Source organism: Chitinophaga sp. CF418 (assembly GCF_900142925.1).
In the GTDB taxonomy this organism is placed as follows: domain Bacteria; phylum Bacteroidota; class Bacteroidia; order Chitinophagales; family Chitinophagaceae; genus Chitinophaga.
The window spans coordinates 173,014-400,866 of record NZ_FRCN01000010.1; the positions used below are offsets into that span (position 1 = coordinate 173,014).

The following is a 227,853-nucleotide window of genomic DNA, read 5'->3' on the forward strand; positions in this document are numbered from 1 at the left end:
TCAGCAGGCAGCCACATTAAAAGGCATTATCAGAAACACAAAAGGAGAATTCCTTGCCGGCGTAACGATTAAAATAAAAGGCGGCACAAGCGGCACGGCATCCAAAGAAGACGGTACATTCCAACTGCAGGTACCGGAACCGGGTAAGACCATCCTGGAAATCAGCTATATGGGATATCAGTCGCAGGAAATTGCACTGGGAGCGCGTAGCACTTTGGAAATCACGCTGACCGAAAGTGCCGCCGGATTGAATGAAGTGCTGGTGATCGGGTATGGCACACAGAAAAAAGTGTCTTCTACCGCTGCCATATCATCAGTAGGTGGTAAAGAACTGGCCAAATCGACCGTACCCAATATCTCCAACTCACTGGCAGGAAGAGTAGCCGGTGTCAGCATGCGCCCGAATGGCGGCCGGCCGGGAGCTGATAATCCTGACATTCATATCCGGGGTATTGCCACTACGGGCAATAACGGAGCACTCATAGTAGTGGATGGCATTATCCGCAATAATATCAATGAAATACCCGCCAGCTCCATCGCATCTGTGACAGTGCTGAAAGATGCTGCTGCTGTAGCGCCTTATGGCTTAGGCGGCGCCAACGGGGTGCTGCTCATCACTACAAAGAAAGGATTAGTCGGCCAGCCCCAGTTATCGCTCAACGCCTATTACGGCGTACAGACGCCCACCTATTATCCTGAGATGCTGAATGCACAGGATTATATGCGCCTGCACAATGAGGCCTATCTGAACGAGAATCCTACAGGTACACAGCTACCTTATGCCCAGACCCTGATAGATCAGTACGCGGAGCTCAATGCGAAAGATCCTGACAGATATCCTATCAGCAATACCAAAGATCTTGTACGTATGCATGCCCCTATGCAGAATTACACCTTGCAGCTAAGCGGTGGCTCGCCTTCAATGAAATATTTCGTTTCACTAGGTTATCTGAATCAGGCGGGTATGTTCGACCCGGTTAAATATCAACGGTACGACTATGCAGTCAACCTGGATATACAGGCTACCAAAACCACTACAGTGAATGTATCGCTGCTGGGTGCTTTCCAACAGACCCGTTCCGTAGATGCTGCCACCACTGTTAATATACTTTTCCGCAGTGGCTACAAATTCATCCCTATCGCCAACATGCGTTACAGCAATGGCTTGTGGGGCGAGTTTGCGGGCAACTCTCCTATCGGTATCCTGAAGGCCGGGTATCAGCGGGACAATAAGAGCACCATGCTGTCGACCATTGCAGTGAACCAGGAATTGCCCTTTATACCCGGCTTAAGTATCAAAGGAAGTTTCAGTTTTGACCCCATGCAGACTACCCGCAAGGGATGGCATACACCATTCTATTTCTACTCCCAGAACCTTTCTACAACGCCCTATACCTACACCAGGCAGGTTTCCACTTCCGAGGGTAATGCGGCCTCCTATACCTGGCTGAACCAGGAATATGCACAGCAGCGGACCTACACCTACCAGGGCTACCTTAATTACAAGCGCACATTCGGTAAACATGATATCACCGGCCTGGTGGTAGCCGAAGCGCGCGACAGCGATTCCAGCGCCTTTTCTGCCCGCAGGAACAACTTTGGCGTGGGCATCGATGAATTGAGTATGGGCAGCTCTAATAAGAACGATTTTGACAACAGCGGCTCTTCTTCCACGGGCAGTCAGATCGGGTTTGTATACCGCGTGGGATACAGTTATGACAATAAATACCTGGTGGAAGCATCCGGTCGTTATGATGGCCACTACTACTTTGCGCCGGGCAAACGCTGGGGATATTTCCCGGCCGTATCTCTGGGATGGGTAGTATCCGGCGAAAACTTCATGCATAGGTTGCCGTTTATTAACTATCTCAAGCTGAGAGGATCATGGGGTAAATCAGGGAACCTGGCGGGCACCTCCTTCCAGTATTTACAGGGCTATTCATTGTATGGCAATGCTTATGCCTGGGGCAATGGTACCATGGTGCAGGGATCTTTCGTACCCCGTGAAGCCAACAGGAACATCACCTGGGAAATATCTACCAAAACTGATATCGGTTTTGAAGCATCCTTATGGAATGGCTTGCTGGACCTTGAAATAGATTATTTCCGCGAAAGAAGGACAGGTATGCTGCTTCCTCCTGCTGTCACCATACCTATCGAATACGGACTCAGTCTTTCCGACGAAAACGAAGGCATTATGCAAAACCATGGCATAGAAATCACTGCCGGCACCAATCATCAGTTTGCCAATGGACTCCGCGTAGGCATCAGTGGTAACTTCAGCTATGCCCGTAATAAAATGCTGCAGATCTTCGAGACTTCCGCTACGCACAATAATCCTAACAGGAGCCGCACAGGCAGGGCATTAGGCACTCCTTTCGGCTATCATGCATTAGGGCTATTCAGTACTGCTGACGATAAAAATAATGATGGGGTCATTAATCCTGCGGATGGTTATAACGTTATACAGTTCGGCAATCTGCATCCGGGAGATATTAAGTATGCTGACCTCAGTGGTCCCGATGGCAAACCGGATGGGAAGATCGATGCCAATGATGAGATTCATACCGGCTATCCAACCTATCCATTGATCACATATGGTTTCACGCCAACAGCTTCCTGGAAAGGTCTGGACCTTAGCTTATTTTTCCAGGGTTCTGCTATGTCGAGCTTTAATATATCAGGCTTCCAGACCATTCCTTTCAATAACAACAATAGTAATTCTGCGTACGAATATTACAACCACCGCTGGACGCCCGATCACCAGGATGCGAAGTATCCAAGGGCCAATCAGTCTCCTTACGCCAACAATACACAGACCTCCGATTTCTGGATGGCAAGCACCTCATTACTCCGCCTGAAAACAGCAGCGCTGGGGTATACGCTGCCATCACAATTAACACAGCGCTGGAAGATGCAGACAGTGCGTGTATATGTATCAGGACAAAACGTATTCACCGTCAGCAAATTAAATTTCATGGACCCTGAAGTAGGCTATACTGATGGCGAAGTCGCTTATCCTAATCAGAAAGTGTATGTAATGGGATTGAATGTAACTTTTTAGATCACGCTTTAACAGGACTTACTATGAAACGTATAATATATTGCATGCTGCTCATCATATTGCTGCCCCTTTTCTCCTGTACCAAAGATTTCCTGGAGAATACGGACAAAACACAACTAACAGACGAAATGCAGTGGTCGTCGGAAGGCAATGCCGATATCTTTCTCAACGATATCTATGGCGATCTGCCCAATTACTGGAATCAACCGGAGAACCTGGATAATTTCACCGATGATAATGATGCTGGTTTCTACTACACCTCCTATAACTGGAAACAAGGCATTGTATCTCCGGCAGGCACAGACTATACGGTATGGGGTGGCATTACAGGATCGGGAGATCTTACCAACTGGCCCGCTATTTTTACAGCCGTCAGGAAATGCAATACCTTCATTGCGAAGGTGCAGGTCTATTCTCAAAATTTCTCTGAAACATGGAGGAAGAAGCGCCTGGACGAAGTGAGATTCCTGCGGGCTTTCTTTTACAGTGAGCTCTGGATGCACCTGGGCGGACTTCCAATTATCACCGGTGTACCTGACCGTAACAATGGCGATAGCAGCCAGCTATATTATCCCCGCAGCACATTTGCAGAGACGGCAGATTTCATCGTCAGTGATCTTGACACCGTGGTGCGCAATGCCAATCTGGCCCCTAAATACAATCACGGGGATGCTGATGCAGGTCATGCCACATTAGGTGCTGCATTAGCCTTAAAAGGCTGGATACAACTATATGCAGCCAGTCCTGCATACAATGCAGCACAACCGGCAGTAGGCGCAGATCCGCACCATGTAGCAGGCTATGGTCAGTTTGATGCTAACAGATGGGCTGTTGCTGCGGCTACGCTCAAACAATTTATTGATCAATATGGCAATGGGCATCCATATGGGTTGTTTTCCGACCTGTCAGCGTTGTGGTATGAGGCCAATGAATACAACAGTGAAGTGTTGTGGGACAGGCAGGTAGTAGCCGTTACCATGGGATCATCCTTTGAACAATACGGTGGCCCGGTGTGGATCAATGGCGCTTATTATACCTGGGGGAATTACAATCCTACGCAGGAGCTGGTAGACCAGTTCCGGATGGCCAATGGGAAGCGTATCGAAGATCCCACATCAGGTTATGATCCTCAGCATCCTTATGTTGGAAGAGAACCCAGGTTCTATCAATGGATCGTATATGATGGTGCGCCTTACAAAATGACCTGGATGGATAAACAGGATACTATTTATACCCGTATCGACAAGGTACGTCCATCGAAAAACCAAATAGACTTCGGAACGGATGATGTAAGCAATACAGGCTATTATTTCAAGAAAAGACTGAATCCATTAGTACGACCCGGCGGTGGCACCATCAGTGGCGCAAACTTCATTTATTACCGTTATACGGAGATCCTGCTGGGATATGCGGAGGCGCAGAACGAAGCTGTGGGACCGGATGCAAGCGTATATGAGGCAATAAACCAGGTGCGTGCAAGAGGTGGTCTTCCTGCCTTAACAGTATCACTCAGTCAGGATGAGATGCGTACAGCCATTCGCCAGGAGCGACGGGTGGAATTATGTTTTGAGAACAAACGCTTCTATGACCTCATCCGCTGGAAAACAGCAGAACAAGTACTGATCCACGACCGGCATGGGATGAAGATCACGAACAGTGTTCCGGAGAATAACAGCGGGGTGTGGCAATATGAAGCAGTACCATTGAACCATCCGCATGTATTCCTTCCAAAGATGTATCTGAACCCTATTCCACAGGATGTGATAGACCGCAATCCGCGGATTACGCAGAATCCCGGATATTAGCATAAAAAGGAGGGCGCGTCAAATTAATTATGACACGCCCCCCTTTTTTGTTCTATATAAAACAACATTACCGTTTATTTCCAAGGCCGGCAATAAGTGTAAGCGCGGCTACCAGGTTACCATCTTTTGTGATAACACCGTCGAAATTTCTTCCGAAGGAAAAGGTTAGTTTCTGGTTCCTGAAGATAGAATAATCTGCGTTGAATATCAATCTCCAGGAAGGATCGATGGTATTGGAAGATAATACACTGCGATAAACAGCTTCAACGCTGCAGTTGAACCGTCCGCCATTCGGGGAATAGACACCTCTGGCGCCTCCATCGAGCGTAGAAATACTCCCCATTTTGTTCAACTCGTTGTCTTTTGCGAAGATCTTTTCCGGGTTATGAAGAAAGCGGACCAGTCCCAATATAGCAAGCCCTTGCTTTCCCGTGTAACCTAAGGTTGTCCAGATACCGGCATTGTGCATACGGGAACTGTTGAATTGCTTGTTTAAGAATTCGCCGCTTATTCCTCCGGCCAGCTCCCAGGATAAGCCACTACGGGCGCCATCGAAAGATGCGGCAGCCCTTTGCAAATCGTCAGCAATGGCTTGCTTTGACTCAGCAGTTTCAGTCTCCTTGTTGTTAGCTGAATCAGCAGCATCTTTTTCCCTCCTCTTTTGCAGTATCTTTTCTTCCGTCTTGTGAAACTCACTGCTAGTATCATTCAGCCTTTCAAGATGGCCTGTTCGAGCTGCATCCTTTGCCAATTCCTCCAGTTTATTCCTTAACACAATTAATTCCGAGTCTTTCTCTAACTCCCTGAGAAGCGTCAGATTTCTCTTATTCATTTTTTGCTGCAAGTCATGAATTTTATCCAATACTGCTTCCGTTTTAGCATTATATTTCGGCCGTTTGAGTGAGAACTTAAAACCAATTCCTGCATAGGTGCTGGAGGAAACAAAATCACCGGCAGTAGAATCCGGATTCCTGATCGCAACCGAAAGAACAAAGGTTTGTCTGAACACATCACCATATTTTTTGGAGTTGAGGTCTGTTGTAGAACCACCGACCTTGTTTAACAGGAAATACGGTGCCAGATCGATCGCATAACTGGAGGGCAGTTTCATAAACGAACCACTTGCCGACTGCAGTGACATCATCAGTGAAGAAATGTCGGTAGGTTTATCCACATCAGTGGTAGCAAAACCGAGAAGATTAGAAGCAGGTGAACTGGGTGCCTTCAACAGGTCCAGTGTTGTACCTTCATTTTCCTGTGCGTAACTGTGCGCTACTGCCATACCAGCGCAGAGAACGAGGAATATTTTTTTCAGGATCATACATTCAGGAATTTAATTCGACATGCATAAGGAACAGACTGATGATCTTCTTCAACTGTCTTGGATAAATGGAACTCACGAAAAACAAGTCCTCCTCTTAACCGGATGATCATCTCCGTAAAATTTGATAACTCAGAAGTATCAGTGATAGTCGTAGTGATGAATAAGACCTTGTTACTTAACTCTCTGTTAGTCCCTATAGGAGTTTCTGACAGGGAGCCTTCGTGATCTTTAGGTTCTTCCTGATCAATTGCAATCAGGCTGCTGGCGGTCTGTCCTACATCGCCAATAATAATTTCCAGTGAAACATTTTTATCAGTATCACCCACCAGATAAAGGGTATCAAGCGTAGTTTGCTCTGCCATAGTTTTGGGGTTTATGGGTTCAGGTAACTAAAGCAGTTACTTATTCAAAGGTGGCAGATTTGAGCTGGATGAAAAATACCAACTAGTTTGTATTTTTCATTGGGGGTTAAACTGTAGTTACTTTCCAAAATGCATATTGATCAATGGCAAGCGTCTTAATCCTTTCGGATTATTGAGCGCTATGTTGTATAATCCGATTTGTATCCCTTTTAATCGTTTTGTATTATTATAAACACCAACAGCAAGCCCCCTGTGCTTATCGGAAACATTTTCCAAAGAAACGGCTAATCCATTCATTGTTCCGGTTATCGTCCCAGCAAAAGCTATGGCAACACCGTTGATCGCGCCCAATGAATCCATACCCCTTCGCCCCACTCCTCCCACTCCTATTGCTAATCCATTCACCGTATCGCATGCAAAAAACACACTTGCCCCCATCCCATTGAGTCTATCGCCTACGTTATACAGAAGTCCCAGCATTATTCCATTTTCATGGTCTATGGCATTCACAAGTCCGCCAGCTGCAAGACCATTATTTTTATGCTGTGTATTAGCGCCGACAGCAAGCGAAATACCGTTAGACGCACCCTTTTGGTCCAGGTTAACCAGCGCCAGATCGAACCCATTTAGTCGCCTGACATTTTTGTTCAGCCCATTAAACCTGAAACCAGTAAAAACAGGTGAATTACCAAAACAGAAACCGGCTCTTTTTGAGCCAAGGCTAAGATATTTTGCTGGTAATGAATCAGTTTCAGCGAATGCCAGGATAGGGAGCAGCATTGTAAAAAGAAGGGCCAAAAGAGTGGCTCTGATCATAGTTATAGGTTTATTATCAAACTTAGCCCTTTTGACCGGAAAATCAAATTCTTTGACTTAGATCAAATTTTAACCCTCAAGGCTCATGCAACTTTGCAGCGTTATAATTTTAAAACAACAACAATGAAACAGAAACATTTCAAGTACATCAACACACTCTTTGTAGTAATTCCCATGACCCTGATCATGGCATTTGTGGGACTGATCCGCAATTATGGTTTTGGCGAAGACTGGTTCATCAAATTCCTGAAAGCCTGGAGTATTATGGTTCCTGTTGCTTATGTAGCGGCCTTTGTCATTATTCCCAATGCACGCAAATTAGCTGAAAGGGTAACCGTAAAATCGTAATTTGCGTGGGAAATACGATAGCATGCACGAACAACTGGCTAACTACATCAAAGAACAGATCAAGGTCAGTGAAGAGGAACTAACTACTATTCTCTCTTATTTCACGCCGTTGAAAGCAAAGAAAAATGAGCTCCTGTTAACACAGGGACAAACCAGCCAACGATCTTATTTCGTTGGCAAGGGTTGTTTGAGGATATACTTCATTACTGAAGACGGTCAGGATGCTACCCGTTATTTTGCTTTCGAAAACATGTTTGCTACAGCGTTAATGAGCTTTATTACAGCTGAGCCTTCTGAAGAATTTATTCAGGCAGTTGAGGCTACAGAAATGTTCTACATCAGTCACAGGGATTTCTATCATTTACTGGACATTATACCACAGTGGGAAAAGTTTTACCGCAGCTATTTAGAAGGCGCTTATGTCAATAATACCAGGCGTTTGATGTCGTTTATCACTTTAGAAGCTGTAGAGCGTTATCGTCAGTTACTCGACCAAAATCCCGTCATTGTAAAAAGACTGCCGAATAAAATGGTGGCTTCCTATCTTAATATTTCACAGGAAACACTAAGCCGGTTGAAATCCAGGGTTTGAAGACCAGCCATCAATCTTAATAAAGAATTAACACCTGCTGAGTATCCTGCAAAATATCTTTATGCGGATATATAACCTATAGCACACTCATAAGATACATGCATTATGAAAAAGGGAATTGTTCTTTTTATTTTATCGTTACTGGGAACCGGGGCATTCGCCCAACAGGCGCAACATGTTGTCTTAATCACCATAGACGGCTTCCGTCCGGATTTTTATATGGATACCTCATGGCATGCCGTTCACCTGCAGGAAATGGCTAAAAAGGGCGTTTATGCGAAAGGAGTAAACAGCGTATTCCCTTCTATGACCTATCCTTCACATACTACCATCGTAACAGGTGTATGGCCGGTGAAACATGGGGTTTATTACAATAATATGTTTAATCCCAACGGACCTGCCGACAAAAACTACTGGAATGATACCGCTATCAAAGTACCTACCATCTGGAAGGTTGCGCAACAGAAAGGACTGAAAGTAGCGGCGCTTCTCTGGCCAGTATCTGCGGATGCACCGGTAATGTACAACATCCCCGACATTGGTGGCATGGGAGAAGCTGTGCGGGAGAAATACTCAAAGCCTGAGGGCTTTATTGCTGATCTGAAGAAAGATATCTTCAATAATGCGGCCCATATCGAATATGGAAAAGATCATAACATCGCCGGCATCGCATCATATGTTATCAGGAAAGATCAACCCAACCTGATGACCATACACTTCTTCTCTGTGGACCACTATCAGCACGAACAGGGCCGCCAGGGAGATTTGGTAAAAGCAGCAGTAACGGATGCAGACAGCAGTGTCGGCATTATCATCGACGCGCTTAAAACTGCCGGCATCTGGGAAAAAACAGTGCTGATCGTTACCGGAGATCATGGCTTCCTGGATGTAAAAACGAACGTTAATCCCAATATATGGCTGGTAAAAGCGGGACTGATCACCGATGTAAAGAAAGATGACTGGAAAGCGCAGTTCTATTCTGTAGGTGGTTCCAGCTATTTATACCTGAAAGACAAAAATGACAGCAAGACACTGATTCAGGTAAAAGACATCCTTGCCAACCTGCCTGCTGAAGAGAAAAAGTTATTCAGGATCATCGACCGCAAACAACTTGATAAAATAGGCGGTAATCCGGAAGTAGCACTCGCTCTCAGCGGTGAAAACGGTGCTTCATTCGGGAATGCAATGACAGGTGAGGCAGTAAAGCCTGGTCATGGTGGCTCACATGGTTATTTTCCTGACTTCCGGGAAATACGTACCGGTTTTGTGGCTTGCGGTCCCGGCGTAAAAGAAGGGGGTGTAATTCCGGAAATGAACTTGCGTGATATTGCACCGGCGCTGGCAAAAATATTGGGACTGTCAATGCCTACAGCAGAGGGTAAAATACCGGCTGGTTTGTTGACGAAGTAAGACAAGTTTCGTTTTAGCTTCGCTCAAGCTTCGTTTCTCCTATGTCCAACTTACGTTCATCCTACGTTCAAAGACCTAAGATGAACGTAAGATAGACATAGGAGAAACGAAGTTTAAGCGAGACTTTACCGAAGAATTGCCAAGAAAAGGCCAGACTGTCTTTATCCGGTCCTTAATATCAGATCATAAACTTAATTCATTTTAAATCAATTTATTAAATCGCATCATAAGAAGTCAAAAATGCGTAATTCCCGCATCGGTTTTCTACTTATTTTTGTAACGTGATCAGCGAGGTAAAACCGGTAAACATTCACCGCTTTCATTTATGTTTGCCCGGTATCGCCTGGAAAAATCCGCGTCATCAGCGCGTCTGAATAAACATTGTATTTCGTTACTGAGACAGTTGCTTAACAGCACCTGTGCTACTAAGCGGAATTACAGAAGAAAATTCTCGATATAGCATGCGTTTATTTCGCTGCATATATCTCATCAAATTTAATCCGGGAGGGTTACTATTCTTCGGAAATAGGAAACAGGATCTAAGCAGTCATTTGATTTTTCGGGCATATCTTCCACCCTACTCATTTGCCGAAGGCAGGAAAGTACACACCAAGTCTGGGAAAATTCTGGAGTAGTAAGGATCAAAGCGTGGCTAAAGGTCTGGAGGCTGGTTGTCTCGCCAGCTGTTGGGGTATTAGGTCCACGCGAAGCAGAAATTACTTACAGGAAAATGATCTCATAATATTAAAACTTAAAAAGGCCGCCATTTAATTGGCAGCCTTTTTAATAAAATGTAAAAATCAGTTTACGCCGTTACTACAAATCGAGATGCTTCTATTTGTGAGGCATGAGCTTTTTGTTGGTATTCTCTTTTTACAGACTCCATATATTCATCAATTGATTCTCTTGTAGCAATTGCCTCTGGAGAATCCATTATTTCTGCTTTTCCTTCTGCAAATAGTCTGGCTATAATCTCCTCCCTTCTATTAATTTTAGTTGCCATATCAGAAGCCTTTTAGATTGTTCGTATATATGTTAAATTCCCCCAAAGGTAATGAATTCTTGATTAATTCATTACTAACATCATCACAATAGAAAAAGTAATCCTCATAAGCACTAACTATTAAAGCATCATATTTAGTTAAGTTAGGCTCCGTAGCATCGATTATTATTACCCCCTTTGCCTTCTTCTGTTTGATTAACTTCCTGGACGAAATTTCTCCGACCCAGACGAACTTTGACATTGGAGCATCCAAAATAAAGTCCCTGAAATCAGGATGAAAACTCCGATCTTGCGATAAGTAATCTTTATAAGAACGACTGGAAGTCAAGAAAATTCTGATAAAGATCTCTGTTCCCATAGGAATATTAAATTGATTCTCTAACAAAAGAGTTTTGATATATTTCTTCGCTAAAGATGCATCCAAATAGATTTTCGGATACAATGGAACTAAAAAATGAACTATCTCACAGTTGGCCCAGACAGGGTTTTGATAATGTTGTACTGGTTGATCTAATGGGGCAAGCTGATAAACCGGTCGATTATCATCTACTATGACAAAATCTCTTTCGATATCGTCATTATCGATTATCTGAATATTTCTGCTTTTTAAAAGTGCGTTTAGTTTAACGTCCTGTTCACTCCTTACCTGTAGCTTATCAATATTAACATCGGTCGTATTATTGTGACCTACTAATAACACTGCATGGCCCACTTCTCCTCCATTATGGGTATTCGATACAGTAGCTATCAGGGGTAACCCACTTTCAACATATGTAGATATTAAATTTTTGAATCCATCACCAAATTCGTCTTTGGAATAAATCTTGGTTCCAAATCCAAATTCCCGCAAGGCATATCCCATCTGATCTACATTGAGTCCTTCTGATGGTATCTGCCGAAAATTGGAACGGCTTTTTAAGGCATTAATAATGACTGATGGGAGAGCGGGTTTGTATTCCGGATATTTCGATGCGAAATACTCCATGATAGCCCAAATAGATGTCTCTGCACACGTAATGGTTTCTGCATCCTGCGAGGAATGAGGGAAACCGGTTACTTCAAACTTGACAGAACATACCGTTGACTGAAATTTACTCATTACACATAGAAAATCGTGTTTCAATAATGCAGAAGGCGAAATCACACTTCTGCCAATAACATTAGGTATTGTGGGCCTTAATATCATAAACCCTAAGTACCTGTTTCTTAAATCTAAAATCTGAGATTCATCCCTGAATTGGTCTGCTCTTACTTCTCCACAAAAAAAAGACAACTTGATGCAATCCTTTTTGTACGCACCCATTTTTGTAGAAAAGTATGAATAATAACTATCCCGGTAAACCCTATCTACATAAGGATATTCAATTACAAAATGGATATCAGGTTGAAACCTCTGGAAATGCTGACCCAGTCTTCGGTCGTATACCTTTTCGGCAATCTGTTGGGAAACTGAAAACTCATCCCTGATAAGCTGAATTAACTGATGGCGGATTTCAGGTAAGGCACAAATAATGGTGGTGATGCTCATAAAATTGAAGCTTGTTTTGGCTGTTAACAGTAAAAAATAGTTGAATGCGGCGCGCAATTTAGCAAATTTCCCCAGTTATAATTTAGACTACTTGTTTTAATGCAATACTCTGGTAAGTTTATTTACAAAAAGGAGTGGATAATCGATGTGGATAATTAAAGGTTATTTGCACTTGAGCCAAAAAACAAAAAAAGGTATTAGAGAAAGCATCTACAATGACATATCATGCTGTTAATCGCCGTTTTAATTCCCTGATTTCGGCAGTCCATTCTTCATCACCTTCCCATAACTCTTTTATTTCAGAGTCTTTTTCAATTATTTCAATAGCCGTCAATGCTAACGCTTTCAGATCAGCAGGTATAGACCGCTCTTTCAATTTAGCAATTGCAGGCTCAAGGTTATGCCTTACTTCTTCATAGTCACTGGGTATAACCCCATTTAAAATGCAAATAGTTTCTGCTGCTGCAATGGCATTTTCATTTGACATACCATCATTGGGATTTTCAATTGATTCCTCCAATGTTTCCCTGATGAATTCAAAAGTTGGATTTTCCATTAAATCCATTACCCAATCTCCGGCTGAATCATTTCCAAAACTTCCGACTGCCCATGTTCCCATATGACCTATTATTATTCAATTTTTAAACGATCACTTCCCTTTTTTGTAGCATCTCTATTGCTCGCGCTAAATGCTGATAAGGGGCTGTAAAGTTGCCGGGATATCCTTGTCAGTCATCATTGTTGATTATTCCATTTTAAGATAAAAAAACAGGACCGGTTCAATCCGCATAATAAAACTTCTTAATACTGCTCTCCTCCATCTTCCCTCCATCCACTATTCTATAACAAATAGTGAACTCCAGCTGCGATTTATCATTGTATTCATTACGAAAAAACGTAGTCCAATATGTCTCCCTGGTATGAGGATCTACCAGCTTAAGCTCGGTTACATTTTCTCTGTCATCATATTTTTCAATGGTGCAGCTTTGGGCATCAAACACGGGTTTCTCCGCATACTTTTTATCATACATTGGGACAGCCCACTCCATACTTCTCTCTTTCAACGTATCATGTAGTGCTGCCAGATCATAGTAACCGATTACCTGCTCAATGCCCGAAAAAGACGCCTCTTTTTTAGTCAGCACATTTCCCTGGCGGATAGCTTCTTCTGTTCTATACAGCACCATTTTCCCGTCATATCTACCGTAATATTCGGTTTTCTCAACCTCTTTCTTAGCGTTATAGAAGAATTTCTTTTCTGAGGCTAAATACTGTGTTTCTTTATGCTTGTTAAATCTTTGCTCTTCCAATAACGCCTGATTATTCCCATATACATAAATGATCTGTTCGGAAAACTGGCCGTTGCTGAGAAGAAGTTGTGACTGCAAAATACCGTTCTGATAGGTGTAGTTTGTTTTCAGTACTGTACCATCTTCCCTTATTCTTGTTTCCGATACCTTTAACCCATTCTGATAAGTGTAATTCAAAGACTCCTTCGTACCATGGTGGATGTTATGATAATGATCCGCTACCAGTAATCCGTTTTCAAATTTATACTCACGGGTAGAAAATGCCTCATCAACAGTATGCCAGTCACTTGCTCCCAGTATTGCATGCCCCTTGGTCTTAAAGGCAGTGTAGCTTTTTGTTTCATGCCCATACTTCACTACGCGATAGTTCTCTCCCGTATATTCATAGACACTCAAAAGACCATGTTCCGCCGTATCATTCTTTCCAGTTTCCAGTATCCCGGTTATCTGTTTCTTGTCGTTATAGAATATCTGCTTTGTATTACTTGAGTGATCATCGCGGTAAACCTCTTTGGAAAGACGCATTTGGTATAGATTTTATTGGAAGATGAAAATAGGTAAATTCTATCATTGGTGCACAAAAAAAGCACCGACTTTCGTCAGTGCTTTTGAGATATGTTATTCCACATCTGTTCTGAAAGGCGAGGCCGGCAGGTCGGCCGAATTGTACAAGTTGCATTCGGGTACATTCGCCCAGCCATATCGTACAGCCACTGGCTTAGATACTGCCGGACTGCTTACGATCACCTTGTCTCCCCTGATCACTGCAACAGCAGGTACAAACTTCTTATCCCCGCCAGCTATTGTAAAACCAGACAATTTTCCGTTACCTGCATGAAGACCTTTTGCTGTATGATCAAAAGTCAGCGTAGCACTATCTTTATTAACACGGTACGTTTTTAATGCCGGACCGGAATATTCGATCTTCCGGTGATACACCAGCCCACTTGCTGCCAGCGCCAGTCGTGCACCAACGGGTTGCTTACGGGATGGATGAATATCATTGGCGTCACCACAGTCTGTCGTTACAATCAGTGCCGTGTTTTTCACTTTCTGCGTTACTTTCAGCTGTGCTTCCCTGATCTCCGGCGTCATGTCCTTATAAGGCGCTATCTGCACGATCAGGAAAGGGAAATCGCCCTGTCCAAAGTCTGTTCTCCAGTTGCGGATCATATTGGGCAGAATCACCTGGTATTGCTTAGGATTCCCATTATTCGCCTCTCCCTGATACCAGGCAACACCTTTAATAGCATAAGGAATAAGCGGATAGATCATACCGTTATAGAGTCCGTTCATTAATTTTCCCGGCGGCCTGTAGCCTTCAACGACCTTATCATAATTCTTCACCAGCTCCGTCAATTCAGGGTTGCCTTCCAAAGCAGCTTTACTGGTCCAGTCTTCTGCCGGAGTACCTCCGAAAGCGGAGAAAATAATACCTATCGGAACATTGATCCGTTTATACAGATCCCTGGCAAAGAAATAACCTACTGCAGAAAAATCAGACACTGTCTTCGGCGAGCAAACCGTCCATTTCTCATGTACGTCCTCTACCTTCTCTGGCGCATATTTCAGGGGAACATAGTACTCCCTGATCATCGGGAAATTCGCGGCATCCCTTTCTTTCTCCCAGTCGGTAATAGGCTGCTGCGGAGGCCTTGGTCCCAGTTGTCTTTCCATGTTGGACTGACCACTGCACAACCATACTTCACCAACAAGAATATCTTTAATGGACACCTTGTTCTCTCCCATTATCGTCATCTCCTTCGGAGTAGTAATGTAAGGCAACGGCGCCAGCTTTACCATCCATTTTCCACCCTTTGCGACGGTCGACACTTCCTGCCCGTTAAAGCGGACAGTCACCTTCTCTCCATCATTAGCATGTCCCCATACTGGTACAGCCACGCCTTTCTGTAAGATCATATGATCCGAAAAAAGGCTGTTGGGAACAACGGTAGCATCAGCAGCTACAGATGTTCCAAGTATAAAAAAAGCAGTTAAAAAGTTCTTTAACATGATGAACGTTTATGTAATTATCAGTTATAACTAATTTATTTCACCAGTGCGGGATCATACAATTTCACATTTGCCTCGTACAGTTTGTCAACAGGCATTTTATCTACCTGACGATCATACGTCATAAACCCATTCACCTCTCCTTCAACGTCTGTTGTTTGTGTATACACGGCCGCTGATAAACCTAAAGGAATCAGCTGGGCGATCCTCTCAGTGAAGGTCTGGTACTTTTTGAACATTTCCTCAGATGTTTTGAAAGACTGGTATCCCCAGTTTTTATTTTTCTGCCAGGTATGGCCTTCCAGCGGCAATCCCAGTCCGCCGAATTCTCCCAACACCAGGATCTGCTTCTGGCCAAAGAGGTCTGGTCTAGGCATGGCAGGATGAGGATAGTTATGCAGGTCGATGATATGTCCTGTAGGATAAAAGTTACCACCACTGGCACTATTCACCAGCCTTGACGGATCTTTCTTCATCGTCCATTCCGTGATCTCAGCTGTCTTGAATTGTCCCCAGGCCTCGTTGAATGGTATCCATACTACAATGCTCGGGTAGTTATACAGGGCATCTATGATCGCATTCCATTCTTTACGGTAATACCCTTCTGATTCCGGCGTACGGTCTTTGTCAGTAGCATGATCCAGTATTCCAGGTCGGTTCTCCCATCCATTGCCTCTATCCCCACTCGGCATATCCTGCCACAGCAGCATACCTGCCTTATCGCAATATGCATAATAGGTAGCAGGTTCCACCTTGATGTGTTTACGGATCATATTAAAGCCCATCTTTTTCAGCTGGTCAATGTCATACACCATTGCTTCATAAGTAGGCGGTGTATATAAACCATCAGGCCACCAGCCCTGGTCCAGCGGACCATACTGGAAAAGGAATTTATTGTTCAGCAGCATACGCTGTATACCATTGGCATCAGGCGCCATAGATATTTTGCGCATGGCGAAATAACTTTTTATTTCGTCTACCGGTTTATTATTACGGACCAGTGTCACTTTCAGATCGTACAGGAACGGAGTGGAAGGCGACCACAATTTCTCATTGTTAACTGTAAGTACCGCAGTTTCCTTAGCACCTACCTGCTGCCGTGCAACAACTGTAGCGCCGTCCAGCACTTCAATTTTCAGGTTATCGCCATCCTGCAGGTTCTCTACATCTGCAGCCACTGAGATCGTGTGTTTATCGATATCAGGTGTATTTTTTGTTGACTTGATATATGCTTTAGAAACTGCTTCCAGCCATACAGTCTGCCATATACCGGTCACGGGTGTATACCAGATACCTTCAGGTTTAACCACCTGTTTACCAGCTGGCTGCGGACCATCATCAGTAGGGTCCCATACACGTACAGTTATTTCCTGTTTTGCACCTTTCTTAAGATATGGCGTGATGTTGATTGAAAACGGATCATAGCCACCTTCATGTTTACCGGCACTCTTCCCGTTCACAAACACTTCTGTCTGCCAATCTACAGCACCAAAGTGTAACAGGATATCTTTATTCTTCATGGAAGAAGGAATGCTGATGGTATTCTTATACCACAGCAAACTATCTTTTCCAACGGTGCGCCCTACCCCTGATAAAGCAGATTCTACCGCAAAAGGCACCAGGATGTTACCTTCATAAACAGCAGGTTCCGCCTGCGATTTCGGCGTAATAGCGTAACTCCAGAGACCATTTAAATTTATCCAGTTATTACTTCTGACCAGTAGCGGACGTGGATATTCTGGCAGTGGGGCTTTCGGGTCAACTTTGTCAGCCCATTGGGTTACAATTCTGTCTTTGATAACGTGCCATTGCGTTCCCTGGGCGTTTGCAGCAGATGCGATGCCGAGGGACACAACAAAACAGGATAATAATTTCTTCATGTTTTTCGATTATTAACGTTCGGTTGTTAGAACTTGAATTTACTCAATGTTTCGTGAAATCTATAGTGGTTTCCTATTGTTTTAGTTCCTGCAAAAACTGTGTCGGCGTTTTTCCAAACTCTTTCTTGAACGCCTTCGTGAAATAAGATTGTGTCTGAATCCCTATCCTGAGTATGACTTCAGACAATGGCACATCTTCGTGGGACATGATATAAGCAGCTTTCTTTAACCGTATAGTACGTACGAAATCGCCGGTAGATTGTCCCGTCAGCTGTTTAATCTTCTGATATAAATTTGTCTTGCTCATGCCCATGCTACTGCACAGCAGGCTTATATCAAAATCAGGGTCCATTAAATGATGATCTATCTGGCTCAGTAGCTCATCCATAAACTCTTTATCTTTGGAAGAATTCACCAGCTCTTTCGCTTCATAAAAATAATCCTTCAGGAACCGTTCTTTTGATTTACGCCGCTGTTCCAGTGTATTTCTTATCGTGATCAGCAACAGCTCTATACTAAGCGGTTTACCAAAATAAAAGTCTGCGCCGGAGGCCGCTCCTTCTATGTTAGACGACAATGCTGTCTTTGCTGTCAGCATCATAAAAGGAATATGACTTGTCTCCAGGTTTTCCTTCACCAGCTTACAAAACGCAATACCATCCAATACAGGCATCATCACATCACTGATGATAATATCCGGCATTTCCACCTTTGCTTTCTCAAATCCCATCTGGCCATCGGATGCTTCTATTACCCTGTATTCCGCCAGCAATGCTGATTTCAGAAATTCTCTCAGCTCACTGTTATCATCTACAATTAAGACAGTAGCCTGCTGACTATTTGCCGGCGCATGATTGACAGTACCGTCATGAGGCTCAGTTACCGGTGCGGCTATCGTATAACGCTGGTTGGATACAAGGCTTTCCAGCTGTTTTGCTGTCTTCGCAGGATCTCCCATCCATCGTTCTTCCTCTGAATAATCCGATTTGTGGAATGGAATGGAGATGATAATCTCAGTACCCTGCTTACGTTCACTGTACACACGTATACCGCCTTTATGCAGGAACGTGAGGCTTTTCACAAACGCAAGCCCAATGCCCGATCCAAGATGGTTTTCATTTACCCTGAAATATCTTTCAAACAGATGTTCTATTGATTCTTTCGATATACCAATACCATTATCAACTACCCTGATATGAAGATATTCACTGGCTTTGTAGTCGTTCTGCAATATCAGTTCATGCGGGTACGCTGGTTTAACACCCTCCAGCGAATTGCGCATCTCCAGTGTTATTGCTCCTCCTGAGGGAGTATATTTAAATGCATTGCTCAACAGGTTGTAGATGATCTTCTCCAGCACCTGGTTATCAAACCAGGCCTCTTCAGGAGCGGCAACAATATTCACTGTAAAGCGCACCTGTTTATCAGCTGACCATTCTCTGAACTCTTCCGAGATCTCTTCCAGGAACAATACCGGATTAGCAGGCATCACTTTTAACTGCAATACGCCCGACTCCACTTTTCTGAAATCCATCACTTCATTTACAAGGTCAAGCAGGCGATAAGCGTTTTTCTGCATCAGTTTGAATGAGTGCTGCTGTGCAGCGTTCTGCGAGTCCCTGATCATCTTTTCCAGCGGACCAAGAATCAAGGTCAGCGGTGTACGGAATTCATGGGATATATTAGTGAAGAACTGAAGTTTTAACTGGTGTACCTCTTCGCGTTTCCGTTCGCTGATCTCTTTCAGCTCCCTTGCACGCCGGAATGCCAGCATGCGATAGACAGCATACACGATGATGCCTGACAACAGCAACATAAACCACCAGGTTCTCCAGAACGGAGGCTGAATAACGATCGTAATAGCTGTTCCCTGCTCATTCCACACACCATCGCTGTTGGATGCCTTTACATGGAAAACGTAGGTACCGGGATCGAGATTGGTGTAGGCAGCTTTTCTCTCATTTCCCACATAGTTCCAGCTCTTGTCCCAGCCATCCAGCTTATAGGCATATTGGTTATTCTCCGGCGCTGTGTAATCCAGCGCGGCAAATCCGAATGAAAAAGAAGATTGTTTGTAATTAAACTTTACACGGTCAGTCAGGCTGATGTCCTGCTGCAAAGGAGCGCCCTTCATGCCTGGCAGCATCCGCTGATTAGAAACCTGCAGATCAGTAATATACACCGGGGGCGTAAATGAATTGGCCCCTATCTCCTGCGGATAAAAGGCATTGAAGCCGTTAATGCCGCCGAAGTACATCTCACCGTCCCGGGTCTGCAGATAGGCGTTCGCCTCGAACTCAAGGCCCTGCAATCCGTCGCCTGTATTGTAGGTCTTATATTGATGCTGGCCGGGATGAAAACGTACAATACCATTCGAAGTAGAGATCCAGAAATTACCGGCTTTATCTTCTGTCATTCCCTTGATAAAGGCCGTACTCAAACCAGCGGCTGTTGTATACAGGGAAAAGCTGTTCTTCGTTTCATCAAACAGGTAAAGCCCTGACTGCCCTGCCCACAAACGTCCTTTAGCATCTGTGAACAACACGCGCAGGTCCGGTTTTTTCTCACCGGTGGTAAAATAATGCCCAATCTTGCCGCTGGATGGATCATAACAGTTTAAACCTCCATCGTCGGTGCCTATCCATATCCGGCCTTTACGGTCTTCTATCATGGAGACGGCGTTTTTCCCGGACAGACTGTTGCCGCCGGTACCGGTAAAGCGGATAAAATGCCCCGCCTTGCGGTCGTACATATTCACCCCTCCATAGTAGGTAGCCACCCAGAGATTCCCCCGGCTGTCTTCCAGTATCTTCTGCACATAGTTGGAACTAATGCTGTGGGGATCTGCAGGATCATTCAGGAACCGTGTAAAACTTTCGTCTGCGGCATGGTATAAGTTCAGGCCCCCTCCCCAGGTCCCTATCCAGAGATCGCCTTGTTTGTCTTCCGTAATACCGAGCACCTCTCCTGAGCCAAGTGTCCTTTTATTAAAGGGGTCGTACTGGTAATGACGGAAATGCTGCTGCTTACGGTCAAAAAGGTTCAAACCTCCACCATCGGTACCTATCCATATCCGGCCCTGCCGGTCTTCACAGAACGCTTTTACGTCGTTGTAACTCAGGCTGTTCTCTTTTATCTGCTGCTGATAAAGCCGGAACTTTTCAGCGCCCGGTACATATATATTGATACCTCCCCGGTGAGTGCCTATCCACAGGATGCCCTGTTTGTCTTCAAAAAGCGCTGATACCGTCCGTTGTGATAAACTCCTGGGGTATTCCGGTTCATTCTGGTAATGGAAAAAGGAGCCATTCTCCGCATTAAAAAGACTCAATCCACCGTTCACACCGCCGGCCCAGAGCTTGCCCTTGCTATCAGATAATACGGCTCTGATCTGGTTAGTGGATAAACTGGAAGCATCCTTCTCCTGATGCTCATAAGTAATAAACCTGCCATTAGCCGGGTTATAATAAAGCAGTCCTTTTTCTTCTGTTCCCAGCCATAAACCTCCCTGGGTGTCATACTTCACGATCCTGACCGCCTGTGGATCACTGTCACCGGTATAGGGCAGCTGAATGGTACGGAAACTTTTCCTGTCGCGGTCAAAGAGGGCCAGGCCTCCCTCTGTAGCTACCCAGAAACGCCCCTGTGCATCCTCACAGAGATAGTTCACCCGGTTGTCCGGAATATCCTGTGCGTACCCAGGCCGGTGACGGAAGTGGGTAAAGGTCCCTGTGGAGCGGTCGAACAGGTCCAGCCCACCACCGTAAGTACTGATCCAGAGGCGGCCCTGCTTATCCTCATAAATACAGGTCACCTGGTTATGCCCAAGACTTCTGCTGTCTGCCCGGTGCATAAACCGTGTAAAACGGTTCAGACCAGGTTCAAACCGGCTCAGACCATTCTGGGTGCCTATCCAGAGGTGATGCTGATGGTCTTCGTAGATATATTTAATATAGTTATCGCTGATGCTGTTGCTGTCCCGGGAGTTGTACCGGTACACAACGATCTGGTACCCGTCATATTTATTCAGTCCGTCCCTGGTCCCAAACCACATGAAGCCCTTGCTGTCCTGAAAAATGGTTTCCACCGTACTATTGGATAATCCCTGTTCATTGGTCAGGTGCCGGAAATGTAAAACCGGCGTCTGGGAAAATACACCCTCTGCAGGTAGCAGGAGCAGCATACCCAATAGCATGGCGAGACGCCTCCGGCAACAACCGTAAACACATAAAAAAACGCGGGATAAGGCGTGGAATATCAACACAGTGGCAAATTTGATCAATAGAACCAAAAAAATGAACGATAGAATAACAACCTGCGACAAGGCCCCCCTTACTTTGCAAGCTAAAATACAGCCAAAATAAAAAATGCCACGATGAAAATGAAAAAACGGGTACTCCACGGTATACTGTCTCTAATTGTTGTCATGCTAACGGGATTGTCCGCCTATGCCCAGCAACCTGTCAAAGGAACGCTGAAGACATCCTCGGGCGAACCGGTCCCCGGTGCTACCATTACAGTGAAAAAGGCTAATACTGTAGCTATTGCCGATTCGGCAGGTAATTTTACCATCAAAGCACAGACAGGTGATACCCTTGTGATCACCTTTGTGGGTTTTAAAAGACAGGAGGTCAGGGTGCCTGGCACACAGCCCATGCATGTGATCCTCCAGGAATCCGTCTCCACCCTCAATGATGTGGTGGTGATTGGTTACGGCACCCGTTCCCAGAAAGACCTGACGGGATCAATAGCCACTGTCAGCTCGAAAGATTTCCAGCAGGGAGCCATTACCACCCCCGATCAACTGGTAACGGGCAAGGTGGCAGGGGTGGTCATTACCTCCAACGGAGGAGCCCCCGGCGCTGGTGGTACCATCAGGATACGGGGAGGTACCTCCCTCAACGCCAGTAACAATCCGCTGATCGTAGTGGATGGGGTACCGCTGACCGGCGAAGGCGTTTCCGGCGTGGCCAATCCCCTCAGCCTTGTAAATCCGAATGATATTGAGTCCTTCAATATATTAAAAGACGCTTCGGCCACCGCCATCTATGGGAACCGTGCCTCCAACGGCGTCATCATCATTACCACCAAAAGCGGTGCTGCCGGCCGGCTGAAAGTGACGTTCAACACTGTACTGTCTGAATCTGTAAGAAGGGACGAGATAGATGTACTGGACGGCGATCAGTACCGCCGCCTCATTGCAGAGAAAGGTAACGATGATGAAAAAGCGCTGGTAGGGGTTGCCAATACCGACTGGCAGGACCAGATATTCCAGAAGGCTTTTGGCGGCGACTATAACCTGGGTATCTCAGGAGGCATCAAAAAACTGCCTTACCGCCTGTCTGTAGGTCATACCTACCAGGATGGTATCCTAAAAACCAGCAATATCAAAAGAACTTCGGCAAGCCTGAACTTATCCCCTTCTTTCTTCAATAACAGCCTGAAAGTAACGATCAACGTAAAAGGGGTATACCAGAAGACGAGATTTGCCAACGAAGGAGCTATTGGAGCGGCCATTGGGTTCGATCCTACCCAGCCAGTATACGCCAGCAATAAATATGGCAACTTCTGGGAGTGGCTGAATGCGGCTACCGGTACTCCTATCGAACTGGCCACCAAAAACCCGCTTGGACTACTGATGCTCAACTCCAGTCTGAGTGATGTATACAGGAGCATCGGTAGCATCAAAGTGGATTATAAACTGCCTTTCTTCCCGGCGCTTACAGCGACGGCCAACGCCGGTTATGACGTTTCCAAAACAGCAGGTAATGGCTTTGTGCCTGCGTATGCAGCCCAGTCTTACCAGAGGGGTGGGTCTATGACCCAGTATTCCCAGAGAAGAAAAGACAAGCTGCTCGACCTCTACCTGACGTATGCAAAAGACCTGAAGGGCATTGCCAGCAAACTGGATGTTACTGCAGGTTATTCCTACCAGGACTTCTTCCGGGGTAGCCCGGCTTACCCCGTACGGAATGCCCAGGGCGATGTGATCAACATCCCGGTGGCAGATTCCAGCCGTAATACGCTGATCTCCTTCTTCGCCCGTGCCAACTATACCCTGATGGGCCGCTATCTCTTAACGGCCTCTATCCGCCGCGATGGTTCCTCCCGTTTCGCAGCCAACAATCACTGGGGCGACTTCTCCTCTGTGGCCCTGGCCTGGAGGATCAAAGAAGAGGGCTTCCTGAAAGATGTCAATACCTTCTCTGACCTGAAGGTACGTGTGGGTTATGGTGTGACCGGCAACCAGGACATAGGCCTTGCCTATCCCTTTCTGCCCATCTATACACGGGGCGCCAATAACGTGCAATATCCTTTCGGGAACGGCTCCTATTTCACCTACCGTGCAGAAGCTTATGACCCTAATATCAAATGGGAACAGACTGCAGCCTGGAACGCCGGTCTTGATTACGGATTCCTGAACAACAGGATCAGCGGTACCCTGGATTTCTATTATAAGAAAACAAAGGATCTGCTGGCGGATATTCCTACTGCTGCCGGCGCCAACCTCAGTAACCACGTGCTGACGAATGTGGGTAACATTGAAAGTAAAGGTGTGGAACTGGCCATCAATGCCGCCATCGTTGAAAAACAAAAGTTCGGCTGGAAAGCAGGATTTAACATCAGCTATAACCAGAATAAGATCCTGAAGCTCTCCAATGTATCAGATTCGAGCTCTGAGGGTATACTGACTGGCGGCATCTCCGGTGGTACCGGCAATACTGTCCAGATCAATACTGTCGGATATGCGCCTCAGACCTTTTATGTATATAAACAGGTCTATGATCCCAATGGCAGACCTGTGGAAGGTGTATATGAAAAGCCCCGTGAAGGAAGCAACATGTTCTACAGATATAAATCGCCCAATCCCAGGTTAACCATGGGCTTTACATCACAGTTCAATTATCTCAACTGGGATCTCTCCTTTGTAGTGCGTAGCAACATCGGCAACTATGTGTATAACAACATCAGATCGGCAGGTGGTGCGTACAACAGCGTCAGAACATCCATGGGCTACATCGGCAATGTGAATGCTGATTACCTGAACACAGGATTTAATAACAGCCAGTATTCTTCTGACTACTATGTGGAGAATGCTTCTTTCCTGAGAATGGATAACCTCTCACTAGGATACAACTTCGGCAAGATCCTCCGTAATACAGCCACACTGCGCGTGAATGCCATCGTACAGAATGTATTTGTGATCACAAAGTACAGTGGTCTGGATCCGGAGATATTCAACGGTATTGACAACAATCCCTATCCGAAGCCACGTATTTATTCCCTGGGGATCAACATCGCTTACTAACTGATGAAAAGAAGAACCATGACAATCAAATCTCTTTCTATAATAACCGCTTGTGTAGCCATTACGATGGCCACCAGCTCCTGCACCAAAGACCTGAACCGTTTACCCTATGTACAGGAAACATCGGAAACAGTCTATAAAGATCCTGTAAAAATAAAGGGCGTACTTGCCAAACTGTATGGCAGTCTTTGCCTCAGCGGACAACACTATGAAGATAACAGCCTGTCAGATATTGTTACAGATAATACAGGTACTAACGTATTCCTCCGTAACTACTGGTCATTGCAGGAACTTACCACAGACGAAGCAGTGATAGGGTGGAACGACGGCGACCTGCTAAGTTTTCATAACCTGAACTTTACACCAGATGGTAAATATGTGAAAGTGATGTATGACCGTATCTTCTTTGGAGTAGCGGCCTGTAATGAATTTCTCCGTCAGACGACGGACGACAAAACAAGCAGTTTCCCTGCTGATGTAGCAGCTGACATCAAAGAATACCGTTATGAAGCCCGCTACCTGCGCGCGTTTTACTACTGGATAGCCATTGACCTGTATGGCAAAGTTCCTTTTGTAACAGAGGCTGATCCTGTTGGTGCATTCCAGCCCAAACAGATATCCAGGGCTGACCTGTTCACTTACCTGGAAACAGAATTGAAAGACCTGGAAACACTGTTGCCTGAGCCGCGTACCAACGAGTATGGCAGAGTGGACAAAGGAGCAGCATGGGCATTGCTGGCGAAACTCTATCTCAATGCAAAGGTGTATACCGGCACTGAGAAGAATACTGAGACGATCACATATTGCAATAAGCTGATCAACGCTACTACTTATCAGCTGGCGACGGATTATTCCCAATTGTTCAAAACAGATAACAATCTCACAGCAGAGATCATCTTCCCTATCCTCGCAGATGGAGTAACATCACAGTCTTACGGTAACACCAGTTACATTGTACTCGGCTCTATCGGAGGCACCATGAATCCCGCTGACTATGGCATGTCAACAGCATGGGGAGGTATGAGGACTACCAAAAACATCGTAGACCTGTTCCCCGATCCATTGGGCAATACAGATAAACGCGCCATGTTCTACACCAGCGGACAGAACCTCGATATCAGTGATCTGTCCAGCTTTAATGATGGATATGCCGTGCCTAAATTCAAGAATATCAGTTCTACAGGACAGCCGGGATCTGATCCTACCAGGCGATTCACCGATACGGATTTCCCTATGTTCAGGCTGGGAGATATTTACCTGATGTATGCAGAAGCCGTGGTAAGAGGTGGCAGTGGTGGTACTGCTGCAGAAGCATTGAATTATGTGAACCTCCTGCGCCGCCGTGCATACGGCAATACCAATGGAGACATCAGCGCCAATGAACTGACGCTGGATTTCCTGCTGGCAGAAAGAGGCCGGGAACTGTACTGGGAAGCCAAAAGAAGAACAGACCTCGTGCGCTTTGGTAAACTGACCAGTGGCAGCTATGTGTGGCCGTTTAAAGGCGGTGTAGCAGCAGGTACCGGTGTACAGGAGAAATACAATGTATTCCCTATTCCCAACACCGACAGGATCGCCAACCCTAACCTGGTACAAAACGATGGCTATTAACATCAACTGTAAAACGATTGTATGAAACGCATTATTGGTTATTTTCTGCTCATCCTGGTATTCGCATCCTGTAAGAAGGACGAAACAAAATCTGTGTATACCTTACCTACAGATAAGCCGGATTTCAGTAGCAGCATTACTTCTATCATATTGGACAGTACCCATCGTGAAGATAAAGCAGTGTCATTTGCATGGTCTTCCCTGAGCTATGGCATTAAAGCTGATGTTACTTATTCCCTTCAGTTTGACACCAGCAGCACAATGAGCAGCGCAGTGGAATTTGTGATGAATACCGATACCACAAAGGACTATACGGTTGATGCATTGAATACTATTGCACTGCGGGCGGGCCTTGAAGGCAATAAAGCCGGCGTACTGCATGTGCGTATGAAAGCAGCAATACGTCAGAATGGAACATCTACAAATCCATCTACCATACCTGCTACTTACTCGGAGATCATCGACCTTACTATAACAGCTTATGCCCCAAGCACCGTTTCAAGATTGTGGGTACCAGGAGAATACCAGGGATGGAATGCTGCTACAGCGCCTACGCTGGCTGATGTGGGAGGTAAAGGAGCATATGAAGGTTATATCTGGTTCCCGAATAATTCCAGTAACAACTATACATTCAAGATCACTACCGCGCCTAACTGGAATGATCCTTCATGGGGCTATGAAAGCGCCACAAAGATGGTAAAAGGCGGTGGTAATCTTTATACCCCCGGAGAAGGTTATTTCCTGGTGAGAGCCAATGTCAACTCCCGCGACTGGAGCACAACACTTACTACCTGGTCAATCGTAGGCGATGCCGTTACCGACTGGAATACAGATGTACCTATGCAGTTTGATGCCGCATCTGGCACATGGATCATCAATTCAGTACAGATCAAGGCTGCCGGCGGATTTAAGTTCAGGGCCAATAATGCATGGACCATCAACTACGGTCCTACCGATGGTAAACTGGTACAGGACGGTGGTAATATCTCCGCTCCTGGTGGAGTAGCTGGTAATTATAAAGTTGTACTCAACCTGAGCGAGGCAGGTAACTATACCTTTACACTCACTAAACTGTAAAAGGGTACATCATTATGCAAATAAAGAATGAGAACGTTATGAGATATCTTTTAATAGCCACCGGTATACTACTGATGGCCACTACAGGTTGCAGAAAATTCGATATGCCGGATAATGTACCTGCAGCCAATCCTATCCTGACAAATATGGTGCGTGGTGCAGATGTAAGCTGGATCACTGAAATGGAGGATGCGGGGCTTAAATTCTACGATACTACAGGTAAACAGACAGACGGTATGCAGTTGATGAAGGACATGCACCTCAATGCCATCCGCCTGCGTGTATGGGTAAACCCGGCAAACCGGTATAATAACATCGCTGACGTGACAGCAAAGGCAGTACGTGCCAATAGCCTGGGCATGAAGCTCATGATCGATTTCCACTATAGTGATTCATGGGCTGATCCTGCTAAACAAACAACACCTGCAGCCTGGAGCGGTCAGGACATCACAGCTTTGCAAACTTCTGTGTATAATCATACACATGAAGTGCTGAGTGCTCTGAAAGCAAAAGGCATCACACCTGGATGGGTACAGGTAGGCAATGAAACCAATGATGGCATGTTATGGCCCTTGGGGAAAGCCTCTGAGCATATGGACAATTTTGCATTGCTCATCAATGCAGGTTATAAAGCAGTGAAGGAGATTGACAACAATATTAAAGTGATCGTACACGTATCCAACGGGTATAACAATGAATTGTTCAGATGGATGTTTGACGGACTAACGCAGAATAAGGCCAACTTTGATATTATCGGCATGTCATTATACCCTGCCACTGCTGAATGGCAGACGCCCAACCAGCAATGCGAAGCGAACATGAAAGATATGATCGCCCGTTACAATAAAGAGATCATGATATGTGAAGCGGGCATGCCGGCTACTGCCCCGGTAGCTACGAACTTCTTTATTACGGACCTTTTCAGAAGAATCCATAACTTACCGGATGGCAAAGGTCTTGGGATTTTCTATTGGGAACCGCAGGCTTATAATAAGTGGCAGAACTATTCACTAGGCGCATTCGACAATTCCGGGAAGCCCACTTTTGCAATGGATGCTTTCAGATAACAGCTCAATCAATCCGGCATGGTAATAAGAAGAATAGCTTTATTATTAATAATCAGTTTAGCAGCCAATACAGGTTTCGCACAGCATACAAAAAAGGAAAAGCCGCTGGTATATGTTGATAAGACCGGCATCATCCGCTATACAGCCGATGGTACAGAAGCTGTCTTTTTTGGTGTTAACTATACGGTTCCTTTTGCATACGGCTACCGTTCTCATAAAACACTGGGCGTGGATCTGAAAAAGGCCATCGACGAAGATGTATATCATCTCGCCAGGCTCGGAACAGATGCATTCCGCGTGCATGTGTGGGATACAGAGATCACAGATGCAGCGGGTAATTTGCTGACGAACGAGCATCTTGATCTCTTTGATTACCTGCTAAGCAAACTGAAAGAGAGAAAGATCAGGATCTTATTAACGCCTATTGCTTTCTGGGGCAATGGTTATCCTGAGAAGGATGAAAACACAGGCAGCTTCTCTTCCATCTTCGGTAAAGACAAAGCGCTGGTAAATGATACAGCCATCCGTGCACAGGAGAACTATGTAAAACAGTTCTTCGTGCATGTGAATCCATATACAGGCCTTAGTTATAAAGATGATCCGGATATCATTGCCACGGAGATCAATAATGAACCACATCACAGCGGACCATTATCTGCTGCTGCCAGTTATGTGAACAGGTTGGCTGCTGCTATCAGGAGTACAGGATGGAACAAACCTGTGTTCTATAACATCAGCGAGTCGCCTTCATATGCGAGTGCTGTTGCAGGCGCCAATATTGATGGTGTGAGTTTTCAATGGTATCCTACAGGGCTGGTTGCTAACCGTACATTACAGGGCAATCTGCTGCCTAATGTAGACCGTTATGCGGTGGTGTTCGATACTATTCCTGCTTTTAAAAATAAGGCGCGGATGGTATATGAATTCGATGCAGGAGATGTATTGCAACCGGTGATGTATCCTGCTATGGCCAGGAGTTTCCGCACTGCTGGTTTCCAGTGGGCTACACAGTTCGCATATGATCCTTTACATACGGCATATGCCAATACGGAGTACCAGACGCATTACCTGAACCTGGCTTATACGCCTGAGAAAGCAATCAGCTTTCTCATTGCCGGCAAAGTTTTCCATCAACTGCCGAGGACTAAAAGCTATGGCGTTTATCCTGCTGATACCTTATTTGGCGCTGCGAGGGTAAGTTATGCACAACAATTAAGTGAATGGAACACTGCTACGGAATTTTACTATACAGGCAATACCAACACTAATGCCATCAATCCCGGTCAACTACTACGCCTGGCAGGTACAGGCAGCTCTCCCCTGGTTCAGTACAAGGGAACAGGCGCTTACTTCCTGGACAAAATAGAAGACGGCGTATGGCGTTTAGAAGTGATGCCTGACGTAGTACAGCTGAAAGATCCGTTTGACAAAACTTCTCCTGCAAAAGAGCTGAGACGTATACAATGGAACCGGCAACAAATGACGATCAGATTGCCGGACGTTGGAGATGACTTCAACCTGAGTGCTGTCAACCAGGACAATCATACGGAGGCGAATGTAATTGCTAACACTTTCACGATCTCTCCCGGAACATATCTGCTGGTCCGCAAAGGGAAGCAAAGTAATATCAGCGATAATAAGATCAATGGCGTGATTGGGCTGTCTGAATTCGTAGCGCCACAACCTGTGCATACAGCGCTGGCTGTCAATCATACGCCCTTTACAGAGTTAACAGCAGGCACCCCTATCGCCATCGAAGCAACTATTGCCGGTATAGACTCCACAGCGCATATCTGGCTGGAAGGGACACACTTAGGTGGTCAATGGTTCAAGCTGGATATGCAAGCTATCACTGTGTCACGCTACACAGCAACACTGCCGGCAGAGTTGCTCCAGCCGGGCCTTCTGCAGTATAGATTGATCATACAACAAGGCAGCAACTATACCGCCTTCCCTGGTGATTATACAGGAGATCCTTATGCATGGGATAACTATCACCGGGATACCTGGCAGACGTATATCGCTGCTCCTAATACCATGTTGTCATTACTGGATGCAACGAAGAACAAGGACCTGATCATGCTGCCTACCTATACGCCTGGTGCATATACATCCGGCGACAGATCAGAACAACTTGCCATACGCATCAACGGCAATGGCACTAAAACTGATGCCATAAACGGCGTAAGCCGTGCAGTAGCGGCACAACTGAAAGGTAGAGGCCAGGAACTACCGGCATTTAATACAGTGGTTGTTCGGGCACGGGTAACAGGACAACAGAAAGCCAACGCAAGAGTGGCATTGATCTCATCAGATCCCGCTGCCATTGCTGCAACTGTTCCGCTTACAAATGAATTCAGGGATATAGAGTTACCACTGAATGATTTTAAGGCTGATCAGACACTGTTGCTACCCAGGCCTTATCCTGGCTTTATGCCCTTATGGTTGAAGGGAAATGATCAACAAGTGTCTGACCTCCGTACACTCGATAAAATAGAGATCACGAATATACCCGCTGCAGACGCCACATCATATACAATAGAAATAATAGCTGTCTGGCTAAAAGTAAAATAGGTTATGAATAAATATAGAGGATTATTGCTGCTGGCTATCATGGCCATGAGTGTACGCGGTATGGCCCAGATACGTCAGGAATACCTGCTGGAAAAGAACTGGAAGTTTGCGAAAGGAGATCATCCGGAAGCTATTCAGCCTTCGTTTGATGATAAACTATGGGAGTCTGTCACCGTCCCTCACGATTGGGCTATTAACGGCCCTTTCGATGGCAACAACGATATACAGAAAGTAAAGATCGAGCAGAACGGTGAGCAGGAAGCAACCATGAAAGCTGGCCGTACCGGCGGTTTGCCTTTTATCGGCACGGGCTGGTATCGTTTGTCGTTCGCTGTACCCGGATTAGAAGCAGGCAAAAGAGCTGTACTGCTATTTGACGGTGCCATGAGCAATGCTGTGGTTTATGTCAATGGTAAGAAAGTGGGCAACTGGCCATATGGCTACAATTCTTTCTCTTTTGATGTTACTGATTATGTCCGGGCAAAAGCTCAGAATACACTGGCCGTAAGACTGGAGAACTTCGAACAGGCGTCCCGCTGGTATCCCGGTGCGGGCCTGTACCGTAATGTTCATCTGATCGTGACAAACGATACCCATATTCCTGTATGGGGTACCTACGTCACCACTCCTGTTGTGAATAAAGAACAGGCAACTATCCAGCTGCTTACTAGCATTGACAGATCTGCCAAAGCTCAAACAGTGGAAGTAAGAACAATATTATTGAATGCTGCCGGCAAAAAGGTGGCTACAGTTACTACATTGGTGCCGGCCGACAGCACCATTGCCAGACAACAGTTCATCATCAAACAACCTGCTTTATGGTCGCCGGAAACACCGGCATTGTATAAAACCATTACCCGCCTGTATGAAGGCGGTCAGCTGAAAGATGAATATGAAACACCTTTTGGCATCCGTTCTATTGAATATAAAGCCGGTAAAGGGTTTCTGCTGAACGGCCAACCGAGGAAGTTCAAAGGCGTATGTAATCACCATGATCTTGGTCCGCTGGGGGCAGCTATCAATACAGCCGCGCTGCGCAGGCAGGTCAGGTTACTAAAGGATATGGGTTGTGATGCCATCCGTACGTCACATAATATGCCGGCGCCCGAGCTGGTAAAACTCTGTGATGAAATGGGCATCATGCTGATGGTGGAATCATTCGACGAATGGAAAGCGCCCAAGGTAAAGAATGGCTACAGCCAGTACTTTGATGAGTGGGTAGAAAAAGACCTGGTCAACATGGTACATCACTACCGTAACAATCCTTCCAATATCATGTGGAGCATAGGCAATGAAGTACCTGATCAGAGCTCTCCTGATGGTAAGGATATCGCCCGCCGCCTGCAGGACATCTGCCACCGGGAAGATCCTACAAGACCCGTAACAGCGGGTATGGACCGCATTGATGATGCCCTTAACAAGGGTTTTGCGGCAGTACTTGATATTCCTGGCTTTAATTACAAGCCGCAGCGTTATCCGGAGGCGCACAGTAAACTGCCGCAGGGCTTTTTAATGGGCACTGAAACTGCATCTACTGTAAGCTCAAGAGGTGTATATAAATTCCCGCTGGCCTTCCATAAAGGGAAGATGTATGATGACAACCAGTGCTCCTCATATGATTTCGAAGCCTGTTCCTGGTCGCAGGTGCCCGATGATGAATTTGTACAGCAGGATGATCTTGACTATGTGATCGGGGAGTTTGTCTGGACGGGGTTTGATTATCTGGGAGAACCTACTCCATACGATTCAAAATGGCCTTCCCATAGTTCTTATTTCGGCATTTTTGATCTGGCAGGCATACCGAAAGACCGTTTCTATCTTTACAGGAGTAAATGGAATACTCAACAGGCCACACTCCATCTCCTACCCCACTGGACATGGCCCGGCCGCGAAGGACAAATTACACCGGTGTTCTGTTATACCAGCTATCCAAGTGCTGAACTCTTTGTGAATGGTAAAAGTATGGGTAAGCTTTCCAAAGACACATCCAGTCATCAGCACCGTTACCGCCTGATGTGGAAGGATGTGGTTTACCAGCCGGGAACTATCAAAGTAGTAGCATATGATAAAAATGGCAAAGCAGTGGCGGCAGACAGTGTCAGGACCGCCGGTGCACCGCATCATATTGTGCTGGAAGCTGACCGCAGCAGTTTATTTTCCGATGGAAAAGATCTGGCCTATATCACTGCCAGCATCGTTGACAAAGACGGTAATCTTTGTCCTGATGCCACCAATGAACTGCATTTCAAAGTAACAGGCCCCGGCAGTTTCAAAGCAGTGGCCAATGGAGACGCCACCAGCCTGGAGCCGTTCCAGTTGCCACAGATGAAGGCGTTTAGCGGAAAGCTGGTGTTTATTGTTCAGTCAGCGGAAAAAGGGGGTACTATCAAAGCGGGTGTGGAAGCCGAAGGTTTGCAGGCAGCGTTATGTACAATAAAAGTGCAATAGCATGCCGTTCACGGCTTGTCATATACCGGCCACGGGCGTAGACCAGATACTTCAGGTTCAAGCACCTGCTCGCCGGCTGGCTGCGGATAGTACGTACGAAATCGCCGGTAGACTGAGTAGGAAAAGTAATTTATTCCTTTTGGTATACCGGCGTATTATCTATTCTCTTATAAATTATTTTTCCATCAGCGAAGTTTAGCACTATCTTTTCCACGCAGCGATATCGTTTGATGTTAGCAACAGTTACATCCATTGTTTCTTCGATTACTTCTTCAAATGTCTGCGTTGAAACAGGAACTTTAACATTCGTGAATTTCAGGTTGGCGATGCGTTCGCGGCCTATACCTGGCGGCGGGATCTCTGGCTCACCGCTGGCGTGCAGGCTGTTAACGGCATTGCCTTGTGCGGTAAGGCCACAGAGCTGATTCGCAGCCTCTGAGAGCTGTTTTTCGAACTGCGGACCAGTGATCTCTCCTACGCTGTGTTTTCTTTGACCAAACAGATTTCTGGTGACAGTCATCTTGTGTTGCACTACTTCCATTTTTGTATCGGAGAACCAGATGATGCCGTCGGCTTCGTAGGTTTGGGCATTGCCTTCATTAACGGCAGCGGCCTGGCCCAGGAAACCGATCCCCTTTAATGCTTCCACCAGTGAATCTTTGCGCATACGGCCCACTTGTACGAAAGCACCTCCGCTTAATGCATCGACGAGGTATTGCAGTTCCATGCATCTGCTTTCGTATTTTTCTTCTGCAACAGGATAGCTGAGTTCTTTGTTTAGGTTGAATTTGTCGATCACCCTGGGATGGTTGAGTAAAGATTCTATTAGCCGGCTGTAATCAGCATTCTTTTTTGATAGCGTACTAATTCGTAAAGAGGTTAATTTGCTTCTTAGTGCCTCTGATCCTTCCAGGTAGGGGAATAATTGTTCATCAAGTGCTCTTTCATCGTTTCTGATTGCTTTGAGGTCGATTATGACGAGGTTAACTGCTTTGCCTATTGCGTTATTATATCTTGATTTAATTTGCTTTTTCTCTTCGATCAGGTTCGGCAATTGATCATCTTCTTTCGCCTCGCTTGTTTGTTGACGAAGGGATTTGATGTCCCGATATTCTTTCAGTTCCTCTTCGATATCTTTTTTCTTTTTGTCTATCCATGATGACAGGGCTTTCGCTTCGGGCAAGGGCTTCTTGAGTTCCGGGAAACGGGATGCCAATACCGCTGTTTGTTTGGTATGACTGAATATATGTGCCTGAATGAATTCTATATCTTCATTTTTTAATAATTCATAGAGTGATTTCACTTCGTCGTGTAAGAGCTTGTAATCACTAAAAGTATTGCTGTTATCCTCGATTTCGCCACCGAAATCATGATAGTCTGCCAGGTCCTGATCTGCGGTTGCAGAAATTGCCTCTAGTTGCTGCTGGTTTTGCATTTGCTGAGCCAACATCTGGTTTTGTTCTTCCAGCTTTTTCACGGCAATATCGTATTCCTTACGGATTGTAACGACCTGGGCATTCAGTATATCATATTCCCGGGCACATTTTTCATACGAGGCATAAAGCTGTGGCAGTGCACGTCTGGCCTCTTCTACTAATTCTATAAAAGGCACCAGTTCTTCTATTTGTTGCTGAAGTTCTTCTATCGAAAAACGGGCATCTTCTTTTCCTCTTAGCTTCTTTTCCCGCTCAGTAAAAAGTATCTTTTTAGTAGAGGTATCACTTGCTTTTCTTGCATTGCTGATATCTTTTTTAGACTGATCCAGTGCGGGTTCAATAATAGTTGTACTTGCACTCCTTAAAGCCGACAGTAATTGAACGGCCTCCTTATAATCTACCGCATTGATTAAATTACTTTGTAGTATTTCAAACTTCTCAGAAAATTCAGCATTGAGGTCAATAAGCTTGATCTGTAAGTCTTCCCAGATCTTTATTTTTTTTGTATAAGGTAACAATGCTGGCGTGCGACGGATGTTATTTTCCTCTTCTTCAATGTATATTTTACCGCTACTATCGAACAGAAAAAGCCTGGATGGTATTGATACCTTTTTTACGAGGTCAATAAGAAAAGGTATTCTTGTTGCCTGCACCTGAAGCTTCTCGTTCACAAAGCCTGCTAAATCTGTAATTTCCGTTGTTAGTTCTTTCGCTATTTCTTCACGGGTTAACAAATCAGTCTTTGGCTGATCTGGAACTGTAGTTGTGGGCGTGGCTGTGTTCTTTGGTGTCTGCGCAGGTGTTGGTGTTGTTGTTTGAGTGGCAGTATTTTCTTTCTTTTTAGTTCTCTTACGTCTGCTTTTAGTAGGTTGCCCCTGAGTGGACAGAGGGAGTTTTTTTTTATCATCATCGTCATCTCCTTTTCCCAGCCCTTTCATCTCTACTTTTTCAGTAGAGCGTTGTACTACGCCTTCCCGTGCTAAGCGAAAGGGAGGAATGCTACTTCTGTCTGTTTGTACAGGTGCTGTACTTTCTGCCTGTACAGGTATTTTACTTTCTTTCAACTGAGAAGGGGCTACAGCTTCATGGGCAAGCCCATTATTAGTACTGAACTTTTCTGGAAACGCCGCAGGAATATGAGATTGCGTGGAGGGACTGTTGATCTTTTGCATAATGTGGGTTACGAGTTATTCGATAAGTAAATTACCAAAAAAAAGTATTGTCTCCGCTTGAAATATACATTAGATTCAACAGAGCAATATTAAGGTGGTTTCAGAACTATTACCCGCTACTATGTATAACTTCGTACTTCGTCGCGTAGTGACCAGCGCCCCCTTTCTGCAGAGGTTCTTACTTTAGCATTTTTAACCTGGTAAGGTTCACTGCCTGTCCTGGTAACCGTATTCTTCACCTTCCGCCAGTTCCCGGCCGGTGTATACACCGTATTTCAATACGGTATACACCATCCATATTACCAACAAAGGTGAGATAAGGAACATACGGACGGCCAGCCATTGTGTCTGTTCGATCTGTAACAATATACAATACGATAGCAGATATGCCGTGACGGCTATCACTGAGAAAGTGGAATTCCTAAGCATAACACAGGTTTACCTGTTATGCCGCAAAATATGCGCCAGGGAGAGACTTATCTTTTGAGGAAATTTCCGGTACTGTTTTATATCTTAGGGCAAACGTCGATATAAAACATGTACCGGTTCCTCTTTTTATTCATACTTCTTCCAACACTGGCATTTTCACAACAGGATCGCAAACTTGAAAAGGGGTTGCGGGAACTCATCAAGGACTTCAACGGAGATATAGGTATCTATGTCCGAAACCTTAAAACCGGCCGTTATATGGGTATTAATGAAGACACCATCTTCCCCACAGCCAGTATTGTAAAGATCCCCATCCTGGTAGGCGTGTTTGATAAGATCGAGAAGGGTGAACTCAAATACCATCAGCCGTTCATTTACCGGGATTCCATCAAATACGGAGGCTCCGGATTAATGCAATTCTTCAAAGACAGCACCGAAACAGACCTCAGTGTATTACTGGCATTAATGATGTCTTACAGCGACAATACCACTTCTCTATGGAACCAGGCGCTAGCCGGTGGCGGACAGCGTATTAATGAACTGATGGAACAATACGGCTTTTCCGTTACCCGGGTGAATTCCCGTACGCCGGGACGTGAGGGCATCAGGAATATATACGGCTGGGGCATGACCACCCCACATGAGATGGCTGAGCTGGTGGTGAAGATCCGCCAGGGCGAGATCATCAGTAAAGCCGCTTCTGAACGGATGTACCGCCTGATGACACATGGGTATTACGATGAAACAGGACTCTCCCAGATCCCGCCTTATGTGCAGGCAGCACATAAAACAGGTTCTGTAGACGCTTCAAGGTCTGAAGTGATATTGGTAAATGCGCCACATGGGGATTATGTGTTCTATGCAGGCACAAAGAACAATAAAGATCAGCGCTGGACAGATGAGAATGAAGCGGAAAACCTCATAAGAAAGATTTCGAAGTATCTATGGGAGTATTTTGAGCCTTCAGGACGCAGGAGGAAGCCTTAGCTCATTTTGGCCTTAAAACAGGCTAAAAACCGGCCGTATGTGGCTGAGATTAATTACTCAGTTTTCTTTCGCCCAACCATTTGACCATAGCCGGGTCACGATGATCGAAAAAGCTGCTCGCTTTCATATCCAGCCCTTTAATTGCCTCCATATCCTCTGCGTTCAGCTTGAAATCAAAAATGTCGAAGTTTTCTGCCATACGTTCTTTTCGTACAGATTTCGGGATGGCAACAACACCACGTTGTGTAAGCCAGCGAAGGATTACCTGAGCAATAGATTTATCATATTTGCGACCTATAGACAACAAGAGCTCATTGGAAAAAATATCATTCTTTCCTTCAGCAAACGGCCCCCAGGATTCGATCTGTACGCCATTCTCTATCAGGAACTGCTGATTCTCTGATTGTTGATGAAAAGGATGAGTCTCTACCTGGTTCACAGCCGGAATAATCTCATTATGAACAATCAGGTCAATCAGTCTGTCAGGATGAAAATTACTTACGCCAATTGCTCTTACCTTTCCTTCTTTATATAGCTCTTCCATCGCCCGCCATTCCCCATACACGTCACCAAAAGGCTGATGGATCAGATAAAGATCTAAATAATCCAATTGCAGTTTCTTCAGCGAATTTTCAAAAGCCAATTTGGCCCCCTCATACCCATTAGATTGAATCCAGAGTTTGGTGGTAATAAATAATTCTTCTCTGGGCACGCCGCTACGCTTAATGGCTCTGCCTACCGCTTCTTCATTCATATAGGAAGCGGCGGTATCTATCAATCTGTAGCCCGTTTCAATAGCATCCACTACGCTTCTTTCACACTCCGCCTGATCAGTAACCTGGAATACGCCAAATCCCAGGATAGGCATTTCAACACCATTGTTTAATTTAACTGTTTGCATATCTCTATATCTTAATATTTAAGAAACCTTGTACTTCTGCCCGGTCGGTACCAACATTGCAGATTTCACAAAAGTAGGAAGTGGAGAAAGGGGATTTAGTAGACAGATTCCTGCTTTTACTACCAATATTGCTGATTCGCCCTGTCTAATAGCCCACATGACACTATTATGCATAAATTTGAGTGACAAATCTGATTGACATGGATAAGGAATATTACTTCAAATCTGTCAACGAATACAACGCATTCAATAACCATGATACGATGCATCCGCTGGTCAGTGTACTTGATTTTTCAAAAGCTAAGGAAAGAACCGGCTCTAAGATGCACTTTGAGATATTCTGTATCTTTTTGAAAGATGTAAAGTGTGGAGATTTGAAATATGGTCGTCAGTATTACGATTACCAGGCAGGTACGCTCGTTTTCATTTCGCCAGGACAGGTTATCGATGTAGAAAATAAGGTGGACTATTACCAGCCTATGGGGCATGGCTTAGTATTCCATCCAGACATGCTCCTGGGCACTTCGCTAGGAAAGAGCATCGCAGAACACAATTTCTTCAGTTACCAGACCAATGAGGCGCTGCACCTTTCAACTAAGGAGCGCCAACTTGTACTAGATCTCTTTGCAAAGATTGAAACTGAATTACAACAATCCGTTGACAAGCACAGTAAGAAGGTTATTGCATCGGGCATAGAATTATTACTAAACTATTGTGACCGATTTTACGATCGGCAATTTATTACCAGAGACGCAGTAAATAAAGGCGTTTTAGAGAAATTCGAAGAATTATTAAATGGGTACTTTATTTCCGAAAAGCCATATTCTATTGGGTTGCCAAGTGTGGCCTATTGTGCAGGAGAACTACATTTTTCAGCGAAGTATTTTGGTGATCTGATTAAGAAAGAAACAGGAAAATCTGCGCAGGAATACATTCAGAATAAAATTATTGATGTAGCTAAAAATAAGATTTTTGGCAGCGATAAAACAATCAATGAAATTGCCTATGAGTTGGGTTTTAAATACCCCCAACATTTTGCCCGTCTGTTTAAAAAACGCGTTGGTTATACACCAAATGAGTTCAGGTTATTAAGCTGATAGGTTCTAAAACGCCTCATTTAGGCCCAGAAAGAACCCTCTGGTCCCATACTTACCCCAGGCATAATCCAGGCAAAGATTGGTACGCGTATGCTTGTTAAACAGTATCCGTAACCCTGCTCCTCCCCCTGGCCGGAATGTCTGGAACAGTTTGGTGCCTATTTCATCGCTGGCGGTCTGTAAATGGAAGAAAGCAACACCACTGATAAAATTATTCCTCAATATAGGGAAGCGGTACTCCACTTCTGAATAGTTATAGTTCTCGCCTTTGAAATAACCAACCACATACCCCCTCCCACTACGGGAACCCGGGTCTTTGGCTGTACCGGGCAGTTCAAAGTAGGGTATTGCTCCGTTGATCAGGTAAGAGCCCCAGTTCCAGAGTGCTATTACATGTGCCGGGTTCCGGGTGGAAAGACTGATATACTTCCTGAAATCCGTCGTAAACTGCAAAGAACTGCGGGTACTGCCCATCCAGGTCTGGTTGGCACGGAAACCAGCGTCTATATACACGCCCCTGTATGCACTGTTCTGATTATCACGGGTTGTGTACTGGACGTTCAGCAGCAGTCCATTCGCCATATAGTGGTCTCTCGGAAATCCATGCCGGTCGCTGTAAATATTGAATGGTGTCAGATCAGTAGTAGTGTCTTTATTTTGGAGCCTGCGTCTGATGTCAAACGACACTCCCATTCCTACGAAAAGGTTCTTACTGACCTCTTTGTATACCTTCTCTCTGAAGTTGTAGAATTGTCCTTTCACCGCACGGGGTTTGCGTGCTGCATTGGCAAGTACGATGTCAGCTTCACTCTTCCCGCCTTCATTTGCTATGCCCAGTCCAAAATCAGGCGTTACTGTTTTGGCAGCGACCAGGCTACCCTGCAGGTTCCACTTGTTACCAGGAGTGTAGACATTATGAGAGATGTAGAAATAAATAATGCCTTTAGTAGTAATAGAGGCAGACGTTGCCGCAACTGAAAGCAAGGTCCGGGGATCACCTCCCAGTTTTTTTCCTGCAACGGCCTTAATGCCGATCTGTGAACCAATACTGGGATTGGAGGCTATATTGGGGATGACAATGATCCCTGATCGTGTTTTCATCGGGCCCGGCGGCCTCTTCGGATGTAAGATATCTCTTGCCAGGTCTCCGAGATCAAATTGCCGGAACACGTTTTCCTCAACCTGTCTTTCAGCGACCTTGGGTAAAGAATCCCGCTTCAGCGTGTCAGCAGGCGGCTGTACCTGACTATAAACAGCCCCATGTATAATAACAAAGGATGTTAATAGAAAGATCTGCCACAGCACAAATATGTGTCCACTTGTCCGGATATGGTTTGCTCTACGGTTTAGCAAGGCTTGAAGTGTTTTGTCTACAGATAGCATCAAAACAAATTTCAAACCAAGTATGAGGGTTAATGCTTCTGTCCGGTGTTATTCAACTCCATGTCATACCTTCTCTCCACCAGTTCCTTGTCAAACGAATTGGATCTTTTCTCTTCTGTTAATATGAAACCATGCCTCGTATATAAAGAAATCGCTTCCTCCTGTTCATTCGTCGTCCACAAATATGCTTTAGTAATCCCTATTTCTTTCATATAACTGATAAATTCATTCATCAGTTTCTTCCCCAGTCCAATTCCCCTGTATTCCGGCAGGAAGATAAAATAACGCAGCTGCACACTATCCACCCTGTTAACTCCCATCAGGAAACCTATGATCTTACCTTCATGCTCACAGATCCATATCCTGTCCTTTGACGGATCATACCGGTGGGCGAACTCGCCCAGCCCATCCAGCACATAACCTTCAAAGTTAAGTCCATAGCCTCTCTCCTTTGCATAAAGCAGCCCATGTAAATAAGCAACATAGCCAAGATCCCCCGGCAACAGCTCGTTACGCAGGCTGATATCATTTAAATTCATCGTAGTTGTCATAGTATTCCCCGTTATTTATGTTGTAATATGCCCTGTATTGCTTTCATATGGTTTACCAGCTCCTGCTGCTTACGGGCTGGCAGGTTGCCGATCAGTTCACCTATTTGTTCATCAGATGTCCTATTAAGCGCTTTGAATACTTTCAATCCTTTTTCTGTCAGCGAGATCAATGAGGCTCTTGCGTCCTCCTCAGATGGCATTTTTAATATCAGTTCTTCCTTCTCGAGCTTCTTTAGTATGCGACTTAAATAACTTTTATCAATATGCATGGCTGTCATGATCTGGGAAGCCTGCACACTTTTACCTGTATATATTTCATACATAGTACGCACCTCTGACAGTGAATAATCACTGTTCAGCAAATGCGCATCCAGCAGACCAATGATATCAGTATAGAAACGGTTGAACGCACGGATCTCCTGGACCGCTACTTTAGTGTCTGTCATTTTTTCTGATTATAAGTTTACCAGTGAATCCAATGCGAATATAAGAATATTTAGTGGACAAAGTCCACTATTAAACATTAAATAATTTTCGGGGGAAAAGATCAGTGTAGACAGGGAACAAACAGCTCATTTATTCACAGGCAATAATCTGTAACTGTTTTACCACATTTTATGTAAAATAAACTTCTTTTACAGTATTAGGTATCAGATTTACAGTAACATCATACTACGGGCAAACAGCGACGCCTTCATTACCACTGAACATGAGTAGGCGATGGCTGTTGCCGGAAGACTTTGTTATTGTTTATATGATAGTTAATCACCTGGTAATGATCATGTACAGATGCAATAGCTTGCCGTATCTCAACATTCCGAGTAATCAGAAGAGAAAGTACCATTCACAGCATATAACTTGTCAATCCTGATCTCCGTCTGATCTTCCAGTTTTAACCACTGATGGCCATCACGTTCGAAAAGGCTTTCTATAAGACCGTTGGCACGGGTCACACCATTATCATCGTAAAGAATAGCTGCTTTTTGTTTCTTGTCGAAAAGCTCTTTCACTAACGGGTAAAAAGTACCGCCGGTAGGAATTGTTTCTCTCTTGTCCATGGCAAATCATTTTAGAAGTACAAAGTTACAGGTTGGCCTGTTTATTTACAACAAGACAGCGGGCGCCTCCCTACAGGAACGCGCCCGCTGCTTTTATACTCAATTCCGTATGTTAAATATGCTGTGCTTTCGCCCACTGCTCAAACGCCTTGTAAAACGCTCCCGGTTGTTCTATCCAGGGCAGGTGTCCTGCGTTCTTTACAATCACCAGTTGTGATGTAGGAATTCGCGCATGTATCCGCTTTGCTTCCGATTCAACACCGCAGATGAAATCTCCGTCGCCCACTACTACCAGCACAGGTACCTTAATGTTGTGCAGGTCATTCAGCAGATTCTTACTCTTAAAGATATTTGACGCATCTGTGTAAGCGTATGCTTTATCGCTGACTTTAAGCTTGGGCAATGTGCGCATTATTTTAGTATTCGTAAAGTACAGCGGCAATATCACCTCTAAGAATTCATCCATCGTGCGTTTAACGGTGTCCTTACCAAAGAATGCGGCTTTCGCTTTTTCAAACTCAGGACCATTCTTTGTTTCTTTAATGACTTGCAGCATTTCCGCATGCTGCAGACTGTCATACAGCGCCATAGCATCCAGCGCAATGATACCATTCACATTAGCGTTGTGCTGCGAACCATAGTTCAGTACCTGGTATCCTCCACCGGAATGCCCCGTCAGCCATACCTTTGACAGTCCGAAATACGCTCTCAGTGAATCCATATCATTCACGAGATCCTGGTCGGTATATTTTGTCGGATCATCAGGACCGGAAGACAACCCACTTTTGCGGGTATCGTAATACACCATTGTAAAATGTTTTTCAAAGGGTGTCAGTGAACGCATATAGTCCACATGCGCACCCCATCCAGGAGATGGCGCCAGGCACACAGGCCCTTTCCCTGAAACATAGTAATGCAGCTTAACACCGTTTACATCGGCGAAATGTTCTCCTGCAGACAGCTTCTGCTGACTGAATGCATAAGCGGTAGAAAAAAACAACATGAACAGGCAACAAACCAACTTTCTTAAAGCAGTGGTATATCCGATCACATTTACACTCCATTTACGCCCCATAGTAATGGAGTTGAGGGCAATAAAATTATTCATCAGATAAAACTTTTATAAATCGGGCGTGAAGTTACAGCGAAAGCTAAAGGCGTGATATCCCCAAATCCGGGCACTTATTGTACATTTTATGGGGAGCTGAAAAATGTGAGAGCCTGTCCGTCAAAGGCGGACAGGCTCTCACATTTTCAACTGGTTATGTTATCAGGGGTATAAAGCCGCTGCAGCCTGTTTGTCTTTTGTAGACAATGTAGTTGCACCGCTACCACACTGACCTCCGTTCATGAGGGAAGAAGCATCAGTACCTCCTACGCCAGGAACCGGCGTAGCACTGGACTCGCCAATGGCAGACCAGTTAGTATGCCTGAAAGAAACGTTATGTCCCATTTCATGGCAGATGGTGCGCGCACGTTGTGCAAAGCTGTTACCTGCTATTTGTGCCTTGTTGATCCTGATGGTACCGCCTGCTCTTCCGCCGGAAGGGAAAGTGCCCTGTCCGCACACACCTGATCCCAGGTTGCTGTCAACGATCAGTACATCATAAGTGCCGCTAACTACTGACCAGAAGATGGAACAATTGGCTACCCCATTCCACTGGGCGATAGCGGAATTGATCTCCGACGTCATAGAAGTCATAGAAGGGTCTATCTTCAGGCGGATATTTGTTACCCAACCTGAAGCTACCAGGCTTCCTGTATAATACTGTTCCGGTCTCACTTTTTCAGCAGGTACTTCCATGTTCTTCGGGAAGATGATGTCTTCTTCTACAATAAATTCATTCGTATTTTCTACAATCTTGTCGGACGGGAATCCCAGATCATGGATGTAAGCCAGTACTTTTTTAGCGTTGTCATTTTGTGTTTGCGGATCGCTTGCTGGCGCATCGGCCGACTTCTTACAGGCTGCAAAACAGATGACCAATAGCAATAGGGGGAAAAGCATGTTTTTCATGTTTCATTTGGGTTTTAAAGTGAAAGATTAGGGTAAGAAATAAAGACGGTATACAATAGTGCTCTCAGTACGTTTTACGTATTACAATACAGGATTTAAAAAGGATTTAGATTTTGGTTGACAGATTCGGGTTTTAACAATAATACAAATATTTCCTTATCATCAAAAGACTTTTAATTATCCCCCTGTGGCAGGATATCAGTAGAAATTATTACCGGCCGGTAACGCGATACATTAAATTTTCCGCAGGAATAAAAAAGAAAAAAAAGGTGGTCTAATCAGATCAATACCGCACCACCGTCAACAGTTAATATCTGCCCTGTGGCAAACTGTTGTTTCATCATATACACGAATGCCTGGGCTATATCTTCCGCTTCTCCTATACGTTTCAACAGCAGCGCATCCCCTACTGAAGTATACAGATTGTTGCGGTCTTCTGGAGACATACTGTTCCACAAATTGGTCCTGATCACACCCGGCGATACCTGGTTCACACGGATGGGCGCCAGCTCCACCGCCATAGCCCTGGTAAAGCCTTCCATAGCGCCGCAGATACTGGCAACTATTCCCCACCCTGTATTGGGCCGCGGACTGGCAATACCACCAACAAGGTTGATAGAACCTCCTTTGTTAATATGAGGCGCGCCATACTTCACTGCCGCCAACGCGCCCCAGTAACGCAGATTGAAGAAGGAACGCACCTGTTCCAGGTTAGTGTCGGCCATGTTGTTCAATACAAGGTTTTCACCGGCGGTATATGCGAGGTGATCAAAGTTCCCTGCCTGTTCAAAGAAGGACTTAATGTTGCGTTCCTCAGACAGGTCTATTGCATAGCCTTCGCTGTGTGCGGGCAGCCTGGTCAGCGCCTCATTGATACGCTGCTGATTACCGGATACGATTACAACCTTAGCGCCTTCAGAAGCTGCAGCGATGGCTGTTGCCAGTCCGATCCCCGAACTGCCGCCCAATACAATTACTCTCTTTCCTGTCAGCGCCGTTTTGTTTGTTTGTTGACTTTCCATCATTTGTTGTTTTTAATACCTCAAAGGTCGGAAGCCCATAAGCGCGGCTATTTAACAAATGGTAAAAAACGATTTTCAATTGCGATATTTGCTATATGGACAATCAGCTGCTCAATTACCTCCAACTTGGCAAAGCACTATCAGAAAGCGACCAGGCTGCAATCCAGGATGCTTTTGAATGCAGAACGTATAAAGAAGGGACAACCTTATTTCAGTCAGCACATATCTGCAGGCAATTGTTCTTTGTATGTAAGGGGATACTCCGGATACTGGTGCAGAATGAAAATGGCAACGAAGTGACCCATCACTTTATCGGTGAGGACCGCTTCTGTACTATCCTGAACAGTTTTACCAACCAGGTGGTAGCACACCAAACGATCCAGGCAGCCTGCGATGCGGAAGTACTATACATAGACCGGGCAGCACTGATGGATCTATATGAAAAATATCCGCCACTGAAGACAGCCATTGACCAATCCATCCAAAAGACGCTGCTGGAAAAAATAAACACCCGTAACGCCTATCTGGGCTATGATTCCAGCGAGCGATACCGTTTATTCCTGGAACGGCAGCCGGACATAGCCAGGAGGGTACCGCTGGGCAATATCGCCTCTTACCTGGGCATTACTCCGCAGTCACTCAGCCGTATCAGGAGGAAACAGTAGCCATCCGTTGGTCCTTCCCAACTGCCCGTTCATCTAAAATGAAATGTTAATATATTACACTACTCTTGCTTATATATTACTCCTGTCTTAGATTAGTCCCGAAATGAATAATAATAGCCTCTTCCTGAAAACAGCCCTGTTTGTAATATTGGTCCTGCTGGCCGGGATAAGCAAAGCGCAGGTCCGTACTGTCTACGGAACGGTATACGAGCGTTCGGCCCGTTATGGACTGCCGGGCGTAAGCGTTATGAGCACTTCCGGCGCCGGCGCCGTTACAGACTCCCTGGGGCGGTATAGTATCAAATTGCCGCTGACAGACTCTATCAGCTTTTCTTACCTGGGGAAAGCCACGATGAAAATCCCTGTAAAGGAGGCGCCCCTCAACCGCGCCTTCGATATGAGCCTGCATGTGGATATCACTACACTACCCACAGTAGAAATACAGGAGAAAAGGAAAAGTTATCAGTTAGACTCAATAGCCAACCGGGAGGAATACCGCAAGGTATTTGATTATTCACCGGAATATATCTCTTCAGTCGCCGGCGGCGTGGGCGTTAACCTGGATGCCTTATTCAGCATGAAAAAGATCAAAAGAATGGAGGCTTTCAGGGAACATCTCATAGAACTGGAGCACGAGAAATATGTAGATCACAGGTTTAACAAGACCCTGATACAAAAACTAACCGGCTTACAATCGCCCGCCCTCGATAGTTTTATGGTAGAATACCGGCCTACATATGACATGTTGCTGAACTTCGAAACTGAATACGAATACTACAAATACATCCGCGATTCGGGCAGTTATTTTCAACAGGTATGGAAGCAGGATCATCCTCAATTATGACGTAACTTGCGATAGTTATACCAACGCAATCGCATGAAACTAGTCATCAAAGATCCAATATCCGGAGGCACGTTACTGCTGTTCAAAAACGAAGAGCGCTTTGACCGCTTATACTACGGCCGCGATAAAGACACAAAATATTTTACCATTGCCTGGAATGCGGGCGAAACACAGACAGTCACAATTGATGGTGAAGAACATACTTTTAAATCGCACACCCTCCTGGCCATGATGTTCAATCAAAGCTTCAGCTTTGAACGTCCCACAGATATTGTAGCCTGGCAATTCAACCGTGAATTCTATTGCATCGTCGATCATGACAGAGAGGTAAGCTGTGTGGGATTTATCTTTGGAATGGATAAGGTCTTTATCACCCTTGATCCCGATACGCAGCAAAGGCTGGAACTCATGCTGGATATATTCGTACTGGAAATGAATACGGTGGATAATATCCAGAGTGAAATGCTGCTGATGTTGCTGAAGAGACTTATTATCACCATTACCCAACTGGCCAGATCAGAATACATTCCGGACAAAAAACAACAACAGGACGGCCGTTTCCATATCATCAGGAAGTTCAATCTGCTGGTCGAAGAACATTTCAGGGCGGAACATTCAGTGAGTTATTATGCGCAGCTGTTAAATAAATCGCCCAAGACCCTGTCCAATCTCTTCGCTATTTTCAATCAAAAAACGCCTACGCAGATCATCCAGGAAAGGATCATTATTGAAGCGAAACGACTATTACGCTTCACGAATAAATCTCCCAAGCAAATTACCTTTGAACTGGGCTTTGAAGATCCCGCCTATTTCTCTAATTTCTTCAAAAAGCACACCAACGCAACACCACTGGAATTCAGAAATACAAAGGTCGGGGAAGTATAAAAAAAATGGATCCGTACGCGTAGTGGCATACGGATCCAGGGTTGTTGTGTCTGGGTTGGGAAGCTATATCTTATTTACCGGCAGCTGTTGCCGCAGCAACAATAACCTTTGCAACCGCTTCAGGCTGTGACATGAATATCACGTGACTACCTTTTACTTCGGTAACCTTAGTGTTAGAACGTTTGTACATGTTACGCTGAATTTCAGGCGCTATACTTTTATCTTCTGTAGCTATCACACCATAAGCTGGTTTATCTCTCCATGCTGCGTGTGTAATGTTGGTTGCAAATCCTTTTGCATAAAAAGCGCCCTGGGAAGCATACATAAAATCCGCCTCTTCTTTACTGATATCAGCACAGAAACCTGCATGATATTTAGCCTGGTCGTAGTACACTATACCTTTATCATCCGGAGGCAATACACCGTTTTCAGGAGCAGGAGGAGCTGTCTGTAACCAATGTAAAGCTGATTCTCCATTATCAGGCTGGAATGCGGCCACATATACCAGTGCAACTACTTTCGGATGATTGCCTGCTTCTGTGATCACTGCGCCGCCCCATGAATGTCCTACCAGTATGGTGGGACCATCCTGTTTGTCTAATACCACCTGTGTAGCTTTCACATCATCCTCCAGAGAAGATAATGGATTCTGCACAACAGTTACATGATATCCTTTTTTCGTCAGCACAGTATACAATGCCTTCCAGCCGGAACCATCGGCAAATGCGCCATGTACCAGTACTACATTTTTTACAGCCGGTGCTTTCTGTGTTTGTGCAGAAGCACTGAAAGCTGCAAATAAGATCATAATTGTTGCGAGTAAACCGCCTTTAAATTTGTTAACCTGATTTTTCATGTGTTGTATGTTTATTAAAGTTGTATCTGTGTAACCTGTTTTAGGTAATACTCATCATCGGCAGCGGCGAAGCAAAGTAACAGCCTGCTGCCCGCTCAATCAATGCACAAAACGAAGAAAAGCCTGGATGATTAGCGGTACTTTCTCCTGTACGCTTTAGGAGAGATCTTTTCCGCTTTGGTGAAAAGCCTGGAGAAGTAAGCGTAGTCCTGGTATCCCAGTTCGATCGCTATTCTCTTAACTGTTTTGTTAGTATAGCTCAGCAGCCGTTTTGCTTCGATCATCACCATCTTCTGTATCCAGTAGCTTACGGTAAAACCTGAAGCCATTTTAACAGCTTCGTTCAGGTAAGGAGTGGACAGGTTCAGCGCATCAGCATAATCGGACGGCTTTTTCATGCGCTTATAACTGTGGAACAATAAGGCTTTGAACTGCCGGGTAATCGTAATAGACCGGGCATCATGTTTTCCATCTGGGGCGATCACGCCTGCATATTCTTCAGCAAACAAGCCCGCCACCACTTCTATTAATCCTTTCTTTATATAGGGCCTGACAACATTATCAGCAGTATGCTTCAATTCTTCATCCAGCAGGCTGATAACAGTATATAACTTACCTGCTTTTGCAACCGGAATAGCAGCCACCGGCTGTGCAGCTGTGTAGCTCTCAAATGCCAGATGGTACACCTCATTCAGCTGTCCCGGCTCAACTGCTATTACCTGCATACCAGTATCTGACATAACATGCTGATGTAACTGTCCGGGGCCAATAAAATAAACTGCCGGCCCTTCGATCTCCATCTCTTTAAAATCCACTATCCACCTGCTGCTTCCACTCTTCTGAAAAATAAACAGGAAATGCTCGTTTCTGTGAGCAGTGCTGAATATCCCATTCTCTCCGGTATCGTTACTGCTGATCACCACAGCGCCATGCCTCTTCATATCATCATTTATCAAAGCAGGAATAGCATCTTTATTCATGGATCGTTTTTTTGTACGTTTTGAACAATACAAAGGTGCGATAAGAAGGCCCCATGGATATTGCAGTTATTTCCCGAAGGATTGTTATTTTTTCAAGGTCCGGGAGGCGGGCTGTTGTGAAAATCGTCCACGGTCTCCGGAAATCCTGCCTGAGCATGAAACACTATTACAGGAAGAGACCAGAATATAAATCTTGCTATATATAGCAGATTGTAACTATATTTATGTAAGAAAAAAGGGACTAAAGAATAACTTCTACAGATTATGAAATGGCTTAAGAATCTCCTGGCCAGGTTGTATGCCGCCTATGCATTGATCCTGTTTATCTGTACTATGCTGATCATGCTACTGCCCATGTGGCTGGTATCTCTGTTACCTTCTCCCCGCAACATTCGTTACTTTATGGCATTGGGCCGTGGCTGGATGCATGTTTATATGCCGCTGATATTTTGCCCTGTACGCAGAAAGGGGACAGAATATTTCAGGTCAAAAGAGCCCTACATCATCGTTTGCAATCATAACTCGATGATGGATATCCCCACTACTACCTATGCCATTCCGGCCGGCAGTAAAAGTCTGGGCAAAAAGGAGATGGAAAAGACACCCATCTTCGGCATCATGTATAAGGTGGGTACCGTGCTTGTGAACAGGCATGACCCCGAAAGCCGTAAAGGAAGCGTGCTGGAAATGAAAAAGGTGTTACACGAAGGTATACACATGCTATTATATCCTGAAGGTACCCGCAATAAGACAGACCAGCCCCTCAAATCCTTTTATGACGGCGCCTTTACCCTGGCCATTGAAACCGGGCGCCCCATCCTGCCGGCAGTTATTTTTAATACCCGGAAGATATTACCTCCGGGCAAGATCTTTTATGCCCTTCCTCATGCCATAGATATCCATTTTCTGCCTCCTATACATCCGGAAGGACTGGATCTGGCAGATACGGAATTACTCAAAGAAAGGGTGTTTAAAACGATGTGGGAGCATATTGAACAACACTGGTAACAGGTACCTATAACGGGCGGGGTTAGAAGATTGCGTCCATTATTAATTCCCGGGGTTGCCCCCGGCTACAATCACAAGGCAGCTCCGAAGCCTATTACGTTTTGTTGAAATGCCAGGGATCGTTGCTAATCCCCGGGATTAAAATCGTGATACTATTTTATCGCTTGTTCTACGCTTTACCTCTGCTTCTTCTCCGCGTCTTCGTTGCTTCTTCTCTGCTTGTTCGCTCAAGAAAAAAGCGCTTATAAAAATTCAATAAACTGAAATTCAATCAGTTGATATTTTCATTAAGCATTTTGAGCTCAAAAAACCGTGTTAAAAAAGTATCAGGATATCATTTCATTCAACAACGTATTCAACAAAACACCGTATTCAACAAAACGTAACAGGCACCTTCAGGAGCCTGGTGTTTGCAGCCCGGAGGTGATAACCCCGGGGATTCCAGACGGGTGCATGCCCGGGAACGAAACGGGTGCCCCGGACGTTATAAATCGTAGAACGTTCGCGACCTGTTAAGACGGAGGTCACGGAGAATACCGGATTTCGGACTGATAGTAATACTGAACTGACGGTAGGTACCGATCGGGATCAGGTTGATAGACATCTGCCAGCAGTGCAGGTCACGTGAAATGTACACGTTCGTATAAGCCAGCTTATTATCAATAAAGTTATAACCACTGTTCACCCCTATCTTCCACTTAGGCGTCAGGCTGAAATCACCGTTAAAGGCGAGGTACTGGGTAATGGTCTTTACCACACCTCCCGAATCAGGGATGATACCTTTAGTATAGGTTAAGCTATAGGAAAGGTCCAGTTTCCACGGAATATCAAAATCCACGTATTCTCCCGGGTTCTTTCTGATAGCCTGTAGCTGACGTTGTTGCGCCTGGAAGGCAGCATCGTTGCTCTGCTCATTCTCAAGATTCTGGATTTCCTGTTCTTTTTGTTTGCTTTTCTTGTCGGACGACTGGAAAGAGGTGCTCAACGCAACATTCGCACTGGTAAGGCGGCCTAAACTGAATTGACCTTCCTGCCACACAAATCTGTCTAACCTCCTTCCCCTGGCATTTACTGCATATGGATCGATAGTACCGCCTGCTGTGATATTCAGTTTATCAAAGAGGTTAGTACGGGCATAAATATTAAAATTGGACAATTTGAAGCTGTCTGCCAAGAAGTTATAGGAGCCATTGATTCCAAAACCATCCAGCAGTTTGATCTTTTTCTCCTTATTGGCAGAGGTATCCTTTTTCGAGAACACCTTCATTTCGAGATTGTTATCCAATCCAAAGGAAATAGATGCAGACCTTCCTTCTGAAGGAACGCCGACGGAGGAACTGGTGAAATATGACTGCCTCACTATCTGGGTATCCGCAGTGTATTGCAAATTATAGTAAGCGTTTTTCGCAAGATCAGGCGCGAGGGAGGCGCTAATGGTTGGTCTCATGACGTGCCTGATAGCCTTGATCTTTGAATTCTTGCCAAACTGGTACATACCATACAGGGCGGTAGACAATGATACGCCCGCACTGGCCTGTCTGGCAGCAAAAAAGCCTGACTCGTAGGTAGTATCTATACCTCCCAGTGAATCGATACTAATACGTTTCGACCCATTCCATTTCCTTATCGTCTTCTTGGTAAACCAATATTCCGAAAAACTTATCGACGGAGAAAAGGTGAAATTTTTAAATACCGGTATGGAGAAGGAAATAGGAATAGCGTGTTTCACACCCGACTGTAACGCGTCAAACATCCTTGACTTACCGAATACAGAATCCTTAAAGGTTACACTGTTATTCAGGGTACCATTATAGCCTATCCCCAGTTTATGATACCATTTGGCCTTGCCCACCACTTCTTTCGGTTGGAAAGGATAGATGGTATTCATCGTAAAGGTGGCAGACGGGAATGATATATTGACGTCGCGGGTGGTCAGGTTCTGTGAGTGCGTAAGGCTGGAGGTAAAGTTGAATGGTTTTCCCTGCCAGCTTTTCGAGAAACTGATGGACGATCCCAGGTTATTGTTCACACGGGAAGAGTAATCATACACGTTGAAAGTATTATAGCTGGACGTACCAAAGTTTACACTGGCCCCGAAAGTAACACCAGGACGCGCCTTACTGTCCATACTATGGTTCCAGGTAACGCGGAAGTCACGTGACCGGCTAAACTCACTTTTAACGGATGGGTCTCCAAAACGGGTATTGGAAAAACTCAGCGTCATACCACCATTATAATGGTAGCGTTTCCGGTAGGTAGGACTGGCCGTGAGGGACCAGCTACCGTAGGAGTAGATCTCACCACGCATGGTCAGGTCGAAATTATCGCCCAGACCTATATAATAACCGCCATTTTCCAGGCCCATCCCCTTCTGTGCGTTCACGACATAGCCGGGCACCAGGATACCGGACTGTTGTCCGTGGGTGATAGGGAAGATGGCAAATGGTATAAATAATGGTGTAGGTACGCCTTCTATCTCCAGGTTGGCCGGACCGGAGATTACCAGTTTATCCGGTATTACCTTGATCTTTCTGGCCCTGAACTGGAAGTGGGGGGTGTCCAGGTTACAGGTAGTATATCCATTCCTGAAACCGAAGATGCTGTTGTCAGGCTCGCGTTTGGTCTGCTCACTGGCCACAAAGCCTTCCCCATATTGTGAACGGGTATTGTAGATCTTTGCCCGTTGTGTGGTAATATTATATCTGAGTGTATCAGAGTCGAAGGCCTGGCCGTTATCATCCAGCTGCGGACGGCCATATGGCTTTCCGGCAGTATCCTGGGCGGTGGTCGCCTCCATGATACCTGTAGCCTGGGTATAGTTCATACGTTCTGCAGAAAGGCTCGTTTTCTTATACTTGGTATTGGCGGTACCATAAAAATAAAAACGTTTATCCGGCACTACGAGAACGATCGAATCCTTAGCTTTATAGGTGATAGGAGCATCCAGACTATCTTTGGAGAGTTTAGGGACAAACATACTGTCAGTACCTGTATAATCCGTTGACACCGGAACACTGTCGGGCGCCTCCTCAGGCACCGCAACTGGCCTTAATGTTGTATCTTTTCCCCGTGAAGAAGTATCAGTTCCGGGAATGGGCACCGTATCTTTTGGCACGCCATCTGTGAAACTTTTGTTAAAACTCTCATAGGCATCTGGCGCGGGCGTTGCGACAGCTGTTATTATGAAGGGAATGACAATTAATATACCGGCAAAAACCAGGTATATCTGTCGCAAAAACTTTTTATAATTATTTTTGTGATTCAGGTGCATGTGTTAAGCGGGCACAAACCTACATGTTTTTAGACAAATTATTATCAATTGTAAAACGAAAATGAGTGCCAGGCCAAACAAGCATACGGTCATTTATCACGACCAAAATACGAACGACAATCTAACGGTCAAAGCAGTAGCTGCGATCTTTAAACAATTTAACATACTACTAACGCCCATAAATTATAATAAAAACTGAGTCATGCGCTGGAACCGATTTTGGATCTTTTTTGGATGTGCCATCTTTTTAGGGACTATCCTTCTTTATGCAACGAACCGAACTGTCATTGGAAAAAAGCAAAATCCTCCCCTCAGAACTATCGTCATTGATCCTGGCCATAGTGCCCAGACTCCGGGCGCCCGGGGTAAATATTCCACCGAAGAGGAAGTTGTGCTGGATGTAGCGATGCAGCTGGGAAAGCTGATTGAAGCAAATATGAAGGATGTACGTGTAGTGTATACGCGTAAAACCAGGAATGCCCTGGGTTCCACCCTTCGTGCCGATCTGAATGAAAGGGCGATCATCGCTAACAGGGAAAAAGGAGATCTTTTTATCTCAATTCACTGTAACTCAGCAGGGCCGACCCGCCGGGTTACTGGTTACAAAACCGTATACGCTAAAAAAGGTAAGCGTAAAGTACCGGTGAAAAGGGCTATCTACGCCACTTCTCCCAGTACCGCCCAGGGTACCGAAACTTATGTATGGGCTACCGGAAAGAACAATGCCAAGACAGAATCTCTGAAAGAAAGCTCCGTGATCATGCTGGACGCCAATTCCGAAGATGCCAATTCCGTACTGGATATGTCTGATCCTGAAACCTTTATATTATTAAATACACTCCGCAACGCCTACTTTGACCAGAGCCTCCGCCTGTCTACCCTCATTGAAGATGAATTCTCCAGTGTAGGCCGTATCAGCCGTGGCGCCCGCCAGCGTGATGAAAAAGGTATCTGGGTACTCCAGGCCACCGCTATGCCAAGCGTACTGGTGGAACTGGGCTTTATCAGCAATCCTGAAGAGGAAGACTACCTGAACTCAGCCTCCGGTCAGCAGGAAGCAGCTAACTGTATATTTAAGGCTATCAAACGCTATAAAGATGAACTGGGCCGTTACAGCACTCCGGAAGACCGCCAGGTTGCTCCGGCAACAGAACAGTCAAACGTTGAGGCTACTCCGATCAGCTATAATACGCCAAGGTCAAGGAATAATTCCAGGAAGCCCGCTGTGACCACAAAACCGCAGGCAACTACCGGAACTGCCACCCGCCAGGTAGCATCGTCCGATAAATCAGACAGGCCAGCAGCTAAAAATCCATATAAATATGATGTGCAACTGCTGGTCAGCGACAAAAAGTACACCCGCGACGCTGCCATCTTTAATAAACTGAGAGGTACCATCCGGAAGGAGCAGGTCGTGATGAACAGTAGAAAAGTAAATAAATATAAATACATCTGGGGCAGTTTTAAGTCCCATTCTGAAGCCACTGCTGCTTTGCGTCAAGCAAAGCAGCTTGGCTTCAGGAAAGCTACGCTGATGGGCCAGGACAATGAAGAGGTACAGCTGGCCGCCGCCAAATCCTCCGTGCGCACCTCCATCCCCAAGGTCAGTTTCAGATATGACGTACAGTTGCTGGTCACCGATAAGAGATACACACGCAGCGCTACTATTTTCAAGGACTTACGGGGCACTATCATCCGTGAAACTGTCGTAATCAACCGCAAATCCCTGAATAAATATGTATGGGTGAACTTCAAAACTGAAAAGGAAGCCACTGCTGCACTCAGCAAAGCTAAAAAAGCAGGATTCTGGAATGCTTCCCTCGTGTCCGCAGATAACAACCGTATCGCCAGCCGCTAAGAGCCCCGCAAGGATAATTAACCCGATATTACCCCCTACCCCACCATCTCCTTTAATATATTACCCACTTTTTCTGCTGAAAAGCTGCATATTTGTCTGCCGTTAAAAGAACAGGTAGCCGGATTCCGTATCCGCACCAGGGAGCAGGACCATGATTGCCCGCAACCTTTTTTGATTATTTTTGCAGCAACGTATAACGTATTCTATGTTTAAAGTATCAAACGAAACCAAAGTAGGCGTTCTTGCAGCCGTCTCGATTGCTATGCTGATTTTGGGTTTTAATTTGTTAAAGGGTAAAAGCCTTTTTTCAAGAAGTAAGAAAATTTATGCCGTATATACCCAGGTAAATGGTCTTCAGCCTTCTAACACTGTACAGGTAAATGGTCTTGTAGTAGGTAGCGTATCAAACCTGGAAATTATGGATAAGAATGCCGGGCGGATATTGGTTGAACTCAGGATCACCAAAAAAGTCGATATCCCTCAGAACTCTGTAGCGCGTATTGCCAGCGATCTCTTAGGCTCTAAAACTGTACAGATTGACTTTGGTAACGCGAATGCCTATCTTGAGGATGGTGATACCATTTATGCTGCTGTAGACGGCTCTATCACCGATGCACTCAAGGAACAGCTAAGCCCATTGGTGAAAAAACTGGAGGTAACGCTTGGATCTGTGGATTCAGTGCTTCTTACTGTAAACTCCATCTTCGATCCCGGCACCAAAGGGAATCTCCGTGAAGCTATCGCTCACCTGAATACCACCATGAGCAATTTCACCCGTACTTCCGCTTCCCTGAACAATATGCTGGATCCTCAGCACGGGAACGTAAAAGCTACGTTTGATAACCTGGAAGCGCTGACAGCCAACCTGAAAAATAATAACGACAAGATTAACGCCATCCTGGGCAATGCGGAAAAAACAACTGCAGCCCTGGCTAATGGTCAGCTCGATAAAACATTGCTGGAAATGCAGCAAATGGTGGCACGCCTGAACGAAACAATTGCTAAACTAAACAATACGGATGGGTCTATCGGTTTGATGCTGAACGACAAGAAAGCATATAATAACCTCCAAAGTTCGCTCGGTAACCTGAACAAATTACTGGAAGATCTGCGCGTAAACCCAAAGCGTTACGTGCATTTCTCACTGTTTGGCAAAAAGTCCAAAGTACAGCCCATACCATCTGATACCGCTAAGGCACTATGATCTTGAAAATGCAGCAATTAGTAAAATGCGGGCTTATCCTGACAGGGCTATTTCTCGGCAGGTTATTTCCGGCTACCGCGCAGGAGGCACAACCCGCGGGAAAGGACTCGAACAATGTAATCCATATCATTCAGTCAGATAAACTGAATGTACTCACCAAGGACAGTGTTCAACTGAACCGATTTATCGGCAATGCCATTTTCCGCCAGGGTAATACTTTATTTTATTGTGATAGTGCATTGATCAACAGGGCTTCCAATATACTGGACGCCTATGGTCATATCCACATTAACCAGGCAGACAGCATCCACATCTACGGAGAATACCTTCACTATGAAGGAAATACCCGGATGGCTACCCTGCGTGATAATGCCCGGCTCACCGATGGTAAGGTGACCCTTACCGGCCCTGAGCTGCAATACGACATGAATGCCAGGATAGGTACTTATGTCAAAGGGGGGAAACTCGTAAACGGCAGTAGTGTGCTGACCAGCCAGGAAGGCTACTATTATGCCGATACCAAAGACGTATACTTCAATTACAATGTGCTGCTGGTAGATCCGGAATATACACTCAGCACAGATACCTTATTATATAATACCCAAACCAAAATAGCCACGCTCGTGGCCCCTACTACCATCAACGATGGTAAGACGGTCATGTATGCTACTTCGGGGGAATATAATACCGAAACAGGACAGGGTAATTTCGAAAGCAGACCTACCATTGAAGATAGTACTGCCACTATTACTGCCGACAGGATCACGATGGATAAACGTACCGGACTGGCATACGCCACCGGTAACATGGTCTACCGCGATACCGCCCAGCATATGACTCTCCTGTCCAACTACGGTACTGTTAATCAGACAGAAAAGACTGTACTCGCTACCCAGCATCCTCTTATGATCCTGGAGCGGGAAAAAGATACGCTCTACCTGGCAGCGGATACACTGTTCTCAGGTGTACTAAAGAGGGATACCTTCGTCGTAGCCCCTGTCCGGACTTCGACAGACAGTACGCTATCAGCAGACAGCACATTAAATGTACCTGACTCACTACGAAAGCCGCTGAACGATTCGACAGAAGTCCTGCCGGCGGATACTTCCGCCTTCGCAAAGAAACTGAAGAATGCACTGGCGCCGGGCGATAGCAGCAAATTGATCCCGGCGATGGTGGTGCCGAAAGATTCAGCGCTTATTACACTCAAACCTAAGGCTATAGGCATACTCAGCGATACCGCCAAAGCGATGGCCATCCTGCGGGATTCCACCAGGGCATTAAAGCCTGACAGTATTGTATTGTCTAAAGACTCGGCGGTGATCGGACTGAAATCCAAAGTATTGGCGCTGGCGAAAGATTCGGCGCATATACAGCCCCCTGCCCTGGCTTTGCAAACAGATACAAGCGCAACGAAAGACACCAGTGAGATCAGGTATATCCGTGCATGGCATCATGTACGCATCTATTCCGATTCCCTGCAGGGAGTAGCTGACAGTATCTACTATTCCAGCAAGGATTCCATCTTCCGCTTTTACAGGAACCCGATACTTTGGGCCAATGAAACGCAGCTTAGCGGAGATACTATCTTCCTCTATACCAAAAATCAGAAGGCAGACAAGTTGTTGCTTGATCAGAATGCCCTGCTGGTAAAAGAATCCGATCCGGAATTGTACAACCAGATCAAAGGCAACCAGATCACCGGCTATTTTACAGGACAGGCAATAGACTGGATGCACGTGGATGGCAATGCGGAAAGTATCTATTACGTCCGTGATGATGATTCTGCATACGTCAGTGTGAACAGGACCCTGAGTGGCATCATCAATATCTATTTCAGAGAAGGACAACTGCATCATATATCCTTTATTAAAGATCCTGAAGGAACGATGTATCCTTTCACCCAACGCCCGCTGGACCAGATGCAACTGGAGAATTTCCACTGGGATATCAAACGCAGGCCCAAAAGTAAGTATGAGCTGATGGGCACCGTGGGCGAGGTTAAAATAAAAGAAGAACCACCGGCACCAAAAGCGGAAGACGAATTTTGATAAAGAGATTATTATCACCCATTTACGAGTTTCTACAGGATAGCCGTGCAGTAGGGATTGTTTTGATCATCTGCACGGCTATCTCACTTTTACTCGCTAACTCTTCCTGGCAACAATCCTATATTGCCAGCTGGGAGACTGTTGTACATATCCCCATCCCACAGCTTCATCTGCCTCATACCATCCTTCACTGGATCAATGATGGCCTGATGGTGCCCTTCTTTTTCCTGGTAGGAATGGAGATCAAAAGAGAGGTGACCATCGGGGAACTATCTTCCATGCGCCAGTCCATGTTGCCGATATTGGCAGCCCTTGGAGGTATGGTCTGCCCTGCCCTGATCTTCACCATGTTCAATGGCGGCACACCATTCGCGAACGGCTGGGGTATTCCCATGGCGACTGACATCGCGTTCTCGCTGGGTATTCTTTCCCTCCTGGGAAACAGAGTGCCGCTTTCACTGAAGATCTTTCTAACGGCACTGGCTATTATTGATGATCTGGGCGCTATTCTCACCATCGCTGTTTTCTATACAGCCAGTATACAATTGGGCTACCTGCTGGGGGCAGCTGTTATTCTTGTCTTGCTGGTTGTTCTGAACCTTTGTAAAGTGCGGAAGCTCTGGTGCTATTTTATCCCGGGCATTATACTCTGGTATTGCATTTACAATTCCGGTATCCATGCTACCATTGCAGGAGTACTGCTGGCAGCCTGTATCCCCTTGTCCAAAGTGTCCCGCCTGATCCACCGGCTGCATGATCCTGTCAATTTTGTGATCATGCCCATTTTTGCACTATCCAATACGGCTATCGTTTTTCCACCGGATATACTCCATACATTCAACAGCAGCATCAGTTATGGTATACTGGCTGGATTGGTGTTGGGTAAGCCTCTGGGGATCTTCCTCTTCTCTTATGTAGCAACGCGGCTTAAACTGGCCGCCTTACCAGAGGGGGCAACCTGGGTTCAGCTGATTGGCATAGGGGTAATTGCCGGTATTGGTTTTACGATGTCAATATTTATTTCAACCCTGGCTTATACTTCTGCGGAATGGCAAATTATCTCCAAAATAGCCGTCATTGCTGCATCTCTGCTTGCCGGCATCATAGGTTACTGTTATTTAAGGTTATCAAAATGACCAGTTATTTACAATATAAAAAATAATAATCTGTATCTTGGCATCGTTATTGCCATTGCATTGCGATAACATGAAAAAGCGCCTTTTCATAACCCTGCTACTTGGAATGGGTATCCATACGGTGAATGCCCAGACAAAAGGTAATCCGCAAGTGGGATTACGCCTTGGTTTGCCCTTCGGTGGTACCGCACGTTATTTCTTTGACGATGCGAATGCTGTTGAAGGTATTGCTGGTGTATATTCCGGGACCTTTACTGTAACTGGCCTTTATGAGCGCCATTTTGATCTTTCGGCTCTTACTACCGAAGGTTTCGGATGGTTTATCGGAGGCGGTGCACATATGGGGACACGCGAAACGGATGGGAATGTGAAATTCATAGCAGGCGTGGATGGTATCGGGGGAATTGACTATACTTTTCCAACGCTACCACTGAACCTAAGTCTTGACTGGAAACCGGCTATCCACTTCAACACTTCCTCCGATCTGACGGATTTCGCTGTGTCCGTACGGTACACCTTTGGGAGATAACAGCATGAGAAAACGAAAAACCTAAAACCAATTCTTAAACAGTAACAAATATGAAACAACTTGTGTTATTATTTAGCCTGTGTGCAATGATGGCAGTACAGGCAAATGCACAAAGACGTGGTGCAAGCGCATCATCTAACTATCAGACAGCTGTAGGTATACGCGTAAATCCCTGGCTGGTGGGTGGTACCATTAAGCACTTCATTGCAGGACCTCACGCAATAGAAGGTTTGATCACCACAAATGTGAGCAACAGGAGCAACGTAACTTTCACTGGCCTGTATGAATATCACATCGCCCCATTCCCTAAACCAGAATTCCGCCTGTATTTCGGTGGTGGTGTACACCTGGGTATCTATGACCGCTATGACTATGACCGTGAGCGCTGGGCAAGAGATGGCAGGGGGACCTATGTTACTCCAGGTATGGATGGTATCGTAGGTCTTGAATATAAATTCAAGAAAATTCCTTTGGTAGTGAGTGGCGACATAAAGCCCTTCTTCAACTTCACCGGCGAGACCAACTTCATCGGAGAAGAGATCGGAGGTGCTTCTGTAAGATATACCTTCTAATCGGGGAACAAAATAATATTGAAAAGCGATCATGCCGGTCAACGGTATGGTCGTTTTTTTTTGCTTATATTTATAAGCTATGCCCCCTGGCGGATACTAACTATGAAAATATTCACAGCTCAACAAATACGCGATGCAGATGCCTATACAATAAGGCATACCCCCATCAGCAGCCTGGATCTGATGGAGAAGGCGGCTATTGCCTGTACGGCATGGATCTGCCGCCATTATAACGAGGATACGCCAATCTATGTATTCTGTGGCCTGGGCAACAACGGAGGCGACGGGCTCGCCATTACCCGGCTGTTGCGCAACAGGGGCTATAATGCAGTGGCATTCATTCTTCATCACAGTACCAAAGCCTCCGATGATCATACTGCCAACCGTAATGCTTTACAGCAACAATATCCTGCAGCGGTTCATGATATTCCCGACAATGGCATCCTTCCCCTACAAGACAAAAATGCCCTGATCGTAGATGCGATCTTCGGCACAGGCCTGAGTCGCCCGGTAGAAGGCTGGATAGCCAGTATCATTCAGCAGCTGAACGATCTGAAAGCGCAGCATGATATCGTGGCTATAGACATGCCATCAGGCTTACAGGCAGATGCTTCTTCGGTAAATACGCCGGTGATAAAGGCAGATCACACGCTTAGTTTTGAGTTCTATAAACTAGCTTTTCTCCTGCCTGAAAATGCAGCATTTGTCGGGGAAATATGCATTCTTTCGATAGAGCTGTCACCGGAATATATTGCGCAAACACCTTCCCGTTTCAATATCACAGATGCCTTCCAGGTACGCAGTATGTACCGGCCGCGCAAACCGTTCTCCCATAAGGGTACATTCGGACATGCCCTGCTGATAGCCGGCAGTGAAGGCAAGATCGGAGCAGCCGTATTGAGCGCTAAAGCCTGTCTGCGAGGGGGCGTAGGATTGTTGTCCTGCCACATTCCCAAATGCGGGTACGAGATCATGCAGATCTCCGCACCGGGAGCCATGTGTTTTATTGATGAACAGCACGACCACAGCTCAGGCTTTCACAATCATATACTCACGCCTGAAGCAGCGGCTAAATATAAGGTCATCGGTATAGGTCCGGGGCTGGGCACTGCCGCAGGCACCTGCTGGGCACTTGAAAAACTGCTGGACCACTATCGTCAGCCCATGGTGATAGATGCCGACGCCCTGAATATGCTGGCCTCCACTCCCGCCCTGTTGAAAAAGGTACCGGCTGGTTCTTTGCTGACACCACATCCGAAGGAATTTGAGCGCCTCTTTGGGAACACGGCCAATGATGTGGAAAGGCTGCAGGTATTATCTCAAAATGCCGTTGAAAGACAGCTGAATATACTATTGAAAGGCCGGTATACTGCCATGGCCTTCCCTGACGGCTCCATCTGGTTCAATGCCACCGGTAATCCGGGTATGGCCACCGGAGGCAGCGGGGATGTACTTACTGGTATACTCACTTCCCTGCTTGCCCAGGGGTATAATCCGCAGGAGGCCATGCTGCTCGGCGTTTACCTGCATGGTCTTGCCGGCGACCATGCCGCAGCAGCGCACTCCGAAGAAGCCATGATAGCGGAAGATATTGTTGAGTTCCTCGGAAAGACCTTCCTGGAATTACGCAGATTAAAATCCTGTTGACCCATTTTTTTACCCACAGCATGTCAGTAAAACCCCTCCTTTAATAAACCATAAAAGGTTATATTTATAGAATTGTTAAAATCACGTATATGAATATCGTTTACCTCGTTCCATGTTTTGGATTACTAGCTTTGCTATTTACCGCCATCCGGAGTGCCTGGGTATCTCGCCAGGAGGCCGGCAATGAAAAGATGAAAGAAATTGCCGCACATATTGCAGAAGGAGCAATGGCATTTCTCAAAGCTGAATATAAGATCCTTGGTTATTTTGTAGTAATAGCCGCACTGCTGTTGGGCTATATGGGCGCAACAAACCACAATTCCGACTGGACCATCGCCCTGGCCTTTGTTATCGGAGCATTATTCTCTGCCACAGCAGGCTTCATAGGTATGAAGATAGCAACCAGAGCTAACGTACGTACTGCACATGCAGCGCGTACCAGTCTTTCCAACGCATTGAAGGTATCTTTTACAGGAGGTTCCGTAATGGGAATGGGGGTAGCTGGACTGGCCGTATTGGGTCTCGGCTCACTATTCATTATACTCAAAGCATATTTTGGCGCTTCTGCCAATACAGAAGAAATGATCCGCACCATTGAGGTATTGACAGGTTTCTCCCTGGGTGCAGAAAGTATCGCCCTGTTTGCCCGTGTGGGTGGTGGTATCTACACCAAAGCGGCTGACGTAGGCGCTGACCTGGTAGGTAAAGTAGAAGCAGGCATCCCCGAAGACGATCCCCGGAATCCCGCTACCATAGCCGACAACGTTGGGGACAACGTAGGCGACGTAGCCGGTATGGGCGCTGACCTCTTCGGATCTTATGTAGCCACCGTACTGGCCACCATGGTATTGGGCAGTGAGATCATTTCCAATGATAATTTCGGCGGTGTTGCCCCTATCATATTACCCATGCTCATCGCAGGCCTGGGTATTGTATTCTCTATCATCGCTACCCTGTTCGTAAGAATATCCGACAACGCAGGTTTAAATACCGCCACCGTACAAAAAGCCCTGAACATGGGTAACTGGGGCTCCATCGTCCTCTCTGCCATTGCGAGCGCAGCCCTGGTATATTATATCCTGCCAGGAGAAGCGATCTACCTGAAACGTGACTTTGTTGCAGGCACCAGCGAACTCAAAGCGGACGCTAAAGCCATTACACAGAACGGTGTGGTAGGCGCCATATTCGTAGGGCTGGCGGTAGGTACCTTAATGAGCCTTATTACAGAATATTACACCGCCATGGGCAAACGTCCGGTGTTATCCATCATCCGTCAGTCTTCCACCGGTCACGCTACCAACGTAATTGCCGGTCTGGCGATTGGTATGGAGTCTACCATGCTCCCGATCATCGTGCTGGCAGCGGGTATATACGGTTCCTTTGCCTGTGCTGGTCTGTATGGTGTAGCCATTGCGGCCGCAGGTATGATGGCCACCACGGCTATGCAGCTGGCTATCGATGCTTTCGGCCCTATAGCTGACAACGCGGGTGGTATTGCGGAAATGAGTGAGCTTCCTAAAGAAGTGCGTGAAAAAACTGATATCCTGGATGCGGTGGGTAATACGACCGCTGCCACCGGAAAGGGTTTCGCTATTGCCTCTGCAGCGTTGACAGCGCTGGCCCTCTTCGCGGCGTTCGTAGGTGTAGCAGGTATCGACGGTATTGATATTTATAAAGCCAAAGTACTGTCGGGTCTGTTCCTGGGTGCTATGATCCCCTTCATCTTCTCCTCTCTCGCTATCAGGGCTGTAGGTGAAGCTGCTATGGCCATGGTAGAAGAGGTACGTCGCCAGTTCAAGGAAATTCCGGGTATTATGGAAGGTACCGGCAAGCCTGAGTATGATAAGTGCGTGGCTATATCCACACAAGCCTCCATCAAAAAAATGATGCTGCCGGGCAGTATTGCTCTCCTGACGCCGCTGGCAGTAGGTTTCATTTTCGGGCCTGAAGTATTGGGCGGATTCCTCGCAGGGGCCACTGTAAGTGGTGTATTGATGGGGATGTTCCAGAACAATGCCGGTGGTGCGTGGGATAATGCTAAGAAATCCTTTGAGAAGGGCGTTGAAATAAAAGGACAGATCTATTATAAGAAATCAGAGCCGCACAAAGCCTCCGTTACAGGAGATACAGTGGGCGATCCGTTTAAAGATACATCTGGTCCTTCCATGAACATCCTGATCAAACTGATGTCTATCGTATCATTGGTAATTGCCCCTACCCTGGCTGATATACATCATACAAAAACAACGGCTGCAAATAAAAAGGCTCCGGCTACCGAGCAGGTGGCGCAAGCTAAGATACGAGCGGTTGCTCCGGCGAATAATTAATAACGACCTAATAAAAAAAGGTGCATTCCGGATAGAATGCACCTTTTTTATTTCCTGTATGAGTGATTATTGCGCTGAAAACAGGCAACCACTGCAAGCTTATTTCGCGCCCCATTGAACAACAAGCCTCCTACTATCATTTTGGAGATCGTACGCAGCGAGCGGGCAGGTGGGAATGTATCAATGGGCCATGTGAAGGCAACCTGCCCCCTTATTTAATCTTACTCGGACTAACACCGAATTTCTTCTTGAAAGCAAGACTGAAGTGCTGTATAGAGGAAAAACCCAGTTCCTCAGCTATCTCGGTCAGGGAATATTCCTGCGTCACGATCATCCTCCTGGCATAATCCATCCGGTGATCATTCAGATAACCAAATACCGTGTTATCGAACACCTGGCGAAAACCATTCTTTAATTTAAACTCATTCAACCCTGCCAACCTTGACAACTCTGCCAACGAAGGCGGGTTTTGCATGCTTTTCAGCAAAAGGTCCTTTGCATAATGGATCTTCTCCCTATCGGAAGCAGATATCGGTGTCGAATCGGTCCTCACCTGTTCCACCCGCTCATATTGTTCACATTGCAGAGCCAGTAATTCCAGTGCTTTGGACTGAAGGAACAATTTCTTCACGCCCCCGGTAAAATGGCACTGGCGAATTTCTTCCAGCACCATCAACATACGGCTGGTAATAGGCGGATTGATTCTCTTATTAAGATAAGCGCCTTTACCTCCTGCCACGTCATTAGCCAGATTATCCAGTACACGTCCTCCGTTCGCGGCAATGTCCAGGAAGCGGTCGGTGGAAAAAGCAAGCGCTATCAGCTCGAGCCCCCGCTGTTTGTCCACATCAATGTTTTCCGCCGGACTAGGATTATAAAAAAGATTATGCTCAAGGGATTGGTAGCGCCGCTTGCCGAAATTGCCTGTAAGCATATCCGGTCCGGCTACAAAGTCGCCGTTCAGCATGAAGATCAATGATATTGTGGGGATATGTTCCGTAGTATAGATATGGAGATTCTCATAAATATGGATATCTCCTATGGCGATATGGTATCCGTCAAAATAGATCTCTTTGAAGCGGGCGTCAGCAAAATGATAGTTGAGCTGCTGTTTTTCCTCGATCAGCGAAGTAGACAAGAACTTCGGCATCGGGAAATCCATCTGCTCACTGTAAATCAATTCACTTGCATCATTTTTAATCTGGATATCCATAAAAATCCTTTAAATATAAATTTTAATCCTTTTCATGTAACAGCTATCCGGATGAAGACCACCAATTTTGCACAAAAATATTCCTTAATATTTAATATTGTAGTCATGGAGATCGGAATATTCCGTACAAATATATGCACCCATCAGGACAAGAATGATGTCATACAGGCTATACAACAACACTTTAAAACTACTAATTGTAGTATCGATATTGAAGACTGTGATAAGGTGATGCGCGTTGTTGCCGGTCCAGCTACTCTAGAAGAGAATGATATTATACTTTTTACCCGTCGCATGGGCTACCAGTGCGAAAGACTTGATTAAGTTATCCAGCCCCAAAAAATTCCCCTATACCCTTATAGGGGTAACCCCTTCCCTCCACGTCATATATGCGTAAACAAAAAATGTTATAGCAAGGCCAGCTATCCGCTATTAAATTACAAGAACCTTATATGAAGACAAGATTACTTATGCTGCTTGGCGTATGCCTGCTGCTTATGCAGGTCCGTCATGCCTGCGCACAACAGAAATATACTGTAAGCGGTTATGTAAAAGACCAGCAAAATGGTGAAAGCCTGATCGGTATATCCGTATCAAAAGCAGGAACCAGCCTGGGAACAGTGACCAACGAATATGGCTTTTATTCTCTCACCCTGCCTGCAGGCGATCATGAGATCCAGTTCTCTTATATTGGTTATGCTCCTGTCAAAATGAGTGTATCCCTGAAATCCAACAAGAACCTGGATGTTAAACTGGAAAAATCCAGCAGCCAGTTAAGCACTGTGACTGTAACCGGCAATAAACAGGAAAAGGCTGTAAATACACTTACTACAAGTCTCAACAGGCTGGATATAGCTCAAATGAAGAAAATGCCCACATTTATGGGAGAAGTGGATGTACTCCGCTCCATCCAGACACTTCCTGGTGTGAATACTGTAGGTGAAGGCGCCAACGGTTTTAACGTGCGTGGTGGTGCGGCAGATGAGAATCTTATCCTGCTGGACGAAGCCCCGGTTTATAACTCTACACACATGATGGGTTTTTTCTCCGTATTCAACCCGGATGCGGTTAAAAGTATCAATCTCCTTAAAGGCGGTTTTCCGGCCGAATACGGCGGTCGTACTTCTTCTGTACTAGATATACGCATGAAGGACGGAAACAACCAGAAATTCAATGTAAATGGCGGTATAAGCAATGTATTCAGCAGGCTGTCACTGGAAGGACCGATCAAAAAGGATGAATCATCCTTCATCCTGGCTGCCCGCCGTTCTTATATCGACATTCTGATGAAGCCTTTTCTTAAAGGAGACATGAAAGACACCAAGTTGAATTTCTATGACCTGACCGGAAAAGTGAACTTCAAACTGAATAAGAACAACACCCTGTTTGCCAGCGGTTATCTTGGAAGGGATGTTTTCGGGTTCGGTACCCAGATCAATATGAACTGGGGTAATAAAACAGCTACCGTACGTTGGAACCATGTATTCACCAACCGTACATTTATGAACCTGACCACTTTTTACAGTAACTATGACTACAGTCTTAAGTTCAATAATGAAAGTGAGAAAGGCGCAGGGGAACAAAACCAGGCTTACAGCTGGACATCCAACATTATCAACTACGGCGTAAAACCTGCATTTACCTTCTACATCAATGCACATAACAGTGTACACTTCGGTCTGCAGGGCATCTATTACACCTTTAAACCAGGTACCGGTACCGGTGTGGAAGGAGATGAAACAAGCGTAAAGCAATTGACGCAGCAGCACGGTCTTGAAGCAGCAGCCTACCTGGATCATGAGTGGAAGCCAAGCGATAAATTAGGCATACAGTACGGTATCAGGTTCTCCAACTATCAATACCTGGGTAAGGGTACCGTTTACTACTACAATGATACTACTGCCGGTATCCGCAAAACACTGGTGGGTACAAGAGAGTATGGCGCAAATGAGCTGATCAAGGCTTACAATTACCTGGAACCAAGGATCACCGCACGCTATGCGCTTACTCCGGATCATGCGATCAAGGCATCTTATGCACGTACTACGCAGTATATGCACCAGTTATCCAACACCGCATCTCCTACCCCGCTGGATATCTGGACACCAAGCACCAACAATATACAGCCACAGGTAGCTGACCAGTATACCATTGGATATGTATATGATGCACCATCCAGCATTTTTGAAATATCAGCAGAAGCTTTCTACAAAAAGATGGAGCATCAGCTGGATTATATCGACAATGCTAACCTGGAGCTGAACCAGCAGATTGAAGCCGATCTGCTCCAGTCACACAGCCGTTCCTATGGCCTGGAACTGATGGCCAGAAAAGATATCGGTAGAACTACAGGATGGGTTAGCTATACACTGTCCCGCTCTGAAAGACAGACCAATGGTATCAGCCTGAATGAATGGTTCCTGAACCGCTACGACCGTACACATAACCTGAACCTTGTTATTACACATGAACTGAACAAGCGTACCTCTCTTTCCGCCAACTGGGTTTACGCATCTGGTACACCAGGTACATTTGCCGACAGCCGGCTGGAGTTCCAGGACTGGGACATTCCATACAACAGTACCGACAAACGTAACAATTACAGGCTGCCATCCTTCCATCGTCTGGACATGTCTTTAACACTGAAAGGAAAACAGCTGCGCCGCTGGAAAGGCGAATGGGTATTCTCCCTGTATAACGTATATGGCCGCAGAAATGCCTACACTATCTACTTCAGGCAGAATGAGGATGATCCTTCCAAAAAAGAAGCTGTTCGTCTTTCCATCATCGGTTCTATCATTCCTGGTATCACCTACAATTTCAAATTCTAACCATCCTTTAAAAAAGAATACAGATGAAAAAGATCAGACTTAGCATATTAATAGCGATGGTAGCAACTTTCACTGCCTGTGAAGATACAATAGACATCGACGTTAAGAAGGGCACCTCCTATCCTGTACTGGATGCCTGGATCACAACTGAACCAGGTGTACAAAAGATCAGGTTCACCAAATCACTACCATACACCGATCAGACGCCGGCGCCGGTTATAGACGACGCGCTGATCACATTGATCGATGAGACAGCAAATAAATCTTATGCTTTCAAATTCAGCAATGGGGTTTATGCATATGATCCGGGAGATAATGAAACCATCGGTGTGATCGGACATGCTTACAGGTTGAGAATAGAATATAATACAGAGGTGTTTGAAGCCATAGATACCATCAAGAGAATAACACCGATCGATTCTATCTCTTACAAGTATGAAAAGAAAGATGAAAACTTTGTGGAGGAAGATGGATATGTTGCAAAGTTCCACGCCATAGATATTAAAGGTGGGGTTGATTATTACTGGATGCGTTCTTACAGGAATGATCTGCAGCATAAAGTAGGCGATGCATTTTCCGTAGATGGTTATTTTGATCAGAGTGTGAAAGACGGATCGGCCTTTATATTGCCTATCCAGGAAGCGGTGACTGATTTTGAGAAACCATTCCAGAAAGGAGAAAAGGTGATCGTTAAGTTACGTTCACTCACTTATCAGAGTCATTTCTTTCTGACACAGGTAGAAGATCAGATCAATTCCGGCGGGCTGTTTGCCAAGGTGCTGGAGAATGTAAGATGCAATGCCATCAATGTTACCACAGGTGGAAAACAAAAGCTGTTAGGCTGGTTCGGTACTTCTGCTGTAAGCAGCAAGGAAAGGGTTATCGAATAATATCTCTCATTATTAATAAGCTGGCTAAAGAAACACGCTTTAGCCAGCTACCTCAAAACAATTTCAAACAATTTTTATGAAAAAGATTTTATCAGCGCTGCTGGTGCTAGTTGCACAGCAGGCCTGGGCACAGCATGCCACTACTGAAACATTGTTCTCTTCAAAAAGCGGTAAAAAAACAACTATTGGAGCATATGGCGCGCCTGCAGCTAAATTTACACCCATTGATGGTAAATTTGGATTGCTGACAGGCGGATACGGCGGTGTATTATTGAACGGCAAGATCATGCTCGGAGCAGGCGCCTATTCCCTGGTGAATAATGTAGATATGCCTACAGTCAATACCAACGGCCAGAAAGAATATCTGAATCTTTGGTACACAGGTTTTGTGGCAGAGTACATTCATAATTCCGACAAACTGATTCACTGGACGGCAGGTGCTTTAATTGGTGGTGGTGCAGCAGGTAGAAGAAATAAAAACTGGTGGGATGGTGATGAGTTTGATCATGATCACACGTATGATAATCATGGTTTCTTCGTTGCAGAGCCATATGCCAACGTTGAGCTGAACATTACGAAATTCCTGCGTCTGGACATAGGAGCCTCATACCGTTATGTTGCCGGTTCCAATACAACAGGCATCACTGACGGCAAGTTAGGTGGCCCATCCGTTAATGTTGGCCTCAAAGCCGGTAAGTTCTGATGTGACAATCATTACTGAACGGCAAGTGTAAGCAACCCGTCCATTAATGTTCGCCTCAAAGCCAGTACATGCTAAGTAGTCATATTGATACAGGCATCGTTGTCCGTCTTTGCTGAACGATTTCATGCAGATGGCAACATGCCTGTTTTTTTTCCATTTAACCCTGATAATCACCGTTCTCCCCCCTCCCCTAAAAAAATTCCCCCTCACATTTGGCAATTACGAAAACTATCGTACATTTGTTACGAAAATATTCGTAGATCAATAATCATTGGAAATAAAATGAGTACCGCCAAAAACAACAAGCCGACAGAAAGTGAGCTGGAGATCCTTGGTATATTATGGGAGAAAGGTTCCGGTACTGTAAGGGATGTGCATGAAATATTAGAGAAAAGCAAAGATGCCGGTTATACTACTACCCTCAAACTAATGCAGATCATGCATGAAAAAGGGTTGTTAAAACGGGACACCAGCAGCAAGACACATGTGTATGAGGCTGCCATTTCCCGGGAGAGTACGCAGCAGCAACTACTCAATAAGATGATAAATACAGTGTTTAACGGTTCTGCTTCACAACTTGTGTTGCAGGCCCTGGGTAATCACCATTCTTCACAGGAAGAGCTGGATAAGATCAAACAGTATCTGAATGAGATAGAGCAGCAACAGAAAAAGTAAAACCAGCGTCCAGGCGCGTCTAATCTGTAAATCATGATTGCACAACTTCCTTTCACCGCAGACCTGATCCAGGCTTTCGGCTGGGCCCTTCTGCACTCATTCTGGCAGGCATTTTTCATCTTTGCCTGTCTGCGGATCGTCTTACTGCTATGGCCACAGGCAAGTTCCAATATAAAATACAACCTGTCCTACATCTCACTGGCAGGCATTTTTACCTGGTTCTCCGTGACGCTGTGGTTACAGATAGAATCTGTAAAAAGGGTGCATCGGGCAGCTTATCTGATGATAGAAACCGGTATACGGCCATCTGCCGCGGTAGAGGTTCCGGCTATCTATAAAAGCCAGACAGAGCTTACGGGCCTGTTCCCCGGTCTGGAAATGTGGTTCCCCGTATTAGTAGCCATTTACGTGGCCGGGGTTGCCGTCATGACAATCAAACTAACACTGGACCTGTTACAGTTGCAGCAGATAAAGAAAAAACAGGTACTTCCCATTGACGAAGCATGGGAAAAACACCTGCAGAAACTTGCTGCCCAGCTGAAGATCCCACGCCGGGTTAAACTGTTGATATCGCAGTACATCCAGGTGCCGGTGATGATCGGGTTCCTCAAACCAGTCATTTTATTACCTGTAGCCATGTTCAACAACCTGACGGCAGAACAGCTGGAAGCTATCCTGTTGCATGAACTGGCACATATCAAACGTAATGATTATCTCCTGAATATTTTCCAGTCCATTGTTGAAACCATCCTGTTTTTTAATCCTTTCGTGTGGTGGATATCAAAGAACATCCGCCTTGAAAGGGAACACTGTTGCGACGATCTTGTACTTACAAATCAGGTGCAACCGCTGCATTACGCCAAAGCCCTGGTAGCATTGGAAGAATACCGGTTAACAGTCAATGCTATGGCCATGGCGGCGGCAGACAATAAACAACATTTATTTCACCGCATCAAACGCATCATGGAAATGAAAACTAAAAATATTAACTATACGCAAAAGTTATTGGCTGTTATGATCATCGCAGTGGGGCTGGTGTCCATTGCATGGCTCAATCCCTCTAATAAAGAAGAGCAACGCGATACTAAAAAGCCTGTTGTAAAGGAGGATATCGCCGATGTTGCCAACGTCCCCATAGCGCCTGCTATCGCAACTCCCGCTGTTACATATGCAGCCAGGATGGTAAAATTACTTACAGACACCGTACCAGCAAACGACGACAAACTCCGGGCTGAAAAAGAAGCCGCTATGAGCGCTGCAAAAGAGGGCCTGGATGCTGCACAGGAAGCAATGAAAAACATAGACTGGAAACAGATCAATACCGAGGTTTCCAATGCTATGAAGAATGTCGACTGGAAGAAAATCAATGAGGAAGTTTCCACTGCGATGAAAAACGTTGACTGGAAAAAGATCAACGAGGAAGTTTCCACTGCAATGAAGAATGTTGACTGGAAGAAGATCAACGAAGAAGTTAAAACCAGCCTGAAAAATATGCCAGATACGCTGGTGGATCCAAAGGTCATTGAAGAAAGCATCCGCATGGGTATGGAGAGCGCTAAAGCGGCTATGGCTAACATCAATATCGATGAAATCATCAAAAAGAGCATGGCGGAAGCCAATGTTGCCATGAACAGTAAGGAATACAAAGAGGCCATGGAAAATGCCAGAAAAGAAATAGAAAAGGCAAAGCAAGAAATTAAACAGTCTCAGAAAAATATCAGAAAAGAAATAGTGCTGGATGAAAAGCATGTAACCGTTGACAGAAAGATATCAGATAAATACAAAAAAATGGTCAAGAGAATGGCCGAAGACAAACTCATAGATGTATACGAAGGATTCACCATAGAAAAAAAGAATGGTATTCTTACTATCAATGGTGTGCAACAGCCTGACGATATATTAAAGAAATATGCAGATGTACTCGGTAAGGCTGACGAGGCTACCATCACAGGAAAGGGAGACAACCTAAGTATCAATATCAACGAAAAATAAGCATACTTTTTCCGTCATTCTATGCGCCACTGCCGTTCATACAGCAGTGGCGCTTTTTTTATGCCTTTACCCCTTATCTTTAGGTAGCAAACCTCCTTTTATATGAAATCATATCTAGTATTATTAGCCTTATTCCTCTGCATACAGGGCCAGGCCCAGGAAACAAAACCTCTCCAGGAGATCCGGATCATCAGGAATAATCCCGTAACATCTGTGAAAGACCAGGCGAATACCGGTACCTGCTGGTGTTTTTCCACCACCTCTATGATCGAATCGGATTGCCTTCATAAAGGCCAACCAACGCTAGATCTCTCTGAAATGTTCACCGTACGTAATATATATCTTGAAAAGGCAGAAAACTACATCCACAGGCAGGGATTTGCCCGTTTTGATGAAGGTGGCCTGGGACATGATGTGCTTCATGCCGTAGAGGCATATGGTATTGTGCCGGAAAACGTCTATAGCGGGCTAAAAGACGGCCATGCTTCGCACGATCATGCTGAGATGCTCGGAGAGATGAAAAACTACCTGGATAGCATCCTGAAACTTCCTAAACCGATTCCTACTGACTGGGAAACGGGCTTCACCGCTATTATGGATAAACATCTGGGTACACCGCCGGCCAACTTTACCTATAATGGCCGTAGCTATACGCCGAAAGCATTTGCTAAGGAAGTGATAAAGTTCAATCCTGATGACTATGTCAGCCTTACTTCCTTTACTCATCATCCTTTCTACAGTTCATTTATCCTGGATGTGCCTGACAATTTCTCCAACGGAGCTTATTATAATGTGCCTATCAATGAACTGATCAATATTGCTAAAGGTGTGGTTGAAAAGGGTTATACCGTGTTGTGGGATACAGACGTGAGCAACCGGGGATTCATGGTCGGTAAGGGATATGCGTTACGTCCTGTGGCAGATTCACTGACACGTGGCAGCGTTATCAACCCGGATCTTGAAGAAAAGAAATATTCACAGGATGAACGTCAGCAATTATTTGACGGGCTAGTGACCCAGGATGATCACCTGATGCATATCACCGGTATAGGAAAGACTGCGAAAGGGAAAGAGTTCTTCATTGTTAAAAACTCCTATGGCAGCAAGTCAGGACCATTTGATGGGTTTATCAAGGTATCTGTTCCCTATTTTGCTATTAATACCATCACTATTATTGTGCCTAAAGCTGCTTTGGATAAATCATTCAACGGCAAAGTAGCTTTGAAGTGATGTACCCAAAACCGCTTTGGATAAAGCATTCAACGATAAAGTTGACTTGAAATAATCATCATATAAGTAATATACAAAAGGGCAGCCCTGTGAACCCACAGGACTGCCCTTTTGCATGGTAATTTGTTTGAGGGAAAATGCTACAAAGATGTAACGATATTACGATAGGAACATATCTTCACAGATGCGCCAACCCAGCTGCTAATATCATAAACTTCCGCGCACCTGCTGCCGCAGCAAATATTTGCTGAGATAACAATTATTTGTAGCTGCAGCAAGCATCTGCAAACAACTACCTATATATAAAAGTTGTTAAACAGAAAAACAGATTTCAGTGCACTACATCAAACGCTTTGTAATCCCGTAAAGGGGCAACAGTAATAATCAGCTCAGTAACTTTAGCAAAAGGTGGTCCCTGTCTGCACCAGGCTATAAACGCTTCCATCTCTTTCTCCTTTCCTTCCGCAGTGATCAGTACATTACCATCGGGCAAATTCCTTACTTCTCCTGTAATACCAAGATCATCTGCTGTGTGTTTCGTACTGGCTCTGAAATACACTCCCTGGACTTTTCCTTTTACCAGGATCTGCTTATGTATCTTTTCCATATAACGCGGTGATGAAGGATGAGTAATTGTATTACCCAAATCTACAAACAGCCGTGTAAAAGGAAAAATTAAAATCTAAATGGAATGGGTTAACAAACATGGGATAAAAGCCAATAAGGAAAAGAACTTTATGTATAATGTTATATTATTTATGCGGAGTCAGCTGTCTATGTAAACTGATATTTTTTGCGGACCTATGCAGATTAAATATTACACAGCTTATGTATTTATGTAGCTTATTATGTAGTTTATTATGCAGATTACGCAGCATGGAAAACCATGTGGTTTATTGCAGACCATGCAGATTTACTGACTTGCAGTCAATGCAATCTACTATGCAGATCTATATATACTACGGACGTAACCAATATTAACCATGCCGATTGCGCAGGCTATGTAAACTGTGTAGTTCACTATACAGACTATGCAATCATGCAAATTATATAGCTATACGTTTTGTAGTTATGCAGATGAATTACGCAGCCTATACAGTTATGTAAATGGTGTAGCGTACACAGTCTACGCGGTTTTATGCAGACGATGCGGATTACGCAAACTTTGCAGCGCTATGCAAATGATACAGCTTACACGGCTTTACATGCTTATCCAACTTATGCAGCGTAGTTAAACAGCGTAGCATCCTGCTGAACAGCTTCATCTCCGAATACAAATTCTTTCACTAACTCATAACTACCGCCACTGGCAGGTTTACGCAATAATGAAAAGCTTTTGCATTGAAAACTGCGTACAAAAACCTGGTTGTAAAAGTGATCATATACTTTATCAAATTCAGGTGTACTGATAGCTCTCGCAATAGTAATATGCGGCTTGAATGATCCTGGCTTTATATCAAACTCCTGTAGTATTTTTTTATGTAGCTCAGCGAGGGGTTTGGGATTAGCTACATTGATATAAATGGTACGTTTATCAGGGCCATGTTCAAAATGATCGAACTTTGAGGTATATAAAGTGAACCCTGATTGTTTCTTTACTACATCATCCAGCAGATGAACGAAATCATCCTGAAATCTCGCAGGAAATACAGATCTGAAAAGGCTGATATGTGCTTTGGAAAAGCGACTGCCATACATTCCCAATTCCTGGGCTACTAATTTTTTCAATGCTGTTACGTCATTGGTAATGCTAGTGCCGGGACTTACTACCAACAAGTAATCATACAATGTTTCCTGTTCAAATGCAATGTTGTTATTTGTATGCATAACCAAGTAAGTTTTAAACTTAAGATGTATTGGTTATTTGAATATTGACAATACAAATATAAAGAAGATTTCCAGAAATACTAACTTTTTTAGCATAAAATACTAACTTTTTTTGCTCATTAATATATCCACCTGGAACTGAACCCAATACGCCGACCTATATACGCATCCCGCTTTTATATCCATAAAAAAAGCAGTCCGCCATAGACGGACTGCTCTATAATGATATATTCTCTTACAATTATCCGAGCTTCTGAATAATAGCGATGAAATCAGCAGCTACCAGAGAAGCACCACCAATCAGTCCACCATCCACATCAGGACAAGCGAACAGCTCTTCTGCGTTGGAAGGTTTGGCGCTACCACCGTACAGGATAGTAGTGCGTAAAGCTGCTTCCCTGCCATATTTAGCGGCTATCTGCGCTCTGATGAAAGCGTGCATATCCTGTGCCTGAGCTGCGCTGGCAGTCAAACCAGTACCGATTGCCCAGATTGGCTCATAAGCTATCACAATATTCTTCAGTTGCTCTTCTGTTAAATGGAAAAGACTTTCTTCCAGCTGTTTTGCTACATATTCATTCTGTGTTTCAGCCTTTCTTATTTCCAGTGGCTCACCGCAACAGAAGATTGGCTTCAGCCCGTTAGCAAGGGCCAGATCTATCTTTTTAGCCAGGGCAGCATTGCTTTCCTGGAAATATTCCCTTCTTTCAGAGTGTCCCAGTATTACATAATCAACACCTACAGACTGTAACATCTCAGCAGATACTTCACCGGTATAGGCGCCTGATTTTTCAGATGCGCTGTTCTGAGCTCCCAGGTAAAAACCCGGCGTGTTTTTCAATAATGACTTTGCTTTCAACAGATATGGAAAAGGCGTGGCCAATACCACTTCCTGTCCATCTTTCAATCGCAGGCCAGCCTGCAAAATGTCATTGATCAGCTGTTCTGCCTGGCCCAGGGTCAGGTTCATTTTCCAGTTTCCAGCAACGATTTTTTTTCTCATGTCTATCGCTATATTGATTTTTAAATAGTGTTAATCCCGTAAAACTGTAAAAAGGGCTTCAAGTACCTGTCTGTCTGACTCCTCCATTTGCTGCCCTTTAAACTGCATCCACATGCCTGCATCCCTCAGTGCCTGCTCTAGCCGGTAAGGCTCCAATCCGGCCGCCCCACCCCAGGAAAACGAAGGGATGAACTTAGGAGGCAGGCTTCCTCCGAAGATATTGCAGGATACTCCTATAACGGTTCCGGTATTCAGCATTGAACCAATCCCGCAGCGGCTGTAATCTCCCATCAGCAAGCCACATTTCAGACCAGCCGGCTCGGTCCTGTTATAAGCCTCCATCCATACCTTCACAATGCTGGCATTATTCTTCAGATTGGAACTGGTGGCGTTTGCCCCAAGGTTGCACCATTCTCCGATCACGGCATCTCCCAGATACCCGTCGTGCCCTTTATTGGAATGACCAAACATCACCACATTCTTGATCTCTCCCCCTCCTACACTTCCCGGTCCCAGGGTCGTTGCCCCGTATACCTTACTTCCCATCTTGAGTACAGCTTTTTCTCCTAATGCCAAGGCCCCCCTGATAAGGCAGCCCTCCATTATTTCAGCATTCCTGCCCACATATATAGGCCCTGTACTGGCGTTGAGGATGCTATGCGCTACAACAGCGCCTTCTTCCAGGAAGATACGCTCTGGTGCTGTCACCTTGTTGGTATCACTGATCGGGGCAGATACCCTCCCTTTTGTCAGCAGTTCAAAATCACTCCGGATAGCCTGATCGTTCAGTAAAAAGAAGTCCCAGGGCATCCTGATCCGCAAAACCGCACCAAGATACTCTTTTCGTTCTACAGGTTCTGCATCCAGATTGTTTCCGGGAGTAACTTTTGCGATCAGCTCACTGCCCTTATGCAATTCCTGTCCGGGTTGCAGCTCCCGGATAGCCTGTACAAGCGCCTCATCTGGCAATACATGGCCATGGATCAGGACTGCAGATACGGTATCGTCTTTTTTAAGTGGATATTTCTTCTGTAAGTGAGGAACGGTAAGATGGCTGATACCGGCATTCAACCAGTATTCCCATTTTTCCCGGATGGTCAGTATACCTATACGGCAGGCTGCGACCGGTCTTGTATGGGTGAAGGGATATAACAACTCTCGTGCGGGTGTGTCAAAAAGAATGTAATTCCGCTCCATAGGGGATAAAAATAAAAAATCCCACCGAAAATGCCGATGGGATTCTTGAAATTATTTTAAAGGCCTTATTAGGCTTTCTTAGCGTAACGCTTGTTGAATTTGTCGATACGACCTGCTGTATCCACCAATACGTTTTTCCCGGTATAGAAAGGGTGAGAAGTATTGGAAATTTCCAGCTTAATTAACGGATACTCGTTACCATCTTCCCATTTAAGTGTTTCCTTGGAAGGAGCGGTAGAACGGCTTAAGAAAGTGTGTCCGTTAGACATATCTTTGAATATTACAAATCTGTAATTTTCTGGATGGATTCCCTGTTTCATCTGAATTTAAATTTTCTTTTTGTTACCAGATGCAACCCCGCATATTCATTCCTCTGATTGCATGATGAATGCCATGCTTGGTTTCAACCAATATTATTAGACAGGGTGCAAAGGTAAAATAATTATTTCAAAAACAACAACAAAAGACTAAATATTTTAGCTCTTCATGTTAGTATATTGTAAAGGAATGCCTAAGTTCGCTTCCTTAGTCTTTTGTATAACCTCCTGTAAATCATCTATTTTCTTCCCAGTCACCCTCACAATGTCGTCCATAATGGCGGCCTGCACCTTGATTCCGGAATCCTTTATCAGCTTTACAATTTTCTTGGCGTCTTCCTGTTTGATGCCGTTCCTTACCGGAATCTCTTTTTTTACCACTTTTCCACTCTGATACGGCTCCTTGCTCAGGTCATAAATATTGGCATCGAGCCCCTGGCGCATTGTACGGCTTATCAATACATCTATCACCTGCGTCAGTTTCATTTCGCTTTCCACTTCCACATTTAAGGACAGGTCTTTTTTGTTCAATTCCATGTTCACATGGGAATCTTTAAAGTCGAACCTGGTGGTAATCTCCTTTTTTACGGTATTTACCGCATTATCAAGTGTCTGAGTATCCACTTTGCTAACAATATCAAAGGACGGCATGATAAAATAATTTTATATCGTTATTCGCTTAAGGGAGACAAATATAAACCAATACTGCGGAGTTATAAAAAAACCCCGGGACTATACCCGGGGTGTGTTAACGGAATGCCTTCCGATAACCGGCTGCGTTGTATGCAGCCAACAACTACGTTTAATCTATTTTGGAGATCTTCGCCATACCGGAAGAAGACTGATTAATAACAGGAGAACCCTTATAGCGGATCTTACCCATTCCGGACACACTGAGATCCAGTTTTTTCTCAACGGCGAGGTCTAACTTGCCGGAACCAGAGATAGAGACATTGGCGTTAGCAGCCTGCAGATCCAGCGCTTCCACATCAGCCGAACCGGATATGTCATACCTGGTGGCAGGAATATTTCCTTTAAGGTTCAGATGACTTGAGCCAGAAACCTCCACCTTCAGGTCATTTGCATCCAGGTCCAGTTCAGTATTTGTAGAGCCACTGAAAGAAAATTTCATATTACCCCCTTTGAGTTTGCCTTTACTGTAAAAACCTCCGCTTCCGCTGGAAGACAGCTCTTCCAGCTGGTCCAGTGTTACATAAACATTGATGGTCTTTGATGGCTTGATATCATATCCTTTTTTAGTATAGATTTCAAGATCATTACCGCTCACCTTGGTGATGATCAAAGGCAGCAGATTATCATCCGCTTCAATTTTTATATCATGTTTAGCGCCTTGTGTGATATATACATTGTATGAACCGGAAGTGCTGATGCTTCTGAAAGGTCCTTCTGAACGAGCTTCTTCTTTAATATTTCCACTCCCCCTCACTTTTTCATTATTACCAATGGTGAATGCAGAAAAGGTGAATACGGAAAAGAGCAATAGTACTGGCAGTAACCAGCTAAGACGTAACGTTTTCATAAATGAGATTTAGCAGTGAGAGTTTACTTGGTTTACCGAAGGAATTTATTTATCAACGGCTTTCAAATCGATGTCGCTGTACACTCCACTCATACTGATGGATGGAGATCTGTCATCAGCATTGGAAGTAGAAGCCGTATATGTTAATTGCGAGTTTTTCTTAATGTTGATAACGTTTTTCAGTGATAGTTCTCCTGTACTCACATCGCCTCGTGTAAGCTGAACTTTTATGTGCAGACCCAAACGCTGAGGTATTCCCACTTTCACATCTGTGTAAGTCAGCTGAAATTCACCATTTTTGAATCCTGTACCTAATGTTTTAGCAGAGAAATCACCGTATACCAGTTTTGCATTGATCTCTGTCTGTACTTCTGTGATACGGAAATCAGTATAAGTGTTCTTGCCGGTAAAGGATCCCACTTTGTTTACAGTATATTCATCATAATTACCGGAAGTATTGAGACTATTCACTGTACCCAATGTATATTCGCAATAGTTTGACCTTGTCACAAGTGATGAAATAGCATCACTTTTAAGATTGGAATAGTTAGCTCTTATGTTTATTGATTCTGCTTTTCCTATACGGCCGCGATCACAATAATTCATATTGATATCAAGTGGTTTTCCAGCCTCTTTAATATCGTAATTACAATAGTTCATGTTGATCGATGTAGGAAAGGACAGCACATCAGTGATGACATCTCCGAAATTATTCTCCAGGGAGAGTTTAGCCAGCCTTTCAGGAACATATAATTCATAGTCTATGTTCACATAATCTTTGGAGTCCTTTTTATTACCCCAGGAAAACCACCTGTTCCCGGAAGATGAGGAATTGTATACAGTCTGCAGGCTTGCATTGTTCCCACTGTTGTTCATGGAAATATCCACCATATTGACAATTGAAGTAGCTTCTTCCACACTCTTACCAAAGCCGGTAATTGTAATTGTTGCCTTTACTTCATTCTTCTGCCATGTATGCACAATGATCTTACCATACTTGTTAGATATACCAAGGGTTGTCGCAGGATTTGTACTGAATTCCTTTACGATGACTTTTTTGAATTCACTATCGCCTTTTTTACCGTAGGTAAGTATAGGTAGCAATAAAAATAACAGAATACTAAATTTCTCTTTCATAATCAGATTGCTTTTGGCTTACGGGCTGTTTTTCTCTCAGCTCTTCTAATATTTTATCCAGCAGGTCCAGTTTAAGTTGATAGTAGCGGACCATTGCTGCCTTAATTCTTTCGTTACCCGGATTCTGTATCAGTTCCGCTTCGAGTACCTGATACGTATCATTGCGTAGTTCCAACTCTTTACGGGCCATGCTGTCCAATCCCAGCAATGCATCAGGATAACCTTTAATAGTCTGCAACCGCTGTTCGATCTGTGCAGTGTAATACATTTTAGCTTCCTGCATTTCGGGTGCAACATTTGTCAGATGCTGTGCTTTCTTCATCTGAATGAACTGATAGATCATGACACTATTTATCATCAGCACCAGCACGGCCGCAGCCTTTAGCCAGTGACGGCCCATCAGTTGTATTACTTTCCTTTTTCTTCCCGGGGCAAGTTGCTGTTCTAACTGCGCCCAGACTCTCGGATGAGGTCCGGCCTCTTCAAAATTCTGACGGTGTTGCCTGACAAAATCTTCAAAACTACTTTCTGGCATCAGCGTATTACGTTTTTTTGTTTTATTATCTGTCTCACTTTATCTTTTGCACGCATGTACTGTGTTTTCACTGTTGACTCAGAAATATCCAGCATGTTCGCTATTTCTTTGTGTGAGTACTCTTCAAATATGTACAAGTTCAAAACGGTACGGTAACCAGGCGGTAAAATATGTATGGCCTCTTTTATCGCTGCTACCGTCCATGCAAAATTATCTTCGTCTACGATTGCGTTATCTTCTTCTATGTCTATATTGTCCACTTCTTCAAAGTATACCTTCTTTCTCCTCAGGTGGCTCAGACAGTGATTTACCACTATCCGCTTGATCCAGGCTGTCACACTCCCGGCATTTTCCAGGCGCTCAATGTTCCTGAATATCTGCATAAAAGCATCCTGCAAAGTATCTTCAGCATCCGCCGGACTCCCTGTCATACGCAAACAGATGTTATACATTGCACCTGAATATGCGTTGTATAGCTCACGGAATGCGTGCATATCTCCCTTTTTACACCGGGATACCAGGTGGTCTGTTATGGTTGTATTGTTCAAGTTGTTGGCTGATGCTTGCATAATAAAGACATTATTTCAAAAAAAGGTTGCACGTAAAGGGGAATATTTTTGAAGAAACAGGGGGTTAAAAACATTCAAAACATCACAACTATATAAATTTCAATCATTTACTAATTCAAGAAAGGACGCAACCCAAGAATAGGTCACGTCCCGTTCCATCCTTATATATACCTAAAAACAGGTCATATCAGTTTCCGTCCTTCACACGGTTCTGTTCATCTTCCAGACCGGTTTTACGGGTGCGTGCAGCTTTTATACTGGTATTTCCGAAACGGTAGTTGAAAGAGAGTCTGAACTGCTGGCTTTCCCACTTGCTATATACGCCAGTGTAACGGCCTGCATTTTCAAAATTTCCGCGGAAGCGCTGCATATTAAAAACGTCACTTACATTGAATTTAATACTTCCCTTTTTGTGCATGATCTGTTTGGATACACCCATATCAACAGCAGCCATTGATTTCATCCTGAACAGGCCTTCATCAGCAACCTGGGGAGAGAGATAGAAAACACTTACTTCAGCACCGATACCCGCAGGTAAAGTGAAAGTCTGTTGTGTACGTCCCATAAATCCGCCACCGGAAACAGTTACCAGGCGGTTGTCGACCATAGTCTGGAACTTGTTATAATATCCTGACAGATAAGTGAAGCTGCTCCACCATTTGGTGATGGTCACCGGGAAAGAAACATTCAGGTTTACGATATCAGACTTGGCAACGTTCAGGTATTTATAACGGAGCGTCAGTGTATCTCCTGTGATCACATCCTTATCAGCTTCAATAATTTGCGTGATCTTATCTTTGGTATGTGTATAGCCAACTGAAGTAGTCAGGAAATGTTTAAATGTATGTGTCAGCTCAATATTGTTAGAGTAAGAAGGTTTCAGATAAGGATTACCTGCCACAATAGTATATCTGTCCAGGTAAATCTCAAACGGATTCAGATCTCCATAATCAGGTCTCTGTAAACGGCGGCTGTAAGAGATTCCCAGCTGATGATTCTTTGATGCTTCGTAGCTAACAAATACACTCGGGAAGAGATTAAAATAGCTGGTATCATTCACCTGATTGATAGTAAGGGAATTGCCTTCCACATTACTTTGTTCAGCGCGTAAGCCTAACTGTACATTTACCTTTTTGAACTGTTTCTGGAAGTTGATGTACGCTGCATTTACGTTCTCTTTATAAAGGAAATGGTTAGAGCGGTTCTTATCATACACCCAGTTTCCACCGCGCAGAGAATCAAATTTTGCATTATTATCTGTCTTCACAAAACTCAGCTTAAAACCAGCTTCAAATTTGGCCTGATGGCGTAACGGATGTACGTAGTCTGCTTTAATCGTTTTAATATCGATCGTGCTGGGTTGATCATTACGGGAAGTATCACCATGCATGTAATTTTTACCAGCTGCATCCCATATGGTGGAGTAAATACTAGTATTCCGCTTATCCGTATTGCGTCCGTAATCCAGGTCCACATTCAATTCTTTGCCTGTAGTATCCAGTATCGCCCTGTAGTTGACGTTGTACGCCCATCTTTTTGCGTGTCCTTCATAGTAGGTACGTGTCTTCAATACTGAATCAATTGTTTCCCTGCCTCCTATTGTGGTGGTGGCGTTTGCCGGTTCATTGGAATTCCAGGTACTTGCATCAACCATCACACCGATTGTATGATTCTTGCTGATAAAGTAATCACCACCAATTTTAACAGCATGGTAATCTGATTTCCTGTGCCGGATGTTCTCCTGATCGAATACGGTGTACTGTCCGTCAGTAGTACCGGTACGGTGCAGTCCAAGATGTTGTTCATTCTCCCGGTGATTATAATTGTAAGATCCGAAGAGATTGAATTTCTCATTGCGATGGTTCAGGTTCAGCGATCCGCCCCATTTGGGAGTCAGGCCATAGGCGCCGGATATTGACACGTTACCATTGGTACCCACTGTCCTATTCTTCTTCAATTTAATGTTGATGATCCCGGCGTTGCCCGCTGCATCGTATTTGGCGGAAGGATTGGTGATCAGTTCAATTTGCTCAATATTGCTACTGGGCATACTTTTCAGCAGCTGGGCAACGTCCTGGGAACTCATGTTAGTGGGTTTGCCATCAATCATGATAATGACACCACTCTTATTTTTGAGGTTGATATTATCATCTTTGTCTATTGTAACGCCAGGTGACTTTTCCAGTACATCCATAGCCGTACCACCAGCGCCGATAATGCTGCTTTCAACATTCACTACCATTTTATCAGCCCTTTGCTCTACAAACGGCTTTTTGGCAGTCACATTCACTTCTTTAAGATTTTTTGCATCTGTTCCCAGTGAAAGCGTCTCTATTGTCACAGGTGCGCTTCCCTTGATTTCAAAAGGTTTGCTAAAAGCTTTTGTCATACCAACATAAGCAGCCGCAATCAGGTACTTCCCCTGTTTCACCTGCTCGAATTCGTACTGACCACTGATGTCGGCAATAGCCCCTTTCACCAGGGAGGAATCTTTTGCTTTTAATAAGGTAATGGTGGCAAATTCAACAGGTTTATTCCCTGTCTGTGTAACGCGGCCAGAGATCCTGGCGGTCTCAATGGTCTGTGCCTGGGTGGTTTTGATGCTGCACAGTAATAAAACGGAGGCCAACAATGTAGTAGTCGATTTCATATAAGGATGATTTAAATTTATTATAAGCTTCTTTTCAATTCTTTGATGTTATAGAACCGTTCTTAGTACAGAACCTTTCTTAAACAACTACAGTGTAAAGGTAGGTATTGTGCATTGCATAGTACATAGTTTTACACAAGCGGTATCCTGGTAGGGATGATTGGCAAAAGTTCAAGAAAGGTGACAGGAAGATTCCTGATAAAGACGGATGGGAATGAATTTCGTTACAAAGTTGATGCAATAAAAAAAGCATTGCCCCTAAAAAAGCAATGCCTTGATAATTATAAGGTTATTGGACTCAGGTCCAGCTAATAGCTTCCAGCACTTCAGGGAGTTCTGTCTGCAATTTCTCAAAGAATACCCTTTCTTCCTTCCTTATGTGCGCTTCCAGGCTTCTGGCCAGCACGTCCATCGCGGAAACCAGGTCGGTATTTTCAGTGAGCGCGCTATACATACGGGAGATCTGCTGATGCTCCTGTATCAGGTCTTTTATTATTTCATCTATTTCGGGATGCCGGCCGGCGCATACTTCAAAAAGATATTCTTCTTTCTGGATATGAGGGACCATTACTTCCTGGAAGACTTTTACAATATAAGCCAGCTTCGCATTGGTTTCCAACGGAAATCCTTCATATGCGGCTGCATCATTCTTGAGGTACCGGCACACGAACAGTAAACGCTTGTGTTCTTGTGACAACGGTATCAGGACTGGGTGACGTTGCATGATCAGACTACTGGTTTTGCTGCTTTATATATTTTACGGCAATACCAAACTAACGCGGCGCCACCTATTATCATTAAAGAAGATATTATTTCAGCCTGGGTAGGACGAAATCCGAAGATGTCATATTTCGTGTTTACTCTGATCTTTTCGATGAAGAAACGCTCTACCCCATTCATTATCAGGTAAATGCCAAAAATAACACCTGGAATGGTGATCTTTTTGCGCAGGCTCCATAAAGCAACAAAGAGTAAGAGACAAACAATGATCTCATACAGCGCAGTGGGATAAACGGCTATCGGCAGTACACTACAGTACTTACCCGTGCAACCCGCCATCTGTACACCTTCATTGATCACGTTATGAGGATAACCATAGGCAAAGAACCAGTCCGGTAGAAAACTTAAGCCACCGGGCTTAGTAAATGGCGCATGAGGTATGTGCTCCAGCATTCCATACTGCCTGGTGAAAAACTGTTCATTCGCCTTTACAACTTCCTGGAATTTTGAAGGATCCACTGCTTGTACCTTGCCAGCAGCATCCGTGATATAACTGCTGTTATAGATGCCCCAGTCACCATCACCGGAGAAGTGGCATCCCATACGTCCAACGCCATAAGCCAGCATAAGTCCGGGAGCTGCACTGTCTATCAGGTGCCAGATATTGATTCCTTTTTTAGCTGCATAACGTATAATAACTATAGACGCGAGGATAAGTCCACCGTAAAACGTAAGACCACTAAAAGACAACAGTGCTCCTACCGGGTCCTGCACAAAATCGCCCCAGTTCTCAAGGTTATGAAAGATCTTGGCGCCCAGCAGACCGGCAACAGCCGCCATGACTGTAAAATCAGGCACCCGTTGATGAGGCATGATCGTGATAGTCTCTTCCTTCGGCTTTGGCAGCTCCTGTTTCTTGGCAGATCTGTATTTCAGATAAGCAAAAAAGCCACCCAATGCAATTCCCCCCAGCAGATTTCCGCGGGAAGATAATATATATGACTGGAGATCCTGGGAGGCTTCTGCCCATTCGGAGGCTAATCCCAATATCTTGTATCCTAAAACAAAGCCCAGCAAACCATGGATCAACACTTCGGTCATGTTAACCGGCTTACCGGTTATTACTTTTTCAGGTACTCCTGTAAGCCAGCCTAATTGCTCTCTTCTTTTCAGCTCACTTGTCAATACATAAGCAGCCGCCAGAAAAGCAACGGCAACAAAAAAACCGAATGTCTGCAGAAGTTTAAGTAAAGGGATGTCTAAACCGAAAAGGTCGTGAAACGCGTAATATAAATTAGGATACATAGCCAAAAAAAATTGGTGATCTGAATTTTCCTATGAACAAAGCCGAATTAGTCAAATGGAAAATCAAACCACCAAAGTAAGCTGTAAAAATCACAAATTCCAAATCATAATTCCTTTTTCTATTGTGTAAACAATATATTAACAACAGAAAAAAGAATTACGATCCGGATAAATTTTTAGCAGTATTGCTCAAAAGCGTCAACCAGGTTTGCTGCGATCATCTGCGCAGGACGACCTTCGATCATATGACGCTCAATAAAGTGCACCAGCTGACCATCTTTAAATAAAGCGATCGCAGGTGAAGATGGAGGATAAGGTAACAGGTGAGAACGGATCTGTTGTACAGCCGCCATATCAAATCCTGCGAAGCTGGTCGTTAGTCTATCAGGTTTCTTCTGGCTATGGGCTACAGCTAATAAAACACCCGGACGAGCAGTACCTGCAGAGCAACCACAAACTGAATTGATCATTACCAGTGTAGTTCCTTCCTTCTTTAAAGTCTCATCTACTTTTTCCGGTGACAGCAATTCTTCAAAACCATTATCTGTCAATTCTGCCTTCATTGGCAGTACAAGTTCTGCTGGATACATATAACTACAATTTTTTTTGTTCGATAGTTTCCACAAAGTTAATCATAAGCTGATAAATAGAAAAACATGAATGAATATGCCGTAATGTCATTAAAAACAACATAAAAGAGACAAAAAGTCCGGTACGTACTCCCATATTATAGCAAAATAGCAGATTTAATGCCATGGTATTCCGTTTGCATATACCATCCCGAACAAATTTTTAAAACAAACACTAAAATTTATAAACAATGACTTTCGTAAAATTCAACCAGGCACCTGCAGTAAAATCCTTCGGCGGTTTAGTAGAAGAAATTTTTAACAATGCTGGTTTTAACAAAGCCTGGAAAGACGACTTCCACACAAATGACTTTTATGGCGCTTATCCCCCTGTGAATATCACAGAAACTAAAGACGCCTACCAGGTAGACTTGCTGGTTCCGGGATTATCCAAAGAAGACTTTAAGATCAATCTGGAGAACAAAACCCTGACTATTAGCGCAGAGAAAGTGGCAGAAAGCAAAGATGAGAGCCAGAAACAATTACGCAGAGAGTTCAACGTCCGTTCATTCAAACGCTCTTTTACCCTGAATGAACAGGTGGATGCTGAAAAGATTCAGGCAAAATATGAAAATGGTATTCTAAAACTGCAGTTAGCGAAGAAAGAAAATGTGCAGGACCCGGCTAAAGTGATTGTAGTAGAATAAGAGAAAGGTTGAATAAGTGTGATTCCCCTCCCTTACCGGGAGGGGATTTTTATTTTTACCCCACTAGCACGAATTTCCCAAATAATTCACACAAACGTTTAAGAACGAAACTGTTTTTATAGGATAATTTGCCATACAACTATATGGGCTATGCCGCAACTGTTAAAAAAAATATATATACTGGCAGTTAAAATCTACCGCAACACTGAGAATGCGGTGATTGGCAATACTTTACATATTTGTATTGATTCCAGGGAACGATGCAATGCGAGGTTATTATTTGATTACCTGTTCTTTCACCTGTTACTTTTAATCCCAGTATCCCTCATTGGCTTGTACACACATAATACAACGGAACTGTTACTGATAGTCGCCTTTGTGATCTCCCTGGGGGGCTGTCTTATAATGGTCCGGAACGGGGTACCGGTCAAAACGGTGAGCATCATAGCAGCCTTTGTGACATTCATCATGCCAGCCCTTTGCTCATTTTTCAATAACCAGGATCTGTCTCTCCGATACTCAATGATATGGGTACTGAGTATCCTGTTCTGTTATATTACCACTAATATAGCAGCAACACTTGCACTTGGCGGACTACTTTGCAGCTATCTGAGCCTGGTGGCCTGGATGAAAGTGAATAGTATAACGACCTACGTGATGCCCGGTTTCACTCCGGAACAGAGTTTTATTTTTACTCCCGTGCTTGCGGGTTTTTATATCATATTCCTTATCAGGGTGTTAGGCGCTCATTACCGGAATATATTCAGGTCAGAACATGAGCGTACACTGCAGAAACAAAAGCAGCATTCCTCTTTGCTGAGCCAGCACCTTACAAAACAATTCATTATTCTTAAAGGACTTTCACGTTCAGGAAAATCCAAATACCTTGATGGAAACAAGGAATTGCTGGAAGCCTGCCTGATAGAAATTGAAAAACAGTGTGAAAGTGCCATAGACTACCTGGACAATGGCCCGCACCTGGAAAGTTAACGCCTAAGTCCGGCGCATACACTTCCGTGTGAGGGCTTGGTAATGATGGTAAGGAACTTTTACAAAAATTACAACTTTCGGGTATTTCCCACCTTTCTGAACCGCCTTACCTTTGTCATGTAAACAAACAGGGTCCTATTCTCCCTATACACCAACTGATTCTCTTTCTCCCTATACACCACACCTTTTTATCCCTTCCTGGTCTTATTTTCCTATATGCTTTTGATGGTAAACCTATGCCTTGAAATGGCTCTTCTGCATAAGGGGAGCTTTTTTTATTTTATGCGGGCCAACCTGAACGATATAAAAATGAAAAACCCCGCGAGAAGTCGCGGGGTGTGTCAGTGGATTACTAACCCATTTTTTTAATAACCCAAAATCTTTAACATACTCTGGGCGGTCTGTTCCTTGGCATACAGCCAGTCTTTCAGCTGCCCGTTTTTGTCATATCCAACGATCACATGCTTGGGGGATGGTATCAGACAGTGTTTGATACCGCCATACCCGCTCAGCTGGTCCTGGTAAGCACCGGTATGGAAAAAGCCAATATAGAGTGGCTCCTCTCCGGATAACTTTGGCAGGAATACAGCATTTATGTGTTCTTCAGAAGTGTAAAAGTCATAACCGTCACAAGTCAGCCCTCCAAGGTGGACCTCCTGGTATTCCTGATCCCATTTATTGATCGGGAGCATCAGGAACTTCTCACCTATTCCCCAGGTATCCGGCAAAGTGGTAATGAAAGAACTGTCGATCATATACCAGTTTTCCCTGTCGTTCTGCATCTTTTCCCCTACCACACTATAGATCACAGCACCACTCTCTCCTACAGTAAAGGAACCGAATTCAGTATAGATATCAGGTACCGGCACCTTGTTCTTCTTACAAACACTCTTAATATTGGCAACAATCTCATTTACAATGTAGTTGTAATCGTAATCGAAGCCCAGGGAATGTTTGATCGGGAATCCGCCACCTATATTAATACTATCCAACTCAGGACAGATTTTCTTTAACTGGCAATACAGGTTCAACACGCGGTTAAACTGGCTCCAGTAATAGATATCGTCCTTAATACCCTTGTTCATGAAAAAATGCAGCATTTTCAGCTCAAATTTTTCATTCCCCTTCAATTTATCCACATAGAACTCCAGCACATCGCGGGAACGGATACCTAATCTGGACGTATAAAAGTCAAAGGTTGGTTCTTCTTCTGCCGCAATACGCAGCCCCAGTTTCACCTTATCCTTTGAACGGATGAATTTCTGATAGTCTTCCAGCTCCTCTTTGTTATCCAGCACAGGGATCACATTACGGAATCCGGAGTTGATCAGACGGGCAATCGCTTTTGTATATGGTTTGGTCTTGTAACCATTACAAATCACGAAAGTGTCCTTGTTGATCTTCTTCCTCTCATATAACTTGGTAATAATATCAATGTCGTATGCGAAAGAAGTCTCGATATGTATATTATGCTTCAGCGTTTCCTCCATTATAAAGGAGAAATGCGAGCTTTTGGTGCAATAACAATAGTAGTAGTTCCCATCGTACCTATTCTTCTTAATTGCATCCTGGAACATTTTCTTTGCCTTATTTATCTGCATTCCAATCTTTGGCAAATAAGTCAGCTTGAAAGGTGTCCCGTACTTGTCGATTAAAGCCTTGATATTGACCCCATTAAACTCCAGGTAGCTATCCTGTACATCAAATCCTTCCTGCGGAAACTCGAAGGTTTGGTTAACGAGATCTGTGTAGGTGCTGTTCATTTAAACCTATGAAACATTTTAAGGATTAGTAAAAAGCAATCACAACCCTCGCTGGAAAACTCCTGGTTTACACACCTACGTCAGTTCGAAACCCAGCAAAATTGGTTGCAAAGCTAAATATTTTGTCCAATTGGCCGGGCAAAAACTTTCAATTTTTTTTAAATGGTTAGATATTATGCTAAAACGTTACATATCAAGCGATTGATGCTAAATACATATGTTATTTTTATATTATCTAAGCAGCTCTATACTTCGCTTTCCTTCACAGAAAATCAGGTCCAGAATACTCATATCCGGAAGGAAACCAGCCCTTTCCTGAAAGACCTGGGTATAGCGTACTGTATCTTCGTCTACCTGCTTTTGCGTCGGTTGCAGGATATCCCTTGCATCAGTAATACCCTTACCGGCCTCATATACTTTATGATACTCATCCGTAAAGGTGATAGGGGACGTAACACCTATTATTTTATTAGCCCATTCCAGACACATCAGGTTCCAATCTAACAGGTAAGATACCTCTTTGGTAAAGAGCCTGCCCAGCTCATCCTCATAATATTCAAACCAGGGAGAACGGCGGTAAGCAGACACAAGCGTCTTCCAGTGCAGGGCCTGCCATCTTTCATCATTACTGATCCTGACATCCTTCATGACAGTTCTCTGATTCTTCCCGCGGGCCAGGGGAACACTCAAAAGTATACTTCCGTTCGGTCCGGCTATATAACACCGGTTACGAAAACTAACCTTCTGATAGTGTTCATATCTTTCTATCAATAATATATCGTGGTTAATTAAAGTTTTATAAAAGGAAATGTTCGGAAAATATTGTGATTCAATAAGTAATGTCTTCTTATTTGTCTCAGCTGCCATATCGTCAAAAATTGGTGTTTTAGAGCTAAAAATATATGTTTCAAGCAGTTGAAAAGTTTACCTTTAATTAACTGATAAGCAGATTTAATTTCCTGATAAACAATTCATAGAAAAATTATAAATATGCTATCCCTATTAGCAATGAAGCATTTAAAGTAAAAATTCAGATGCCCGCAAATTTACTAAACTATTTAGTAGCATTTCAGTTCATTTTTACCCTTTTTTTCACTTGAAGTAAAATGTTAAGTGGTGGTTTTGAGGCCGTTAAAACTTTCCTAATTCCCAGTCCGCCCCTTGGCGATCTATTCAGTTTGCCGTAGGTTTGATAAAAATTTGTCATGAAATTTTTCAGACTGGGTATATTAATTATGACAATTTGGGGCGTAGTTAGTTCATGCGAAAAGGCAAAAGATCTGGAATTTGTCAGAGTAGCCGGAATCAATTTTGACAACCTTGGCTTCTCCAAAAGTATCGTACGGCTGACCCTGGCTTACTATAATCCTAACAATTTTAAACTGAAACTGAAGGATGCTTCCTTCGATCTTTTCTTTGACGATACCCCGGTCGGACACTCCGTTCAGGATACCATGATCGCCATCCCGGCAAGAGATACTTTTTATTTCCCGGTAAAACTGGAGGTGAACATGGAAAATGTCTTTAAGAATGCTTTAGGCGCCCTCATGAATAAAGAGGTAACCATTAAGGCAACGGGAAATTGTAAAGTAGGTAAAGGAGGAGTTTATCTGCCGTTTCCCATAAAATGTGAAACAAAACAGCCACTCAAGTTTTTCTGATCATAACCGTGTAAAAACTAAAAAAGGCCTCGTTGCTAAGCAATCGAGGCCTTTTCCTTTTAATACACTTTGAAGTAAGTTTAGTGCTTCTTGTTTTCTCCGCCACCATCTTCCGGCTTTTTACAGCAGGTAGGCAACTTAGCATAAGCTTCTTCGTTTGCAGTTACATTGTCTGCGTCATACCCCGCATTGGCAATAGCCGTCTTTACGTTTTCTATATTGGTACGATCACTGAAAAATTTCACGGTAGTAATACCTTTTTTGAAATCCACCTTAGAGGTCTGTACACCCTCTTCTCTGGAAAGGTATCTTTCTATGCGATTTTTACATTGTTCGCACTGCACTGTCGGGGTGCTAATCTTGGCAGTTACCAATGTGCCTTTTTTTGCCTGGCCCATGGTTACGCCGATACCCGCAAATAATAATACCATTACAAGTTTAACGATACGCATAAGTTACTTTTTACGATCCTAATATAGTAAATACTTGTTAACTGAAACACGTTTTGGTAAGAACGGTACTATACCGCAGGCGCTGCGTTCCATTTGTCAGGAGCGTTCCTCCAGGCCTCCAGGGTAGCCTGCTCGTCTGCTGATACCAATCCTTTCTCCACCGCCAGCTCAATCAATGCGCTGTAATTGCTCAAAGAATAGTAAGGCACTTTCGCAGCTTCAAATGCTTTTACCGCCACATCAAACCCGTAGTTAAAAATGGAAACCATTCCGATCACTTCCCCTCCTGCCGCACGGATCGCATTCACAGCTTCCAGGCTGCTCTTCCCGGTGGAGATCAGGTCTTCCACTACCACAACAGGCTGTCCCGGCTGTAATACCCCTTCTATCAGGTTACCCATGCCATGCTCTTTCGCCTTCGCTCTTACATATATAAAAGGCAGCTTCAGCTGGTCAGCTACCAGTGCACCCAGGGGAATACCTCCCGTAGCTACGCCTGCCAGCACCGCCGCATCTGCAAATGTTTCAAATACCACATTGCACAACTCGGATTTTACATAATCCCGCACATAGGGATAAGACAAAATCTTACGGTTGTCGCAATAGATAGGCGACTTCCAGCCGGATGCCCATGTAAACGGTTCTGACGGCCGCAACTTTACCGCCTGTATCTGTAATAGCTTTTCTGCTATCTGTTTTTCGCTGATCTTACTCATAGGTAGCAAAAATACTTAATTACAGATTATTTTTGCTCCATGCAAAAAGATACAGTCATTTATCTCAACGAGCGTCCGCTGGTCATTACGGCCACTCACCAGGGCATTCCTGCAAAGTACACAGACGCACCATTATACACAGAGCCGGATGCGGCTACTATAGAATCGGTATTACAGGCTTTAGAAACTGAAAAATCAGAAGCCGCGATTTTTATCCACCCGGATACAGCCGCGTTGGTTGAAACCGTAAAAGGCTATTTCCGGGTACTGGTAGCGGCCGGCGGCCTGATCACCAACCGGGAAGAGGAAGTATTACTGATGTTCCGCCGTGGCAAGTGGGACCTGCCCAAAGGCAAACGGGAAAAAGGAGAAACCCTGGAGATCGCTGCTGTCAGAGAAGTAGCAGAAGAAACAGGCTTGCACACCATCGAGCTGGAACACAAGATTGGGGAAACTTTCCATTTCTATACCACGCGGGAAAAAAAGACCCTGAAACATACTTACTGGTACAAAATGAAGTTTACCGGTACAGAACTGACCGTTCCGCAGATAGAAGAAGATATTATTGATATTCAGTGGATCAAACCGGAACATCTGGGTAAGTATCTCAAATTCTCTTACCAGAATATTGTAGATGTATTTGAAAAAGAAGGTTACGCTGTCTGATGCCGCAGGGCTTAATGCTATATGTCCATACAGGCATCCGGCATTAAGCCTTTTTATCTCTTATCGCCACCGTTAAGCGACTGATACACACCAGTTTATTATCATCATCACAGATACGGATATCCCATACATGGGTGGTTGACCCGATATGCAATGGCCTGGCTATAGCATGTACATACCCCTCCGAAACGCCTTTAATATGATTTGCATTGATATCCAACCCTACGCAGATCTGTTTCTTATGATCAATAATCAATGAAGACGCCACACTACCCACCGTTTCCGCCAGGGCGGCAGACGCGCCTCCGTGCAGAAGTCCATACGGCTGCTTAGTCCTGCCATTGACAGGCATGATCATCCGCAGATAATCAGGACCAATCTCTGTAAACTCCATACCAAGAAAACTTGCCATGGTATTTGCTCCGATTTCATTCAATTGGTCCAGGGAAACATCCAGAGAGTGCCAGATTGGTTTCATGTGCGATGACGCTATTAAAGGTTAAGAATGGATTCTGCGAATGTCACGCTTTTTTTAACTCCCTGATAATATTTTCGGGTAATAACTGGGAGGCATCGCCCCCGTATTTCAGTACATCCCGCACCAGTGAGGAAGCCAATGTTGAATAACGGGGCGAACAGCTCAGGAAAATAGTCTCAATACTACTGTCCATCATACGGTTTACATCGGCGATCGCTTTCTCATATTCAAAATCACCTATACTGCGTATACCCCTTAATATAAACTGAGCGCCGATCTCCTTACAGCTTTTGATAGTCAGCCCCTCGTAGGAGATCACCTTTACTTTGGGCGTATGACTGTAAATATCCCGGATCCATTGCATTCGTTGCTCCAGGGAAAACATAGGCGTTTTGGCTGAATTGACTCCTATCCCTACCACTATTTCATCGAAAAGGTCCAGCGAACGGTCTATAACATCAGTATGCCCCAGCGTGATCGGATCGAATGTACCGGGGAATAAACAAATACGTTTCATGCCAGTTTATTTTTTCAGCTCCTCTCTATTTATAAAGATCGAAAAGATGGTGGTACCATAATTACGCTCCGTACGGTAGTAAGAGTAATTTTTATAGTTATTGCGGGGAGTATGTTCCAGCACAAACCAACCCTCGGGCTCCAGCAACTGCTTTTCAAAAATGATCAGCGGCAACTGATCTATTGTAGTCAGGGCATATGGAGGTCCCGCAAATATAAAATTGAACTTTTCAGTGCACTGCTCCAGGTATTTGAACACGTCCATACGCTGCAGCTTCAATGGCACCTCAAGTATTTTGGCGGTTTTCTTGATGTAATCGGCCATCTCAGGATCTTTCTCCACAATGGTCAGATCGGTTACGCCCCTTGATGCCAGTTCGTAGCTGATGCTGCCTGTTCCTCCGAAAATATCCAGGGTCTTCAGTGAAGGAAAGTCCAGGTTATTCTCCAGGATGTTAAACAGCCCACCTTTTGCAATATCGGTAGTAGGCCGGGTATGCGGCATATTTGCCGGCGGCTGGAACCTCAATCCTCCCTTTTCTCCCCCGATTATACGCATAATGCCATTGCATAAAGGTTATTAAAATAATAGCCGGGAATCTCTTCCATCTTGGGAATATAACCAAAACCCGGCAGGCGCGGCATCCATTCCAGTTTGGGAATGAAGCGGCGTAATTCTTCATGGATCTGTGAATCGGATGTTACCGCCCCTCCCACTTTCACTTTCACCAGCTGCTCATCCAGGCCTGTCTGACGCAGGATGTTCACCAGGTGATATACCACATCCAGACCTGTCTGGCTGGTTACGTCCTGCTGTATCAGCAATTTTCCGAACCGGAATATGGTCAACGAGAATTTATGCTGCTGGATATCCACATAGGCTACCCCGTTCAGCTCCAGAAAATCACTATCAAAACGGTATGATTTCAGTAGTCCGGTATTGGCGTGGATCACTTTATCAGTAGAAAACTCTTTTCTCAGGTATCCCATTACATCCTTGTCAACGGCATAGATGTTCACCAGTTGCTGGTCTGTCAGCACGTCTGCCAGCACCAGTTCCTGCGTTTGTTCAGGATAGATGACATGCAGGTAATCTTTCTTTAAAGCTGGATTGTAATGCTGTTCCGGTACCAACGTATTGTTCACCCCGTCAAAAGCCAGCTGTACCAGGTTAAAGTTGGTAAATAACAACTTGTCGGCATCGAATATCTGTTCGATCATCTGCAGGTCTGCCGTGGCGGTCTTCTGCGGCAGGAAGTGGTAAGACTTCAGGGCCAGAAACTTTTTAATGGCCGGATTATATACCACATAACTGAACGTTCCCTTTCCAATTAGCACCAGCAGTTGGCAGGAGGTAAGATCAGTTTCAAGCAGAGAAGTATCATCAGCTGCAAAGGCAGGATGAATATTGTACGTCACAGACATTAGTAATACATTAGATATGGCACAATAATAACCAAAAAACGTGACTTTTGCTCCTATGCAATTTGAAGTAACTACCCGGCAGATTATAAAAATAGCCGCTCCTATATGCCTGGCACTCATTATTCCACAGATAAATCACATGACAAATACCGCTTTCCTGGGTCGCCTGGGAGAGTTCGAACTGGCGGCCAACGGCATTGCCGGTATCTATTACCTGGTGATGTACATGGTAGCCTATGGCCTGAATAACGGTCTGCAGGTGCTGATAGCCCGCCGTGCCGGACAATTGAACACCAGGGGTATCGGGCAGTTATTCTCCAACGGACTGGAACTCGGATTGCTTTCTTCTTTTCTTGTGATTGCCATTACCCTGTTGCTGGCGCCCTGGTTCTTTGCCCACAGTCTTCATAACCAACAGATATATGAGGCAGCCCTGTCTTTCATCCGTATCCGGATCTGGGGACTGCCTTTTCTCATGATGCTGAGTATGGCCAACGCCTTTTATATCGGCAGCGGCAACTCTAAAGTATTGGCTGTCACATCACTTTGCCAGGAAATAGTCAATATCTTTTGTGATTATGTGCTGATCTTTGGTAAATTCGGCCTCCCCGCCCTGGGGCTGAACGGAGCCGCCTATGCCTCCGTAATTGCAGAAAGTACGGGTATGCTGGTGGCCTATAGTATTCTTTTCGGAAGAGGATTTCACAAACGTTTCTACCTGTTTGACCACCTGAAACCTTCCTGGCCAATCTTTCGCAGTATCCTTTCCATATCCGCCCCGCTGATTGTCCAGTTCCTGTTCAGCATTGGCAGCTGGTTCGTGTTCTTCATTTTCATCGAACACCTGGGAGAAAGGCCTCTGGCCATTTCCAATATGCTGAGAAGCATCTTCGGATTCTTTGGTGTATTCACCTGGGCCTTGAGCGCCACCTGCAACACGATGGTCAGCAATGTGATCGGTCAGGGGAAAGAGGAACAGGTATTCAGGGCTATCCGCAAGATCGCTGGTATGAGCCTGCTGTGTGCTTTTATCGTGTGTATACTGGTTAATCTGTTTCCATCCACTATCCTGCAGATCTATACAACCGACATAGTCCTGATCCGTGAGGCCATTCCTTCTGTGAGGATCATTACACTGAGCACCCTGCTCATGGCCATTTCCGGCGTAGCGCTGAGTGGGGTGACCGGCACCGGCAATACCCGGATCAACCTGGGAATAGAATTAGCCGCTGTGATCGGGTACCTGTTATATTGCAGTATTGTAGTGGAACGCTGGCGCAGCCCATTGCATATCGCCTGGCTGGCAGATTTCATCTACTGGACCATCATTTTTGGATTGAGCGCCTGGTATCTGAAAAGCGGGAAATGGAAGGCGAAATCGATCTGATAATCTATTCAAGATCTTCCAGCATCTTTTTACAAGATGATTTGATATTGAGATCGTCCTGGTAAATAGGGCGTAATGTTACCGCTTTGCGCAATACTTCAATACACTTTTCCAGTTCATCGTTCTCTTTATAGGCTTTGGCCAGTTCGAGATAATTGGGCAGGAACGAAGGGTCCATCTTACGGCATTTCTCATAGTTAGCAATGGCGTCCTGTAATGTGGCTTCCGGCATACCGCCAAACAGCATTTTGGCAGCGGCTTTTTCCAGGGTATTCATATTCGCTACTTCATAATTCCATTTACCGAGCACATGATAAGCCTTTGCATATTTGGGATTGAACTTGATAGCCAGTTCCGCATATCTTTTCACTTCCTTGGAAGCGGCGACCTTTTCTTTGGCTCCTGATGCCAGGGCTATACGGCCGATGGCTACTGCCATTACATAATTGGCGTCCGCATTTTCCGGCGCCAGCTTCAGCGCCTGTTCTGCATAACTTTTCGCCTCGGTATAGATACGGCTTTTTTCTTCCTTGTCCGTCGTACGGAATCCCTCACGTGAGCACAACTCACTGGCGCCTGTCAGGGCAGCAATATTGTCAGCCTGTACTTTCAGGGCGTCTTTATATAAAGAAAGCGCGGCAGCGTCTTTCATTTGTTTTTCCAGCTGTCTGGCCTGGTCAACCATCTCATCGGCAGTCTGGGCGAAGGAAACAGCAGATACAAGGAATAAAGCAGCAGATGCAAATACCTTAATAAACATAGGGCAGAAGTTTACACATATTATAATAACTAAATTTAATGCTTTATCGACAGATAATTTATACCGGAAAACAGTGAATCTGTAAAAAGCAGGGGGCTGGGGAGCTCTTTTTTTAGTAGTTCTTTTCGAGCGTAACCACCGAATTACGGATGGAAGCGCCCATGGGAGGGTTCATTTTACGTAGGGAAACAACCGATCGCTGGATTTCGGGATACTTATTCTTAATGGCGTCGCTCATATTATAAACCACCTGTTCCAACAGAGGCTGGGGAACGGCCATGACCTTCTTTACGATATTATAAAGTCCCTGATAGTTAACCGTTTCGGAAATATTGTCAATGTGGTGAGTCCCGGGAATGGTCACATACACATCTACAATAAAATCATTTCCAATAATACGTTCTTCCGGGTATAAACCGTGGAAAGCATGAAAATGTGCTTGTTCTACGCCAATGGTAAGCATACAGGTCTAAATTAAAAATCAGGAATGAAAACCGGAAAGATACCGCCATTCATTCCTGATCATTTATTAATTATTTGATTACTGGTGTTCTAATGCAGATAAATATCTTTCTGCGTCCAGTGCAGCCATACATCCGCTGCCGGCAGCAGTTACTGCCTGACGGTAGATCTTATCCTGTACGTCGCCGCAGGCAAATACGCCTTCCAGGTTGGTACGGGAAGTACCGGGTACAGTTTTGATATATCCCTGCTCATCCAGGTCCAGGTAGTTTTTGAAGATATCTGAATTGGGCTGATGACCGATCGCTACGAAGAAAGCACTGACAGGTACGGTTGTTTCCTCATTCTTGACAGTATTCAGCAGTCTTACCGCTTCTACCTTATTTTCTCCCAGTACCTCCTGTGTTTCTGTATTCCAGTAAACCATGATATTGGAAGTTTTCAGTACGCGGTCCTGCATGACCTTAGATGCACGCATTTCATGGCGACGTACGATCATATGTACGTTAGTACACATTTTAGACAGGTAGAGCGCTTCTTCGGCGGCAGTATCACCTGCACCTACGATAGCCACTTCTTTACCACGGAAGAAGAATCCGTCGCAAACAGCGCAGGCAGAAACACCGCTACCGTTCAGACGTTGTTCGGAAGGCATTCCCAGCCATTTGGCGGAAGCGCCTGTAGCAATGATCACAGCATCTGCGGTCATTACTTTCGATTCGTCGATCGTTACCTTATATGGTTTGCTGCTGAAATCCACGGAAGTGGCCAGGCCAAAACGGATGTCCGCTCCCATGCGGGTTGCCTGTTTTTCGAAATCTACCATCATTTCCGGTCCCTGGATCCCTTCGGGATAACCCGGATAGTTTTCTACCTCTGTTGTGATGGTTAGCTGTCCTCCCGGCTGAATACCCTGGTACAATACAGGTTTAAGATTCGCTCTGGCGGCATATATAGCGGCAGTATAACCTGCCGGTCCGGAACCTATAATCAATAAATGTACATGTTCCTGTTGGTTAGTTTCCATGCTTACTATGTAATATTATAATGATCGTTTATGAATTCCTGTATCCTGAATGCGCACATGACAACTTAGAATTTAGCGTGGCCATGCGGCATGCAAAAATACATTTCCCCATAAAATAAAAAACACCGGCTATAAAATATACAGCCGGTGCGTCTATAAGAATAGTATAGATCTATGATTTGAATGGCAACTGTCATTGCCTATCTCTTCGCTTGAACTCTTCCTGCGGAATTAACCCAGGTAAGATTTCAGTGCTCCGCTGTAGCGGGCTTTTTGCAGCCTTTTGATGGCGCGTTCTTTGATTTGACGAATTCTTTCTTTTGTAAGATCGTACTTCTGACCAATCTGTTCGATCGTAGCTCCGTTCTCTCCATCCAGACCAAAGTATGCGTTTACGATTTCCGCTTCACGTGGACTGAGCGATTTCAGTACACGGCGGATCTCTTCACGCAGTGAATCACGCATTACATCATCATCAGTAATATCTCCACCTTCCAGCAGGTCGCCCATAGCCACATCTTCTGCTTCGTGTACCGGAGCATCCAGTGACATGTGACGGGTATTGCTTTGGAAAATGTTATTGATCTCTGATTCAGACATTTCCAGGATCTCTGCTAACTCCTCAGTTGATGGTTCTCTTTCATTCTCCTGTTCAAATGCCATGTAGGCTTTATTAGCTTTATTGTAAGTGCCGATTTTATTTTGCGGCAGACGAACCAGACGGCCCTGTTCTGCTAAAGCCTGCAGTATGGATTGACGAATCCACCAAACAGCATAAGAAATGAATTTGAACCCTTTCGTTTCATCGAATCTTTGCGCAGCCTTGATCAACCCGAGATTGCCCTCGTTAATGAGGTCGCTGAGGCTAAGCCCCTGGTGCTGATATTGCTTTGCTACTGATACTACGAAACGAAGGTTTCCTGTAGTTAAACGTTCAAGAGCCTTTTGGTCACCCATCTTAATGCGCTGCGCCAAAACGGTCTCTTCCTCAGGTGTTAACAAAGGGATCTTTGAAATCTCCTGCAGGTATTTTTCTACCGCCTGCGAATCACGGTTTGTGATCTGGGTGGCAATTTTAAGTTGCCTCATATTGAAAGTTTATTAGTTTATAAATTGAATAACATCAAAAGATTTATTTTGTTGAGATATTTTAAATAATTATCTTACAACCTATTCAACTCCTCCAATATTATCGTTTTAACAAATTAGCCTGCAAAGATCGTGCTAATACCCCATACTGCCAAATCCTTCTCAAGCCAAATAATTAGTATAACAAAGTACTCCATATAAACGATATTTAATAGCCCTTTATTAGGTATTTTTGACGCTTTAATTAAATTTTAACAATTGATAAGTAATCAACTTCAGATTATTAACTTCACTAATTTATTGTTCAATACATTGCAAATTCTTCAATGATGATTATTGATTTCAGGAGTGATACATTCACCCGGCCCACCCCCGGTATGCTCCGGGCTATGTCAACTGCTTCCACCGGTGATGATGTATACGGGGAAGATCCTAGTGTAAACCAACTGGAGAGCATTATGGCAGCCTATTTTGGGAAAGAAGCTGCCATGTACTGCCCTTCCGGCACAATGAGCAATCAGATAGCCATTAAAGTTCATACCCAGCCGGGCGATGAGGTCATCTGCAGCGACCTTGCCCACGTCTATATATATGAGGGCGGTGGTATCGCCTTCAATGCCGGTGCACAGGTACGCGCACTCGAAGGCGACCGTGGCATGATCACCGCCGCACAGATTGCCGCTTCCATCAATCCTGATGATGTACACAAAGCCACCACCAGCCTGGTTTGCCTGGAAAACACCTCCAACCGTGGCGGCGGCTGTTGCTACGATATGGAAGAGATCAACAGGATCAAAAATGTCTGCCGCGATAACAATCTTAAACTCCATCTCGACGGCGCCAGATTGTTCAACGCACTTGTTGCAACCGGCGAAAACCCAAAGACTTATGGTGAACTGTTCGACAGCATTTCCGTGTGTCTGAACAAAGGAATGGGTTGCCCCATGGGCTCAGTGCTGCTGGGAAGCGCTGCCTTTATCAAATCTGCCAGAAGAATAAGAAAAAAGCTAGGTGGCGGCTTACGGCAGGCTGGCTATATGGCAGCTACCGGACTTTATGCCATGGAACACCATATTGCCAGATTGGCAGAAGATCATCACAACGCTAAACAACTCGCCAAATATCTCCTGCAGAAAACCTTTGTGGGTCACATGCTACCAGTGGAAACCAACATCCTCATCTTCGATGTACAGGACGCCTGGACGCCCAAACTGTTTGCCGACTACCTGAAAAAAGAAGGCATTCTCGTAACGCCGATATCTGAAACACAGGTAAGAATGGTAACCCACCTGGACATCACCCCGGAAATGGTGGAAAAGACCTGCGCTGTCATTTCACAGATGGAATAACTATAACCGACATCGTTCTAATCGGTTATTCTCTTATTTTTGCACACTTATATAAATGACATATCGCAAGCATGGAACTTTCAAAAAATTATACGCCTGCTGCTGTTGAAGGCAAATGGTACCAGCACTGGATGGACAAAGGTTATTTCCGTAGTAAACCGGACAACCGTCCCCCCTTTACCATTGTGATCCCTCCTCCTAACGTGACTGGTGTGCTGCACATGGGCCATACCCTGAACGAAACCGTACAGGATATCCTCATCCGCCGCGCACGTATGAGTGGCTATAATACCTGCTGGGTACCCGGCTCTGACCATGCTTCCATCGCTACCGAGGCAAAAGTGGTGAATATGCTCAAAACCGAGAAAGGTATTGAGAAATCACAGCTCACCCGTGAAGAATTCCTCAAATACGCTTTTGAGTGGAAAGACAAGTATGGTGGCATCATCTATAGCCAGATCAAAAAACTGGGTTGCTCCTGCGACTGGGACAGGGTGACTTTCACCATGGATGATCATTATTACCAGGCAGTTATAAAGGTATTCGTTGACCTGTACAATAAAGGACTGATCTATCGCGGCGCCCGTATGATCAACTGGGACCCGAAGGCAAAAACTGCCCTCAGCGATGAAGAAGTGCAGTACAAAGACCTGCAGGGTAAACTTTACCATGTGCAGTATGCTATTACTGATTCTGAGAATAATCTGACCGGCGAATACATCACCATCGCAACACAACGTCCCGAAACCATCATGGGAGATACCGCCATCTGCGTAAATCCTGATGATGAACGTTATAAACACCTGGCAGGTCATTTTGCCATCGTGCCGCTGGTGAACCGCAAGGTACCTGTCATCTTCGATACTTATGTAGATAAGGAATTTGGTACCGGCGCCCTGAAAGTAACGCCTGCACACGATATCAATGACTATAACCTGGGTCTGAAACACAACCTGGAAGTAGTGGATACCCTCAATGATGATGGTACACTCAGCCCTGCTGCCGGTGTATTCATTGGCGAAGACCGCTTCAAAGCCCGTAGACTGGTAATTGCTACCCTCCAGGAACAAGGCCTGCTGGTAAAAGAACAGGAATACACTACCCGCCTCGGTTACAGCGAACGTAACCCCGAAACGGTAGTAGAGCCCCGTATCAGTACCCAGTGGTTCGTGAAGATGGCAGAACTGGCCAAACCAGCGCTGGATGCAGTAGTAAATGGCGATGTGGACATCCATCCCGGCGACCGCTTCCTGGCTACCTATAAATACTGGATGGAGAATGTGAAAGACTGGTGTATCTCCCGTCAGCTCTGGTGGGGACAACAGATCCCCTCCTTCTATGCGCCGGATGGTACTTTCGAAGTAGCCCAGAATATAGATGCTGCTATCGCACAGTTTAAAGCAAAAGGCTTCAGCTATACCGCTGCCGACCTCCGTCAGGATGAAGACTGTCTTGATACCTGGTTCTCTTCCTGGCTGTGGCCGATGGAAGTATTTAATGGTATTTCCCAGCCTGACAATGACGAGATCAACTACTATTATCCTACCAATGTACTGGTAACCGGACAGGATATCATTTTCTTCTGGGTAGCCCGTATGATCATGGCAGGCTTGGAATATAAACAGGTAAAGCCTTTCAGTGACGTATACTTTACCGGGATGGTAAGGGATAAGCAGGGTCGTAAGATGAGTAAGCAGCTGGGTAACTCCCCTGATCTGCTGGAGCTCATCGACCGCTTTGGCGCTGACGCCGTTCGTTTCGGTATCATGATCTCCTCTCCTGCCGGTAATGACCTGCTGTTTGACGATGCCAGCTGTGATCAGGGCAGTAAATTCGCCAACAAGTTCTGGAATGCCCTGAAACTGGTAAAGATGTGGGAAGGCAATCTTGCACCTAACAGCAATACCGGGGCTGACCATTTTGCTGTAAAATGGTTCGAAAGCAGGCTGAATGAAGTAAAACAAGAGGTGGCAGAACTGTTCAAAGATTTCAAGCTTAGCGAAGCCCTGAAAGCACTCTATGGCCTGATCTGGACAGATTTCTGCAGTTGGTACCTGGAATGGGTAAAACCTGATTTTGAGCAGCCATGTGATGCAGGGATCTACAACAAAACCGTTTATTTCTTCGAAGAGCTGATGCAGTTGTTGCATCCATTCATGCCTTTTGCAACGGAAGAGGTTTATCAGAAACTGCGTGAACGCAAGGAAGGCGATGATCTGATCATCAGACAATACACTGCACCTGCCGCTTCAGAAGCTGGTATCCTGGTACAGGGCGACCTGCTGAAAGAAGTGATCACCAGCATCCGCGACGCACGTAACAAACACCAGATCAAACCGAAAGATGAAATAGGCCTGCATATCGACACACTGCAGGAAGCTGCCTTCAAACAGATCGAAGGTATGCTGGCCAAACAGGTGAACGCGAAATCCATTAACTATACAAAGGAGCCTGTTGGCGGTTGCATTACCCTGGTGGTACAGAAAGACAAGTTCTACCTGGAAACTGAAACCGTACTTGATCCCGCTGCTCAGAAAGATCAGCTGGAGAAAGACCTGGCCTACCTGCAGGGCTTCCTCGTATCGGTAGAGAAAAAGCTGAGCAACGAAAGATTCGTCCAGAATGCCAAACCGGAAGTGGTTGATGCTGAACGGAAGAAGAAAGAAGATGCCGAGGCTAAGATCGTAGCCATTACGGAAAGTTTAAAATCATTATAATTTTCAGGATCGCCCGGACGTTAACTAATCCGGGCGATTTTTTTATATCCCTTATTCTACTATGCGTAAATGTTATTTAATATCAGGTTTACTGTTGCTGTTTACAAGTCTGCCGGCACTGGCACAGACTGGCAAACCGAAAACACCTGCTGCTAAAAAACCGGCTGCTGCCAAAACCACTGCACTCCGGTTCAGAAGCACCTGGGGCATTTTCCTGAGCGACTCCCTCCCCCGCCCTGAGATCATGAAACTGCTGGACTCTCCACTGGTGGTAAGGGATGAAAAGAATAACAAATATCCTGTGGTATCCTTTGACTTCACCTACGAAAGAAAAGAACCCTACCTGAATGATACTACCGGCAAACCCGGCTTCTACACCGATTTTGTAGGCGACTCCTTTAAAGGGGACAGGCTCCCTGCCTTTTGGGTAGAGCGTATCAAGGAAATGCTGGAAAGGAATGAAGTATTCTACTTTGATAATATCCTCATCAACTATACAGGAGATAAGCTGTACAGAGCGCCTAAATTAAAATTCAACGTTCGTTAGTAATTAAACAGCTGCTGCAATGGCAGAATAAATGCGAACCTTTGAGATGCATTATCCAGCGGATCTTTGTCGAAGAGATGGCTGTAACGCAGACCAAAGGTGAAAGGGAGCACATTGCCTATTTTGGTATCAAAGAATAGCTCCCCACCAGCAGAGGTATATTGTGTACTTGTTGCAGATATAAAATTATATGCCCTGCTGTAATCGTAGAACACATTACCACGGATCCGCATGAAATACAGCAACTGTGCAAAGCCCCAGTCAGGGTACACGATAGGGAAATGATAGTTCACACCCAGTTTATAGATATGCTCGTAGAACGGTTCGTTGTATCCTCTGGCATAAGCGAAATTATCTGTAAAGGAATAATTCCTTGACGTATCCCGTTGTTGCCAGGCGCCCTGCAATACCAGGCTGTGATTGGCAAACAAGCCAGGCAGATACAGGTCAAACCTCGCGAACAATTGCTCCGCAAACACATTTGACAGCGAACGGTTATACTGCAAAGCAACATATTGTCCGAAATGAGAATAGATGTTCTGTCTTGCCCTGATGCGTTGGTTATTAAACACGAGCGTATTGCCGATATATTGTATTGCCGGATTGCGAAAGCGGAAATTACCCTGCGGATATCTTTCCAGGTAATGATACATGGAAGACACTGACAGGCTGCGGCTGTACAGGCCGGACGAAAGGTTCAGCGGTATCGTGAATCCCCCGTGCAGATCCATTTCCTTCCAGTACAAACGACCTTTGTTAGAAAAAATATCTGATCGGTTGAAGGTATATTTCGCTCCTGCCTGCAGGTAGGGGAACCAGGCCCCATAGATGAAATCGCCCGTAAATCCTGAGCTTCCTTCGTTGCGGTTATACGTATACCCTATAGCGGTAGACGCCGTATTCAGGATATTATCGCCATACAGGGTGAGACTGTAATCAGGATCATCGAAAGTAGGCAGCCAGCTGTGAAAGTTGAACAGGTTGGTTCCCTTGGCGTATTTTCTTATGTCATACTGCTCATGCGGTACCTTGTCGAGTATGTTACCACCTTCCTGAAAGTCAGGCTTCAGCCAGGTGCTATGATAGTTCCTGCCGGTATCGATCTGTTGCCAGCTACCCGGCGTCAGCGGTGTAGCATATAAAGCATATCCCTGGGTACCAAAAGCGCTATATACGACCTGTTGTGAACGATCGTCAATGGCAGCATGTACGACACTGTTAGGATGTGCTGTCACCTGGTAGACCTTTTTGTCAGACAGGGTAAGAGCATACACATTATCGGCATCCTTATACGCAGCTGTGTAATACACGGTATCCTGCCTGATGACAGGAATGCCCAGCACGATATAACTGAACGGTGTCAGCTCTTCGGTTTCGCCTGTGGCCAGTGACTGACGGATCATAGCCATTTGTCCGCGGTCATTGCGGACGTTGCTGATCACCCATTGCTCATCAGCAGAAAATTTAGGATAGGTATAATACCAGTTATGCGGATTGGGCAATGTTGATATTACGGCGCCGGTCTGTCCGTCCAGCAGTTGCAGGCTATATTGCTGTGAGGTCAATGTCACTGCCACAATGATCCGTTTGCCATCTGCGCTGATATCAGGAGAAAAATAACGTGTCAGATGTGTCAGTGTACTGGTATGACCAGTGGCCATATCGTAGGTCTTCACTATTGAATAGTCTTTCCAGGACCAACGGGGATGAAAGCGGGCTTCCGTCCATACCAGCCTGCCGTTGCGATAACTGAAATAGTCATCGAAGTTCATACCAGGGCGCGTCACCAATTGCTGATTGCCGGTGCTGTCCAGCAGGTAAAAACCAGGCACCTTGTTATAGGCATCCTTATATACAACCCATTCACCAGGTTTCACCGGGTAAATGTATTTGTAGTTGGTGACCGTTTGAGGAGCTTCCAGCAAGGCTTTGCCGGGTTTGCTTTCCTGTGTGGCGTAATTATTCCAGAGCGGCTGATATTCCTGCAACATAGCGTTGTAAAAGCCGGTCACATTATACCCGGTGCGTTTTTTCAGGCTTTGGGAGAAAGAGTAGAATATGCCACGGTAGCGTACCGCATCGGTAGTTACATCTTTCCAGAAAGTGCGGCCATAATGTTCACGGCCATATACAGACATCAGGTATCCCAGTGGATAATGGTTGGGGGTGAAGTCTATATAGGAACCGTTCCTCATTTTCATGTAGCTGTAGTTCTTATGCTCCAGCGACAAGGCCCTGAAACCGTCAAAGAAGGAAGGCAGTCTGCCTCTTCCCTGCGCACTTAAAGCTGTTTCCATTGTAACAGCATCTCCTTCCCAGAACCAGTTGGGTACTGCTATGCTGGTAGCTGCCGCTAATCCCATTTCTCCCAGTACAATGGATACTGCTTTAGATACCCCCTGGTTGAAATTACGGTTTTGTAATACGTGACGGTATTCATGTATCGCCAGCTGGTCTTCCCATTTCAGCGATCCGAGGTCTGAGGAGTTGGGTGGCGGAGTAAGATAAAATTCCGAGCGGAAAGGCCCCAGTTGCACATAACCGTTAGATTCCAGTGTCTGGTTCTGTAATACAATGCTGACCTTTTTATTTCTGTTCCCGATAGAATACCGGGTATATCTGTCCAGGTAATGCACGAGATCTGCTACCCGCTGGCCTTGTTTTTCCAGTCCTGCCGGGAATATGATACGCGCAGTGTCGTTGTTGATCTGGCGCCATTTCAGGGAAGGAGGATTGCCACCGAATGATTGTGCCAATGCGGTAAAGGGGAGTACTAAAAACAGTAGGCACGAAAACGTCTTCATAATCAATTGCAGGTATAATCAAACAATATACGGAAATAATGGAGAACGCTGCATGCAAAACGAAGGTTACTTTATTATTGCATGCAGCGTCTATCTGCAATCAGCACTCGGGAAGGCTGATAGGTATGTTTACGGCCAGACCGCCGTCAGATGTTTCCTTGTATTTGCTGTTCATATCCAGCGCAGTATCCCACATGGTTTTCACTACCGCATCAAGGGAAACCTTTGCCAGTTCAGGGTTGCTTTGCAGGGCCAGCTGGGAAGCAGTAATGGCCTTGATGGCGCCCATAGTATTTCTTTCGATGCAGGGCACCTGTACCAGTCCGCCAATAGGATCGCAGGTCAGGCCCAGGTGATGTTCCATGGCTATTTCAGCAGCCATCAGTACCTGGCGCTGGGAGCCGCCCAGGCATTCTGTAAGGGCTGCCGCCGCCATTGCGGATGATACGCCTATCTCCGCCTGACAGCCACCCATAGCAGCTGAAATGGTAGAGCGCTTCTTGAAGATACTGCCGATCTCAGAAGCAGTAAGCATGAACTGCATGATCTTTTCATCCTGGTAGCCGTCACAGAAAGTGATGAAGTACTGCAGCACGGCAGGTATCACACCCGCGGCGCCGTTAGTAGGCGCGGTCACCACTCTGCCAAAAGAAGCATTTTCTTCATTCACTGCCAGTGCAAAACAGCTTACCCAGTCCAGCGTATAGGCAAAATGGTTACCACCCTGCCTGATAGCGGAGATCCAGGAATCGTAGTCTGTATAAGTATTTTCCTTTAATAATTTTTTGTTCAGCGCAGCGGCGCGTCTTGCTACACGCAATCCACCGGGCAGTTCTCCTGAAGTATGACAACCCCGGTAAATGCATTCTTTCATCACACGCCAGATGTTCATCACGCCTGCCCTTGTTTCTGCTTCCGGGCGCCAGGCCTGTTCATTCTCCAGGACCAGTTCTGAAATGGAATAACCTGTTTTGATACACCATTGTAACAGCTGGCGGGCAGTGTCTATCGGGAATGGCAGATCTACCTGTGAAGCGGCGCTGCCCTGGTTTTCACCTTCCTTTACAACAAAGCCGCCACCGATGGAATAGTAGGTAGCCGCCAGTTGCTCACCATCTTCAAAGGTGACCAGGAAAGTAAGTGCATTGGGGTGAAAAGGTAAAGATTCATCATACAGGAAAGTAATATCCTGTAAAGGATCAAAAGGAATAGCATGACTACCTCCCAGTAACATAGTCTTGTTACGGCGGATGTCATCCATTTTATTAGTGATCTGGTTAACATCGAAAGTTACCGGGTCATCTCCGCAAAGTCCTAACTGAACAGCAATGTCTGTACCATGGCCGTGCCCGGTCTTTGCCAGGGAGCCGTATAATAAAATGCTGACTTGTTTAACGGAACTGAGTTTTCGCCCTGTTGCCTGCATTTCCCGCAGGAACTGTAGAGCTGCCCGCCATGGGCCTAACGTGTGTGAGCTGGAAGGACCTACGCCTATCTTGAAGATGTCAAATACCGAAATGCATTCGTGTGCCACTACTTATAATTTAAGCAAATTTAAGGCATTCCGCATATCCAAAAATCCACACATGACGCCAAAAAACAGGCCCCACCTGAGCTGATCAGTACGGGACTTTGCCGGTATAAGCGCAAAGCACAATAAATACTATGACATGACGCCAACAACAAGTCCCGCCTGAGCTGGTCAGAGCGGGACTTTGTTGGTATAAGTGCAGAGTACAATACTATGGATTGGTGACATCGGTTAACTCGATATCGAAGATCAGAACGGAGTTGGCAGGGATATCTTTATTCACAGCCGGGCCATATCCGTAATAGGAAGGAAGATACACCCGGATCTTACCACCTTTTGTGATCTTTGTCAAAGCAAACTGAAATCCGGTGATCAGGCTTCCCGCATATCCCAGGTCGCGGGGAGTAGTCCCGGTGGAATCAAATACCTTACCTGACAAAAGCTGTCCTGTATATAATGCTTTTATTTCGGTCCTGGTGCTTTTAACACTGTCTATACCATTTCCGATCGCTGAAATCTTGTAGAAAATGCCTGAAACCGTATCCTGGTCAGCCACCAGGTTCTTAGCTTTCAGGTATGCCTTAATACTATCCACATCTCTGTTGAACTGTGGCACCGGGTCATAAGTTTGGTTGTCTTTACTGCAGGCTGCAAACAAAGCCATCATCAATACTGCTCCCAGCAGGAAAAATTTCCTCATGCTTAGTTTTTTCATTTAAATGCTCAGATTTTTATAATTGTCAGTGATTAGATACGGAAGGAACTTATTTAAAGTCAATTAATTCAACATTGCACACCAGGACAGTATTGGCGGGAATGATGTTACCTACGGCCATATTGCCAAAAGCCAGCCGTGAAGGGATGATCATAAAGATCTTACCTCCCTTGCCTATTTTCTGCAGGCCGATCTGCCAGCCGACGATATGGTCTTTCAGGGCGCGGCCATCGAAGTCGGTATCTCCGAAAGAGGCGTCCAGCAGGGAGTCATTCAGGTTGGCGCGGGTATAATTGATGGTAACCACGGAATTCAGGGTAGGATGGATGGAATCGCCCGGTTCCTCTATGTTGAAATAGAGTCCGCTGAAATCGTGTTCCATAGTGAGATTGTGGTCGCTGATATATCCCTGGATAAGGCTATCCTGTTCCAGTATAGTTCTTTCCACACCACTGAAGGCATCGGCATCGGAATATTCATTCTTAGCGCACGCGGTCAGCAGGAATACTGGCAATAAAAAACAAAAAGTGGCGCGTAAAAAGGCGTTCATACAGTTATAACGGAGAAATAGTGCTAAAGTTACAGGAAAGGGAACAAAAAGGAAAGGGTGTCTGCCAGTGGCGGACACCCTTTCGCTTATATTTTCGGATACTACTATTAATAGTCCATACCCATACCGTGGCCACCATGCGGAGCAGGAGCAGCGGATTTAGGTTCAGGTTTGTCAGCGATCACACACTCAGTGGTCAACAGCATACCTGCAATAGAAGAAGCGTTTTCCAGTGCAATACGGGTAACCTTAGCAGGGTCGATAACACCAGCTGCCAGCAGGTTTTCATACACCTCAGTACGGGCGTTGAAACCGAAATCACCTTTACCTTCTTTTACTTTCTGTACTACGATAGAACCTTCGATACCTGCGTTAGCAGTGATCTGACGCAGTGGCTCTTCGATAGCACGTTTAACGATAGAGATACCAGTCTGCTCGTCTTCGTTTTCGCCTTTCAGTTTTTCCAGGCTTTCGATAGCGCGGATGTAAGCAACACCACCACCTGGCACGATACCTTCTTCAACAGCAGCGCGGGTAGCGTGCAGGGCATCGTCAACGCGGTCTTTCTTCTCTTTCATTTCTACTTCAGTAGCAGCACCTACGTACAGTACAGCCACACCACCGCTCAGTTTAGCAAGACGTTCCTGCAGTTTTTCGCGATCGTAGTCGGAAGTTGTTACTTCTATCTGGGCTTTGATCTGGTTGATACGAGCCTGGATAGCGTCTTTTTCGCCTTTACCACCAACAACGGTAGTATTGTCTTTATCAATAGTTACAGATTCTGCACGACCCAGGTAGCTGAGGTCAGCATTTTCCAGTTTGTAACCTTGTTCTTCGCTGATAACAACACCACCGGTCAGGGTTGCGATGTCCTGCAGCATTTCTTTTCTTCTGTCGCCAAAGCCCGGAGCTTTTACTGCAGCAACTTTCAGCTGACCACGCAGTTTGTTCACTACCAGGGTAGCCAGTGCTTCACCTTCCAGATCTTCAGAGATGATCAGCAGCTGCTGGCCGTTCTGAACGATTTTTTCCAGGATGTGCAGGATGTCCTTCAGGGTGCTGATCTTTTTATCGTAGATCAGGATGTAAGGGTTCTGCAGTTCAGCGTGCATTTTTTCGCTGTTGGTGATGAAGTATGGAGACAGGTAACCACGGTCAAACTGCATACCTTCTACTACTTCTACAGTAGTGTCAGTACCTTTTGCTTCCTCAACGGTGATCACACCATCTTTGGTTACTTTGTTCATTGCTTCAGCGATCAGTTTACCGATCTCAGCGTCGTTATTAGCGGAGATAGCAGCAACCTGCTCGATCTTTTTATTATCGCTGCCTACTTTCTCAGCCTGTTTAGCCAGGTTTTCAACGATAGCTTTAACAGCCTTGTCGATACCACGTTTCAGGTCCATTGGGTTAGCACCCGCAGCAACGTTTTTCAGTCCTTCACCGATGATAGACTGTGCAAGAACGGTAGCGGTAGTAGTACCATCACCTGCGATGTCAGCGGTCTTGGAAGCAACTTCCTTCACCATCTGTGCACCCATGTTCTCGATAGGATCTTCCAGTTCGATTTCTTTAGCAACACTCACACCGTCTTTTGTTAAACTAGGAGCGCCAAATTTCTTTTCGATAACAACATTGCGACCTTTAGGACCCAGGGTCACTTTCACCGCATCAGCCAGGGTATCAACACCCTTCTTCATCTTGTTGCGGGCGTCAGTGCTAAAAAATATCTGTTTTGCCATAATAGCTTGTGTTTTTTTTAATTTGTGTTTTGGTTTGCCTGTTATGTCAGCGTGATTGCTTAAACAATAGCTAAAATGTCAGACTCACGCATGATTAAGTAATCGCCACCTTCAATGCTGATCTCTGTACCGGAATATTTACCATACAATACAGTATCGCCTACTTTTACAGTCACCGGCTCATCTTTCTTACCAGGACCGGCAGCTACTACCGTACCTCTTTGTGGTTTTTCTTTTGCAGTGTCAGGGATGATGATACCACCAGCTGTTTTTTCTTCTGCAGCTGCGGGTTTCACGATCACCCTGTCAGCTAAGGGTTTAATACTTAAATCTTTTGCCATATAATTATACTTTTTAAAAAGGTAAGATGAAGATTTATTGTGTCTTGGCACCTCGATAATTGTGCCAATGCATTTTGATAGTCAAATTTTCAGTCACTAACGGATAGCCTTATCGAGCCTACTGACAAAAATGCCATTTTTTCAGCAAAAACCTGACAGAATCTGCCGTAAGATAGGAATTACCAATTAAGAATTCCTAATTCCCCTTTTTTCCCCTAGCTTTGCGCCCTCATACAGTTCTTGATTATAAGATGATTAGCAGAAGAAATATCCGGGTGAAGGTCATGCAGACCCTCTATGCCCTGGAAACGATGGAACAGGATACCGTTAAGCCGGGCACGGCTACCAGTTTACTGAACGAGAAACTGGACCAGACCAGTCAGATCTTTACATACCTGTTATACTGCCTTTCACAGGTAGCACAGTATGCGGAAATCGACGCGCAGGCACGGGCCTCCAAACATCTTCCCTCAGCAGCCGACCTGCAGGTAAATACCAAGATCGCCGGAAATGAATTTATTTTCCAGATAATCAACGACAAAGGCTTTCAGGTAAACCTGGAACAATGGAAACTCAAACACCTTCCTGAGCAGGACCTGATGCGTAAGCTCTACAATACGCTCACAGCCACAGATATTTATCAGAATTACATAAAAGATCCTGCCCGCAACAAAGCCAGCGAAAAGGAGATCATGGAATACGTCTATAAAGAGATCCTCACCAAAAATGAGCTGTTCGTCCAGCATATGGAAGACAATTTCCTGCACTGGGGCGACGATGCAGAGATGATGGACCTCCTGGTAGCCAATTACATGCACAAACCGCACCTGTTCAATTTCCTCCAGCTGATCAGCAGGGAGAAACTGGAATATGCGCGCGAACTGCTGCTCACCGTACTGGATAAGAAGGAATACTGCCTGGAGCTTATTAAGCCCAAATTACAGAACTGGGACCCTGAGCGTATCGCCGCAGTGGATATGTTACTGATGGAGATGGGTGTATGCGAGTTCCTGTACTTCCCCACCATCCCTACCAAGGTGACAATCAATGAGTATATTGACCTGGCCAAGGCATACAGCACCCCGCAGAGCGGACAGTTTGTCAATGGTATCCTGGACAATATCCTGAAAGACCTCGATCAGGCGAATCAGATAAAGAAGATAGACCGTACAAAAAAATAGCTATTTTTGGGCCGAACCCAATACTATATGAGAAAGATATTCTTTTACCTGATAGCCGGAAGCCTTGTGGCAGGCGCCTGCAATTCGTCAAATACCGGTAAAACCGGTGGCCAGGAAACAGCCGCCGCCGCTACCGCTGATTCAGTGAAAGGTACTCCTGTGATTGCTTTTGATGAAATGGTCCACAATTTCGGTAACGTCACCGAAGGCGAAAAAGTGGAATATGATTTCAAATTCACCAATACAGGCGACAGGGATCTGCTCATCACAGACGCTACCTCCAGCTGTGGCTGTACAGTGCCGGACTGGCCTAAAGAGCCTATCAAACCGGGACAGAGCAGCTACATGAAAGTGGTTTTCAACAGCGCAGGAAAAGAAGGATATACCGAGAAGGAGATCATTATCAGGGCCAATACGAAACCGGAACAGGTGCAGGGACCCAAGATCCAGTGCACTATCCTGAAGCAGAAATAAGCTGACAGGACATCAGGACACCGGTATCAATATTGCGGGACAATAGAAACAAGAAACAACTAAACAACAAAATACAACTTAATACGATGTACACTAACATGCTGAACGTTTTACTGATGGGTGGTGGTGCAGCTGGCGCGCAAGGCGGTGGCGGCTTCCAGTTCATATTTATTGGCGGTATGATCCTGGTGATGTGGTTATTTATGATCCGCCCTCAGACCAAGAAAGCAAAAATGCAGAAAGACTTCATCAGCAATCTGCGTGAAGGCGACAAAATCGTTACTATCGCAGGTATCCATGGTACTGTGAAGAAGATCAACGAAGATGGCACCCTCAAAATCGAGGTGAGCGCTGGTACTTACTTAACTATCGAGCGTTCTGCTATTAGCATGGAATATACTACTGCTCAACAGAAAGCTGCAACTACACCAGCAAAATAATTGCTATCTGCTGATAGCGCGTCCCAAATTCCTGACGGAGTTTGGGATTTTTTTTGGAATTTGGACGTATGTTAAAAGTTGGTATTACAGGCGGCATAGGCTCAGGCAAAAGCACAGTGGCCAGGATCTTTGCACTACTCGGTGTTCCTGTCTATTATGCAGATGATGCAGCCAAAACGATCATGCAGACGGATGCATTGCTGATAGAACAGGTAAAGGTACATTTCGGCAACCATATCTACGACAGCAATAATGTGCTGGACAGGGCCGCATTGGGCAAGATCGTTTTTAATGACAAGGATAAACTGGAGTTACTCAACTCTCTCGTGCATCCTGCCACCATCCGTCATAGTGACGAATGGGCCGACCGGCAAACAGCTCCCTATGTGCTAAAAGAAGCTGCCCTCCTTTTCGAATCCGGTTCATTTCAGTTCCTGGACAAATGCATCGGTGTATCTGCCCCCCAGCCACTGCGTATACTGCGGGTGATGAAACGGGATAATATCAGCCGCAATGATGTACTGGCGCGGATGTACAAACAGATCGATGATAATATCAAGATGAAACTGTGCGACTATGTGATCAGGAATGATGAACAGGAAATGGTCATCCCACAGGTACTGGCATTGCACAACACACTGCTGCAGCTGGCTGCCGGCAATTAACCCGATTAATTATAACCATATTATTACATGGGGAAAACCATCACACAAGGCAATAACAACAAACATAAAGCAACGCCTGTATTGCTGCTGGAACTACAGTCCAATCACCCTACCCCGGTGAAGATCAGTGCAGGTATGCTGAAAGAAGACGCCGGTGGCCGTACCTGCCAGCGCATGCCCCTGAACGATAAAAAGTCATTGTCCATCTTCAACACCCTGCCAGCCGGCGTACAACACCTGTTGCAGCCCTGCACGCAGGAAGCGATGGTGTATAAAGAACTGCAACTCAAGGAGAAATTCCGGGACAATCCCGTGAAATCCCTTACCCTGCAACAATTCGTGCAGGAAGGTATGCAGCAATACCTCTACCACACACTCCAGCAACTGCGGCCGCTGACGCCGGTATTACCCTGGTATACTATGATCACGGACGACAGTATGCTACTCAAACATACACGGCCTGCCACGGTAAACAACTTTCCACCTGTGCTCTCCTTTGAACTGCGACGCACTTCCACCGGCGCACTGAGAGCGGCGGCGCTGGTTACCATCAACGGACAGGCTTTTCCTCTCTCCGATTTCGAGCACTACGGTTTTGTGCTACGCAGCCGGGGAGAACTATTCATCCTCCCTCCTGCCGCGGCTACCACGCTGGAACAATTTCCCGGTGGATTTATGGACATACCGGCATATGAGGAAGCCACCTTCATCGAACATACCCTGCCGGCCCTTAGTCAGCAGTATAGCGTTGATAAAAGCATCCTCCTGCAAAAAGAAATTATTGAGACTCCTCCGGAATGCAATATCTGGCTGAGTGAACTGAATAAATCCTTCCTTGTACTAACGCCACAGTGGCAGTACGGCAACTTCAGCATCGAGGATACCAATGAACCGGTCATCTTCAAAGCGGAAGGCGATATCCAGTACGAGATCAAACGTCATGTGGAAGCCGAAAAGGAACTGATCGCCTTCATCCGCGCCTTGCATCCCCGCTTTGCGCAACAGCGGAATGGCTATTTCTACCTCCCTTTCGCAGATGCGGAGAAGAGCCAGTGGCTGGTGAAATGCTATCGTAAACTGACAGACAGGAATATCGGCGTGTATGGCATGGACCAGCTGCAGCACTTCAGGTACAACACCAATGTACCCGTCATGGACGTTCGCTGGCATGGTGATGACAAGGATACCTTCGATCTCGAAATAGACGTCCATTATGGCGATATCCCCGTCGCACTGGCAGATATCCAGAAAGCACTACTGCACCGGCAGCCACACCTGCTGCTGAAAGATGGTACCATTGGGGTTATTCCCGACGAGTGGCTACACAAGTATGACCTCCTCTGGAAGCTGGGACAGGTCAACAAGGACAAGCTGAAACTGTCACGGCTGCATTTTACCGTAGCCCAGGAAATGCTGGATGCCCAGGGCACTGTTGTAAAGGAAAATGCGGTGGAGCAATTACAGCGCCTGCAGGCAAAATCAGCCGAACACTTTCCGGTGCCGGCAGCTATACAGGCACAATTACGCACTTACCAGCAGGCCGGCTTTGAATGGATGTGCCTCCTCGACGCCATGCGCTGGGGTGGCTGCCTGGCGGATGATATGGGTCTTGGTAAGACCCTCCAAACCATCACATTCCTGCAACATCTTTGTGAGAAATATCCCGGGGAAACACACCTCGTCGTGTGCCCTACCTCCCTTATCTATAACTGGCAGGCCGAACTGCAGAAATTTGCCCCCGGCCTGCGCTACACCGTGTACCACGGCGGCAACAGGCAATATGATGCGGAACACTGGAAACAGCAGCAGCTGATCATCACCAGCTATGGCACCGTACGTAGCGATACGGCCGTTTTTACCACGCATGTATTCGGGTATGTCGTGCTGGACGAAAGCCAGGTGATCAAGAACCCCTCTTCCCAGACCACCAGGGCCCTCCAGGTAATGCAAAGCCGCAACCGCCTGATATTGAGCGGTACGCCTATCCAGAACAATACCATGGACCTCTATGCACAGATGAACTTTGCCAATCCCGGGCTGCTGGGTAACCAGGCCTTCTTCCGCTCGGAGTTTGCCATGCCTATTGACAAATATGCCGATGCCGAAAAGGCAGGCCGTCTGCGTAAACTGATATATCCCTTCCTGCTGCGGCGCACCAAGGAACAAATTGCACAGGATTTGCCGGATAAGACGGAGATCATCATGTGGTGCGAGATGGGTGAGGAACAACGGAAATCTTACAACCGTATCCGCGACATGTACAAAGAAAAGCTCATGGCGCGCATCAATGAGGACGGAATGGCAGCCAGTACGATCTATGTACTGGAGGGTCTGACCCGCCTGCGGCAGGTATGTAACGCCCCTCAGCTGGTGGCGGAAGAGTCTCATGTTACCAGCTCTGTCAAACTGGATGAGCTGATGCGGGAGATCAGCGAGAACACCGGTACACATAAAGTACTTGTATTTTCACAGTTTACCGGTATGTTGCAGCTTATCGCCAAGTCCATGGAAAGTGAAGGCCTGCCCTTCTTTTACCTGGATGGCAGCACCAAAGCAGAGCACCGGCAGCAGTTGGTGAACCAGTTCCAGGAAGACGAAAATATCAGGGTATTCCTTATCAGCCTCAAAGCCGGAGGCGTGGGCCTCACCCTGACCGCCGCCGATTATGTGTATCTTGTAGACCCCTGGTGGAACCCCGCGGCAGAGCAGCAGGCTATTGACCGTACACACCGTATCGGACAACAGAACAAGGTTTTCGCTTATAAGATGATCTGTAAAGACAGTGTGGAAGAGAAGATCCTCGCCTTACAGGAGCGGAAAAAGATGATTGCAGATGACCTGATCAGTGAAGATACCGGCTTTGTGAAAAAGCTGACAGAAGAAGATGTGGCATTCCTGTTCAGCTAAGAACCATGCCTTTCCGCCTGAGAACCTGTTCCTTCCGGCGAAGGCTTTTGAACGTGAACATTAATTTTCGAATATTTGTACTATGTTAAATATCTACAAATCACTTGTTGCCACATTGCTCATCTTTATGCTGGCTGCCCCTTCTGCCATTGTTCTTGCACAGGATGCACCCAGGATGCCTGAGGGATTTAACATTCAACGCGGCGTAAACATCAGTCACTGGTTGTCACAATCTGGTGGCCGTCATGGTGTGGCCCAGGCCGATTATTTCACAGAAAAGGATGTCGCCTTGCTGGCGGATAAAGGCTTTGACCACATCCGTATTCCTGTAGAGGAAGCTGAACTCTGGGATTATCGGGAAGACAAATACAAAGATGCTTTTGCACTTTTACATAAAGCGATCGGCTGGTGTAAACAGTATCACCTGCGGGCGATTGTAGACATGCATATTCTTCGCAGTCATCATTTCAATTCGAAGAGCAGGGCGCTCTGGGAGGAATCTGCTGCGCAGGAGCGTTTCCTGCAGTGCTGGCGGGAACTCAGCGCGGAACTGAAGAAATACCCTTCTGATCTCCTTGCCTATGAGTTATTGAATGAACCTGTTGCCGACAGCGCCTCTCAATGGAATGACCTGCTGGCACGCGGTGTTGCCCTGATCCGCGAGCTGGAACCTAAACGGGTGATCGTGATCGGCAGTAACCATTACCAGTCTTACGCCACTTTTCCACAGCTAAAAGTACCAGCTGGAGATAAACGACTGATCCTCAGCTTTCATTATTACAGTCCTTTCTACTTTACCCATTATAAAGCCAGCTGGACTGCCCACAAGGATTACAGCGGTCCTGTACATTATCCCGGCGCTACCATTACTTCAAAAGAGATTGCCCAACAACCGGCTACTATCCGCAATCTGCTGGCAGGTAGCTCGGAGGAGTATGATGCCGATATCATTGAGCAGCAGATCATGACAGCGGTGAAAGTAGCGCAGAAGCTCAAATTACCCCTTTATTGCGGCGAATGGGGCTGTCTGAACACGGTGAGTCGCAAAGACAGGTTGCATTGGTACAGGGATGTCAGAAAAGCCCTGGAAAAGAACCGTATAGCCTGGACTATCTGGGATTATAAGGGCAGCTTCGGCATTATTGACGACAATGGTGAGCCGGATGACAAGCTCATAAAACTGCTGACAAGGGATTAGCAATCCCGCTATTTCTGCGGAAAATCCACAATTACATCATCTTAGATCCTGTATAGTAACGGGATCCGCCACAATGCTTCCTTACAGATGCATATGTGTAGGGCATTTCATTGTTATCTCCTAACATCAAATCCAGTCTGATAAAGGAATTCCCCGCAATGCAATATTACAGATGCATATGTGTAGGGTATTTTCCCGGTACTTCCATATCACTTCACCGGCATTTCCATATCATTTCACCGACATTTCTATATCGAAGGGATATACATATGAGCCTAAAGTGATATCCAGATGACGGTATAAGGATATGGAGATATAGAGAACAAATAGAACCCAGACTGGGATTGAACCGATTTGGATACCAGGATAGCTGGGAATAAACACTTGAGGACGCTGGCTGGAAAGACTGGGGAGAATTTCTTAAAATCATGTTTTAGGCCCGTATTTCGCCTGTTTATTCAAACAGCGATACTTATCTGATTTAGAAGAGATGGAGCTGTATAAAGCCTGTAAAGTGGCAATAAAGGCAGATTTGCAGGTATAGTCGCGAAGTTTTGTTTTGGGTGTGAGCAACCCCAATTACATTAGGAGGGTTTACTGAGGATAGGCCGTCCATTCAAGCCGCCCGCCACAGGTGGGCTAATGTTTGTAGCCTCCATGAAAAAAGCCCCTCGGTTGTACCGAAGGGCTTTTAATTATCAAACATTTTAGTTGAACACTTATTTTTTCGCTGTAGCCGGAGCTGCTGCTTCTTTTACAGGAATCACTTCGCTTTCGTTAGAGAGCTCGTTCTTCTTGTCGAAGTCTACCAGTACCGGAGCCGCCACGAAGATGGATGAGTAAGTACCTGTTACCACACCGATCAACATTGCGAAGGCGAAACCGCGGGTTACCTCACCACCGAAGATGAACAGGATCAGGATGGTCAGGAACACAGTCAGGGAAGTCATTACGGTACGGCTCAGCGTATCGTTGATGGCTTTGTTGATCACCTGGTCTCTGCTTGCGCCCTTCATTACACCTGTACGGAAGTATTCGCGGATACGGTCGAACACGATCACGGTATCGTTCATGGAGAAACCGATCACGGTCAGGATCGCAGCGATGAAGTGCTGGTCAACTTCCAGTGCGAACGGAACGAACTCGCGGCAGTAAGAGAACACTGCCAGTGTTACCATCACGTCGTGCAACAGGGAGAAGATAGTACCGATTGAATATTGCCATTTGCTGAAACGCAACAGGATGTACAGGAAGATCACGATCAGGGACAGGATGGTCGCTTTCACGGCGCCTGCACGTAAGTCGTCAGAAATGGTCGGAGATACTGTCTGGGAAGCTACGATGAACCTTGGTGAAGAGAATGCCTCATAAGTCAATCCTGGCTCGTAGTATTTCTTCAGACCTTCGTACAGTTTCTGTGTTACTTCTTTATCTACTGCTTCGCTCTGCTCATCGATCTTGTAGTTGGTAGTGATGCTCAGCTGGTTGCTGGTACCGATTGTTTTAACGTAAGGCTCGTTTCCGAACTCTTTTTCCAGTGCCGCACGTACTTCATCAGACTTCATTGGCTGTTCGAAACGAACGGTGAAGTTACGTCCACCATCAAAGTCAACACCATGACGGAAACCATGGAAGAAAGAGGATGCACCTAAAGCAATCATGATGAATGAAATGATATAAGCGTATTTTCTCTTTCCTACGAAGTCGAAAGAAGCGTGTTTGAAGATCTTTTTAGAGATCGGAGTAAAGTATTCGAAGTGTCTTTTCTTGTTAGTCCACCAGTCTGTAACGATACGGGAAACCATGATACCACAGAACAGAGACAACAGCAAGCCGATGATCTGTGTGGTAGCGAAGCCCAGTACCGGACCGAGACCGAAGTAGAACAGGATGATAGCGGTGAGCAGGGAGGTAATGTGACCATCCAGTACAGGTGCGTAGGAACGTTTGTAACCGTCTTCTACTGCCTGCTGGTAGTTCTTACCGCGGCTCAGTTCATCTTTAATACGTTCAAATATGATTACGTTCGTATCCACAGCCATACCTACAGTGAGCACCAGACCGGCGATACCAGGCATTGTCAGCGTAGCGCCGAGGGAAGCGAGGATACCGAAGGTGAACAGCAGGTTCAGGATCAGTGCGATATTAGCCACCCAACCGGCGGTGTTGTAATACACCAGCATCAGGATGAAGATCACGATAAAGGAGATGATGAAGGATTTGGCACCAGCTGCGATAGATTCAGCACCGAGGGACGGTCCGACGATCTGCTCTGAAACGATCTTGGCAGGAGCTGGCATTTTACCAGACTTCAGGATGTTTGCCAGGTCGTTTGCTTCTTCCAGTGTAAAGCTACCGGAGATAGAAGAACGGCCACCTCCGATCTCACCCTGGATGGATGGAGCGGAATAAACGATGTTATCCAGTACAACAGCAACATAGTTCAGTGTAGCAGGATTGCTGGGATCTGATGGGGCCAGTTCGCCAGTCAGTTTTTTCCATTCTTTGGCACCAACCTGGTCCATCGTCATGGAAATTTCCGGACGGCCGCTCTGGTCGTAATCCTGTCTTGCGTCCACTACCCTTTCACCACTTACACGGGGAGCAGGGCTGATCGGATTTATTTTGATAGCATATACCGGCAGTGGTGCACGCTTATTTTCTTTGTCTTCAGCACCGTATATGAACACCAGGTCTTTAGGCAGTACATTTTTTACTGACGGGATCTTGAGGTAACGGCTGAAGGTAGCAGTATCGGAAGGGAGGATATTACCTACAACCGGGCCATAAGCAACGCCCTGCTGAGGATGATATCTTGGGAGGAAAATGCTGAAGAAAGGCTCAGCTTTTGCCAGTTCAGCTCTGCGCTCAGCTTCTGTCTTCAGAGAGTCAGCTTTGCCGGATTTTGCAGAGTCATTTAAGATAGCGGAGAGACTACCTGTAGTTGTGGTATCACCAGCAGCTTTTGCTACAGCAGCAGCACTGTCAACGGCCTGCTTGGCGGTTGTATCAGCAGCAGCCTTTGCAGGAGCAGCACCTACAGCAGCTTTGATGGCCTCGTTCATTGGCTGGAGGATAGTGGAGATGAACTGCTCATCGTTCCTGTATACCTCACGGAATTCCAGGTTAGCGCTGGCCTGGAGGTATTTTCTCACACGCACAGGATTGTCAACGCCGGCCAGTTCCACAGAAATGATACCCTGGTTCTCATCCAGACTGATGTTAGGAGAAGCAACCCCGAATTTATCGATACGTTTCTGCAGCACCATGTAGGTATTTTTGATGGCTGCGCCTGCCTCACGGCGGATCACATCCAGTACCTTACTGTTGCTTGTATTGAAATCAATGTCTTTCTGGTATGCATTGGCAAAAATGGTAGAAAGACGGCCCTGAGGCTGTATTTCTTCATATGCCTTCCCGAACAATGTAACGAAATCAGACTGACTGGCTTTCTTGCGCTGTATAGCCAGGTCCAGGGCTTTGTTAAAAGCCGGATCCTGTGAATGGCCGCTCAGTGAACGGATCACATCTTCCACACTTACATCCAGTACTACGTTCATACCACCCTGAAGGTCAAGCCCCAGGTTCAGCTCTTTTTCTTTGGCTTTGTCATAAGTAACGTACCAAGGAAAACCCGCCATTTCTTTGTTACTGGTACTGTCCAGAATCCGTTGTCTTCTTTCCTTCACCAGGTCTGCCAGTGAGTCCTGATAAACAGCCTGCAGCTCTTTATTACCAGGATATTTCTGTTCAGCAGTTGGTAATGATTTGCTAATATCACTCTGGGCTTGTGCAACTACTTTCTTCTCGTAGCCACGTACCAAAAACGTGAACGACAAATAATACACAGAGATAAGGATCAATGCACCGGCAAAAAATCTAACCAGTCCTTTAAGTTGCATATTGTTTCGGGTTTATAAAAATTTTTTAAGAGTTGCAAAGATAGAATTTAAATTGATATATTAAAGCCGTTCAGAGGTAGAAAAGGAAAAAGGTGGAATTAATTGATTATCAATACATAAACCCTTGCTTTTCTGCCAAAAATTAATCTTTATTTTATGCGTCGTTCTGTTTTTCTCTGGTTGATGCTATTCTTTGCAGCCTGCAATACTAATAAAAATATGGGAACAAGGCATTATCCTGCTAAAGACTCTTTCCTCGATACCCTTTTAAGTGCTCATGCGGATAAACTGGGACCAGTGTTCCGGCAGTCGCAGGACTTTGGTTTACAGATCATTTACACCCGGATAGACAGGGATGCGGCGAACCGGCCTCACTTCACCGATTATTATTACCGGGTGGATACCGGCCGGTATTTCTACCCGGCATCCACGGTAAAACTGGCAGCAAGCGCCCTGGCCCTGGAGAAACTGAATGACCTGAACATTCCGGGCCTGGACAGGAATACCCCCATGTTCACTGACAGCCTGAAAGGCATTACTCCTGCAGTACTGTCAGACAGTACTGCTCCCGGTGGACTCCCTTCAGTAGGGCAATATATTAAAAAAATACTATTAGTAAGTGATAATGATGCCTATAACCGGCTTTATGAGTTCATTGGGCAGGAAACCTTTAATAAGAGATTGTGGGAGAATGGTTTTACTACTATCCAGATAAAACACCGGGTGGGAGTCACGGGAATAGATCCCGAAGAAAACCGGCATACCAACCCCGTCACCTTCCGCCAGGGCGAACGGGTGATATACAGTCAGCCCGAAGGCTATAGCCGGTTGGTCTTCTCACCCCGGCATGACCTGATGGGAAAAGCTTACTATAATGATAAGGAGGAACTGGTGAACAGCCCTATGGATGCCTCCCAGAAGAACAGGATACCCCTGGCTGACCTCCATGGGATATTACGGCAGATAATTTTTCCGGAAGCTGTAACAAAAGCTCATCGATTCCGTTTAAGGGATAGCGATTACCAGTTTTTATATCACTGTATGTCTGCTCAACCAGAAGAATCAGGTCATCCCCACTATGATACAGCCGAATTCCACCATAACTATGTGAAATTCCTGTTATTTGGAGGGGTACAAAGCAACAACATTAATGCGAACATACGTAGTTTCAATAAACCAGGCTGGGCATATGGATTTCTGACAGACGTAGCCTATATAGCGGACTTCACACATCATGTAGAATTCATGCTGTCGGCCACTATATATGTAAACAAAGACGGCATTTTAAGCGACAAACATTATCAATTCGAAGAAACAGGGAAGCCATTCTTAAAAGCATTGGGCGAAATTATTTACGAGTATGAACTGCAACGCGCGAAACAACATCTTCCGGACCTGTCAAAATTCAGGTTCGATTATACCAGACGTCTTGAATAACCTTTTATAATACCAAATCAAATTCGCACTAAAAGATAGAAAAATGACAACTAAAAAAACTCGCGTGTGGGCAATAGCGGCCCTTGTGGCAGTGGTAACAAGCTTCAGCGCATGCTTAAAAAGCGATAACGTAACTCCTCAGCGGGACAGGGCTGCGGTAGCTATTATCAATGGTATCCTCACCGGTGGAGACCTTGATTTTTATGATAACAGCACCAAAGTGAATAACGGCGCCCTTAACATTGGTTTTACCTATATCGGATATCCTATTTATGGTGGTGTTCGTACGTTCGCCTTTAAAAAGTCCGGTCAGACTACTGACTATGTTGCTGTAACTGCGCTGTATGATTCCCTGACATACAATACCGTAGTAGCTTATGGCGATTCTACTGCACCGCAGATGAGAAGCATTAAAGACGATTTCACCGGTGCTACCCAAACAGCGGTGAACATTCGTTTCTTCCATTTAAGTCCTACCACCGGCGCTGTTGACCTGTATATAGACGATGTAAAGGTAGACAGCAACCGCACCTATGTGGGCTCCAGCGGATTCAGGACTGCTTTCACACCGCTGAGCAAAGGAGTTTTCACCAACAATATCAAGATAAAAGCAGCAGGTACCAGCACCGTACTGGTAGAAAATTCTTCTCCCAGCGCCAGCTTCTCTTCCGGCAGTGTATATACTATCTACCTGATCGGTTCCAAGGATTTTACCGACAAGAAAAAATTAGCCGTAAATAACATCCGCAGCCTTTACTAGTCTGTAAAATTGCGTATATACATATTCAGGCAGCCGGGATCAATAGTAAAGTTGGTCCCGGCTGCTTTTTTGTTACAGTGTATCTCTGTACATCGCGTTTCTCCATTATAGCTTTCTTTTTTTTCTACTATGACACTTCCAAATTTATTGTAGGTTTGTCTCCAGTTAACCCTATAAAACTGTTATTGTTTATGAAGGAAATGGAACTCGCCGAAAGGCTATCGAGGATATCCGAGCCTCAAACGATTAAGATGGCTAAATTAAGCCGTGAGCTGAAAGCCCAGGGTATAGACATTGTAGATCTGAGCATAGGAGAGCCTGATTTTGATACACCTGCCCATATCAGGGAGGCTGCCAAGAAAGCCATCGATGAAGGCTTTACACATTATACGCCTGTTGCCGGTTATCTTGAACTGCGTCAGGCTGTAGTGCATAAACTGCAGCGCGATAACGGACTGCAATATACGCCCGAGCAGATCGTCGTATCAACGGGGGCCAAGCAGAGTATTGCCAATACAGTATTGAGTGTCATCAATCCCGGTGATGAAGTGATCATCCCTACTCCCTACTGGGTTACCTATTCAGAACTGGTGAAACTCTGCCAGGGCGAAGTGGTATTTGTTCCCTGCAGCATTGAAAACAACTATAAGATCACCCCGGCCCAGCTGGAAGCCGCCATTACACCGAAAACGAAACTGTTCATGTTCTCTTCTCCGTGTAATCCAACCGGCTCCGTATACAGCAAAGAGGAACTGAAGGCGCTGGCGGATGTATTTGCAAAACATCCCCAGATCTATATCATGGCCGACGAGATCTATGAATATATCAACTATGTTGGTACACATGAAAGCATCGCCCAGTTTGAAGGCATGCAGGAACGTACCATCATCATCAACGGTCTCAGTAAAGGTTTTGCCATGACCGGATGGCGTCTGGGTTACCTGGCCGCTCCGAAGTCGCTGGCTAAAGCTGCGGACAATATCCAGAGCCAGTTTACCTCTGCTACCTGTTCCATCACACAGCGTGCAGCTATTACCGCCCTCACCGGCGATCTGACCACTGCACATGCCATGGTGGACGAGTTCAGGAAAAGACGTGCTTTCGTCTTCGAACAGCTCAGCAGCATTCCCGGTTTACAGCTCATCCAGCCGGATGGCGCGTTCTATATGTTCCCGGATGTCAGCGCTTTCTTTGGTAAATCATTTGAAGGCGAGGTTATCAAAAATGCAGACGATATCTGCATGTACCTGCTGCACAAGGTAAACGTATCTACCGTAACCGGCGCTGCGTTCGAACAGCCAAACTGTATCCGCCTCTCCTATGCCACTTCCATGGCGAAACTGGAGGAAGGTATGAAACGCCTGAAAGCAGGATTTGCACAACTAAGCTGATAAGTTAAATCATCATTAATATTAGCTCCGGTATCGTCAAATACCGGAGCTTTCTATTTTACAGCACCCTTGCATATTAATTCGTTTCCATATATTTGCACCTGTAATATCCAATCTGAATGAACATTTCAAATAGCACGTTACTGTTTATCGTACTGGGCGCCGGCGTACTGGCTATCCTTTATATGACCTTAAAAGACATGATCCGCAAACCGGAAGCAACTCCGGCGCCAGCGGAAAACGCATCAAAGCCGGCTACAGATAAAGCTATCCTGCCATTGCAGTTACAGGCCTATGAGCGCCTGGTATTGCTGGTGGAACGCATTAACCTGCAGAACCTGATCGGACGCATATTCCAACCGGGATTAACAGCGGTTGACATGCAGGTGGGATTGATACAGACCATCAAAGCTGAATATGAACACAACATCGCTCAGCAGATATATGTGTCTCCTATGGCCTGGGAAGCGGTAAAAACACTGAAAGAGCAAACTATTACCATCATCAACCAGGTAGCCAGCCAGCTTCCTCCTGATGCTACGGCAATGGACCTGAACAAACAAATACTGGAAATATTCCTGCAGGCGGAAACTTCTCCTTCCGAACTGACGTCACAGATATTAAATGCAGAAGCTAAACGGTTATTTTAACCGCTTAGCTTCTATCCAATTACTTCTTCACCATCTCTACCCGCTGCGGTCTTATCACTTCATACAACAGATATCCTCTTCCGTTAAAATGAATATAACGGGGCGGCGACAGGAACCAGGGTATGCCCGGTACTTTGACATGTGCCTGTATATGTAAATGCGGTTCTGAGCTGAATCCTGAATTACCCACACATCCCAGGGGATCTCCCTGTTTTACCACATCTCCTTCTTTCACGATCACACTTCCATGTTTCAGATGGGCCAGGAACACATAACTGTTCGCTGTTTCTATCAGTACCTGGTTGGTATTGTGTGGTCCCCTGATCATATCCGGCGGAATATTGTCCGGATCTTCGCCAATGGCCCTGGCAATACGACCATCACAGGGACTATACAGTGTATCACCGAATATTTCATAATCCTCCAGGCGGCGGCTGAATATAGCATTTGCCCGGGCGCCATTGGGTTTTAACTTCACGATATCCATAGCATATATTGCTCCACGCAGACTGTAGTGAAACAGGTTTGTTGGCAGGCCCTTTCCTCCCTGCAACACAAAATACCGGCCTGTCTTCAGCGGGAAAGCCAGGTCGATAGGCCTCGCCTTTCCTGTAGTACCTGTAAAATAAAGGGTACTGAGCGTTAGGAACAATACTGAAAAGAACAGGTTGCCGACAAAACGCCATACACGCGGCACCGGCGCATCTTTCTTTTTGCGGAAGAAGCCGAGGAACAGGGTTAGCAGCAGACAGATGCCAAATCCCCATTTGGCATCGACACTAAGGTAGATCCAGGTACCATAGAGATAAATAAACAGGCCGAGGGAGAGCCCCAGGATAAACAGGGACCAGCTATGCCGGAATATCCTGCCGGATGCAATAAAGACCAGGAAAATGCTTAGCAGAGCCAGGGCGAATGTGAGTAGTAACAAAGCGTAAATAAACATGGCTTATCAGAAAAAACTTTTTGCAAATTATCAAATTTGTGCTCCACCGCAATAACGTAATAATTATGTAACATTGCTCTTACTACGACATTATTCCACGAAATTCAGATTATGAAAGATAGTATCAAAACAGATGCCGGTATCACAATCGCACCAGTATATACCACACCAGTGCCAATGCAGGAGTTGCCGGGCGAGTTTCCTTTTACAAGGGGCGTACACGCTTCCATGTACCGGGATAAGCTGTGGACAATGCGGCAGTATGCGGGCTTCAGCACGGCAGAAGCGTCCAACGAACGTTATCACTACCTACTGCAACAAGGAGTAATGGGCCTCAGCGTGGCGTTTGACCTGCCCACCCAGATCGGGTATGATTCCGATCATGCTATGTCGGAGGGCGAGGTCGGGAAAGTCGGCGTAGCCATTGACTCCCTCGAGGATATGGAACGCCTGTTCAAAGGCATCCAACTGGAGGAGATCTCCACTTCCATGACTATCAATGCTACCGGGTTTATCTTACTTGCGCTGTATATTGCCCTGGCGAAGAAGCAGGGCGCTGATCTGAAGAAGATCTCCGGTACTATTCAGAATGATATTCTCAAGGAGTATGCTGCCCGTGGTACCTTCATCTACCCTCCCAAGCCCTCAATGCGGCTGATTACCGACATCTTTGACTATTGTAGTCACTCGGTACCGAAATGGAATACCATCTCCATATCAGGATATCATATCCGCGAAGCGGGGGCTAACGCTGTGCAGGAGCTGGCGTTTACGCTTGCTAACGGTAAGGCGTACTTAAAAGCAGCGCTGGACAAGGGGCTGGATATAAATGTCTTCGCCCGCCGTCTTTCCTTCTTCTTTAATGCGCATAATCATCTCTTTGAGGAAGTAGCCAAATTCCGCGCGGCACGCCGTATGTGGGCGCATATTACCAAAGAGATGGGGGCTACGGATCCTAAGGCGCAGATGATGCGTTTCCATACACAGACGGGGGGCAGTACGTTGACTGCCCAGCAGCCGCATAATAACATCGTGCGGGTAACTGTGCAGACACTGGCTGCGACGCTGGGTGGTACACAGTCGCTGCATACCAATGGTTATGACGAAGCGCTGTCACTACCTACTGAGGCAGCGGCGCGCATTGCATTACGTACGCAGCAGATCGTGGGGTATGAAAGCGGTATTGCCGATACGGTGGATCCGCTGGCGGGATCTTATTATGTGGAGGCGCTGACAAATGAAGTGGAGTCCCGTGCGTGGGAGCTGATCGGGAAGATAGATGTGATGGGAGGCGCTGTCAGTGCAATTGAACAAGGGTTTATGCAGGATGAGATAGCGAGGAGTGCTTATCGTTATCAGCAGGAGATTGAGAATGGGGAGAAGATCATTGTGGGGGTGAATAAATTTGCTGTACGGGAAGATGTGGCGACGGAGGTGTTCCGGATTGATGATAGTATCAGACAGGTGCAGACAGAACGGCTGCAGGCGCTACGGGCTAAGCGGGATAATGCGGCTGTGACGGCGTTGCTGGCGCGTCTCGAATCAGCAGCGCAGACTACGGAGAACCTTATGCCGATTGTGGTGGAGGCCGTGGAGAGTTATTGTACGCTGGGGGAGATTGCGGATACGTTGCGGAAGGTGTGGGGGGAGTATAAGGGCGTTTAATTTTGTTTTTTTACCACGGTAGCTCGGTTCCAGGTAGGACCACCTGAAACCACTGCTACCTCCGGACGGACGATTGGTGGCAGGCTTCAGAATGGAGCCAATTCTTATTTCATTGTCTGTATTTCGTAATTGTATTGTATTTTTAGGCCATGTCTTCTATTTATTATAACGCGTGCCCGATATGTGGGGCTGGCAATATACACAAGGTACTGACTGCCAAAGATTATACTGTGTCGGGCGAATCATTTGATATCTATCATTGCGGGCATTGCAGCGGAAGGTTTACCCAGCATGTTCCGGGCCTCGCGGAAATAGGTCGTTACTATCAATCACAGGATTATATCTCTCATTCTGAGACCCGTAAAGGATTGATCAACCGCTTATATCATAGCGTGAGAAAGATCACCATGCGCTCCAAACAGAATTGGGTGAAAGCAGCGACAGGACTGAAACAAGGTACGCTGCTGGATATAGGCTGCGGCACCGGCGCCTTCCTTCACTATATGAAACAAATTGGCTGGCAGGTCACTGGCCTGGAACCTGACGACATCGCCAGGAATAATGCCAAAACACTTTATAATATCGAACCACTGCCATCCTCTGAACTGTTCTCTCTGCCGGCACAACAGTTCGATGCAATCACGATGTGGCACGTTCTTGAACATGTTCATTCCCTGCACGACTACTTAAAACAGATCCGTACTTTGCTGAAGCCGGAAGGCTCTCTTATTATCGCAGTACCGAATTATACAGGGTCTGATGCGGAACATTATGAGTCCTTCTGGGCCGCTTATGATGTACCACGCCACCTCTACCACTTCTCCCCTTCCTCCATGGAAGTCCTGCTGAAACAACATAAGATCCGAATCGTACGCAAACATCCCATGGTGTTTGACGGATTCTACGTGAGCCTGCTCAGTGAGAAATATAAAACCGGTGGTAATGGTTTGTTTAAGGGCTTCTGGAATGGGTTTATTTCTTACAGAAAGGGACTGAAAAATGTAGACAGGTGCAGCTCCGTTGTGTATGAATGTAAAGCGGAATAGAAGCTAAAATTGATGATCTATTCAGTGTTTATAATTAGAAATCAGATAGGGATTAGATAGTGATCTATTCAGTATTTACAATTGGTGATTAGTTGTGATTAGGTAGTAATCAATTTAGTGTTACAATTAGTAATTAGTTGTGATTAGGTAGTGATCGATTAACAAACAGTAATTAAGATCTTCTATAATAAAAGCCAGAGACCGATAGCGGAAAGCTAAGTCTCTGGCTTTTTTTGACGATAGTGATCACGTCAACAGCATCTGATGACCCGATGGCATGCTGCTATGGCTATCGTCGTTGCTCATGCATCAGCTAATAAGGGATCTTATGAGTTAATACAAATAGTTAAGTGCGATAAGATCGTTTGCATTGAATGTACGGTCGCCGCCATTGGAGCAGGCCAGCATCCAGGAGTTGGCATCAAAGCCTGTTGGTGTTCCCGGAATGTGGATAGCGCCATAACCGGCATCACCTTCGTTCACATTCTGATTGCAGCTTACACGCGTGTCGTAGTCTGTATGACGGAAGCCGATACAGTGACCGATCTCGTGTTGAATCACAGAACCTACATACAGTACATTCGGATTTGCTCCGTATGCCAGTCTGTGTGTATTCATCAGGATTGAATTATACGGATTGCCTGCAGCTGTAGGAAAACCGGAAGATCCCAATGTGATAAAACCACCACTTGGGCCCTGAGAAAAGCCCTGGATAGTGATATCAGCGGTGCCACTGGTAATGCGGGTGAAAGTGATACTCAGACCAGCCCTGTTATAACGCGCAATAGCTGTGTCAGTACCTGCTACATAAGCAGTACCAAGGCCGCTTACCAGCACCGTAATGTTACGGGCACCGGATACAGACACCAGATTGGTGGTGCGATACTGTTCGCTTTCAGCGACCCTTAAAATGGGGCTGTTGACCTTTGTATTCAGATTCTCTTCTGTCAACACGATATCATTTTCCACGAGATAACCTCCTGCTACTTTTCTGACATTGTCAGTACCGAATCCCAGCGCATAGATCTTGGCCTTTGTTTCATCGGAGATCTCTGATGCAGTCGTCGATTTTACTGCATCTTTTTTACAGGAAACCATCAGTGTGCCTGCCAGCAAGCAGATGAAGGCGCCTAATAGGTGCTTACGCATATCGTTTAAATGTTTTGATATTTTTTACAGATTGTGCTCATGCATCAGGAAATACAAAGCATGCGATTCGTTTGCATGATATTACTTTCAGCCAGGTGATATCCATCTCAGCTCTCCCGGGAATGATATCAATTTGCTTAGCGTATATCAATGTTCCCGGTATTAATGCCAGTCTCCTGATAGCGGAATTAATACAGCGTGTTCAACGCAGTGATATCGTTGGCATTGAAGGTGCGGTTACCACCATTGGAGCAGGCCAGCATCCAGGAATTAGAACTGAAGCCGCTTGGTGTGCCAGGGATCAGGATAGCGCCTACGCCGGCAGAACCTTCGTTAGTGGCAGTACCACCACAGCTGAGTGCGCGGTTATAGTAATCTGTGTGACGGAACCCAATACAGTGACCGATCTCGTGCTGTATTACAGATCCTACATACAATACATTCGGATTGGAACCATATGCCGCTGCATTGGTGTTCATGCGGATAGAGCTGTAAGGATTACCGCTGCTGGTAGGGAAACCAGAAGATCCCAGGGTGATGTAACCACCGCTTGGTCCTTCGTTGAAACCAGTGATAGTGATATTAGCGGTACCACTGGTAATACGTCTGAAGGTAATGGTCAGTCCCAGCCTGTTATAACGTGCAATTGCAGTGTCGGTACCTGCTACGAAGGCAGTTCCCAGGTTGGATACCCTGATGGTGATCACGCGTGGTAAGCCGGTCACCAGGTTGTTTGTACGATATTGCTCTTCTTTGGCGGTACGTAAGAATGGGCTGTTCACCTTTGCAGTAAGGTCATTCTCACTCAGTAAGATATCACCTTCTACGAGATAGCCGCCATCTACTTTACGTACTTCAGCAGTGCTGAATCCGAGAGCACTGATCTGGTCCAGTGTTGTCTGGGATACACCTGCTTCATTGGTAGTTTTAGCAGGTGCGTTTTCTTTTTTACAGGAGATGATACAGGCGCTTGCTCCTGCCATCAGGCAAAAGAGGGCCGTTAATGTGTGTTTGCGCATACATTGTAAGATTTGGGTTTCGATAAAATGAAGATATTATTAGCTGATCAGCTGATGAGAGATGTAACCGCTATAAACATCTTATTCAGCACCGGAGGGCTGAAGATAATTGTCAGTGGCTGACCTGCAGTGGGTGGGCTGCATACCGCCAGGATCAATCATCTCCGGGAAACTGAAGGCAAATGTCTATAGACTAATTCCCTGTAGTGCTCATGGAATACGTACATTGTTCATCAGTAGATATAGCTAACCTGACAGATAAATTTGCTTAACTCATGCGTTCATTTTTGTGACGGCAAGACATGCGGCAACTCGCGATTTACCGCGTCATTGCTGGATTTCAATTTTTGATTACTCGGGTAACACCGGGTGTGCCCGGTTGTAGATTTTCGACTTTTAGTGCTTGACTTTTATTGTTTAGATTTCAGTTGCTCGGTATCAATATTACAACATTCCATGATACCCGGAAAATAAAAGTTAAATGGAAATTAAAGAACAGGGATTGACGAAGTGAGGGCTCGGATATATATGCAAAAAGGCGTGAAGGATTACGAAACTATCGCTAAGCAGGACAAACTTAGCAGGGAACTCCAAAGAACTACAAGCAGTGGTCCTGCCGGGAACCGAAGTATCGCCAATCAGAATACAAAAAACAAAAGCCCTCCTGCAATGCAGAAGGGCTTTCATTATAGAAGAATTAATTATTACAGGTGAATTGCCTCGCCATAAGCAACCTCGATCGCGTCTTTCACAGATTCGCTCATGGTTGGGTGCGGATGGATAGAGTTCAGCACTTCCTGATAAGTGGTTTCGAGTGTACGAGCAGTCACAGTCTGTGCAATGATTTCAGTAACGTTAGCACCGATCATGTGTGTACCCAGCCATTCGCCGTATTTAGCGTCGAAGATCACTTTAATGAAACCTTCAGGAGCGCTGGCAGCAGTAGCTTTACCGGAAGCAGAGAATGGGAATTTACCCACTTTAACTTCGTAACCAGCTTCTTTTGCAGCTTTCTCAGTATAACCTACAGATGCAATTTCCGGAGCACAGTAAGTACAGCCAGGAATGTTCATGTAGTCGAGAGGTGTTGGTTTATGCGCGTATTTCTTTTCGTTGTAAGCGATCGCTTCTACGCAAACGATACCTTCTTTAGAGGCAACGTGCGCCAGCGCCTGACCAGGCACCATGTCGCCGATAGCGTAAACGCCAGGAACGTTGGTCTGGTAGTATTTGTCAACCAGAACTTTACCCTTATCAGTTTTAACACCCAGTGCTTCCAGACCGAGGTTCTCGATGTTGGCAGCGATACCTACAGCGCTCAGTACTACGTCTGCTTCCAGGAAAATTTCGCCGGTGGCAGTCTTTACTTTTGCTTTCACACCTTCGCCTGCAGCTTCAACAGCTTCCACGGAAGCGTTGGTCATGATCTCAATACCTTTCTTCTTGTAGATCTTTTCCAGTTCTTTGGAGATGTCTTCATCTTCAACCGGAACGATACGCGGCATGAACTCAACGATGGTCACTTTAGTGCCCAGGGTTGCATAGAAATAGGCAAACTCAACGCCGATAGCGCCGGAACCTACAACGATCATGGATTTAGGCTGTTTTGGCAGTACCATTGCTTCACGGTAGCCAATTACCTTTTTACCATCTATTTTCAGATTAGGCAGTTCACGGGAACGTGCACCTGTTGCCAGGATGATATATTTTGCTTCGTGTACGGCAGTTTTACCGTCTTTATCAGTTACTTCTATCTGGCTCTTGGATTTCACCTTAGCGTTACCCATCAACACTTCGATCTTGTTTTTCTTCATCAGGAACTGTACGCCCTTGCTCATCTTATCAGCTACACCACGACTACGCTTGATAACAGCGTCAAAATCAGCACTACCTTCGCCTACGTTAATTCCGTAAGTCTTGGCGTGCTGTATATATTCCAGAACCTGTGCAGACTTCAATAATGCTTTCGTGGGAATACAACCCCAGTTCAAACAAATACCGCCCAGGCTCTCTCTTTCAACGATTGCCGTCTTAAATCCCAGCTGAGAAGCCCGGATAGCAGCCACATATCCACCAGGGCCACTACCAATTACGATTACGTCGTATGCCATATTGCTTAATTTTAATTTAAACTTGCCAAAGGTAATAATAAAATGGAAAAAGCCCGGCCAAAAATAGCCAGGCTTTTCTTTGTCTTCGGTTGCGAAGACCCATCAATATCTTAGCGAAGGTCTACCACTTCTACACCAGGATACTTCTTTGGATCGAAGCTGAAAGTAGCATCTGATACATTTGTATTGGGTGTAAAGCTGGTGATCTCATATGTATAGTGATTGCCATTCTTTTCAAAAACCTTCATTTTGGAGATGTTCTGGTTCTTTTTATCGATGGACACAATCACTTTAAATACGTTCTTGGACTTGTCTGTAGGCGTCATTTCGATGTTCTGCAGCACTTTACCTTTTTCAGTAGTTTCTCCATCCAGGCGGTACAGATAGTCTTTATCGTAGAAATTGGTGAACAGCTTAGCCGGTGACAGGGAAGAGCTGTTAGGATCTACGTTATTGATTGTTACCTCGTTAGCATCTTTTGCGTATGTCCAGGAGGTTTTGTTATCGCTGATGATCTCCTGGCCGTCCAGGTTCACTTTATATTTAGCACCCTTCATGTAAACGGTGCCTTTTTTTGAGTCTGTTACACTATTGTTAGCACCTTCTATTTTTAATACAAAATTGGCCACCACTGATTTCAACTGTGAAAATTTCTTGCTTACACCGTCCAGGATCACTTTCGCTTTCGGATCATTCTTTCCCAGGCTGCCTTTGGACTGAGCCGTTCCGTTCATTACTACGCCGCCTGCTAATATGGCCAATAATAAAATTCTCTTCATTTTTCGTAAGTTTTATTTCTGCTGTTTGTAAAGACAAATGTTATGCCGATACCTGTCTATCTTTCGTTAATATAAAGCCAAATGTACTACGATCAGCCGAGATCGTTCAGGATCTCTTCGAGATCGGCCTCTGTCTTGACATTAACCTCCCTGGCCTTGCTACCCATATTAGGTCCTACAATACCGGCTGCCTCCAGCTGGTCCATCAGCCTTCCGGCCCTGTTATAACCGAGCTTCATACGGCGTTGTAACAAGGAGGTAGAGCCCTGCTGGTTCTGTACAATGACACGGGCAGCCTCTTCAAAGAGCGGATCCCTATCCTGCAGACTGATCTCTTTGCCCTCCATATCCTTCTCATCCACATATTCCGGTAAGAGATAGGCTTCAGGATAAGCCCGCTGTTCACCAATATACTCTGCCACTTTTTCCACTTCAGGCGTATCCACGAAGGCACACTGCAAACGTACCAGCTCCCCATTGAAGGAAACCAGCATATCCCCCTGACCGATCAGCTGCTCTGCGCCGCCGATGTCCAGGATGGTACGGGAGTCGATCTTGGAGGATACCTTAAAGGCGATACGCGCCGGGAAGTTGGCTTTAATGGTACCGGTGATGATATTGACAGACGGACGCTGGGTAGCGATGATCAGATGGATACCTACCGCACGGGCCAGCTGAGCCAGACGGGCGATCGGCATTTCCACTTCCTTACCGGCTGTCATGATCAGGTCGGCAAACTCGTCGATTACCAGTACCACGAACGGCAGGTAACGGTGTCCCCTTTGTGGGTTCAGCCTTCTCTGAACGAATTTGTGGTTGTATTCCTTGATATTACGGGTACCAGCCTCTTTCAGGAGGTCATAACGGAGGTCCATTTCAATACAGAGTGCATTGAGGGTATGGATCACCTTTTTGGTATCGGTAATAATGGCTTCCTCCTCACCCGGCAGCTTGGCCAGGAAATGTTTTTCTATCAGCTTGTAGAGCGACAGTTCCACCTTTTTAGGGTCGACAAGTACGAACTTCAGCTGGGAAGGATGCTTTTTATAGAGTAAGGATACAAGTAATGTATTGATACCTACTGACTTACCTTGTCCGGTAGCACCTGCCATGAGCAAGTGTGGCATTTTGGCCAGGTCAGCGATAAAGTTCTCATTATCAATCTTTTTACCAATAGCAATGGGCAGTTCCATGTTACTTTGCTGGAACTTCTCAGAGGCCAGCAGGTTCCTGAGTGATACGATGCTCTTCTTCACATTAGGCACCTCGATGCCGATGGTACCTTTACCCGGGATTGGCGCAATAATACGGATACCCAACGCGGAAAGGCTGAGCGCGATATCATCTTCCAGGTTCTTGATACGGGAAATGCGCACACCGGCGGCGGGTACGATCTCATATAAGGTAACTGTTGGTCCTACGGTAGCGCTGATCTTCTGGATGGAAATATCGTAGTTTTTCAGGGTGTCAATGATCTGGTTCTTATTTCTGTCCAGTTCACTGGCATCCTGTACGATCTTTTCAGTGCTGTGGTTGTCCAGCAGCTCCAGAGAGGGGTATTTATAGTCGCGCAGGTCAAGGGTAGGCTCGTAAGGGTCCATCTGAACGGGCTGCCTTACCGGCTCCTCTTCCGCTTCATCTTCTGCTTCTTCTACGGGAGGTTTAATCTCCCAGGCTACATCTTCTGTATTAGGCTTCTTCCTGCGGGAAGCGGTCTGTTCGACAGTTTCTTCTATATATAATAGTGGTCCGGCCTCTTCATCCTGTTCCTCCTCCACTTCTTCCTCCACTTCTTCTTCGCCGGCTGACAGATTAGCAGGCGGAATAAGGGTAATAGAGGCATCACTGCGCTCAATGAGCTGCATTTCAGGCAGTTCGGCATTATCCGCAGGTGGTGGTATTACAGAAACACCAGATTCTCTGAGCCCATTTTTCTTCCGGGGTTCCTTTGTATTGGCAGCCGGCTGTTGCGGCGTAACGGCAATTATTGCAGGTTCAGGAACAGCTGCAGGCGCCACAGCAGGTTTGGGTTTGGCTTTAAACTGTTGTTCCAGCCATTTGAAGTCGTAGTTGTATTTCCAGATCAGCCAGGACAATCCAGCTACCAGCAGGAGTAATGCAGCTCCGGCCCTTCCGAGGAAGCCGATCAGCCAGTTATTGACAGCGTCACCCATGGCCCCTCCCCAGGGGAAGTCGGACAGCATGGATACGAAGGCCGCAGTAGTACTGATAAACAGCAGGCCAAAGAGGATATATTTAATATTACGCCAGATGCGGAAAACACGACGGCCTACCACAGCGTTGACGCCAAGGATAAAAAACAGATAACAAAACAGATAGGAAGCTATACCGAACCCTTTGTAGAAGAACCAATGGGAGACGAAGGCCCCTAACCTCCCGAGGAGGTTTTCCACCTTCACGCTATCCATGTCCATTAGCAATAAGCTGGCTGAATAACGAAATACCTTATCCTGGTCTTCTTCCCAGGTAAAGAGATAAGATGTAAACGCGATAAAACAGTAGAGCGACAACAACAGGCATATTACCCCAAAAACCTTATGGGTCCTTTCGTCTTTTACCAGTTCTTTTACTTTTACCTCTACTTCCTTGTCCTGCTTAAGTACGTTGGGGTCGTTGCCTCGAGGTTTTTTACTCTCCGGTTTTTCTGTTTTCAGTTTGTTTTTAGACATACATTATAGCGCTCCAAAATTACGGTCGCTCGTCGATATATTAAGAATTTATTTTCAATTAAGAATCAGTAACTACGGAACCGGGAATTTATGCATTCTCCATTCCCTGTCCCCCCTGGTTCTCAATTTGGGCCCACCCATTAATACAACAACTGTACCCATCTTGTGATAAACTCCAATACAGCGGGGTTTATTGTCTCGTCCAGCGTCCCATATTCCTCCAATGTGCAGGATTCACAATGTTGAAACAAGTGGTTCAGCCCTGCGAAGCTCCGGATCGTAACCAGCTCATTTCCACCTTTTACCACTCCGCTTTCCAATGCTTTCAGGTTGGTGGTGGCGTCTGTGATCACATCTTCGCTTCCGTTTATAGCTAAAACCGGGCATTTTATTTTAGCGAGGTATGAAGCAGGATCATATTGAAGGAGGGATAATGCTTCTGCTTTATTATCAACGGCATAAGTCGCTTCTATAAAGTTTTGTCTGCCAATTGTATTGGTACTGTCCCCAAAGTGGTTATAGAGGGCTGACAGTTCTGCATAAGCCTTCCGTTGTCTTTCGGCGGGATCGGCAGTAAGCGTCATGACATTCAGGTAACGCTGGTAACTGGCAACGTAAGCCTCTATATGGTTGTCTTTTTCTCCGAGCATCTTAGCTACCTGCGCCAGTTTCCGGTTATAGTACTCCCGGCCATCCAATCCCGGGGAGGCCATGGTGATCATAAAAGCGATCCTGGGGTCGCCTGCGGCGACGATCTGGGCTACCACCCCTCCTTCACTATACCCCAGCAGTCCGATGGCGGCAGAATCTGCATCTTTTCTCTTACGTAGCCAGCTGACAGCGGCTTTGACGTCTTCGGCGAAGTTGAAGATACCGGAGGAGTCGTAATTGCCGGTGCTCTCTCCTACTCCGCGGTCGTCAAACCTCAGCGTAGCGATGCCATGTTTTACGAGGTAATCGGTGAGCACGGCGAATGAGCGGTGGTCGAACTGTTCATTATCCCGGTTTTGCTGACCGTTTCCGGAAATCATGACGATCACGGGATATGGTCCTTTCTGGCCAGGTTTGGTGAAGGTACCGCTCAGCAGGACCTTATCTACCGGGTTCACGAATTTCACTTCCTGCACATCATAGGCAGGGTGTTCTGACGGGTCCTGGGGGCGGGTAACCGGCAGGTCTTTGATCTCATCCCTGGAGAAGTTCAGGGGAGTGCGGTTGCCGACCTGTTCAAAGTATCCTTCATAACGGTTACGGATACTGTTCCAGTAGCCGGTATATTTAAAGCTGATATTTTTGATAACGAATGTCAGGGTATTACCTCTGACATAAGCAGTATCCAGCGCGATGTCTTCAGCTGCAATGTCAGGGCTTTTCAATTGTCCTTTCAGCTGATTTCCCTGGCGTTGGAGTTGTAATTGCAGGCGTTGTTTCTGGCCTTGCGGAGTGGTGAAGACGCCATACCAGTTGCCGTTGATTTCTTGTGCTGTCACTGTTCCTGCGAGGCTGAGGCAAATGATAATCAGGTATTTGAACATGCGTGTTGTTTTATTGTTTTTTGGCGCGATGCGTGTTGCAGCGCGGATTACGTTGGATTGCCGGTTACTATTCAGGCGTCTCGTATTCCTCCAGGGTAGCAACATGATTATTGCCGTATTACTGCTGAGGCGTATCGTCCCTAAAATTTCAGGGGCTAAGCCATAGGCCAGCCCCTGGATAGTTAAATGATATGCTAGTGTTATTAATACTTTCTCTGATGCTTGTATCATCAGGCAGCCGTCTCACTATTTCTTCAACAGCGCCAGCAACAGGCAGATCCAACCGGCAATGAAGAATAAACCTCCAATTGGTGTGACAATACCTATTTTGTTCAGTCCTACGGTTTCGGTCGCCTTTATCATTGTTAATACGTACAAAGAACCGGAAAAGAGTATCACTCCGATAAAGAAGCAACGTCCCGCCCATTCCAGCAGGTTAGCTCCTGCAGGGAACTGGGCGAATAAAATGCCTACCGCCAGTAAGGCGAATGTGTGATAAAACTGATACGTAACGCCTGTCTGAAATGTGCTTACTGTTTCCGGCGGAACCAGTTCCTTCAGCTTGTGAGCGCCGAATGCGCCGAGTGTTACGGCCAGAGCGCCCAGTACTGCTGCGATGATGAGAAATCCTTTATGCATTGGTATATTGATGTTTGGTTATTTAATGCAACAAATTAATGCCAACAAATTGATGCAAAAAATGATTGATATCAACAAATGAACATCCCGGATTATCGGTTCCCGGAGTTATAACCAACTATAAGTCCATGATGACTATAACAAGGTTACAAATTCATCGGGTTGTAAACCATCCCCGGCAGGTCACCTGAACTACAAACGCGCGCCCACGGCAGGCGTATTGTGGCGGATGAAATCGCCTGGTCCATTTGTCTATTTGAACGTTTGATCATTTGATCATCTGTTCGTTTGTTATAAACATTTGGGAATTATAAGGACATTATGCTTTAATATCCAACCGCTGTGTAAAGGAATCGAGGCTAATAGTCTCGGATTCTGCAATGGTGATCTGGGCCTGTTCGTAGAACGGTACACGTTCTGCCAGCTTTTTCTCTACGAAGTCGAGCAGTTCGTCATCCGCCAGGTCCTGGATAAGGGGACGTTTGGACTTCTTACGTTTCAGGCGCTCCACGATCAGCGACAGGCTTGGATTGAGCCAGATGGTGGTACCATTGTTATTCATGATATCCATATTATCCTGGAAGCAGGGTGCACCACCGCCGCAGGAGATAAGGAAGTTTTCGTTGCGGGAGAGTTCCCTGAGCCAGTAGTTTTCCTGCTGGCGGAAATAGTCTTCTCCTTTTGTGGCGAAGATATCGCTGATGGACATTTCTTCTGATTCGACGATCACATCATCGAGGTCATAGAACGGTAACGACAGGTGCTCTGCCAGTTGTTTTCCCCAGTAAGTCTTGCCGGCGCCCATAAAGCCGAGTAGAAAGATTTTCAAATTAACTGTTTTTAAACATTAATGTCCTGAGTGTCCTGAACGGGCCGTATCTGCGTTCTCCGCCCTGACAGCAGAAAGATCCTCAGATCCGCTCGTCCAGGTTATGCATAACCCGTCTTCCATCAGATATTGCAAATATAACCGTGCAATTTTATCTGCTTTGTTAAAATTGCAGGTAAGGAAGCCTTTCTGCAGGAAAGTAAAGGGTGCAAGTTGCATATTTTCTTTAAAATCAACGCCTCCCAGTCCATACCACTTATAAACAGCCTCTTTAGCGCTCCAGCAGATGGTTTTATGAGGTAACGTATGTACGGGGTCGATAAAAGCCTGTTCTTCCGCCGACAAAAACTTATGCGACACTGCTTCTATCTTAGGTTTTATCTCTTCTATATCGATGCCTACCGCACTGTCACTGCTAACGATGGCAGCCACATTGTCGCCGCAATGCGAAATGGAGAAATGCAGGTTGTGGCTATCCAGATAAGGCTTACGGCTCTGCATTACCTGAATTTTCCCGATTGGGAAGCCTGGATATAGTTCCTGGAGCAGATACCGGCCCGCAAAGTGCTGTAAACGCTTGTGCGGGTGGTGGATTGCCGGGGAAATATTGACCTTCTCCCGGAAAAATTCCTCCTCCTCTTCTATTTTCCACACTCCCAGGCGGCTGCCGGGATTGATTTGTATCGTACGTATTAATGGCATATCTTGCCAAATTAATGCAAAAAGCTGAATGCAGAATGCATTAACACGGAAGCATACTAACACAACTATTTACTACTAACTAATTACACCCGATCTATGATCCTGTCAGACAAAAGGATATTGGAGGAAATTGAAAAAGGCACTATCGTTATTTCGCCTTATGACCGGAAGTATCTCGGCACCAACTCTTACGATGTACATCTAGGTAAATACCTGGCCACCTATAAGGACAGAATACTCGATGCCCGCGCCCACAACGAAATTGAACATTTCGAGATCCCTGAAGAGGGATATGTGCTGCAGCCCGGTACCCTTTACCTGGGTGTGACCCTGGAATATACCGAAACTCATGCCCATGTACCTTTCCTGGAAGGTAAGTCCAGCACCGGCCGCCTGGGTATCGATATCCATGCCACTGCCGGTAAAGGCGATGTGGGCTTCTGCAATACCTGGACGCTGGAGATCTCCTGCGCCCAACCCGTACGCGTGTATGCCGGTATGCCAATCGGACAGCTGATCTATTTCGTGGTGGAAGGTGAGGTTGAAACCCTTTATAATAAGAAAGGTAATGCCAAGTACAATGGCCGCACTATCAAGCCGGTAGAAAGCATGATGTGGAAGAACCAGTTCTGACCATTCTGAGAAAAGGCAATGCCCGGAGAATGACTGCACTATCAAACTGGTAGAAAGTCATGAAGTGAAGAACCGGGTTTAATCATTTTGGAAAAAATACTATCAATAAACAGACGAAAAAGGCCCCCGGAATAGTTCCCGGGGGCCTTTTTTCAACCATCTATATATTGAATTTCAACCAGTTAATATAAAAACATATTTCCGGTTTGCTGTTTATATGGCTTTGACATGCTTTTGACATGCCTTTACCATGCCTTTACTCCGCTCCTTCAGCTCTCTCGCACCCTTCTAAAGCAATATTATTTTAACCACTCCTTTGTGCCGTCACTTCAAGGGGAAAAAACAACCGGCCGGAAATGATCCGGCCGGCGTGGTATTTATTTCAGGGAGTTGATCCAGTTGGCAATTTTCAATGCATCGGTACGTGGTACCTGTGGCATTGGTGGCATTTCTGTTGCATAATCAGGCCAGTTCTGTGGCTTTGGATTAGCAAGCAGTTTCAGGATCTGCTCGGCAGAATATTTACGTTTGGCAACATCTACGTATGCAGGTCCCACCTGACGCTTATTAGCGTTGTGGCAGGCCAGGCAGGTATATTTTGCCAGCAGAGGTTTTACTTCATCGTAAGTAGGCGCTTTTGCAGCGGCGGCTGTTTTTCCAGTGGCGGCAGTTGCGCCTTTAGCAGCAGCTGCGTCTTTTGCACTGGCAGTCTTTCCTTTATCCGCTGAGGCAGGAGCAGCTGCAGTTGATTTAGCAGAATTGAATGTGCTGGCCTGGCTTAAAGGCAGCTTATCTCCTTCTGGCAGATTGTGCAGTGTATAGTAACCAGTTGGGTGTACCAGTGAATAAGAATTGTCTTTTTCACGCACGCCTTCCAGGGTGATGTTGTGAACATAATCCAGGCGCAGGCTGTCTACGATGAGTCTTACTTTTAATCCGTCTTCAGACACTTTCACACCTTTCACAGGACATTTTGCAATGTTCACCATCGGGCTTCCGTATACAGAGTGGTATTTGTAAGTAAAGCTCTCAACTGAATAAGATGCCAGATCTTCAGCAGATTTCTTATTTACCGGCAGCGTAAACTCGATCTCAAAACCATCAGGTTTTGATCTGATCGTCTTCATTTCAAAAGGCATCTTCTCGTTCCATACCAGACGCTGTAAACCTTCGTTGGCTTCACCGGCAGAACCCCAACCACGGTTGGTTTCACCTACAAACAGTGTAGAACCATCTTTCGCCCATGCCATACGCAGTACGCCAGACTGGAAACCGCTGCGGAAGTCGAAGGATACACCCTGGTATTCACCTTTCACTTTTTCCATTACCACACGCATGATCTTACTTTGTCCCTGGTCACCTACCAGCAGCTGGCCGGCAAAAGGACCGAAAGAACCTTCAGGGATCTGAACGATCTCGGAGTTGGAGATACCCTGTATACCGTGCGGCAGCACTACGGCTGGCAGACGCAGTTCAGGGATCTTCTTTTTCACGTCCATCAGTGTTACGAAGGGAGCAGTTACACTGTTCTCAGGTTTGGTATAATTGCCTTTCGCGTCTTTAGGACGGCCTTCGTCTACCAATGAGAAGAAGCGCTCCTGTGTCAGTTTTACAGGGGAGTTAGCTTCTTTCGTCCAGCGTAAACCAGCAGGGTGGCCAATGAAATCGCCCTGTTTTACCTGCCATACACCGCCGGAACCGAACCAGTCGCCCTGGTTATCTGTATAGAATAATTCACCGTTGATCATACCCAGACCGCATGGAGAGCGGAAGCCGGTAGCATATGGTTCCATATGTCCGTCAGGGAAGATGTGCATCATCCAACCTCTCCAGGGCACGCGGCTTTCACCACGCCACCATTCCTGATTGCCGAATGCAACGTTGCCGGATACGAAGAAAGAGCCATCAGGCGCGAGCTTCGGACCAAAGCTGTATTCATGATAGTGACCAGACAATGGCCATGCGAATACTGTTTCATATACATCTGCCTTACCATCCATATTGGTATCTACCAGCTTGGTTAATTCACCACGCTGTGCGCAATACAAAGCGCCGTCTTTCCACACGAGGCCCAGTATTTCATGCAGGCCGGTAGCGAACTTGCGGAAGTAAGGTTTACGGCTCGTAGGGTTTTCTACAACATATACATCACCACGACGGGTAGATACGCCCAGATCACCATTCGGCAGTACTGTCAAACCGCCCACTTCCAGCAGCGTACCTTCAGGGGAAGATACCTTCAGGATCTTATAAAAATCTTCTTCTTTAGGCGTTTCCTGGGCACGAACCCCGGAAGTCACACCCGTTGCCGCAGCTATCAGCAGCGAATACAACGTGGTCTTTTTTATGAATGCCTTATAAATGTTTTTCATTTGTAGTAGTCGAAAGGATTTAGAAAAGGATGGAATAGCTCAGTTTACTGTGTACAGGGATGATTAGTTCTTTTGTCGCACCTGCTTCACGAATTACAGGTTTCTCACCACCGGCATCATCTACCTGGAGATAGTAAGATTTTCCATCTATAACATACAGATCCTTTGAAGGTGTTTCTATGGTAGTACCTTCTGCGAGTTTAGCATACAGTCCTTCAACAGGTGCAGCTATGGTCAGTTCACGGCGTATGCCATGTCCTTCAGGAAGCACACGCACAACATCAGATACTGCGGTACCATATACCTGGTAACGGAAAGCAGGCAGGTCACTCTCATCCAGTACATAACCTTTAGGACGGTAACCAGTACCAGTGGTATCAGTCATCCAGGCAGCCTGCGGAGAAGACAGTTTGCTCAGGGTAAAGAATGGTTCTCCGAGGAGCTGTACGGCGCCACGGGGACGGGAACAGCCATTTCCCCTTTCGTGCCACATAGGTGTTGCATCGAGGAATTCACCACGCCAAACCTGTGCTACCATGCCTTTATCGAGGTCGTAGGTGTAATGCACCTTTTCAGGAGAACCTACGGAAACAGCGTGTACTACACGTTTGTTGTTTTTCACATCCATGAAGCTGCGCAGGATAGTGTTTACCGGTGCATCTACGAGGATAGGATCTACTGTCCTGTTATTGTCATTGCCAGTACGGGCTTCGCCGGGTTTGTTAATAGTGATATTGCGGAAGGCAACAGCACCATGATCACCCTGGAGACGGAGCGGGCCGGTTGCTTTTTCATCGCCACCACCAATAGAACCACGGGTAGGGCCCATCAGCTCTACGTTCTCATGGATGGTCACACCATTCAGTTCTACCAGCAGCATACGCGCGTTAGCGGTCTTTTTGCCGGAAGCGTCGAAACGGGGCGCCTGGAAGGTGATCTTCATATGCTGCCACAGACCGGGAGCACGGCTGGCATTCACGCGGGGAGCGTGGCCATCATATCCCTGCTGACCGGCAGGACGGCTGTCGTCCCAACGTTCGTAGATACCACCATTATCGCCTGCTTTAGACACTTTGGTGTTCCAGCTGTCCAGTAACTGGATCTCATACCTTCCCTGCAGATAGATCCCTGAATTTGAACCAGGCGCCATCATGTAGTCCAGTTCAATATCCACGTCACCATATTCCTGGGTGGAAAAAAGGTCTTTACCTGGACGTTTCTTGTCCGGCATGTTGAACAGTACCCCGGTACCTGCTACAGCGTCCAATACATGAGGATTGTCAAGTTTGGCGGAGGCATCGCTGGTAATACTCCAGCTCTGTCCTGGCTCACGGAAGGCAGATAGGTCCTGCAATGGCAATTTGCCTGACTGCGCGGAAACCGGATGGGCAACTGCCATTCCTATACCATAGAGGCACAGAAAACCCATCAGAGACCGGCTTGCATGATTCTTCGATCTAAGTAACATAACGTTCAAATAAGATTAAGTCAAAAGTGGAATAATAGAAAGTTGAGACCTTTTGACGTGCGCTAATATAGAGATAGTTTATCGCGGACACAAGTTAATGGATGAGAATTTGGGATGAACGGGAATATTTATTGGTGAAATATTAAACGAATTGTTAAGCATTTTTTTACTTTCGCCGCTTGGCTCAGTCTATATACCAGAACTAGTAATCAATAACCAACCGACACACCATCCTATATGCGCAAGATCTTTACAATTGTTCTCTCCTGTTCAACCATTGGTGTTTATGCTCAAAACTACAGCGGCATTGTGTATGACCGTGAAAAGCGTCCATTGCAGGAAGCCACTGTCTATAACCTGCGTACCGGCGCTCACACGCATACCAATGAGACAGGCGTTTTCCGGCTAAAGGACGGACAACAGGGAGATACATTGAAGGTGTCACATGTTTCCTGCAAGACACAACTCGTAGTACTCGATAATTTATCTCAACACATTACACTGGAACCTTCTAATCTCGAACTGAATGAAGTGGCCATCACTTCTAACATCAGACATCTGAACATCATATCAGATATTGATCTCAAGACCAACCCTGTCAAGTCTTCCCAGGAACTGCTACGCAAAGTACCTGGCCTGTTCATTGGTCAACATGCAGGAGGCGGTAAGGCTGAACAGATCTTCCTGCGTGGATTTGACATTGATCATGGTACTGATATCAATATCAGTGTAGATGGCATGCCGGTTAATATGGTTAGTCATGCACATGGACAAGGCTATGCAGACCTTCACTTTCTCATCCCTGAGATCATTGAGAATATTGACTTTGATAAAGGCCCCTATCATGCGGATAATGGCAATCTCGCTACCGCAGGATATGTGGCTTTCAAAACAAAGGAAAGGCTTGATAACAGCAGCATAACCCTGGAAGGCGGCAAGTTCAATACCTACAGGACCATGGGTATGTTTAACCTCGTAAATGATGATAAACAATCTGCCTATCTAGCGGCAGATTACCAGATGACGGATGGTTATTTTGTATCTCCGCAAAACTTCAACCGTATTAACCTGATGGGTAAGTATACTGCTTACATGGAGAATAACGATAAATTGTCCGTATCTGTTTCACACTTTAACAGTAAATGGGACGCAAGCGGACAGATACCACAAAGAGCTGTTGATGCAGGACTGATCACACGTTTTGGTGCTATTGACGATACCGAAGGTGGTCATACACAACGTACCAATGTTAACCTCCAATATCTCAAACATGTGGATGCGAATACCTTTGTGAGAAGTACCGCTTTCTACAGCCGTTATGATTTTGAACTGTATTCCAATTTCACCTTCTTCCTCGAAGATCCTGTAAACGGAGACCAGATCAGGCAGAAAGAGAACAGGAGTGTTTTTGGATTTGAATCGGAGTTGAATAAGAGCTTCTATCCAGGAAGAAATCCACTTGAATTGAAAGTGGCTGCTGGATTACGCAATGACGATGTGAATAATATTGAGCTATCGCATACGGTGAACAGGAAAACAACACTTGAACAACTAAAGCAGGGAGATGTCAATGAGACCAACCTCTATGCTTATGCAAGCGCAGAATACAAAGTCGGTAAATGGCTCATCAACCCGGCAGTACGTGTTGATCATTTCAAATTTGATTATGTAGATAAACTGGCGGTTACTTATGCTACACAAACACAAGGTAAATCTATTGTAAGTCCTAAACTCAACTTCCTGTATAATCCAAATGACAAGATCCAGTATTTCTTAAAACTGGGCAAAGGATTTCATAGCAATGATACCCGTGTTGTAGTTGCAGAGAAAGGACTTGAAACATTGCCTGCTGCTTATGGTGCAGACCTTGGATTGGTATGGAAACCTGTATCGAAGCTGGTTGTGAATACAGCGCTGTGGTATCTGTTCATGGAGCAGGAGTTTGTATATGTGGGCGATGCTGGTGTAGTGGAGCCCAGTGGTAAAACCACCCGTAAAGGAATTGATCTGGGTGCACGTTATCAGTTAGGTAAATGGATCTTCATCAATGGTGACTTTACCTATACGCACGGCCGTTCCAATGATGCGACCAAAGGCGAAGACCGTATTCCGTTAGCGCCGGTAGTGACAGTGGCTGGTGGTGTGAGTATTCATCATCCGTCAGGTATTAATGCGGGTATCAATACAAGATATCTTGGTCATCGTCCGGCTAATGAAGACAATAGCATTGTGGCAAAAGGATATTGCATAACTGATGCGAATATCAGTTATCAGTATAAGCAATTTACTATTGGTGTGATCACGGAGAATATTTTCAATACTGCCTGGAATGAGACACAGTTTGCAACGGAAAGCAGGTTGAAGGATGAAGCAGCACCGGTGACGGAGATACATTTTACACCGGGTACACCGTTTAATATCAGGGGGACGTTGACGTATAGGTTCTGATCCTGACGTGAATAACATTTTCAGGGGCTAAACTAAAAGTAAATTGTCTTTTAGTTTAGCCCCTTTTTATTTTTCTAAAGTCCGCATTTCACTCATGTTCATTTTGTTCACTTCTGACAACTTCCAACCATTGCATTCCTTTTGTTGCTGTTAACTGGTCATTAACTCATTTACAAATAAAAAAGTTGATTTTTGATTTTGCATGGCATTGTTCATTATCTTGTAAATTGCATGTCTATTTCAATCATCTCTGGTGTGTATTCACGTAGTTAATCCGCAACTTCTAAACAGAGATAAATGGCAACTGCAGTTAAAATCAACTTCAACGATGTTTATGATATTAATACAGCATCCCGCGAAATGAGATCGGCTAGTTTTGACACAGAGCTTGTAGATGGAAGTAAAAAAAAGCTAATGGTAACAATAAGTGATCAAGCGCATGAATTAATGCCTGATGTCTATAATTTAGCATTTGGTCCGCTAAATGCAAACGGTAAGATCGACGATAAAGCACAAATAAAACACAGGGACTATTCGAAAGCCTTTTCTACCATTCTTTTTCATGCCCGGTCATATCTGGCCAATAATCCCGATCATTATCTGGGAATTGATGGTTCCAACAATTCAAGGGCTTTGCTGTACTATAAAATCATCCTGGACAATTTCGAGTATCTAAGCAACCACTTCAATATGGGGGCAATGAAATATTATGTAAGAATCACCAGATTTGGTAAAAACCAATATGAAAATCCATTTGATTTTAAGGATGTTAAATCCGCTGTTGTAAAAATCACACGGGACAGTCCAAGGTATCCGGAATTCCTGTATAACTATTTTATTTTTACAAAAAACAATTAATGCGTATCAATAAACTAATAAAAAATAAAAACTTTTACGATGAAAAATGATACAATGGAAGACAAGGTTAATGTCTTTGGAAAAAACCAGACAGCTGATATACCAGTTAAGCCCCCAAGACTTGTAAGTGGTAAATCATCGCTGGCTCAGTTCATTAGAACCAAAGAACAAGCAGATGAACTTATGGAGGCGTTAAACAAAGCTTTTAACAAAGTTCCATAAAAAGAACCCGTCAAAGAGGTTGTCAAAAGTGGCTTGATGGCTCTGAGAATTTCTTATACCGAAATTTTCTCCATCAGGTACCCGAATAAAATCAGGGTAAAGTTACTTTTGACAACCTCTTTTTTATATCTTATAGCATCCTCTCATCTGATCTTTTCCACAAACCTCTTCGTCGCATCCTGATAAACATTTACAAAATGCGTACGCACCATGTCTGCTTCTGCAGTTGATGCATTTGCCAATTTCAAAGTAATCTTTCGCGATGGCAGCAATGGCATATGACAATCTACACAATTATCAGCCAGCACTATTCCTGCCGGTGGTTTGTAGGAACAGGAATCATGGGCAACACCATTTACATTATGACAGCTGATACAGCGCTGAGAAAATGCCGCCATGTTCTGCCGCTCACTGACGTGTACATTATGACAGGAGGAACAGTCAAGTTGTGCCGTCATTTTAAAACATCTGCAGGCTGTCAGCAAGCCATACTGGTTACCATGAACATCCAGGTTTCCGACAGTGTCGACATCATAGTTTGGTGTTGAATAATCCTCCAGTTTTTGCCCTACCATAAAACTAAAAGCAGGCTGTGTATGCTTTCTTAACCCCGAATGACATTGTGCACAGGCATCCAGACGTTGCTGACGCGACAAGTTTTTTGTACTGATAATATTGCTGGCAGTCTTCGCCTCCGGATGCTGTGTATGGAATGCGACATGCGCAGCGCCGGGACCATGACATCTTTCACAATCGACACCATACAGGAGTGTTTTTTTGTCGAAAACGGTGCTTCCGTCTTTCTTTTCTTTTGCTTCAACGTAGGTGGCGTGGCATTCCAGGCAGGTGGCAGGAATAGGTCTGTCAAAACGAATATAGTTTTCCGAATATCCCGGGCTGTTGCACCAGTCATTGGCTGGCGTAAAATAAGATACCGGTAGCTGGAATAGCCTGTTTTTGTCCCAATACAGGTAGGTCTGCCCTTTTCTCCCGGAACCGATCACAATACCAAATGCCCTCTGTTCTGTAGGGATGCCATTCATGTAAGCTGTTTGCAGGAAAACATCTTTCTTCTTTTCCAGTTCCACCACCATCCATTGATTGTATACAAACTGGTTTTTACCGGGCGTAAAGCTGCCTTTAATATGTTCATCATCCGGAAGTGCGGAAGTCAGGAAATGAGCCGTATGGCGGCTGCTTTTGAAGATATCACCATGGCAGGAGGCACATGCTGCCGATCCGGCAAAAGCCGGGGTTTCTGTTGTCGATGACACAGGTCCGGGATTAAAGGCAGCGCATATAATGCTGCCTGTGAATATCACAGATACAATTATTAAAAATATGAGACCTTTCATTGTTACTGTATGATCATATAAGTAACAAAGAGAAGGCCGGTAAGGTTATAACCGGCCTTCTTTTATTCTAGCGCACATGATAAATTACCTCGTGTGCTTCTGTCAGATCAGGGATCTCCAGTTTGTTAATCAGTTTCTGCATGACATTGTAGGGTACGGTTGCTTCCCTGTTACCATTCTGTCGAAATAACTCCTTATAAGGCACTTCCACATACACAACGGTAACACCCGCATCATACTGCATACAGAGGGCAATCAGCTGTTCCCGCATCTGGTGAGTGGTATTGGTGGCATTCCAGACAAAGGAACGTTTGTTCCTCAGGTACACCCTTGCCTGTTCTTTAGCAGCCTGTACCACTCTTCCGGTACCGCTTTTATCAGCGGGACTGATCTTCATCTGCGAGCGGATATTATCCAGTGAGATGATTTCCCAATCCGGCTGCTGATAGTGTTTCTTTACATAAGTATCCTTACCGGCGCCGGGCAGTCCGCTCATGATCACTACCTGTACGGCAGGCGCTTCATAAGGCACATAACCCGGTGCGGCATCGCCTTTCCGCAGATAATGCATACGGGCCTGTGCAGTCTCAAAAGGCCAGGGTGTTCCCCAGCATTGATGCTCTTTACAATATTCCTCGAAGCAATCAATGCGATACAACAGTTCCGCGGTATCAGGAGCAATCCGCCCGATCATATCTGCACGTGCCAGCAGGGCCAGGTGTTGTGTGTTTACCTGCAATGATGCATGAATAATGGTATGCAACGGATCTCTCCTTTCCAGCAACCATAAAGGTAAACTATGATATTTCACCAGTTGGGTGATCTGTTCGCGGATATGAAAAGGAGTTGTGATCTCTCTATACAATATCTGCCGGGCAGTCCCCTCCCCTTTTCTTGCGTGGCCGGCGGAAGTGATACGTCCATCCGGTTCTGTAACCGTTGTACTGCGTTTCTCCACATCATGCAACAATGCGGCTGCCCAGAGGATCTCTTTATCCTGCGGAGACAATGCCTGGTATGCAGGTTGCTCCTGCAATGCGGCCAATACCATTTGCGTATGAATGGCCACATTTCCTTCTCCGTGATGTATGGCGTCCTGTGGTACGTCCTGCATATCGCGTACCCAGTCGTACGTCTGCTCCAGGTATGACCATGATCTATTTTCAGTGATTGTCCACATATTTACCTCCTTCATTCTTCAGGGCAGCACGGCGCCAGTTACGCGTCCAGTGCACATCAGTTTTCACATGCCCTTTTCTTACATATTTAAATACATTTTCTGCGAATGCATGTACCGGGAAGCCGGCTGCATTACGTGTAACGATCCCTTCCATTGTGGCAGGCATACCGGTGGCGGCATCACATGCGTTGAAGCTGCCAGGGCCTTTTACAATGTTCAGGATGTTACTTTCAAAATCAGCCTTCACCCGCGGTGCGTGCAACTCCTGAATGACCGGCACAGTGGGCAGATCGAGCATGGCGGCATAAAAGCGGGTCTCTTCCCAGCTAAGCCAGCGGTCATGTTCTCTTACTGCAAACACATAGAAATGATGGTCCAGATCTTTGTATGCAATAGAGTGTACAGCATACAGGTTTTCCAGGAATATCTCCAGATCGCCCAGGTCATTCTTTACCAGCTGCCAGTAACGGCGCAGGCTTTCTGTCCACGGAGATGTAGTGGGCGCTACATGTGAGCGCGCAAACACACCATAGCGGGACAGGCAATTATTTTCACCGTCCAGTTTTTCCGTATGCATCAGTGTAGGGATGGCAGAGACATAATGCCAATAATCATGCTGAATGCGATCATCGCTGGTAGTACCCGGCGAGAACGGAAAATGATAGGTACGGCCATATTTTTCTGAAATAGCCATATCGGGGTATTTTCATTAAACAAAAGGATTCACAGGCCATTCCTGCAGAACGCAGGTGGCGTAGTTAACAATAGTATGCCTGTGATATTACATGACGCAAGGTTTGTCAGTTTTTTTAATAATTACGCGCAAAGGTAAGTATTTCCTTCACATATTTTATGATGTTCTATATGACGAATGCAATCCTCAAAAAACATTAAATTACGTTTATGAGAAACTTACTATTCCTCTACCTGCTTGGAGCTATAGTTCCGGCGGTAATATCATGCGGCGGTCCTTCCACCCATCAGCCGGTAAAAGACAGTACAGCTGTTGATACCACAGCCTTATCCACAGATTCTATATTCAATATTGTTGAAGAGCATACGTTCCAGTACTTCTGGGATGGCGCAGAACCTGCCAGTGGTATGGCAAGGGAACGTTATCATGTGGATGGTGAGTATCCGGAAAACGATATGAATGTTGTTACCTCAGGAGGCAGCGGCTTTGGCGTGATGGCTATCCTGGCGGGAATTGAACGAGGTTATATTACCCGTCAGCTGGGACTTGAACGACTGACGAAGATCGTATCCTTCCTGGAAAAGGCCGATCGGTTTCATGGCGCCTGGCCACACTGGATGTATGGAGAGAACGGCAAGGTAAAACCATTCGGACAAAAAGATAATGGTGGCGATCTTGTGGAAACGTCTTTTATGATGCAGGGCCTGTTATGTGTACGCCAGTATTTTGCTACAGGTAATGATCAGGAAAAAGCGCTGGCATCCAGGATCAACAAGCTGTGGGAAGATGTGGACTGGAACTGGTACAGGAATGGCAAAAACGTGTTGTACTGGCATTGGTCGCCCAACTATCAATGGGAAATGAATTTCCCTGTGACAGGTTATAATGAATGCCTGATCATGTATGTGCTGGCAGCATCATCTCCTACACATGACGTTCCTGCAGCAGTATATCATGAAGGATGGGCACGTAACGGTGCTATCAGAGACAGTATCAAAGCTTATGGACATACGCTCACACTATCGCACAACTATGCAAAACAATATGGAGGACCTTTATTCTGGGCGCACTATTCCTATCTGGGACTTGATCCACACGGCTTAAAAGACAGGTATGCCGACTATTGGGAGCATAATACCAATCAGACATTGATCAACCGTCAATGGTGTGTAGAGAACCCTAAAAAGTATAAAGGCTATGGTCCTGACAGCTGGGGCTTAACCGCCAGTTATTCTGTGAACGGATATGCCGCACATGCACCAGGCGAGAATAGTGATCTGGGCGTCATCTCTCCTACTGCGGCTCTTTCATCCATGCCTTATACGCCGGAATATTCCAAGCAGGCAATGGTGCATTGGTATAAGGACATGCGGGATAAAATATTTGGCCAATACGGCTTTTATGATGCATTCAGCGAAACAAACAACTGGTATCCCCAACGATACCTGGCTATAGACCAGGGACCGGCGGTTGTAATGATGGAAAACTATCGCAGTGGTTTGCTGTGGAAGTTGTTTATGAGTTGTCCGGAAGTGAAATCAGGACTGAAGAAACTGGGCTTTGAGAGCCCATACCTGAATAAATAATATCACCGGGGCTGTTGTTTATAGTTACGCAGCCCCGGCAAACAGTGATACAGCAGCTTTGCACAGGCAATGTCAAATCCTACAGCTGAAGAGAATGTCGCCGCACAGGAGATGCCTTTCGGGACAGGATACGTTTCCTGAGTTTCAGGAACGGCTTTTCAATAATCCTGTTCAATAACAATGCTGCCAGTACACAGGTAATAATGCAGATGATAAACATCACCGTACCGTTCTGCTCTATCCCCATATTTCCTACCCATAACTGCGTCAGGTGTATTACACCCTTATGCGATAGATAGATGCCATAAGACAGCGTTGCCAGTGTTGCTGTGAAACGCAGCTTCCTTGTGTGAAGGAAACTGTTTTCATTGACCGCTCCAGCTACCATAGCGCCATATCCGACAGCGATCAGCGGAAAGCCAAAGATGGACGCGTAGAATGTAGTAGGATCTTCACAGAGGAACCAGGCGCCTGTTAAAAGTAGCAGTCCAATCAACAGTAATTTATTTCCCAATGCCATGATCTTTTGTTTTATAGCCGGCAGGAACTGGAAGACGGCGGCGATTGTCACACCTGTAAGCAATCCGTCAAGACGTGTAAACGTAGGATAATACATCCACATGTACCAGGTTACCCAATAATCGTCAGCCCCCATGGCAGGTTTCAAAAGCGAGAACCAGCAGAAAAGCCTGATAGCAAATCCACCGATGAATAAAATACCAATCAGCCAGGGACCAATCTTCAATGCTTTCCAGCGGACCAGCATAATGAGTATGATGGGCAGCAGGAAGTAGAATTGTTCTTCTATGCACAATGACCAGGCGTGTGAAAAAGTACCCCTGTCCTTCAGGTGCAGACCGATATTCTGCGTAAAGGTGAGGAATTTCCAGAGTGGCGGCAGGGCTTCTCTTTCACGGAAATCAGGCACCAGGAAATATAGCGTCAGCACTGTAAGGTAAGCGGGGATGATCCGGAAGAAACGTTTGAGGAAGAACTCACGGAAAGAGATCTGCTCATTGTTGCTGATCTGTGCAAACAACTGTGATGATATAAGATAACCACTCAGTACAAAAAAAAGGTCTACACCTGTCCATCCGAAGCTGCCGATGGTTTCTATCCATGCAGGGTGTTTGAAGATGCGATAATGATAAATGAAAACAAATGAGATGGCGAAGGCGCGCAAGTGGTCTAATCCGGCAAGGTGCTTACCGGGTGCTGGTATCTGTGACATGAAAAAGGGAGGCTGCGGATTTTGTGTTGCAGGCAACAAAATTAAGGAGTTCCTGCAATCTTTTGGGGGACATTTATGAGCGGTTTTATAGCAGGATGATCCGGTGAAAGTGAGTGAGAATACTACTTTGTAACGGCATATAATTTGTTCTTATAACTGCGGATTAAAACGAACAACATGAGACAGATAAGATTTTTAACTGTGGTATTGGGATTGTTGTTAGCAGGAGCAAGTTGTGTACCACCTCACGCACCTCCTGCACCGCCGAGACCACCAGCAAGACCCCCACTTCCGCCACATCCTGGTGGCGCAGTGCAATTTACTATTCCAGACACCGCCTTCCAGAAAGCGACGGTGGTAATGCATTAAAAAGGAGGACCGGGAATCAGGGATTTAAGCGAAGACGGACTCGCTTTTCATTCCACGCTCCCGGTCCTTCGTGACTATTTTTTCTTCTTTTGTAATTTCCTGAGGATTGCTTCCAGCTTTACCGGATCATTCACATATGGCTCCAGGTCGAACAACTCGACTTTCCTGAAATCTACCGGGTGGCTTTCACTCTGCAGAGAGATAGAGCCTTCTGTCAGCAAACGTCCAGCCTGCATCAGCGTGCTATCTGCATCCGTTACATTTCCTCCGCCGGTTTGTGGTTTGTTATACACGATCACGGTATCACTGAACACAAAATGTTTGATCACAGAATCGCGCAGTACCAGTGCTCCGGCCCGCACCCACTGCTCACCATGATAAGTCTTGGAGGTAGAAGAGATGCAGTGGTCTGTTATTAGTTTTCCATTCATTACCACATTGGTACCCGGTGTACAGAGATTGGCGGTAGAGCGCGGGTCTTTGCCATTACCACCTAACAGCTGTTCTTCCAGGGAAATAGGAAAATCCTGGTCTTTGCCCATGCTGGCAGCAGATTGTCCGTGCAGCATTATGCCACTGTTACGCAATGCCCATCCGGGACCACCAGCCACCTGCTCTCCTACAAAGCGATATTCTACCACTATGATGTAAGCCGAGAAGTTCTTTTTATAAAAGATATGACCGTATTGTTCGTTGAAGTTGGTATACTGATCATAACGCACCTTCAGCAGACCGTCTTCCACTCTGAAAGTATTACCATAGTTCTCATTCAGATCATGTCCTTTGATCTTAATGTCCCAACCAGTCAGGTCTTTTCCGTTGAACAACTGGAGCCATCCATCAGCTTTTTTTTTCTGGGCCATTCCTGCGAGTGTCAGCATCAGCAATCCACACGTGAATAGTTTTTTCATACGTCAGTAATTTATGGCTTTAAGATAGGGAGTAAACGGTAATTATTTCTTCAGATTTTTCACAAGGCATCATTAAAGGCAACAAAGCAGCGGAATTATCTGTTTCTTATACGACCGGAGGTTGGCATATATTTAGGAATACTCACTGTAAAGACTATTTATGAAGGCATTTATTACGTTTCTACTGGCATTGCTGACGACAGGATTTATAGCGCAAAGGCAAACAGACTGGAAGCAATCGCTCAAAGAGGAACTGTTGCAACTGGATAAGACCACTGACTTTACCATCTGGCAACAGGCAGCGGAAAGGATCGGCAATCTGGCGGCGGCTTATCCTGAGGAGTGGCTGTTACAATATTATACCGGCTGGGCTTATACGCAATCTTCTTTCAGGGCGCCCAAAGGCGGGGCAGAATCTGCTACGAAGAAGGCAGGGCCTTATGTAAAAAAAGCACTGCACCTGCAGCCGGGTAATACAGAAACGCTGGCGTTAATGGCATACTGGCTATCCGCCTGTATTAACGCCAATAGTTCCAGGGGGATGTCATTAGGTCCGGACAGTCGTAGTTATTCAGACAAAGCCATTGCGGCTGATAGTGCCAATCCCAGGGCATACCTGATGAAAGCGCTTGTGATCTATCATACCCCGGCCCTGTTCGGAGGAGGTAAGAAAAAAGCAGCCCCCATAATAGAAGAGGCGGGCCAGCGGTTTGCCGGATTTAAACCGAAGAATGAACTGGAACCCAATTGGGGAAACGAGATATTCAGGGAGCTGGAAAAGGAATTAGAAGCGCAGAATTAGCTTGTCCGCCACGGCAAACGGTGTGTCTGTAGCGCCCGGATGGGCAATTTTTTACGCAATTCCACAATAAAGTCACAATACAATCAATTGATTATTAACACATTTTGATTCAAGCAGGATTTTCGCTTATCTGATTACAAAAACCCGTTGTTTATGAGTACATATCAAAGTTTGAATGGACACGGCGAGCCTCGCGCTACCATGCTCTACGAGCAGTCGAATGTCCTGAATGTAAGCAAGCAGGGGCGTATTGCATCTATCGTCGGTGGCGCTCTTCTCACAAATTCCGCGATCAACAACGTTACCAAGCATCCCATCAGAAGCCTAATCAGACTGGTAGCCGGCGGTTACCTGTTATACCGTGGAATATCAGGGAACTGTCCTATAACCGCCTATGCCGGTAGAAGAATGGGTGAAAAGCATAGCCGTACGATAAAGGTCAGGACGAAATTCACCGTCGACAAACCCCGGGATGAGGTATATCATTTCTGGAGAAGGCTGGAAAATCTACCTCATTTTATGCGGCATCTGGCATCTATTACCGAACATGACGACTTCCATTCCCATTGGGTGGTGAGAGGGCCGGGTGGCGTCGGCACACTGGAATGGGATGCCGAGATCATCAAAGACGAGGCTGGTGCTTTCATAGGCTGGCGTTCGGCTCCCGGCTCCAATATTGCGACAGCAGGTAAGGTGACGTTTGAAGACGCTCCCGGTGGTGGTACGGAGATATCTGTAGTGATCGCTTACCGTCCGCCGGCAGGTTATGTAGGCACAGGACTGGCCTGGTTGCTGAACAGTGCGTTCTACAGGATGGTAGAAAAAGATGTCATGCGTTTCAAGCACTATGTAGAAACAGGTGAGATCACGGCTTAACTGGCCCAATATTTGGAAACTCTTTACAGCCTTTTTATTACACCTTTAAAAATCTTTTATTATGAGCACTGCTAAAATTTTATGTGGAGCCCTGGTGGGTGTAGCTGCAGGTCTGGCTATCGGTATTCTGACCGCTCCGGATAGCGGAGAGGAAACACGCAGAAAGATCAAGAGATCTGCCCATCACCTGCAGGGCCGTGTGAAGCGGATATTGGGCAAAGGTGCAGACGGATTAAGTGAGCTGAAATATATCGTGGAACACGAAGTTACCGGCATGAAAGATGATGTGAAACAAAGGATTATCACGCTGATTGATGAGGCCATTGAAACTTTTCAGCAGTTTAAAAAAGAAGCTGTATAAAAATAAATATATAACGGATGACCAGCAATAAAAGAGAAAGTGGCGGCTAGCTTAAATGCTTTACCGCCACTTTATGTATTGGGTTAGTTAGTAGTATTATTTTTCTGCCAGCAGAGCATCTACCAGACCATTAAATTCCTTCTTGAAAGTCTCATAATGTTCTCCTGTACCCGGACCGGAAAAGCCGGTATGTACTTCCCGCACATTTCCTTTTTTGTCTACAAAGATAGTGGTTGGGAAGCCTTTTATTTTTGTTATCTGTGGTAAAGTTTTTTCTGTTCTTTCAGGATCGCTGGTAGTTACACCGGTGATCAGTACAGGATAATGTACATCAAAGCGTTTCAGGAAGCCCTGCAGACTTTTCTGTGATTTTGCAAAGTCGGTAGTACGTTCGTATGCCAGTCCTATCACCTCTACCCCACGCGCTTTATTAGCCTTGTACCATTCTGACAGGAATCCGGTTTCGTCCATACAGTTCGGACACCAGGACCCCATGATCGTGATCACCACCACTTTATTTTCGAAGCGTTTATCCTTAATGCTTACTTTCTTTCCGTTGATGTCCGGGAATGTAAAATCCAGCTGACTATTGCCGGGTTTTACAGAAGCAAGGGCCTTCTCGTCAGGCAATGCTGCCTTATCGTCCTTTACAGCTGTCCAGTGTTCTCTGCCATCACCAATACCGGCATAAAAGATCCCGTTTTCCAGGGTATTATTTTTTACAAGGGCAGTGAAATAGTATGCATGAGAACCATCAAAAGTGGAGAGCTTCAGCGTATCGCCGTCTACAATCCCTTCGAGGAAGCGATAGTCGCCGGTAGGCGTCAGGAAAGTACCGTGTACAATATTCCCCTGCTGTTTGAATTCTCCTACTGCATAGGAAGAGTCATTTTTACCGGGAGTAGTGAACCAGGTGGACCAGCGTCCGGTCACATTACCCTTTGCCGGATCATGCTGTACAAAGCGTTGTTTCACATTATGTGCAGCTGTAAAAGGGATGCTCACGTCCCTGTCTGCCAGGTGACGGATCCAATTACCCTGAATACCGCCTTCTTTGTTGAAAGCAGCCCTGAATTCAGAGTCGAAGAAAGGCATTCTGATGAAAATAGAATCTCCCTGGATCTTTACATCATCTACCAGCATACGATCGTTGGCATTTAATACGTATACCAGTTTCTGACGGGCGCTGTCTTTTACTTCAAAGTTAAAAACAATGTCTGCTCCGTCTTTTCTGTGCAGGCTGGCTTGCCATACACCGGGTTCCAGGTCCCATTTTTCCAGTTGTGTTCCAAATATGAATGCCGGGAGGCATAATAAAAGCCAAAGTTTGTTCATCATACTGTTTACGTCTGTCTGATCTGTTTACGCTATATATCCTACTATATTAGTAGAGTAAAGCAAAGATAGTAAAAGAATCCACTTTCTATCACTTTATCAAATTTTCGACCAATTCAATCTTCCGGCCATCGGCATCTTTCACCACCGCTACATATCCCCACTCTGTGCTGGCGGGCGCCTGTATTGTTTCCACTCCCAGTTCTTCCAGGCTTTTCAGGGTCTCATGCAGATTTTCCACGGTAAAACCGAGTCGGGTGGTCGTATCAGCGGCTGTTACATCTTTGGGCAAAGGGTAAATTTCAAAGGTTAAGCCGTCTAATGCACCTGAATAATGGTATGGACCATTTCCATGGCGATGATGAGTGAATGTGATCCCTAAAGTACTGTAAAATCTTACCTGCTCTTCCTGTCTGTCAGTTTTGATCACTACCAGATTTAAATGTATCATTTTGCCTTGCTTCCAATTAAAGATATTCCTAAAGTAAAAAACTTATTCAGCATTACAAACTATCACTCTATAGCACTTAACTTTGGGATTGCGCTCTACATGATTCATCATAGTTATCAAGCGGTTAAAGCAACGTCATGAAAAAATATAAGTTAGCCTTTTCGATCATTGGCAGTATATCTCCACGGATAGCGGCCAAAACGTTCCTTCATTTTTTCAGCAAGCCTCCTAAAAGATCTTTTCGCCAGCATCATCTGACACTCAGGGAAGCTGCCACAGAAACAGATACGCCATTGACGGCATATGCCTTCAGCAAACAACAGATAAAGGTAAAAACCTATACCTGGGGCACGGGCGACAAGAAGATCCTGTTATTGCATGGCTGGGGAGGTAGTGCACTTGATTTCAGCCATCTGATCAAAACACTTGTGGAGCATCATTACCAGGTCATTTCTTTTGACCAGCCGGCCCATGGATTTACGGGAGGCAAAAACAGTAACCTTATTCAGTGGATGCATGTGGTCACCGCCTTCCTGGATACCTATAAGGATCTCTATGCCATTATCGGGCATTCATTTGGTGGATTAGCGGCTACCCTCACCCTGGCAAGGGAAAAGGTACATATCCCTAAACTGATCATTATGACACCCTCTACTTCAGCACCCGTTATTTTTGACGACGCTTATAACATGCTGGGACTTAATGACAAAGTGCGGAAAGTAGTACCGGGCATCGTGCAGAATACACTAAAAGATGACCTGATGGACATGGATATGCATAAACACTTCAGATCCATAAAAGTGGACCACATGCTATTTATTTATGATGAAAATGATGAGGTCATCCCACCTGAGCGTTCTGAACTTTTTTTATCGCAACATCCTGAGGTAGAATCGTTTAAGATCAGCGGAGAAGGTCATTACCGTATTATCAGGGACCCGCAGGTACTGGCCAAAATACTCGCGTTCCTGGCCGCTCCATAATTTTTTTTTAAAATCCTGTCACGTTTTTATTTCCTGACCTGTCATATTACCGTAAGCGATTTAATTACCTTTAAAAACTACGAATATGACACAGAGAATTTCATTCCAGGAACTGCCTAAAGATCTATTTGCCGGATTATTTAAAACCGGTATGTATCTGCAAAACTGCGACATTGACCAGAAACTGCTCGACCTGCTGTATTACCGTGCATCCCAGATCAATGGCTGTGCAATGTGCCTTGATATGCACTACAAAGAGGCTATTCATCACGGAGAAACACATCAGCGGCTGCATGGCGTGATCGCATGGAGAGAAACACCTTATTTCGATGAAAAAGAACAGGCAGCACTGGCCTTTACAGAGGCGCTAACCAATGCCAATAAACAGGATATCAACGATGATATTTATGATGCCCTGACCGATCATTTTACCACTGATCAAATAGCTACGCTGGCCCTGGCAGTTGGAACTGTCAATGTCTGGAACAGGCTTAACAAAACTTTCAGAACTGTACCAGGTCATTACCAGGTTGGCCAGTTCGCTTAAAAAACTATTCTTATTTTTAGCACCGATCATTCAATAGACATATGCTGCAAGATTATCAACACACGTTGTTCCCATACGCTTATAATATCCTCGGTTCTGTAGAAGATGCAAAGGATACGATACAGGATGTGCTGTCCAATTATATATCTACCCAGAGAGAAGGGATAGAAAATGAGAAAGCCTACCTGGTGCGCAGTGTCATTAATCAGTCGATCAATGCTAAAAACAAGCGTAAAACGGTCAATTATGAAGAGGTTTGGTTACCTGAACCTGTAGCGACAGGGGAAGAAGCGGATAAAGCGCTTCACCTCCGGGATATTGGTTCATATACAATGCTTATACTGATGGAAGCACTCAACCCTAAAGAAAGGGCTGTATTTATACTGAAAGAAGGCTTCGGTTATTCTCATGAAGAGATAGCCGAAGTCCTTTCAGGTACTGTTGAACAATCCCGGAAACTGCTCAGCCGTGCAAAGGGAAAACTGGATGAGCATAAACAGGGATCAACACTCAGCAATAAAACTGTTTCTGCAGCTATACTCGATCAATACCTGCATGCCCTCCGTAAAGGCGATGTACAAAGACTGGAGAATCTGCTTTCACAGGATATTGTATTCTATGCAGATGGCGGCGGTAAAGTTAAATTGGTGAAGAAGTTCTGTAGCGGTTTACACGATGTATCCCAGCTGCTGACCTTTGTGTTCGATAAATATCAGAAGAATTTCACTTTCGAATTCACCCTGATCAATCACGAGCCGGCATTGCTGTTCTTCCTGGACGAAAAGCTGTACGGTTGTCAGGTATTCTCAATTTCTCCTGATGATAACAAAATATTACGGATCTCTACCGTACTTGATCCGGATAAATTAAAGAATATAAGGAGATGATATATGAAGGGCAGCTATTCCGAAATAGCTGCCCTTCATATATCATGTAAAGGTGGTGATATTCATTCTGAAAAATTGGGTGATATTTTCTTTAGTAGCGGGCGCCAAACAACATGCTGCCGATGCGTACCATGGTACTACCCTCTTCCAGTGCGATCGTATAATCGCCACTCATGCCTGTTGATAATTCAGTGAGTGCATCCTGATCCGGGAAAAAACGGGATTTCAGGCTTTGCCTGAGTGTATTCAGCTGGCGAAATTCATTCCTTACCTGCTCCATATTTTCAGTGTTGCTGGCCATCCCCATCAAACCGGCAATACGGATATTAGCAAGTTGAGATTCCTGCTGTTTGTATGTTTCCAGCAGTTGTTCCAGTTCTTCTTCACTGAGTCCGAATTTAGTTTCTTCTACGGCTATATGCACCTGCAAGAGGCAATGAATAGTGCGGCTATTTTTAGCTGCCTGTTTATTGATCTCTTCAAGCAATTTGAAGCTGTCTACCGCATGGATCATGGATACAAACGGGGCGATGTATTTTACTTTATTGGACTGAAGATGCCCGATAAAATGCCACTGTATATCTGCCGGAAGGATCGGTTGCTTTTCCTGCAGTTCCTGTACATAATTCTCCCCGAAAATACGTTGCCCTGCATCATACAATGCCTGTATATCTGCCGGTGGTTTAATTTTGGAAACAGCTACCAGTTTGGCGTTATAAGGTTTCAGCTGTTCATTGATTTGCTGATAAGCAGGTAAATTGACTGACATGGTGCAAAAGTAGGGATTAATGGGATTAATCCCTACCAGTGCAAATGGCGCTATAAGTTCACTTCTTCAAGGGGCATATTCAGCGTTATTAGCCCAATATCGCCCGCCCTATCACGATACGCTGCACTTCGCTTGTCCCTTCATAGATCTGGGTTATTTTGGCATCGCGCATCAGACGTTCTACGTGGTATTCTTTTACATATCCGTAACCACCATGTACCTGTACGGCTTCTGTGGTAACCCACATCGCGGTTTCAGAGGCAAATACCTTCGCCATTGAACCGCTGAGGGTATAATCCTGGTGCAGGTCTTTTTCCCGTGCTGCTTTGAGGCATAATAAACGGGATGCCTCTATACGGGTGGCCATATCTGCCAGTTTGAACTGGATGGCCTGGTGTTGACTGATCTCTTTTCCGAAGGCTTTTCTTTCCTTGGCGTATTTAACGGCCAGCTCATATGCGCCACTGGCAATGCCCAGTGCCTGAGAGGCTATACCGATACGTCCGCCGGCCAATGTTTTCATGGCAAATTTGAATCCAAAGCCGTCCTCTCCTATCCTGTTCTCCTTCGGTACTTTGACGTCCTGGAACATAATGCTGTGGGTATCGCTACCGCGGATGCCCATCTTATTCTCTTTAGCTCCCACCGTAATGCCGGGCGAGTTCTTTTCGACGATCAGGGCGTTGATACCTTTACTGCCTTTCTCAGGATATGTCTGGGCGATCAACAGGTACACGCTGGCGCTGTTGCCATTGGTGATCCAGTTTTTGGTGCCGTTCACCAGGTAATAATCGCCTTTATCTTCTGCCTTTGTACGCTGAGAGGTAGCATCGGAACCGGCTTCCGGCTCGCTTAACAGGAAAGCTCCTGTGATCTCTCCTTTAGCCAGCGGCACCAGGTATTTCTGTTTCTGTTCTTCCGTACCATAAGTTTCCAGTCCCCAGCAAACCAGGGAGTTATTCACACTCATACATACCGAAGTGGAAGCATCTATTTTGGAGATCTCTTCCATGGCCAGCACGTAGGACACGGTATCCAGTCCGGCGCCACCATATTTCGGGTCAACCATCATACCCAGGAAGCCCAGTTCTCCCAGTTTCCTGATCTGTTCTGCGGGATATTTCTGCTTTTCGTCTCGTTCTATTACGCCGGGGAGTAGTTCGTTCACGGCAAAATCGCGTGCCGCTTTCTGTATCATGAGGTGTTCTTCAGTAAGTTGAAAATCCATGGAATCTTTTTTTACTTGTTTTGGTACATAACTGTAACCAAATCTATTTTTTAATACCCATGTAAAAAAATACCACCTCTAAAATTCATTGTTATCCATCATTCTTATCAAAACATTAAAGATTATTTGAAGATACAGCGTCCTTATTGCAATTGTTTTATCGTTTATGGCAAGTGGATATACACCTCAATAGTAAGGGAGGAAAACGGTTCTGTTAAAATCCTGTAGCTTGTAGCAGGATAACTTTCTTTTATGAAGAATATCAAGATCATTGAGGTTAAGTCGGAAATTGGGGCAGGCACACGTGGAGCCAGCCTGGGAGTAGAGGCTATTAAAATAGCTGCTCTGGACTTCATGAGCAATTTTTTTGTGCACTTCCCTACTGAGGCTATAGAAACAGAAAATAAGCTGCTTTTTGAACCCATAGAATCACCCTATGCCAAACGAATCAAAGGAACACTAACACTATACGAAAGAATCAGTAAAAGTGTCTGTGAAACTGTGAAAACAAACTGGTTTCCGGTGGTGCTTTCCGGCGACCACAGTACTGCGGGAGCTACTATTGCAGGCCTGAAAATGGCCCATCCCAAAGCTAAACTCGGGGCTATCTGGATCGATGCACATGCCGATCTGCATACCCCTTTCACTACCCCTTCCGGCAACATGCATGGCATGCCGGTTGCGATATCTATTGGGGAAGATAACCTGGAATGTAAGGTGCATGACCTGGATGATAATACTATCAAAACATGGGAAGCGCTGAAAAATATCGGGGGCATTTCGCCCAAGATACTGCCGGAGGATATCGTATTCATTTCCCTGCGGGACTATGAAAAAGAGGAAGAACACCTGATCAAGACCTATGGGATGAAGGTGATCTCTACCAATGAAGTACGCCGTAAAGGACCGGAACAAATCGCCCGTTCGGTATTCCGTTACCTCAGTGACTGCGAATACATTTATGTTTCTTTTGATGTGGATAGCCTGGATGCATCCATTTCCAAGGGTACCGGTACCCCGGTTACCAATGGCTTAAGGGAACGTGAGGTGGAAGACCTGATTTCTAAATTCATGCAGCACCGTAAGATCTGCTGTTTTGAGATTACAGAGGTGAACCCTACCCTGGATAAAGAGAACCTGATGGCAGAAATAGCCTTTAATATATTACAACGTAGTGTGAATGTACTACTGCTGAACTAGAGCGTTGATTAGGACAAAATCCGTTCTGATCAGGTACAAGCTTCGTTCCTTCTATGTCTATCTTACGCTCATCTTACGTTCATGAACGTAAGATGAGCGTAAGATAGACATAGAAGGAACGAAGTTATATACAGATCCAAAGGGCAATATATCAGGGATTATTCTTCATTTTGATCAGGTTAGCCACCAAACCGGTCCATCCGGTCTGATGAGAAGCGCCCAGGCCTTTCCCGTTTTCCCCATGGAAATATTCAAAAAAGAGAATATTGTCTTTAAAGTGGGGATCATGCTGCAGCTTCTCATTATTGCCGAACACAGCCCTTCTGCCATTTTCGTCTTTCAGGAAGATCTTCAGCAGGCGGCAGGCCAGCAAAGTACCTACTTCCTTCAGGGAATAGAACTTACCGCTACGGCTGGGGTATTCTATCCTGAAATCATCAGAATAGAAAAAGTGGAATTTCCGCAGGCTTTCTATCATCAGGAAATTCATCTGCATCCAGACAGGTCCCCGCCAATTGGAGTTGCCTCCATAGGTATAACTATCGCTTTCCCCCGGCAGGTATTTTACGCTCAGTTCCACTCCATCCTGACAAAAGGTGAAAGGACTATTTTCATCATAATTTTTGGAAAGGGAACGCACGCCATAGGGGCTCAGAAATTCTGTTTCATCCAGCATCCTGGAGAGCAATTTCTTCATACGGTGACCACGCAACAGGCTAAGCAGGTGTTTATTTCCCTTGCCTTCCTCATTCCAGCGGGAAACCAGTTGCGCAAGATCGGGCCGGTGACGCAGGAACCAGGACATTCTCTTTTCAAAAGCAGGGTTATTTTTCAGTGTTTCAGTCGATATAACTTCCACCGCGAAGAGGGGTATCAGCCCCACCATGCTGCGCAAACGCAGCCGTTCCACCCTGTTGTCCGGCATACGGATCTGGTCGTAATAAAATTGGTCCTTATCATCCCACAGGCCATGCTTGACATCCCCCATACTGGCCATGGCGCCGGCAATGTACAGGAAGTGTTCGAAGAACTTGGTAGCCATTCCGGTATACACTTTATTGTAGCTGGCCAGTTCCAGGGCAATATGCAGCATGTTCAGGGCATAAATGGCCATCCAGCTGGTGGCATCTGCCTGTTCCTGCCTGACGCCACTGGGCAGCGGCATACTGCGGTCAAAGGCGCCCACGTTATCCAGTCCCAGGAAACCTCCTTCGAAGATGTTACTGCCATTGCTATCCTTACGATTCACCCACCAGGTGAAGTTGATCATCAGCTTATGGAATACGGCCTCCAGGAACTCATAGTCCTTACGGCCTTTAATAGCAGCGTCCTGTTTAAAGATCCTGAAGGTAGCGCCGGCATGTACGGGAGGGTTGACATCGCCGAAAGCCCATTCATAGGCCGGAAATTCTCCGGAGGCATTCATATACCATTCCTCCGTCAGCATCAGTAACTGCTGTTTGGCAAAGTCAGGATCCACCATGGCAAGTGTAACGCAATGGAAGGCCAGGTCCCAGGCGGCGTACCAGGGGAATTCCCATTTGTCGGGTACGGAGATAATGTCTTCGTTGTTCAGTTGCTTCCAGTTCTTATTACGGCCGTTCAACCTTTCGGAGGGGGGCGGCGGGTTCGCAGGATCTCCATCCAGCCATTGCTGTACCTTGTAGGAATAGAATTGCTTATTCCACAGCATACCGCTCAGTGCCTGGCGCTGTACCAGTCTCTCGTCTTCGTCTTTGATGGTAGACTGGATATCGGCGTAGAACTCATCTGCTTCCGCCAGGCGTGTCTGGAAAAGCGTGTCAAAGTCTGCAAAAGGGCTGGCCGCCTGTTTGTCCGACAAACGTAAACGTACAGTGGCAGATCCTTTGGCGGGTATGGATAATTTATAATGTACGGCGGCTTTGGTGCCTTTCCTTTCAGGATTGACAGTATCGGCGCCATAGGCAATATGGTCGTGGATACCATCTTTCGGATAGGGCGTGTTGCCGTTTACATTGTACAGGCGGGTGTAATTGGTCTCATTTTCACAGCATAACAGCTGTCCGTCCCCTTCCTGGTAAAGGTATTGTACGGCCACCTTTTCATGACAAATGCGGATGGCGCGATCATCTTCCGCCCACAGGGCCGGCTTATAATCGTGACGGCCCCATGCCCAGGTATTACGGAACCAGACAGTGGGCGCCAGGTGCAGGTCTGCAGCTTCGTTCCCCCTGTTATGCACAGTGATTTTCACCAGGATATCATCTGTACCGGCTTTGGCATATTCAACGAATACATCGAAGTATTTATCATCATTAAACAGACCGGTATCGATTATTTCAAACTCCTCTTCATGCTTCCCCCTGCGGGCATTCTCTTCTATCAGCCATTGATAGGGAAAAGCCTGCTGCGGGTATTTATACAGCATTTTCATATAGGAATGCGTAGGCGTGGCATCGAGGTAGTAGTATAGCTCTTTTACATCTTCTCCGTGATTGCCCTGTGCGTTGGTGAGGCCGAAGAGGCGTTCTTTCATGATAGGATCTTTCCCATTCCACAGGCCCAGGGAGAAGCATAATAACTGTTTATCGTCGGAGATACCGGCTATACCGTCTTCCCCCCATCTCCAGGCCCTGCTGCGGGCCATATCGTGGGTGGTATAGTCCCAGGCACTGCCATCGGCGCTATAATCCTCCCTGACAGTTCCCCATTGCCTGTCACTCACATAAGATCCCCATTTCTTCCATCCGTTCTGTTGTAATCTTTGTTGTTCTTTAGTCATCATATTTATCTGATCTTGAAGTAAGCGATTAGCCACCCTACAACTTCGCTGTAGCTGTGGATACCTTTTTCCTGTCTGTTAGCTTTAAGATATTGATCATAGATCATCGCGGTGTAGTCGTCTACCGGGCTGCGGTAACGGTCGTAAAAGTCCCTCATCTGCCGCATATCGGCCCTGATGCCCGGCACAGTTCTGCGCCACAGCTGTCCGGCCAATGTGGTGTCCTGTCTTCTTAGCTGGCGCACGCTATACATAAACATCTCAAAGTTAGCAGCATAACGAAAGCGGACATCGGGAGAATGATCTGCTACAAGATAACCCACAAAATTGGCTTCTTGTTCAGGTGCATATCCTAACTGATGGGCCACCTCATGGCAGATGGTAAAGGGGTGCAGGAAGCCGGGAGTGGTCACATTGACCTGGGCCTCACCGGTGAAAGGGTTCAGGTAACCGCCTACCCCCATATAATTCAGCAGCTGGCTGTAGAGGGAGGGCTTGATACAGGTATTTTTATACTGCAGGCTGGGCCATTGCTGGCTGGCCAGATCGTAGGCCATGACAGCCTGGCTGAACATAGCGGCACTGTCGGCGCCGGGGTGGGTGGCATTGATACTGTCGCCCAGGGCTATTTTACACCGGTTCACCTGTTGCAGGAGGGTGTCTGTCAGCTGATATAACTGGTCGGTTGTATAGTCTTCCACATCCAGGCGAAGGTCTTTCTCCAGGGAGTTACGATCGTAATTGTATCCCCAGAACAACATAAAGACAAGATATACAGTCAGTAAGGACTGAATACCCGTTAAAATCTTAAGGCCGAGGCGTCCCCATTGTCTTTTTATAATTTTATAACATATATTTAACAAATAAACAATCAGAGTTATAATCCAGGCGGCATAAATTACGTCGCCAACGCTGAAAGGTACTTTCCCCAGAACCTGGCGGAGAAGTAAACTGATCCAACTGTATAACCTATGAAAATAGTAACCAGAAAACCTGTCACTCAATGTAAACAAAGCCTGCAACAGGCAAATACACAAAATGGTTATCAGTATACGTATTCCTATGCCCTGTATCTTTATTTTAAAATCCATATCAACCTACTAAACAAATGACCGATGAAATATTAATGGGTGAGCTGACATCTGCACTTTCCTGTCAGTCGGGAATGAAAATACATATTAATTACGCAGAAAAATTACCCGGTGGAGATATAAATGAAACTTTTAAGCTGAATACAGATAGCGGTCTGCTATTCCTGAAAATGAATGATGCGCGCAGCTATCCTGATATGTTTGAGCGGGAGTTTATGGGATTGGAATCAATTTATGCCACCAATACGCTGGCAGTTCCACGTCCGCTGGCCACAGGCCGTTCGGGCGGGAAAGTTTTCCTGGTCACTGAATTTATAGAGAAAGGCGGCGCCAATCCTGATTTCTGGGAGAATTTTGCGGCGGGCCTGTCCCGTATGCACCGGCATACGCAGGCACATTTCGGATTACCGCAGGCCAATTATATCGGAACGATCAAACAATATAATACTCCTTATACCAGCTGGTCTGTTTTTTACGCGTTCAACCGTTTACAGCCCTTAACCAAGGTGGCGTACGACCGTCATGTTATCGACAAGCAGATGGTAACGCAGATGGAGACTTTGTGGCGGCAGTTACCGCAGATATTCCCGGATGAACCACCGGCATTGGTGCATGGGGATCTGTGGTCGGGCAATTTTATGGTAGGGCCGGATGGCAGGGCGCGTGTGTATGATCCGGCGGTTTACTATGGCAACCGTGAAATGGACCTGGCCATGGCAAGACTTTTCGGTGGATTTGATACCCGTTTTTACTATACTTATCAGACTATGTTCCCGCTGGCGCATGACTGGCAGCAACGTATCAGCGTATGCCAGCTGTACCCGCTGATGGTACATCTGCTGCTGTTCGGAGGTAGTTATTACAATAGCGTGAAGGAAGTGCTGGATACATTCTGATATCTGCTCACAACAGCTCTTTCATTCTTTCATACTCCTGTTCGATGATCGGATAGAATTTATCCAGGTCACGTGAGATGCGTGCGAAGACTTCATCTACTTCTTCAGGAGGGGTACTGGCGTTATTGTTGAGCGTATTTTCCAGCTGCTGCATTTTACTGGTGATCCAGGTTAGGCCCACCATGGCAAAGTTTGGTTTCAGCTTATGCACCTGAAATTTGAGTTGTTCCCAGTCACGGGTTTCCACCAGTTTTCTAAGCTTTACGACTTCTTCCCGGATGGTTTTCAGGAAGATCTCAAAGAGATCTGCGGCATAGGAGATATTGTTCTCGTATAAAGCATTCAGGTACTTTACATCCAGTTCGTTATGGAATTCAAATCCGGAAAAGTTAGTAGATTCCTCCATTATTAGTTCTGTTTCATCATCATTCAGGTATTTGTTCAACACCTGCAATAATTGGTCTGGCGTATAAGGTTTCGTTAAAATATCAGTGACTCCTGCCTGTCTTGCCTGTGTAAAAGTGCTCTCCATGGCCAGGGCAGTGGTAGCCACGAGCGGTGTGGCGACGTTTGGTTTAGCTTCATCCTGTCTGATCTTTTCGGCGAGTTCCAGACCATTCAGACCAGGAATACGAATATCGAGCAAAATCAGGTCATAAAGTCTGGAATCCAGAAAATAGAGTGCATCCGGCCCGTTTGTGGCCAGCTGGTGCTGTATATTATATTTCTCCAGCAAACTGATGATATACCTGAGGTTCATAGGATTATCCTCAATGACCAGTACCTTTGCTGTGGAGAAATTGGGTTGCCTGCTCATATTTCCAGACCTTGTGTTTGTTACTGAGGGTTTGCGGGTATCAATAAAGGGCAGATTAAATGAAAAACAGGTGCTGTAGCCGTGAGATTCTTCTACGAAGATGCTTCCGCCCTGCAGTTCCACTAACTGTTTGGATATGGCTAACCCTAATCCTGTGCCACCATATATTTCCCTGATCTCCTGTTCCGCCTGTTTATAGTTTTGGAAAATGAGCTCCAGTTTATCTTTCTGGATACCGATACCGGTATCGCATACCTGGAAGCGTACCCAGCGTTTATCTTCCTGCCAGGATTCGAGTTTTACGTTAATGGCGATTTCGCCTTCCCTGGTGAATTTCTCTGCATTACCTAACAAGTTCATAAGTATTTGGTTCAGCAGCATATCATCGCCTACCAGCCTGTTCTGCAGCTGGGGATCGATATTGGCAGAGATCCTGACAGGCCGCTGGCCCATTTTCAGCTCAAAAGTATGTCGCAGGGATTGCACCAGTTCGGTCAGGTTAAATTCCCGCTGGTTGACCTGCAGTTCCCCGGCTTCTATTTTAGAGAGGTCGAGGATATCGGAAATAAGTCCCATCAGGATACCTGATGAGTGCTTCAGGATGTTGATATAATCCCGCTGTTTGGCATCAAGGTTGGTTTCTTCCAGGAGATGGGTCATACCTACGATAACGTTCAGAGGTGTCCGGATCTCGTGGCTCATGCTGGCCAGGAATTCTTTCTGAGCACCCCGGGCCTCTTCAGCCTGCCGACGGGCCAGGTCCATTTCGGAGCGGGGCATTTTGTGCCTGGATACATCCACTATCTGCCAGATACTGCCTATAAAACGGCGTTTCTCTATCAGGGGATTATAGCTTACTTCATATATACGACCGTCTGTCAAAATCAGTTCCCAGCCGAAATAAGGTTTCTTTTTCTGGCGGAGCTCCTTCATTTTCTCCTCAAAGGCGTCGGCACGTTGTACCAGACGGCTAAAGTATTTAATAACAGCGGAAAAGGACATCCCTGCAATATGAGAGGCATCGGTCCCGGCATTTTCTTCAAAAACCCGGTTGATCCAGATAACACGGTGCATTGCATTGGTAACCAGCACGCCGGCATTACTATTCTGAAGAAATACGCTGATGGGAAGTGAAAATATAGCAAGACTGTCCGTAGATAAACTACGGGCTGTGGGATGTTTTCTTGTACCTTTGATCCGGGTTTTTGCCATTCTGTTTAGTCCTGATTGGGAGTTGGCGCTCCTATACATAAATTTATACAGTAATACAATATATAAATATTATGTTGGGAATCAACAAAATTAGGAAATTTTTGCAATTGGAAATATTTGGTTACCTTTGCATCCCTCTAAAAGTGAGGATTTTATTATGAAAGCACTCCGTCAATTTGATATTGCCTTTGTGGGACTGAAGCCCGGAGAGCATACATTTGAGTACCAAATTACGGATAGTTTCTTTGAAAACTACGGACCGCAGGATTTCAGTGATTGTAACGCGACTGTTAAGTTGCTGTTAGACAAGAAAAGTAATTTTTTCCTGTTAAAATTCGAGATTGGCGGAAAGGTGACAGTCAACTGCGACCGTTGCGGACAACCATTTGAGTTACAGCTCTGGGATGATTTTGACCAGGTTGTGAAGATGGTGGAGAATCCGGATGAGCTGAATGAGGATGAGGACCCGGATGTAGCTTACATCTCCAAAACGGAGTCTCATCTGAATGTTGCGGAATGGATATACGAGTTCATCAATCTCAGTATCCCGATGCAACGTATTCATCCTGATGATAGTACGGGCAAGAGTGGTTGCGATCCGAAGGTACTGGACATGCTTGACCAGATGAACCGGCAGGCGGGCGAGAAAGATAATCCGATCTGGAAGGACCTGGATAAATTTCGTGAGAATTGAGTAGCCGGTATATCTTCAAAGGTGAAGACTGATATAACTTATTAAACACTAAACACGGACAATTAAAACTTAAATACGATGCCAAATCCGAAACGCAGACATTCTCAGCAAAGATCAGCTAAGAGAAGGACGCATTACAAGGCCTTTGCGGATACTTTAAGCACAGATAGCGCAACTGGTGAAGTGCACCTGAGACATCGTGCTCACTGGGTGGAGAACAAACTGTACTACAGAGGTAAAGTAGTATTGGAAAAACAAAGCAGCACTAAATAATTTTACTATTTTTACCCCGACCAAACAGACAAACCTAAACGTTCATGAGAATCGGGCTTGATATGATGGGTGGCGACTTCGCCCCCCTGGAAGCAGTAAAAGGAGTAAAATTATATTTAGACACTGTTGCTACGGACGCGCACCTGGTGCTGATTGGTGATGAAGCAGCTCTCAAGCCTTTGTTGTCAGATGCGCAGTTAGACCAATCAAAATATTCAGTTGTTCATTCATCCCAGGTAATCGGGATGAATGAACATCCTACCAGGGCACTGAAGGAGAAACCTCAGTCCTCCATTGGCATTGGCTTCCATTTATTACAGAATGGCAAGATCGATGCATTCATCAGTGCCGGTAATACCGGTGCTATGATGGTGGGTACATTCTACTCCATCAAAGCAATAGATGGTATACAAAGGCCGACTATATCCACTCCCGTTCCCAGGGAAAATGGATCTTTCGGACTTTTACTGGATGTTGGTATCAACGCGGACTGTAAACCTGAAAACCTGTTGCAATTTGCCATTCTCGGCTCCCTTTATTCCAAACACATACTAAAGATCAGTAATCCTAAAGTAGGGCTGCTGAACATTGGTGAAGAAGAAGGTAAAGGTAACCTCCTGGCGCAGGCAACTTATCCGTTACTCAAGGACAATCCGCTGCTGAACTTCATCGGTAACGTAGAAGGAAGGGATATTTTCACTGACAAAGCAGATGTGATAGTGTGCGAAGGATTTACCGGTAACATCGTGTTGAAAATGGCTGAATCTATCCATGATATCGCGGTAAGACGCAATATCAATGATGAGTACATGCACAAATTCGACTTCGAAAGCTACGGTGGTACTCCTGTATTGGGAGTTTCACAACCGGTGATCATCGGTCATGGTATTTCCAAAGGCCTTGCCTTTAAAAACATGATCGCGCTGGCTCAACAGATGATCGAAACAAAACTGCTGGATAAAGTCCGGGAGAGCTTTGTGAAATAATTTACATCCTATTGGAAATGAAAGGTATTGATACCGTCTCGTGTAAGCGAGACGGTATTTTTTTTTGTATTCGACCCGCCGTTGCGGGTCGCGTGTTTGTAGCCCCGGGTAAACGTATTAGACATCCCAGACCATTCGACCCGCCGTGGCAGGTCGAGTGTTTGTAGCCCCGGGTAAACGTATTAGACATCCCAGACCATTCGACCCGCCATGGCAGGTCGTGTGTTTGTAGCCCCGGGTAAACGTATTAGACATCCCAGACCATTCGACCCGCTGTGGCGGGTCGTGTATTTGTAGCCCCGGGTGGTAACCCGGGGACGTGGGACGGATCACACCTTTTCCAAAGGTAACCGTACGTAGAAGGTGGTTCCTACGGTGAGCTGGGTTTCAAACCAGATCTCTCCCCTCGCCTGTTCTACGATGTTTTTACACATGGCCAGTCCGAGGCCGGTACCGGAGTTTTTGGTCGTGAAATTGGGTACAAAGATCTTGGGCTGTATCTCTGGTGGGATGCCTTCCCCATTGTCTTCCACACTCACTACTACCCAGCCCTCTTCAACCTGTTCCATGGCAATGGTGACATGTCCTACCCTACCCTCTGGTAACGCCTGCACTGCATTCTGTAACAGATTGGTGAACAGGCGGTTCATCTGTGTTTTGTCTGCAAAAATATAATAGGCGCGTCCGGGTGGCGTGAAATGGATATTACAGTTCTCGTGGCTCTGATACAGGTCCTTCAGCGAATGCAGGACTTCATTCAGCAGCAATACTTCGCTGTTGGCTTCATCAATGCGTGAAAAGGCAGAGAAATCGGATGCTATATTCGCCAGGTGTTCTATCTGCTCTACCAGTGTATGCGCTACGTTATGAGAGAGCTGCTTTACATTTGGCGCATCATTGTCTATTGCGCGCTGCAGGTACTGGATGCTCAGCTTCATAGGCGTGAGCGGGTTCTTGATCTCATGTGCTACCTGACGGGCCATTTCCCTCCAGGCGCCTTCCCTTTCACTCTTTGCAAGCCTTGCAGCACTCACTTCCAGCTTGCGTACCATCTTGTTGTATTCTTTTACCAACGCACCTATTTCATCGTCCTTTTCCCACTCTATCTCGTCATTCTGTTGTCCCAGGCTTACGTGACGCAGTTTTTCCGTTACCAGGGAGAATGATTTGGTGATGGAGTTAGTGATCAGCAGCGCCAGTAAACCGGCTATCAGGAAGATGAAAGCATTAAAGTTGATCAGCGCTACCAGGAAGTTGGAGATCTGTTGGTTCAACTCCGTCTGGGTAGCGAAGTAAGGAACATTCAGATAGGCGAAGATCTCCCCGTTATTGCGCAGCGGTGCGTAGCCTGAAAGATACTTCATGGACCCGATCTTTTCCTTCTGGATCCACTGGATCTTGGGCTCGTGGTACAATTGTACGAAAGCATCGGGATTGATCTTTTTTGACAACAGTCCTTTTTCTGTGATCAGGGGTTGTGTAGTGACCTGCAGATTTCCATCCCTGTCATAAATGTTGATATCCAGCGCACGCTCGTCTGCAATCTCTCCAATGGCAGAAGTCAGGCTGGCCTGGAAAATGGGATCGTACAGGTCTTCCAGGTCATCAAACATACGCTGGTCTGCAAAGACCTTCTCCACATCGTGAGAGACCTCGTTAATGGTACGGCTCAGCCTTTCCTTATTCTCTCTTTCTGAGCGGTCTATAAAGAACAGAATAGTGGTCAGACCCAGTATAATAAAGGCGAATACCACGATGAAAATGATGGTACCATGTACCTTTTTACGGATGCTGATATTGATCAGTGCCTTGAGATTCCCGATGCGCATCCTTGCTTTCACCAGCAGATCAAGCACTCTGTAGATGGCGATGATGAGTAAAAAGAGACAGAACATGTAGGCAAAGAGTGTGATGAATTCCACGAAACTCCTGTTCTCTTTCACCACTATCACTACTTTGTCTTTTGATGCCTTGTAGGTAAGCCTGGAGAACCCTTTTTCCGATTGTACCGTGATCTCATCTTTCGGGATGTCTACTCCATATAGTTTTACAGGAAATGCAAAATCATTGTTATTGCTCACCAGTTGTCCCTGGTCATAGATCGCGTAGGAATAGGCCACGGAGGACTCTTTCTCGGGATCATAGATCTCTCCATCCACCAGCAGTTCGGGGTACAGACGCTGTGTATTGACCACTGCCGGCGTCAGTTCATATACCAGGTAACCGGAAGGGATACCGTTGTTATAGAAATCTTTACGGCCAATATAACTGTAGTCGTTGAAGCTCCGTTCGTTGTAATACAGTTCGCTGCCTATCAATTCTGAGCTCATCAGCATACGCCGGCTCAGGGCAGGGAAAGTGGAGGTATCTCCACCGTAGATTGGCTCAAAATACTCGTTAAAGGCATAGAAGGTGACGTTGAAGCGTCCCAGGTAGCCTTTGAAGTATTTTTGTTTCAGTTCGTTTTCCAGTGTGGACCTTGGCATACTCCGGCCAGTACTACCGGCGCTTTGCTGGAAGAACAGCTGCAGGAGTTCGTCATCTTCCATTTGCCGGGTCACGTCTGTGAGCAGCATTTCCACATAAGGATCTTTCTGCTTGGACAGCTCCACTGCCATACGTTCCCTCAGACTCAACTCTTTCTGATCGTTGTAATACACCAGTACTGCCGAAGTAGTGATAGTGAGCAGGAACAGCCAGAACAGGAAGGGAACGGTAGCCAGGCTATTCTCAAAGCGGTAGGACAATACATCCAGCAACACCACATAGATGATGAGCCAGATAACCATGGCGACAGAGTAGTATATCTCCGGATTCTGCAGGCGGAATGTTAGCCATATCATACCCACAGCTGCGAGGAAGATGTATTTGGTACGATGTCTGAAATTGGTCAGTTCATTCAGCAGGTAGTTAATGATCTGCGAAAAAAACAGGAAGCTGAACGAGATAAAACCCAGGATTACAAAACCGATGATACTGTATTCATTCAGGCTGAAAGGATTGGCTACATCAAAAGAAATCCTGGAATCGATCACAAGGCTTCGGATCAGTTCAGAGAGGAATTCCCCTACTACATACATGATGAAACTTGCGAGGATGATCACCAGGCGTTGCTGCCAGTGATTCTTCACGATGGGCGGTTTGATGGTCTTTACGTGCTCACGGAAAAAAAGCAGGAGCCAGAATCCAAGCAACACGTTCAGCAAGAGGTCGCCCAGGGAGCGGAATACCTCATCCTTGGCGTAAATAAGTGGGGTAAAGATATTGAGCGCACGCAGGTTGAAAGGAAAGGGATAGAAATAACTCAGCGTACGACAGAATATGACGACTGCAAACAGGAAGAAAAAGCCATACATGGGGTTCTTCTGCCTGGCCAGCATAGTGGCAAAGAGGTTGATGAAGATCAGTACGCAGATGCATCCGAGCACCCTGAGGATGACACTGAGCAGGTTAGGCGGTCCGGCATCGAGCGTCCGGTCATAGTACAGGTAGAACAGGATCAGGTCCTGCCCGTTCAGTACGGGGATGCCGGGTGGTTTGAGATGGATGGTATATTCCATTCCCAGGGCCGGTTTATCGTAGAAATGATCTACCAGGTAATTGTTGCTGATGCTGTATTCCATCATCACAGGAATCGCGCCGAGGATATATCGGTCGTGCCCGGGTTGCCTGGCGGGCAGCTTTTTACAGATCACTTCGTAATACCCGTTCTTCAGTTTCAGAAAACGGATACCGGGGGTAAGCGGCAGCTGCCATTCTTCAGGCAGCACCAGGTTGGTGCTCCAATATACCAGCCAGCGGCTGGCGGTACTGCTGTCGTAGGCAAAGACATAGAAGTCCTTTCTGCCCAGCAGTTTTGCTTCTTCCTCATTCTGATCACGGGAAAAGATGTGACTGATCAGGGTGGTATCATTTATCAGTTCCTCAAAAGCCAGCTCACGCTGCCACAGGCTTTTCTCCAGGCTGCGTTTTACCCCCTGGGGGGAGGAATAGTATGACCAGTAATTGCTGAAAAGGAATGAAAAGGTAAATAACCAGGCAGCAATGATCAGGAGATATCCATGGCGGATGAAAAAAAACCTTATTTCTTTGATATCCAGCAACTTCTTTATTTTTCTGATTTTTTCACTTCGTTCCAGAGCCCGTCCATTTCCGTCAATGACATTTCATCGAGCGTTTTACCCTGTGCGGCTGCCATTTGTTCCATATGCTGGAAGCGGCGTATGAACTTCTTATTGGTGCGTTCCAGGGCATTTTCGGCGTCTACTTTCAGGAAGCGGGAGTAGTTCACCAGGGAGAACAAAACATCGCCAAATTCGTCTTCTATCTGGTCAGGTTTTCCCAGCTGTACCACCTCATGCAGTTCTTCTATCTCTTCTTTGACCTTTTCCCATACCTGATCGATATTATCCCATTCAAAACCTACCTGTTTGGCTTTGGACTGGAGGCGCATAGCTTTCACCAGGGCCGGCAGGGACACAGGCACACCGCTGAGTACGGAAGTCTTGCCTTCCTTCAGTTTCAGCTTCTCCCAGTTCTGTTTGACCTCTTCTTCATTTTCCACCTTTACGTCGCCATAGATATGCGGGTGGCGATAGATGAGTTTTTCACAGATGCCGTTAATGACATCATCCATGGTAAATTGCTGCTGTTCTTTACCGATCTTTGCGTAGAATACGATATGCAGGAGCAGATCTCCCAGTTCTTCCTTTATTGATTTCCAGTCCTGGTCAGTGATAGCGTCTGCCAGTTCGTATAGTTCTTCTATTGTTTGCTGACGGAGTGTCTGGATAGTCTGTTTCCTGTCCCAGGGGCATTTTTCACGCAGATCGTCCATGATTTCCAGCAGGCGATTGAAGGCCGAATTATTTTCCATCTGTCAAATATAAAGAATTCCCGCAGGGGGACGTCTGTATGGGATTTATGTTAATTTCTTTTTGTTGACAGAAAAGGCATTTTAGTTACATTTGCCGCCGGTTTTGGTTAACCGGAAAACTACTAATTTTTAATTCATGAATAGCAAACACATTGCGCTAATTTCAGCGGAGCTGAACATCTCAGCGCGACAAGCGGAGAACACCATGAATTTGCTGGCGGAAGGGTCCACCGTGCCTTTCATCAGTCGCTACCGTAAGGAAGTGACCGGTAGTCTGGACGAGGTACAGATCGGGAAGATCGAAGATCTCCAGAAACGCTACCAGGAAGTGGATGATCGCCGCGCTTTCATTATCAAAACCATTACAGACCAGGAGAAAATGACTCCTGAGCTGCTGGACAAAATTGAAAACACCTGGGCACTCACAGAACTGGAAGACATTTACCTCCCATATAAACCAAAACGCAAGACCAGAGGTACGCAAGCTATCGAAAAAGGTCTGGAGCCGTTGGCTAAACTGATCTTCGAACAGCAGGAGAATGCGCCTCAAAGCGCTGCAGAGCAATTCCTGAACGAGCAGGTAGCATCTACAGATGAAGCATTGAAAGGCGCACGTGATATCATGGCAGAATGGATCAACGAAAATGCCGAACTGCGTGATAAACTGCGTAAACTCTTTACCCACACCGCCGTACTGACATCCAAAGTGATAGAAGGTAAGGAAGAAGAGGGTTCCAAGTACAAAGACTATTTTGATTTCAGCGAAGAGATCAGCGCCATCCCTTCCCACAGGGTGCTGGCTATCCTGCGTGGTGAATCAGAAGGATTCCTGTATGCCACTATCAGCCCTGCTGAAGAAGACGCGACAGGCATCATAGACAAACAGTTCGTAACCGGCAATAACGCCAGCAGCGAACAGGTGAAAAAAGCGGGTACAGACTCTTACAAACGCCTGCTCCGTCCATCCCTGGAGAATGAGTTCCGTGCCTTAGGTAAAGAACATGCAGACACCGAGGCGATAGAAGTATTCGCCGAGAACCTGCGTCAGTTATTGCTGGCAGCTCCTTTAGGGCCTAAAGCGGTGATTGCTATTGACCCGGGTTACAGAACCGGTTGTAAAGTGGTAGCACTTGACGACCAGGGTAATATGCTGGATAACGACGTTATTTATCCGCTGGAGAAAAACTACAAGAGAGACGATGCTGAAGCCCTGCTGAGAAGATGGGCGGAAAAATATGATACTGCCGCTATTGCCGTGGGCAATGGTACTGCAGGTCGTGAGACGGAAGAATTTGTGAAGAAGATCGACTTCGGTAAGAAGATCAATATTTTCATGGTAAATGAAAGTGGCGCTTCTGTATATTCTGCTTCTGAAGTAGCGAGAGAGGAATTCCCTGATTTCGACGTAACCGTACGTGGCGCGGTATCTATCGGCCGCAGGCTGATAGACCCGCTGGCAGAACTGGTGAAAATAGATCCAAAGGCGATCGGTGTAGGTCAGTACCAGCACGACGTGAACCAATCCAACCTGAAACAGAGCCTGGACAGGGTGGTTGTAAGCTGCGTGAACAATGTAGGGGTAAACCTGAACACTGCCTCTAAACACCTGCTGGCGTATGTATCTGGTCTGGGCCCATCCCTGGCGGAAAACATCGTGAAATACCGTAAAGAGAATGGTGCATTTAAGAACCGTTTACAGCTGAAGAAAGTGACCCGTCTGGGTGAAAAAGCGTTTGAACAGTGTGCAGGGTTCCTCCGTATCGAAAATGGGGACAATCCGCTGGATAACTCCGCTGTACACCCTGAGCGTTATTCCCTGATCGAGAACATGGCTGCCAAACAGCAGTGTACTGTTCAGGACCTGATGGCTAAGGATGATCTGCGTAAGAAGATCAATCCGAAGGAATATGTAAGCGAAGAAGTAGGTTTACTGACACTGGAAGATATCCTGAAAGAGCTGGATAAACCAAGCCGTGACCCACGTGACGAGATCGCCATCTTCGAATATGCGGAAGGCATCCGTACAATGGAAGATCTGAAGGTAGGCATGACTTTACCGGGGGTAGTGACCAACATCACCAACTTCGGTGCTTTTGTGGATATTGGCGTAAAACAGGATGGTTTGGTGCATATCTCTCATCTCAGCAACAAGTTTATCAGCAACCCTAATGAAGCTGTAAAACTGAACCAGAAAGTAACGGTAACGGTGCTGGAGGTTGATCCTGCGCGTAAGCGTATTTCTCTGTCCATGAAGGACAATGAAGCACAAGGTACCAGTGGCGGCGGTGGTCAGCGGAAAGAAAGAAAGGATGGTGGCAGTGGTAAGCCTTCCAAACAGGCTGCACCTGCTCCGCTGAATGATTTCCAGGCGAAACTGATGGAGCTGAAGAAAAAGTTCAACTAGAAAAAAGACAATACAGAAGAGGGGGTATCAAAATTAATTGATACCCCCTCTTTATTTTTTACGCTAAGTAGCTCCGGTTTCAGTATGGGATGCCGGTCGGCGCCTCTCTGGAATGCTATCAAGCATTTGGAATCGTATTGGCTTTTGAATACGGATTGGACAGCATCGGTCGTATCACCGGAGAGCCGAAGGCCCGCCATTCCCATCTGAAACCGGGTGCTACTTTCGCTCTCCCTATTATTGTTTAAACGTCTATTTTATCAGGACCCTGGTGAGCTTTTTGCACAGCTGCAGACCATAAGTATCCATGATGTATTTGTATAAAGTGGTCTATTACTTTTGACACACCGCCTCTATTTTTTTCTGCTTTCCGGTTAAGGTTTTTAGTTCAATGAAGGGAACTTCAGTTTCCATCGTAATAACTTTTCAGGGAAAGCAGAATCATTCCTTTCACTGAACAGCTTTACAGTCCCATTTACGGCGATGCCTATGTAGATGACATCTCTGCGCATATCGATGGCCAGTGCTGCTTCATCGCCACCACAATAGTGCCTGCGGCATCCCTGGTTGTAGAGGATATCATTTTCCAGTTCTACAGGAGGAGTAACGTCAAAGCGTTCTGCAAAAGCCGGGCTATCTGTAGCCAGTAATGCCCTGATACGCGACTTTAGTGGTTCTTTCTCCAGCATACCGCTTTCCGCTACATACTTACCTTCAAACTGCTCAAAAGCTCGCCAGGAAGCTACCTGGGTGGGTTCAATGGTGTCGGCTATAGCCATCATAGTGTCTGTTGTAGGCGGAGGTATATTTCCTTTTTCTTCTCCGTTGGTGACAGCCGGTTCTTTACATCCTAAAATGCAGGCAGCTACTACGTACAGTGCTGCCAGGTGTTTGTTCATGGTCATGGTCTCTATTACGAATTGCTAATTGTGTATTACGGGGAATATATCATGAGCATGATGCTGTCCGTAATACGCAATGTCATTTTCCTTTAAATACAGGTGTTCTTTTATCAACAAAAGCCTGCATGCCCTCTTTCTGATCATCGGAAGCAAACAGGAGATAAAAGTTTTTACGTTCAAAATGCAGCCCTTCTTCCAGGGTACTGTCAAATGCTTTTAATACAGATTCTTTGGCCATTTTCACTGCCAGCGGACTGAGTGCAGCTACTTCTGAAGCCAGTTGGATGGCTTCTTTCAGGAAAAGTTCTACCGGTACTACCCGGTTGATGAGACCTGCGCGCAATGCTTCTTCTGCGCTGATAAAACGGCCTGTCAATACCATCTCCATAGCGAGCGCCTTACCTACTGCGCGGGTAAGACGTTGTGTACCGCCGGCTCCTGGCATGACGCCTATCTTTATTTCAGGTTGTCCGAAGCGCGCTGTTTCACTGGCTACGATCATATCGCAAAGCATAACCAGCTCACATCCCCCACCCAGCGCGAAACCGCTTACTGCCGCTATCAACGGCTTCTTAGTTTTTTTTATTGTGTCCCAGGTACTGAATTGGTCTATGTTATACATATCCATTGCAGTCTTACCTGCCATTTGTTTGATGTCTGCGCCTGCGGCGAATGCTTTTTCATTACCGCTGATAATAATAACCCGTACGTTGTCGTCCGCGTCCAATGCTTTTAATGCGTCCCTGAGTTCTGCCATCAGTTCAAGGTTCAGCGCATTCAATTCTTTGGGGCGGTTCAACTGGATATGGGCCACATAGGGGGCCACTTCCTGGTGTATGATAATAAATTCTGGTTGCATTCCCTAAATTACGCAATTAATACAGTCATCGTGAATACAAAACCTATAAATACGATCAACAGTGTAATCAGGTAAGCCAGGGTCACCAGGAAACCTTTCAGCAGCGATTTTCCCCAGGACTGCCCATAGGTGTTCTTCAGGGCTATTACCAGGTACGCAAATATGACGAGTAGCCCCCAACTGGTAAACACTTCTATATGAAAGAGTGTATCCAGGGCTGTACATACCAGAAAAAACAAAAAGAAAAATACATGGATATGCACGGAGAAGACAGCATGATCTGCATAAAACCATTTCTTCTTATCGTACATCCATTTCAGGTACAAGGCAAAAAGCGGCAACAGCACAAACATCATTTTAGGATAGTTGTGGTGAAACAACTCTTCCTGGGCATGATCTTTCTCCTCCTTAGTCTGGTCTTCGCCGGCCCTGCCGGCAGAAAAATAATACCGGGCCATTTTACGTTGAATACGGTTGTCACGGTATTCTTTAGGCAGTGTTGCCTGCAGGGAGTCGTACTGCTTTTTGGAATCGACAGCGTTCAGCCTTCTAAACCAGTCTCCTGTAGAGAGGTTGCCCCTCTTGATGGAATCCGGAAGGCTTACGAAAAGCTCTTTGTTCTGCCGGCGGGCAGTCTCGACCTGCTCTTTGGTATTTTTATCGAGTGACTCATCATTGCTGTGGGACGTCAGTGTAAAATAAAACAAGAAAAAGACGAAGGATGAAAAAATATACAATTTGATAGGATGTACAAACTTCACCCTTTTCCCGGCAGTATACTCTTTGGTAATAAAGCCTGGCCTGGTGAATAAATACTTGAAAGTCAGTAGTGTTTTGGAATCATAATGTACCAGATCGGCCGCAAATTCCTTTACCAGGTGGCCGAAACTTTCGTGGGGCACAATATTTTCCTGCCCGCAGTTTGTACAATATCTGCCGGGAACATCCGTTCCACAGTTGAGGCAGTTTGTTTCTTTCCTTAGAGGTTGTGTTTTCAAGTAACTTATAGGTTATAGAAGGTAAATATAAAAATTATCTTTACAGAAATGAACTGCTGAATGTTCCTGAATCATTATTTTTGTATCTAATATGTACACGAGAAAAACCATTTTATTGCTTTTCACAGCATTGTTTGGGTTAAAGCTGTCTGTTTCCGCCCAATACTATTACCAGGACATCGTCAATACCGCCCGTACCGAGGCAAATATGGCCCTGCTAAAGGAAAATAAGATCCTTGTACAACTGGTTCAGAGCTTTGACGCCAACCAGGAATCTGATAACGATTTCCGCTGCCAGCGTGAAATACAGGCCAATTACCGGCAGATCCGGTCCACGACTGTCTCCCGTGCTACCGGCTATTCCGTAATGACTTCCTACTTTTCTGCCAAGGGTAAACTGACGAAAACCATAGACAGTACCCGCAGCGTTATTACGACTGTAATTTACATGCGTAATACCAACGATACCAGCGCGAAGATCAGGGAAGTATATCTTACCTCTTATGAGCCGAAATCCAAGTATAAATTCACCGAAACACGGCGTTATCAATACGACAGCCTGGGGCGGTTATCGCAAATGGTTCATTTTCACGGCGATAGAGTGGAAGATTCGACCACTGTACAATTTACGCTGGATTCACTGGGACTAGTGGCTGAAGAGATCGAAACAGGCAAGGGAGCCAGCGGCAGGCGGATCTATTACAAGTACAATGACCAGAATTTGTTGACGGATATCGTCCGCTACTCTCCTACCCGGAAGAAAATGCTACCGGACTATATTTTCGACTATGATGCCAAAAACAGGATCGGCGCTATGACCACTGTGAATGGCGAGACGGCTACTTATACTATCTGGAGGTATACATATGACGAGAAAGGGCTTCCTCTTCAGGAAGAGTGCTATGGAAAAAAGAAGGAGCTGATGGGCACCGTGCGGTACAAGTACCGGAGATGATATTAAAGTATTCAGAAAGGCGTTCTGTAAGGCACAGGACGCCTTTTTTTATTTCAGGGAGGTATCTATCCGGCTGGGTATAAAACCCGGCAATTAGGGCATTAAAAATGCCGCGGAGCTCCCGGGGTTCCCCCCGCGCCACAAATACAGGGGCATCTAACGGAGTCCTATTATGTTTTGTTAATGACGTTTGGTACCTGATAAACGTTATGAAGCTGTTTGTTGCAGCGTATAGAGGTCAAAATAATCGTACAGCGCAGCCAGTTTTTCGAGGTGGGCCGTATTATGTGGATCAAAATTCTCTTTCTGTACAATGAGGATATAACCGCCGCCGGGAAGCTTTTCTATTACTTCAAAAGCAGCCTGTTTTATTTTGTCTTCACCCACCGTTTTTACCTGATCCTCATTCCAATAGTTAAACCAGTAAATAGCAGGGGGTATTTCCAGTGGATCAAAGAGTCCCGGAGCCATGACCTTTCCGATACGTGCAGTAAGATGCTCGGGCGTTTTTACAACGATATCCGGCGTAGATATTTCCTCATCCATTTCCACTTCTCCGTAAAAGGAAGCGAAGGAGATCAATGTTTCCAGTTCGGTATCGTATACAGCTGCATACCTGGCCTTATAAGCATTAATGGCGGTAACAAAGAAACGGTGAAATTCGTCGTAAGAGAAGTGCCCCTCAGGCTGCAGTAATGGCTTACCGCTGCGGAAGCTGAAGGCTGCATTGTCTTCATTGGTATATTCGAAGGGATCTGTATGCACCAATGTAAATAAGGATGTATCCTTACCTGTAGACAGGATCACATCCCTGTCAAAATCTCCGTCGCTCCAGTGTTTTTCCAGCTCAGCGAAAGCCTGCTTCAACTCTTCTGCTGAAACGTAGTCATTGAACTTAGCGCCGTCAAACACGTAGCGCAGCTGGGTAGCCTGACTGTGCTCATTACAGGCTTGTACAAGGTCCAGAAAACGATAAAGGGAATCGGCCTCCTTCGGGCGGAACAGTTGTAAGGTGCTTGTTTGCAGTAACATGGAGCAATGGGGTTTTGCTGTAAATCTAAATAAAAACAAGGTACGAAAAAGAGGGTGTAGAAAAGTTAACATACACCCTCTTTTTATGTATTACAATACCAGTTGTTCATGTAGTCTGATCAAGGCCTTACCGGGATCGTCGCAGAAACCGGGATGTACCTTTCCCGCCTGTACAACTGTACTCCGGGTAGCAGTCAGCCAACGAAAGCGGGAAGCAAGATCGAGCTGTCCTATCGGACCGGCCTGCTTGCCTCCTTTTGCAATGCATTCAAAAGCCTCCAGGTAGGTCTTTACTTCACTGATATCTATATCCGGAGAAAAAGCACGCAAGCGGTCTTCATTCAGCGTAATCATCACCTGTAAGAACCTTTGTTGTTTGCAATAGAGAATGACACCGGCATTGAGAAACTCTTCCCGTTCCACTCTCGGCATAACGCGGATGACAGCGTACTCAAATAAGTGTTTTTCTTGCATTTTGCGCTTCATTTACAAATATTCCGGAATTGGCTATCCGGGTGATCAAAAAATCTGCATATACTGCTCTTATTTCATCTGGCGTACCATGATGGGATAATGTCAGCAACCATTCATCGGGCACTACGGAAATGACAGCACGAATCTGTTCAGGCGTCAGGATCTCACGGAAGGCGGCATCTACTTTATCCAGTCCGTCTGCCTGGGGTAGCAAAACATGGTCTTTTACCTGTACGAAGGGGCGTTTAGCCTGTTCCTGCCAGTTATCCCAGGAGTGGTGGAAATACAGGGAAGCGCCATGATCGATGAGCCATAATTCCTTATGCCACATGAGCATATTGGTATTACGGGCGGTACGGTCAACGTTGGTCAGCAGGCAGTCCAGCCATACAATACGGGAAGCTGTCAGCGGATCAATCACTGCAACCGTAGGATCATAGGTAATAGCGCCAGAGAGGTAATGCAGGGCCAGATTAAGCCCTTCACTGGCCTTCAGCAGGTCCTGGATCTCTTCATCCGGCTCGGTACGGCCGAAAGCATTATCGAGATTGGCAAAAACGATCTCCGGCACCTTCATGCCTAATCTGCGGGCTATCTCTCCTCCGATCAATTCAGCAATCAATGCCTTTATGCCTTGCCCAGCGCCACGGAACTTCAGTACGTACAGGAACCCATCATCTGCCTCGGCGATAGCCGGTAAAGAGCCTCCTTCACGCAATGGAGTCACATACCTGGTCACGTTGACAGTTCTCAGTTCGGGTTGTTTACTCATCATTGAATTCATATTTACGCAAATAATAACCGGCAGTTTTTGACGCTGCCGGTTATCAAAGCCGCATAAAATTAAGCCTATTTAAGGTGCCGAGCAAGGTATATAGAGAAGGACTTATTTCTGAATGCGGGTTTTCAGATAGTTATAAATTTCTTTTTCCTCCGGCGTTTCCCCTTTGTACAGCTGGATATAACGTTTGTAATAGCGTGTGGCCATAGCGTCGTTCTTCAAATGAGCATCGTAGATACGACCTATACTATATTGTTTCAGCGGCTGATGGAACATATAGTAGGCTGTATCCAGACTGGCGATGGCAGGCTTGTATTGACCCAATGCCTCATAGTTGATGGACATACCTGTATAGTAGTTATCCAGGCTGGCCGACTTTGCCATATTGATACAGATCTGCAGCAGCTCATTGCTTTCCTGGTACTTTTTCAGTTGTGTATAGGCCATAGCGGCATAATAGATGATATTTTCAGAACTGGCATTCCGCGCATTGAGGTAGTCATTCACGGCTATGCAATCTTCGTATTTTTTGAGGTTATAAGCCGCTGCGGAGACATAGATGAAGGTATTGGAGGAAGAGATGTTCAGCTGTTTCAGCTTCTCCCCCAATATGAGGGCGCGCTGATAATCCTTCAGCAGGTAGGAGGTCCGGGCGCCAGTCATCAGGACGATTGCAGACGAGGAATCTATGGCCAGGAAAGTGTTTATCAGTGTGTCTGCTGCGCCAAAGCGCTTTTTCTCTATCCATTCTTCTGCCAGCCGGGAAACGACCTTAGGATCGTAAGGATTTAGCGAATAAGCTTTATTCAACCAGGCAAAACCGGAGTCCTGCTGCAGGGCCGTAAGTGCAGCGAAGCCCAGCTGCTTCCAGGCAATGGCGCTCTGAGGACGGAGTACGACCACTTTTTTATAGTGTTCTACAGCAGTCAGCGGACGTTCCTGTTGCAGATTGATCACAGCCAGGCACTGGTGGGCAGTGAGGTGATTACTGTCCAGCTGCAAGACCTTTTCGTAATAATTTACCGCCTCCGGCACCTTTCCCGCCTGGTAATACGTATAAGCCAGCAGCGCTACCTGACGGGCGTCATTACTGTCTACCGCCGGCCGGAGATACGCAATAGCTTCGTCGTACTGCTGGTCCTGCAGGTATTCCATTACACGGTTCCTGTTCACCGAAGATTGGGCAAGGGTCCTGGTCGTGTTGCTTAACAGAAAAAGCAGACATAATATCCTGTACAGGTTGTTCATTTTATATTACTATTTGACCTTAAAACTAAATATATAGTTTTAAAAAGAAAAATTTAGTTGATGTATTTATACCAGACCTCAACTATTTGATATTGAGCGTATTGATAGATTTACAAGCAGCGTTATAAGCAAGCGGGCGGCATTCATGCCTGGGCAGGAACCGGAAAAAGCTATCCGGGGGAGGCCTTATTACTGACCGTCAAATAAATCGCAATGTCAGGCAACCCAAGGACTGATCTATCCGTATTAATAAAATAGATTACCCCTTCATTAAATAAATATCCGTTATGAAAAGGAGCAGCTGGTTACTCGCAATGCTATTATCTGCATGTATGCTGTCATGCAGTAATGACGATAAAAATGCTACGCCAACCGTTGATACGGGGGCACCTACAACTGGTACCTGGCGGGTAACACTGTTCTCTGAGCGGGGCAATAATGAAACCAGCGATTTCAACGGCTATATTTTCACGTTTGACAGCAACGGGGCTGCACTCGCATCTCTGAGTAGTACGAACAGGCATGGAACATGGAGCATCAACAGCAGTGCTACGGAATTTAATCTTGATTTTGGCGCGAAAAGCGATGCCAATAAGCCTTTGGGAGAGCTGACAGATGATTGGAAAATTATATCGATAACCAGTACAGAGATCAAACTAAAAGATGATAATGATGCCAGCGACGAATTTTTGACCTTTAACCAGAATTAACCCCTGCCCTATCCTATCCGCGGCAGGCTATCTGTGCAAACGGGTGGCCTGTTCTTTTTTTCAGACAACGGAGAGCTGGTTGTCTTCACTCTCCGTTGCCTGTTATTGCGTTTATTTCAGCGTAAAACTACGTTCTTTAGCAATAGCGCTAAAGAGGGTTGCTTCCTCTTCCTTCGCTTCAGCCAGCACTTCTTTTTCTGCAAACAGCGACTTTGTTACGGCAGGCCGTTTCAGGATAACAGTTTGCAAACCGTAGCGTACATCCAGTGAATAGTCTTCAGCACTGGTATAAAGCTGGCCATTCAGATTAACACCAAAAGCACCTCCTTTAGCTCCCGCGGTGAACTTGGTATATTTACGACGGATAATATATTTCTGCACAAAGCCTATCACCGCATACACGTAACACACAGCGGGATCGTCGAGGATGCTGGCTTTATTGTTAGTCATCCAGGACTGCACTCCTTTATCCCAGGACCCGCTGTCACGATTGACCAAGCCCGTTGCCTGATCAAAGACCATCAGACTGAAAGATGATTCTCCTTCAAACTCGGCGGTCAGGTAATTCAGAAAACTTACCTCTACAGCCAGTTTCTGATCTACCAGGATAGACTGCCGTTTGATAGGCTCCTTAATCTTGGAGGTTTCATCAATCTCAATACCGGGAATTTTAAACGCAGAGAATTCTATGGACGCGTTCTCCGTATTGGCAATAGTAGGGCAATCGGCCTGTGTTTTCCTGATCTCAAGTACTGTTCCCAGAAGGGCATATGGATTACCGATATAAGCATCTGCTCCAACGTAAAGCATGTTATTCTGTAAAGCCAGCATCTTCTGTGCTTCTATAACAGATGGGATCTTTTTTGATTCGGCAACTTCATTATTCATTGCCTCATTGATGTGGTCTGTGGAATTATTTCCCATAGTAAAATGATTTAAGTATGTGTCTAAAGGGGTTACCCGTTTGGAGGTACATGTTTTATTGGGAGTATAACTAAAGTACGGTTTTCCAGGGAGAAAACAAGTGCCTGGGCTCAAAAGCAATGAGCTTATAGCAGTGGCAACAATCACTTAATGAAACTTTGGGGCAAAATAAACTCCTTCAAAGTACTGATATGTTCTTAATATGCTATCAGCATTCAAGGTTAACGCACACTATCTTAAAGCTTATCTTTCCGCCTTTGTTGTTCATCAATTTCCTCCTCTACGGGATCCTCTTTCAGTAGTTTTTTCTGATCTCTGCGATTTTTCTTTATCAGGAAGACAATGAGTGCTATCGCCAGGGCAGCAATGACAATTGTAGTTATATTAACGTATTGCATGATGGATCGTTAAAATGGTGAAAACAGGCGTTGAGGAACTGTTGGCTCTGCCATAATGGCCTTGTATATAATTCTCTTTCTCCTAAGTAAAGTTATTATCTATTAGTTAACTTCATAAGGTCCCTTCATAAATACCATTACCATGTATCCATTAGTAGTAACCCTTTATTGTTTGTTGTCCACTTCCCTCTTTGCACAAACGCCTGTTGACAGTAGCCGTATCCATGCTGAGAAAATGAATAAGATCTTCCAGGAAGAGGTCATTCCATACCTGGAGTCAAGAGATAGTACGCCCGACTGGGCGACCTTCGGCAAGCACCTGATATCGCTTTATGGAGACACGGGCGAAGAGGTCCTTCTGATGAGTCAGACCATCTACAGTATGCAGCGCGAAGATTGGGCCAATTTTTCCAGCGCCATTATTCCCTATGCAAAGAAATACGGGAATACTATTCCAGCTAAGCAGCGTCATGCATTCAGTCAGTACATAAGCAGGAATGCCCAACTGTTGTATCAGTCGGGGCGCCGGGAAGAAGGCATCAGATGGCAGATATTAGCATTGCCCCTGGCGGAGGAAACAGAGCATGCTGGCATGCTTGATACGATAGAGAAAATGAAACGAGGCGAATAATTGCGCCTTCTTTATGGCATGCGGTTTCTTATCTCACTAAACAAATCGGTCATTTGAATTGTTGAGTTTATCTACGTAGTTAATTACCCCTTAAACTACGTTAAGAGTTCTTAAGATAGTTCTCTTGTATCACATCTATTGCTAAAGCATTTTTACTGTTCAACAAAAACTCACATTCGATGAAAGCACTTAAGTTCATTCAAGTATTCACACTGTTCCTTGGATTATCCAGCATTGCCATTGCCCAATCCAGCGAAGAAATGGTAAAAGAATGGGAACGGGCCAAAGCCTACACTAAAGAATATCTGGATGCTATGCCTGAGAAAGATTATTCTTTGAAGCCAAAGCCGGAAATGCGCTCCTTTGCGGAACAGATGCTTCATATTACAGATGGAAACTATGGTCTGGTTACTGCGGCTACCGGTGAAAAAAGTCCACACGATATGGGAGAAATGGAAAAATCAGCCGATAAATCAAAGGCTGCTGTAATGAAGGCGGTGATGGATGGGTATGACTTTGTAATCAATGATATCAAAAGCCTACCTGCAGATAAACTGGATGAAAAAGTCACGCTATTCGGCAAATTCGATATGACCAGGAGAGTTGCGTTAGAAAAAGCATTTGAGCATCAGACACATCACCGTGGACAAACTACTGTATATCTGCGCCTTGCTGGTGTTAAACCTCCTGAAGAAAAACTCTTTTAATCCAATACCACCACTTTTTCAGTCCTGTCGATCACTGAGAGTAATCAGCCAATGACGAAATCAGGTACGATCCGGCAGGATTGAAAAATATTTATATTGCATAACAAAGGCAAACCGGTAAGATCTGCCGGATTGCCAATAACCCAAATTAAATGTTATGCAGACATACGAAAGAAAGACTCCTGAAGACCTGGATTGTGGCGTCACTGTATTCATGAAAGTACTTGGTGCAAAATGGAAACCCTGTATTGTAGATCTTATCAGCAGAGGGTACAAAAGGCCCAGTGAAATACATAAACAACTTATTGCCGCTACACCAAGAGTAGTTGATATGCAGCTAAGAGAGCTTGAATCTTACGGCATTGTCACAAAGAAAGTACGGAAAGGATTTCCATTACATGTTGACTATTCCCTTACCGATATGGGTAAAAGCCTGCTTCCTGTCATTGTCTCCATGGATCAGTGGGGTGCGGCCTATTCGGGGAAAGTTAAAAAGGTAAATTCCGGACGACAATCTTCCCGGCAATACTCGTCCTGCCTGGTTCCCGCTACCGAATAATTTTTCGGTTATTGATTTCAACAGTCCCCTTATTGAATTTTGTGTTCAATTAATGACATAATTGAACATGAAAAATTTATCTGCTGTTGCTTCCCCCCGGGGAATAAGTGACGTCTTTAAAATATTGATCTGGGCTGTTATTGTAGCGATCACCTGGTATTTCATGCACGGTGCTGATCATTTTCTCCAACTCACGCCTGAAGCACTTGGTAAATACTTTAAACTGAAATGGGTGCTGTTGCTCCATATTACCGCCGGAGGAGGAGCGCTCATTCTTGGTCCTTTACAATTCTGGGAGAGGCTGAGAACCAAAAGCTGGAAACTACACCGCATCATTGGTACCCTTTATCTGCTTGCCATCCTGGCAAGCAGCACCTGCGCTGTGATCCTTGCATTTACCACAGCTTATGCTATCAACTGGGCATATGCATTTTCATTACAGGTATGGGTAAGTGTCTGGATATCCTCATCTTTTATTGCCTGGTGGACGGTGCGTAAAAGACAAATCAAACTTCATAAGGAGTGGATGACCAGAAGTTATATTGTCACATTAGCTTTCGTAGTATCGGGGTTGACAATAAAGCTACCTGTTGTTCAATCGCTGGGCAATTTTGCAGACATTTCCCCTTCCCTTTTCTGGATGGGCTGGGCTGTTCCCTTGTATGTGTATGAAGTGATATTATCGCTCCGGCAGAAAAAAATTGGTAAGGTATAACATACAACGAGGGATGATATCACATCATCCCTCGTTGCATGAACCAAATTTTAACATTAAGATTTGTAGTAGTCCCTTTTTGCTTCAAGAACCGCCTGATCACGTTCTCTCTTGAATTCCCTTACCTGTGCGCGTCTTTCTTTACCGGTCAGATCTTTATCCATTTTAACAGATTCGATCTTATCCGCATAGTCATTTTTGATGTTTGCTATCTGCATGTCCAGCTTCGTTGGCTGGTAAGGCACGGCAGCTGTATATGGATACGGGTAGCCATAATAAAAAGGAGAAAAGTAAGGGCTGTAGAAACCACCGCCCACAACTACGGTTGTTCTGGGGTAAAAGCCACCACCATGAAAACCTCTTATTGGGCCATTAGGAACCATTGCTGAAGCGCTTTGAACCGTTACTGCAAGTAGCAGTATTGCTATTATCTTTTTCATGACCTTTAATTTTTTCTAATTCTTTGACACTGGTTTAATCGAAAAATTTAAAGGACGCAGTATGTTTAGCAAACTCTTAACAGTTCCATCCGCTAGCCTGTTTATGCCCGTTCAATTGTCTTTATTTAACGCAGGTATCTGCAGTTGCGGTAAAGCCTGCGTATTTCGCGCTGTCTTTTATAGCCCATTCAGCCATGGCCAGCAATACCGGCCCTAATTCCTCACCAGATGGCGTAAGACTATAAACAACATGTGGTGGAACAATATCCTCTGCCTTTCTGTTTATTAAATTGTCTTCCTGCAATTGTTTTAAATGTTGTATCAGCATTTTCTCCGTAATGGCAGGTATCAGGCGCTTCAGTTCACCGTAGCGTTTAGGGCCGCTTATCAGGTAGTAGAGAATGATCGTTTTCCAGTGGCCGCCGATCTTATTCATGACATAGGTGATAGGGCAGGTCATTTCAGCAATGCCTTTATTATAGTTTCTTGTTGAGCTTTCTTTCACTTTAGTCATAACTACTTACTTTGGGGTAGGTACTTGTAAAAAAGTTTGTACAAAGATAGTTTTGCCTTGAAAAACAAACAAACATTTATAGTATGAAAATTATAGTAACAGGCTCACTGGGACATATCAGCAAGCCCCTTGCAGAGATATTGACAGGTGCAGGCCATGACGTAACCATCATCAGCAGCGATGCTGGCAAAGTGCATACCATCGAAGCTTTAGGTGCGAAGGCAGCTATAGGTTCGATAGCAGACGTCGCATTTCTCACCAAAACATTTACGGGTGCAGACGCTGTTTATACGATGGTGCCACCGAATTTCGGCGCCACCAATTACAGACAATACATCAACGATATTGGTAAAAACTATGCAGCGGCCATCAGGGCATCGGGCGTAACACGCGTGGTAAACCTAAGCAGTATCGGCGCTCATCTTGAAAATGGCACAGGGCCAATAGCGGGATTACATGACGTAGAACTGGCCTTAAACGCACTGGATAATGTAGCAGTTAAACATCTTCGTGCCGGATTCTTTTATGTCAACTTCTTTGCTAATATAGACATGATAAAGCACAAAGGTATCCTGGGCAATAACTACAGCAAAGAAGCAAGACTGGCGCTGGTACATCCGCGGGATATTGCGGAAGCAGCTGCCCAGGAGCTGCAGGGTTCTTTCAGCGGCAAAAGCCATCGTTATGTGATCAGTGATGAGCAGAAGATCTCAACGCTCGTTAAAACATTGGGTGCTGCGATAGGCAAGCCTGATTTGCCATGGGTAGAATTTAGTGACGAAGATAGTTTGGCCGGTATGACCGGAGCAGGTTTGCCCCCTGCTGTTGCAAGCACTTTTGTGGAAATGGGCACCGCAGTAAGAAGCGGCGTTTTATGGGAAGATTATGACCAGAATAAGCCAGCAAGTTATGGTAAGACGAAGCTGGATGATTTTGCAGATGAATTTGCTGCTGTCTATAAGGGCTAATGTTAATGTTTCAATAAAAACGCCTTCCAATTTCTCAAATGGAAGGCGTTTTTTATGCTATATCCGGAAAGAAGGATTTTATGCAATTGAATTATTAAAACTCCACATCATCAGCTATATTGCCGCCATTTTCGTCAGCAAATCTCTTTGCATATTCCTGTCTTTTCCCGTCCATATAATTCACATATTCCGTTGTCTCTTCGCTGCTTTCGAACTTCTGTTGTTCCATCCACTGCATAGCTACCTGCTGGAAGTCGCCAAGAGAGATGCCGTAATTATCCTGTATCCATCTGGCGCCATCTAAACCGGCTTCATATGCTGCAGTACGCGCACCATTCAATTCTTCATAGAAGTAGCGGTCACCAGCCAGTCTCTGAAGGTTTTGTTCATTTCCTGCACCAGCTTCCGGCTGGAGATGGCCTAATTTAGGGTGTTGATCGGCCTGTCCAAATAAGGTGCCCATTTCGGAGATCACAATGAAGTCTGCATCTTCCTGCATACGTTGTACCCAACCCTGACTGGCATCTTCCCATACAGGTACTTCTACACCCAGAGCGCTACAAATGATATCAACAGCAACGCCATTTGCAATCTTTGCGTTGGCGGCGGAGTAATCGTACAAACTGATGCCGTGAATAGGTTCAAATAAGGGGTTGTTTTGTCCCATGGTCTGTTGTTTTTATAGTTAACTATAGATTCGTGCTTCGTTTACTTTCATATCTCTGGTAATTGGCCTGTAAAGATTTGAAGAACTTCTCGTGGTGTTCCTCCAGGTCAGGTAATAATTTTGTCAGCTCATCAAAAATGTTCCTGTAATACTTATCAAGCAATTCAGGGGCTTCGTTTTCAGCCTGTATCCTTTTTGATTCCAGTAAGCGGATCTGCTCATATACCGGGCCACTCTTCGTCATGAACTCCTGTGTGCTCAACGTCAGTTGCAATTCATGCATCTGTTCGTAAAGGCTTCGCTCTTCATTCTTCCGCTCAAGATGTGCATCCATAAAATGTTTACTGCGCTGTTCTGCCAGCTTCCTGGCAGTGTGCTCGATGTCGCGGCCCATTGCTCCCGGCTCGAAGATATTTTGCGTCTGACAATAAGCACATGTTACATAGGCACTGTAATAGTATACTTGTTTTATATTCAGATTAGCCCCGCACTGCCGGCAATTGACTGACTGACATTGCTGCCAGTAGGTATTCATCATTTGTTCAAAGACCGGCTCATAATCTTTTCGCTCTACCTGTTCTGTAGCTTCATCGACGCGATGCCGTAGCTGTTCTTCCCATTCGTCTGCCTTCCTGGCACAACGATGCCTCCATTCACGAAGTATACTGTACGCCTCACTTTCTACAGAGAATGTATCTGAATATCGATAGTAGACTGGTTCAATCTGCTTTTCAAGTACTTCCCGCAACTTTTCACGCATGTTGCCTGCCTGTCCATTCATAGCAGATGAAAAGCGATAATATGCCTGTCCGAAGCGATCATCTTCTGCCATTACAGAAGGCGCCTCTTCTATAAAGCCACTTAGTAATACATCCACGCGTTCATCCAGCTTCGCAAGGAAGGTGTCCAGGCGGTTTTCCAGGGCATCCAATTCACTTTTAAACGTTGCGAGTTGTTGCTTGTCCTCCTGTGATTGTCCCCAATTAAATAAACCCATATTTAGCTATTAGAGTTATCTGATTTTTTGATATAGCTACCGTCAGTAAGAGTAGTTGTTATGAAGGCGTGCCCGCAGTAGGCACAATGCGTCAATCCATCCTGTTTTGCACGGCCGGCGCCGCAATTGAGACATGCAGCTTCTCCCGTGTTGGCTTCGGTATTTTCAGCTTGTCCTCCATAGGTTTGCTGTGAAACAGCACGCTGTTTCATTCGTTCAATGAACGACAATTTTTTATTTTCCTCCTGCATTCCGCGATATTATAATTTAGATAAGATCTCTGCTTTTTTCGCTTTGTATTCTTCTGCGTCTATCAACCCATTATCATGGAGTACTTTGAGTTGTTTCAGTCTGCTTTCAAGATCGTCCTGTTTTTCTGCAGGCTTAGTTTCCTGCTTTGGGGCGTTCATGGCACTCATCATATAGGCCATAGCAGCGCCCTGTTGTGCAGCGTCGTTCAGCGCAGTACCCTGTTTACCTATAGCGGCAGCCTGATTGAATTTAAGATAGGCATCCATATCTCCTACCATATTCATGTTGGTAACGGTATCAAAATGCCTGGCAACATCGTCGGGCAGCGTAACACTGCTTACTGTAAATTCTGTTACGTCAATACCGAATGCATCAAAGTATGGCTGGATAAGGGGTCTTATTTTATTATTCAGGAGGCTCAGGTTACCGGCGATGTCCAGTACCTGTATCTGTGCCTCAGCCAACGCTTCCCCAAATTTGGGTGCAATGTAATCACGGAGTTTGTTCTGTAATTCCAGCGAAGACAGGTATGGCATTGTACCTGCATATTCCCTGAAAAATTTTGAGGGGTCTGAGATACGTACACTATAACTGCCAAACGCTCTGAGTCGAACCTGGCCAAATTGCTTGTCCGGCAGGATAATAGGTGCTGGTGTTCCCCATTTAAGGTTTACAAACTGCTTAACAGAAAAATAATAAACATCCACTTTAAAAGGGCCCTGGAAACCATATTTCCAGCCTTTTAATTTCGTTAAGAACGGGATGTTCTCTGTAGTCAGTGTATGTGTTCCAGGATCGAATATATCAGCCAGTTTGCCTTCATTCAGCAGCAGTGCCTTTTCGGATTCACGAACAATCAGCTTAGCTCCATTTTTTATGTCGGCTTCAGGGTAGGGAAACCTCCACATTAACAAACTGGGGTCTTTCTCGAACCACTCAATGATTTCAATAAATGGTAAATTCATGGTTTTCAGTTATCACTAATTAATCAGGGTTACCTTTATTCATTACATCAAATATATGTATATGCGTAACTGATAGTAAAGGATGCGGAAAGTTAGTTATTTTCTGTTAAACCATTTAGCAAATTTTTAGAGCGCCATTCTCTTTTTATAATCCTGCGGAAACGGGCTAATAATCTGGTCATCCATTTTGTGTCAAAATGAAAAATTATAATATTATCTTGTTTAGATACTATAAAGCGATATAATCAAAGGCCTAAGGAACAATACAGAAGAACAAAAATTATCAAGACAAATACGAACAAATGATTGGGAGCTATTTTTTTATATTTAGGATATGGAAAAGATCACACTCAACGACATACGCTATTCCGATCTTGCAGGAAAAAGGTTTAACAAACGCTTTGCAGGAAAGCCTGAATATATTCTTCTACCCGAGTCTACCAAAGATGTAGTGGATGCTGTACAGGAGGCTGTAAACAGTAAACGGCGGCCAGTGGTACGTAGTGGAGGGCATTGCCTGGAGGGTTTTGTATCAGACCCGACAGTGCAGGTGCTTATTGATGTGTCGCTGATGACCGGCATTTATTACGATGCTGAGAAAGCGGCCTTTGCAGTGGAAGCGGGTGCTACGGTGGGTGAGATGTATCGCAGACTATTCCTGGGCTGGGGAGTGGTTCTTCCTGCGGGAGAGCATCCTGGCATAGGTGTAGGCGGCCATATACTCGGCGGGGCCTTTGGCTTTCTTTGCCGGGAATATGGACTGGCGGCAGACTACCTTTATGGCGTAGAACTGGTGACAGTCGATGCGTCCGGTAAAGCCTTTAGTGTTATTGCTACACGGGAAGCAGACGATCCTAACCGTGAGCTCTGGTGGGCGCACACCGGCGGCGGTGGCGGTAACTTTGGTATCGTAACCCGTTACTGGCTACGATCTCCGGACTCCAACGGAACTGATCCTTTCTCAGCGCTACCCAAAGCGCCGGCATCCATCAGCACCTTCCGGGTGGCATGGGACTGGAAAGACTTTGATGAGTTATCGTTTTCCCGCCTTGTGCAAAATTTCGGAGCCTGGAGCCTGCAGAACAGTGATTCCGACTCTCCTTACAAGCCATTATTCAGCATACTCTTTTTGAATCACCGTAACCTGGGAAAGATAGAAATAAAAGGGCTTTCTACGGGAACAAACGCTCCCCGGTTGATAGACGAGCACCTGGCCGCCATTGCAAAACCAATAGGTTTACCCTATACATCACAGATCGAGGAAAGCTCATGGTTACGCTTTGCACTCAACCCCTTCCCTGAATTATTTCAACCAGGCTTCGATAATGTACAGGCGAAAATTAAAGACGCCTTCTTCCGACGTCCTTTCTCTGACAGCCAGATAGCGACGGCATATAAATATCTCACCGCAGATGTAAAAATAGGTGGCATGTTAGGCATGGCAACCTATGGTGGTAAAGTGAATACCGTATCACCTGATGCCACTGCATCTGCACAACGGGATTGTATCCTGGATGTAGCCTGCAATACAGGCTGGATGGATCCAAAAGGTGCAGCGCCCAGCATGGACTGGGTCCGCAATTTTTATAAGGATCTCTTTCCCGATTCCGGCGGTGTACCTGTGCCAAATCAACAAACCGACGGAAGCATGATCAATCATCCGGATACAGACCTTGCAAGCCCTGAATGGAACCAGTCAGGCATTCCATGGTATACGCTTTATTATAAAGAGAATTATCCACGGCTACAGAAAGTGAAAGCTAAATGGGATCCTCTAGATATATTTTATCATGCGCTGTCTATACGGGCGGCTGATTAACCATAAAATAAACAGAGGTATGTTTAAAAAATGCTCATTAGCTTGCCAGTGTTTCATTGCTATTACTATTTTGTTTACACTTAAAAGTTATGCGCAATCCAGAAAGGATGCAGCAACTATCCAGGTTGATCTGAACAAACCTATTGGTCCCATGTACCCGGCCTGGGCCTGGTTTGGATATGATGAGCCAAACTATACATACATGAAGGATGGCAGAAAACTACTCTCTGAAATCGCAGCCTTATCTCCTGTACCGGTATATGTACGGACTCATAGTTTACTGGTTACTGGTAATGGAGAAGCTGCACTAAAGTGGGGTTCAACAAATGCCTATACAGAAGATGCCAATGGGAATCCTGTTTACAATTGGACCATCATTGACAGTATTTTCGATACCTATATTCAACGGGGTATGAAACCCCTGGCTCAGATTGGCTTTATGCCGCAGGCATTGTCCACCAAACCTGAACCCTACCGTCATTACTGGAAACCTGGCGATCCATATTCGGATATTATCACCGGCTGGGCTTATCCTCCAAAAGATTACAAGAAATGGGCAGAGCTGGTCTACCAATGGGTAAAACATTCGGTACAACGCTATGGCAGGAAAGAAGTAGAAAGCTGGTATTGGGAACTATGGAATGAACCCAACGGCTATTATTGGAAAGCCAGCATGGAGGAATTCTTTAAACTTTATGACTATACTGCTGACGCTGTAAAACGTGCTTTGCCTACTGCTAAGATTGGAGGCATTAATGTAGCCGGGACCGGTGGACAAGGTGCTCAAAAGTGGTTGCATGCCTTTGTTAAACATTGCTTTTCTGATACTAATTATGTCACTAAAAAGATAGGCACTCCTGTAGATGCTATTTTATTTCATGCAAAAGGTTCTCCCCAGCTTGTAGATGGTCATGTACGAATGAATATGGGTACACAATTAAGAGATATTGAAGCGGGTTTTAAACTGGTAGCCTCCTACCCTCAACTGAAGAATATACCCATCATCATTGGTGAATCCGATCCTGAAGGCTGTGCTGCCTGTGGCATGCACACCAATCCGGAAAATGCCTATCGTAATGGCACCATGTATTCCAGCTATACTGCAGCTTCTTTTGCGCGAGAGTATGCCCTGGCAGATCAGTACAAAGTAAACTTCAAAGGCGCTGTATCCTGGTCGTTTGAATTTGAGAATCAACCCTGGTTCTTTGGCTTCAGGGATCTGGCTACCAATGGCGTAGATAAACCAGTCCTGAATGTGTTTCGCATGTTTGGTATGATGCGCGGTAAAAGGGTGTATCTTACTTCTGATCAGGGCTATGATCTGCGCACAGCAGTGGATTCCAGCTTCAGAAGACCATACCCGGACATCAATGGGATGGCCTGTAAAGATGTGCATGAAGCTACAGTAATGTTATGGAACTATCATGATGATGATGTAAAACAAGCCTCAAAGCAAGTAACTGTTCAGCTGACAGGTTTACCTCAACAAGTGTATATGCATCAATACAGAATTGATGACGAGCATAGCAATTCATATGAGGCGTGGAAGAAAATGGGCTCGCCCAAAAATCCGACAGCGGAGCAGGTTGCTCAATTGGAAAAGGCAGGGCAATTGCAATTACTGGATTCACCGGAATGGATAAAAACTGAAAGCGGTGAGGCAACCATCAGGATGGTCTTGCCTTCACAAGGAGTGTCGTTGTTGAGATTTGAGTGGTGAGACTAGTGCACCCAACCTCGTTTGCGGCTAATTAAAATATCTATTATTCTTTCTATGTCAGGTTGATACTGTTCAATTACTTCAATTGCCCAGGCACAGTCTGATTTCTCAAGATGCTCTTTCCAGTTATTATATTGCAATAATTCTTCTAACGATAATGTTATTGAACCACCACGTTCGGCATGTCCGCCACCAATTGACTCTCCCAGCATAAATGGTTTTCCGTGATTTAAGGGATGAATGTAGAAGTAATATTCATGATGTGTCTTATCTTCTGTTGTCGGCGCTTGATTTTTGAAACTTATAGCTGTATACTCGTTAGGTAATTTGCTCATATTCAAATTGTCGGATTGATGATAGATGAATTCTTTTTTTAAACCACTGTCATTTACTCAAAGTTAGTATTCATCTGATGTCAAATAAAATTATTTTATATGTGAAAATATAAAGCTCGATGTAAGGGTTTGAAAAATGCCGAAAACAACCTTCGGCATTTTTCATTTCCATTCCTATCCAGAATATTCCATCCCATCTTAAAGAGGAGCGACACTCCGCATATCTAGCTTCACAATTTTGTCAAAGGTGCCACTAAACATGCTCATATGTCCTTTTTTTGATGCATTGAATGTACCAATGATAGTGACGTAGTTATCACTGTAATGGGCTGGTTTAATTCTTCTGGTGAGTTTAGGTGAGAAATTTACCCAGAAGCCATTCTTAGTAATATGCTTTTGATAATCTTCCTTACGCAGATATATAGCGTCTCCTTCAAATTCCAAATGCAGATAACCGGTTACCTGTATTTTTTTCCCGTCATATTTCCCGGGATTGGCAATTAATTCGGCTAAAGAAACATTAAGCGGAATGTCCTGTTGCTGATGAGGTTTCCTTTCTGTCTCATCAACGGTTTGGCCAAAAGTAACAGCATTTAGTAAAGTAAATAGGAGCAGTACAGAGATCTTCTTCATGTATTGAAAAATTTTATAAGTAATAATGAGGTACAGGTATTAGATAAATTTAGCAACAATGATGTTAAGAAAAATATAAGTACCTGGCTTTTCTTTTTAAAAAAAGGTATGGTCATTCAATGATCCATTTTTAACAATTCGATTTCAGACCCATACTCTTGAAGAGTTGACTAACAGCGCTGGCATTCTATGCCGGCAACTTCCGGAAATTTCGCTTCATATTTGTAAGCCTATATAGAGAACACCGGAAACAAGAGAAGCCTGGATTCGGTTTAGTAAGACAGCGATATCAAGCCGAATACTAACAAAGAATTATTGCGGTATAATATGCGTTTATCCGCTACATATATCTCATCGAGGATTATACAGGTAAGGGGGAAGTGATAGTAAGATCAGGAAAACCGGGAATCATTGCCATTAATAGATCTGTTTTTTGTGTTAGCGCAGTATGCATTGTTACCTGGTGTTCTTCCTAAGTTGAACATAGCGTTTAGTTATAGACGACAACAAATGCGTGTATCGGCATCTTTTAAAAGTATAAAATAATTACATATTATTTTGCTATAAGTCAAGGAAGCTGTCGTGGAAGGAATTATCTCAGATGACTACAGCAAAGTTCAAAGCATAGCCTTCAATTTGAAATTATTGCTTCTACTGTAATGTTTTTTGCGGAATCGTTTCTACATATGTTGTGGAGATAAACGCGCTTATCTGGTTTGATCCGTTGCTTTGATAAGGTCAATAATTTGCCGTTTTGCCTGTTTTGATTCAGGAAAGTCCAGCAGCATCCAGGCATGGACCATATCCGGATATTCATAATACTCCAGGTCGGTCCCCTGAGATAGCGCCAGCTCTTTTAATTTTCTTGCGTCAGCTACCAGTATTTCATTAGCCCCCGCAAAAACGGCGATCTTACCAAGGCCTGTCAGGGGCCCGTTTATAGGGCTGAGCAAATGATTATCAGTACCCGTACCACCTGCGTAAAGCTTCCCTACCTGCCGTAAGCTCTCTACTCCCAGGAATGGATCCGCCGGGTCCAGAGAATTGATAACCGGGTTTTCAAGGCTTATATCCAGCCACGGAGAAAGCAAAATAATCCGGGCGGGCACTGGAACATTATCTTTTTTTAATTTTTGTGCGAGTGCCAGTGCAAATCCTCCACCGGCAGAATCGCCCATAAGGATCAGCCGTGAGGCATCATATTTAGTGGTTAGTTGTTTATATACTGCCTCTACCATGGTAAAAGCTTCCTTATATGTATAAGCGGGTGCCAGCGGATAATCAGGAGCTGTAATACCCACGCCTGTTGCTTTTATCAGATCCGATAAAAAGAGCCAATGCAAAAGCGTAAAACGCTGCACATATGCACCGCCGTGCAGATATAAAATATGGATATTACTGCCCCCGCCGACAGCCTCTAGCGTAAAGACATTCTGCCCATCCTGTTTAATTTTTGTAACATTGCCGAAAAGGGAAGAAGGAGGCTCAGCACAATCAAACCGGTTGAAACGGCCTGTTCTCAACTGCCTGCCAAGAAAGCCTTTTTTATTGATCAAACGCAAAAGAACCTTGAATATCCTGCTTTGAAGACTAGCCAAAATAATTGATCACCATGAATGTTAAAAGTCAGGTAACCTCAAGGTACTTAAAAAGGCACTAAAGTTGATAAGTATATTGAAAAGTCGGCACGAATACTCCTGTTGTTATGCAAAGAAAGGTTCATGACAATGATCTTTGGTTTCGCCTGGATAACGCGGCAAAAATATATCCGGTCATAAAAGACCATGAATTAACGTCTGTATTCAGGGTTGGCGTGGAATTAAAGAAGAGGGTTAAGGCCCGACAGTTCTTGCTGGCTATTCAGGCCCTGGAAGATCGTTTCCCGTATTATAAGGTAAAGCTGCAAACAGGCTTTTTCTGGTATTATCTGGAACCTGATGATCAGCCGATCGCCATTGAGGTGGATAAAAAGGTTCCGTGTCGGGCTTTTGGGAAAAAAGAGCTCATGTTCAGGGTACTGGTAAGGGAGAATCGGATCAGTGTTGAGTTTTCACACATTCTTACTGATGGAACCGGTGCCCTTGAATTCTTAAAAACGCTGCTTGCAGTTTATTTTGAAAAATGCCACCTGGCTGCCCCCGCTGAATTTCAGCATCTGGACGTTGATGAAAGCCCTCATGGAGAAGAATCGTTAGATGCCTATAACCTATACTCCGAGAAGATCAACGCTAAGCCGCCAAGGATCCCCGCGGCATTTCATGTACCGTTCCGCTTAAGAAGGCGCCCCCGTTTTCAAGTGCTGACAGCGACTGTCCCAACGGCGTCTATCATAAAGGAGGCGAAAGCTCATAACGTAAGCCTTACGGAATACCTCACTTCGGTCTATCTCTTTTCCCTGCAGCAGGTTTATGAACAACTGCCTGAGATCCGCAAACGAACAAACAGAAAAATACTGAGAATTGAAGTACCGGTTAATCTCCGGCGTATTTTCCCATCGCGTACAATGAGAAATTTTTCATTGTACGTTATACCTGAAATAGACCTTCGCCTGGGACATTATACGTTTGAAGAGATTGTTAAAACGGTCTATCATCAAATGCAACTGGAAACCGATAAGAAACTTATCAGTAAGATGATATCGCGTAATGTCAGTACGGAACGGAATGCCTTCATAAGGGGCATACCTCTCATAATTAAATCGCTCATCATATCGAAGCTGTATACTTTAGGTACAAAGCAATACAGCGGGGTAGTAACCAATCTTGGAAACATCAGTTTAGGCAGTAACGTTAACGCACTTATCGACAGATTCATTTTTATACCGCCCCCTCCAAACAAGGTCTTAAAGGTCAATTGCGCGGTTGTAGGCTTTGAAGACCAGTTGGTGCTGACTTTCGGCAATATCACAAGGTCCAGGGAGCTTGAGCGGCTCATTCTGACCTTCCTGGTGAAGAGCGGAATTCCTGTAAAGATTATAAGATAAGCTTACCATGTATTGTAAAAACTGCGGCGTTGAACTAGAGCCGGACATGCAGATCTGCCCATTATGTGGTGTATCGCTGAATGAGCAGGACGGTATCCCTAATGTCCCTCCTTCAGAAAAACCTGCCGGTTATCCCGGGCTGATACTAGACCAGAGACAACGGAAATTTACGTGGGAGATCATTTCTATCACTCTGGTGTCCGGCATTCTGGCGGCATTCACAGTGAATTTTATCCTTAACCACCGTATTACCTGGTCTGAGTACATCATAGCCGTGGGGCTGATCATTTTTTGTTATGCATCAGTATTGTCGTTATGGAAAAAAAGCATACTGCCTAAACTGGCCTGTGGATTTTTCTTGTCGTCTATTTGTCTGCTCGGCTTGGATATGGCTACAGGAGGCATTAGCTGGGCGCTCAGATTGGCAGTGCCCTTGTTATTATGTCTAAATGTGATCAGCGTGATCTATATAAAGGTCGTCCGGCTGGCTGCCTATAAAGGGATCAACCTGATCGCATATGCATTCCTGGCCGCAGCTTTCATGTGCTTGTGCACAGAAAGCATTCTTTCACTCTTCAGGAACGGAGTCTGGCGGCTAAGTTGGAGTGTGCTCGCATCGGCCTGCGTTGTACCGGTTGTAGTGGTATTACTTTTTGTTCATTTCAGGTTAAGAAAAGGGCGAAACCTGGGGAGAACCTTTCATGTTTGATGCAAGGTTCATACTGGGCTATCCACATTTTTTTTGTGAATTCCTTAATATTTCCTAGCTTCAGCATCCAAAACCCCACAATATACAAACGACGCATTAAATGTTCTCTTGACCGTAGCGCGGGTTTTGCGTACTTCTCATCTAATTTAAATATCACTACTACTCGAATCTGCTGCTCCCTCGGCAACAGGTAACATGTGCTGTAACGAAGAATGAAAAACTTATTATTTAATTACCCCAAATGCTGACGAATGGCAGCAATTATCAGTTATTGCCCCTAATCAGACAGTGTTGCATATGCATTTATGAAAGAGCATATCATCATAAAAGTTGTTACACAAGTGCTGGATCAACTACCCGCACATATTCCATACTGGATGGACTTCATCAACGACAAAACAGTTGTCATTGAACGTTTCCATCCGGATGTGGACCGGCTGTTTGATGAAGCTAACTATAAGTTCTGGGTCACCAGGGAATATAAATCTCAATCCAAAGACAGAGTATGGAGTGCCGATGAAATGAATGCCAACCTGCATTGTACCTTCCGTCTCATTTTACAGCGAGATGGGGCCTTGCCTGAACAGACCGTCAAACGTATAGAACATCTCCCCTTCATCGCAGAAGTAAGAACATTGTTACTGGGCACCACTGAGTTCCCCGGAGAAGTTGCCGGTGCCATGGCAGTTGTTTCTGCAGATCCGGGCGAAATGATCTATCTCCCCTATGCCAAAGAATGGACCAGGGGCGTGAATAACGTACGTGTGGCCGTTTTGGATACCGGTGCAAATTTCAGACATCCGGAACTGGAAAATAAAATCGTACTCCGCAGAAATTTTGTAGATCTCCAGGGGCTTGATACTTCTTCTTTCATAGGGGACGTGTTAAACATTAATGCACTACCGGAAGACCAGGTTGGACATGGCACTCATGTGTCAGGCATACTGGCCGCGAAAGGCCTGCGCATGAATGAAGGCGTTTGCCCTTCCTGTGCGCTTATGGTGGTCAGAGTACTGGCTGCCATGAAGAGCGGCAACAAAGTAGTAGGCGCTGGTATTGTGGATAATATCAATAATGGAATAAAATGGGCGGTAGATAATGGTGCAGATGTAATTAACATGAGCCTCGGCATCAAACATTCGGGCGGTGGGCTTCCTCATGAAGATATTGTCAAATACGCAGTCAGTAAGAATGTTACCATCGTTGCAGCCAGTGGAAATGATGGTAGTCCTGAAAAATATTATCCCGGCGCACTGGAAGATGTAATAGCTGTTGGTGCTGTAGACAATGCCGGACAGATGACCGGGTTCTCTTCTTATGGCGCCGATATTACTGTAGTAGCACCTGGCACTAACATATACAGCTCTTATCTTAACAATGGCTACGCACTTTCTTCCGGCACTTCCCAGGCATCACCTTTTGTGAGTGGCGCTGTGGCATTGCTAAAGTCCTACGCCTACGAAAAAGGCAAAAAACTGACAAATACTGACATCACCTATATACTTCGGAACACATCAGACAGGCTTACCAGCAAAGTAAGGGATCAGAAAGCCGGATACGGTCTGCTCAACCTCGCAGATTCATTCAAACTGTTAAACGATATGTTATCATAAATTCTTTAAACATTATGTAATGGCAACGCTAAATTTTTTTCCTTCCACTAATGGCGTTAAAATACGCAGAACCAACATTACGACTAATGGTCTTACTGTTGATATTGACAGTCATGTGAAGGAGCAGCTGACATACCTGAACGATTTGCTGGGCACCCCCATCTATGTCAAGGAAGAAGGTGACTTTCAGACCGCCGAGGGCATGTCAATAAGAGAACTTATCCAACTGCCATTGAAAGCCAGAATGTATGGCAATAGCCACAAAAGAGAACAACAATGGCAGGATGACAGTCTGCTCAATGTCATACACAGCACGATCAACAATTCCAAATATGATAAGATCTACAGTATTGAGGAATATATTGATGCGGAGGATAGACTGTCATTACTCAAATTCGACTTTAAAGAGCGGCTTAGCAATAATTGGAACACCCTGGATCTGAACACCCGTAGCATCCTCAGTTATCCGAGCATTGTTGATTACCTGCTGGCTTATGGCTATAACGCAGGATACACTGAAATCAACGGGCTTACCAATTTCATCTTTGGTAACAAGTCGGGCAACCGCAATGTGATCATCTATACACAGATCAGCGCATCCCGCCAGTATATCCATGAAGAAAGAGTGAGCGTAGAGTTTAATAACGAAAAAAATCCCGTTATTACCGATATACTCAAAGGCAACCCCTCCTTCTCTTCTCTTTCATTCGGTGCGTTTGTAACCAAAACACTGGCAAACTATGTAGACAATAGCAGCGAACTGGATATACTGAAAGATTCCAAATATTATCCGGTTATTCCCCCCAATATGATCCCGAAGCTGATCAAACAGATCAAAGCTTCTATTATTCCTGTAACAGACAGCAATATTGATGTCCTGCTACCCATCTTCATGAATGAGATAGAAAATACCCCGGGGTGGGAAGAGGATACGACTGAAACAGATGGGAGCGCACCGGACTACAGTGTGACCTTTCTGGATGATGACGCAGCTACTGTACAGGTCATCTCTGATAATATACGTTGTGCCGCACAGATGTTCTACTCTATGACACTAGGTGAAGAACTTGATATCTTCAGTGTTGTAAACTTCTTCACACACAAATTCATGGTGAGAGGAAACATCCAGATCTCTGATTCGCAGTTACGGGAAGATCTTCAGATGTATGTATTCTCCAATAAATTCACACATCCGAAGACTGGTAAGATCATTGAACGTACCCGCCCCGCAGAACGCCGCATGTTCTACAAACAGGTGTTCAACTACGGTAATGCTGCTGTGACAGATGATGTGGTGGTGAACAAAGAATTCCCTAAATACTGGCGCGTACTGATCATGGAAGTTGCACGCTACATACAACGCGCACAGGACAGTCCTAATCCGGAAAGCTATGTATCCCGCCAGACCGTTATGCAGGCAGTAGAAGATCTGCAATACAACCTGTCTACCCATTGCTCTGGTATGGCCAACGTGATATCACCGATCATCTACGATGAATTATACTTCGTTATCAAGCGCATACTGAACCATCCTGAAATAGTGAAACAACTCGTGCCTGCAGGTGGTAACTGGTGGAAAGTTGTAGAAATGCTTTATGAAGGAATGAAACATCAACGTCCGAAAACAACTATTCACTACAACAAAGCCAAACTGGGTTACGAAATTATTAACTCCATCGCTGCCTATAATCCTACCACATTTGAAGATGATAAACGCTTCTCTGCATTTATCAGTAATGTGGATGCCTTCATCATCAGCCAGGCGCAGCTGCAACAAAAAGAAGAGGATGAGAGCGAAGAAAGAGATACCAGGGAATCCCCCCGCAGGGAAAGGTATGTTGAAAAAGGAGACGATGAAGAAAGGGCCGAAAAACTCCCTTCTCCTTCAGCAGGCAAGGATGAATGGGACTTTTAATTCAATTGCTAACTAACAAAATGTACTGTCAGCTATGGCTATAAATGTAATACCTTCCAGGACACAGATCAAAGAACTCGCCCGTGCACAGGCAAGAGAAGTGTTGGGTAGCAGTGATGTATTTAAGACTATGTCCCTCGATGACCAGAAAAGCATCTATCTGTCTCTCATAGATGACTATACTTCCAGACAAATGAAAAAACATGGACTGGAAGAAAGTATGGCAACGGATAGTGGTAAACAAATGGGCTACAAAGGGTATGACCCCGGTTTCCAGGGCGACACCAGATCGTTTAAAGAACTGGTGGATGCCGTCGACTTCCCGAAATTCGTGGCCGACTTACTGAAAGCCGTATTTGACGCCAACCTCAAGGTGATGAAACAACAGACAGACAGTTACATCAAACTAATGAAAGAGGCGACAAAGTCTACTGCAGATTTCATCAAAAAGATAAAGGATGATGATGCTTTTGCAACGCTCGCAGAATCCCGCGGAGATAAGTATAATGTAATCACCGAAAAACAGGCAGATGGTAGCTCCAAGCTGGCGCTCACTAGTCCTGAAGGTGAAAAACATGATATGGAAGATGCAGAGGTGAAGAAACATATACTGGAGGCAAAGATCAATATGGCGAAAGAACACCGTGCAGCATTGAGAGAAGTGCTGCTCATGGGCGTAACCCGTCTCGTAGTAGAAAAGGGTGAAATTGACGCCCAGGTAGAATTCTCCATTAAAGCCACCCGTGCCAGTACAGCCCATCATGATGATCAGAACATCAACACCGTTAATACCCACTTTGAAGCAGATGGGGGCATACTCGGCGCCATATTTGGCGGTCCTTCCGTGACTGCAGACATTACTAACACCAATATCCAGGTGAATACGTCTGATAAAAAAGCGACAGACGACCTGACGGCTACACTGAAAGGGCATGTCAATATCAAGTTCAAAACGGATTATTTCAAACTGGACAATTTTGCCAATATGTATGCAGATGGTGGCGTGGCAGCACTGAAACCGGCAGGCAATACACCAGGTATAGCCGCACCGGCAGCGCCTGTTGCACGTTAATTAATAATTACTTGCTATGGCCCTGGCAATTTTACAATGGGAATCAGCAGACAGCCAAAACTATCGCTTCATGATAGATATTGGCACCAATTCCTGGTATCGCTTTAAAATAGGCAGGCAGGTAATTGACAGGGCCGGTATCAAGTGGGTGGATGAGATCTATAAGGTCACTCCCTTTCAACAAAAGAAAAAACTCACTTTCCTGGGCGACAGTCAGGAGGAAATCAGGATACCTAAAAACTACTTTGACGGCGAGAACTGTTACATACAATTGCTAAGTGCGAAAGACAGGAATGGCACCTCTCCTGCTGTGTCAAATGTGATCAGGGTCCCGCTAGGATTCCAGCACGTAAATACAGGACGTCTTAATATTTCACCTTCAGCAAGTATTGATATGCAAACTACAGCCTTCAACCCCATCAGGAATATCTCTCATGAACAGCAATACCTCTCTCAACAGGCTTCTTTAGAAGATATATTGGGTAGCCTGGTGCAGGCGGTACTGCCTGCGGCAATCAGTTTGCTGACGCCTGCCACCAATGCAGGGAACAATGCTCCTGCTTCCGGTGGAAATGCGTCTTCACAGAATCCCACTAATATGCTGACCGGCCTGTTGGGTGCAATCATGCGGGCCGTAGCGCCCTCTATTCCCGCGCTCAGCGGGCAACATTCAGTCAGCACAGCTCAATCACACGACAACAGGTTTTGTGCTGATATTTGTTCTGATAGTGATAGCACTGCCGGAGGCAACCAGTTTTCCAAGCCGTTCGTCTTCGGTATCGATGATGCATTACTGGCTTCCCTGGCAGGGCCGCTTATTCAGCAGGGCGTACAGCTGCTGCCACAACTTATCAATGCCGCGAATCAACATAAACTACAAACACTGCAAGCGAATAATCAGCTCATGACCACCCTCGCAGGTGATGTGCAAAGACGGCTGATGCTGCAACAACTTCTGCAGAACCAGCAACCCGGAGCAGCGCCCAACGTTGATCCTGCGGTACTGGCCCAATTGATCGCACAATTGCAGAATGCGCAACCTGCTGCACCAGCAGCAGCGCCCGCGGGTGTGGCTACCGCACATTCACTTATGCAGAACAACACTGCCTATACATTAAGCAATGGAGTCATACTTACTTTCGAGTCATTGAAACTTTCTGCTTACAATGGAAAGCAGCAACTCCTGTTGCAGCAGGCAGACAAGCTGTTATTCAAAGTAAAACTGAATGTCGGTCAGGCTCCAAAAAATCCGCTGCCAAAGGCGATCTATACTTTCTATTTCAAAGATCCTGTTAGCCGTCAGCTATTGTTGGAGAAAACTTTTAAAAAGAAGGATATCCAGGCAAATACAAGCGTGGACTTTGAATTCATGAAAAACGAATTACTAAGTCTGCCGCTGTATAAGGATCTGGAAATATTCGCAGAAGTGCGCTGGAGAACGTCCAGTGGAAAAGAATACAAAGCTATCGGTAACACGCCGGCTGTGTTTGTACAAAATTATTTTGTTCAACAACAAGGAGACGCAGTATCCTCTGAAAAGGAGCTGACAGACATGAAAGTCTATCGCACTTTCTGGAACAAAATATGGCAGTCCCCTTCCCTCGGCAAGTCAAAATCCCTTTGGGAGCTCAATGCTGATGCCCGTTACACCGTATCACTTTCTGCAGAACACACTGCGAATGGTATTACCAGCACTAAAATGTCTGTTGATGTAAAAGACAAGGAAAGCCTGACAGATACTACGTCTGGCAGGATGAAAGCGGGTATAGAACTGAGCATCACGGAATTAAATAAGTTGCTGGATGGATGGGATGGCAATAAACCACTGGACGACGGGCAACTGGCAGCTATCAAAAATACAGGCTTCGCAAAGTCTAATATGGCGGAGATGATCTATAACATTAAAATGAAAGGCAGGACCTATGAACAGGGCATGGTATGGGTAGTACCTGTATTCAAACTGTTCGAGATCACACTTGGCAAAGTTGATTCACTTACACCAGATGGATACGTAAATGAGATCAGCAGCACGAAAGCGAAATTCCCACTGCCTGTCAGTGTGAGAATACTTGGTATTAAATCTAATAATCAGTAACGCTATGCAACACCCATTTTACTATGGCATGTCAGACGATGACAGCGAAGAAACAACGGCAGGAGAGGCACATGCAACGCCTGATGTTGAATATGTATTCGATGGATATGATATAGAACTGAATGTTAAGGTCGTACTAAACCCTGTTAACAAAACCAATCCGTTATGATGGATGAAGCCTTTCTGCCACTGAACAGCATCATTGATAAGATACTGGATATTCCCGGCGACTTCACAGACGAGGAAAACGGGGTACATAGTTATATATACGAAATAGAAGTCGGCACTCCCATAGAACTGGATATCAGCACAAATGATGATGGAACAGTGAGGATCGGTACTGTACCACCCATGTATAGGGTAGATACCAGCTTCCGTCCATCTTATCACAGCATTACTATAAAAGCTGAAAAATATACAGCATCAGAAGATGGCGAATGATAACAAATACTGGAACCTGGAGGATTTTGTCGACTCTCTCGTAGTAGAGCTGGACAAAACGCGTGAAACACTGGCTATCAAAGCTATCAATAAACCTTTGACCTATACAGTCAAGGACCTCGCCATCGACCTCAATATCTTCCCCACTTTTGACGGAGATCAGATCAGGTTCATCACAGCCCAACCCGGTCAGGAAGGTGCATCGAAGGTCAACATCCAGCTGGGATCAATTACCGACCAGCAAGTAAGGGCCACTACCAAAATGTCAGGACTGAAAAATGACACTAAGATAGAAGAGATCGGTGTAGATACTAAAACGCAGAAAAAACTACGCAAACTCGGTGTGAGCTCTGTAGATGATCTGCAGGCAGTAGAAAAAAAACAAGTAGATATACAACGCGCTACCGACAACGAGATCGATTATAAAACACTGGCCAATCAGATACAGAAATCCAGAAGAAATCAAACACCACCAAAAGTGACTGCTGTCAGTCTTGCGCTCGATGAAAATAAAAGGCCGTATCTGCATGTGCGGGGAGAGAATCTCACATTGGACAAGCAGTATGCACCGGTAACTGTCATCAATAGTACGCTTGCTGAAGTGATGGAGTTCAGTGCCAATGAACTGAAAATATTACTGAATAAAGATCACATCACACAACAGGAATCTGAACTGATCATGACCTTCGATCCTTATACCCTCGTGAAAATGAATATCAGACTTTAAACGTACAGGCATATGAAGAAGAAACATACCTCTTACTCCTGTTATGATGATCTGCTCCGTGATTATTACGGTGGACATCACCGTCCTAAAAGGAAAAAACAGAAGTCGCTGACGGAGAGCTTTGACAACGGGGAAGTGCTCACGGTCAAAGACAATACCCCGTTTGAAGAGTACGTCGTGGCTGCTTCTGCAGATAGTAACGGAGAGATCTTCGAAGAGTATGTTATACAGGCATCTGTTGTAAATGATGAAGCCCATTTTGAAGAGTATGTATTACAATCATCTACGGATGAGGAGAATACATACGTACCTGTATATACACCACCCGTTGCATCACCGGTAAGTGAACACCAGGAGCTGCAGACGAGCGTACTCGACCCCTTCTCGATGGGAAAGGCCATTTCAGACGAAGCAGTTCCACCATCAACGTATCCCGCCATTCCCGGGCCGGATGATGGAAGTCCGGATACGGCAGCCTTACTGGAAGACATCAAGCAAATGCGTGGGCATGAAGCTCCCGAATCTCCGGCACAAGGCAGCGGTTCTCTTTCCTCAAGGGAAGAAGAGATCGTAAATGATCTGCAAGCCATTCTTTCCGGCAAGAAGGTTTATGACCCTGCAGCAAAGAAGACCGTTAACCGGGAAGATGTAGGCAAACAACAATCAGTTGATGAACCGGCGGCTCCGAAAGGAAATGATCCTGCTTTGAAAAATGAACACGCGATATTTGACCGTATCGCGCAAAATATGAAGTTTGCCAATGCATATAACCTGGGTACCATCCAGGTAGATGCACAGGAACTGGATAACCGGTTCAATGATTTCGATAAGATGATGGAAGCACCTCCTCCGTCAGCGCCTGCGAAGAAAAATGTTCCGGCACCCGTTAATAAGAAAAGTGAAGAAGAACCGAATCCCTTAGAGTTTCTGAATGACCTGGACGATATCCACAGATACAACAGCCAGAAACCGGTAGCGACCGTTACGCCCGAGCAGCCTGCCAGTTTGCAGATGAGCCCACCGGATACCAATGGGCCCAACTGGCCGCCACGGCCCACCAGTATCCGCCCGCTAACTACTGCGGAACGTGCCGCAGCATTCGGCACATTCACTTATGAAGCAGATCCTTCCACCTTCGGTGGCGACGGCATCAGGGTAACGAACACCTGGGCTGCGGATAACATTGTACGGGTGAGCATACCTCAGCTGAATGGCAAAAAAATCGGCAATCAGGTTATCCAAAATGGTGTCATCAACTTCCATAAAGCAGGAGAAGAAAGATTAAAAGCCCTCTGGGCTGCATGGGAAGCAGCAGGACTGCTGGACAGAATACTGACCTTTGAAGGTGGTTATGCCGCCAGATATATCCGTGGCACGCAGAACCGATCCCCAAGACCACTCAGTAATCATGCCTGGGGTACCGCTTTTGATATCAATGCCGGCACAAATGGATTTGGACAGGAACCTGCCCTGATGGGACAAAAAGGATGTGTAAGAGAACTGGTGGCTATCGCCAATCAACAAGGCTTCTTCTGGGGAGGGCATTTCAAAGGCAAGAAGGATGGGATGCATTTTGAACTAGGTAAAACACTGTAATTTTTTCACAATACTCAATCCGTTCTAAAATGGAAAATCGTTTCTTTGAAGTAAGCAACCTGCTTGGTGCCGGAAGACGCAGAACTTATGCCAGATCTGCTTCTATTGTGGAAAGATTTGCTAATTCATTCGACGCTGTGGATTATGAGATCCCCGGTACAGTGGATGTCATTAAACAGCCTTCCGGGCTGGTATGCTGGGCTACAGTGGCAACGATGATGATTTCCTGGCGGGACCACCGTTCTACTTCTATTGAGACTGCAATAGGCGCGATCGGGGCCACTTATCTTGCAAAGTTCAAAGCCAATCAGTGGCTACTGGCTACAGAAAAGATACCTTTTCTGAATGCAGCCGGTTTCGAATTCAAATATCCCCAGAGTTTAACCATTTCAGGCTGGGAACAACTTATGCGTAACGTTGGTCCTTTATGGGTCACTACCGCAGAAGGCTCTGATGCCAAATTTGGCATACATGCACGCATCATGACCGCCATCAAAGGCGATGGTACCCCTCAGGGTACTACGCTGACCATCATAGATCCTGCTACGGGTACCACCTATCCGGAAAAATTTTCTGACTTCCTGGTGAAATTTGAACGGGAAGTACGCATCAGCCAGGACTGGGATGGCAGGATACAGATCGTACACTGGCCGGCAGGCGTATCTGCGGCCCATTCCTTCTCTGCTTTTAACGCTGCCATATCATTTTCTACCTTGTCCACCAGCGGCGTTGATCTTATCAAAAGGCTGGAAGGTTTCCGGGCAAGAAAATATAATGATCAGGCAGGCCATTGCACCATCGGTTACGGCACCCTGATACATAAGGGGAACTGCAACGGTGCAGCTTCTGAACAGCCCTACGAAAATGGTATCACAGATCAGCGGGCTACAGAACTGCTGATGGAAAGAGTAAGTGATTTCCAGCAAACGGTTAATCAACAGATTTCCGTAACACTGAACCAGAACCAGTTTGATGCACTCGTCAGTTTTGTATATAACATCGGATCTGCCAACTTTAAACAGTCCACTTTACGCAGGGTGCTCAATGAAGGGAACTATGGTGCGGTACCGGGTGAAATGAGAAAATGGGTGAAGATCAGGCAGAATGGCGCATTGGTGACCTCGCAGGGACTAGTGAACCGCCGCAATGCAGAGATAGAAATGTGGAACGGTAGCGCCAGCAACGCACAGTCATTCTCTTTGGAAAACCGTGCATTTTTCTCCAATGATCTTACGGTACAGGACGATTTTATACAGCAATTTGCACAGAATGCAATAGACAGCATGCGTCAGACCCGTGTACCAGCTTCAGTAACACTGGCACAGGCGGCACTGGAATCTGGCTGGGGCAAACATGCTCCCCGCTTTAATTTCTTCGGTATCAAGGCCGGTTCTTCGTGGACCGGGGAAAAACAGCTCCTGACTACTACCGAGATCCATAGTGATAACGACCGTAGCCGTCACCCCTATCCGGAGATTATATCCATCGAACAGTTTACAGATGGCAATGGCAACACGCGCTATCGCTGGCGGGTAAAAGATAATTTCAGGGCTTACGCCAATGCAGTAGAAAGTTTCAACGACCATGGCAACTTCCTCGTCAGCAATGGCAGGTACCGCGAGGCCTTCAATCACACTGATGACGGACGTCAGTTTGCCCGCGAGATTGCCCGTGCAGGTTACGCTACAGATCCAAACTATGCGAATGCCCTCATTTCCATCATAGAACATAATAACCTGCTGCGTTTTGACACCGCTACTCCTGCACCATCAGGAGCACAAAGCATCAATGGCTTAGCTACCGCCAAAGGACTTACCGTACAGGAGGTAGCGGAACAGATACTGTCTAATCCCGGCAGGGTTGTAATCCCCGCCAATATCCGGCAACAGTTGGAACAGATCAAGGCCAATGGTACATATACACTAAGCAACAATACGTTTACTCCATCATTGAGCCTGCTGCAAAGTATTTCACAAATGCTCTATTTTTCTCTTGACCACAACAGCAGCGCCAATCCGGCCTTTGGTATTCTCAGTTATATCCGGCCGGCATCTTCTCATCATTCCAACGGCACTGCTGTTGATCTTACACATATTGACGGCAAACGAATTGATGTACGTAATCAGCAGCAATGCCTGGATGCCGTAGTAGCAGCTATTAATAATCTCGCTCCGGGTAGTTATGCACTGGGGTTGCCAAGACCACCTTATGCGGATGGTGCAGGCGCAGACCATGACTTTAATACCTATAACAGGCATATCACCGTATACGCCAATACGCAGCCACCTACACTCCTCCCGGAATATCAGAACCTTAACACCACTGGCAATTTCTTCCTGCCTAACCGCTGGAATGAACACTCCCCTACCGGTAGTACCAACGGCGATCTTGGACATATCACCAACGAGACGTCCAGGAATACCCTGCGTACAGCGATCAGTAATGCACAGGCAAGAGGCGCCAATATCAGGTATCTTTTTGCTGATGCGTTGGATCACCTGCATATACAGGCGTTGTAGGAGTGGTGGTTTGTCACCTGCCATCAAAATAAGGTTCCGGTAACCGGCAGTCTTGCCGCTTATAAATCTCTTTATTGCACTTTTAAAAGGAGGATTAAATTCGCGCCCAAGAAATCTAATCCTCCTATCCTATGTTTAAATTACGACCTGTTACATTGTGGGTGACCTTACTAATATCATTAGCGTTACCCAAAGGCACAATTGCACAAAACAGAGAAAAGATCAAGGCTGATCTTATTTTTAAAATGCTCGACTTTGATGCACGTTTCAGAATGATACCAGGCTACAGGGATAGTGCATGCCGCATGAATCTGGCCAACCAGGCGAAAGCGGAGTATCTTGAATTCAAGCAAACCTACCAGGCTAACACCGCTCTTTTCGCTAAGAACGAACGGGAAAAATTGAATGAGGTGGTAAGCTCATGCGACAAGATTTTTTTGAAAGATGAGGTTTTCAGCGCTCTCAAACAGCCGGATTATCTTTCTTCCAAAAATCCATCAAAGGGTGAAGTGATGGATAAAGAGTGGATCGACATTCATAAGGCATGTCTCTATGTGCTCATTAAAGATCTGACTGTCAGGAGCAATTATGAGCTGTTGTATGAATTTTCAAGACTAGCGGCAGCCGCAGATGTAGCCAGGAATGGACTGCCGTCATGTCATCATTATGCTGATTCTCTGCTGACCAAAGGAGGCCCTTCACTCGACCAACATTTTCAGAAAGCGCAATTGCAAAACAGCGCTGAATCGAACAGCTATTTCCAACAGCTCATCACCGCTTTTAAGAATAAAGCTGCCGATCTGCCCGAGCAAACGAAAGCCATGTATGCCAGCAGGAACATGCTGATACTATCGCCCGAAGGGGAAGAAGCGGATATCCACCTGATGACCCGGTATCCCGGTACTCCTTTACACCTCGATGGCCTCATCAAAGAGCTGACAGAAATGGACAAATATTCCATCGTCGCGTCGCCCGCTGCTCAACGTGATATGATGCACAACTCTATACTTTTCCAAAGCAAAGCGCATAAGGCGGAGAAAAATGAAACAGCAGATTATACTTTTCAAATCATAACCCCCGGTATCCTGGATCTGCAATACAAGACGCCGGAGTATTCTACTGATTTCGGACGACCAGGATATATTTCTATAATAACTTATCGCTGCCCGATAAGTATAATAGTACTGAATAAAGAAGAGAGAATAGAGCGAACATTTGTAGTGACTGGGGAAAATAATATTTTCAGCGACACCTTGCATGCGAATGTACTGGATAATTTCAGACCAGGGATGGGCCTTATTCCATTTCGATCTGATACGGCATGTTACGATGCAATGAATGACGCTAACCTGAAGAACAACATTAGCGGCCTGTTATTCAGCAAAAAATGGAATGAAGCAGCTCCCGTCATTACTGCGACACTTAATAATGGCTACGGTTACTGGAAAGCATTGAGAGAACAATATGCTATTTATGGCGTAAAGAACCCCGAAGCGGGCTATCAGGATATTGCTAACATTGTAGACAGTACAGACTATGCGATAAGCCATCTGGGTACGGAAACAGTGAGAACTTCCTGTAAGGCCGCACTTTCCCGTATGCTTGAAAAATATCAGGAGATATTGCAACGTCCTGACATCAGTCAGAATGTGAGAATACTTTGTATGCGGAATTCCATACAAGCTGCTATGCTATCTGACCAGTTAGAGCGAACCATGACACTGATCGCCGACTACAAAAAGGTAAATCCCAAGGATTATCTTGTACCGTCTTTTAATTTTTCTATATTTTCCTTTCGCAACTGGATGATGAAAAACGGTGCTGCAACTGTTACACTGCCTCCGTATTCAAAACCGCGCTTTTAGGGTGATAATTAAGGAGAGAATACCTGGCAGGATAACAATGTACTGGTAGAAATTTTTCTTAAATTGACCGGTATTCAATCAACAACTTATGACGCGCCAGGAAATGATCACCTTTAAAACCAGGCTAAAAAAGGCCGGGGAGGTACTGATAGCAGAACGAATCGCAATGGCGAAATCGGCCGTTGATAATGCACAGGAGGCAGCGAATAGTGAAGACAAAAGCTCGGCGGGTGACAAATATGAAACAGGAAGAGCGATGGGGCACCTGGAAAAAGATATGTATGCAAGACAACTGGCAGAAAATATCAGGGAGTTTGACAAATTACAGAAAGTAAATACAGACATCATCTATACTACTGTTCAATTGGGGGCATTTATAAGGTGTCAGACATATTCTTTCTTTATAGCAGCCGGATTAGGTAAGCAGGTGATAGATGATCAGACAATATTCTTTCTTTCACCCGATGCCCCGCTGGCGAAATTGCTGTTACACAAAAAAGCGGGAGATAGTTTCCTATTTAATAAAATGGATATGGTGATCCTCGAGATCTATTAAATGAGGCCATCACGGGAAAGATAACGTTAAACTGACAAACCGGCCTGGTGCACTTCCAGGTCGGTTTGTCCTTTTTTCACAAAGGCAGCGTGAGTAATTTTCTTATTCTCTGCAGGTTGTATATATGCTGCGGGAGCGTCTTTTACATCTACCTTCACGCCTTCTGCGTCGATATTACCAGCAGGAATGTCGATCTTGATACCAGTGATTTTGTTGGCAGTACGTCTGAATATTATCTGGCCGCCATATTGCTCTACGTTAAAGGTATCTGCTTTCTGACGGCTCAGATCTGCGCTACCGGCACGACCGCTGGCGTTAAGGATACCATCTCTCAACGTTACTTTCACTTCATCCGCATCATCACCCTGCCCCATTTTGTAAGTACCTACATATTCTGTCAGGTCTTCTATACGAATACCTTCTACATCTATATTACCTGCAGGGATGTTTATCTTGATACCGGAAACCTGTTTAGCGGTATTACGAAGGAAGATCACTTCGCCACCATATTCATCCACAGAAAAGGTATCAGGTTTCTGCATGCTGAGAGCTGCACTCCCCGCACGGCCGCTGATAGTCAACTTATCCTCTGTTAACTCCACTTTCGTATCTTCTGTGGCATCCCCCTTGCCTACTTTGTAAGTGCCAGGATATTCCGTTAAAGAACTTTTCTGGGCATGTACCCCAAACGTGATGAAAAGCGCTGCGAACAATAAAACGTGTTTCATAAAATTATTATTAAGCGGGAAAATTAGTCTGGTAGCGTGAGTCATACAACAAAACGAGTATGAAATAATTGTTATAAAATTGTTCTGCAAACATAAGACAGGCCCCTGCGGTGTATCCGCGGAGATAGGCCTTAAATTCTCTCAGAAAGTATTATCTCCATTTCCAACTTATCATCCCAACATTGTTCAAATTTTACAATGTCCACTTTGTCATTGTAATAGGAGACTTTCACCTTCCCCACCTGGGCAAAACAATTGTATGTCAAAATTGTCAATGTTGTGATTAGAAATAGTCGCATTATATCTAGTCTATTATTCCTTAATTAAGCACTTCATCCAATATTCGCTTAAAGCCATATTAACAGCTGGTTCTTGCTGGCATTCCATGGTCGTTTCACTCGCTCCCCTGATGCTTACATTCTCCCTAATATACAAATTCTATTTTTACTGATAACATACGGTGGGGGGTATCAATATGACATTTCATTCAAATTTCATATATTCATTCCTGAAATATCCTAATACAAATTGGGAGGTGAAAACCTATACTTATTAAGCACATAGAACAATGATTCAAGGCAACAATTTTAAAATTATTTCCTACAAGGATTTGAAGGGAATGTTACCTGCAGGCAATAAGCTGGAAGCGCTGTATGAAAAATCAAAAGACCAGACGAAATTCGATGAAAGTCTTTTCCCCGTTTTCGAAGGCGATATAGAAACAGAAACCCTCGATCTTTTTAATGATATTTATTGGGAAGTTTATTACAAATATGTAAATGAAGCGGAGAACCTGCGTCTTTCCCAACCGATAGTACTGGGCAATGTACATAGCAAAGTTTTGAGTTTTTATGAAGGATTGATAGCAGGGAATGTGGAAACTAAAAATATGTGGACACGATACCCTGACCATAAAGACGATCTGGCTCAGATTACGGGTAACTTAACTGTAGAAGAGGTATTTTTTATTGAAGGAAGAGGTCTTAAAAAAAGTACCTGTCTTTCGGTGATGGGAGATGCGGCTATTCATACGCTGATAAATATGTCTGATGCAGAAGTAAAAGGCAAGAAACTGTCCGTCCAGAAAGGATTTTCATTTCCGTTCATTTACGCTACAAAGGATAGAGGCAAACATGCATTGAAGAAAACGGACTGGAGTGGCCATACCCTGGAAGAGCTTACTGGTTATTTCAATAAAGAACTGCTGGACATGGAATATAAAAACTCCGACGTGGACAAGTTCTTTAATGTGGGTACTAAATTATCAAAGGAATACCATAATTATCTTACAAAGAAATAAATCAACATGCTCAATCGTTCCCACGATAGGAGAATTATCTAACCTGATGCTAAAGCATTTACAGGCTTTTGCCGGATAGCCGGAACTGGCAACTTGACGAAGTTATTACCAGGACAACTGGCCCTATTTTGTTTATCTTGCATATTATGCAAAATGAAAAAACATATGTTTTTGTTCCCGGAGGATGGCACGGTGGTTGGGCTTACGATCCAATAACTAACAAACTGGGGCAGTTAGGAAAAAAAAGTATCTCATTAACCTTACCAGGCCTTGAAGCACAACCCGGGATGCAAGACAAGATAATAAATTTAGATACTCATATACAGTTCGAAGCCTTCGCGGTGTTTAAGTTATTAGTACAGTGAGCTTTCTATAAGCTAAAATATAGTGATGTTGAAGAAAATTAATCCGCTGTCCTTCTTAAGAATGCTTATAGAAACGGAACTTAATTTATAGGCCTCACAGGGGGCGGTTTCATCGAGACTATAAAATATATTGTGTAAACGATAAGGCAACTGTTTAGAGCCGACATCTGTTTTCAAAGATCGTTAAAAATTGATGGAGAGAGAGTCATACTCCATTTCTTTTCGATGTTCATTATAGCCAGGTATACCGCCTTTTGAGCCGCAGTATCGTCAGTAAACTGTACCTTCGTCTTTGTGTACTTCCTGATACCTCTGTTGAGATTTTCAATAGTGTTGGTGGTATACATGATCTTGCGGATCTCCAGGGGGAAGTCAAAATAGCTGGTAAGATTATCCCAGTTGTTCTCCCAGGACTGAATAGCGTGACGATATTTAGTCCCCCATTTGGTACCAAATGTAATTAATGCCTGCTCCGCGGCTTCTCTGTTTGTAGCACCATAGACCTCTTTAAGGTCGGCACAAAACTCCTTTCTGTCTTTCCAGACTA

197 protein-coding genes (1 of these 197 only partly in view) are annotated in these 227,853 nt (G+C 45.4%); 94 read left to right on the forward strand and 103 right to left on the reverse strand.

Features of this window, described 5'->3' with window-relative positions; genetic code table 11:
• Together F3I09_RS21755 and F3I09_RS21760 are read left to right on the forward strand one after the other, a co-directional pair.
• Positions 1 to 3,064: the 3' portion of a TonB-dependent receptor gene (locus tag F3I09_RS21755; RefSeq protein WP_149697158.1), read on the forward strand. Its footprint begins 122 nt before the window's first position; only the last 3,064 of its 3,186 coding nucleotides appear in the window; the start codon falls outside the window, past its left edge; the stop codon is at positions 3,062 to 3,064.
• Positions 3,065 to 3,087: 23 nt separating this feature from the next.
• On the forward strand, positions 3,088 to 4,869 hold the full coding sequence (locus F3I09_RS21760; protein WP_149697159.1) for a RagB/SusD family nutrient uptake outer membrane protein: 1,782 nt from the start codon (positions 3,088 to 3,090) through the stop codon (positions 4,867 to 4,869).
• Positions 4,870 to 4,936: 67 nt separating this feature from the next.
• Here F3I09_RS21760 and F3I09_RS21765 read toward each other — a convergent pair whose 3' ends face one another.
• The 3 genes from F3I09_RS21765 to F3I09_RS21775 all read right to left on the reverse strand — a co-directional run bounded on the left by F3I09_RS21765 (position 4,937) and on the right by F3I09_RS21775 (position 7,371).
• A complete protein-coding gene (locus F3I09_RS21765) occupies positions 4,937 to 6,190 on the reverse strand; it encodes a hypothetical protein (RefSeq protein ID WP_149697160.1) in 1,254 nt (417 codons plus the stop codon).
• Complete coding sequence (locus F3I09_RS21770; RefSeq protein WP_149697161.1) at positions 6,187 to 6,555, reverse strand: hypothetical protein; 369 nt, start codon at positions 6,553 to 6,555, stop codon at positions 6,187 to 6,189. Before F3I09_RS21770 ends, F3I09_RS21765 begins: the two co-directional genes overlap by 4 nt.
• Before the next feature lie 117 nt (positions 6,556 to 6,672).
• Entirely contained in the window at positions 6,673 to 7,371 is a 699-nt protein-coding gene (locus tag F3I09_RS21775; RefSeq protein WP_149697162.1) for an LA_2272 family surface repeat-containing protein, read from the reverse strand.
• A gap of 123 nt (positions 7,372 to 7,494) precedes the next feature.
• On the opposite strand from F3I09_RS21775, the gene F3I09_RS21780 reads away from it, so the two are divergent.
• The 3 genes from F3I09_RS21780 (at position 7,495) to F3I09_RS21790 (ending at position 9,721) form a co-directional block, all read left to right on the forward strand.
• On the forward strand, positions 7,495 to 7,719 hold the full coding sequence (locus F3I09_RS21780; RefSeq protein WP_149697163.1) for a DUF2798 domain-containing protein: 225 nt from the start codon (positions 7,495 to 7,497) through the stop codon (positions 7,717 to 7,719).
• A gap of 22 nt (positions 7,720 to 7,741) precedes the next feature.
• On the forward strand, positions 7,742 to 8,311 hold the full coding sequence (locus F3I09_RS21785) for a Crp/Fnr family transcriptional regulator (RefSeq protein WP_149697164.1): 570 nt from the start codon (positions 7,742 to 7,744) through the stop codon (positions 8,309 to 8,311).
• Between the two features lie 105 nt (positions 8,312 to 8,416).
• Positions 8,417 to 9,721, forward strand: coding sequence for an alkaline phosphatase family protein (locus F3I09_RS21790; RefSeq protein ID WP_149697165.1), 1,305 nt, complete (start codon positions 8,417 to 8,419; stop codon positions 9,719 to 9,721).
• Between the two features lie 805 nt (positions 9,722 to 10,526).
• On the opposite strand, the gene F3I09_RS21795 is transcribed toward F3I09_RS21790, so the two are convergent.
• The 7 genes from F3I09_RS21795 to F3I09_RS21825 all read right to left on the reverse strand — a co-directional run bounded on the left by F3I09_RS21795 (position 10,527) and on the right by F3I09_RS21825 (position 21,638).
• Positions 10,527 to 10,724 (reverse strand): hypothetical protein, encoded by a 198-nt coding sequence (locus tag F3I09_RS21795; RefSeq protein WP_149697166.1) that lies wholly within the window; start codon positions 10,722 to 10,724, stop codon positions 10,527 to 10,529.
• A gap of 1 nt (position 10,725) precedes the next feature.
• Complete coding sequence (locus F3I09_RS21800) at positions 10,726 to 12,252, reverse strand: hypothetical protein (protein ID WP_149697167.1); 1,527 nt, start codon at positions 12,250 to 12,252, stop codon at positions 10,726 to 10,728.
• Positions 12,253 to 12,475: 223 nt separating this feature from the next.
• Complete coding sequence (locus F3I09_RS21805; RefSeq protein WP_149697168.1) at positions 12,476 to 12,871, reverse strand: DUF4259 domain-containing protein; 396 nt, start codon at positions 12,869 to 12,871, stop codon at positions 12,476 to 12,478.
• A gap of 160 nt (positions 12,872 to 13,031) precedes the next feature.
• Positions 13,032 to 14,087: a hypothetical protein gene (locus F3I09_RS21810; protein ID WP_149697169.1), complete on the reverse strand. Its 1,056-nt coding sequence runs from the start codon at positions 14,085 to 14,087 to the stop codon at positions 13,032 to 13,034.
• Between the two features lie 93 nt (positions 14,088 to 14,180).
• Complete coding sequence (locus tag F3I09_RS21815) at positions 14,181 to 15,575, reverse strand: sialate O-acetylesterase (RefSeq protein ID WP_149697170.1); 1,395 nt, start codon at positions 15,573 to 15,575, stop codon at positions 14,181 to 14,183.
• Positions 15,576 to 15,610: 35 nt separating this feature from the next.
• The gene (locus tag F3I09_RS21820) at positions 15,611 to 17,455 is read right to left on the reverse strand and encodes a glycoside hydrolase family 2 protein (RefSeq protein ID WP_149697171.1); all 1,845 of its coding nucleotides are present in this window, start codon (positions 17,453 to 17,455) and stop codon (positions 15,611 to 15,613) included.
• Between the two features lie 73 nt (positions 17,456 to 17,528).
• Positions 17,529 to 21,638 carry a two-component regulator propeller domain-containing protein gene (locus F3I09_RS21825; RefSeq protein ID WP_223233335.1) on the reverse strand — a complete coding sequence of 1,370 codons (4,110 nt, stop codon included), beginning with the start codon at positions 21,636 to 21,638 and terminating at the stop codon, positions 17,529 to 17,531.
• Positions 21,639 to 21,830: 192 nt separating this feature from the next.
• Here F3I09_RS21825 and F3I09_RS21830 point away from each other — a divergent pair, with 192 nt between their 5' ends.
• Genes F3I09_RS21830 through galB form a run of 6 tightly spaced genes read left to right on the forward strand, consistent with a single transcriptional unit; the run spans position 21,831 to position 33,541 of the window.
• Positions 21,831 to 24,764 carry a TonB-dependent receptor gene (locus F3I09_RS21830; RefSeq protein ID WP_149697172.1) on the forward strand — a complete coding sequence of 978 codons (2,934 nt, stop codon included), beginning with the start codon at positions 21,831 to 21,833 and terminating at the stop codon, positions 24,762 to 24,764.
• An 18-nt stretch (positions 24,765 to 24,782) separates the two neighbouring features.
• Positions 24,783 to 26,375 carry a RagB/SusD family nutrient uptake outer membrane protein gene (locus F3I09_RS21835; RefSeq protein ID WP_149697173.1) on the forward strand — a complete coding sequence of 531 codons (1,593 nt, stop codon included), beginning with the start codon at positions 24,783 to 24,785 and terminating at the stop codon, positions 26,373 to 26,375.
• Positions 26,376 to 26,396: 21 nt separating this feature from the next.
• Complete coding sequence (locus F3I09_RS21840) at positions 26,397 to 27,452, forward strand: SusE domain-containing protein (RefSeq protein WP_149697174.1); 1,056 nt, start codon at positions 26,397 to 26,399, stop codon at positions 27,450 to 27,452.
• 38 nt (positions 27,453 to 27,490) lie between these two features.
• Positions 27,491 to 28,519, forward strand: a complete 1,029-nt coding sequence (locus F3I09_RS21845) for a glycosyl hydrolase 53 family protein (RefSeq protein WP_149697175.1) — start codon at positions 27,491 to 27,493, stop codon at positions 28,517 to 28,519.
• An 18-nt stretch (positions 28,520 to 28,537) separates the two neighbouring features.
• Entirely contained in the window at positions 28,538 to 31,093 is a 2,556-nt protein-coding gene (locus F3I09_RS21850; protein WP_149697176.1) for a cellulase family glycosylhydrolase, read from the forward strand.
• Between the two features lie 3 nt (positions 31,094 to 31,096).
• Positions 31,097 to 33,541, forward strand: coding sequence for a beta-galactosidase GalB (gene galB / locus F3I09_RS21855; protein ID WP_149697177.1), 2,445 nt, complete (start codon positions 31,097 to 31,099; stop codon positions 33,539 to 33,541).
• Between the two features lie 130 nt (positions 33,542 to 33,671).
• Here galB and F3I09_RS21860 read toward each other — a convergent pair whose 3' ends face one another.
• Together F3I09_RS21860 and F3I09_RS21865 are read right to left on the reverse strand one after the other, a co-directional pair.
• Entirely contained in the window at positions 33,672 to 36,149 is a 2,478-nt protein-coding gene (locus tag F3I09_RS21860; RefSeq protein ID WP_149697178.1) for a hypothetical protein, read from the reverse strand.
• A 207-nt stretch (positions 36,150 to 36,356) separates the two neighbouring features.
• Complete coding sequence (locus tag F3I09_RS21865; protein ID WP_149697179.1) at positions 36,357 to 36,578, reverse strand: hypothetical protein; 222 nt, start codon at positions 36,576 to 36,578, stop codon at positions 36,357 to 36,359.
• A 108-nt stretch (positions 36,579 to 36,686) separates the two neighbouring features.
• Between F3I09_RS21865 and F3I09_RS21870 the strand changes: the two genes are divergently transcribed.
• The gene (locus tag F3I09_RS21870; RefSeq protein WP_149697180.1) at positions 36,687 to 37,565 is read left to right on the forward strand and encodes a serine hydrolase; all 879 of its coding nucleotides are present in this window, start codon (positions 36,687 to 36,689) and stop codon (positions 37,563 to 37,565) included.
• Positions 37,566 to 37,614: 49 nt separating this feature from the next.
• Here F3I09_RS21870 and F3I09_RS21875 read toward each other — a convergent pair whose 3' ends face one another.
• Positions 37,615 to 38,466 carry an aldo/keto reductase gene (locus tag F3I09_RS21875; RefSeq protein WP_149697181.1) on the reverse strand — a complete coding sequence of 284 codons (852 nt, stop codon included), beginning with the start codon at positions 38,464 to 38,466 and terminating at the stop codon, positions 37,615 to 37,617.
• Positions 38,467 to 38,666: 200 nt separating this feature from the next.
• Here F3I09_RS21875 and F3I09_RS21880 point away from each other — a divergent pair, with 200 nt between their 5' ends.
• Positions 38,667 to 39,563: an AraC family transcriptional regulator gene (locus F3I09_RS21880; RefSeq protein ID WP_149697182.1), complete on the forward strand. Its 897-nt coding sequence runs from the start codon at positions 38,667 to 38,669 to the stop codon at positions 39,561 to 39,563.
• Between the two features lie 6 nt (positions 39,564 to 39,569).
• On the opposite strand, the gene F3I09_RS21885 is transcribed toward F3I09_RS21880, so the two are convergent.
• The 7 genes from F3I09_RS21885 to F3I09_RS21915 all read right to left on the reverse strand — a co-directional run bounded on the left by F3I09_RS21885 (position 39,570) and on the right by F3I09_RS21915 (position 45,594).
• Positions 39,570 to 40,916: a BamA/TamA family outer membrane protein gene (locus tag F3I09_RS21885; RefSeq protein WP_223233336.1), complete on the reverse strand. Its 1,347-nt coding sequence runs from the start codon at positions 40,914 to 40,916 to the stop codon at positions 39,570 to 39,572.
• Between the two features lie 59 nt (positions 40,917 to 40,975).
• Entirely contained in the window at positions 40,976 to 41,497 is a 522-nt protein-coding gene (locus F3I09_RS21890) for a GNAT family N-acetyltransferase (protein WP_223233337.1), read from the reverse strand.
• 11 nt (positions 41,498 to 41,508) lie between these two features.
• Positions 41,509 to 41,943: a MarR family winged helix-turn-helix transcriptional regulator gene (locus F3I09_RS21895; RefSeq protein WP_149697184.1), complete on the reverse strand. Its 435-nt coding sequence runs from the start codon at positions 41,941 to 41,943 to the stop codon at positions 41,509 to 41,511.
• Positions 41,944 to 42,306: 363 nt separating this feature from the next.
• A complete protein-coding gene (locus tag F3I09_RS21900) occupies positions 42,307 to 42,555 on the reverse strand; it encodes a hypothetical protein (protein WP_149697185.1) in 249 nt (82 codons plus the stop codon).
• Positions 42,556 to 42,667: 112 nt separating this feature from the next.
• The gene (locus F3I09_RS21905; protein ID WP_149697186.1) at positions 42,668 to 43,663 is read right to left on the reverse strand and encodes an alpha/beta fold hydrolase; all 996 of its coding nucleotides are present in this window, start codon (positions 43,661 to 43,663) and stop codon (positions 42,668 to 42,670) included.
• A 162-nt stretch (positions 43,664 to 43,825) separates the two neighbouring features.
• Entirely contained in the window at positions 43,826 to 44,572 is a 747-nt protein-coding gene (locus F3I09_RS21910; RefSeq protein WP_149697187.1) for a M57 family metalloprotease, read from the reverse strand.
• A gap of 278 nt (positions 44,573 to 44,850) precedes the next feature.
• The gene (locus F3I09_RS21915; protein ID WP_149697188.1) at positions 44,851 to 45,594 is read right to left on the reverse strand and encodes an SDR family oxidoreductase; all 744 of its coding nucleotides are present in this window, start codon (positions 45,592 to 45,594) and stop codon (positions 44,851 to 44,853) included.
• A 95-nt stretch (positions 45,595 to 45,689) separates the two neighbouring features.
• On the opposite strand from F3I09_RS21915, the gene F3I09_RS21920 reads away from it, so the two are divergent.
• The 3 genes from F3I09_RS21920 to F3I09_RS21930 all read left to right on the forward strand — a co-directional run bounded on the left by F3I09_RS21920 (position 45,690) and on the right by F3I09_RS21930 (position 47,988).
• Positions 45,690 to 46,259 (forward strand): Crp/Fnr family transcriptional regulator, encoded by a 570-nt coding sequence (locus F3I09_RS21920; protein WP_149697189.1) that lies wholly within the window; start codon positions 45,690 to 45,692, stop codon positions 46,257 to 46,259.
• Between the two features lie 103 nt (positions 46,260 to 46,362).
• Positions 46,363 to 47,103 (forward strand): carboxypeptidase-like regulatory domain-containing protein, encoded by a 741-nt coding sequence (locus F3I09_RS21925; protein WP_149697190.1) that lies wholly within the window; start codon positions 46,363 to 46,365, stop codon positions 47,101 to 47,103.
• A 33-nt stretch (positions 47,104 to 47,136) separates the two neighbouring features.
• Positions 47,137 to 47,988, forward strand: coding sequence for a helix-turn-helix domain-containing protein (locus tag F3I09_RS21930; protein ID WP_149697191.1), 852 nt, complete (start codon positions 47,137 to 47,139; stop codon positions 47,986 to 47,988).
• A 70-nt stretch (positions 47,989 to 48,058) separates the two neighbouring features.
• Here F3I09_RS21930 and F3I09_RS21935 read toward each other — a convergent pair whose 3' ends face one another.
• Entirely contained in the window at positions 48,059 to 48,844 is a 786-nt protein-coding gene (locus tag F3I09_RS21935; protein WP_149697192.1) for an alpha/beta hydrolase, read from the reverse strand.
• Between the two features lie 131 nt (positions 48,845 to 48,975).
• Entirely contained in the window at positions 48,976 to 49,824 is an 849-nt protein-coding gene (locus F3I09_RS21940; protein ID WP_149697193.1) for an AraC family transcriptional regulator, read from the reverse strand.
• A gap of 264 nt (positions 49,825 to 50,088) precedes the next feature.
• Here F3I09_RS21940 and F3I09_RS21945 point away from each other — a divergent pair, with 264 nt between their 5' ends.
• The gene (locus tag F3I09_RS21945; RefSeq protein WP_149697194.1) at positions 50,089 to 50,832 is read left to right on the forward strand and encodes a 1-acyl-sn-glycerol-3-phosphate acyltransferase; all 744 of its coding nucleotides are present in this window, start codon (positions 50,089 to 50,091) and stop codon (positions 50,830 to 50,832) included.
• 484 nt (positions 50,833 to 51,316) lie between these two features.
• Here F3I09_RS21945 and F3I09_RS21950 read toward each other — a convergent pair whose 3' ends face one another.
• The gene (locus tag F3I09_RS21950) at positions 51,317 to 54,067 is read right to left on the reverse strand and encodes a putative LPS assembly protein LptD (RefSeq protein WP_149697195.1); all 2,751 of its coding nucleotides are present in this window, start codon (positions 54,065 to 54,067) and stop codon (positions 51,317 to 51,319) included.
• 238 nt (positions 54,068 to 54,305) lie between these two features.
• Between F3I09_RS21950 and F3I09_RS21955 the strand changes: the two genes are divergently transcribed.
• The 8 genes from F3I09_RS21955 to F3I09_RS21990 all read left to right on the forward strand — a co-directional run bounded on the left by F3I09_RS21955 (position 54,306) and on the right by F3I09_RS21990 (position 65,427).
• Entirely contained in the window at positions 54,306 to 55,961 is a 1,656-nt protein-coding gene (locus F3I09_RS21955; protein WP_149697196.1) for an N-acetylmuramoyl-L-alanine amidase, read from the forward strand.
• A gap of 205 nt (positions 55,962 to 56,166) precedes the next feature.
• On the forward strand, positions 56,167 to 57,165 hold the full coding sequence (locus F3I09_RS21960; RefSeq protein ID WP_149697197.1) for an MlaD family protein: 999 nt from the start codon (positions 56,167 to 56,169) through the stop codon (positions 57,163 to 57,165).
• Positions 57,166 to 57,173: 8 nt separating this feature from the next.
• Positions 57,174 to 59,216 (forward strand): OstA-like protein, encoded by a 2,043-nt coding sequence (locus F3I09_RS21965; RefSeq protein ID WP_188133911.1) that lies wholly within the window; start codon positions 57,174 to 57,176, stop codon positions 59,214 to 59,216.
• Positions 59,213 to 60,352 (forward strand): Na+/H+ antiporter NhaA, encoded by a 1,140-nt coding sequence (nhaA, locus tag F3I09_RS21970; protein ID WP_149697199.1) that lies wholly within the window; start codon positions 59,213 to 59,215, stop codon positions 60,350 to 60,352. The genes F3I09_RS21965 and nhaA overlap by 4 nt, the downstream gene beginning before the upstream one ends.
• Positions 60,353 to 60,422: 70 nt before the next feature.
• Positions 60,423 to 60,881, forward strand: a complete 459-nt coding sequence (locus tag F3I09_RS21975; RefSeq protein ID WP_149697200.1) for a hypothetical protein — start codon at positions 60,423 to 60,425, stop codon at positions 60,879 to 60,881.
• A 50-nt stretch (positions 60,882 to 60,931) separates the two neighbouring features.
• On the forward strand, positions 60,932 to 61,453 hold the full coding sequence (locus F3I09_RS21980; protein ID WP_149697201.1) for a hypothetical protein: 522 nt from the start codon (positions 60,932 to 60,934) through the stop codon (positions 61,451 to 61,453).
• Positions 61,454 to 61,555: 102 nt separating this feature from the next.
• The gene (locus tag F3I09_RS21985) at positions 61,556 to 63,100 is read left to right on the forward strand and encodes an NAD(P)H-hydrate dehydratase (RefSeq protein WP_149697202.1); all 1,545 of its coding nucleotides are present in this window, start codon (positions 61,556 to 61,558) and stop codon (positions 63,098 to 63,100) included.
• Positions 63,101 to 63,189: 89 nt separating this feature from the next.
• Positions 63,190 to 65,427 (forward strand): sodium-translocating pyrophosphatase, encoded by a 2,238-nt coding sequence (locus tag F3I09_RS21990; RefSeq protein WP_149697203.1) that lies wholly within the window; start codon positions 63,190 to 63,192, stop codon positions 65,425 to 65,427.
• 211 nt (positions 65,428 to 65,638) lie between these two features.
• Here the strand turns inward: F3I09_RS21990 and F3I09_RS21995 are convergent, their stop codons facing one another.
• Positions 65,639 to 66,640, reverse strand: a complete 1,002-nt coding sequence (locus tag F3I09_RS21995) for a helix-turn-helix transcriptional regulator (RefSeq protein ID WP_149697204.1) — start codon at positions 66,638 to 66,640, stop codon at positions 65,639 to 65,641.
• Between the two features lie 51 nt (positions 66,641 to 66,691).
• Between F3I09_RS21995 and F3I09_RS22000 the strand changes: the two genes are divergently transcribed.
• The 7 genes from F3I09_RS22000 to F3I09_RS22030 all read left to right on the forward strand — a co-directional run bounded on the left by F3I09_RS22000 (position 66,692) and on the right by F3I09_RS22030 (position 74,961).
• Positions 66,692 to 66,964, forward strand: a complete 273-nt coding sequence (locus tag F3I09_RS22000; RefSeq protein WP_223233338.1) for a hypothetical protein — start codon at positions 66,692 to 66,694, stop codon at positions 66,962 to 66,964.
• Between the two features lie 128 nt (positions 66,965 to 67,092).
• Complete coding sequence (locus F3I09_RS22005) at positions 67,093 to 69,471, forward strand: TonB-dependent receptor domain-containing protein (protein WP_149697205.1); 2,379 nt, start codon at positions 67,093 to 67,095, stop codon at positions 69,469 to 69,471.
• Between the two features lie 23 nt (positions 69,472 to 69,494).
• Entirely contained in the window at positions 69,495 to 70,361 is an 867-nt protein-coding gene (locus F3I09_RS22010; protein ID WP_149697206.1) for a DUF4249 family protein, read from the forward strand.
• A 76-nt stretch (positions 70,362 to 70,437) separates the two neighbouring features.
• Positions 70,438 to 71,064, forward strand: coding sequence for a hypothetical protein (locus tag F3I09_RS22015; protein WP_149697207.1), 627 nt, complete (start codon positions 70,438 to 70,440; stop codon positions 71,062 to 71,064).
• A gap of 282 nt (positions 71,065 to 71,346) precedes the next feature.
• Positions 71,347 to 71,739 (forward strand): BlaI/MecI/CopY family transcriptional regulator, encoded by a 393-nt coding sequence (locus tag F3I09_RS22020; protein ID WP_149697208.1) that lies wholly within the window; start codon positions 71,347 to 71,349, stop codon positions 71,737 to 71,739.
• Between the two features lie 33 nt (positions 71,740 to 71,772).
• On the forward strand, positions 71,773 to 73,731 hold the full coding sequence (locus tag F3I09_RS22025; protein ID WP_149697209.1) for a M56 family metallopeptidase: 1,959 nt from the start codon (positions 71,773 to 71,775) through the stop codon (positions 73,729 to 73,731).
• Between the two features lie 102 nt (positions 73,732 to 73,833).
• A complete protein-coding gene (locus F3I09_RS22030; protein ID WP_149697210.1) occupies positions 73,834 to 74,961 on the forward strand; it encodes a C1 family peptidase in 1,128 nt (375 codons plus the stop codon).
• Positions 74,962 to 75,292: 331 nt separating this feature from the next.
• On the opposite strand, the gene F3I09_RS22035 is transcribed toward F3I09_RS22030, so the two are convergent.
• The 14 genes from F3I09_RS22035 to F3I09_RS22100 form a co-directional block, all read right to left on the reverse strand.
• Positions 75,293 to 75,568 (reverse strand): acylphosphatase, encoded by a 276-nt coding sequence (locus F3I09_RS22035; RefSeq protein ID WP_149697211.1) that lies wholly within the window; start codon positions 75,566 to 75,568, stop codon positions 75,293 to 75,295.
• Between the two features lie 611 nt (positions 75,569 to 76,179).
• Positions 76,180 to 76,788 (reverse strand): 2'-5' RNA ligase family protein, encoded by a 609-nt coding sequence (locus tag F3I09_RS22040; protein ID WP_149697212.1) that lies wholly within the window; start codon positions 76,786 to 76,788, stop codon positions 76,180 to 76,182.
• A gap of 241 nt (positions 76,789 to 77,029) precedes the next feature.
• The gene (gene tpiA / locus F3I09_RS22045) at positions 77,030 to 77,791 is read right to left on the reverse strand and encodes a triose-phosphate isomerase (RefSeq protein ID WP_149697213.1); all 762 of its coding nucleotides are present in this window, start codon (positions 77,789 to 77,791) and stop codon (positions 77,030 to 77,032) included.
• 30 nt (positions 77,792 to 77,821) lie between these two features.
• Positions 77,822 to 78,988, reverse strand: coding sequence for a putative sugar nucleotidyl transferase (locus F3I09_RS22050; RefSeq protein WP_149697214.1), 1,167 nt, complete (start codon positions 78,986 to 78,988; stop codon positions 77,822 to 77,824).
• A gap of 68 nt (positions 78,989 to 79,056) precedes the next feature.
• A complete protein-coding gene (locus F3I09_RS22055) occupies positions 79,057 to 79,308 on the reverse strand; it encodes a type B 50S ribosomal protein L31 (protein ID WP_089836827.1) in 252 nt (83 codons plus the stop codon).
• 156 nt (positions 79,309 to 79,464) lie between these two features.
• A complete protein-coding gene (locus tag F3I09_RS22060; protein ID WP_149697215.1) occupies positions 79,465 to 79,956 on the reverse strand; it encodes a YajQ family cyclic di-GMP-binding protein in 492 nt (163 codons plus the stop codon).
• 151 nt (positions 79,957 to 80,107) lie between these two features.
• Positions 80,108 to 80,845, reverse strand: coding sequence for a head GIN domain-containing protein (locus F3I09_RS22065; protein WP_149697216.1), 738 nt, complete (start codon positions 80,843 to 80,845; stop codon positions 80,108 to 80,110).
• 45 nt (positions 80,846 to 80,890) lie between these two features.
• Complete coding sequence (locus tag F3I09_RS22070; protein WP_149697217.1) at positions 80,891 to 81,982, reverse strand: hypothetical protein; 1,092 nt, start codon at positions 81,980 to 81,982, stop codon at positions 80,891 to 80,893.
• Positions 81,966 to 82,517 (reverse strand): hypothetical protein, encoded by a 552-nt coding sequence (locus F3I09_RS22075; RefSeq protein ID WP_149697218.1) that lies wholly within the window; start codon positions 82,515 to 82,517, stop codon positions 81,966 to 81,968. Before F3I09_RS22075 ends, F3I09_RS22070 begins: the two co-directional genes overlap by 17 nt.
• On the reverse strand, positions 82,517 to 83,086 hold the full coding sequence (locus F3I09_RS22080; protein ID WP_149697219.1) for an RNA polymerase sigma factor: 570 nt from the start codon (positions 83,084 to 83,086) through the stop codon (positions 82,517 to 82,519). Before F3I09_RS22080 ends, F3I09_RS22075 begins: the two co-directional genes overlap by 1 nt.
• A 187-nt stretch (positions 83,087 to 83,273) precedes the next feature.
• Positions 83,274 to 85,736, reverse strand: a complete 2,463-nt coding sequence (locus F3I09_RS22085; protein ID WP_149697220.1) for a TonB-dependent receptor domain-containing protein — start codon at positions 85,734 to 85,736, stop codon at positions 83,274 to 83,276.
• 298 nt (positions 85,737 to 86,034) lie between these two features.
• Positions 86,035 to 86,460 (reverse strand): hemerythrin domain-containing protein, encoded by a 426-nt coding sequence (locus tag F3I09_RS22090; RefSeq protein ID WP_149697221.1) that lies wholly within the window; start codon positions 86,458 to 86,460, stop codon positions 86,035 to 86,037.
• Between the two features lie 2 nt (positions 86,461 to 86,462).
• Positions 86,463 to 87,761 (reverse strand): prolipoprotein diacylglyceryl transferase, encoded by a 1,299-nt coding sequence (locus tag F3I09_RS22095; protein WP_149697222.1) that lies wholly within the window; start codon positions 87,759 to 87,761, stop codon positions 86,463 to 86,465.
• Positions 87,762 to 87,937: 176 nt separating this feature from the next.
• Positions 87,938 to 88,351 carry a BrxA/BrxB family bacilliredoxin gene (locus tag F3I09_RS22100; protein WP_149697223.1) on the reverse strand — a complete coding sequence of 138 codons (414 nt, stop codon included), beginning with the start codon at positions 88,349 to 88,351 and terminating at the stop codon, positions 87,938 to 87,940.
• A gap of 230 nt (positions 88,352 to 88,581) precedes the next feature.
• On the opposite strand from F3I09_RS22100, the gene F3I09_RS22105 reads away from it, so the two are divergent.
• Positions 88,582 to 89,037 (forward strand): Hsp20/alpha crystallin family protein, encoded by a 456-nt coding sequence (locus tag F3I09_RS22105; RefSeq protein ID WP_149697224.1) that lies wholly within the window; start codon positions 88,582 to 88,584, stop codon positions 89,035 to 89,037.
• Between the two features lie 150 nt (positions 89,038 to 89,187).
• Positions 89,188 to 90,027 carry a hypothetical protein gene (locus F3I09_RS22110; RefSeq protein WP_149697225.1) on the forward strand — a complete coding sequence of 280 codons (840 nt, stop codon included), beginning with the start codon at positions 89,188 to 89,190 and terminating at the stop codon, positions 90,025 to 90,027.
• 365 nt (positions 90,028 to 90,392) lie between these two features.
• Here F3I09_RS22110 and F3I09_RS22115 read toward each other — a convergent pair whose 3' ends face one another.
• Both F3I09_RS22115 and F3I09_RS22120 read right to left on the reverse strand, forming a co-directional pair.
• The gene (locus F3I09_RS22115) at positions 90,393 to 91,790 is read right to left on the reverse strand and encodes an arginine decarboxylase (protein ID WP_149697226.1); all 1,398 of its coding nucleotides are present in this window, start codon (positions 91,788 to 91,790) and stop codon (positions 90,393 to 90,395) included.
• Between the two features lie 231 nt (positions 91,791 to 92,021).
• Positions 92,022 to 92,657, reverse strand: a complete 636-nt coding sequence (locus F3I09_RS22120) for a WbqC family protein (protein ID WP_149697227.1) — start codon at positions 92,655 to 92,657, stop codon at positions 92,022 to 92,024.
• 338 nt (positions 92,658 to 92,995) lie between these two features.
• On the opposite strand from F3I09_RS22120, the gene F3I09_RS22125 reads away from it, so the two are divergent.
• Entirely contained in the window at positions 92,996 to 93,451 is a 456-nt protein-coding gene (locus F3I09_RS22125) for an LEA type 2 family protein (RefSeq protein ID WP_149697228.1), read from the forward strand.
• 80 nt (positions 93,452 to 93,531) lie between these two features.
• Here the strand turns inward: F3I09_RS22125 and F3I09_RS22130 are convergent, their stop codons facing one another.
• Entirely contained in the window at positions 93,532 to 93,903 is a 372-nt protein-coding gene (locus F3I09_RS22130; RefSeq protein WP_149697229.1) for a heavy-metal-associated domain-containing protein, read from the reverse strand.
• A gap of 68 nt (positions 93,904 to 93,971) precedes the next feature.
• Complete coding sequence (pyrE, locus tag F3I09_RS22135; RefSeq protein WP_149697230.1) at positions 93,972 to 94,619, reverse strand: orotate phosphoribosyltransferase; 648 nt, start codon at positions 94,617 to 94,619, stop codon at positions 93,972 to 93,974.
• A 39-nt stretch (positions 94,620 to 94,658) separates the two neighbouring features.
• On the opposite strand from pyrE, the gene F3I09_RS22140 reads away from it, so the two are divergent.
• Positions 94,659 to 95,285 (forward strand): NUDIX hydrolase, encoded by a 627-nt coding sequence (locus F3I09_RS22140; protein WP_149697231.1) that lies wholly within the window; start codon positions 94,659 to 94,661, stop codon positions 95,283 to 95,285.
• Positions 95,286 to 95,328: 43 nt separating this feature from the next.
• Here the strand turns inward: F3I09_RS22140 and F3I09_RS22145 are convergent, their stop codons facing one another.
• The 4 genes from F3I09_RS22145 to F3I09_RS22160 are packed head-to-tail and all read right to left on the reverse strand — an operon-like array spanning position 95,329 to position 97,704.
• Positions 95,329 to 95,763, reverse strand: a complete 435-nt coding sequence (locus F3I09_RS22145; protein WP_149697232.1) for a hotdog fold thioesterase — start codon at positions 95,761 to 95,763, stop codon at positions 95,329 to 95,331.
• A 43-nt stretch (positions 95,764 to 95,806) separates the two neighbouring features.
• Positions 95,807 to 96,280, reverse strand: a complete 474-nt coding sequence (gene coaD / locus F3I09_RS22150) for a pantetheine-phosphate adenylyltransferase (RefSeq protein ID WP_149697233.1) — start codon at positions 96,278 to 96,280, stop codon at positions 95,807 to 95,809.
• Positions 96,281 to 96,286: 6 nt separating this feature from the next.
• A complete protein-coding gene (locus F3I09_RS22155) occupies positions 96,287 to 96,838 on the reverse strand; it encodes an RsmD family RNA methyltransferase (protein WP_149697234.1) in 552 nt (183 codons plus the stop codon).
• Complete coding sequence (locus F3I09_RS22160) at positions 96,829 to 97,704, reverse strand: DUF3822 family protein (RefSeq protein WP_188133912.1); 876 nt, start codon at positions 97,702 to 97,704, stop codon at positions 96,829 to 96,831. Before F3I09_RS22160 ends, F3I09_RS22155 begins: the two co-directional genes overlap by 10 nt.
• A gap of 55 nt (positions 97,705 to 97,759) precedes the next feature.
• On the opposite strand from F3I09_RS22160, the gene F3I09_RS22165 reads away from it, so the two are divergent.
• Positions 97,760 to 99,091 (forward strand): MATE family efflux transporter, encoded by a 1,332-nt coding sequence (locus tag F3I09_RS22165; RefSeq protein WP_149697236.1) that lies wholly within the window; start codon positions 97,760 to 97,762, stop codon positions 99,089 to 99,091.
• Positions 99,092 to 99,095: 4 nt separating this feature from the next.
• Here the strand turns inward: F3I09_RS22165 and F3I09_RS22170 are convergent, their stop codons facing one another.
• The 4 genes from F3I09_RS22170 to F3I09_RS22185 form a co-directional block, all read right to left on the reverse strand.
• Positions 99,096 to 99,851 (reverse strand): hypothetical protein, encoded by a 756-nt coding sequence (locus F3I09_RS22170; RefSeq protein ID WP_149697237.1) that lies wholly within the window; start codon positions 99,849 to 99,851, stop codon positions 99,096 to 99,098.
• A 112-nt stretch (positions 99,852 to 99,963) separates the two neighbouring features.
• Positions 99,964 to 100,314 carry a dihydroneopterin aldolase gene (locus F3I09_RS22175; RefSeq protein ID WP_149697238.1) on the reverse strand — a complete coding sequence of 117 codons (351 nt, stop codon included), beginning with the start codon at positions 100,312 to 100,314 and terminating at the stop codon, positions 99,964 to 99,966.
• Positions 100,315 to 100,392: 78 nt separating this feature from the next.
• A complete protein-coding gene (trxB, locus tag F3I09_RS22180) occupies positions 100,393 to 101,340 on the reverse strand; it encodes a thioredoxin-disulfide reductase (protein WP_149697239.1) in 948 nt (315 codons plus the stop codon).
• Between the two features lie 231 nt (positions 101,341 to 101,571).
• Positions 101,572 to 102,429: an RNA polymerase sigma factor RpoD/SigA gene (locus F3I09_RS22185; protein ID WP_012793808.1), complete on the reverse strand. Its 858-nt coding sequence runs from the start codon at positions 102,427 to 102,429 to the stop codon at positions 101,572 to 101,574.
• A gap of 326 nt (positions 102,430 to 102,755) precedes the next feature.
• On the opposite strand from F3I09_RS22185, the gene F3I09_RS22190 reads away from it, so the two are divergent.
• The 3 genes from F3I09_RS22190 to F3I09_RS22200 all read left to right on the forward strand — a co-directional run bounded on the left by F3I09_RS22190 (position 102,756) and on the right by F3I09_RS22200 (position 107,042).
• Positions 102,756 to 103,778, forward strand: coding sequence for a low specificity L-threonine aldolase (locus F3I09_RS22190; RefSeq protein ID WP_149697240.1), 1,023 nt, complete (start codon positions 102,756 to 102,758; stop codon positions 103,776 to 103,778).
• Positions 103,779 to 103,849: 71 nt separating this feature from the next.
• Positions 103,850 to 106,495, forward strand: a complete 2,646-nt coding sequence (locus F3I09_RS22195; RefSeq protein ID WP_149697241.1) for a valine--tRNA ligase — start codon at positions 103,850 to 103,852, stop codon at positions 106,493 to 106,495.
• Positions 106,496 to 106,556: 61 nt separating this feature from the next.
• Positions 106,557 to 107,042, forward strand: a complete 486-nt coding sequence (locus tag F3I09_RS22200; RefSeq protein WP_149697242.1) for a hypothetical protein — start codon at positions 106,557 to 106,559, stop codon at positions 107,040 to 107,042.
• On the opposite strand, the gene F3I09_RS22205 is transcribed toward F3I09_RS22200, so the two are convergent.
• From F3I09_RS22205 to groES, 6 genes are all read right to left on the reverse strand, one after another.
• Positions 107,039 to 109,846 (reverse strand): hypothetical protein, encoded by a 2,808-nt coding sequence (locus F3I09_RS22205; protein ID WP_149697243.1) that lies wholly within the window; start codon positions 109,844 to 109,846, stop codon positions 107,039 to 107,041. The genes F3I09_RS22200 and F3I09_RS22205 overlap by 4 nt on opposite strands.
• 100 nt (positions 109,847 to 109,946) lie before the next feature.
• Positions 109,947 to 111,380 carry an L-serine ammonia-lyase gene (locus tag F3I09_RS22210; RefSeq protein ID WP_149697244.1) on the reverse strand — a complete coding sequence of 478 codons (1,434 nt, stop codon included), beginning with the start codon at positions 111,378 to 111,380 and terminating at the stop codon, positions 109,947 to 109,949.
• 208 nt (positions 111,381 to 111,588) lie between these two features.
• Positions 111,589 to 112,077, reverse strand: coding sequence for an FKBP-type peptidyl-prolyl cis-trans isomerase (locus F3I09_RS22215; RefSeq protein WP_188133913.1), 489 nt, complete (start codon positions 112,075 to 112,077; stop codon positions 111,589 to 111,591).
• Between the two features lie 64 nt (positions 112,078 to 112,141).
• The gene (locus F3I09_RS22220; RefSeq protein WP_149697246.1) at positions 112,142 to 112,642 is read right to left on the reverse strand and encodes an FKBP-type peptidyl-prolyl cis-trans isomerase; all 501 of its coding nucleotides are present in this window, start codon (positions 112,640 to 112,642) and stop codon (positions 112,142 to 112,144) included.
• A 107-nt stretch (positions 112,643 to 112,749) separates the two neighbouring features.
• Positions 112,750 to 114,384: a chaperonin GroEL gene (gene groL / locus F3I09_RS22225; RefSeq protein WP_149697247.1), complete on the reverse strand. Its 1,635-nt coding sequence runs from the start codon at positions 114,382 to 114,384 to the stop codon at positions 112,750 to 112,752.
• Positions 114,385 to 114,443: 59 nt separating this feature from the next.
• Complete coding sequence (gene groES, locus F3I09_RS22230) at positions 114,444 to 114,725, reverse strand: co-chaperone GroES (protein WP_072356767.1); 282 nt, start codon at positions 114,723 to 114,725, stop codon at positions 114,444 to 114,446.
• Positions 114,726 to 114,976: 251 nt separating this feature from the next.
• Here groES and nusB point away from each other — a divergent pair, with 251 nt between their 5' ends.
• From nusB to F3I09_RS22260, 6 genes are all read left to right on the forward strand, one after another.
• Entirely contained in the window at positions 114,977 to 115,906 is a 930-nt protein-coding gene (gene nusB, locus F3I09_RS22235; protein WP_149697248.1) for a transcription antitermination factor NusB, read from the forward strand.
• Positions 115,907 to 115,933: 27 nt separating this feature from the next.
• On the forward strand, positions 115,934 to 116,380 hold the full coding sequence (locus F3I09_RS22240; protein ID WP_149697249.1) for a DUF1573 domain-containing protein: 447 nt from the start codon (positions 115,934 to 115,936) through the stop codon (positions 116,378 to 116,380).
• 98 nt (positions 116,381 to 116,478) lie between these two features.
• Positions 116,479 to 116,820 carry a preprotein translocase subunit YajC gene (gene yajC, locus F3I09_RS22245; RefSeq protein WP_223233339.1) on the forward strand — a complete coding sequence of 114 codons (342 nt, stop codon included), beginning with the start codon at positions 116,479 to 116,481 and terminating at the stop codon, positions 116,818 to 116,820.
• 68 nt (positions 116,821 to 116,888) lie between these two features.
• Positions 116,889 to 117,485: a dephospho-CoA kinase gene (coaE, locus tag F3I09_RS22250; RefSeq protein WP_149697251.1), complete on the forward strand. Its 597-nt coding sequence runs from the start codon at positions 116,889 to 116,891 to the stop codon at positions 117,483 to 117,485.
• Between the two features lie 27 nt (positions 117,486 to 117,512).
• Positions 117,513 to 120,392 (forward strand): DEAD/DEAH box helicase, encoded by a 2,880-nt coding sequence (locus F3I09_RS22255; RefSeq protein ID WP_149697252.1) that lies wholly within the window; start codon positions 117,513 to 117,515, stop codon positions 120,390 to 120,392.
• A gap of 82 nt (positions 120,393 to 120,474) precedes the next feature.
• On the forward strand, positions 120,475 to 121,590 hold the full coding sequence (locus tag F3I09_RS22260; RefSeq protein ID WP_149697253.1) for a glycoside hydrolase family 5 protein: 1,116 nt from the start codon (positions 120,475 to 120,477) through the stop codon (positions 121,588 to 121,590).
• Positions 121,591 to 122,309: 719 nt separating this feature from the next.
• On the opposite strand, the gene secDF is transcribed toward F3I09_RS22260, so the two are convergent.
• The gene (gene secDF, locus F3I09_RS22265) at positions 122,310 to 125,492 is read right to left on the reverse strand and encodes a protein translocase subunit SecDF (RefSeq protein ID WP_149697254.1); all 3,183 of its coding nucleotides are present in this window, start codon (positions 125,490 to 125,492) and stop codon (positions 122,310 to 122,312) included.
• A 156-nt stretch (positions 125,493 to 125,648) separates the two neighbouring features.
• On the opposite strand from secDF, the gene F3I09_RS22270 reads away from it, so the two are divergent.
• The 4 genes from F3I09_RS22270 (at position 125,649) to F3I09_RS22285 (ending at position 129,730) form a co-directional block, all read left to right on the forward strand.
• Positions 125,649 to 126,929, forward strand: coding sequence for a serine hydrolase (locus F3I09_RS22270; RefSeq protein WP_149697255.1), 1,281 nt, complete (start codon positions 125,649 to 125,651; stop codon positions 126,927 to 126,929).
• Positions 126,930 to 126,972: 43 nt separating this feature from the next.
• A complete protein-coding gene (locus tag F3I09_RS22275) occupies positions 126,973 to 127,689 on the forward strand; it encodes a DUF4397 domain-containing protein (protein ID WP_149697256.1) in 717 nt (238 codons plus the stop codon).
• Positions 127,690 to 127,940: 251 nt separating this feature from the next.
• Complete coding sequence (locus tag F3I09_RS22280) at positions 127,941 to 129,080, forward strand: pyridoxal phosphate-dependent aminotransferase (protein ID WP_223233340.1); 1,140 nt, start codon at positions 127,941 to 127,943, stop codon at positions 129,078 to 129,080.
• A 119-nt stretch (positions 129,081 to 129,199) separates the two neighbouring features.
• Positions 129,200 to 129,730, forward strand: a complete 531-nt coding sequence (locus F3I09_RS22285) for a hypothetical protein (protein ID WP_149697258.1) — start codon at positions 129,200 to 129,202, stop codon at positions 129,728 to 129,730.
• 19 nt (positions 129,731 to 129,749) lie between these two features.
• Here F3I09_RS22285 and F3I09_RS22290 read toward each other — a convergent pair whose 3' ends face one another.
• Complete coding sequence (locus tag F3I09_RS22290) at positions 129,750 to 130,676, reverse strand: M23 family metallopeptidase (protein WP_149697259.1); 927 nt, start codon at positions 130,674 to 130,676, stop codon at positions 129,750 to 129,752.
• A gap of 111 nt (positions 130,677 to 130,787) precedes the next feature.
• Between F3I09_RS22290 and F3I09_RS22295 the strand changes: the two genes are divergently transcribed.
• Together F3I09_RS22295 and F3I09_RS22300 are read left to right on the forward strand one after the other, a co-directional pair.
• Complete coding sequence (locus F3I09_RS22295) at positions 130,788 to 132,341, forward strand: methylmalonyl-CoA mutase (RefSeq protein WP_149697260.1); 1,554 nt, start codon at positions 130,788 to 130,790, stop codon at positions 132,339 to 132,341.
• A gap of 149 nt (positions 132,342 to 132,490) precedes the next feature.
• Positions 132,491 to 133,387 (forward strand): bifunctional 2-polyprenyl-6-hydroxyphenol methylase/3-demethylubiquinol 3-O-methyltransferase UbiG, encoded by an 897-nt coding sequence (locus F3I09_RS22300; RefSeq protein WP_149697261.1) that lies wholly within the window; start codon positions 132,491 to 132,493, stop codon positions 133,385 to 133,387.
• 333 nt (positions 133,388 to 133,720) lie between these two features.
• On the opposite strand, the gene F3I09_RS22305 is transcribed toward F3I09_RS22300, so the two are convergent.
• From F3I09_RS22305 to F3I09_RS22345, 9 genes are all read right to left on the reverse strand, one after another.
• A complete protein-coding gene (locus F3I09_RS22305; RefSeq protein ID WP_149697262.1) occupies positions 133,721 to 134,536 on the reverse strand; it encodes a M57 family metalloprotease in 816 nt (271 codons plus the stop codon).
• A 188-nt stretch (positions 134,537 to 134,724) separates the two neighbouring features.
• On the reverse strand, positions 134,725 to 135,555 hold the full coding sequence (locus tag F3I09_RS22310; protein ID WP_149697263.1) for a M57 family metalloprotease: 831 nt from the start codon (positions 135,553 to 135,555) through the stop codon (positions 134,725 to 134,727).
• A 704-nt stretch (positions 135,556 to 136,259) separates the two neighbouring features.
• Positions 136,260 to 137,666, reverse strand: a complete 1,407-nt coding sequence (gene lpdA / locus F3I09_RS22315) for a dihydrolipoyl dehydrogenase (protein WP_149697264.1) — start codon at positions 137,664 to 137,666, stop codon at positions 136,260 to 136,262.
• 110 nt (positions 137,667 to 137,776) lie between these two features.
• Positions 137,777 to 138,445 carry an outer membrane lipoprotein carrier protein LolA gene (locus F3I09_RS22320; RefSeq protein WP_149697265.1) on the reverse strand — a complete coding sequence of 223 codons (669 nt, stop codon included), beginning with the start codon at positions 138,443 to 138,445 and terminating at the stop codon, positions 137,777 to 137,779.
• 92 nt (positions 138,446 to 138,537) lie between these two features.
• Entirely contained in the window at positions 138,538 to 141,135 is a 2,598-nt protein-coding gene (locus F3I09_RS22325) for a DNA translocase FtsK (RefSeq protein WP_149697266.1), read from the reverse strand.
• 140 nt (positions 141,136 to 141,275) lie between these two features.
• The gene (locus F3I09_RS22330; RefSeq protein WP_149697267.1) at positions 141,276 to 142,901 is read right to left on the reverse strand and encodes a S9 family peptidase; all 1,626 of its coding nucleotides are present in this window, start codon (positions 142,899 to 142,901) and stop codon (positions 141,276 to 141,278) included.
• A 15-nt stretch (positions 142,902 to 142,916) separates the two neighbouring features.
• A complete protein-coding gene (locus F3I09_RS22335) occupies positions 142,917 to 143,309 on the reverse strand; it encodes a DUF423 domain-containing protein (RefSeq protein ID WP_149697268.1) in 393 nt (130 codons plus the stop codon).
• 319 nt (positions 143,310 to 143,628) lie between these two features.
• Positions 143,629 to 144,138 (reverse strand): shikimate kinase, encoded by a 510-nt coding sequence (locus F3I09_RS22340; protein WP_149697269.1) that lies wholly within the window; start codon positions 144,136 to 144,138, stop codon positions 143,629 to 143,631.
• Between the two features lie 18 nt (positions 144,139 to 144,156).
• A complete protein-coding gene (locus F3I09_RS22345; protein WP_149697270.1) occupies positions 144,157 to 144,840 on the reverse strand; it encodes a 4'-phosphopantetheinyl transferase superfamily protein in 684 nt (227 codons plus the stop codon).
• Positions 144,841 to 144,936: 96 nt separating this feature from the next.
• On the opposite strand from F3I09_RS22345, the gene dcd reads away from it, so the two are divergent.
• Positions 144,937 to 145,473 (forward strand): dCTP deaminase, encoded by a 537-nt coding sequence (dcd, locus tag F3I09_RS22350; protein ID WP_149697271.1) that lies wholly within the window; start codon positions 144,937 to 144,939, stop codon positions 145,471 to 145,473.
• A 377-nt stretch (positions 145,474 to 145,850) separates the two neighbouring features.
• Here the strand turns inward: dcd and F3I09_RS22355 are convergent, their stop codons facing one another.
• Positions 145,851 to 147,845 carry a hypothetical protein gene (locus F3I09_RS22355; RefSeq protein WP_149697272.1) on the reverse strand — a complete coding sequence of 665 codons (1,995 nt, stop codon included), beginning with the start codon at positions 147,843 to 147,845 and terminating at the stop codon, positions 145,851 to 145,853.
• Between the two features lie 19 nt (positions 147,846 to 147,864).
• Positions 147,865 to 149,313: a DUF1080 domain-containing protein gene (locus tag F3I09_RS22360; protein ID WP_149697273.1), complete on the reverse strand. Its 1,449-nt coding sequence runs from the start codon at positions 149,311 to 149,313 to the stop codon at positions 147,865 to 147,867.
• A 237-nt stretch (positions 149,314 to 149,550) separates the two neighbouring features.
• Here F3I09_RS22360 and F3I09_RS22365 point away from each other — a divergent pair, with 237 nt between their 5' ends.
• From F3I09_RS22365 to F3I09_RS22375, 3 genes are all read left to right on the forward strand, one after another.
• Entirely contained in the window at positions 149,551 to 151,761 is a 2,211-nt protein-coding gene (locus F3I09_RS22365) for a TonB-dependent receptor domain-containing protein (protein WP_149697274.1), read from the forward strand.
• 297 nt (positions 151,762 to 152,058) lie between these two features.
• Positions 152,059 to 152,619 carry a hypothetical protein gene (locus F3I09_RS22370; RefSeq protein WP_149697275.1) on the forward strand — a complete coding sequence of 187 codons (561 nt, stop codon included), beginning with the start codon at positions 152,059 to 152,061 and terminating at the stop codon, positions 152,617 to 152,619.
• A gap of 39 nt (positions 152,620 to 152,658) precedes the next feature.
• Positions 152,659 to 152,841 (forward strand): hypothetical protein, encoded by a 183-nt coding sequence (locus tag F3I09_RS22375; RefSeq protein WP_149697276.1) that lies wholly within the window; start codon positions 152,659 to 152,661, stop codon positions 152,839 to 152,841.
• 143 nt (positions 152,842 to 152,984) lie between these two features.
• Here F3I09_RS22375 and F3I09_RS22380 read toward each other — a convergent pair whose 3' ends face one another.
• The 3 genes from F3I09_RS22380 to F3I09_RS22390 form a co-directional block, all read right to left on the reverse strand.
• On the reverse strand, positions 152,985 to 154,115 hold the full coding sequence (locus tag F3I09_RS22380; RefSeq protein ID WP_188133914.1) for a multiheme c-type cytochrome: 1,131 nt from the start codon (positions 154,113 to 154,115) through the stop codon (positions 152,985 to 152,987).
• Positions 154,116 to 154,263: 148 nt separating this feature from the next.
• Positions 154,264 to 155,376, reverse strand: a complete 1,113-nt coding sequence (locus tag F3I09_RS22385; RefSeq protein WP_149697278.1) for an AAA family ATPase — start codon at positions 155,374 to 155,376, stop codon at positions 154,264 to 154,266.
• Positions 155,360 to 156,070 (reverse strand): RNA ligase family protein, encoded by a 711-nt coding sequence (locus tag F3I09_RS22390; protein WP_149697279.1) that lies wholly within the window; start codon positions 156,068 to 156,070, stop codon positions 155,360 to 155,362. The genes F3I09_RS22385 and F3I09_RS22390 overlap by 17 nt, the downstream gene beginning before the upstream one ends.
• A gap of 209 nt (positions 156,071 to 156,279) precedes the next feature.
• Here F3I09_RS22390 and F3I09_RS22395 point away from each other — a divergent pair, with 209 nt between their 5' ends.
• A complete protein-coding gene (locus F3I09_RS22395; RefSeq protein ID WP_149697280.1) occupies positions 156,280 to 157,656 on the forward strand; it encodes a glucoamylase family protein in 1,377 nt (458 codons plus the stop codon).
• A gap of 79 nt (positions 157,657 to 157,735) precedes the next feature.
• On the opposite strand, the gene F3I09_RS22400 is transcribed toward F3I09_RS22395, so the two are convergent.
• Entirely contained in the window at positions 157,736 to 158,887 is a 1,152-nt protein-coding gene (locus tag F3I09_RS22400; protein ID WP_149697281.1) for an acyltransferase, read from the reverse strand.
• Positions 158,888 to 159,064: 177 nt separating this feature from the next.
• Between F3I09_RS22400 and F3I09_RS22405 the strand changes: the two genes are divergently transcribed.
• On the forward strand, positions 159,065 to 159,256 hold the full coding sequence (locus F3I09_RS22405; protein WP_149697282.1) for a hypothetical protein: 192 nt from the start codon (positions 159,065 to 159,067) through the stop codon (positions 159,254 to 159,256).
• A 74-nt stretch (positions 159,257 to 159,330) separates the two neighbouring features.
• On the opposite strand, the gene F3I09_RS22410 is transcribed toward F3I09_RS22405, so the two are convergent.
• On the reverse strand, positions 159,331 to 160,167 hold the full coding sequence (locus F3I09_RS22410) for a DUF1080 domain-containing protein (protein ID WP_149697283.1): 837 nt from the start codon (positions 160,165 to 160,167) through the stop codon (positions 159,331 to 159,333).
• Positions 160,168 to 160,327: 160 nt separating this feature from the next.
• Between F3I09_RS22410 and F3I09_RS22415 the strand changes: the two genes are divergently transcribed.
• From F3I09_RS22415 to F3I09_RS22425, 3 genes are all read left to right on the forward strand, one after another.
• Positions 160,328 to 160,969, forward strand: a complete 642-nt coding sequence (locus tag F3I09_RS22415) for a hypothetical protein (RefSeq protein WP_149697284.1) — start codon at positions 160,328 to 160,330, stop codon at positions 160,967 to 160,969.
• A gap of 153 nt (positions 160,970 to 161,122) precedes the next feature.
• Positions 161,123 to 161,845 carry an SRPBCC family protein gene (locus F3I09_RS22420; protein WP_149697285.1) on the forward strand — a complete coding sequence of 241 codons (723 nt, stop codon included), beginning with the start codon at positions 161,123 to 161,125 and terminating at the stop codon, positions 161,843 to 161,845.
• Positions 161,846 to 161,906: 61 nt separating this feature from the next.
• On the forward strand, positions 161,907 to 162,206 hold the full coding sequence (locus tag F3I09_RS22425; protein WP_149697286.1) for a YtxH domain-containing protein: 300 nt from the start codon (positions 161,907 to 161,909) through the stop codon (positions 162,204 to 162,206).
• Positions 162,207 to 162,302: 96 nt separating this feature from the next.
• Here F3I09_RS22425 and F3I09_RS22430 read toward each other — a convergent pair whose 3' ends face one another.
• Together F3I09_RS22430 and F3I09_RS22435 are read right to left on the reverse strand one after the other, a co-directional pair.
• Entirely contained in the window at positions 162,303 to 163,544 is a 1,242-nt protein-coding gene (locus F3I09_RS22430) for a peroxiredoxin (protein WP_223233341.1), read from the reverse strand.
• An 88-nt stretch (positions 163,545 to 163,632) separates the two neighbouring features.
• The gene (locus F3I09_RS22435) at positions 163,633 to 163,992 is read right to left on the reverse strand and encodes a VOC family protein (protein WP_149697287.1); all 360 of its coding nucleotides are present in this window, start codon (positions 163,990 to 163,992) and stop codon (positions 163,633 to 163,635) included.
• A gap of 137 nt (positions 163,993 to 164,129) precedes the next feature.
• Between F3I09_RS22435 and F3I09_RS22440 the strand changes: the two genes are divergently transcribed.
• The 3 genes from F3I09_RS22440 to F3I09_RS22450 all read left to right on the forward strand — a co-directional run bounded on the left by F3I09_RS22440 (position 164,130) and on the right by F3I09_RS22450 (position 166,409).
• The gene (locus F3I09_RS22440) at positions 164,130 to 164,975 is read left to right on the forward strand and encodes an alpha/beta fold hydrolase (RefSeq protein WP_149697288.1); all 846 of its coding nucleotides are present in this window, start codon (positions 164,130 to 164,132) and stop codon (positions 164,973 to 164,975) included.
• An 85-nt stretch (positions 164,976 to 165,060) separates the two neighbouring features.
• Complete coding sequence (locus F3I09_RS22445) at positions 165,061 to 165,522, forward strand: carboxymuconolactone decarboxylase family protein (protein WP_149697289.1); 462 nt, start codon at positions 165,061 to 165,063, stop codon at positions 165,520 to 165,522.
• A gap of 41 nt (positions 165,523 to 165,563) precedes the next feature.
• On the forward strand, positions 165,564 to 166,409 hold the full coding sequence (locus tag F3I09_RS22450) for a sigma-70 family RNA polymerase sigma factor (protein ID WP_149697290.1): 846 nt from the start codon (positions 165,564 to 165,566) through the stop codon (positions 166,407 to 166,409).
• 91 nt (positions 166,410 to 166,500) lie between these two features.
• Here F3I09_RS22450 and F3I09_RS22455 read toward each other — a convergent pair whose 3' ends face one another.
• Positions 166,501 to 167,178, reverse strand: coding sequence for a YggS family pyridoxal phosphate-dependent enzyme (locus F3I09_RS22455; protein ID WP_149697291.1), 678 nt, complete (start codon positions 167,176 to 167,178; stop codon positions 166,501 to 166,503).
• Between the two features lie 88 nt (positions 167,179 to 167,266).
• Entirely contained in the window at positions 167,267 to 168,406 is a 1,140-nt protein-coding gene (locus F3I09_RS22460) for an acyl-CoA dehydrogenase (protein ID WP_149697292.1), read from the reverse strand.
• A 252-nt stretch (positions 168,407 to 168,658) separates the two neighbouring features.
• Here F3I09_RS22460 and F3I09_RS22465 point away from each other — a divergent pair, with 252 nt between their 5' ends.
• Positions 168,659 to 169,606, forward strand: a complete 948-nt coding sequence (locus F3I09_RS22465) for an arginase (RefSeq protein WP_149697293.1) — start codon at positions 168,659 to 168,661, stop codon at positions 169,604 to 169,606.
• 151 nt (positions 169,607 to 169,757) lie between these two features.
• Here the strand turns inward: F3I09_RS22465 and F3I09_RS22470 are convergent, their stop codons facing one another.
• Positions 169,758 to 172,373 (reverse strand): glucosidase, encoded by a 2,616-nt coding sequence (locus F3I09_RS22470; protein ID WP_223233342.1) that lies wholly within the window; start codon positions 172,371 to 172,373, stop codon positions 169,758 to 169,760.
• Positions 172,374 to 172,375: 2 nt separating this feature from the next.
• The gene (locus F3I09_RS22475) at positions 172,376 to 173,461 is read right to left on the reverse strand and encodes a DUF3810 domain-containing protein (protein WP_149697294.1); all 1,086 of its coding nucleotides are present in this window, start codon (positions 173,459 to 173,461) and stop codon (positions 172,376 to 172,378) included.
• 17 nt (positions 173,462 to 173,478) lie between these two features.
• Here F3I09_RS22475 and F3I09_RS22480 point away from each other — a divergent pair, with 17 nt between their 5' ends.
• Positions 173,479 to 174,357, forward strand: a complete 879-nt coding sequence (locus F3I09_RS22480) for a fructosamine kinase family protein (protein ID WP_149697295.1) — start codon at positions 173,479 to 173,481, stop codon at positions 174,355 to 174,357.
• Between the two features lie 7 nt (positions 174,358 to 174,364).
• Here the strand turns inward: F3I09_RS22480 and F3I09_RS22485 are convergent, their stop codons facing one another.
• On the reverse strand, positions 174,365 to 176,386 hold the full coding sequence (locus F3I09_RS22485; protein WP_188133915.1) for an ATP-binding protein: 2,022 nt from the start codon (positions 176,384 to 176,386) through the stop codon (positions 174,365 to 174,367).
• Between the two features lie 157 nt (positions 176,387 to 176,543).
• Between F3I09_RS22485 and F3I09_RS22490 the strand changes: the two genes are divergently transcribed.
• The 3 genes from F3I09_RS22490 to plsX all read left to right on the forward strand — a co-directional run bounded on the left by F3I09_RS22490 (position 176,544) and on the right by plsX (position 178,339).
• On the forward strand, positions 176,544 to 177,080 hold the full coding sequence (locus F3I09_RS22490; protein ID WP_149697297.1) for a DUF177 domain-containing protein: 537 nt from the start codon (positions 176,544 to 176,546) through the stop codon (positions 177,078 to 177,080).
• A gap of 78 nt (positions 177,081 to 177,158) precedes the next feature.
• Positions 177,159 to 177,353, forward strand: a complete 195-nt coding sequence (rpmF, locus tag F3I09_RS22495; RefSeq protein WP_012793868.1) for a 50S ribosomal protein L32 — start codon at positions 177,159 to 177,161, stop codon at positions 177,351 to 177,353.
• Between the two features lie 44 nt (positions 177,354 to 177,397).
• Positions 177,398 to 178,339: a phosphate acyltransferase PlsX gene (gene plsX / locus F3I09_RS22500; protein ID WP_149697298.1), complete on the forward strand. Its 942-nt coding sequence runs from the start codon at positions 177,398 to 177,400 to the stop codon at positions 178,337 to 178,339.
• Between the two features lie 329 nt (positions 178,340 to 178,668).
• Here plsX and F3I09_RS22505 read toward each other — a convergent pair whose 3' ends face one another.
• The gene (locus F3I09_RS22505; protein ID WP_149697299.1) at positions 178,669 to 182,442 is read right to left on the reverse strand and encodes a HAMP domain-containing sensor histidine kinase; all 3,774 of its coding nucleotides are present in this window, start codon (positions 182,440 to 182,442) and stop codon (positions 178,669 to 178,671) included.
• A gap of 5 nt (positions 182,443 to 182,447) precedes the next feature.
• Positions 182,448 to 183,215: a nucleoside triphosphate pyrophosphohydrolase gene (gene mazG, locus F3I09_RS22510; protein WP_149697300.1), complete on the reverse strand. Its 768-nt coding sequence runs from the start codon at positions 183,213 to 183,215 to the stop codon at positions 182,448 to 182,450.
• A 136-nt stretch (positions 183,216 to 183,351) separates the two neighbouring features.
• On the opposite strand from mazG, the gene F3I09_RS22515 reads away from it, so the two are divergent.
• A complete protein-coding gene (locus F3I09_RS22515) occupies positions 183,352 to 185,619 on the forward strand; it encodes a Tex family protein (RefSeq protein WP_149697301.1) in 2,268 nt (755 codons plus the stop codon).
• Positions 185,620 to 186,002: 383 nt separating this feature from the next.
• Here the strand turns inward: F3I09_RS22515 and F3I09_RS22520 are convergent, their stop codons facing one another.
• The 3 genes from F3I09_RS22520 to F3I09_RS22530 all read right to left on the reverse strand — a co-directional run bounded on the left by F3I09_RS22520 (position 186,003) and on the right by F3I09_RS22530 (position 188,378).
• Positions 186,003 to 186,524 carry a hypothetical protein gene (locus F3I09_RS22520; RefSeq protein ID WP_149697302.1) on the reverse strand — a complete coding sequence of 174 codons (522 nt, stop codon included), beginning with the start codon at positions 186,522 to 186,524 and terminating at the stop codon, positions 186,003 to 186,005.
• A 76-nt stretch (positions 186,525 to 186,600) separates the two neighbouring features.
• Positions 186,601 to 187,380, reverse strand: coding sequence for an enoyl-CoA hydratase-related protein (locus tag F3I09_RS22525; protein ID WP_149697303.1), 780 nt, complete (start codon positions 187,378 to 187,380; stop codon positions 186,601 to 186,603).
• An 8-nt stretch (positions 187,381 to 187,388) separates the two neighbouring features.
• Entirely contained in the window at positions 187,389 to 188,378 is a 990-nt protein-coding gene (locus F3I09_RS22530; protein WP_188133916.1) for a DUF3667 domain-containing protein, read from the reverse strand.
• A 91-nt stretch (positions 188,379 to 188,469) separates the two neighbouring features.
• On the opposite strand from F3I09_RS22530, the gene F3I09_RS22535 reads away from it, so the two are divergent.
• Complete coding sequence (locus tag F3I09_RS22535) at positions 188,470 to 189,333, forward strand: hypothetical protein (RefSeq protein ID WP_149697305.1); 864 nt, start codon at positions 188,470 to 188,472, stop codon at positions 189,331 to 189,333.
• Between the two features lie 207 nt (positions 189,334 to 189,540).
• Here the strand turns inward: F3I09_RS22535 and F3I09_RS22540 are convergent, their stop codons facing one another.
• The 4 genes from F3I09_RS22540 to F3I09_RS22555 form a co-directional block, all read right to left on the reverse strand.
• Positions 189,541 to 190,365 carry a hypothetical protein gene (locus tag F3I09_RS22540; RefSeq protein ID WP_149697306.1) on the reverse strand — a complete coding sequence of 275 codons (825 nt, stop codon included), beginning with the start codon at positions 190,363 to 190,365 and terminating at the stop codon, positions 189,541 to 189,543.
• Between the two features lie 90 nt (positions 190,366 to 190,455).
• Positions 190,456 to 190,839 carry a DUF3037 domain-containing protein gene (locus F3I09_RS22545; RefSeq protein ID WP_149697307.1) on the reverse strand — a complete coding sequence of 128 codons (384 nt, stop codon included), beginning with the start codon at positions 190,837 to 190,839 and terminating at the stop codon, positions 190,456 to 190,458.
• The gene (locus F3I09_RS22550; protein WP_149697308.1) at positions 190,817 to 191,614 is read right to left on the reverse strand and encodes a HipA family kinase; all 798 of its coding nucleotides are present in this window, start codon (positions 191,612 to 191,614) and stop codon (positions 190,817 to 190,819) included. The genes F3I09_RS22545 and F3I09_RS22550 overlap by 23 nt, the downstream gene beginning before the upstream one ends.
• 111 nt (positions 191,615 to 191,725) lie before the next feature.
• The gene (locus tag F3I09_RS22555; protein ID WP_149697309.1) at positions 191,726 to 192,868 is read right to left on the reverse strand and encodes a lipopolysaccharide assembly protein LapB; all 1,143 of its coding nucleotides are present in this window, start codon (positions 192,866 to 192,868) and stop codon (positions 191,726 to 191,728) included.
• A gap of 287 nt (positions 192,869 to 193,155) precedes the next feature.
• Here F3I09_RS22555 and F3I09_RS22560 point away from each other — a divergent pair, with 287 nt between their 5' ends.
• Positions 193,156 to 193,578, forward strand: a complete 423-nt coding sequence (locus F3I09_RS22560) for a lipocalin family protein (protein ID WP_149697310.1) — start codon at positions 193,156 to 193,158, stop codon at positions 193,576 to 193,578.
• A gap of 111 nt (positions 193,579 to 193,689) precedes the next feature.
• Here F3I09_RS22560 and F3I09_RS22565 read toward each other — a convergent pair whose 3' ends face one another.
• Both F3I09_RS22565 and F3I09_RS34155 read right to left on the reverse strand, forming a co-directional pair.
• Entirely contained in the window at positions 193,690 to 194,502 is an 813-nt protein-coding gene (locus F3I09_RS22565; RefSeq protein ID WP_149697311.1) for a hypothetical protein, read from the reverse strand.
• Positions 194,503 to 194,738: 236 nt separating this feature from the next.
• The gene (locus F3I09_RS34155) at positions 194,739 to 194,900 is read right to left on the reverse strand and encodes a FeoB-associated Cys-rich membrane protein (protein ID WP_188133917.1); all 162 of its coding nucleotides are present in this window, start codon (positions 194,898 to 194,900) and stop codon (positions 194,739 to 194,741) included.
• A gap of 142 nt (positions 194,901 to 195,042) precedes the next feature.
• On the opposite strand from F3I09_RS34155, the gene F3I09_RS22570 reads away from it, so the two are divergent.
• The 4 genes from F3I09_RS22570 (at position 195,043) to F3I09_RS22585 (ending at position 197,512) form a co-directional block, all read left to right on the forward strand.
• Positions 195,043 to 195,531, forward strand: a complete 489-nt coding sequence (locus tag F3I09_RS22570) for a hypothetical protein (protein WP_149697312.1) — start codon at positions 195,043 to 195,045, stop codon at positions 195,529 to 195,531.
• 179 nt (positions 195,532 to 195,710) lie between these two features.
• Positions 195,711 to 196,238, forward strand: a complete 528-nt coding sequence (locus tag F3I09_RS22575) for a DinB family protein (protein ID WP_149697313.1) — start codon at positions 195,711 to 195,713, stop codon at positions 196,236 to 196,238.
• Between the two features lie 157 nt (positions 196,239 to 196,395).
• Entirely contained in the window at positions 196,396 to 196,797 is a 402-nt protein-coding gene (locus tag F3I09_RS22580; RefSeq protein WP_149697314.1) for a helix-turn-helix domain-containing protein, read from the forward strand.
• A gap of 67 nt (positions 196,798 to 196,864) precedes the next feature.
• On the forward strand, positions 196,865 to 197,512 hold the full coding sequence (locus tag F3I09_RS22585; protein WP_149697315.1) for a DUF2306 domain-containing protein: 648 nt from the start codon (positions 196,865 to 196,867) through the stop codon (positions 197,510 to 197,512).
• Between the two features lie 56 nt (positions 197,513 to 197,568).
• Here the strand turns inward: F3I09_RS22585 and F3I09_RS22590 are convergent, their stop codons facing one another.
• Together F3I09_RS22590 and F3I09_RS22595 are read right to left on the reverse strand one after the other, a co-directional pair.
• Positions 197,569 to 197,952, reverse strand: a complete 384-nt coding sequence (locus F3I09_RS22590; RefSeq protein ID WP_149697316.1) for a hypothetical protein — start codon at positions 197,950 to 197,952, stop codon at positions 197,569 to 197,571.
• Positions 197,953 to 198,073: 121 nt separating this feature from the next.
• Positions 198,074 to 198,466 (reverse strand): helix-turn-helix domain-containing protein, encoded by a 393-nt coding sequence (locus F3I09_RS22595; RefSeq protein WP_149697317.1) that lies wholly within the window; start codon positions 198,464 to 198,466, stop codon positions 198,074 to 198,076.
• Between the two features lie 83 nt (positions 198,467 to 198,549).
• Here F3I09_RS22595 and F3I09_RS22600 point away from each other — a divergent pair, with 83 nt between their 5' ends.
• Positions 198,550 to 199,434, forward strand: coding sequence for an NAD(P)H-binding protein (locus tag F3I09_RS22600; RefSeq protein WP_149697318.1), 885 nt, complete (start codon positions 198,550 to 198,552; stop codon positions 199,432 to 199,434).
• A gap of 94 nt (positions 199,435 to 199,528) precedes the next feature.
• On the opposite strand, the gene F3I09_RS22605 is transcribed toward F3I09_RS22600, so the two are convergent.
• From F3I09_RS22605 to F3I09_RS22620, 4 genes are read right to left on the reverse strand one after another with little or no spacing between them, the layout of a single operon-like run.
• Complete coding sequence (locus F3I09_RS22605) at positions 199,529 to 200,101, reverse strand: DUF6620 family protein (protein ID WP_149697319.1); 573 nt, start codon at positions 200,099 to 200,101, stop codon at positions 199,529 to 199,531.
• 22 nt (positions 200,102 to 200,123) lie between these two features.
• Positions 200,124 to 201,098 carry a hypothetical protein gene (locus tag F3I09_RS22610; protein ID WP_149697320.1) on the reverse strand — a complete coding sequence of 325 codons (975 nt, stop codon included), beginning with the start codon at positions 201,096 to 201,098 and terminating at the stop codon, positions 200,124 to 200,126.
• 2 nt (positions 201,099 to 201,100) lie between these two features.
• Positions 201,101 to 201,349 (reverse strand): hypothetical protein, encoded by a 249-nt coding sequence (locus F3I09_RS22615; protein WP_149697321.1) that lies wholly within the window; start codon positions 201,347 to 201,349, stop codon positions 201,101 to 201,103.
• Positions 201,350 to 201,358: 9 nt separating this feature from the next.
• Positions 201,359 to 202,315, reverse strand: a complete 957-nt coding sequence (locus tag F3I09_RS22620) for an SPFH domain-containing protein (RefSeq protein ID WP_149697322.1) — start codon at positions 202,313 to 202,315, stop codon at positions 201,359 to 201,361.
• 334 nt (positions 202,316 to 202,649) lie between these two features.
• On the opposite strand from F3I09_RS22620, the gene F3I09_RS22625 reads away from it, so the two are divergent.
• Positions 202,650 to 204,134 (forward strand): FAD-binding oxidoreductase, encoded by a 1,485-nt coding sequence (locus F3I09_RS22625; RefSeq protein ID WP_149697323.1) that lies wholly within the window; start codon positions 202,650 to 202,652, stop codon positions 204,132 to 204,134.
• Between the two features lie 70 nt (positions 204,135 to 204,204).
• Positions 204,205 to 205,854, forward strand: a complete 1,650-nt coding sequence (locus tag F3I09_RS22630) for a beta-xylosidase (RefSeq protein WP_223233343.1) — start codon at positions 204,205 to 204,207, stop codon at positions 205,852 to 205,854.
• A gap of 2 nt (positions 205,855 to 205,856) precedes the next feature.
• On the opposite strand, the gene F3I09_RS22635 is transcribed toward F3I09_RS22630, so the two are convergent.
• From F3I09_RS22635 to F3I09_RS22645, 3 genes are all read right to left on the reverse strand, one after another.
• Positions 205,857 to 206,189 carry a hypothetical protein gene (locus tag F3I09_RS22635; protein ID WP_149697325.1) on the reverse strand — a complete coding sequence of 111 codons (333 nt, stop codon included), beginning with the start codon at positions 206,187 to 206,189 and terminating at the stop codon, positions 205,857 to 205,859.
• 198 nt (positions 206,190 to 206,387) lie between these two features.
• Positions 206,388 to 206,822, reverse strand: a complete 435-nt coding sequence (locus F3I09_RS22640) for a hypothetical protein (RefSeq protein WP_149697326.1) — start codon at positions 206,820 to 206,822, stop codon at positions 206,388 to 206,390.
• 707 nt (positions 206,823 to 207,529) lie between these two features.
• Positions 207,530 to 208,384: an alpha/beta hydrolase fold domain-containing protein gene (locus tag F3I09_RS22645; RefSeq protein WP_188133918.1), complete on the reverse strand. Its 855-nt coding sequence runs from the start codon at positions 208,382 to 208,384 to the stop codon at positions 207,530 to 207,532.
• A 143-nt stretch (positions 208,385 to 208,527) separates the two neighbouring features.
• Between F3I09_RS22645 and F3I09_RS22650 the strand changes: the two genes are divergently transcribed.
• The 13 genes from F3I09_RS22650 (at position 208,528) to F3I09_RS22705 (ending at position 224,913) form a co-directional block, all read left to right on the forward strand.
• A complete protein-coding gene (locus F3I09_RS22650; RefSeq protein WP_149697328.1) occupies positions 208,528 to 209,805 on the forward strand; it encodes a hypothetical protein in 1,278 nt (425 codons plus the stop codon).
• 46 nt (positions 209,806 to 209,851) lie between these two features.
• Complete coding sequence (locus tag F3I09_RS22655; protein ID WP_149697329.1) at positions 209,852 to 210,514, forward strand: DUF6320 domain-containing protein; 663 nt, start codon at positions 209,852 to 209,854, stop codon at positions 210,512 to 210,514.
• 305 nt (positions 210,515 to 210,819) lie between these two features.
• Positions 210,820 to 212,127 carry a S8 family serine peptidase gene (locus F3I09_RS22660; RefSeq protein ID WP_149697330.1) on the forward strand — a complete coding sequence of 436 codons (1,308 nt, stop codon included), beginning with the start codon at positions 210,820 to 210,822 and terminating at the stop codon, positions 212,125 to 212,127.
• Positions 212,128 to 212,146: 19 nt separating this feature from the next.
• Positions 212,147 to 214,042, forward strand: a complete 1,896-nt coding sequence (locus F3I09_RS22665; protein ID WP_149697331.1) for a hypothetical protein — start codon at positions 212,147 to 212,149, stop codon at positions 214,040 to 214,042.
• A 34-nt stretch (positions 214,043 to 214,076) separates the two neighbouring features.
• Positions 214,077 to 215,114 carry a hypothetical protein gene (locus tag F3I09_RS22670; RefSeq protein WP_188133919.1) on the forward strand — a complete coding sequence of 346 codons (1,038 nt, stop codon included), beginning with the start codon at positions 214,077 to 214,079 and terminating at the stop codon, positions 215,112 to 215,114.
• Between the two features lie 16 nt (positions 215,115 to 215,130).
• Positions 215,131 to 217,209 carry a hypothetical protein gene (locus F3I09_RS22675; RefSeq protein ID WP_149697332.1) on the forward strand — a complete coding sequence of 693 codons (2,079 nt, stop codon included), beginning with the start codon at positions 215,131 to 215,133 and terminating at the stop codon, positions 217,207 to 217,209.
• 4 nt (positions 217,210 to 217,213) lie between these two features.
• Positions 217,214 to 217,378, forward strand: a complete 165-nt coding sequence (locus F3I09_RS34160) for a hypothetical protein (protein WP_188133920.1) — start codon at positions 217,214 to 217,216, stop codon at positions 217,376 to 217,378.
• A complete protein-coding gene (locus tag F3I09_RS22680) occupies positions 217,375 to 217,650 on the forward strand; it encodes a hypothetical protein (RefSeq protein ID WP_149697333.1) in 276 nt (91 codons plus the stop codon). The genes F3I09_RS34160 and F3I09_RS22680 overlap by 4 nt, the downstream gene beginning before the upstream one ends.
• On the forward strand, positions 217,640 to 218,377 hold the full coding sequence (locus F3I09_RS22685; RefSeq protein ID WP_149697334.1) for a hypothetical protein: 738 nt from the start codon (positions 217,640 to 217,642) through the stop codon (positions 218,375 to 218,377). The genes F3I09_RS22680 and F3I09_RS22685 overlap by 11 nt, the downstream gene beginning before the upstream one ends.
• 12 nt (positions 218,378 to 218,389) lie before the next feature.
• Positions 218,390 to 219,973, forward strand: a complete 1,584-nt coding sequence (locus tag F3I09_RS22690) for a M15 family metallopeptidase (RefSeq protein WP_149697335.1) — start codon at positions 218,390 to 218,392, stop codon at positions 219,971 to 219,973.
• A gap of 29 nt (positions 219,974 to 220,002) precedes the next feature.
• Positions 220,003 to 222,492 (forward strand): glucosaminidase domain-containing protein, encoded by a 2,490-nt coding sequence (locus F3I09_RS22695; protein WP_149697336.1) that lies wholly within the window; start codon positions 220,003 to 220,005, stop codon positions 222,490 to 222,492.
• Between the two features lie 131 nt (positions 222,493 to 222,623).
• Complete coding sequence (locus tag F3I09_RS22700) at positions 222,624 to 224,357, forward strand: hypothetical protein (RefSeq protein ID WP_149697337.1); 1,734 nt, start codon at positions 222,624 to 222,626, stop codon at positions 224,355 to 224,357.
• An 88-nt stretch (positions 224,358 to 224,445) separates the two neighbouring features.
• Positions 224,446 to 224,913, forward strand: a complete 468-nt coding sequence (locus tag F3I09_RS22705) for a hypothetical protein (protein ID WP_149697338.1) — start codon at positions 224,446 to 224,448, stop codon at positions 224,911 to 224,913.
• Between the two features lie 26 nt (positions 224,914 to 224,939).
• Here the strand turns inward: F3I09_RS22705 and F3I09_RS22710 are convergent, their stop codons facing one another.
• Complete coding sequence (locus tag F3I09_RS22710) at positions 224,940 to 225,641, reverse strand: hypothetical protein (RefSeq protein ID WP_149697339.1); 702 nt, start codon at positions 225,639 to 225,641, stop codon at positions 224,940 to 224,942.
• A gap of 568 nt (positions 225,642 to 226,209) precedes the next feature.
• On the opposite strand from F3I09_RS22710, the gene F3I09_RS22715 reads away from it, so the two are divergent.
• Both F3I09_RS22715 and F3I09_RS22720 read left to right on the forward strand, forming a co-directional pair.
• Positions 226,210 to 226,941: a hypothetical protein gene (locus tag F3I09_RS22715; protein WP_149697340.1), complete on the forward strand. Its 732-nt coding sequence runs from the start codon at positions 226,210 to 226,212 to the stop codon at positions 226,939 to 226,941.
• A 146-nt stretch (positions 226,942 to 227,087) separates the two neighbouring features.
• Positions 227,088 to 227,306 carry a hypothetical protein gene (locus F3I09_RS22720; protein ID WP_149697341.1) on the forward strand — a complete coding sequence of 73 codons (219 nt, stop codon included), beginning with the start codon at positions 227,088 to 227,090 and terminating at the stop codon, positions 227,304 to 227,306.
• 173 nt (positions 227,307 to 227,479) lie between these two features.
• On the opposite strand, the gene F3I09_RS22725 is transcribed toward F3I09_RS22720, so the two are convergent.
• Positions 227,480 to 227,853, reverse strand: a 374-nt coding sequence (locus tag F3I09_RS22725; RefSeq protein ID WP_188133921.1) for a transposase, incomplete at its 5' end; no start/stop codon positions are given.

Bases quoted from the DNA above. Each gene is read 5' to 3' on its own strand.
- F3I09_RS21760 (WP_149697159.1), top strand. From the start codon at position 3,088: ATGAAACGTATAATATATTGCATGCTGCTCATCATATTGCTGCCCCTT.
- F3I09_RS21765 (WP_149697160.1), bottom strand. From the start codon at position 6,190: ATGATCCTGAAAAAAATATTCCTCGTTCTCTGCGCTGGTATGGCAGTA.
- F3I09_RS21770 (WP_149697161.1), bottom strand. From the start codon at position 6,555: ATGGCAGAGCAAACTACGCTTGATACCCTTTATCTGGTGGGTGATACT.
- F3I09_RS21775 (WP_149697162.1), bottom strand. From the start codon at position 7,371: ATGATCAGAGCCACTCTTTTGGCCCTTCTTTTTACAATGCTGCTCCCT.
- F3I09_RS21780 (WP_149697163.1), top strand. From the start codon at position 7,495: ATGAAACAGAAACATTTCAAGTACATCAACACACTCTTTGTAGTAATT.
- F3I09_RS21785 (WP_149697164.1), top strand. From the start codon at position 7,742: ATGCACGAACAACTGGCTAACTACATCAAAGAACAGATCAAGGTCAGT.
- F3I09_RS21790 (WP_149697165.1), top strand. From the start codon at position 8,417: ATGAAAAAGGGAATTGTTCTTTTTATTTTATCGTTACTGGGAACCGGG.
- F3I09_RS21795 (WP_149697166.1), bottom strand. From the start codon at position 10,724: ATGGCAACTAAAATTAATAGAAGGGAGGAGATTATAGCCAGACTATTT.
- F3I09_RS21800 (WP_149697167.1), bottom strand. From the start codon at position 12,252: ATGAGCATCACCACCATTATTTGTGCCTTACCTGAAATCCGCCATCAG.
- F3I09_RS21805 (WP_149697168.1), bottom strand. From the start codon at position 12,871: ATGGGAACATGGGCAGTCGGAAGTTTTGGAAATGATTCAGCCGGAGAT.
- F3I09_RS21810 (WP_149697169.1), bottom strand. From the start codon at position 14,087: ATGCGTCTTTCCAAAGAGGTTTACCGCGATGATCACTCAAGTAATACA.
- F3I09_RS21815 (WP_149697170.1), bottom strand. From the start codon at position 15,575: ATGTTAAAGAACTTTTTAACTGCTTTTTTTATACTTGGAACATCTGTA.
- F3I09_RS21820 (WP_149697171.1), bottom strand. From the start codon at position 17,455: ATGAAGAAATTATTATCCTGTTTTGTTGTGTCCCTCGGCATCGCATCT.
- F3I09_RS21825 (WP_223233335.1), bottom strand. From the start codon at position 21,638: ATGCTGCTCCTGCTACCTGCAGAGGGTGTATTTTCCCAGACGCCGGTT.
- F3I09_RS21830 (WP_149697172.1), top strand. From the start codon at position 21,831: ATGAAAATGAAAAAACGGGTACTCCACGGTATACTGTCTCTAATTGTT.
- F3I09_RS21835 (WP_149697173.1), top strand. From the start codon at position 24,783: ATGACAATCAAATCTCTTTCTATAATAACCGCTTGTGTAGCCATTACG.
- F3I09_RS21840 (WP_149697174.1), top strand. From the start codon at position 26,397: ATGAAACGCATTATTGGTTATTTTCTGCTCATCCTGGTATTCGCATCC.
- F3I09_RS21845 (WP_149697175.1), top strand. From the start codon at position 27,491: ATGAGATATCTTTTAATAGCCACCGGTATACTACTGATGGCCACTACA.
- F3I09_RS21850 (WP_149697176.1), top strand. From the start codon at position 28,538: ATGGTAATAAGAAGAATAGCTTTATTATTAATAATCAGTTTAGCAGCC.
- galB (WP_149697177.1), top strand. From the start codon at position 31,097: ATGAATAAATATAGAGGATTATTGCTGCTGGCTATCATGGCCATGAGT.
- F3I09_RS21860 (WP_149697178.1), bottom strand. From the start codon at position 36,149: ATGCAAAAGATCAACAGTCCCTCCACGCAATCTCATATTCCTGCGGCG.
- F3I09_RS21865 (WP_149697179.1), bottom strand. From the start codon at position 36,578: ATGCTTAGGAATTCCACTTTCTCAGTGATAGCCGTCACGGCATATCTG.
- F3I09_RS21870 (WP_149697180.1), top strand. From the start codon at position 36,687: ATGTACCGGTTCCTCTTTTTATTCATACTTCTTCCAACACTGGCATTT.
- F3I09_RS21875 (WP_149697181.1), bottom strand. From the start codon at position 38,466: ATGCAAACAGTTAAATTAAACAATGGTGTTGAAATGCCTATCCTGGGA.
- F3I09_RS21880 (WP_149697182.1), top strand. From the start codon at position 38,667: ATGGATAAGGAATATTACTTCAAATCTGTCAACGAATACAACGCATTC.
- F3I09_RS21890 (WP_223233337.1), bottom strand. From the start codon at position 41,497: ATGACAACTACGATGAATTTAAATGATATCAGCCTGCGTAACGAGCTG.
- F3I09_RS21895 (WP_149697184.1), bottom strand. From the start codon at position 41,943: ATGACAGACACTAAAGTAGCGGTCCAGGAGATCCGTGCGTTCAACCGT.
- F3I09_RS21900 (WP_149697185.1), bottom strand. From the start codon at position 42,555: ATGGACAAGAGAGAAACAATTCCTACCGGCGGTACTTTTTACCCGTTA.
- F3I09_RS21905 (WP_149697186.1), bottom strand. From the start codon at position 43,663: ATGAATAATTTTATTGCCCTCAACTCCATTACTATGGGGCGTAAATGG.
- F3I09_RS21910 (WP_149697187.1), bottom strand. From the start codon at position 44,572: ATGAAAAACATGCTTTTCCCCCTATTGCTATTGGTCATCTGTTTTGCA.
- F3I09_RS21915 (WP_149697188.1), bottom strand. From the start codon at position 45,594: ATGGAAAGTCAACAAACAAACAAAACGGCGCTGACAGGAAAGAGAGTA.
- F3I09_RS21920 (WP_149697189.1), top strand. From the start codon at position 45,690: ATGGACAATCAGCTGCTCAATTACCTCCAACTTGGCAAAGCACTATCA.
- F3I09_RS21925 (WP_149697190.1), top strand. From the start codon at position 46,363: ATGAATAATAATAGCCTCTTCCTGAAAACAGCCCTGTTTGTAATATTG.
- F3I09_RS21930 (WP_149697191.1), top strand. From the start codon at position 47,137: ATGAAACTAGTCATCAAAGATCCAATATCCGGAGGCACGTTACTGCTG.
- F3I09_RS21935 (WP_149697192.1), bottom strand. From the start codon at position 48,844: ATGAAAAATCAGGTTAACAAATTTAAAGGCGGTTTACTCGCAACAATT.
- F3I09_RS21940 (WP_149697193.1), bottom strand. From the start codon at position 49,824: ATGAATAAAGATGCTATTCCTGCTTTGATAAATGATGATATGAAGAGG.
- F3I09_RS21945 (WP_149697194.1), top strand. From the start codon at position 50,089: ATGAAATGGCTTAAGAATCTCCTGGCCAGGTTGTATGCCGCCTATGCA.
- F3I09_RS21955 (WP_149697196.1), top strand. From the start codon at position 54,306: ATGCGCTGGAACCGATTTTGGATCTTTTTTGGATGTGCCATCTTTTTA.
- F3I09_RS21960 (WP_149697197.1), top strand. From the start codon at position 56,167: ATGTTTAAAGTATCAAACGAAACCAAAGTAGGCGTTCTTGCAGCCGTC.
- F3I09_RS21965 (WP_188133911.1), top strand. From the start codon at position 57,174: ATGCAGCAATTAGTAAAATGCGGGCTTATCCTGACAGGGCTATTTCTC.
- F3I09_RS21975 (WP_149697200.1), top strand. From the start codon at position 60,423: ATGAAAAAGCGCCTTTTCATAACCCTGCTACTTGGAATGGGTATCCAT.
- F3I09_RS21980 (WP_149697201.1), top strand. From the start codon at position 60,932: ATGAAACAACTTGTGTTATTATTTAGCCTGTGTGCAATGATGGCAGTA.
- F3I09_RS21985 (WP_149697202.1), top strand. From the start codon at position 61,556: ATGAAAATATTCACAGCTCAACAAATACGCGATGCAGATGCCTATACA.
- F3I09_RS21990 (WP_149697203.1), top strand. From the start codon at position 63,190: ATGAATATCGTTTACCTCGTTCCATGTTTTGGATTACTAGCTTTGCTA.
- F3I09_RS21995 (WP_149697204.1), bottom strand. From the start codon at position 66,640: ATGGATATCCAGATTAAAAATGATGCAAGTGAATTGATTTACAGTGAG.
- F3I09_RS22000 (WP_223233338.1), top strand. From the start codon at position 66,692: ATGAAGACCACCAATTTTGCACAAAAATATTCCTTAATATTTAATATT.
- F3I09_RS22005 (WP_149697205.1), top strand. From the start codon at position 67,093: ATGAAGACAAGATTACTTATGCTGCTTGGCGTATGCCTGCTGCTTATG.
- F3I09_RS22010 (WP_149697206.1), top strand. From the start codon at position 69,495: ATGAAAAAGATCAGACTTAGCATATTAATAGCGATGGTAGCAACTTTC.
- F3I09_RS22015 (WP_149697207.1), top strand. From the start codon at position 70,438: ATGAAAAAGATTTTATCAGCGCTGCTGGTGCTAGTTGCACAGCAGGCC.
- F3I09_RS22020 (WP_149697208.1), top strand. From the start codon at position 71,347: ATGAGTACCGCCAAAAACAACAAGCCGACAGAAAGTGAGCTGGAGATC.
- F3I09_RS22025 (WP_149697209.1), top strand. From the start codon at position 71,773: ATGATTGCACAACTTCCTTTCACCGCAGACCTGATCCAGGCTTTCGGC.
- F3I09_RS22030 (WP_149697210.1), top strand. From the start codon at position 73,834: ATGAAATCATATCTAGTATTATTAGCCTTATTCCTCTGCATACAGGGC.
- F3I09_RS22035 (WP_149697211.1), bottom strand. From the start codon at position 75,568: ATGGAAAAGATACATAAGCAGATCCTGGTAAAAGGAAAAGTCCAGGGA.
- F3I09_RS22040 (WP_149697212.1), bottom strand. From the start codon at position 76,788: ATGCATACAAATAACAACATTGCATTTGAACAGGAAACATTGTATGAT.
- tpiA (WP_149697213.1), bottom strand. From the start codon at position 77,791: ATGAGAAAAAAAATCGTTGCTGGAAACTGGAAAATGAACCTGACCCTG.
- F3I09_RS22050 (WP_149697214.1), bottom strand. From the start codon at position 78,988: ATGGAGCGGAATTACATTCTTTTTGACACACCCGCACGAGAGTTGTTA.
- F3I09_RS22055 (WP_089836827.1), bottom strand. From the start codon at position 79,308: ATGAAACAGGGAATCCATCCAGAAAATTACAGATTTGTAATATTCAAA.
- F3I09_RS22060 (WP_149697215.1), bottom strand. From the start codon at position 79,956: ATGCCGTCCTTTGATATTGTTAGCAAAGTGGATACTCAGACACTTGAT.
- F3I09_RS22065 (WP_149697216.1), bottom strand. From the start codon at position 80,845: ATGAAAACGTTACGTCTTAGCTGGTTACTGCCAGTACTATTGCTCTTT.
- F3I09_RS22070 (WP_149697217.1), bottom strand. From the start codon at position 81,982: ATGAAAGAGAAATTTAGTATTCTGTTATTTTTATTGCTACCTATACTT.
- F3I09_RS22075 (WP_149697218.1), bottom strand. From the start codon at position 82,517: ATGCCAGAAAGTAGTTTTGAAGATTTTGTCAGGCAACACCGTCAGAAT.
- F3I09_RS22080 (WP_149697219.1), bottom strand. From the start codon at position 83,086: ATGCAAGCATCAGCCAACAACTTGAACAATACAACCATAACAGACCAC.
- F3I09_RS22085 (WP_149697220.1), bottom strand. From the start codon at position 85,736: ATGAAATCGACTACTACATTGTTGGCCTCCGTTTTATTACTGTGCAGC.
- F3I09_RS22090 (WP_149697221.1), bottom strand. From the start codon at position 86,460: ATGCAACGTCACCCAGTCCTGATACCGTTGTCACAAGAACACAAGCGT.
- F3I09_RS22095 (WP_149697222.1), bottom strand. From the start codon at position 87,761: ATGTATCCTAATTTATATTACGCGTTTCACGACCTTTTCGGTTTAGAC.
- F3I09_RS22100 (WP_149697223.1), bottom strand. From the start codon at position 88,351: ATGTATCCAGCAGAACTTGTACTGCCAATGAAGGCAGAATTGACAGAT.
- F3I09_RS22105 (WP_149697224.1), top strand. From the start codon at position 88,582: ATGACTTTCGTAAAATTCAACCAGGCACCTGCAGTAAAATCCTTCGGC.
- F3I09_RS22110 (WP_149697225.1), top strand. From the start codon at position 89,188: ATGCCGCAACTGTTAAAAAAAATATATATACTGGCAGTTAAAATCTAC.
- F3I09_RS22115 (WP_149697226.1), bottom strand. From the start codon at position 91,790: ATGAACAGCACCTACACAGATCTCGTTAACCAAACCTTCGAGTTTCCG.
- F3I09_RS22120 (WP_149697227.1), bottom strand. From the start codon at position 92,657: ATGGCAGCTGAGACAAATAAGAAGACATTACTTATTGAATCACAATAT.
- F3I09_RS22125 (WP_149697228.1), top strand. From the start codon at position 92,996: ATGAAATTTTTCAGACTGGGTATATTAATTATGACAATTTGGGGCGTA.
- F3I09_RS22130 (WP_149697229.1), bottom strand. From the start codon at position 93,903: ATGCGTATCGTTAAACTTGTAATGGTATTATTATTTGCGGGTATCGGC.
- pyrE (WP_149697230.1), bottom strand. From the start codon at position 94,619: ATGAGTAAGATCAGCGAAAAACAGATAGCAGAAAAGCTATTACAGATA.
- F3I09_RS22140 (WP_149697231.1), top strand. From the start codon at position 94,659: ATGCAAAAAGATACAGTCATTTATCTCAACGAGCGTCCGCTGGTCATT.
- F3I09_RS22145 (WP_149697232.1), bottom strand. From the start codon at position 95,763: ATGAAACCAATCTGGCACTCTCTGGATGTTTCCCTGGACCAATTGAAT.
- coaD (WP_149697233.1), bottom strand. From the start codon at position 96,280: ATGAAACGTATTTGTTTATTCCCCGGTACATTCGATCCGATCACGCTG.
- F3I09_RS22155 (WP_149697234.1), bottom strand. From the start codon at position 96,838: ATGCGTATAATCGGGGGAGAAAAGGGAGGATTGAGGTTCCAGCCGCCG.
- F3I09_RS22160 (WP_188133912.1), bottom strand. From the start codon at position 97,704: ATGTCTGTGACGTACAATATTCATCCTGCCTTTGCAGCTGATGATACT.
- F3I09_RS22165 (WP_149697236.1), top strand. From the start codon at position 97,760: ATGCAATTTGAAGTAACTACCCGGCAGATTATAAAAATAGCCGCTCCT.
- F3I09_RS22170 (WP_149697237.1), bottom strand. From the start codon at position 99,851: ATGTTTATTAAGGTATTTGCATCTGCTGCTTTATTCCTTGTATCTGCT.
- F3I09_RS22175 (WP_149697238.1), bottom strand. From the start codon at position 100,314: ATGCTTACCATTGGCGTAGAACAAGCACATTTTCATGCTTTCCACGGT.
- trxB (WP_149697239.1), bottom strand. From the start codon at position 101,340: ATGGAAACTAACCAACAGGAACATGTACATTTATTGATTATAGGTTCC.
- F3I09_RS22185 (WP_012793808.1), bottom strand. From the start codon at position 102,429: ATGAGGCAACTTAAAATTGCCACCCAGATCACAAACCGTGATTCGCAG.
- F3I09_RS22190 (WP_149697240.1), top strand. From the start codon at position 102,756: ATGATGATTATTGATTTCAGGAGTGATACATTCACCCGGCCCACCCCC.
- F3I09_RS22195 (WP_149697241.1), top strand. From the start codon at position 103,850: ATGGAACTTTCAAAAAATTATACGCCTGCTGCTGTTGAAGGCAAATGG.
- F3I09_RS22200 (WP_149697242.1), top strand. From the start codon at position 106,557: ATGCGTAAATGTTATTTAATATCAGGTTTACTGTTGCTGTTTACAAGT.
- F3I09_RS22205 (WP_149697243.1), bottom strand. From the start codon at position 109,846: ATGAAGACGTTTTCGTGCCTACTGTTTTTAGTACTCCCCTTTACCGCA.
- F3I09_RS22215 (WP_188133913.1), bottom strand. From the start codon at position 112,077: ATGAGGAAATTTTTCCTGCTGGGAGCAGTATTGATGATGGCTTTGTTT.
- F3I09_RS22220 (WP_149697246.1), bottom strand. From the start codon at position 112,642: ATGAACGCCTTTTTACGCGCCACTTTTTGTTTTTTATTGCCAGTATTC.
- groL (WP_149697247.1), bottom strand. From the start codon at position 114,384: ATGGCAAAACAGATATTTTTTAGCACTGACGCCCGCAACAAGATGAAG.
- groES (WP_072356767.1), bottom strand. From the start codon at position 114,725: ATGGCAAAAGATTTAAGTATTAAACCCTTAGCTGACAGGGTGATCGTG.
- nusB (WP_149697248.1), top strand. From the start codon at position 114,977: ATGATTAGCAGAAGAAATATCCGGGTGAAGGTCATGCAGACCCTCTAT.
- F3I09_RS22240 (WP_149697249.1), top strand. From the start codon at position 115,934: ATGAGAAAGATATTCTTTTACCTGATAGCCGGAAGCCTTGTGGCAGGC.
- yajC (WP_223233339.1), top strand. From the start codon at position 116,479: ATGCTGAACGTTTTACTGATGGGTGGTGGTGCAGCTGGCGCGCAAGGC.
- coaE (WP_149697251.1), top strand. From the start codon at position 116,889: ATGTTAAAAGTTGGTATTACAGGCGGCATAGGCTCAGGCAAAAGCACA.
- F3I09_RS22255 (WP_149697252.1), top strand. From the start codon at position 117,513: ATGGGGAAAACCATCACACAAGGCAATAACAACAAACATAAAGCAACG.
- F3I09_RS22260 (WP_149697253.1), top strand. From the start codon at position 120,475: ATGTTAAATATCTACAAATCACTTGTTGCCACATTGCTCATCTTTATG.
- secDF (WP_149697254.1), bottom strand. From the start codon at position 125,492: ATGCAACTTAAAGGACTGGTTAGATTTTTTGCCGGTGCATTGATCCTT.
- F3I09_RS22270 (WP_149697255.1), top strand. From the start codon at position 125,649: ATGCGTCGTTCTGTTTTTCTCTGGTTGATGCTATTCTTTGCAGCCTGC.
- F3I09_RS22275 (WP_149697256.1), top strand. From the start codon at position 126,973: ATGACAACTAAAAAAACTCGCGTGTGGGCAATAGCGGCCCTTGTGGCA.
- F3I09_RS22280 (WP_223233340.1), top strand. From the start codon at position 127,941: ATGGCTAAATTAAGCCGTGAGCTGAAAGCCCAGGGTATAGACATTGTA.
- F3I09_RS22285 (WP_149697258.1), top strand. From the start codon at position 129,200: ATGAACATTTCAAATAGCACGTTACTGTTTATCGTACTGGGCGCCGGC.
- F3I09_RS22290 (WP_149697259.1), bottom strand. From the start codon at position 130,676: ATGTTTATTTACGCTTTGTTACTACTCACATTCGCCCTGGCTCTGCTA.
- F3I09_RS22295 (WP_149697260.1), top strand. From the start codon at position 130,788: ATGAAAGATAGTATCAAAACAGATGCCGGTATCACAATCGCACCAGTA.
- F3I09_RS22300 (WP_149697261.1), top strand. From the start codon at position 132,491: ATGTCTTCTATTTATTATAACGCGTGCCCGATATGTGGGGCTGGCAAT.
- F3I09_RS22305 (WP_149697262.1), bottom strand. From the start codon at position 134,536: ATGCGTAAGCACCTATTAGGCGCCTTCATCTGCTTGCTGGCAGGCACA.
- F3I09_RS22310 (WP_149697263.1), bottom strand. From the start codon at position 135,555: ATGCGCAAACACACATTAACGGCCCTCTTTTGCCTGATGGCAGGAGCA.
- lpdA (WP_149697264.1), bottom strand. From the start codon at position 137,666: ATGGCATACGACGTAATCGTAATTGGTAGTGGCCCTGGTGGATATGTG.
- F3I09_RS22320 (WP_149697265.1), bottom strand. From the start codon at position 138,445: ATGAAGAGAATTTTATTATTGGCCATATTAGCAGGCGGCGTAGTAATG.
- F3I09_RS22325 (WP_149697266.1), bottom strand. From the start codon at position 141,135: ATGTCTAAAAACAAACTGAAAACAGAAAAACCGGAGAGTAAAAAACCT.
- F3I09_RS22330 (WP_149697267.1), bottom strand. From the start codon at position 142,901: ATGATACAAGCATCAGAGAAAGTATTAATAACACTAGCATATCATTTA.
- F3I09_RS22335 (WP_149697268.1), bottom strand. From the start codon at position 143,309: ATGCATAAAGGATTTCTCATCATCGCAGCAGTACTGGGCGCTCTGGCC.
- F3I09_RS22345 (WP_149697270.1), bottom strand. From the start codon at position 144,840: ATGCCATTAATACGTACGATACAAATCAATCCCGGCAGCCGCCTGGGA.
- dcd (WP_149697271.1), top strand. From the start codon at position 144,937: ATGATCCTGTCAGACAAAAGGATATTGGAGGAAATTGAAAAAGGCACT.
- F3I09_RS22355 (WP_149697272.1), bottom strand. From the start codon at position 147,845: ATGAAAAACATTTATAAGGCATTCATAAAAAAGACCACGTTGTATTCG.
- F3I09_RS22360 (WP_149697273.1), bottom strand. From the start codon at position 149,313: ATGTTACTTAGATCGAAGAATCATGCAAGCCGGTCTCTGATGGGTTTT.
- F3I09_RS22365 (WP_149697274.1), top strand. From the start codon at position 149,551: ATGCGCAAGATCTTTACAATTGTTCTCTCCTGTTCAACCATTGGTGTT.
- F3I09_RS22370 (WP_149697275.1), top strand. From the start codon at position 152,059: ATGGCAACTGCAGTTAAAATCAACTTCAACGATGTTTATGATATTAAT.
- F3I09_RS22375 (WP_149697276.1), top strand. From the start codon at position 152,659: ATGAAAAATGATACAATGGAAGACAAGGTTAATGTCTTTGGAAAAAAC.
- F3I09_RS22385 (WP_149697278.1), bottom strand. From the start codon at position 155,376: ATGTGGACAATCACTGAAAATAGATCATGGTCATACCTGGAGCAGACG.
- F3I09_RS22390 (WP_149697279.1), bottom strand. From the start codon at position 156,070: ATGGCTATTTCAGAAAAATATGGCCGTACCTATCATTTTCCGTTCTCG.
- F3I09_RS22395 (WP_149697280.1), top strand. From the start codon at position 156,280: ATGAGAAACTTACTATTCCTCTACCTGCTTGGAGCTATAGTTCCGGCG.
- F3I09_RS22400 (WP_149697281.1), bottom strand. From the start codon at position 158,887: ATGTCACAGATACCAGCACCCGGTAAGCACCTTGCCGGATTAGACCAC.
- F3I09_RS22405 (WP_149697282.1), top strand. From the start codon at position 159,065: ATGAGACAGATAAGATTTTTAACTGTGGTATTGGGATTGTTGTTAGCA.
- F3I09_RS22410 (WP_149697283.1), bottom strand. From the start codon at position 160,167: ATGAAAAAACTATTCACGTGTGGATTGCTGATGCTGACACTCGCAGGA.
- F3I09_RS22415 (WP_149697284.1), top strand. From the start codon at position 160,328: ATGAAGGCATTTATTACGTTTCTACTGGCATTGCTGACGACAGGATTT.
- F3I09_RS22420 (WP_149697285.1), top strand. From the start codon at position 161,123: ATGAGTACATATCAAAGTTTGAATGGACACGGCGAGCCTCGCGCTACC.
- F3I09_RS22425 (WP_149697286.1), top strand. From the start codon at position 161,907: ATGAGCACTGCTAAAATTTTATGTGGAGCCCTGGTGGGTGTAGCTGCA.
- F3I09_RS22430 (WP_223233341.1), bottom strand. From the start codon at position 163,544: ATGATGAACAAACTTTGGCTTTTATTATGCCTCCCGGCATTCATATTT.
- F3I09_RS22435 (WP_149697287.1), bottom strand. From the start codon at position 163,992: ATGATACATTTAAATCTGGTAGTGATCAAAACTGACAGACAGGAAGAG.
- F3I09_RS22440 (WP_149697288.1), top strand. From the start codon at position 164,130: ATGAAAAAATATAAGTTAGCCTTTTCGATCATTGGCAGTATATCTCCA.
- F3I09_RS22445 (WP_149697289.1), top strand. From the start codon at position 165,061: ATGACACAGAGAATTTCATTCCAGGAACTGCCTAAAGATCTATTTGCC.
- F3I09_RS22450 (WP_149697290.1), top strand. From the start codon at position 165,564: ATGCTGCAAGATTATCAACACACGTTGTTCCCATACGCTTATAATATC.
- F3I09_RS22455 (WP_149697291.1), bottom strand. From the start codon at position 167,178: ATGTCAGTCAATTTACCTGCTTATCAGCAAATCAATGAACAGCTGAAA.
- F3I09_RS22460 (WP_149697292.1), bottom strand. From the start codon at position 168,406: ATGGATTTTCAACTTACTGAAGAACACCTCATGATACAGAAAGCGGCA.
- F3I09_RS22465 (WP_149697293.1), top strand. From the start codon at position 168,659: ATGAAGAATATCAAGATCATTGAGGTTAAGTCGGAAATTGGGGCAGGC.
- F3I09_RS22470 (WP_223233342.1), bottom strand. From the start codon at position 172,373: ATGATGACTAAAGAACAACAAAGATTACAACAGAACGGATGGAAGAAA.
- F3I09_RS22475 (WP_149697294.1), bottom strand. From the start codon at position 173,461: ATGGATTTTAAAATAAAGATACAGGGCATAGGAATACGTATACTGATA.
- F3I09_RS22480 (WP_149697295.1), top strand. From the start codon at position 173,479: ATGACCGATGAAATATTAATGGGTGAGCTGACATCTGCACTTTCCTGT.
- F3I09_RS22485 (WP_188133915.1), bottom strand. From the start codon at position 176,386: ATGGCAAAAACCCGGATCAAAGGTACAAGAAAACATCCCACAGCCCGT.
- F3I09_RS22490 (WP_149697297.1), top strand. From the start codon at position 176,544: ATGAAAGCACTCCGTCAATTTGATATTGCCTTTGTGGGACTGAAGCCC.
- rpmF (WP_012793868.1), top strand. From the start codon at position 177,159: ATGCCAAATCCGAAACGCAGACATTCTCAGCAAAGATCAGCTAAGAGA.
- plsX (WP_149697298.1), top strand. From the start codon at position 177,398: ATGAGAATCGGGCTTGATATGATGGGTGGCGACTTCGCCCCCCTGGAA.
- mazG (WP_149697300.1), bottom strand. From the start codon at position 183,215: ATGGAAAATAATTCGGCCTTCAATCGCCTGCTGGAAATCATGGACGAT.
- F3I09_RS22515 (WP_149697301.1), top strand. From the start codon at position 183,352: ATGAATAGCAAACACATTGCGCTAATTTCAGCGGAGCTGAACATCTCA.
- F3I09_RS22520 (WP_149697302.1), bottom strand. From the start codon at position 186,524: ATGACCATGAACAAACACCTGGCAGCACTGTACGTAGTAGCTGCCTGC.
- F3I09_RS22525 (WP_149697303.1), bottom strand. From the start codon at position 187,380: ATGCAACCAGAATTTATTATCATACACCAGGAAGTGGCCCCCTATGTG.
- F3I09_RS22535 (WP_149697305.1), top strand. From the start codon at position 188,470: ATGTACACGAGAAAAACCATTTTATTGCTTTTCACAGCATTGTTTGGG.
- F3I09_RS22540 (WP_149697306.1), bottom strand. From the start codon at position 190,365: ATGTTACTGCAAACAAGCACCTTACAACTGTTCCGCCCGAAGGAGGCC.
- F3I09_RS22545 (WP_149697307.1), bottom strand. From the start codon at position 190,839: ATGCAAGAAAAACACTTATTTGAGTACGCTGTCATCCGCGTTATGCCG.
- F3I09_RS22550 (WP_149697308.1), bottom strand. From the start codon at position 191,614: ATGATGAGTAAACAACCCGAACTGAGAACTGTCAACGTGACCAGGTAT.
- F3I09_RS22555 (WP_149697309.1), bottom strand. From the start codon at position 192,868: ATGAACAACCTGTACAGGATATTATGTCTGCTTTTTCTGTTAAGCAAC.
- F3I09_RS22560 (WP_149697310.1), top strand. From the start codon at position 193,156: ATGAAAAGGAGCAGCTGGTTACTCGCAATGCTATTATCTGCATGTATG.
- F3I09_RS22565 (WP_149697311.1), bottom strand. From the start codon at position 194,502: ATGGGAAATAATTCCACAGACCACATCAATGAGGCAATGAATAATGAA.
- F3I09_RS34155 (WP_188133917.1), bottom strand. From the start codon at position 194,900: ATGCAATACGTTAATATAACTACAATTGTCATTGCTGCCCTGGCGATA.
- F3I09_RS22570 (WP_149697312.1), top strand. From the start codon at position 195,043: ATGTATCCATTAGTAGTAACCCTTTATTGTTTGTTGTCCACTTCCCTC.
- F3I09_RS22575 (WP_149697313.1), top strand. From the start codon at position 195,711: ATGAAAGCACTTAAGTTCATTCAAGTATTCACACTGTTCCTTGGATTA.
- F3I09_RS22580 (WP_149697314.1), top strand. From the start codon at position 196,396: ATGCAGACATACGAAAGAAAGACTCCTGAAGACCTGGATTGTGGCGTC.
- F3I09_RS22585 (WP_149697315.1), top strand. From the start codon at position 196,865: ATGAAAAATTTATCTGCTGTTGCTTCCCCCCGGGGAATAAGTGACGTC.
- F3I09_RS22590 (WP_149697316.1), bottom strand. From the start codon at position 197,952: ATGAAAAAGATAATAGCAATACTGCTACTTGCAGTAACGGTTCAAAGC.
- F3I09_RS22595 (WP_149697317.1), bottom strand. From the start codon at position 198,466: ATGACTAAAGTGAAAGAAAGCTCAACAAGAAACTATAATAAAGGCATT.
- F3I09_RS22600 (WP_149697318.1), top strand. From the start codon at position 198,550: ATGAAAATTATAGTAACAGGCTCACTGGGACATATCAGCAAGCCCCTT.
- F3I09_RS22605 (WP_149697319.1), bottom strand. From the start codon at position 200,101: ATGGGACAAAACAACCCCTTATTTGAACCTATTCACGGCATCAGTTTG.
- F3I09_RS22610 (WP_149697320.1), bottom strand. From the start codon at position 201,098: ATGGGTTTATTTAATTGGGGACAATCACAGGAGGACAAGCAACAACTC.
- F3I09_RS22615 (WP_149697321.1), bottom strand. From the start codon at position 201,349: ATGCAGGAGGAAAATAAAAAATTGTCGTTCATTGAACGAATGAAACAG.
- F3I09_RS22620 (WP_149697322.1), bottom strand. From the start codon at position 202,315: ATGAATTTACCATTTATTGAAATCATTGAGTGGTTCGAGAAAGACCCC.
- F3I09_RS22625 (WP_149697323.1), top strand. From the start codon at position 202,650: ATGGAAAAGATCACACTCAACGACATACGCTATTCCGATCTTGCAGGA.
- F3I09_RS22635 (WP_149697325.1), bottom strand. From the start codon at position 206,189: ATGAGCAAATTACCTAACGAGTATACAGCTATAAGTTTCAAAAATCAA.
- F3I09_RS22640 (WP_149697326.1), bottom strand. From the start codon at position 206,822: ATGAAGAAGATCTCTGTACTGCTCCTATTTACTTTACTAAATGCTGTT.
- F3I09_RS22650 (WP_149697328.1), top strand. From the start codon at position 208,528: ATGCAAAGAAAGGTTCATGACAATGATCTTTGGTTTCGCCTGGATAAC.
- F3I09_RS22655 (WP_149697329.1), top strand. From the start codon at position 209,852: ATGCAGATCTGCCCATTATGTGGTGTATCGCTGAATGAGCAGGACGGT.
- F3I09_RS22660 (WP_149697330.1), top strand. From the start codon at position 210,820: ATGAAAGAGCATATCATCATAAAAGTTGTTACACAAGTGCTGGATCAA.
- F3I09_RS22665 (WP_149697331.1), top strand. From the start codon at position 212,147: ATGGCAACGCTAAATTTTTTTCCTTCCACTAATGGCGTTAAAATACGC.
- F3I09_RS22670 (WP_188133919.1), top strand. From the start codon at position 214,077: ATGGCTATAAATGTAATACCTTCCAGGACACAGATCAAAGAACTCGCC.
- F3I09_RS22675 (WP_149697332.1), top strand. From the start codon at position 215,131: ATGGCCCTGGCAATTTTACAATGGGAATCAGCAGACAGCCAAAACTAT.
- F3I09_RS34160 (WP_188133920.1), top strand. From the start codon at position 217,214: ATGCAACACCCATTTTACTATGGCATGTCAGACGATGACAGCGAAGAA.
- F3I09_RS22680 (WP_149697333.1), top strand. From the start codon at position 217,375: ATGATGGATGAAGCCTTTCTGCCACTGAACAGCATCATTGATAAGATA.
- F3I09_RS22685 (WP_149697334.1), top strand. From the start codon at position 217,640: ATGGCGAATGATAACAAATACTGGAACCTGGAGGATTTTGTCGACTCT.
- F3I09_RS22690 (WP_149697335.1), top strand. From the start codon at position 218,390: ATGAAGAAGAAACATACCTCTTACTCCTGTTATGATGATCTGCTCCGT.
- F3I09_RS22695 (WP_149697336.1), top strand. From the start codon at position 220,003: ATGGAAAATCGTTTCTTTGAAGTAAGCAACCTGCTTGGTGCCGGAAGA.
- F3I09_RS22700 (WP_149697337.1), top strand. From the start codon at position 222,624: ATGTTTAAATTACGACCTGTTACATTGTGGGTGACCTTACTAATATCA.
- F3I09_RS22705 (WP_149697338.1), top strand. From the start codon at position 224,446: ATGACGCGCCAGGAAATGATCACCTTTAAAACCAGGCTAAAAAAGGCC.
- F3I09_RS22710 (WP_149697339.1), bottom strand. From the start codon at position 225,641: ATGAAACACGTTTTATTGTTCGCAGCGCTTTTCATCACGTTTGGGGTA.
- F3I09_RS22715 (WP_149697340.1), top strand. From the start codon at position 226,210: ATGATTCAAGGCAACAATTTTAAAATTATTTCCTACAAGGATTTGAAG.
- F3I09_RS22720 (WP_149697341.1), top strand. From the start codon at position 227,088: ATGCAAAATGAAAAAACATATGTTTTTGTTCCCGGAGGATGGCACGGT.